The sequence below is a fragment of the Agromyces laixinhei genome, from assembly GCF_006337065.1.
Taxonomy (GTDB): Bacteria; Actinomycetota; Actinomycetes; order Actinomycetales; family Microbacteriaceae; genus Agromyces; species Agromyces laixinhei.
Map to the genome: position 1 here is coordinate 1,132,763 of NZ_CP040872.1, position 227,591 is coordinate 1,360,353.

A 227,591-nucleotide genomic window follows, 5' to 3' on the forward strand; every position below is an offset into this window, starting at 1 on the left:
CGTGCCGTTGCTCGCCCTCGGCGGTTCGCCCGACCCGGCGAAGTTGCAGCTCGCGGGTCTCTACGAGCACCTCGCTGTGATCGCGCAGCTCGCGGGCCAGCCGCAGGTGCGTGCGCACCTCCAGACGGGCGACGCACAGGTAACCGACACGACGACGGATGCCCCGGGCGAGAGCCCGCTCGTCGCGGTCGGGCGTGCGCTGTTCGAGAAGCTCACCGAAGACCCGAAACTGAACGTCATCGAACTGCCCGACGGGCTCGGCGTATGCCTCGTGCACGCGGTCCGCGGCGGCGGCAAGATCTACGTCGCGCCCGACGAGACGGTGCTCTTCGTCGGCTCGGCCGTCGACTTCGATGCCGGCCTGGGCGCCTTCCGCGACGGGGTTCGCACCCCGCCCGAGAAATTCGACATCGACACGAACGGCCAGGGAGCCTGATGGCCGACACCCTCGAGCAGCGGTGCGATCGGCTGCGACAGCCGGTCACCGAACTCGTCGCGACCAGCATGTCGGGCGGCGTACCGCACACAAGACCTCCCCGATCTGCTGAAGGCGATTGCGAGCGTGCGAGGCATCCTCGCCGAAGATCCGTCGGGGTCTGCCCGACGGGCCGTTCCTCGCTTGGCTGCCGACAGCGCTCCGCAACCTCGACAACATGCGAGATGCCGTCGATGCGGGCGATGCGGCGAAGTCGTACGCGATCCTCACCGACAAGAACGACGGGTTCATCCGCCTCACGGTCGGCTGCGCCGGGTACCCCGGATGGGAACCGGCCTGAATCTTCGCTGAGGCCTGTTCGGCGAACACGCGGCGTACGCTCGAACGCATGGAGCCACGCAGAACGGCCTGGATCGTCGCCGCCTTCGCCGCCGCTCTCGATTTCGCCCTCGTGGTCTGCGCGTTCGGCTTCGTGAGCCTGTTGACGGGCATCGAGGTGATCGTCGACGCGGAGGCCGGGCTCTTCGTGGCACCCGCGGCGATCGGCGCATCCGTCATCGCCCTGCTGCTCACGCTTGCCGTCACGCTGCGCCGCCCCGACCGGATTTGGCCGAGCATCATCTTCTCGGCGGTCTGGGCGTGGCTCGCCCTGGTTGTGGTCTCGGTGATCGGGTACGCCTTTGCGAGCTCGGCGAACACGCTGCTCGCCGCGCTCCTCTTCGGCGTGGGCTTCGGCATCGGCTGGTTCGGACTGCTCGTCGCCGCGCTCGCCGCGATGACCGCGGCCTTCGCCGTGCCCGTCGCCCGCGGGCGAGGTTCGGGCATGGAGCGACCACGCTGGCCGTGGGAGCGCGACGACGAGGAGTGAGCCGCATCCCGGCGCGCCGCCCGCCCGCCGTTCGATGACGCGAGCCGCGGCCGGCAGTATCGTGTTGCTGATGCAGGGTTCGATCGAGGCGCGCGTGAGCCACGAGGTCGACCGGTGGCTGGCGTGGCTGCCCCGGTGGCGACCCGGCACGCATCGCGCCCGCGTGCGCCTGTGCACCCGGTGCTTCGGCTCACCCATTCTCGCCGCTGCAGGCCTCGACCTCGACGTGCCGCACCCCGTGCAGCATGCGTTCTCGATGCGCATGAAGGGGGTCATCGACCTCGCCGTCGACGACTACACGGCGCGCAACCTCCCGATGCTGCACCGGGAGATCCGGCTCGCAGAAGAGCGCAAGGCGCGTCGGCCGTATCGCGCCGGCGAGGGCCTCGAACCCGAGTTCCTGGGTCTCGACGTCGATCCGGAGCCGGTACCCGACCAGCCGTTCCTGTTCACCCTGTCGGGTCTCGAAGCGGATGCGGCGGCCGAAGCGGCCGAACCCGCGCCGCGCCCGTTCACCATCGAAGAGAAGGAGGCGCTCCGAGAGGAGGTGCGCCTCGCCGACGAGTTCGCGAAGCAACTCGGGCGGCGCATCTGCGTCGAGCTCGCCCAGCACAGGTACCGCATCGGCAATGCCGTCGAGCGCCTCGTCGAACCGCAGATCGAGGATCTGCTCGCCGATCTGGAACGAGAACTCGACGCCCCGGGCTGGGGCGGGTGACGACCGCGCCGACGCTGTGTGCGAGCCCGCGCCATCCGTCGCTCTCTGTGCCATTTGACCGCGAGGTGACGGCGCATTACCATTGATCGGGTGTGCGCGTCGTCGCGCGCTCGAATCGTGCCTGCAAGTCCGGCGCGAGTCGGGCCGAGACCGTCGCACGCATCGGGCCATTCGCCCCCACGGCATACCCACCATTGAAGTGTTGCAGTTCTGCAGTGCTGGTGGGTCGTGATGTGAATCCATCAAACGCTGTCACCGTGCAGCAACAACAAGGAGAAGTAGTGCCAACCATTCAGCAGTTGGTCCGCAAGGGCCGCTCGCCGAAGGTCACCAAGACCAAGGCTCCCGCCCTCAAGGCGAACCCCCAGCAGCGGGGCGTGTGCACGCGTGTGTACACCACCACCCCGAAGAAGCCGAACTCCGCGCTCCGCAAGGTCGCTCGTGTGAAGCTCTCCAACGGCACCGAAGTCACCGCCTACATCCCCGGTGAGGGCCACAACCTGCAGGAGCACTCGATGGTGCTCATCCGCGGCGGTCGTGTGAAGGACCTCCCCGGTGTGCGCTACAAGATCGTGCGCGGCGCACTCGACACCCAGGCCGTGAAGAGCCGCAAGCAGGGCCGCAGTAAGTACGGCGCGAAGATGGAGAAGAAGTAATGCCTCGCAAGGGACCCGCTCCGAAGCGCCCCGTCGTCGCCGACCCGGTCTACGGTTCGCCCGTCGTCAGCCAGCTCGTCAACAAGATCCTCGTCGACGGCAAGAAAGACCTCGCACAGCGCATCGTGTACGAAGCGCTCTCGAACGTCGCCGAGAAGAACGGCCAGGACGCCGTCGTCACGCTGAAGAAGGCGCTCGACAACGTGCGCCCGACCCTCGAGGTGCGTTCGCGTCGCGTCGGCGGTTCGACCTACCAGGTTCCCGTCGAGGTCAAGCCCCACCGCGCGAACACCCTGGCCCTCCGCTGGCTCACCAGCTACGCCAAGGCTCGTCGCGAGAAGACGATGACCGAGCGTCTCACCAACGAGATCCTCGACGCCTCGAACGGCCTGGGTGCCGCGGTCAAGCGCCGCGAAGACACCCACAAGATGGCCGAGTCGAACCGCGCCTTCGCCCACTACCGCTGGTAGCAGGCAGAGCGGATGCCGCTGCGAGGCGGCATCCGCTCCCACTCCCTTTCGCTTCCTGACTCTCCGGAGGAACCCCCGTGGCACAAGACGTGCTCACCGACCTGAACAAGGTCCGCAACATCGGCATCATGGCGCACATCGATGCCGGCAAGACCACCACGACCGAGCGCATCCTGTTCTACACGGGCGTCAACCACAAGATCGGCGAGACCCACGACGGCGCCTCGACGACCGACTGGATGGAGCAGGAGAAGGAACGCGGCATCACGATCACGTCTGCCGCCGTGACCTGCTACTGGAACAAGAACCAGATCAACATCATCGACACCCCCGGCCACGTGGACTTCACGGTCGAGGTCGAGCGCTCGCTTCGCGTGCTCGATGGTGCGGTCGCCGTCTTCGACGGCAAGGAGGGCGTCGAGCCCCAGTCCGAGACGGTCTGGCGCCAGGCCGACAAGTACAACGTGCCCCGCATCTGCTTCGTCAACAAGATGGACAAGCTCGGCGCCGACTTCTACTTCACGGTCGACACGATCATCAGCCGCCTCGGCGCCAAGCCGCTCGTGCTGCAGCTCCCGATCGGTTCGGAATCGTCGTTCGAAGGCGTCGTCGACCTGGTCGAGATGCGCGCGCTCACGTGGCGCGGCGACTCCAAGGGTGACGTCAAGATGGGCGCCGAGTACGCCATCGAGGAGATCCCCGCCGACCTCGTCGACAAGGCCGCCGAGTACCGCACCGCGCTGCTCGAGGCGGTCGCCGAGACGAGCGACGAGCTCATGGAGAAGTACTTCGGCGGCGAAGAGCTGACCGTCGCCGAGATCAAGGCCGCGATCCGCAAGCTCACCGTCAACTCCGAGATCTACCCCGTGCTCTGCGGCTCCGCGTTCAAGAACCGCGGCGTGCAGCCGATGCTCGACGCCGTCATCGACTACCTCCCCTCGCCGCTCGACGTGCCCGCCATCGAGGCGCACGACGCTCGCGACGAGGAGAAGATCGTCATGCGTCACGCAGACGCGTCGGAGCCGTTCACGGCTCTCGCGTTCAAGGTCGCGGTGCACCCGTTCTTCGGTCGCCTCACGTACGTGCGCGTCTACTCCGGCCGCCTCGACAGCGGCGCCCAGGTCATCAACTCGACCAAGGGCAAGAAGGAGCGCATCGGCAAGATCTTCCAGATGCACGCCAACAAGGAGATCCCGATCGACTCGGTGACCGCCGGCAACATCTACGCGGTCATCGGCCTGAAGGACACCACCACCGGTGACACCCTCTGCGACCCGGGCAACCAGGTCGTGCTCGAGTCGATGACCTTCCCCGAGCCCGTCATCGAGGTCGCCATCGAGCCGAAGACGAAGGCCGACCAGGAGAAGCTCGGCACGGCGATCCAGAAGCTCGCCGAAGAGGACCCGACCTTCCGCACCGAGCAGAACCAGGAGACCGGTCAGACGGTCATCAAGGGAATGGGCGAGCTCCACCTCGACATCCTGGTCGACCGCATGAAGCGCGAGTTCAACGTCGAGGCCAACGTGGGCAAGCCCCAGGTCGCGTACCGCGAGACGATCAAGCGTGCGGTCGAGAAGCACGACTTCACCCACAAGAAGCAGACCGGTGGGTCCGGCCAGTTCGCGAAGATCCAGTTCGCGCTGGAGCCGCTCGAGATCGAAGGCGACAAGATCTACGAGTTCGAGAACAAGGTCACCGGTGGCCGCGTTCCGCGCGAGTACATCCCCTCGGTCGACGCCGGCTTCCAGGACGCCATGCAGTACGGCATCCTCGCGGGCTATCCGATGGTCGGCGTCAAGGCGAGCCTCCTCGACGGCGCCGCCCACGACGTCGACTCCTCGGAGATGGCGTTCAAGATCGCCGGCTCGATGGGCTTCAAGGAAGCCGCTCGCAAGGCGAACCCCGTACTGCTCGAACCGCTGATGTCCGTCGAGGTCCGTACTCCTGAGGAGTACATGGGCGACGTCATCGGCGACTTGAACTCGCGTCGTGGTCAGATCCAGTCGATGGAGGATGCCGCAGGCGTGAAGGTCGTGCGTGCGCACGTCCCGCTCTCGGAGATGTTCGGTTACATCGGCGACCTTCGGTCGAAGACCTCTGGTCGTGCGGTGTACTCGATGGAGTTCCAGAGCTACGCGGAGGTCCCGAAGGCTGTGGCCGACGAGATCGTCCAGAAGAACAAGGGCGAATAGGCCCGACACGCACGAACCTGCCGGTTCGCGTAACATATCAACACAACCCCCGTAGGCCCCCGGTCGCAATCCAGCGCCCGTTGGCTCTACACGAGTCCTGAGGAGGACCCACAGTGGCTAAGGCCAAGTTCGAGCGGACCAAGCCGCACGTCAACATCGGAACGATCGGTCACGTCGACCACGGCAAGACCACGCTCACCGCAGCGATCTCGAAGGTGCTCGCCGACAAGTACCCGTCGGCCACCAACGTGCAGCGCGACTTCGCGTCGATCGACTCCGCGCCCGAAGAGCGTCAGCGCGGCATCACGATCAACATCTCGCACGTCGAGTACGAGACGCCGAAGCGCCACTACGCGCACGTCGACGCCCCGGGTCACGCCGACTACATCAAGAACATGATCACCGGTGCCGCTCAGATGGACGGCGCGATCCTCGTGGTCGCGGCGACCGACGGCCCGATGGCTCAGACGCGTGAGCACGTGCTGCTCGCCAAGCAGGTCGGCGTGCCCTACCTGCTCGTCGCGCTCAACAAGTCCGACATGGTCGACGACGAAGAGATCCTGGAGCTCGTCGAGCTCGAGGTTCGCGAGCTGCTCTCGAGCCAGGGCTTCCCCGGCGACGACGCTCCCGTCGTGCAGGTCTCGGGCCTCAAGGCGCTCGAGGGCGACGAGAAGTGGGTCCAGTCGGTCCTCGACCTCATGGAGGCCGTCGACGCGTCGATCCCCGACCCCGTGCGCGACAAGGACAAGCCGTTCCTCATGCCCGTCGAGGACGTCTTCACGATCACCGGTCGTGGAACCGTCGTCACGGGCCGCGCCGAGCGCGGCACGCTGAAGATCAACTCCGAGGTCGAGATCGTCGGCATCCGTCCGACGCAGAAGACCACGGTCACCGGCATCGAGATGTTCCACAAGCAGCTCGACGAGGCATGGGCCGGCGAGAACTGCGGCCTGCTCCTTCGCGGCACCAAGCGCGAAGACGTCGAGCGCGGTCAGGTCGTCGTCGCTCCCGGTTCGGTCACCCCGCACACGAACTTCGAGGGCACCGCGTACATCCTCTCCAAGGAGGAAGGCGGGCGTCACAACCCGTTCTACGCGAACTACCGCCCGCAGTTCTACTTCCGCACCACCGACGTCACCGGCGTCATCACGCTGCCCGACGGCACCGAGATGGTCATGCCCGGCGACACCACCGACATGACGGTCGAGCTCATCCAGCCGATCGCCATGGAGGAGGGCCTCGGCTTCGCCATCCGTGAGGGTGGACGCACCGTGGGTGCCGGTACGGTCACCAAGATCGTCAAGTAGGTTCTCGCCTACTGATCGCCGACAGGGGTCGGACCTTCGGGTCCGGCCCCTTTCGCATACCCCGCTGCACCTTTTCGCGAATCCTGCAACCCCTTTCAAGTACCCTGCGATCGACCTACGCTGGCACGGATGGCAGCTCCCCCTCCGCCAGTCGCTCGCTCGACGGTTCGCCCCGAGATCCAGGCTCTTCGGGCGCTGGCCGTGGGTGCGGTCGTGCTCCATCACGGTTGGCCCGCGGTGGCACCGGCCGGCTACATGGGCGTCGACGTCTTCTTCGTCGTCTCGGGATTCCTCATCACCGGGCTCCTGCTTCGCAATGCCGAGACGCGGGGGAAGATCTCCCTCGGTACCTTCTACCGCCGCAGAGCGCGTCGCATCCTCCCGGCGGCAGTGGCGGTGCTCGCGGCGGTCTCGGTGCTCACGATCGCGCTCGTACCCCGACGAGAGTGGCGTTCGTGGTTCAGCGAGGTCGTCGCGAGTGCGGTGTACTTCGAGAACTGGCAGCTCGCAATCGACTCGCAGATCCCGCGTCACTCCGACCTCGAGTCCACGCCGGTGCAGCATTTCTGGTCGCTCTCAGTGGAGGAGCAGTTCTATCTCTTCTGGCCACTCCTCATGATCGTCGCCATCTGGGCGGCGGCTCGGAGCGGAGTGGGGTCGCGGAGAGTCCTCCTGATCCTCCTCGGAGCGGTGACCGCCGCATCATTCGTGCATTGCCTCGTGCTGACGGCGCAGAACTCCGACCTCGCGTACTTCTCGACGTTCACCCGCACGTGGGAGTTCGGCGTCGGCGGACTGCTCGCACTCGTCGCTGCGACGCCCCTCCGGGATCGGAACGGCTGGCGAGCCGCGGTGTCGCTCGCCGGTCTCGTGCTCATCGCCGTGCCGATCGTCACCTTCCGTTCGCCGGAGCTCTTCCCCGGGGCGATCGTGCTCGTGCCCGTGGTCGGCACCCTCGCGGTGATCTGGGCCGGCATGCCTCAGGTCGTCTGGTCGCCGACCCGGCTCGCCGCGCTTCGGCCCGTGCAGTGGATGGGCGACGTGTCGTACTCGCTCTACCTCTGGCACTGGCCGATCTTCATGTTCGTGCCCTACCTCACCGGTGTGCCGAGTCCGTGGTGGCTGATGGTGCTGCTGGTCGGGGTCTCGTTCCTCGTCGCCGGACTCTCGAAGCGGTACATCGAAGACCCCTTCCGCACGCCGAGACGGGGTGTGCGTGCCTCGGCCGAGCGCGATGTCGCATGGTCGCGCAGCGTTCGCGACTGAACGGTCTTCCCTTCCGCGCTCCTCAGCGCGACGACGTGGGTCGTCGGTGGAGACGTGTTCTTCGTCGTCTCAGGCGATCATCAACGCACCTCGGTGCCGTCGATCTCAGTGTCGACGTCGATGGCGCCCTCGACGCTGCGGCCGACGGTGCAGGCGCGATCGATGGCCTTGGCCATGATCTCGACGAGCTTCGCACGATCGCCGTCCTCGAGCGCGGAGAGATCGATCAACACCTCCTCCGCGATATGGGTGTACCGGTTCGACTCCTCGTCGGAGCGGCCGTGCGCCCAGACCGTCATCGCGAACTCGTCGCCGAGCCGCCTCGCAGCGACCCGATCGGTGCTGAGTCCCACGCAACCGGCGAGCGCGAGCTTCAACAGTTCGCCTGGCGTGAAGTGTTCACCGTCGACCTCGGCGCCGCCGATCGCCACCGTGGCGCCGCGCTCGTTCAGCCCTGCGTACCGCCGCGGCGCGACCCTCGTGACCGAGACGCTGCCCGGTCCGATGCGCTCGCTCACCGCGTGTGCATGCTCCGTCGTCTGGTCGGTCATGGTGTCTCCCGTCGATCGGTCGTGCTTCGATTCCATCATGCGCGCGGATGCCGCGACATCCGCTTGACTGAGAGGATGCGGTGAGCTCTGCCACCGCGACACGCCCGGGTTGCATGGGGGCACGCGATGTGGCAAACTCGTTGAGTTCAACATTTCGAACGCGCGCATGCGTGCGCGCCGATCGGATCACTGTCAGGCAGTGCATAGCCACCCGGTTCACCCCGTTTCCACGGGGTTCGCACGGGGGTCAGGCTAGGCCGCAGGCAGGAGAACAGACAAGCCGACTCAACACGATCCCATGCCTGTGCCTGCACAGACACAGGCATGCGAGCGTGCGCATCGGCGGGTTCGAAGGTCGAGCGTGTCGAGAGCACCGCCCCGGGGCATCCGGGCGGGTGGTTTCGACAGGCTCGATCACCGGCCTTTGACAGAAGAACAGTGGTGCTTCACACGGAGTAGCACGGTGTGACTATTACACCCAGGCGTCCGATGCCCTCGGAAGGGGTAAGACGCCTTGACAGAGAGAGAGTCAGCAATGGCGGGACAGAAGATCCGCATTCGACTGAAGTCGTATGACCACGAGGTCATCGACACCTCGGCGCGCAAGATCGTCGACACGGTGACCCGCGCGGGCGCCACGGTCGTCGGCCCGGTGCCGCTTCCGACGGAGAAGAACGTGGTGTGCGTCATCCGCTCGCCCCACAAGTACAAGGACAGCCGCGAGCACTTCGAGATGCGCACCCACAAGCGTCTCATCGACATCGTGGACCCGACGCCCAAGGCCGTCGACTCGCTCATGCGACTCGACCTGCCGGCCGACGTCAACATCGAGATCAAGCTCTGAGGTAACAGATGTCTTCCGCTACCAAGAACGTGAAAGGTCTGCTCGGCACCAAGCTCGGCATGACCCAGGTGTGGGACGAGAACAACAAGCTCGTGCCCGTCACCGTCATCGAGATCGCCCCCAACGTGGTCACCCAGGTTCGCACCCCCGAGAAGGACGGCTACCAGGCCGTGCAGATCGCGGCCGGCGCCATCGACCCGCGCAAGGTGAACCAGCCCGCTGCCGGTCACTTCCGTGAGGCAGGGGTGACCCCGCGTCGCCACCTCACCGAGGTGCGCACCGCCGACGCCGCCTCGTACGAGCGCGGCCAGGAGCTCACGGTCGACGCCACCTTCGAGGCCGGCCAGCTCGTCGACGTCGTCGGCACGAGCAAGGGCAAGGGCTTCGCCGGTGTCATGAAGCGCCACAACTTCAAGGGCGTCTCCGCTTCGCACGGTGCCCACCGCAACCACCGCAAGCCCGGCTCGATCGGTGCTTCCTCGACCCCCAGCCGTGTCTTCAAGGGCATGCGCATGGCCGGTCGCATGGGTGGCGAGCGCGTGACCGTGCTCAACCTCCGCGTGCACGCCGTCGACGCCGAGAAGGGCCTGCTGCTCGTCAAGGGCGCGGTTCCCGGTGCTCGCGGCCGTCTCGTTTTCGTCCGCAACGCAGTGAAGGGGGCGTAGTCCATGGCTACCGCCAACACCATTGACGTGCTCGACGCGACCGGCAAGAAGTCCGGTTCGGTCGAGCTGCCCGCCGAACTCTTCGACGTGCAGACCAACGTCCCGCTCATCCACCAGGTCGTCGTGGCCCAGCTCGCCGCGGCGCGTCAGGGCACGCACTCGACCAAGACCCGCGGCGAGGTTTCCGGCGCCGGTCGCAAGCCGTTCAAGCAGAAGGGCACCGGCCGCGCCCGCCAGGGTTCGATCCGCGCTCCTCAGATGACCGGCGGTGGCATCGTCCACGGCCCGCAGCCGCGTGACTACTCGCAGCGCACCCCCAAGAAGATGATCGCCGCGGCCCTCCTCGGCTCGCTCTCCGACCGTGCTCGCGGCGGCCGCGTCCACGCGGTCACCGGCTTCGCGGCCGGCGAGACGCCGAAGACCAAGGACGCCATCGCGCTCCTCGCTGCGATCGCGCCGGCCAAGCGCTTCCTCATCGTGCTCGCGCACGACGAGGAGCTGTCGCAGCGCGCCGTGCGCAACATCCCGACCGTGCACGTGCTGCGCGTCGACCAGCTGAACGCCTACGACGTGCTCGTCTCCGACGACATCGTCTTCAGCACCGCCGCGCTCGAGGCCTTCGTGGCCGCGAAGACGGCCAAGGCTGACAGCGCCGCGAAGGAAGAGGTGTCGGCATGAGCGCCGTCGCGAACAACAAGGACCCGCGCGAGATCATCATCGCGCCTGTCGTCTCGGAGAAGAGCTACGGCCTGATCGACGAGGGCAAGTACACGTTCATCGTGGACCCCCGCTCGAACAAGACCGAGATCAAGCTCGCCATCGAGAAGATCTTCAACGTCCAGGTGGCGTCGATCAACACGCTGAACCGTCAGGGCAAGACCCGTCGCACCCGGTTCGGAACGGGCAAGCGCAAGGACACCAAGCGCGCGATCGTCACCCTCAAGTCCGGCTCGATCGACATCTTCACGGCTGTCGGCTAAGGAGCAGAGGTAGAAGAATGGCTATTCGCAAGTACAAGCCCACGACCCCCGGTCGTCGCGGTTCGTCGGTCGCCGATTTCGCGGAGATCACGCGCTCGACGCCCGAGAAGTCGCTGCTCCGTCCGCTGTCGAAGACCGGTGGTCGCAACAACCAGGGTCGCATCACGACGCGTCACATCGGTGGTGGCCACAAGCGCCAGTACCGCGTGATCGACTTCAAGCGCAACGACAAGGACGGCGTCAACGCCAAGGTCGCTCACATCGAGTACGACCCCAACCGCACCGCGCGAATCGCGCTGCTGCACTTCGTCGACGGCACGAAGCGGTACATCCTGGCCCCGAGCAAGCTCAGCCAGGGCGACATCGTCGAGTCCGGCCCGAACGCCGACATCAAGCCCGGCAACAACCTGCCGCTGCGCAACATCCCCACCGGTACCGTGGTGCACGCGATCGAACTGCGCCCCGGCGGCGGTGCCAAGATGGCACGTTCGGCCGGCGCATCCGTTCGCCTCGTCGCGAAGGACGGCCCCTACGCCCAGCTGCGTCTGCCCTCGGGTGAGATCCGCAACGTCGACGCGCGCTGCCGCGCGACCGTCGGCGAGGTCGGCAACGCCGAGCAGTCGAACATCAACTGGGGCAAGGCCGGCCGCATGCGCTGGAAGGGCGTCCGCCCGACCGTGCGCGGTGTTGCCATGAACCCGGTCGACCACCCGCACGGTGGTGGCGAGGGCAAGACGTCCGGTGGACGTCACCCCGTCAGCCCCTGGGGCCAGAAGGAAGGCCGTACGCGCAAGCGCGACCTTCCCAGCGACAAGCTCATCGTTCGCCGCCGTAACGTCGGCAAGAAGCGCAAGTAGGAGTTGTAGAAGATGCCACGCAGTCTGAAGAAGGGCCCCTTCGTCGACGACCACCTGCTTCGCAAGGTGATCACGGCGAACGAGGCCGGCAGCAAGAACGTCATCAAGACCTGGTCGCGCCGTTCGATGATCATCCCGGCGATGCTGGGGCACACGATCGCGGTGCACGACGGTCGCAAGCACATCCCGGTGTTCGTCACCGAGACCATGGTGGGTCACAAGCTCGGCGAGTTCGCACCCACCCGCACCTTCCGTGGACACGTGAAGGACGACAAGAAGGGCCGTCGCCGCTAAGCGGTGACGTGAAGGAGGAGAAGAAATGGTGGAGTCGATCGCACGCGTGCGACACATCCGCGTCACCCCCATGAAGGCCCGTCGCGTCGTCAACCTGATCCGCGGCAAGCAGGCACAGGAGGCACTCGCCATCCTGAAGTTCGCACCTCAGGGCGCGAGCGAGCCGGTGTACAAGCTCGTTGCCTCGGCCATCGCGAACGCTCGCGTCAAGGCAGATGCAACGAACACCTACCTGGACGAGCAGGACCTCTACATCAGCCGCGCATTCGTCGATGAGGGCACCACCCTCAAGCGTTTCCAGCCGCGTGCTCAGGGTCGTGCCTTCCGCATCAACAAGCGAACGAGCCACATCACCGTCGTGCTCGCCACGCCCGAGGAGGGTACGAAGTAATGGGTCAGAAGGTCAACCCGTACGGCTTCCGTCTCGGCATCACCACCGACCATGTGTCGCGGTGGTTCTCCGACTCGACGAAGCCCGGTCAGCGCTACGCCGACTATCTTGCAGAAGACATCAAGATCCGTCGGCTGCTGCAGACGTCGCTCGACCGTGCCGGTGTCTCGCGCATCGAGATCGAGCGCACCCGCGATCGCGTCCGCGTGGACATCCACACGGCGCGTCCCGGCATCGTGATCGGTCGCCGCGGCGCCGAGGCCGAGCGCATCCGCGCCGACCTCGAGAAGCTCAGCGGCAAGCAGATCCAGCTGAACATCCTCGAGGTGAAGAACCCCGAGGCCGACGCTCAGCTCGTCGCTCAGGGCATCGCCGAGCAGCTCTCCGCTCGCGTGGCATTCCGCCGCGCGATGCGCAAGGGCCTGCAGGGTGCTCAGCGCGCCGGCGCCAAGGGCGTCCGCATCCAGGTCTCCGGCCGCCTCGGCGGCGCCGAGATGAGCCGCTCGGAGTTCTACCGCGAAGGCCGTGTGCCCCTGCACACCCTGCGCGCGAACATCGACTACGGCTTCTACGAGGCGAAGACCACCTTCGGCCGCATCGGCGTGAAGGTCTGGATCTACAAGGGCGACATCACCAACAAGGAGCTCGCCCGCGAGCAGGCCAACCAGAAGTCGTCGCGCCCCGAGCGCAGTGACCGTCCCCGTCGTGCGCCCAAGGCGCAGGAGCCGGTGGCAGCAGGAGTTGAGGCATAACCATGTTGATTCCCCGTCGAGTCAAGTTCCGCAAGCAGCACCACCCCGGCCGTTCGGGCCACGCCACCGGCGGCACCAAGGTCTCCTTCGGTGAGTACGGCATTCAGGCGTTGACCCCCGCGTACGTGACGAACCGTCAGATCGAGTCCGCTCGTATCGCGATGACCCGTCACATCAAGCGCGGCGGCAAGGTGTGGATCAACATCTACCCCGACCGTCCGCTCACGAAGAAGCCGGCCGAGACCCGCATGGGCTCGGGTAAGGGTTCACCCGAGTGGTGGGTCGCGAACGTCAAGCCGGGTCGAGTCCTCTTCGAGGTCTCGGGCGTCGACGAGCAGCTCGCTCGTGAGGCCATGGCCCGTGCCATCCACAAGCTGCCCCTCAAGGCACGCATCATCAAGCGCGAGGAGGGCGACGCATAATGGCCGTCGGCACCAAGGAGCTCAGCCCCGCCGAGCTCGACACCTTTGAAGACGAGCGACTCGTCGATGAGCTGAAGAAGGCCAAGGAAGAGCTGTTCAACCTGCGCTTCCAGTCGGCCACCGGCCAGCTCGAGAGCCACGGCCGCCTGAAGGCGGTCAAGCGCGACATCGCGCGCATCTACACGGTCATCCGCGAGCGCGAGCTCGGCATCCGGGCAACGCCCGCGCCGATCGAGGCTCCGGTCAAGGCCGAGAAGAAGACGAAGAAGGCCAAGGCCGAGGCATCCGCGGATGCCGCAGCCGGGGCCGAAGAGACGAAGGAGGCCTGATCATGGCTGAGACCAAGAAGCCAGCTGCCGGTGTCGGCACCGCGGCCGAGGTCGACACCGCGGCCGAGCTCGTCCGCGGCTACCGCAAGGTTCGTCGCGGTTACGTCGTCAGCGACAAGATGGAGAAGACCATCGTCGTCGAGGTCGAGGACCGCGTGAAGCACCCGCTGTACGGCAAGGTCATTCGCCGTACCTCGAAGGTCAAGGCGCACGACGAGCAGAACACCGCCGGCATCGGCGACCTCGTCGTGATCAGCGAGACCCGTCCCCTCTCCGCCACGAAGCGCTGGCGCCTCGTCGAGATCGTCGAGAAGGCCAAGTAGGCCTCTGGCCCACTTGAAAGAAGGAGATTCAAAGTGCTTCAGCAGGAATCACGAGTCAAGGTCGCCGACAACACCGGCGCCAAGGAGCTGCTCACGATCCGCGTGCTCGGTGGCTCGAAGCGCCGGTACGCCGGCGTCGGTGACACCATCGTCGCGACCGTCAAGGACGCGATCCCCGGCGGTAACGTGAAGAAGGGCGATATCGTCAAGGCCGTCATCGTCCGCACCGTCAAGGAGACCCGTCGCCCCGACGGCTCCTACATCAAGTTCGACGAGAACGCCGCAGTGATCCTGAAGAACGATGGTGACCCGCGCGGCACCCGTATCTTCGGACCGGTCGGTCGCGAGCTTCGCGACAAGAAGTTCATGAAGATCATCTCGCTGGCACCGGAGGTTATCTGAAATGGCCAACATCAAGAAGGGCGACCTCGTGCAGGTGCTCTCGGGCCGCAGCCAGGCCCGCGGCGGAGACCGCGGCAAGCAGGGCAAGGTCCTCGAGGTGCTCGTCGCCGAGAACCGCGTCGTCGTCGAAGGCATCAACTTCGTGACGAAGCACGTTCGCGTCGGCCAGACGCAGCGCGGCTCGAAGACCGGCGGCATCGAGACCATCGAGGCCCCGATCCACGTTTCGAACGTCGCGCTCGTCGACCCCGAGTCGAAGAAGCCGACCCGCGTCGGTTTCCGCACCGAGACCGTGACGAAGGACGGCACCACGAAGACCGTCCGCGTCCGCTACGCCAAGAAGTCAGGTAAGGACCTGTAATGACCGATACGGCTACGCAGGCTGGCAGAATCCAGCCGCGTCTGAAGACCAAGTACCGGGACGAGATCTCGAAGACCCTCACCGAGGAGCACGGCTACACCAACGTGCACCAGGTTCCGGGCCTCGTGAAGATCGTCGTGAACATGGGTGTCGGCGAGGCCGCACGCGATGGCAAGGTCATCGACGGCGCGATCGCCGATCTCGTCAAGATCACCGGCCAGAAGCCGCAGGTCACCAAGGCTCGCAAGTCCATCGCGCAGTTCAAGCTGCGCGAAGGCCAGCCGATCGGTGCCCACGTCACGCTACGCGGCGACCGCATGTGGGAGTTCCTCGACCGCCTGCTCTCGCTCGCACTGCCCCGAATCCGCGACTTCCGCGGTCTCTCGGACCAGCAGTTCGACGGCACCGGCAACTACACCTTCGGTCTCACGGAGCAGTCGATGTTCCACGAGATCGACCAGGACAAGATCGACCGCGTCCGCGGAATGGACATCACCGTGGTGACCACCGCCAAGACCGACGAAGAGGGTCGCTCGCTGCTCAAGCAGCTCGGCTTCCCCTTCAAGGCGGCCGCCAACTGACCCCGGATGCCGCGGCCTGCCCCTGAGCCTGTCGAAGGGGCGCCGGCGGCATCCGACCCGGTCCTCCGCAACCGCGAGAGGCCGACACCACAGGTCATCGCTCGTGTAACGAACGCTGAAACCTGGTGAACGTAAGGAAACATTCGTCATGACGATGACCGACCCGGTCGCTGACATGCTGACCCGTCTGCGGAACGCGAACTCCGCGCACCACGACTCCGTATCGATGCCCAACTCCAAGCTCAAGGCGAACATCGCCGAGATCCTGAAGAAGGAGGGCTACATCGCGGACTTCGAGCTGAGCGATGCTCGCGTGGGCAAGACGCTCACGCTGCAGCTGAAGTTCGGCCCCAACCGCGAGCGTTCGATCGCCGGCATCAAGCGCGTCTCCAAGCCCGGCCTTCGCGTCTACGCACGGTCGACGGAGCTCCCCAAGGTGCTCGGCGGCCTCGGCGTCGCCATCCTGTCCACCTCCAGCGGTCTGCTCACCGACCGCCAGGCCGAGAAGAAGGGCGTAGGCGGAGAAGTCCTCGCCTACGTGTGGTAGTTCCATGTCACGAATCGGACGACTCCCCATCGACATCCCCGCCGGCGTCGACGTCAAGATCGACGGCCAGGCCGTTTCGGTGAAGGGCCCGAAGGGTGAGCTCGCGCTCACCGTCGCCGCCCCGATCGAGGTCAAGCTCGAAGAGAACCAGATTCTCGTCACCCGGCCCGACGACGAGCGCACCTCGCGCTCGCTCCACGGCCTGACGCGCACCCTGATCTCCAACCAGATCATCGGTGTGACCCAGGGCTACTCCAAGGCCCTCGAGATCGTCGGCACCGGATACCGCGTCGCGCAGAAGGGCGGCTCGCTCGAGCTCGCGCTCGGCTTCTCGCACCCCGTCGTCGTCGAGGCGCCTGCAGGCATCACGCTGACCGTCGAGGGCAACAACAAGATCACGGTCGCCGGCATCGACAAGCAGGCCGTCGGCGAGACCGCCGCGAACATCCGCAAGATCAAGAAGCCGGAGCCCTACAAGGGCAAGGGCATCCGCTACGCCGGCGAGGTCGTGCGTCGCAAGGCCGGAAAGGCTGGTAAGTAATCATGGCCGTGAAAAGCAAGTCGGCTGCGCGTGCGCGCCGCCACACCCGCCTTCGTAAGAAGATCGTCGGCACCGAGGCGCGTCCGCGTCTCGTCGTCACCCGCTCGGCACGTCACGTCTTCGTGCAGGTCGTCGACGACGCCAAGGGCCAGACCCTGGCGTCGGCCTCGACGATGGAGGCCGACCTCCGCACGTTCGACGGTGACAAGACCGCCAAGGCGAAGAAGGTCGGCGAACTCGTCGCCGAGCGCGCCAAGCAGGCCGGTGTCGAGGCCGTCGTCTTCGACCGCGGTGGCAGCAAGTACGCCGGTCGCGTCGCAGCGATCGCCGATGGAGCGCGAGAGGCAGGGCTCAACCTGTGAGTGAGAACACTACGAAGGAGACCGAGGTGACTGCAGAGGCACCCGTCGAGACGGCAGCCGCTTCAGAGCCGGCCCGCAACGAGCGCGACAACCGCCGCGGCGGCGGTCGCGACCGCAACCAGGGTGGCCGCGACCGCGGTGGCCGTGACGCCGAGAAGAGTCAGTTCCTCGAGCGCGTCGTGACCATCAACCGCGTGTCGAAGGTCGTCAAGGGCGGCCGTCGCTTCAGCTTCACGGCGCTCGTCGTCGTGGGTGACGGCAACGGACTCGTCGGCGTCGGCTACGGCAAGGCACGCGAGGTTCCGACCGCGATCTCGAAGGGCGTCGAGGAGGCGAAGAAGAACTTCTTCCGCGTCCCCCGCGTCGGCGCCACCATCCCGCACCCCGTCCAGGGTGAGGCCGCGGCCGGCGTCGTCCTGCTGCGCCCCGCATCGGCCGGTACCGGCGTCATCGCCGGAGGTCCCGTGCGTGCGGTGCTCGAGTGCGCCGGCATCCACGACGTGCTGAGCAAGTCGCTCGGCTCGTCGAACACCATCAACATCGTGCACGCCACGGTCGAGGCGCTCCAGCAGCTCGAAGAGCCGCGTGCGGTCGCCGCGCGTCGCGGTCTCGACTACGACGAGGTCGCTCCGGCCCGTCTGCTGCGTGCCGAGGCCCAGGCGGCCGAGGCCGCTGCATCATCGAAGGCAGGTGCCTGATGGCCAAGCAGCTGAAGGTGACCCAGATCAAGTCCAAGGTGAGCGAGAAGCAGTACCAGCGCGACACGCTGCGCAGCCTCGGACTCAAGCGCATCGGCGACTCGGTGGTTCGCGAGGACAACCCGCAGAACCGCGGCTACGTGAACACCGTGGCGCACCTCGTGAAGGTTGAGGAGATTGACTAATGGCTGACGAGAAGAAGGACGTCGCAGCCGAAGCCCCCAAGAAGGCTCCGGCGAAGAAGACGGCCGACAAGCCCGCCGCCGCGAAGGCAGCCCCGAAGGCTGCTGCTGAGAAGAAGGCCCCCGCCAAGGCTGCGGCCGCGAAGGCCGACTCGGCCGAGGCGCCCAAGAAGGCTCCGGCGAAGAAGGCCCCCGCGAAGACCGCTGCCCCCAAGGCGGACGTCGCGGAGAAGCGCGAGCAGGTCCTGAAGGTCCACCACCTCCGTCCCGCTCCGGGCGCCAAGAAGGACAAGACCCGCGTCGGACGCGGTGAGGGTTCCAAGGGCAAGACGGCCGGTCGCGGCACCAAGGGCACGAAAGCCCGCAACACGGTGCGCCCCGGATTCGAGGGTGGCCAGCTTCCGTACCACATGCGTGCGCCGAAGCTGCGCGGCTTCAAGAACCCGTTCCGCGTCGAGTTCCAGGTCGTGAACCTGGACAAGCTCGCCGAGCTGTACCCGAAGGGCGGCGACGTCACGATCGCCGACCTCGTCGAGAAGGGCGCCGTTCGCAAGAACGAGCGCGTCAAGGTTCTCGGCAACGGCGACATCCAGGTGAAGCTCAACGTCGCGGTCGACAAGGTGTCGGGCTCGGCCGAGCAGAAGATCGTCGCCGCCGGCGGCTCGGTAAAGTAAGACCGAATAGCACCGCTTGTTCGAGCCAGTCGGGACCTCGCGTATGATTCACGGGGGTCTCGACTGGCTCGAGCCGCATACGGACTGACTCCACACGGAGCAACAGGAGGACGAGTGTTCAACGCCATCGGGCGGATCTTCCGCACGCCGGATCTTCGCCGCAAGCTCGGGTTCACGCTGGGCATCATCGCCCTGTTCCGCCTGGGCTCGTTCATTCCCGCGCCCTTCGTGGACTTCGGCAATGTGCAGGCGTGTCTCGCCGCGAACCAGGCGGGCGCGGCGGGGCTCTACGACCTCGTCAACCTGTTCTCGGGCGGTGCGCTCCTCCAGCTCTCGATCTTCGCGCTGGGCATCATGCCCTACATCACGGCGTCGATCATCGTGCAGCTGCTTCGCGTCGTGATTCCTCACTTCGAAGCGCTGCACAAAGAGGGTCAGGCCGGCCAGGGCCGCCTCACCCAGTACACGCGGTACCTCACCATCGCGCTCGGCGTGCTCCAGTCGACCACGCTCATCACGGTGGCCCGCTCCGGCGCACTGTTCCCCTCGGGCGACCCGGCGTGCTCGCAGCTCATCACGAACGACGCCTGGTACGCGATCCTCCTCATGGTCATCACCATGACCGCCGGCACCGGCCTCATCATGTGGATGGGTGAGCTCATCACCGAGCGCGGCATCGGCAACGGCATGTCGCTCCTCATCTTCACCTCGATCGCGGCGACCTTCCCCGGCTCGCTCTGGGCGATCGGCATCGCCCGAGGCTGGGACACCTTCGCGATCGTGCTCGCCATCGGACTCGTCGTCGTCGTCGCCGTCGTCTTCGTCGAGCAGTCGCAGCGTCGCGTTCCCGTGCAGTACGCGAAACGCATGGTCGGTCGTCGCACGTACGGCGGCAACAACACCTACATCCCGATCAAGGTCAACATGGCGGGCGTGATCCCGGTCATCTTCGCCTCGTCGCTCCTCTACCTGCCGGCGCTCATCGCGCAGTTCAATACGCCGGCCGCCGGCGAGGAGCCGCAGGCGTGGGTCACCTGGATCACGAACAACCTGACGCAGGGCGGGCAGCCGCTGTACATGATCATGTACTTCCTGCTCATCGTCGGCTTCACCTACTTCTACGTGGCGATCACGTTCAACCCCGACGAGGTGTCGGAGAACATGAAGAAGTACGGCGGCTTCATCCCCGGCATCCGCGCCGGTCGTCCGACGGCCGAGTACCTCGACTACGTGCTCACGCGCATCACGCTTCCCGGCTCGCTCTACCTCGGCCTCGTCGCCCTGATCCCGCTGATCGCGTTCGCGTGGGTGGGCGCTGACCAGAACTTCCCGTTCGGCGGTGCCTCGATCCTCATCATCGTCGGTGTCGGTCTCGAGACGGTCAAGCAGATCGATGCCCAGCTCCAGCAGCGACACTACGAAGGGCTGCTCCGATGAGCCGTGGAGAGACTGAGGGCGGCGCGCCCGCACCGATCGGCTCCGCCCGCTTTCTGATCGTCGGTCCGCAGGGCTCCGGCAAGGGCACGCAGGGCGTGATCGTGGCGGAAGCCTTCGGAGTGCCCCAGGTCGCCACCGGAGACATCTTCCGTGCCAACGTCGCGGGAGCCACCGAGCTCGGCAGGCGAGTGCAGGCGATCATCGAGGCCGGTGATCTCGTTCCCGATGCGCTCACCAGCGAACTCGTGCGCGATCGTCTCGAGCAGTCGGATGCCGCGGCGGGCTTCCTCCTCGACGGGTACCCGCGCAATCGCGGCCAGGTCGACGACCTCGACGCGTTCCTCGCCGCTCGCGGTGAGGCGATCGACGCCGTGCTCGAACTCGAGGTGCCGCGCGACGAGAGCATCGCCCGACTGCAGCAGCGCGCGGCCGAGCAGGGCCGCACCGACGACACCGAAGAGGTCATCGCGAACCGCCTGGCGATCTACGAGCGTGAGACCGCTCCGATCCTCGAGCTGTACCGTGACCGCGATGTCGTGGTGCGCATCGACGGAGTCGGCTCGCTCGACGAGGTGACGCGGCGCATCTTCTCGGCACTCGCCGACCGGGGACTCGCACCGGCGGCCGACAACGCGGCTTCCGCCTGAGCCGTTCGGTGTTCCGCCGATCGATCTACAAGTCGCCCGTCGAGCTCAGCTCGATGGTGACTGCCGGAGAGGTGACTGCCGCGGCGCTGGCCGAGGCCCGGTCGATGATCGTTCCCGGTGCGACCCCGCTCGACCTCGATGCGGCCGCCGAGCGCGTCATCCGCGCCGCCGGCGGCCGACCGAACTTCCAACTCGTGCCCGGGTACCGGCACACGCTGTGCGTCTCGGTCGATGACGACGTCGTGCACGGCATCCCCGGCGAGCGTCCGTTCCGGCCGGGCGACATCGTCTCGGTCGACGGGGGTGCAGAGGTCGACGGCTGGAACGGCGACTCGGCGTTCACCGTCGTGCTGCCCGATCCTGAGCGGCCCGAGGTCGTGGCCTCCAGAACGGAGCTCAGCAGGGTCACCGAGCAGGCGCTCTGGCTCGGCATCGCAACGCTGGCACGTGCTCGCCACCTCAACGAGGTGGGCGCGGCGATGGAGGAGTACCTCGAGAGCGAGGGCGACCCCTCGACAGGCTCAGGTCATCGGTACGGCGTGCTCACCGACTACGTCGGGCACGGCATCGGCCGTTCGATGCACGAGGAGCCGCCGGTGTTCAACTACCGTGTCGATCGGCGCGGGCCGGCGGTGAAGCCCGGTCTCGTCGTCGCGATCGAGCCGATGATCGTCGGTGGTTCGATCGACACGTTCACACGCGACGACGAGTGGACCGTCACGACGTCGGACGGCTCGGATGCCGCACACTGGGAGCACTCGGTGGCGGTGCACGCCGACGGCATCTGGGTGCTGACCGCGCCCGACGGCGGCGCCGCCGGTCTCGCGCCCTTCGGCGTGCGCCCCAGTCCGATCGCCAGGTCGAGCCGGCCCTGAGCCAGACGCCGCGCTACCGCGCCATGAGCCCGGCGAGTTCGGCGAGCAGCCCGGGGTAGTCCGTGGCGCCGGTCACGAGGCGATCGACGTTGGCCGGCTCGGAGAACGCCTCCACGAACTGGTCGAAGACGTCTTGGAACCCGGCCCTCCCGGCTTCGGAGAAGGCGATGAGCGCGACCACGTTGACGCGAGCGCCCGACCAGTCGATCGGCCGATCGTCGATCGCGATCGCGATCGCGGTGCGCGCCGCCGACATCGTCATCGCGTGCGGCACCGCGAGGTGTTCGGTGAATGCGGTCGAGGAGAGCCGTTCGCGTTCGAGGGTGGACTCGACGTAGGCCGCATCGATCACGCCGGCGGCGATCATGCGGTCTCCGAGCAGTCGGATGACCGATTCGGGGTCGTGCCCGTCGAGACCGCGCACGAAGAGCTCGGGGGAGATGTACTCGGAGAGGGCCGCGGCGAGGCGGGCGCGGCGTCGCACGCTCCTGATGCGTCCGAGTTCTGCCCGCAAGCGGTCGAGGTCGGTTTCGGTGGGAAACACCGCGACCCGTACGAAGTGTTCGACGGGCACCGTGGGTTCGAGCACCGAGACGAGGAGTTCGGCCGTCGCGCGCGCCGGATCCTCGATGGTGTCGACGACTCCGACGAGATCGATCTCGTCGGGGAACGCCGTGGTGATGCGCTCGGCCAGCGTCAGATGCACGTCATGGTACGCCGGGGCGATGATCAGCACGCGTACGCGGTCGGCGCGCAACCGATGCCGATCGAGGTAGGCGCCGACGTGCATGGCGATATAGGCGATCTCGTCGTCATCGACGATGATCCCTTCGACGAGGGCGAGCTCGTGGGCGATGTAGACCGACAGATCGTAGATGAGCGGGTACGCCGACTTGATCGAGGTGGTCAGGGGATTCCGCGACGGCCGGCGGTCGGCGGAGCGGGCGACGAGGCTGTCGACGTGCAGGGCGAGTCGCTCGATGAACTCGTCGTCGTCGAGTTCGACGAGGTATTCGTCGGCCGCGCGTCCGACGACGGCACGTACGAGCGCCGACCTCGACGACGGCGGGGACGAGGCATCCGCGGCCCCCAGTGCGCGGGTGGCGGCACGAGTGCCGAGCAACCGCGAGAGGTGGGCGAGTTCGGTCCGGTCGACGGCCGTGCCGTACTGCGAGCGGATGACCCGGTCGAGCAGTTGCCCGAGCGTTCGCTCGCGGTCGGCGGGGTCGCGGGGAACGCCCGCCTCGAGGAGGTGGTCGCCGCCGACCCGGTCGACGGCGATCGCAATGTGCAGCAGCACGTCGTCGAGTGCGTAGGCGTTGAGTGCGTAGCCTGCGGCGGCAAGCTCTGCCGTGAGAGCCTCACGGACTGCCGGCAGCTCGGGGAATGCGTCGCGCAGGCCGCCGCGACGCGCCGCCTCCTCGTGGAACAACGAGGCGAGCAGGCGCCGTGCGGCGGACTCCGGTCCGTGCAGCCGCACCCGCGGGCCGCTCCGCACGAGGGAGAGTCCGCTGCCCGTCAGCCGCGCCCTGACCCGCCCGAGGTCGGCCTCGGTCGTCGACTCGCTCACATGGAAGGATGCCGCGATCTCGTAGACGTCGAGCCCGTCGCCGGCGTCGGCGAGGCCGCGGATGAGCCGCGAGAGGCGCGCAGCCGGAGACGTGTCCGACGGGGGCGCCGACGATGCGGCGGCCCACGCCGCGCGATCGAGACGGTAGCCGAGCGGCCCCGACTCGACGACCGGCCCGCGAGCGTTCGCGGTCGCGGCGTAGTTGCGGATCGTGCGCGACGTCACTCCCAGCTGTGACGCGAGCTCGGTCGCGGTCGCCCAGTCGGCGCGCTCGGCGAGCGTGTCGACGAGTCGCTCCCAAGTCTCGGCCACGAACCCTCCTGTTGCACCACCCGAGCTCCCGGGCGGTGCACACAGTCAACCACCCGCTGAGACGTCCCGGCTCGAGAGGCCGGTTTCCGGGGGTGCGGAAGCGAACGTGATGGTGCCGACCGCCCGCAGCGGGGCACCATCGAGGAAGAGCGGCGCACGCCGCGACCGGGAGCGATGCTCGACATCGCGAACGGGCGATCGACGGAGACCGCGGCTGCGGAGCGAGGAGGCACCCGATGCGCATCGTCGTCGTCTGCGGTGCCGGTGCGTCGAGCACCTTCGTCGCGGCCCGGATCCGCCGAGCGGCCGTGTCGCGCGGGCTGCCCCTCGAGGTGGCCGCGAGCGGGGAGTCGCAACTCGCGACGGCCCTCGTCGACGCCGACGTACTGCTCGTCGGTGCGCATCTGGCCGGCCGGCTCACCGCAGTGCACGAACGCGCGGCCGCTGCATCCGTCGCCGTCGTGCTCCTGCCGGAGGATGCGGCCGTCGGCGCCGACCCGAACGACATGCTCGATCTCGCCCTCGCCTCGGCAGAGGCACGATCATGACCCGCCGTGCGGTGCCGACCGCTCCCACATCCGCGGCGGGCGGCTATGGTGAACGTGGGAACGGATACTCGCGACGGGGGCCGGACACATGCTGGAACGAACAGTTCGAATCGGATCGACGCACGGGCTGCACGCGCGGCCGGCGAAGCTCTTCACACAGGCTGCCGCCGCATCGGGCGCCACGGTCACGCTCAGCAAGTCGGGTGGCGACCCGGTCAATGCGGCGAGCATTCTCGGCGTCATCTCGCAGGGCATCGACCACGGCGACGAGGTCACCCTCGTCGTCGACGGCGGCGACGAGTCGGCCGTGCTCGACTCGCTCATCGAACTGCTCAGCACCGACCACGACGAATAGGGCGGGCATTCCGTCTCCCTTCGAGCCGATTCGAGAGGGCGAATGATGGAGATCACGGGAACCGGCATCGGCCAGGGGGTCGCAGTCGGACCGATCGTGCGCATGGCGGAGCCACTGCCCGAACCGGTCGATCGGCCGAGCGACCTCGACCCGGAGCGCGAGGGGGAGCGCGCGAAGGCGTCGCTGTCCGTCGTCGCGCACGAACTCACCGAACGCGGGGCGAGGGCAGGGGGCGCCGCGAAGGACGTGCTCGAGGCACAGGCCATGATGGCCGAGGATCCGAGCCTCATCGACGAGGTGACGGCCCGGCTCGCCGACGGCAAGACCGCCGAACGCGCGGTCTTCGAGGCATTCGCCTCGTACCGCGAGCTGCTCGCAGGCATGGGCGGGTACATGGCAGAGCGCGCCGCAGATCTCGACGACATCTCGCAGCGGGTCATCGCGCATCTGCTGAAGCTGCCGGCTCCGGGAGTGCCCGATCCGGGTCATCCGTTCGTGCTGGTCGCTCGCGATCTCGCCCCGGCCGACACTGCGACCCTCGACCTCGATCAGGTGCTCGGGCTCGTCACGGTCGACGGCGGGCCGACCTCGCACACGGCGATCCTCGCCCGCGAGAAGTCGATCGTGGCGATCGTCGGTGCAGCGGATGCCTCGGGCCTCGCCGATGGCGACACCGTGATCGTCGACGCGGCCAACGGCCTGGTGGTCTCCGGCCCATCGCCCGACGAGATTGCGGCGGCCGAGGCGCGGATCGCCGAGCGCGCCGCCCTCGAGGCCGCGCCGGTGACTCCCGGAGCGCTCGCCGACGGCACCGCGGTGCCGCTGCTCGCGAACCTCGGGTCCGCCGACGGCGCGGCCGAGGCCCTCCGGCTCGGTGCCGAAGGGGTCGGCCTCTTCCGCACCGAGTTCCTCTTCCTCGGCGCCGACACCGCGCCGAGCGTCACCGAGCAGCAGGCGCAGTACACCCGGCTGCTCACGGCCTTCGCCGGCCGGAAGGTCGTGGTGCGCGTGCTCGACGCGGGCGCCGACAAGCCGCTCGCGTTCCTCAACGACGCGCACGAGGACAACCCGGCGCTCGGGCTCCGCGGCATCCGCGCACTGCGGCACGCCGAGGTGATCCTGCGCGAGCAGCTCACCGCACTCGCCGCGGCCGACGCCGCCACCGACGCCGACCTGTGGGTCATGGCGCCCATGATCGCGACCGTCGAGGAGACCAGGTACTTCACGGGGCTCGCGAAGGAGCTCGGCATCCGGGTCGCGGGCGTCATGGTCGAGACGCCCTCGGCGGCGCTCGTCGCCGACCGGGTGCTGGCCGCGTGCGACTTCGCCTCCATCGGAACGAACGACCTCACGCAGTACACGATGGCGGCTGACCGGTTGCTCGGCACCGTCGCGACCCTGCAAGATCCGTGGCACCCTGCCGTGCTCCGCCTGATCGCAGACGTCGGAGCCGCCGGAGCCGAGATCGGCAAGCCCGTCGGCATCTGCGGCGAGGCCGCCGCGGATCCGCTGCTCGCCGCCGTGCTCGTCGGCCTCGGCGCCACGAGCCTGTCGATGTCACCGTCGGCACTCGCAGACGTCCGCGCCTCCCTCGCGCGGTACAGCCTGAGCGACGCGAAGACGCTCGCCCAGGCCGCCCTGGCTGCTGAGGGAGCGGCCGAAGCCCGAGCGGCGGCGCAGTCCGCCGCATCCGAGATCACCACGGTGCGCGAAGCCGCCCCGTGATCACCAGAGAGGCATCACCATGACAACGACGTCTGCCGGCTCGAAGAAGCCCGGGGGAGCCCGAGTCGCCGTCCAGAGGTTCGGCTCGTTCCTGTCCAACATGATCCTGCCGAACATCGCCGCCTTCATCGCGTGGGGCATCGTCACGATGTTCTTCATCCCGGCGGGCTTCACGCCCAATGAGTCCCTCGCCGAACTCGTCGGGCCGATGATCACCTACCTGCTGCCCCTGCTCATCGCCAACCAGGGCGGGCGCCTCATCTACGACACCCGCGGCGGCGTGGTGGCGACGATCGCGACGATGGGCGTGATCGTGGGCACCGACATCCCGATGTTCCTCGGCGCCATGATCATGGGACCGCTGGCCGCTTGGCTGATGAAGCAGGTCGACCGCATCTGGGAGGGCAAGATCAAGGCCGGCTTCGAGATGCTGGTCAACAACTTCTCGGCCGGCATCCTCGGATTCATCCTCGCGATCGCCGGTTTCTTCGCCTTCGGCCCGGTGGTGCAGGCGCTGAGCAACGCGCTCGAGGCGGCCGTCGACTGGCTCGTCGCCCTCTCGCTGCTGCCGCTGTTGTCGATCCTGGTCGAGCCCGGCAAGGTGCTGTTCCTGAACAACGCCATCAATCACGGCGTGTTCACCCCGATCGGCACCCAGCAGGCCAGCGAGACCGGCAAGTCGATCCTGTTCCTCGTCGAGGCGAACCCGGGCCCCGGTCTCGGCATTCTGCTCGCCTTCACGTTCTTCGGCATCGGCATGGCCCGGGCGACCGCGCCTGCGGCGATCATCATCCAGTTCTTCGGCGGCATCCACGAGATCTACTTCCCGTACGTGCTCATGAAGCCGCTGCTGATCGTCGCCGCGATCGCGGGCGGCATGACGGGCGTCGCCACGAACGTCGTGTTCAACAGCGGCCTGCGAGCCCCGGCGGCACCGGGCAGCATCATCGCGGTGCTCGCCCAGACCGCCTCCGACAGTTTCGTGGGCGTCATCCTGTCGGTGATACTGTCGGCCGCCGTCTCGTTCTTCGTCGCGGCGATCATCCTCCGGGCGAGTCGCAAGCGCGACCTCGCGAAAGAGGGCGCCGGCGACCTCTCGGCCGCGATCGCGCAGACCGAGGCCAACAAGGGCAAGGAGAGCGGCGTGTTGCACGACCTGCAGGCCGGCGGCGTGGCCGGCGGCGCCGGCTTGGTCGGCGAGGGCGAGGAGGCGGCATTCGAGCGGAAGCCGATCCACACGATCATCTTCGCGTGCGACGCCGGCATGGGCTCGAGCGCCATGGGGGCCACGGTGCTGCGCAACAAGATCAAGAAGGCGGGCATCGACAGCGTCGACGTCACCAACAAGGCGATCGCCAACCTCACCGACGACGTCGACCTCGTGGTCACCCACCAGGACCTCACCGATCGGGCCAAGCGACAGTCGCCGAACGCCCTGCACGTCTCGGTCGACAACTTCATGAACTCGCCCAAGTACGACGAGATCGTCTTCCTGCTGCAGTCCGAAGGCGTTCGCTGAAAGGAATGGCCCCATGACCGAACAGATCCTCTCTTCCGAGAACGTGCGGCTCGCGACACGCGCCGCCGGCCGAGACGACGCGATCCGCGCGGCGGGGCGAATCCTCGTCGACGCCGGTGCAGTGCGGCCGGCGTACGTCGACTCGATGCTCGAGCGGGAGGGGTCCGTCTCGACGTACATGGGCAACCTCCTGGCCATCCCGCACGGCACGAACGAGGGCAAGGACGCGATCCTGCGCTCCGCGCTCTCGTTCGTGCGGTATGACGAACCGGTCGACTGGGGCGGGGAGCCGGTGCGGTTCGTGGTCGGCATCGCGGGGCTCGAGAACGAGCACCTCGAGATCCTCTCGAGCATCGCGATGATCTTCTCCGACGAAGATGCGGTGCAGGCGCTCGTCGACGCCGCATCGGCAGAGCAGATCTTCGAGCTGCTGTCAGAGGTCAACGACTCGTGAAGGCCGTGCACTTCGGCGCCGGCAACATCGGCCGGGGCTTCGTGGGGCTGCTGCTCCACGAAGCCGGCTACGAGATCGTCTTCGCCGATGTCGCCGCACCGGTCATCGACGCGCTCGCGGCATCCGGCAGCTACACCGTGCACGAGGTCGGCGAGGGCGGCCGCGACCGGGTCGTCGACGGCTTCCGCGCCGTCAACAGCGCAACGGATGCCGCGGCGCTTCTCGACGAACTGAGCGGAGCCGACGTCGCCACGACGGCCGTCGGCCCCAACGTGCTGCGGTTCATCGCCCCACACCTGGTCATGGCGCTGCGAGAACGGCCGGCGGATGCTTCGCCGCTCGTGATCATGGCCTGCGAGAACGCGATCAACGCCACCGACCGGCTCCGCGACGAGATGGCGGCGCTCTCGAGTCCCGAGGAGTGGCCGTCGCTCGTCGCCCGCGCAGTGTTCGCGAACACGGCGGTCGATCGGATCGTGCCGGGACAGCCCGAAGGCGCGGGGCTCGACGTGACCGTCGAGACGTTCTTCGAATGGGCGATCGAGCGTCCGCCGTTCGGGGCGGAGGCACCCGAGATCCCCGGTGTGCATTTCGTGGCCGACCTCACGCCGTACATCGAGCGCAAGCTGTTCACCGTGAACACCGGGCACGCAGCGACCGCGTACTTCGGATTCCTCGCAGGTCACCGCCGCATCAGCGACGCGCTCGGCGACCCTGACGTGATGAGGGTCGTCGAACACGCGCTCCGCCAGACGTCGGCGCTCATCGTGGCGAAGCACGAGTTCACCGAGGTCGAGCAGGCGCAGTACCGGGAGAAGATCCTGGCGCGGTTCCGGAATCCCGACCTGCCCGACACGGTCGAGCGGGTCGGGCGGCAGCCGCTGCGAAAGCTCGGCCGGCATGAGCGGTTCGTCGGCCCCGCCGCCGAGCTCGCGTCGATGGGGCTTCCTGTCGACGGGCTGCTCGCGGCGATCGGCGCCGCACTGCGCTTCGATGTGCCGGCCGATCCCGAGAGCGTCGAGCTCAGGCAGCTGCTGCGGTCGCGGGATGCTGCGACCTTCGTCGACGACGTGACCGGCATCTCGGAGGGGCATCCGCTCGCGGCCGATCTCGTCGCGCTCGTCGGGGCCGCGAAGGAAGGCGCCTGACGCCACTGTCGCCCGTCGCTCATCGGCGTTCACGTCCGGCTGCGGCGGGTCTCAGCGACCCGGCGCGACGAGCCCCGTCTCGTAGGCGAGCACGACGAGCGCCGCGCGGTCGCGTGCGCTGAGCTTGCCGAGCAGCCGGCTGACGTAGGTGCGGGCGGTCGCCGGGCTCAAGAACAGTGCGGCCGCGATCTCGTCGTTCGTGTTCCCGCGACCGATCAAGGTGAGCACTTCGCGTTCGCGGTCGCTCAGCCCCTCGAGCGGCGTCTGGTCGGGCGGCGATGCGGGACCCGCCGCCACCGCGCGCATCACCTTCGCCGTGATCGTCGGCGACAGCAGTGCGTCGCCCGCGGCGACAGTTCTGATCGCGGCTCGCAGGTCGTCGGGCGAGACATCCTTCAGCAGGTAGCCGGATGCACCGGCGCGGACGGCTTCGTAGACGTGGTCGTCCTCGTCGAAGGTGGTGAGGATGAGCACGCGGATGCCGTCGAGCGCGGCATCCGCAACGATCGCCCGGGTGGCCTCGAGCCCGTCCATCACCGGCATCCGAATGTCCATCAGTACGACGTCGGGGCGCAGCTCCCGTACCCGCGAGAGCCCGCTGCGACCGTCGGCGGCCTCGCCGATGACCAAGATGTCACCGTCGCGCTCGGCGAGTGGGCGAAGGCCGGCGCGCACGAGCTCCTGGTCGTCGACGATCACCACGCGGATGGCATCGGGCCGGCTCATGCCTCGCCTCCCGCCTGCGCCGGGATCTCGACCGTGACGGCGAACCCGCCGGGCGCGGCCCGCGCCGTCACGGTTCCGCCGAGCAGGGCGACCCGCTCCCGCATTCCGCGGATTCCGGCGCCGGTTCCGGATCCGGATGCCGCAGAGCCCTGCCCATCGTCGACGATGCGCAGGGCGAGCAGCCCGTGCTCGGCCCGCGCCGTCACATGGACCGTCGTCGCGTCGGCGTGTCGGAGCACGTTCGTCAACGCCTCCTGAACGGTGCGGTAGGCGGTGGCGTCGACCGCGGGCGAGAGCGCGTCGGATGCGACATCCAGCTCGGTCTCGACGTGCAGTCCCGCTTCGCGCGCTGCGGCGAAGAGCGGATCCAGCGCGGCGAGGCCGAGCACCGGCATCGGGGTCGCGGTGTCGTCGCGCAGTACCTTCACGGTGCGGCGGAGTTCTCGCAGGGCATCCGACATCGCCGCACGCACGCGGTCGAGCGCCGTTCGAGCGGCCTCGTCGTCGCGCCCGGTCGCCTCGGCGGCGACCCCGGCGTGCAGCGAGGCGACCGAGAGGGTGTGGCCGATCGTGTCGTGCAGGTCGCGGGCGATCCGCACACGCTCTGCGTGCATGCGGGCGTCCGCGGCGTGCGCCTCCTCGGCCGCGGTGAGATCGGCGATCTGCGCCGAACGCTCGCGAGCTTCCCGCGTGAGGCGCACCGCGGCACCGAGCGCGATGGCCGCGGCGGCGAGCGCGAGTTCGGTCACGAAGGTGTAGCCGTTGAGCTGGCCCGCAGGCTCGGATCCATCCATGCGGAAGAAGGATGCGACCGCGATCAGTACGGCGGCGGCGCCCACCGCCCAGGCGGTGCGGCGCATCTCGGCGGCGGAGTACAGCGCACCGACGGCGGGGAGGACCATTCCGATCGGCGGGAAACCGGCCGTGTAGTAGGCGAAGATTCCGACGATCGTGACCGCGAGGATGAGCCGGGGAAACCGCCGGCGCAGCAGCAGGACGCCCCCGAACCCCGCGGCGCAGAGATAGCCGCCGAGGGAGGAGCGGCCGACGGGGTCGGCCGCGATCACGACCGAGATCACGAGCGCCACCGCGACGGCGAGCCCGGCGTCCGAAAGTCGCGCGTCGAGGCGCGACCGCTTCGCCGAGGGTGCAGCGGGGGCCGGGCGGTGGGTCACGTATCCAGACTACGAACCCGATGCGGTCGGCGCAGTCGATTCGAGACTCACGCCGGTGTCGCTTCGGGGCGACACCGGGGTCGCCCCGCGATGTTGCCGGCGTCGACCGACGGTGGTTCGAGGTGACGATTCGGCACCGATGTGGGCGGGCCCGGCATCCTGAAGCCTTGGCGGCATGACGAATCCCACTGAATCCACCACCTCTCGCCGGCCGCTCCCCTGGTTGCTGATCCTGGGACTGTCGTCGCTGTCGCTGCTCTGGCCGCTCACCGCCCTGACCGGGATCGCGGGCGAGGGCGCCCCACGCGCGTTCCTCATCCTGGGCATCATCGCGGTCGTGTGGGTCGGCACGGTCGGCCTCGGCAGGGTGCCGCACCCGATCCTCACGCTCACCCTCACCGGCGTCACCTCAGGGTTCATCGCACTGGTGCTGGCCGGAATCGTGCCGGGCGGCGGCGGCCCGTTCGGCGGCACGGGCACGCTGTGGTCGATCATTCCCGCCCTCGCCATCGACGCGGCGTTGGGTGCGATCGCCGGACTCGCGGCCGCCGGAATGCAGCGGCTTGCCGCACTCGTGCGCGCCGGAGGCGACCGGTGATCGGGCGCCGGCGCAAGCCCGCGATCGCCACCGCGACGCTGGTCGTGGCCGCCCTCGCGCTCACCGGGTGCGACTCGATCTCGGTGACGAGCGTGGCCGAGCAGAACTTCGTGAACGAGCTCGCGATCCCGCCGCTCGCGCCGTCGACGGTCGAGAACGGTGTGCGCACGTTCCAGCTCAGCGCGCAGACCGGCGAGACCGAGTTCGCGGGGGTGGACGGCGAGTCCGAGACCTGGGGCTACAACGGCGCGCTGCTCGGCCCGACGCTGCGGGCCGCACGCGGAGAACAGGTCGCGGTCGAGGTCGCGAACCAGCTGCCCGAGGCGACCAGCGTCCACTGGCACGGCATGCACCTGCCGGCGAAGATGGACGGTGGCCCGCACCAGATGATCGCGCCGGGCGGCACCTGGCGACCGACCTGGACGATCGACCAGCCGGCGGCGACGCTCTGGTATCACCCGCACCCGCACGGCGAGACCGAGGAGCACGTCTACCGCGGGCTCGCGGGTCTCTTCCTGCTCGACGACGATGCGAGCCTCGCGGCCGAGCTGCCGAGCGAGTACGGCGTCGACGATCTGCCGCTCATCGTGCAAGACAAGGAGTTCGACCGCGACGGCGAGCTCGTGCTGCGACACGACGGTTCCGAGCCCGGAATGCTCGGCGACACGGTGATGGTCAACGGCACGGTCGGCGCCTACCGGGAGGTGACGACCGAGCGGGTGCGGCTGCGGCTGTTGAACGGCTCGACCGCGCGCACGTACACGTTCGAGATGCCCGACCGGTCGATGACGATGATCGCGAGTGACGGCGGCCTGCTCGATGCTCCCGTGGAGATGGATCAGGTGCGGCTCGCCCCGGGCGAGCGCGCCGAGGTCGTCGTCGGGTTCGAGCCGGGGGAGACCGTGCGGCTGCACTCCGCGAAGACGCAGCTCGGCGGCATCGCGGTGCCGTTCGCGTCGGGCGGCAACGACGAGTTCGACGTGCTGGAGTTCCGTGCCGCTGACACGCTGATGCCGTCGCCCGAGCCGGCATGGCCGCAGTCGTCGGATGCCGCGACCGACGCGTTGCACGAGCACGAGGCATCCGTCACCAGACCCTTCGTGCTGAACACCCGCGAGATCAACGGTGAGCAGATGGACATGTCGCGCATCGACGAGGTGGTGTACGTGGGTGACACGGAGGTGTGGGAGGTGCGCAGCTCCCAACCGATCCCGCACAGCTTCCATATCCACGACGTGCAGTTCCGCGTGCTCTCGATCGACGGGGAGGCGCCGCCGCCCGAGCTCTCGGGCCGCAAAGACACCATCTATCTGGAACCGGATCGCGAGTATCGGCTGCTCGTGCGCTTCGAAGACTACGTCGATCCCGAGGTGCCGTACATGTATCACTGCCACATGCTGCTCCATGAGGATGAAGGGATGATGGGCCAGTTCGTCGTCATCGAGCGCGGCGACGAGGCCGCCGTGCGGGCCCCGGAGCACGCCGGGCACGCTGCCTCGTGAAGGCGACTCCGATTGGCGAAGTCGGCGCCGATCGCCTATAGTTGACCCTTGGTGTTCTGCCTGCCCGTTTCGGCATGCCTGACGACCCGTGACACGTCGCGGATTCAGCGGCCCGGCGAGCGGAACCATCGCACGACCAGCATCCCAAACTCCAAGCGATAGTGAGGCTATGGCCAAGAAAGACGGCGTCATCGAGATCGAAGGCTCGGTCACCGAGGCCCTCCCGAACGCGATGTTCCGGGTGGAACTCACGAACGGGCACAAGGTTCTCGCGCACATCTCGGGAAAGATGCGCCAGCACTACATCCGCATCCTCCCCGGAGACCGCGTGATCGTCGAGCTGAGCCCATACGACCTGACGCGCGGCCGCATCGTCTACCGCTACAAGTAAGGGCTGTTCGGAAAGTAACGGCCCGCGGCATCCCGCGGGTACGAGGACAGCGAAATCAAGGAACAATCGTGAAGGTCAACCCCAGCGTCAAGCCCATCTGCGACCACTGCAAGGTGATTCGCCGCCACGGCCGCGTCATGGTCATCTGCAAGTCGAACCCGCGCCACAAGCAGCGTCAGGGCTAGGCGCCGGGCGCATCGCGCCCTGCATCCCCACAACTGAATACATCGGCAACGCCAGATCCGCCGGCATCATCGGATGCCGCGGGGACACCTCGGGTCGGAGGCCCGGGCACCGGCGTTGTTCCACACCTCCACTTCGAAACAGGAGAAGCCACACATGGCACGTCTGGCAGGAGTCGACATCCCGCGCGAGAAGCGCGTGGAGATCGCACTGACGTACATCTACGGCGTCGGCCGTACGCGAGCACTCACCACGCTCGCCGACACCGGCATCGACGGAAACATTCGCGTGAAGGATCTCAGCGACGAGCAGCTGCTCGCCCTCCGCGACTACATCGAGACCAACTTCAAGGTCGAGGGCGACCTTCGCCGCGAGGTGGCCGCCGACATCCGCCGCAAGGTCGAGATCGGCTCCTACGAGGGCATCCGCCACCGTCGCGGACTCCCGGTCCGAGGCCAGCGCACCAAGACCAACGCACGCACCCGCAAGGGCCCGAAGCGCACCGTCGCCGGCAAGAAGAAGGCTCGCTAGGCCCCGGCCGGCGAACCAGCGCCTCTAGGATTCAGGAGAAATCATGGCAGCACCCAAGGCGGCAACACGCAAGCCGCGCAAGAAGGAAAAGAAGAACATCGCCGTGGGCCAGGCCCACATCAAGTCGACGTTCAACAACACGATCGTCTCGATCACCGACACCAACGGTGCCGTGATCAGCTGGGCCTCCTCCGGTGGCGTCGGCTTCAAGGGCTCGCGCAAGTCGACCCCGTTCGCCGCGCAGCTCGCCGCCGAGGCGGCCGCGCGCCAGGCGCAGGAGCACGGCATGAAGAAGGTCGACGTCTTCGTCAAGGGCCCCGGTTCCGGCCGCGAGACCGCGATCCGCTCGCTCCAGGCCGCAGGCCTCGAGGTCGGCAGCATCAACGACGTGACGCCTCAGGCGCACAACGGATGCCGCCCGCCCAAGCGCCGCCGCGTCTGATTCACTCCCGGCGCTCGAGGAGCGGTTCGTTTCGGCGAACCCTCCTCGATCGCCGGGACATCCGTTCTCTCACACAACTCAAGATCCTCGTACTTGCAGGTGTCATATAGCGGACACCCTGCCGAAAGGAATCAACAGTGCTGATCGCACAGCGCCCGACGCTCACCGAAGAGAACATCTCGGAGTTCCGTTCGCGTTTCGTGATCGAACCCCTCGAGCCGGGCTTCGGTTACACCCTGGGCAACTCACTCCGTCGCACCCTCCTCTCCTCGATCCCCGGCGCAGCCGTGACGAGCATCCGCATCGACGGTGTGCTTCACGAGTTCTCGACCGTTCCGGGCGTGAAGGAGGATGTCACCGAGATCATCCTCAACATCAAGAACCTGGTCGTCTCCAGCGAGCACGACGAGCCGATCACCGCATACCTGCGCAAGCAGGGCTCCGGTGAGGTCACCGCCGCTGACATCTCCGCTCCCGCGGGTGTCGAGGTGCACAACCCCGAGCTCGTCATCGCGACGCTCAACGACTCGGCCAAGTTCGAGCTCGAGCTCACGATCGAGCGCGGCCGCGGTTACGTCTCGGCCAGCCAGAACCGCAACGAGTACTCCGAGGCGGGCCAGATTCCGGTCGACTCGATCTACTCGCCGGTGCTGAAGGTCACCTACCGCGTCGAGGCCACCCGTGCCGGCGAGCGCACCGACTTCGACCGTCTCGTGGTCGACGTCGAGTCGAAGCCGGCCATCACGCCGCGCGACGCGATCGCCTCGGCGGGCCGCACCCTCACCGAGCTGTTCGGCCTGGCCCGCGAGCTGAACACCGCTGCCGAGGGCATCGAGATCGGCCCCGCGCCGGTCGACGCCGTGCTCTCGAGCGAGCTCTCGATCCCGATCGAAGACCTCGACCTGTCGGTGCGCAGCTACAACTGCCTGAAGCGCGAGGGCATCAACACGGTGTCGGAACTCGTCGCCCTGTCGGAGTCGCAGCTCATGAACATCCGCAACTTCGGCCAGAAGTCGGTTGACGAGGTCAGGGACAAGCTCACCGAAATGGGCCTGTCGCTGAAGGACTCCGTCCCCGGATTCGACGGCGCCCACTTCTACACGGGCTTCGACGACGAGAACTAGGCAGACCTCGCGGTCGCCCAACAACCCCCACCTACTGGAGAGAACGAAATGCCGAAGCCCACGAAGGGCCCCCGCCTCGGAGGCGGCCCCGCCCACGAGCGGTTGATGCTCGCGAACCTCGCTGCAGCGCTGTTCACGCACAAGCGGATCACCACCACCGAGACGAAGGCCAAGCGCCTCCGCCCGCTGGCCGAGCGTCTCGTGACGTTCGGCAAGCGCGGCGACCTGCACGCGCGGCGTCGTGTGCTCGCCGTCATCGGCGACAAGACCGTCGTGCACGAGCTGTTCACGGTCATCGCGCCCCAGGTCGCCGACCGTGAGGGCGGCTACACCCGCATCACAAAGATCGGCAACCGCAAGGGCGACAATGCACCCATGGCGGTCATCGAGCTCGTGCTCGAGCCCGTGACGCCGAAGAAGCGCGCAGCCAAGCCCGCCGAGGCACCCGTCGCCGAGGAGGCTCCGGCCGAGGAGCCCGTGGTTGAGGAGACGCCCGACGAGGTCGTGACCGAGGCCGAGGCCGCAGTCGACGAGGCCGCCGGCGCAGCGGAAGAGCCTGCTGAGGCCAAGTAGCCTCTTGCTCGTTCACGAAGGACCCCGGTGCCCCGCGCCGGGGTCCTTCGTCATGCCGGCGGCGTCCGTCTAGGCTGGCACGGTGACCGAGCACGACCCGTCGACGCAGCGAGAAGCCGCTCCCGAAACCCCCGTTGCGCGTGATGCTTCAGGTCCGCGCGAAGCTCGCGACGCCGCGTCGCATGAGGGGATCGTCGTGCGACTTCGCCTCGGCATCGCGTACGACGGTACGAACTTCAACGGCTGGAGCCGCCAGCCGGGGCAGCGCACGGTCCAAGGCGTGCTCGAAGACGGGCTCGCGACCCTCTTCCGGCGCACGGGCTTAGCTCCGAGGCTGACGGTGGCCGGGCGCACCGATGCCGGCGTGCACGCGATCGGGCAGGTCGCGCACCTCGACGTTCCCTTCGACGCGTTGCGCGCGGTGACCCGTCCGCGACGGGGCCATCCGGCCGAGGCCGCGGGCGAGGCCGACGTGCTCGCGCGACGCCTCACCGGCATACTCGGCGCCGGCGCCGATGTCGTCGTCAACGGCATCGATCGGGCGCCCGACGGGTTCGACGCCCGGTTCTCGGCGTTGTGGCGACGGTACGAGTATCGCGTCGCCGATGCATCCGCTCGCCGCGACCCGCTCGAGCGCCACCGCACCGTCGTCATTCCGCGTGCCCTCGACGATCAGGCGATGTCGACAGCGGCCGAGCAACTCGTCGGACTGCACGACTTCGCCGCCTTCTGCAAGCCGCGCGCCGAGGCGACCACGATCCGTACCCTGCAGTCCTTTCGGTGGCGGCGCTCTGACGACGGCACGCTCGTGGCGTCACTGCAGGCCGACGCCTTCTGCCATTCGATGGTGCGCGCGCTGATCGGCGCCGTGGTGGCGGTGGGGGAGGGTCGGCTCGAGGTCGGAACGCCGGCTGAGTTGTTGCGGGCGGCGGAGCGCACGAACGCATTCAACGTCATGCCGGCGAAAGGCCTCGTGCTCATCGAGGTGGGGTATCCAGACGACCACGAGCTCGAGACGCGAGCGACGCAGACGCGCGCGCGCCGTCGACTGCAGGTGCAGCCCGAGCAGGCGTGAGGGGCGTCGTGTGCCGGCCCGTCACCGGTCGAGAACGTACGGCGCCGACTCCGATCCGGCCGGTTCGATCGTCGAGGCGAACGCGCGAAGCTCGCGTGCGAACGCCATGGGTCGAGTCATCGGCAGGTAGTGCCCGCCAACGGGGGCGACGACGAGGCTCGAGTCGGAAGTCGCGCTCAGGAATCGGCGTTCCTCGGCACGGAAATGGTCGAAGCGGCCGTTCACGAATCGAACGGGTCCGGCATACGCCGCGAGGTCGTCGAGCGGGCGCACTGCGCGCAGGGCGGCGACGACGTCGGGAATCACCTCCGACGCGATGCCGGCGTGCGCGATCGCCTCGGCCGTGCGGCGGGGAAGTACGGCGCGCAGGACACGGGCGCTGACCCGTTCACCGCCGTCGGACCAGCTCGAGAGCATGCGATGCGCGGCGAGGAACGGCGCGGTCGTGGCCCGTGTCGCGCATAGGTGGCACCCGCGACGACAAGACCGGCGACCCTCTCGGGTTCGCGTGACGCGGATGCCATCGCCGCGTAGCCTCCGAGCGAGTGACCGACCACGATCGCGCGCCCGCCGACGCGGTCGATCGCCTCGAGCACGACCTCGCCGGCTGCTTCGAACGAGAAGTGCTGCCCGCGGCGGGAGCCGTGACCCGGCAGATCGACCGCCGTGGCGACCGACTCGGGAGGCAGGTGATCGATCACCTCGACCCAGGCGGCACGATTCAATCGGATTCCGTGGACGAAGACGAATGACGGGATGTGGGACACGGGGTTCCTCCGGTTCCGGGTGAGATGGGACGGGTTCCGGGTGAGGTGGGACGGGCCGGGCTCACCGAGCGATCCTCGGTAGAATCGCAACGCAACGTTGCGTTGCGTCCTGTCGAGTCTGTCAGGCATCCGGAATCAATGCAACGCCACGTCGCGTTATATCCTCAGACGATGGAGAGCCCGGCGGCATCAGGTGCGCGAGGCCCGCGACGGGCGCGTGCGATCTTCGACGCGGCGCTCTCCCTGCTCGCCGAGCGCGGCTACCACGGCCTCACGATGGAGGCGGTCGCGAGTCGCGCGCGGGTGAACAAGACCACGCTCTACCGTTGGTGGCCATCGAAAGACGCCCTGCTTGCCGCTGCGCTCACCGAGAGCGATGCGCTGGCGCTCTCGGTGCCCGACACCGGCTCCTTGCGCGGTGACCTGCGCGCGCTCGCAGGCCGGATCGCCGAGTTGCTCACCGATCCCACGACCGCGCCGATCGCCGAGGCGCTCGTGTCCGCCGGTGCCGGCCGCCCCGAGCTCGCGGCCGTGGCGCGTGCCTTCTTCTCCGACCGACTCGTGCGCGAGCGGCCGATCTTCGAGCGAGCGTCTCAGCGGGGCGAATCCCTGGCGGACATCGACCTCCGTACCGTCATGGATCTCGTCGCCGGCGCCATCTGGTTCAGGGTCTTCGTTCGTGGCGAGGCTCCGAGCGATGCCGAACTCGACGAGGTCCTCGACGCCGTGCATCGCGGATTGGACGGACGGGTCCCGACCCGCTAGACTTGCCCGTTGGTGCCGTCCTCTGCGGCTGCATCCGAAGTTGAGCCCTCCATCGGGGCGTTCGCAACGCGTGAGCGGGCGAACACCCACCGGAGCGGGATTCACGAACCCCTCACTCGATCAGAAAGCAGTACTTCAGTGACGCGCACGTTCACTCCCAAGCCGTCCGACATCCAGCACGACTGGGTCGTCATCGACGCAACCGATATCGTTCTCGGTCGCCTCGCGAGCCACTCCGCAGCGCTGCTGCGCGGCAAGCACAAGGCGATCTTCGCGAACCACGTCGACACCGGTGACTTCGTCATCATCGTCAACGCCGACAAGGTGGCCCTGACCGGCCAGAAGCTCGAGCAGAAGAAGGCCTACCGTCACTCGGGCTACCCGGGCGGCCTCAAGGCCGTCGGTTACGCCGAGCTCCTCGAGAAGAACCCCGTCCGCGCCGTCGAGAAGGCGATCCGCGGCATGCTCCCGAAGAACTCGCTCGGTCGGGCCCAGCTCAAGAAGCTGAAGGTCTACACCGGCCCGGAGCACCCGCACGCGGCTCAGCAGCCGAAGCCGTACACCCTCACCCAGGTCGCCCAGTAGTTCCGGCACCCTCGACGTTCTCGAAATAAGGATTCACACCACCATGGCGAAGATCGCAGACCAGATCGAAGCGGCTCCCGAGAGCTACACCACCGAGAGTGCCGCAGAGGCAGCTCCCACCACCCCCCGCCCCGTGCTCAACGTGTCGGGCGCGGCCGTCGGCCGTCGCAAGCAGGCGATCGCCCGCGTGCGTCTCGTTCCCGGCGCCGGCGGCATCACCGTCAACGGCCGCGAGTTCGAGGCGTACTTCCCCAACAAGCTGCACCAGCAGCTCATCACCGACCCGTTCACGGTGCTCGAGCTCACGGGATCGTACGACGTGGTCGCGAAGATCACGGGCGGCGGCCCCTCGGGCCAGGCCGGCGCGCTGCGCCTCGCCATCGCTCGTGCGCTGAACGAGATCGACCGCGAGAACAACCGCGCGACGCTCAAGAAGTCGGGCTTCCTCACGCGTGACGCTCGCGTCATCGAGCGCAAGAAGGCCGGTCTCAAGAAGGCTCGCAAGGCTCCTCAGTTCTCGAAGCGCTGATCTCAGCGCCCGCTTCTCAGTACATGCCTCGGCTTTTCGGAACCGACGGGGTCCGGGGCCTGGCCAACCGTGAACTCACGGCTGACCTGGCCTTGGATCTCGCTCAGGCGGCTGCCGCCGTACTCACCCAGGGGCGGCACGCCGACGAGTTGCGCGCCGCCGGCCGTCGGCCGGTGGCCGTCGTGGCGCGCGATCCGCGCGTCTCCGGTGAGTTCCTCACCGCAGCGGTCTCGGCCGGACTAGCGAGCTCCGGCGTCGACGTGCTCGACGCCGGAGTCATCCCCACCCCGGCAACCGCGTTCCTCATCGACTCGATCCGCGCCGACTTCGGCGTCATGATCTCGGCGTCGCACAACCCGGCGCCCGACAACGGCATCAAGTTCTTCTCCTTCGGCGGCACGAAGCTCCCCGACGAGGTCGAGGATCGCATCGAATCCTTCCTGGGCGGGCGCACGCTCGCGCCGGTCGGCGACGGAGTCGGACGCATCCGCCGCTTCGCCGACGCGGAAGACCGCTACGTCGTGCACCTGCTCGGCACGCTGCCGCATCGGCTCGACGGGCTGAAGGTCGTGCTCGACTGCGCCCATGGTGCCGCGGCCGGCGTCTCGCCGCAGACGTTCAAGGACGCGGGTGCCGACGTCGTCGTCATCGGAGCCGACCCCGACGGCATGAACATCAACGACGGTGTGGGTTCGACCCATCTCGGCATGCTCCAGGCGGCCGTCGTCGAGCACGGCGCCGACCTCGGCATCGCCCACGACGGCGACGCCGACCGCTGTCTGGCCGTCGACGCCGACGGCAACGTCATCGACGGCGATCGCATCATGGCGATCCTCGCCGTGTCGATGAAGGAGCGCGGCACCCTCACCGACGACACACTCGTCGTGACGGTCATGTCGAACCTCGGGCTTCGACGTGCGATGGCCGAGCACGGCATCCGGGTCGTCGAGACCAAGGTCGGCGACCGCTATGTGCTCGAGGCACTCGCCGCCGAGGGACTCGCCCTCGGCGGGGAGCAGTCGGGTCACGTCATCATGAGCGAATTCGCGACGACCGGCGACGGCGTGCTGACCGGACTGCACCTCGCGGCCGAGATGGCCCGCACCGGCAAGACCATCGCCGAGCTCGCGTCGGTCATGACGGTCTACCCGCAGTTGCTCGTGAATGTGCGCGGCGTCGACCACCACGCCCTCGCCGACGACGCGGAGATCGCCGCGGCGGTCGCCGCCGCCGAGGCCGAGCTCGGAGACTCCGGGCGGGTGCTGCTTCGCCCCTCGGGCACCGAACCGATGGTTCGGGTCATGGTCGAGGCCGCGGAGCAGGATGTCGCGGAGCGGCACGCCGAGGCCCTCGCCACCGTCGTGCGCGAGCGTCTCGCCATCGCCTGACGGCACGAGCGGGGTCGCGACTGGGTTCGGCCACGACCCCTGCCGGCCGAGATCAGCCGCACGCCGCCGCGTCGTATGCGGAGACGACCTCGACCTTCACCGGGTCACCCTCGATGACCGCCGTCGCCTCGACCGTCACCGATCCGGCGTCGATGCTCGGCTGTCGCGTGGTGAACGCGTGCACGGCGTTCTTGCCGGGCGCAACCGAGGCGAAGGCCCTCGTGCCGTAGGCCGACTCGATCTCGAGCGCCACCGGCGCGTCCGCGTCGCTGCTCGCCTTCACCATGACCAGAGCCTTGCCGGCGACGCACCGCGTCGACGCGACGACCGTCATATCGAAGGCAGCTCCGCCCAGGATCGTGAACGGTGTCGTCGCCTCGCGGTCGGATGTCGCGCCTCGTGCTCGAAGCGTGCCGGCGGCGGGGTTCGCGTCTGCCGGAATGGCGACGGCCCCGGTGGCCCGGCCCGCTTCATTCGCGCGGAGCTCGACCGCTTCGACACCGGTCTCCTCGTCGAACGCGATGATGACGGGCTCGTACGGCGCGAAGCCGCGAGCGGTGACGGTCACGGACTCGCCGGCGTTCGCCGCCGGAGCTGAGGCGGTCAGCGTCGGAGCGACGTCGACGGGAACGCCGTACACCTCGAGTTCCCACAGCGAATAGGCCCACTGCGTTGCTCGCTCGACGCCTTGCATGCGGACGAAGTTCACCGGCATCGCCGTGTCGGACATGATCCGCTCCGTGGCGCACGTGCTCTCATCGACGGGAATGTCGTGCCAGATGGTGCCGTCCGTCGAGAGCTGCACGATGTACCTCGCAGCGCAGGCGGCCTCCCACTTCAGGACGACCTCGCTCACCATGACGGTGCGCGTCAGCTGCACGGTGATCGACGCGGCGTCGTCGTAGTCGGATGCGAAGCGCGTCGTCGAGTTCCCGTCGACCGCCAATTGCGGCCGGAACGTCGTGCCCGGTTCGACACCGGTCGAGACGACCGACGGACTGCCCAGCGCCCAGTTCTGGCTGGATGCGCCCGCGAGTACCTGGAGCTTCGCGATGAGCGAGTCGAGCACGCCGTCGCCGATGCGCGGCGTCGGCGTGGAGTTCGCACTCCAGGTGTTGCGCTGGTCCGTGATGCGAACCGCTTGTGCGGCCCGCACTGCTTCGACGCTGTCGGCGATGAGCGCCTCCGCTTCGTCGTCATCGCCGAGCTCGTGCGCCCTGATCGCCGCGATGGAGGCCCCAAGCGCCTCGCCCCACAGGCGGCTCGCATCGAGCCATGGGCCGGTCTCCTCGAGGAACAGCGTGTCTGCGACGTGCTCCCGGATGAGCGCCGGCCCATCGGTGAGCTGCTGGGCGTACGCGTCGAGATCGTCGAGCGAGGTACCGTCGAAGTCGGGCGCTGCGGCGTCGACGAGGGCTGCGAGCCGTGGCGCCTGGGGCAACCACATCGTGCTGGAGAACGTCGGCGCCGCGCTGTTGACGTCGGCGAACACCTCGAGGGCTGCCGTCGTCGCCGCGTCACCGCCGGCCATCTGCGCCAGCGTCCAGGATCGGACCTGGCTCGGGTCGTAGTCCTGATCGTTCCAGCTGAATGCCGCGATGCCGGCAATGGCCGGCTTGCTCGCAGATGCCTGGTTCATCGGGTTGGAGACGATGCCGAGGAGTGAGTCGGACAGGCCGTGCTCGCGCTTGTCGTACGCTCCCATCAGCAGGCGACCCGTGGTCTGGCTGAAGTCGTTGACGGGGTAGTTGTCCCAGAGGAAGACCTGTCGGCCCCAGGCCGAGGCGGCCGCGGCGGCATCCGCTCGCGAGATGGAGGGCGGAACGACGGCCGTACCCGTCCACATGATCACCACGTCTGCATCGAGACCGTCGACGAACTTCTGCTTGTACGCGGTGCGACGGGTGTCGCTGTACTCGGTGGGCACCATCTGCAGTGCGCGCACGTCTGGTGTCTGCTCGACCCATTGCGTCTGGACATGGTTCAGCAGATCGACCTGCGCCGCTCCGGCGTTGGCCGAGCCGGCCGGGCCGTAGGCGGCGGCGTCTTCGGTGCAGTTCCACCGCTGGTAGCTGATGTCATCGAGCGGGATCGAGAACGATCGCACGCCGAGTTCGTACAGCGCATCGAATTTCGCGAGAATCGCATCGCGGTCGGACTGCCGCGAGAAGCAGATCGATTCACCCGGTGAGAGCGCGAAGGTGAAGCGCACGTGGTTCGACGCCGCTGCGCTCACCAGCTCGCCGAGCTCGGCGAGCTTGTCGGCGGGATACGGTTCGCGCCAGCGCGAGCGATGGTACTCGTCATCTTTGGGTGCGTAGATGTAGGTGTTCATCTTCACGGTGCCGTAGAACCGCAACTGGTCGAGCCGTTGCTCGTGGGTCCACGGCGCACCGTAGAACCCTTCGATCGATCCGCGAAGCGGCATCGCCGGGGCATCCGCGATGCGTGCTTCCGTCACCGACGTCTCAGCTCCGCTCCCGCTGAAGAGCTGCTGCAGCGTCTGGGCGCCGTAGTACACACCCGCGCCGTCGGCTCCGGCGACCGTGATGGCATCGTTCGTGATCGCGAGCGCATAGCTCTCATCTGCGGTGGGGGCGTCGACGCCGTGGAGTGACGACGAGATGTCCGGTCGCGCGGCGTCGCCGATGCGAATGAGGTCGGAGCCTCCCGCTGCGGCCTCATCGACGACCGTGACCGAGACTCCGCGGGATTCCAGAGCGTCGCTGATGACGCCCAGGGCGGCGTCATCCCCGGGATCGGTCACGCGCACAGTTGAGCCGAGCGGTCGTGTCACCCCCGAGGACTCGTACTCCTGCGGCTGCGGCACGATCGTGGGCGGCGTTGCCTCGGCCGGGGCCGCCCAGCTGGGTGCCGCGGAGGTGACGGCGAGCCCCGCGACCATCGCCGCCGCCACGAGCAGCACCATGGGAACCCTGGTTCTCTCCCGGATGAGCCGAGCTGAATTCATGAAGTCTCTCCCCGCATCGTCATTGATGTCTTGGGTAATTAATAATTGCTCCCTAAAGAAAGGTCAAGAAGGAGAGGTCAAGAAGGAGAGGTCAAGAAGGAAAGGTCAAGAAGGAAAGTCGCGCGTCCGACGCCCGGCCGCGACCTCAGAGCTTGCGCAGGAGGACGCTCGACACGGTGTGATCGGAGCTCTTGCGCAGTACGAGCGAGGCGCGTGAGCGCGTCGGGCGGATGTTCTGCAGCAGGTTCGGTTCGTTGATCGTGTGCCAGATCTCGCGCGCTCGGGCGCGTGCCTCGTCTTCGGTCAGGCTCGCGAAGCGGTGGAAGTAGGAGCGCGGGTTCGCGAACGCCCCGCGCTGGAGCTTCAGGAACCGTTCCTCGTACCACCGGGCGATGTCCCTCGTGCGCGCATCGACGTAGATCGTGAAGTCGAAGAGGTCGCTGACGGCGAGGCGGTGCCCGGGCCCGGGCGGCTGCAGCACGTTGAGCCCCTCGATGATGAGCACGTCGGGTCGGCGCACGGTGATCTGCGCGTCGCCCACGATGTCGTAGGCGAGGTGCGAGTAGAACGGCGCCCGCACCTCGGCGGCACCGGCCTTCACCTCGCTCACGAATCGCAGGAGCGCCCGCCGGTCGTACGACTCGGGGAACCCCTTGCGGGCCATGAGCCCGCGTCGCTCGAGCTCGGCGTTCGGGAACAGGAATCCGTCGGTCGTGACGAGCTCCACCCGCGGCGTGTGCTCCCAACGGGCGAGCAGTTCGCGCAGCAGTCGCGCGATCGTCGACTTGCCGACCGCCACGGAGCCGGCGACGCCGATGACGAACGGCGTCGACTCGAAACGTTCGCGCAGAAACTCGCTCGTGACCTTGTGCAGCGACTTCGTGCCGCCGACGTAGAGATTCAGCAGGCGGCTGAGCGGCAGGTACACCTCGGCGACCTCGCGCGGGTCGAGCGGCTCGCCGAGTCCTCGCAGTTGCACGAGCTCGGTCTCGGTCAGCGGTGAGGGCATCGAGGGCGCGAGTGCGGCCCACTGGGCCCGATCGAGCTCGGTGAACGGGGAGATGTGCGCCCCGTTCGGCGATTGACCCTGCTGTTCGAGCACCGTGCCAGTGTAGTCAGGAGGAGCGGCCGCACCGCGACGCGACAGTAGAATCGACCGCATGTGTGGAATCGTCGGATACGTCGGAGAGCGCAACAGCCTCGACGTCCTTATGGGAGGCCTTCGCCGCCTCGAATATCGTGGGTACGACTCGGCCGGGGTGGCGGTCGTCGACGACGACGGTGCCATGGAGACGGCCAAGCGCGCCGGAAAGCTGAAGGTGCTCGCCGACGAGCTCGAAGCGAACCCGCTGCACCGCGGCGGCACCGGCATCGGCCACACCCGCTGGGCGACGCACGGCGGCCCGACCGACGGCAACGCGCATCCCCACCTCGGCGACGAGGGGCGACTCGCACTCATCCACAACGGCATCATCGAGAACTTCTCCGAGTTGAAGGACGAACTGCTCGCCGAGGGCTTCGTCTTCGAGAGCGAGACCGACACCGAGGTCGCCGCCGTGCTGCTCGGCAGGGAGTACGGGGCGACCGGCGACCTCCGCGAGGCCTTCCGCACCACCGTGTCGCGCCTCGAGGGCGCGTTCACCCTGCTCGCCGTGCACCGCGCCGAGCCGGGCGTCGTGGTGGGCGCGCGGCGCAATTCCCCGCTCGTCATCGGCCTCGGCGAGGGCGAGAACTTCCTGGGTTCGGATGTCGCGGCATTCGTCGAGTACACGAAGCGCGCCGTGGCGATCGGCCAGGACCAGATCGTGACGATCACCGCGGGCGACGTCGTCGTCACCGACTTCGAGGGGCGGCCGGTCGAGGTCGAGCCGTTCGAGGTCGCGTGGGATGCCTCGGCGGCCGAGAAGGGCGGCTGGTCCTCCTTCATGCGCAAAGAGGTGGCAGAGCAGCCCGAGGCGGTCGCGAAGACGCTGCTCGGCCGCGTCGTCGACGACCAGGTGGTGATTCCCGAACTCGAGTCGTTCGGCGATGAGGAGCTCCGGGGCATCCGTCGCATCACGATCGTCGCGTGCGGTACCGCCGCATACGCGGGCACAGTCGCGAAGTACGCGATCGAGCAGTGGGCCCGTGTGCCGGTCGAGGTCGAACTCAGCCACGAGTTCCGCTACCGCGAGCCGGTGCTGGGCGACGACACGCTCGTCGTCTCGATCAGCCAGTCGGGCGAGACCATGGACACGCTCATGGCGGTGAAGTACGCGAGCGAGCACGGCGCGCGCACGATCTCGGTCTGCAATACGCAGGGGGCCACGATCCCGCGCGAGTCCGACGCGGTCGTGTACACGCACGCCGGGCCCGAGGTCGCCGTGGCGTCGACCAAGGCCTTCGTGGCGCAGATCGCGGCGCTCTACCTGCTCGGCCTGCACCTCGCGCGCGTGCGCGGCACGCTGTCCGCCGATGAGATCGCGGTTCAGCTCCACGAACTGCAGTCCGTGCCTGAGAAGCTCGAGGTCGTCCTCGCCGAATCCGAGAAGGTCGCGCAGCTCGCGCACTGGATGGCCGACACACGGTCGGTGCTCTTCCTCGGCCGTCACGTCGGCTTCCCGATCGCGCTCGAGGGCGCACTGAAGCTCAAGGAGCTCGCGTACATCCACGCAGAGGGCTTCGCCGCCGGCGAGCTCAAGCACGGGCCGATCGCCCTCATCGAGCCCGGCCAGCCCGTCTTCGTCGTCGTGCCGAGCCCGCGCGGCTCCGCCGCCCTGCACCCGAAGGTCGTCTCGAACATCCAGGAGATCCGGGCTCGCGGCGCGCGCGTCATCGCCATCGCCGAAGCCGGCGACGCCGCCGTGCTGCCGTTCGCCGACGAGGTGCTGCGCATTCCGCTCGCGGCGCCGCTGTTCGAGCCCCTCCTCGCGGTCGTGCCGCTGCAGATCTTCGCGATGGAGCTCTCGCAGGCCAAGGGCCTCGACGTCGACCAGCCGCGCAACCTCGCGAAGTCGGTCACGGTCGAGTGAGCGAGCAGGTGCGGGAGACGGCGCCGTGATCGTCGGAATCGGCATCGATGTCGTCGATATCGCTCGGTTCGAACGGTCTCTGACCCGTGCTCCTGCGCTCCGTGAGCGTTTGTTCGCCGAGAGCGAACGGGATCGCCCGGCGCGGTCGCTCGCGGCCAGATTCGCGGCGAAGGAAGCGCTCATCAAGGCGCTCGGCGGCGATCCCGTCATCCGCTGGCACGACATGCGCGTGGTGCAGGACGAACACGGCAACCCCGATTTCGCGCTTTCCGGCGCGATCGCCGAACTCACGGCCGGCCTCGGCGTCGACCGCGTGCATCTCACGATGAGTCATGACGCCGGCATCGCGAGCGCCTTCGTCGTGCTCGAGGGCGCGGCCGACCGTGCGACGACCACGGGGAACGCGACGTGAGCGCGCCACCTGCCGCCGATGCAGCGGATGCCGCGCCGTTCCGTGAAGCGGTCGTCGATCTGGGCGCCGTCCGCGACAACGTCCGCACTCTCGCCAGGGCGGTGTCGCCCGCGCACGTCATGGTCGTCGTGAAGGCGAACGGCTACGGGCACGGCGCCGTACCTGTCGCGCGGTCGGCACTCGCGGGCGGCGCCGACTGGCTCGGGGTCGCCGACCTCCACGAGGGCCTCCAGCTCCGGGCGGCGCGCATCGATGCGCCGATCCTCGCGTGGCTGCACGACCCGGGCGCCGACTTCGCGCCTGCGATCGCCGGTCACCTCGATCTCGGCGCTTCGTCGCTCGGCCAGCTCTCGGCGATCGCGGCGGCCGCGGCATCCGTCGGCACCGTCGCGGCCGTGCACCTGAAGCTCGACACCGGACTCAGCCGCAGCGGTATCCCGCCAGAACACTGGCCCGAAACGGTGGCTCGCGCGGCCGAGCTCGAGGCCGACGGTCGAATTCGCGTGCGCGGGATCTTCAGCCACCTGGCCAACACCTCGCCCGATGAAGATGCCGTGCAGCTCGCGGCGTTCGAGCGCGGCCTCGAATCGGCTGCAGCGGCCGGACTCCGCCCCGAACTGCGCCACCTCGCCTCGACGGCCGGTGCACTGAGACTGCCGGCCTCGCGCTTCGACCTCGTGCGCATCGGCATCGGCGCGTACGGCATCCCGCCCTTCGGTGACGGCACGACCGCTGCCGAACTCGGCCTGCGACCGGCGATGACCCTTCGCGGCAGGGTCGCGGCCGTGCGCCGCATTCCGGCGGGCGCCGGCGTCTCCTACGGCCACATCTGGCGCGCGGCCCGGCCGACGACCGTCGCACTCGTGCCGCTCGGCTACGCCGACGGAGTGCCGCGCCAGGCGTCGGGCCGCGCCGAGGTCTGGCTCGCCGACGCTCGCCGACCCGTCATCGGTCGCATCGCGATGGACCAGTTCGTCGTCGACGTCGGCGACGACCGCGTCGAGACCGGCGACGAGGTCGTGCTGTTCGGCGACCCCGAGACCGGCGCGCCGTCGGCCGACGACTGGGGCGACGCCGCCGACACCATCGGGTACGACATCGTCACCCGCATCGGACCGCGCGTGCCGAAGCGCTACGTCGGCGGCGAGTGATGCGGTTCGAGGCCGCCGATACCGAAGCCATGGAGGCGTTCGGCCGCGAACTCGGCAGTGTGCTCGGCGCGGGCGACGTCGTCGTGCTCACCGGGCCGCTCGGCGCGGGCAAGACCACCCTCACGCGCGGCATCGGCGCGGGCCTCGGTGTGCGCGGGCCGGTGCAGAGCCCGACGTTCGTGCTCGCCCGCACCCACCCGAGCCTCGTGGGCGGCGCCCCGCTCGTGCATGTCGACGCCTACCGGCTCGGCAGCGCGGCACTGCTCGACGATCTCGATCTCGACTTCGGCCGTTCCGTCGTCGTCGTCGAGTGGGGCGCGGGCCTCGTCGAAGACGTCACCGACTCGTGGCTCGAGGTCGTCATCGAGCGGCCGACCGGTGCGAGCGCCGTCGTCGAGCGACCAGCGGATGCCTCGGCCGGCGGGCTCATCGGCACCGACGCGCTGCTCGACGCCGACGAACCGCGCATCGTGACGGCGACGGGCCACGGCCCCCGGTGGGCCGCGACCGAGTACGCCGTGCGCGCGTAGGCTTGAGGGCATGCTTCTCGCGATCGACACCTCGACGGGCACGAGTGTCGCCGTCGTCGACCGAGACGGTGGCATCCTGGCCGAGACCGGCACCGATGACACCATGCGGCACGCCGAGGTGATCGGCGGCTTCATCGCCGGTGCGCTCGCCGCAGCCGGCGTCGATCGCCGGGGGCTCTCGGGCGTCACGGCGGGCATGGGCCCCGGGCCGTACACCGGGCTGCGCGTCGGCATCGCCGCGGCACACGCCTTCGCGCTCGGCATCGACCGCCCCTTCGTGCCGGTCGTCAGCCACGACGCGATCGCCTGGACTCGATACACCGCGGGCGACGCCGGCCCGCTGCAGGTCGTCACCGACGCTCGCCGACGCGAGTTCGCCGTTTCGGAGTACGACGGCCTCGACGACGACGGACTGCCCGTTCGGGCGGCCGGCCCGGGGCTCGTGCCGCGAGACGACGTGCCCGCGGCACGGGGCATCCGCTTCGACGCATCGATCGTCTCAGCGGGCGCGATCGGCATGCTCGCCGAACTCGCCTTCGCAGCCGGGCGTCTGCCGCTCGCGGCCGACGCGCCGCTCTACCTGCGCGCGCCCGACGTGACCCCCTCCGCCGGAAGGAAGGTGTTGCGGTGAGCGTCTTCATGCGCCGTGCGAAGGTCACCGACCTCGATCGCATCATGGAGCTCGAGCGCGCGACGTTCGAGGCCGACGCCTGGCCCGAAGACGCCATGCGCCGTGAGATCGAGAGCCCGCACGGCTACTACCTCGTCGCGATCGACGACGAAGCCGATGAGAGCGCTCGCCTGCTGGGCTACGCCGGCCTCCTCGCACCCTCCGGAGGCGGGCAGGCCGACGTCCAGACCATCGCGGTCGCCCCGGCGATCCGCGGCATCGGGCTCGGTCGCGGCCTCATGCACGCGCTCATCACCGAGTCCCGCCGCCGTCACGTCGCCGAGATCTTCCTCGAGGTGCGCGCCGACAACCCCGTGGCCCGTGCTCTCTACGATTCGCTCGGCTTCGAGGAGATCGGCGTGCGACATCGCTACTACCGCGGCGGCATCGACGCCGTTCACATGCGACTCACCGTGCCGCCCGCAGTCGCCCGGCCCGCGGGTGTCGGCGATGTTGAGGGCGCCAGCGGCGCTGAGGGCGCCCGATGAACCGCGACGCCCCCCTCGTCCTCGGCATCGAGACCTCGTGCGACGAGACCGGCGTCGGCATCGTGCGCGGCACGACCCTGCTCGCCAACACGATCGCCTCCTCGATGGAGGAGCACGCGCGCTACGGCGGCGTCGTGCCAGAGGTCGCGGCGCGCGCCCACCTCGAGGCGCTCGGCCCGACGATCCGTTCGGCCCTCGCCGAGGCATCCGTCTCGCTCGCCGATCTCGACGCGGTGGCCGTGACGAGCGGACCTGGCCTCGCGGGCGCGCTCATGGTCGGGGTCGGCGCCGCGAAGGCGCTTTCACTCTCGCTCGACGTGCCGCTCTACGCGGTGAACCATCTCGTCGGCCACGTCGGCGCAGACCTGCTCGACACTGCGGCACCGCTCGAGACGCCCACCGTCGCACTGCTCGTGTCGGGCGGCCACACCTCGTTGCTGCTCGTGCGCGACCTCGTCTCCGACGTCGAACTGCTCGGCGAGACGGTCGACGATGCCGCAGGCGAAGCGTTCGACAAGGTCGCGCGCCTGCTCGGTCTGCCCTACCCGGGCGGGCCCGAGATCGATCGGGCCGCGATCGGCGGAGACCCGGCCGCCATCCGGTTCCCGCGCGGACTCACCCAGCCGAAGGATCAGGCGGCCCATCGCCACGATTTCAGCTTCTCGGGGCTGAAGACCGCGGTCGCCCGCTGGGTCGAGCAGCGCGAGGCCGCCGGCGAGCCAGTGCCGCTCGCCGACGTCGCCGCGAGCTTCCGCGAGGCCGTCGTCGACGTGCTCGTCTCGAAGGCGATCGCAGCCTGCACCGAGCTCGGCGTTCCGAGACTCCTCCTGGGCGGCGGAGTCGTGGCCAACGCTCGCCTCCGCGAGGTGGCGATCGAACGAGCGGATGCCGCGGGCATCGCCTTGCGAATTCCCCCGCTGTCGCTCTGCACCGACAACGGTGCGATGATCGCGGCCCTGGGCGCCCAGCTCGTGATGGCGGGGCACCCCGCGTCGACGCTCGACTTCGGTGCCGACTCGACGCTGCCGGCGACCGAGATCCAGGTCACCTGAGGCAAGAACCTCGTGCATCGGAGCCTCTGCACGATAGTGTGGGGGCGAAACAACCGGGGGCGGCGATCATCGATCGCGTCCGGCGCGCACGTCACCGTGGCGATGCGCGAATTCACAGCATCGAGGAGAATCCACCGTGACCGACCCGAACCTTCCTGAGCAGCCCGCCGGCGCAGTCCCGCCCGTGCCTCCGGCCGCACCCGCGGCGCCTGCGTCCGGTGCGCAGCAGCAGGCTCCCTCAGCGCCCGCCTACGGTGCAGCGCCGCCGGCTCCGGCGTACGGTGCGCCCGCTGCGAAGCCGTCGCAGGTGCTCAGCATCCTGTCGCTCGTCGGCGGCATCGTCGGCCTCGTCGCGTCGTTCTTCTACTTCGGTCTGCTCTTCTCGATCGCCGCAGTCGTCCTCGGCTTCATCGCGAAGAAGAAGGAGCCCGCGTCGAAGGGCATGTGGCTGACCGGTATCATCCTCGGCTTCGTCGGCCTCGTGATCGGCATCATCTTCATCATCCTCGCGATCGTCGCCTTCGCCGTCCTCGCGAGCGTCGGCACGACCTACGGAAGCTACTGAGCCCAGATCTCCGATCTGGACGTTCTGATGCAGAAGGTGGAACACCATGAGTGATCCGAAGAACCCCGACCTCCCCGACGTGCCCGACGAGCCGCAGGTGCCGAACGTTCCCGAGCCGCAGGTGCCGGGTGTTCCCGAGCCCGAGGTTCCGGCAGCACCAGACGCGCCCACGGCACCGGAGCCTCCGGCACCGCCTGCAGCACCGCCGGCACCTCCGGCACCGCCTGCGGCACCTTCGGCCCCGAGTTATGGCGCGCCGACGCCGCCGGCTCCACCGGCCTACGGGGCTCCGGCCGCTGGAGCGCCGGCGCAGCCCGCGTACGGCACTCCGGAACAGCCCGCATACGGTGCGGCGTACGCTTCCGCCACGCCCGCGAAGCCGACGCCGGTGCTGAGCCTGATCTCGCTCATCGCGGGAATCGTCGGTCTCGTCGGCTTCTTCGTCGTGTTCATCCCGTTCGTCGGCGGCATCATGCAGCTCTTCATCCCGGCTGCCGCCGTCGTGCTCGGCTTCCTCGGCAAGAAGAAGGAACCGGCCGCCAAGGGCATGTGGCTGACCGGCATCATCCTCGGATTCGTCGGCATCGGCATCGCTCTGCTGTCGCTCGTGTTGTGGGGCGTGCTCTTCGCGGGCTACGACACGTACTACTACTGAGGAGCCACCTGATGACCGCGCGTGAGGGGGTTTCGCCCGACGGCGAGACCCCCGACCGTTCGGTCGGCCCGGCCGGCGCACCCATGCCTCCGGTCCGCCCCGAGGAGCCGACCCTCAGCGCGGATCCTGCCGTTCGCGAGTTCGATGTGCCGTTCGACACCGGCCAGCTCCAATCGATCTCGACGGGGCAACTCCTCATCGTGCACCGCCCCGGATTCGATCCGGTCGAGGAGGCCGAAGAGCAGACGCAGCGCAGGGTGTACAGCTGGGTCGCCGCGGTCGTCGGCACCATGGGCGCCGTGGCGTCGCTCTTCGTCGGCTGGATGCTGCCCCTCTCGATCGCTGCGATCGTCTTCGGCGTGCTCGGCCTCCGCCGCGAGGAGCATGGCCGCCCGCTCGCCTTCGTCGGCATCGGCACGGGCCTTGCCGGACTCGTGTTCTCGGCCGTCTGGATCGGGTACTACGCGATCGTATTCGGCGCCCTTCCGAGCTGACGGACGCCGTCGCACCGACCGCCGCGGATGCCACGGGGCCCGAGGCGGTTCAGAGCCGCTCGACGAGCAGCGTGACGTGACGCCCCGCTTCACGCGTCAGCACGATGGTGGCCGACGACGTGCCCTTCAGCTTCAGCCGGGTGCGAAGCTGCGCCGGGTCGACGTCCACTCCGCGCTTCTTGATCTCGAGCGTGCCGATCCCTCGGGCGGCAAGGGCCTGGCGCAACTGGCGCTCGTCGGCCGGCAACCGTTCGATCACGCGGAAACCGCGAGCGAACGGCGAATCGAATGCCGTGTCGGCGGTGAGGTACGCAATGCCGGCGTTCAGCATCCACGCACCGTTCGCGCGGGCGAGGTCGCCGATCAGGCGTGCGCGGATCACGGCGCCGTCGGGCTCGTAGAGGTACTCGCCGAGCGGGCCGACGGGGGCGTCTTCGCTGTCGGCTTCGGCCGTGAGTTCCTGCGCAGTGTCGCCGCGGATCACGAGGGCCGCACGGCGGATTCCCGGTCGGGCGACAGCCCCGAACCACACCCCGAGCTCGACGAGATCGCCGTCGACCGAGATCCACTGCGCCTCGGTGTTCGCCGGGATCACGTCGCGGTCGGTGCCCGGGCCGAGCTTCACGCCGACCGGCATGCGGTCGCCGAGGCCGAAGGCGAACTCGAGCGAGGGGGAGTAGGCCGAGGCATCCCTGATTCTCGTTGTCGTACCCGCCTCGGTGGTTCGACGCGCCGGATCGAGCCAGGCGCCGTCGATGCCGCCGAGTGCGACGCTCTCGGCCGATTCATGCAGCACCTGTACCCGCGGGAACGGCGTGAGGTTGTATGCGGCGACGGCTGCGGTGACCTCGTCGGCGTCGGCGGCGGTGACTTCGAGGTCGATCGCCGCCATCGCGAGCGTGTCGCCGCCGATGCCGCAGCCGAGGTCGGCGACGTGGTGCACCCCGGCGCGTGAGAACCGCCCGGCATGGATGGCCGCGACCTTCAGTCGGGTGGCCTGTTCGAGTCCGGCCTCGGTGAAGAGCATGCGGGAGGCGAACGGGCCGAACTTGGCCTCGGCCTTCGCGCGGAGTCTGGCCTGGCTGAGCACGGCGGCGACGAGCGCCGGCGCGTGACCCTGCTTGCGGAGGTCGGAGACCGTCTTGACGATGTCGGCCTTCGAGTCCCAATCGGGGAGCGCGTCGAGCAGCGTGAGACCCTCTGGGGAGAGCAGTTCGACGAGTTCGGCGCGATCCACCCGGCCACGCTAGCATCGTGCGGTCACCGCTGTTCCGCCCATGGCTGAACGGGCTGGCACTCACGTTGCACGAGTGCCAAATCGGCCCTAGACTCGACCTAGCACTCTCGCTCTGAGGCTGCTAACAAGTCTTCGTCAAGACAGTTCATTCACTGAGAGTAAAGGGGTCAACCGTGTCGGTTTCCATCAAGCCGCTCGAGGATCGCATCGTCATCAAGCAGGTCGACGCCGAGCAGACCACGGCATCGGGTCTGGTCATCCCCGACACCGCCAAGGAGAAGCCCCAGGAGGGCGAGGTCGTGGCGGTCGGCCCCGGCCGCATCGATGACAACGGCAACCGCGTTCCGCTCGACGTCGCCGTCGGCGACAAGGTGATCTACTCCAAGTACGGCGGCACCGAGGTCAAGTTCGGCGGCGACGACCTGCTCGTCCTGTCGGCCCGCGACGTGCTCGCAGTCGTCGTCCGCTGAGTCGACACGATTCATCCGAGGCCGGGTCGCCCCACACGGGGCGTCCCGGCCTCGTCGTATTCCGGCGACGGATGCCGCAGCCGCTCTGCTCACCCGCTTCGATGTCGGCCGGATCTCGACGGTGAACGGCTGACTCGGCACCGTGCGGCGCCGGTGCCCGGGCGTAGTCTGTGCTGGTGTCATCGCGCTCAGAGACCTCCGCCGGCCCCGCGACGAGCGCCGCAGCGGGGGTGAGTCGATCCGGCCTCGTCTACGCGATCGCCGCCTACGCGCTCTGGGGCTTCCTTCCCGTCTACTTCATCGCGCTCGCACCGGCGAGCCCGTTCGAGGTCGTGCCGTGGCGGGTCCTCTTCTCCCTCGTCTTCTGCGCGCTGATCATCGCGGTCACGCGTGCGTGGAGGCCGCTCGCCCTCCTCTTCCGCGATCGCCGCATCCTGCTGACGATGGGTCTCGCCGGCGTTCTCATCTACGTCAACTGGCAGACGTACGTGTATGCGGCGCTCTCGAACCAGGTCGTCGAAGCGGCGCTCGGCTACTTCATCAACCCGATCGTCACGGTGTTCCTCGGTGTCTTCGTGATGCGAGAGCGGCTCAATCCGACGCAGTGGACGGCGGTCGGCATCTCGATCATCGCCGTCATCGTGCTGGCGATCGGTTACGGCCAATTGCCGTGGATCGCCCTCGTGCTGGCATTCTCGTTCGGCTTCTACGGGCTCATCAAGAAGCGCGTCGGGCCGAAGGTCGACGCGGTCTCCGGCCTGACCCTCGAGACGGTCTGGCTCGCGCCGCTCGCGATCGTGCAACTCGTCTTCGTCGGCATGACGACCGGACTCACGATCGGCACCGTCAGTGTGTGGCACACCGTGCTGCTGATCGGGCTCGGCGCGGTCACCGCGGTACCCCTGCTGCTCTTCGCCGCAGCCTCGCGCCGGCTGCCGCTCATCTACATGGGCTTCATCCAGTACTTCGCGCCGTTCATCCAGTTCCTCGTCGGCGTCTTCGTGCTGCAAGAGCCGATGCCGCCGGAACGGTGGATCGGATTCGGACTCGTCTGGGTGGCGCTCATCGTGCTGACGTTCGATCTGCTGCGGGGCGTTCGTGCGTCACGTCGCATCGTCGTCGAGCCCGCCTGAGCGGTCGGCCACGGGGCCGGAGGCTGGTCGGTCGGGCACGGCCCGAGGCATGCGCCGGCGCGCGATCCCCGCGTGAGAGCGCGTCTTCGCGCGGCTTCCGTGCGCGCGAACCCGATCAGGTGACGGCGTGGTAACGATTGGGCCGGTGTTACCGGGTTGTGACCGCAGCGGCTTGTTTCGCCATGGGCTGCAGAATACTGTCAGACAACGGCGTCATCACGGCGCTGCATTGTGTACCAATTTCCTTCAGTCCCAAGGAGCAACATGAGCGTATTCGCGAAGGCCACGGCCTCTCGCTCGGCTCGCGCAGCTTGGACGGGTGTCGCCCTTGCGGGCGCCAGCGCCCTCCTCCTCACTGCGTGCAGTTCGGGCACTCCCGCCCCGGCCGATACGGAAGAGCCGGCTGCAGACACCGACTGCGCGCAGCCGATCGCTGAGGGCGAGCGCAACCTCACCCTCAACCTCGGAACGATCCTTCCGCAGAGTGGTTCGCTCGCGTTCCTCGGCCCGCCCGAAGAAGCCGGCGTGCAGCTCGGTGCCGACGACGTCAATGCGGTCGACTCGGGCCTGACGGCCGACGTCACGTTCCGAGACTCGGGCGACACCACGACCGACATCGCGACCGTCTCCGTCACCGACCTCCTCTCGCAGGATGTGTCGGCGATCATCGGTGCCGCTTCGTCCGGTGTGTCGAAGACGGTCATCGACCAGATCGTGTCTGCCGGCGTCATCCAGTTCTCGCCTGCGAACACCTCAGCCGACTTCACCGACTACGACGACAACGGCCTGTACTGGCGTACGTCGCCGTCCGACGTGCTGCAGGGTGAAGTGCTCGGCAACCGCATCGCCGCCGACGGCAACTCGACGCTGGGCCTGATCGTCCTCAACGACGCATACGGCACCGGTCTCGCGGACTACACCAAGACCGCGTTCGAGGCGGCCGGTGGCGAAGTCGTCGCCGAGGCCCTCTTCAACGAGGGTGACTCGAGCTTCGACTCGCAGATCGCCGATGTGACCGCCGCCAACCCCGATGCGATCGCGCTGATCACCTTCGACCAGGCGAAGATCATCGTTCCGGCGCTCGTCGGCAGCGGCTACCCCGGTGAGAACCTGTACTTCGTCGACGGAAACCTCTCCGACTACAGTGCAGACTTCGCACCCGGTCTCATCACCGGCGCGCAGGGCACCCTCCCGGGTATCGACACCGAGAAGCTCGGTGACTTCACCGACAAGCTGCTCGCCGTCGACCCCGCCCTCACCGATTACAGCTACGCGGCGGAGTCCTACGACGCCGTGGTGCTGCTCTCGCTCGCGGCCTACGCGGCCAACAGCACTGAGGGCGCCGACATCGCCGCCTACCTCCAGCAGGTCTCGGGTGGTTGCGGTGAAGGTGAGAAGGTCACCACCTACGAAGATGGCATCGCACTGCTCGCCGAGGGCCAGCAGATCGATTACGACGGCCCCTCCGGTCCGATCACGTTCGACGAGAACGGCGACCCGACCGAGGCGACCATCGGCATCTACGAGTACGGAGACGACAACACCTACTCGCGCACCGGCGATGGCTGATCCGAGTTCGTGAACTGAGAAGGGCCCCGGCTTCGGCCGGGGCCCTTTTCGGTCTCTCCGGGGGCGTTCCGGCACTGCTTCGCGCCGTGGCGGGCCCGATCATTGCGCTCGCTGCAGCACCCGCGGAGAGCGCGTGGACGACGGCGGAGCCCGGCGGGCGGGCGGCCGAGCGCAGGCAACGAGAAATGGGGCGGATGCCGCAGCATCCGCCCCATTCATCGTGCGTGGAGTTTACTCGTCCTCGTCCTGGCCGAGCGTGCCGAGGTAGAGTCCGATCACCTTCGGGTCGTTCAGGAGCTCACGGCCGGTGCCCGTGTAGGCGTCGCGGCCCTGGTCGAGCACGTAGCCGCGATCGCAGATCTGCAGGCAGCGGCGCGCGTTCTGCTCGACCATGATGGTCGTGACGCCCGCCCTGTTGATCTCCTTGACGCGCAGGAACGCCTCATCTTGGCGAACCGGCGAGAGGCCGGCCGACGGCTCGTCGAGCAGCATGACGTGCGGGCCCATCATCAGCGCGCGCGACATGGCCACCATCTGGCGCTCACCTCCGGAGAGCGACCCGGCGCGCTGGCCGAGACGATCGGCGAGTTCGGGGAAGATCTCTCGCACGAACTCGAGCCGCTCCTTCACGCCCTTCGGCTTCAGGTACATGCCCATCTCGAGGTTCTCCTGGATCGTGAGCGACGGGAACACGTTGTTCGTCTGCGGCACGAACCCGACGCCCTTCGCCACGAGCTTGTTCGCCTTCAGGTTGGTGATCTCTTCACCGTTCAGGCGGATCTGACCCTCGCGCACCTTCACCAGCCCGAAGATCGCCTTCAGGAGTGTCGACTTGCCGGCGCCATTGGGGCCGATGATGCCGATGAGCTCACCGGGCGCCGCCGTCAGCGAGGTGCCGTGCAGGATATTGATGCCCGGCAGGTATCCGGCGACGACGTCGCGCACCTCGACCACGAGGTTCGTGGCCGGGGGCTCGACGACGGCGGGAGCCGCGTTACTGTTCGTCATCGATGAGCTCCTTCAGTGCTTCGACGGTCTCCGTGTCGGTCGAGCCGAGGTCGGAGTCATGGTGTGCCCCGAGATAGGCGTCGATCACGGCGGGATTCTCCATGACCTCGTGCGGGCCGCCCTCGGCGACCACCTTGCCCTCGGCCATCACGATCACCCAGTCGGCGATGTGGCGCACCATGTGCATGTCGTGCTCGACGAAGAGCACGGTCATGCCCTGCTCTTTGAGAGCGAGCACGTGGTCGAGCAGCGACTGGGTGAGGGCCGGGTTGACCCCGGCCATCGGCTCATCGAGCATGACGAGGGTCGGATCGCTCATCAGCGCCCTCGCCATCTCGAGGAGCTTGCGCTGCCCGCCCGACAGACTGGCCGCGTAGTCGTCCTTCTTGGCGTCGAGCTTGAACCGCCCGAGGAGTTCCAGGGCCTTCGCCTCGATCTCGTCGTCTTGCTTGCGCCAGAGCGACGGGATGAGTGAGCGGAAGAGGTTCTCCCCGATCTGATCCTTCGCACCGAGCTTCATGTTGTCCATCACCGTCAGGAGGCCGAGCGACTTGGTGAGCTGGAACGTGCGGATGAGGCCCATGCGCGCCACGCGGTAGGCGGGCACGTGCGCCAGCGAGCGACCTTCGAACGACCAGGTGCCGGTGTCGGGCTTGTCGAAGCCGGTCAGCAGGTTGAAGAAGGTGGTCTTGCCGGCACCGTTGGGACCGATGAGCGCGGTGATCGCGCCGCGCGGGATCTCGACGTGGTCGACGTCGACAGCGGTGAGGCCGCCGAAGGTGCGAGTGACACCGTCGGCGATCAGGATCGGATCGTGCTTCTTGACGCCGGGCGCCGCGTCTCCGACGTGGAGCCCGGTGGTTTTCGTGGGCCTCGAGGAGGCGGTTTCACTTGACAAAAGCGAGCTCCTTCTTGTTTCCGAGGATACCCTGTGGCATGAACACCACTATCAGCATGATGGCCACTCCGACGAGGATGAACCGGAGCTGACCGGCCTGCACCTGCGTCATGAACGGGAACCAGCCGGCCGCGACGGCACGGGAGACGAATCCCGAGAAGAACGACAACAGCACCCAGAAGACGATCGAACCGACGATCGGCCCGAGGATGGTCGCCGCCCCTCCGAGGAGCAGGACCGCGTAGATGATGAACGTCAGCGTCGGCTGGAAATACGACGGGACGACCGCGCGCGGCATGACGAAGATCATGCCCGCGAGCGTTCCGAAGAGCCCGCCGAGGATGAGGCTCTGCATCTTGTACGAGTAGACGTTCTTTCCGAGCGCACGCACGGCGTCTTCGTCTTCGCGGATGCCCTTGATCACGCGGCCCCACGGGCTGCGCATGATGAGCCAGGTGAAGACCGCGCAGATCGCGACGACGATCCACCCGAGCACGAGGAAGAACCACACTCGGTTGTCGAACACCCACGGACCGAACCCGTACCGCCCCTCAGGGAACGGATTGAACGCGAGCAGGTCGCCCTGGTACTGCGACAGGCCGTTCGCCGATCCTGTCACGGCGTTGAAGGTGTTGGTCGTGAAGATCAGCCGCAGCACTTCCGCCGCCGCGATGGTCACGATGGCGAGATAGTCTGCTCGCAATCGCAGCGTCGGGATACCGAGGATGAGTGCGAAGATGGCGGATGCCACGAGCCCCGTGAGCACGCAGGCCCACCACGGCCAGCCGAGCTTGAGCGCAGGGATGGCGTACCCGTAGGCGCCGAGCAGCATGAAGCCGGCCTGTCCGAAGTTCAGCAGGCCCGTGAAGCCGAAGTGGATCGCCAGACCCAGCGCGGCGAGCGCGTACGCGGCGGTGGTCGGGCTGATCAGCTCGACGGCCGCATTTCCGAAGATTGCTCCCCAATCCATGATCAGGCCCTCCTATCCGATTCTCTCTCGACGGCCCAGGATTCCCTGTGGCCGGAACAGCAGCACGACGATCATGATGACCAGTGCGCCGACGTACTTCATGTCGCTCGGCAGCCACAGCGTCGACAGTTCGACGAAGAGCCCCACGATGATCGCGCCGATGAGCGCGCCGAACGCGGTGCCGAGACCGCCGAGGACGACCGCGGCGAAGATGAGCAGCAGGATCTGGAACCCCATGTCCCAGCTGACGCCCGGCCGGAAGTAGGCCCAGAGGATGCCGGAGAGGCCGGCGAGCGCCGAGCCGAGCACCCACACGATGCGGATGACGTAGTTCACGTCGATGCCGCTCGCGGAGGCGAGGCTCGGGTTGTCGGAGACCGCCCGCGTCGCCTTGCCGATGCGGGTTCGCTGCAGGAAGAACGCGACCGCCAGCAGCACGATGATGCTGGTGCCCATGCTCGCGACATCGATCCAGCTGAGCGAGACCGGTCCGAGTGAGAACCTCGCGACTCCCGTCGCACCCTTGAGCTGGAACGTCTGCCCGCCGTAGAAGAACTGGAACAGGTACCGCAGCGCGAGCGAGAGTCCGATGCTGACGATCATCAGCGGGATCAGGCCGATGCCCTTCTTGCGAAGCGGCTTCCAGAGCCCGGCATCGAGCACCAGGCCGAGCAGGGCGCTGAGTGCCACCGCGATGATGATGGCGAGCCACATCGGCACACCCAACGTGGTGCCGAAGGTGAAGGTCATCAACGCACCGAACGTGATGAGCTCGGCGTGCGCGAAGTTCGACAGGCCGGTCGTGCCGAAGATCAGTGAGAGGCCGATGGCTGCGAGCGCGAGCAGCAGACCGAAGTTCAGGCCGTTCACGGCTCGCTCCAGGAACTGGTTCCAGAAGCTGACGGTCACCCGTTCGCCCTCGCCGAGGAAGAAGTTCACCGACGCGTTGCGCGTCTGCCCGAACGAGCCTTCGCGTTCCGCGCCGCCTTCTTCGGCGACGATGACGCCCTCGGGAAGGGTGTCCTCGTCGAGGATCACGGTGTAGGTGCCCTTCTCGGGCACGCCCACCTGCCAGCGGCCGTCGACATCGGTCTCGGTGTCGGCTTCGAAGCCGTTGCCCTCGACGGAGATCTTGACGCCCTCGACGGGTTCACCGTCGAACTGCACGTTCCCGTTGAAGTGGTATTCGAACTCTTCAGCGGGCTCCTCGGTCGCTGCGGGCTCCTCGGTTGCTGCGGGCTCCTCGGTTGCTGCGGCGGCACTCACATCCTCCGCCATCGCAGGGGACGCTGCGATGCCGGACAGGGTGAGTGCGGTCAACAGGAATCCGAGGAGTATGAGCCACCTCCCGGGCGACCGATGAGCGAGCGTTCGTGTGGGTTTCACTGCACCTCCAAGGGCACCCGTCGGGCTGGTGGCCTTCCGGGTTCGGTCCTTATCCGTCGACGACGTCGTCGACGGTACTTGCCGATTATGTCTCATACGTTTCGCACAAGAGGCAAACGGCGTTCGATTGTTATCCGGGAATGCCCGCGATGCAAACTCGCTTAACATTGATATCGCGGGCCCGACCATCGGCACGCTGATTCTCGAGCAGAACTCGACATGAGGAGCGACATGGACCAGGCCGACCCGTTCGGACTCACAGGACTCACCTACGACGACGTCCTCCTGCTGCCTGGCCATACCGATGTGATCCCGAGCGAAGCCGAGACGGCGTCGCGCCTCACGCGCCGCATCACGGTCGCCACACCGCTGCTCTCGGCAGCCATGGACACCGTCACCGAGGCCCGGATGGCGATCGCCATGGCCCGTCAGGGCGGCTTCGGCATCCTGCATCGCAACCTCTCCATCGCCGACCAGGCCGACATGGTCGACCGCGTCAAGCGCAGCGAGTCGGGCATGGTCTCCAATCCGGTCACCACGACGCCCGAGGCATCCGTCGCCGACGTCGACGCGCTCTGCGCGACCTACCGGGTCAGCGGCCTGCCGGTCGTCGATGCCGACGGCAAGCTCGTCGGCATCATCTCGAATCGCGACATGCGCTTCGTCTCCGACTTCGAGAAGCCCCGTCACGAAGGTGAGCGAGGTCATGACGAAGACGCCGCTCATCACGGGCCGCGTGGGCATGAACCCCGACGAGGCGCTCGCGATCTTCGCCAAGCACAAGGTCGAGAAGCTGCCGCTCATCGACGACGACGGCCACCTCACCGGCCTCATCACCGTCAAGGACTTCGACAAGTCGGAGCAGTACCCGAACGCCACGAAAGACACCGAGGGCCGCCTCCGCGTCGGTGCGGCGATGGGATTCTTCGGCGACGCGTGGGAGCGTGCAGAAGCGCTTCGCGATGCGGGCGTCGACGTGCTCGTGGTCGACACGGCGAACGGCGAGTCGGCCGGCGTGCTCGACATCATCCGCCGGCTGAAGGCCGACCCGACGTTCGCCCACATCGACGTGATCGGCGGCAACGTCGCGACGCGCGAGGGCGCCCAGGCGCTCGTCGACGCGGGTGCCGACGCCGTGAAGGTGGGCGTCGGCCCCGGTTCGATCTGCACCACGCGCGTCGTCGCGGGCGTCGGCGTACCTCAGATCACGGCCGTGTACGAGGCATCCAAGGCCACGAAGCCGGCCGGCGTGCCGCTCATCGCCGACGGCGGCCTGCAGTACTCGGGCGACATCGCGAAGGCGCTCGTCGCCGGCGCCGACAGCGTCATGCTCGGCTCCCTCCTCGCCGGCACCGCAGAGAGCCCCGGAGAGCTCGTCTTCCAGAACGGCAAGCAGTTCAAGGCCTATCGCGGCATGGGCTCGCTCGGCGCACTGCAGACGCGAGGCCAGAAGACCTCGTACTCGAAAGACCGCTACTTCCAGGCGGATGTCCCGTCGGACGACAAGCTGATCCCCGAGGGCATCGAGGGCCAGGTGCCCTACCGCGGCCCGCTGTCGGCCGTCGCCTACCAGCTCATCGGGGGCCTCCGCCAGTCGATGTTCTACGTGGGAGCACGCACGATCGCCGAACTGAAGAGCAAGGGCAGGTTCGTGCGCATCACGCCGGCGGGGCTCAAGGAGTCCCACCCGCACGACGTGCAGATCGTCGTCGAGGCGCCGAACTACACGCGGTGACGGTCAGCGCCGTGCATCCGCCAGCCGCGTGATCGCTTCGGCGAGCACCTCCGGCGTGCAGCCGAAGTTCAGTCGGGCATGGCCGCCGCCGACGCTCGCACCGAACTGCGGGCCGATACCGAGGGCGACCTTCGCGTGTTCGAGCGCGTACGCGGCGGGGTCGTGACCCCAGCCGAGCGCCGACAGATCGAGCCACGCGAGGTAGGTGGCATCGGGGATCCGATAGCGAACGCCGGGCAGCTCATCGGCGAGGAGCTCGGCGAGCAGACGGCGGTTGTCGTCGAGGCTCGCGAGCACGCCGTCGAGCCATGGGCCGCCGTGCCGGAAGGCCGCGATGGTCGCGATCACCCCGAACTGGCTCATGCGCCACTCGACCTCGTACGGCAATGCGGTGCGAACCCGATCGCCGCGCTCGCTCGCGGTCACGATGAGCGCCGTCTTCAGCCCCGCGATGTTGAACGCCTTCGTGGCCGCCGTGACGGCGATGCCGTGCTCGCGTGCCGCGTCGGAGACCGTGAGGAAGGGCGTGTAGTCGACGCCCGGCTGCACGAGCGGTCCGTGCACCTCGTCGGAGATGACCGTCACGTCGTGTCGGGCCGCGATCTCGGCGAGGGCGGCCAGCTGCGAGGCATCCGGTACCAGGCCGATCGGATTGTGCGGGTTGCAGAGCACCATGGCCCTGGCGCCTGCGGCGAACGCCGCGTCGATGCCGGCGAGGTCGAGTGACCAGCCGTCGTCGATGCCGCCGAGCATCGGCACTTCGACGACCGTGCCGGATGCCTCGGTCACGAGATCGAAGAAGGGCGGGTAGATCGGCGGGGTGATGACGACGCCGTCGCCCGGAGCGGTGACCCGCCGCAGCAGCTCGACGATGCCCATGCTCACATCGCCGGTGCATCGCACACGGGCGGGGTCGACGTTCCAGCCGAGACGGGTCTCGGCGAAGCCCCGGAACGCTTCGGCCACCTGGAGGCTTCCGGCCGAGTAGCCCGTGTCGGAGCGGTCGACGGCCGCGTGCAGCGCCGCCTTGATCGGCTCGGCGAGCGGGTAGTCCATCTCGGCGACGGGCAGCGGCAGCACGTCGGCGGGGTAGAGGCGCCACTTCGCACTCGTTCGCGTGCGGAGGACGTCGAGAGGTTCTGCTGCGGTGCGTTGCATGCCTCCAGCTTGCCGCAGAACGGCGGCGGGTGGCAGGTGCAATCGGGGCCCGCTAGTCTGGAAGGCTGCCCGTCGGGCGGCGTCGGGGTGCACCCACCCGGCCGCGAACCGATCGGACGACGCATGGGATTCATCGACGTCAACGGCGTCTCGTTCTCGCTGCCCGACGGCCGGCCCCTGCTCGCCGACCTCGCCTTCCGCGTGACGGATGGCGCGACCACCGCGCTCATCGGCGCGAACGGCGCGGGCAAGTCGACGCTGCTGCGCATCATCCGCGGTGAGCTGCGGCCCGACGAGGGCAGCGTGCAGGTCGACGGCGGCCTCGGCGTGATGGATCAGTTCGTCGGCACCGGCGTCACGGCCCCCGGCACGGATGCAACGGTGCACGGTCTGCTCGTCTCGGTCGCGCCGACCAGGGTGCGTGCTGCGGCCGTCGAGCTCGAGGCATCCGAGAACGCACTCATCGAACGCGACGACACGGCCGCGCAGATGCGGTACGCCACCGCGCTCGCCGAATACGCGGAGGCCGGCGGCTACGACCAGGAGGTGGTGTGGGATCACTGCACGGTCGCGGCGCTCGGAATCCCGTTCGAGCGGGCGAAGTGGCGTGAGCTCGCGACGCTCTCGGGCGGCGAGCAGAAGCGGCTCGCGCTCGAGGCGCTCCTGCGCGGGCCCGAGCAGGTGCTGCTGCTCGACGAGCCCGACAACTCGCTCGACGTGCCCGGCAAGCGCTGGCTCGAATCTCAGCTGCGGACCACGCCGAAGACGGTGCTGCTCGTCTCGCACGACCGCGAGCTGCTCGCCCGTGCCGCCGACCGCATCGTGACCCTCGAGCTCGGCGCTGCCGGCAACACCGCGTGGGTGCACGGCGGCAGCTTCGAGGGGTACCACCGGGCTCGCGATGAGCGCTTCGAGCGCCTCGACGAGCTGCGCCGCCGGTGGGACGAGCAGCACGCTGCGCTGAAGACCCTCGTCGCCACGCTGAAGGTGAAGGCGACGTACAACGACGGGATGGCCTCCCGGTACCAGGCCGCGGTCACGCGTCTGCGCAGGTTCGAGGAGGCCGGGCCGCCCGAGGAGCGCCCGCCGGCGCAGGCCGTCTCGATGCGACTCCGCGGCTCGCGAACCGGCAAGCGCGCCGTCGTCGGCGAACGGCTCGAGCTCACGGGGCTCATGAAACCGTTCGACCTCGAGGTCTGGTACGGCGACCGCGTCGCGGTGCTCGGCTCGAACGGTTCGGGCAAGTCGCACTTCCTTCGGCTCCTCGCCGGCGGCGGCACCGAGCCCGATCGCACGCTCGGCCACGTCACGACGGTGGGAGAGGGGCTCGACCGGGTGCCGCACACCGGGCGTGCCGTGCTCGGTGCGCGAGTCGTGCCCGGCTGGTTCGCGCAGAATCACGAGCACCCCGAGTTCCGCGGTCGAACCCTCCTCGACATCCTGCATCGCGGCGACGCGAATCGCGACGGCATGGCGCGGGAGGCCGCGAGTTCGGCCCTCGACCGGTACGGGCTCGCGGCATCCGCGCTGCAGAGCTTCGACTCGCTCTCAGGCGGCCAGCAGGCGCGACTGCAGATCCTGCTGCTCGAGCTCTCGGGCGCGACACTGCTGCTGCTCGACGAACCGACCGACAACCTCGACCTGGTCTCGGCCGAAGCGCTCGAAGAGGGGCTGTCGCGCTTCGACGGCACGGTGCTCGCGGTCACGCACGACCGGTGGTTCGCGCGCGGCTTCGACCGGTTCATCGTCTTCGGCGGCGACGGCGAGGTCTACGAATCGGATGCCCCGGTGTGGGCTGACGGTCAGCACGGCGCAGCGGAGCTGCGACGGGCTTCCGTCAGAAAGGCGGCAGCCGTAGCGCTCGCGACGCGAAGCGTTGCGGAGCGTGCCACGGAAGACCGTGGAACGCGACACGGGTAGGGTTGAGTGGTGACCCAGGAGATCGAGATCGGCCGCTCCAAGCGGGGCCAGCGCGTCTATGCATTCGATGACATCGCGATCGTGCCGAGCCGGCGCACCCGCGATCCCGAAGATGTCTCGGTCGGTTGGTCCATCGACGCGTACCAGTTCGACATCCCCTTCCTCGCCGCCCCCATGGACTCCGTCGTCTCGCCGCAGACGGCCATCATGATGGGCCAGCTCGGCGGCCTCGGAGTGCTCGACCTCGAGGGACTCTGGACCCGGTACGAAGACCCCGAGCCCGTGCTCGCCGAGATCCGCAACCTCACGCCGGAGCGCGCGACCAGGCGCATGCAGCAGCTCTACTCCGAGCCGATCAAGCCCGAGCTCGTCACCGCGCGCCTCGCCGAGATCCGCGCCGCTGGGGTCACGGTCGCGGGTGCGCTCTCTCCGCAGCGCACACAGGAGCTCTACGAGACCGTCGTCGCCGCGGGCGTCGACCTCTTCGTGATCCGCGGCACCACGGTGTCGGCCGAGCACGTCTCGAAGAACCAGGAGCCGCTGAACCTCAAGAAGTTCATCTACGAGCTCGACGTGCCGGTCATCGTCGGCGGGGCCGCGACCTACACCGCGGCCCTGCACCTCATGCGCACGGGCGCCGCGGGCGTGCTCGTCGGCTTCGGCGGCGGGGCGGCATCGACGACGCGCGCCACGCTCGGCATCCACGCACCGATGGCCACGGCGGTGGCGGATGTCGCAGGTGCACGTCGTGACTACCTCGACGAGTCGGGCGGGCGCTACGTGCACGTCATCGCCGACGGCGGCGTCGGCAAGTCGGGCGACATCGTGAAGGCGATCGCGTGCGGCGCCGACGCGATCATGCTCGGCACGGCGCTGGCACGGGCGACGGATGCCCCGGGCGGCGGGTACCACTGGGGCGCCGAGGCGCACCATCCGAAGCTCCCGCGCGGCCAGCGAGTGCACGTCGGGCAGGTCGCCCCGCTCGAGGAGGTGCTCTACGGCCCGGCGCCGTCGGCCGACGGCGTGACGAACCTCGTCGGCGGCCTGAGGCGTTCGATGGCGACCACGGGGTACTCCGACCTCAAGGAGTTCCAGCGCGTCGACGTGATCGTCGCGCCGTACCAGTCGTCCTGACGCGCGTTCCGTAGCGCCATGGCGGGCGCTCGGGTAGCGTGGAAACGGATCGCGCAGCCTTGCCGTGAGGCCGCGGGGATGGGGAGCACGATGGCGACTCAGCAGTCGGCGAGACTCAAGCCGGTGACGCGTTCGACCAAGCTCGGGCCCGAGGAGCGAGCGGCCGCGATCACGCGGCTGAAGGAGAAGGAGCTCGACATCCTCGTGGTGGGCGGCGGCATCGTCGGCACCGGAGCCGCGCTCGACGCCGTGACCCGCGGATTGTCGACGGGCCTGCTCGAAGCCCGTGACTGGGCATCGGGCACCTCGAGTCGTTCATCGAAGCTCGTGCACGGCGGCATCCGCTATCTCGAACAGCTCGACTTCAGGCTCGTGCGCGAGGCGCTCATCGAACGCGGCTTGCTGTTGCAGCGCATCGCGCCGCACCTCGTCAAGCCCGTGCGGTTCCTGTATCCGCTGAAGACCCGTGTCATCGAGCGGTTCTACGTCGGCGCGGGCATGCTGCTCTACGACATCTTCAGCTACACGGGCGGGCGCCCGCCCGGGGTGCCGCATCACCGGCACCTCTCGAAACGGCAGGTGATGCGCGCCATCCCGTCGCTCTCGAAGGATGCGCTCGTCGGCGGCCTCACCTACTACGACGCGCAGGTCGACGACGCACGATACGTCGCCTCGCTCGCCCGCACCGCGTCGTTCTACGGCGCCCACGTCGCGAGCCGCGTCAAGGTCGAGGGCTTCATCAAGGTCGGTGAGCGCGTCGTCGGTGTGAAGGCGCACGACCTCGAGACCGACGAGCACTTCGAGGTGCGCGCCAAGCAGGTCGTGAACGCCACCGGCGTGTGGACGGATGACACGCAGCGCATGGTCGGCGAACGCGGCACGTTCAAGGTGCGCGCGTCCAAGGGGATCCACCTCGTCGTGCCGCGCGACCGCATCCAGTCGGCGATGGGCATGATCTTCCGCACCGAGAAGAGCGTGCTGTTCGTGATCCCGTGGGGCCGGCACTGGCTCATCGGCACGACCGATACCGACTGGAACCTCGACAAGGCGCACCCGGCGGCGACCGCAGCCGATATCGACTACCTCCTCGAGCACGTCAACTCCGTGCTCGGCATCCCGCTCACCAGGGAGGACGTCGAGGGCGTGTACGCGGGCCTGCGGCCACTGCTCGCCGGCGAGAGCGACCAGACTTCCAAGCTCTCGCGCGAGCACCTCGTCGCCCACACCGTTCCGGGGCTCGTCGTCATCGCGGGCGGCAAGTGGACCACCTACCGGGTCATGGCGAAGGATGCCATCGACGCCGCAGCAGACGCGCTCGACGGCAAGGTGCCGAAGTCGACCACGCAGGACATCCCGCTGCTCGGCGCCGAGGGCTACCAGGCGGCCTGGAACAAGCGCGGCAAGATCGCGCGTGCGTTCGACGTGCACAAGGTGCGCATCGAACACCTGCTGAACCGCTACGGCACGATGACCGACGAACTGCTCGACCTGATCCGTGACGACCCCTCGCTCGGCGAAGCGCTGCCGGGCGCCGACGACTACCTCGGTGCAGAGGTCGTCTACGCGGCGACGCACGAGGGCGCACTGCATCTCGACGACGTGCTCGCCCGACGCACTCGCATCTCGATCGAGGCGTGGGACCGGGGCGTCTCCGCCGCACCGGTCGCGGCGAGGCTCATGGGCAGGGCACTCGGATGGAACGAGGCTCGGCAGACACTCGAGGTCGAGCGTTACCTGCAGCGCGTCGAGGCCGAGCGCGCCTCGCAGGAGCAGCCAGATGACGAATCGGCCGACCGAGTGCGCCTCGAGGCTCCCGACATCGTGCAGGTGGACTGAGCACTCGGCCGGGCACCGGTGACCGCCCGGCGCGCAGATAGACTTGATCGCGTACGACCCCCAGAGATCGAGGAGCCTGCGCGATGGTCGAAGTCCGCCGAGTCGCCCTTCCCGGGGTCGGCGTGCTGCACTCGATCACAACGGCCGATGGAGCGGAAGTGTCGGTCGTGGCGCATCGCACCGGTTCGAGCGACCTCGTCTGCCGACGCGCCGGGGCGCCAGACGACAGCGGCACGGTCTCCCTGCGACTCGAGGAGGACGAGGCGCACACGGTTGCCGAACTCCTCGGCGGCACGCGCATCGTCGAGTCGATCGCAGAGCTCGAGGCTCTCCCCGGGGTTCCGATCGGCTGGGTCACCCTCGATGAAGACGATGCCATCGCCGGACGCCCGATCGGTGAGCTGCCTGCGGCATCCGGGGTCGCCGTCGTCGCCGTGGTGCGCGATGACCATGCGCATCCGTCGCCGGCGGACGACTTCGTGATGCGCTTCGGCGACACTCTCGTCGCGGTGGGCCCTGCAGAGGGCATCGAAGGGGTCTTCCGTGCCGTTCACACGGGCGCAGACGGAGACGCCGAGGCCTGATGCTGAAGATGATGCTGCGCCCGCGATGGGTGCTCGCACTGCTGCTTGCGCTGGGCATCGCCGCGGCCTTCGCGCTGCTCGGCCAATGGCAGCTCGAGCGCGCCGTCGAGTCCTCGGCCGTCGTCGAACGGCCGACCGAGAAGGTGCGCCCCTTCGCCGGCATCGCAGATCCCGACCGACCGACCGAGCAGGCCGTGACCGCCCAACTCGTCGAGGTGACGGGCACCGTGGTGCCCGGTGACACGGTCATCGTCGAAGGGCGATTGAACGACGCCGCCGCCGGGTACTGGCCCGTCGTGCACCTCGAAGTGACGGATGGCGCGCCGGGCGGGCTGCCCGTCGCGCTCGGCTGGGCGGCCGATGAACGCGCCGCCCACGAGGCCGCCGACGCATTCGAGCGGTCGATCGACCCGGCAGAACCGATCACGTTCGAGGGCCGGTTCCTGCCGAGCGAGGCGCCGATCGCCCCAGACCATGAGGGCGACCCGTTCTCGATGCAGACGGTCGCCGTGGCGCAGCTCATCAACGTCTGGGCCGACTACGACGACCGGCCCGTCTACTTCGGCTACGTCACCGCGGCCGAGGCGCCGGCCGGGCTCGACGCGATCGCCTCGCCGCCGCCCGAACAGGAGCAGCAGCTCGACTGGCTGAACGTCTTCTACGCGATCGAGTGGGCCGTCTTCGCCGGGTTCGCGATCTATCTCTGGTATCGCCTCGTGCGCGACGCCGTCGAACGCGAGCGCGAGGAGCAGCAGGCCGAGGCCGAGGCATCCGCTGACGCCGCGTAGACTGGCGTCATGCCCCTCGAGCCGAAATCCGCCGATCTGCCGCGCATTCGCGGGGCGCTGAAGTTCTACCAGGTCGCTTCGGTGATCACCGGTGTCATGCTCCTGCTGCTGTGCGCCGAGATGATCCTGAAGTACGCATTCCACCTCGAGCTCTACGCCTTCGGCGACCAAGGCGTGCTCGCCGTCACCCCGGTGATCGAGACGGCCGCCGGTCTCGAGTCGACCGGAACCGGCGTGAACCTCTCGACCGGCATCCTCATCGCCCACGGCTGGTTCTACGTCGTCTACCTCTTCAGCGACTTCCGGCTCTGGAGCCTCATGCGCTGGCCGTTCAGCCGCTTCATCATCATCGCGCTCGGCGGCATCGTGCCGTTGCTCTCGTTCTTCCTCGAGGCGCGCATCGGCCGCGAGGTGCGCGGCTACCTCGACCGCCGTGAGGCTGAGGCATCCGCGACTGCCGCATCCGCGACTGCCGCATCCGAGACCACCGACAACTCCGACACCGTGGAGGCCCAGCAGTGACCGATCAGCCCACCGAGCAGCGCCCGGTGCTCGTCGTCGACTTCGGCGCACAGTACGCGCAGCTCATCGCGCGGCGCGTGCGCGAGGCATCCGTCTACTCGGAGATCGTGCCGCACACGATCACCGCGGCCGAGGTCGCGGCGAAGAACCCGATCGGCATCGTGCTCTCGGGTGGGCCGTCGTCGGTCTACGAAGCCGGTGCGCCGGCGCTCGACGAGGGCATCCTGCGGCTCGGCGTTCCGACGCTCGGCATCTGCTACGGCTTCCAGGTCATGGCGCAGCAGCTCGGCGGCGAGGTCGCACATACCGGCCACCGCGAGTACGGGTCGACGGCCGTGACTGCGCGAACCGACGACGACAACGCGCTGCTCTCGGGCCAGCCGTCGGCCCAGACCGTGTGGATGAGTCACGGCGATTCCGTCGCGGTCGCCCCAGCGGGCTTCGAGGTCCTCGCCTCCACCGCCACGACTCCGGTCGCGGCGTTCGCGAACGACGAGCAGGGCTTCTACGGTGTGCAGTGGCATCCAGAGGTCAAGCACTCCGAGTACGGGCAGGATGTCATCGAGAACTTCCTGCACCGCGCGGCGGGCATCCCCGCCGACTGGAACTCGGGCAACGTCATCGCCGAACAGGTCGCTCGCATCCGCGAGCAGGTCGGCACCGGCCGGGTCATCGCGGGCCTCTCCGGCGGGGTCGACTCCGCTGTGGCAGCCGCCATCGTGCACGAGGCCGTCGGCGACCAGCTGATCTGCGTCTTCGTCGACCACGGGCTCCTCCGCAAAGACGAGCGCCGCCAGGTCGAGGTCGACTACGTCGCCGCCACTGGCATCCGCCTCGTCACCGTCGACGCGGTCGACACCTTCATCGACGCGCTCGCCGGGGTCAGCGACCCCGAGACCAAGCGGAAGATCATCGGCCGTGAGTTCATCCGCGCGTTCGAGGCTGCCGAGCGCGACCTCGTCGCCGAGGCGGAGTCCGACGGGCAGCCGATCCGGTTCCTCGTGCAGGGCACGCTCTACCCCGATGTCGTCGAGTCGGGCGGCGGCACCGGTGCCGCGAACATCAAGAGCCACCACAATGTCGGCGGGCTTCCCGAAGACCTGCAGTTCGAACTCGTCGAGCCGCTGCGCACCCTCTTCAAAGACGAGGTGCGCGCCATCGGTCGCGAGCTCGGGCTGCCTGAGGCGATCGTCGGCCGCCAGCCGTTTCCGGGGCCGGGCCTTGGAATCCGCATCGTGGGCGAGGTCACCCGTGATCGTCTCGATCTGCTCCGCGAGGCCGATGCCATCGCGCGCGCGGAACTGACCGCGGCCGGTCTCGACCAGGAGATCTGGCAGTGCCCCGTCGTGCTGCTCGCCGACGTGCGCTCGGTCGGCGTGCAGGGCGACGGCCGCACCTACGGTCATCCGATCGTGCTGCGCCCCGTCTCGTCGGAGGACGCGATGACCGCGGACTGGACCCGACTGCCCTACGACGTGCTCGCGAAGATCTCGAATCGCATCACCAATGAGGTGTCCGAGGTCAACCGCGTCGTGCTCGACGTCACGTCGAAGCCGCCGGGCACCATCGAGTGGGAGTGAGCACTCCGCGCTGAAATGCGCATCCTCACGCGGGCGGCGGCGGGGGCACGTTCCCAGCACTCTGCTGTTGATGCGCCACGCGCATCAACAGCAGAGTGCTGTGGCAGTGGGGGTGTTCCGTGCGGGACCGGCGCGTCCGGCGAGCCGCGGAGGTCTGGCCGGCAGCACCCGAAACGAAGAACGGCCGCCCGAGGGCGGCCGTTCTTGTTGCGCGGTGTCGAGGTCAGTCGCTCGACTGCGCGATCGCGAGCATGCGCAGAATCTCGAGGTAGAGCCAGATGACCGTGACCATGATGCCGAAGACACCCGACCACTCGAACTTCTTCGGTGCGCGGTTGCGCACGCCACGCTGGATGAAGTCGAAGTCGAGCACGAGCGAGTACGCCGCCATGATGACGACGAGCACGCCGAGGAGCAGGCCGATCGGGATGCCGAAGATCTCTGCCGAGCGCAGGCCGAACGCGTTGTCGGTCACGCCGAAGAGCATGAGGCCGAGGTTCACGAGCGAGAAGACGCCGTAGCCGACCATGGCGATGAGGAAGATCTTCGTCGCCTTCTTCGATGCGCGGATCTTGCCCGAGGCGAAGAGCGCGAGGGTGACGCCGACGACGACGAGGGTCGCGATGACGGCCTGCGTCACGATGCCTGGGAACTGCACCTCGTAGAAGGCCGAGATGCCGCCCACGAAGACGCCCTGCACGGCCGAGTAGGCGAGCACGAGGGCGGGCGAGGGCGACTTCTTGAAGATGTTGACGAGCGCGAGCACGAAGCCGACGATGCCGGCGCCGATCCAGAGGAACGGCATCGACTCGGCGGTGACCCAGCCGAGGGCAGCGCCGACGACGAGGAGACCGAATGCGACGGCCGACTTCTGGATGGTCGTCTCGATCGCCATGGTCTCGCCCGCGGGCGGGGTGGACGGCTGGTCGTACATCTCTTGCAGCTGCTGTGCGGAGACGTCTTGCGCGGCGGCCACGCCCCCTTGCGCGGAGAACGCGGAGTTCCGCGAGAAGGCGGGGTTGTCGAGAGCCATGGGTTTCCTCTGCTTTCGGCTGTGTGCGGGCTTCCAACCTACCCGAGTTATCCATGACAACGCCGTGAATTCCCACGGAATTCCCGCGCAGGCATACGCAGTGCTGGTTACGCTGGGCGGATGCAGCACGACGATGCGCCTCGCCCGCTCGTGATCGGGCACCGCGGCGCACCCGGGTACCGCCCCGAGCACACGCGATCGGCCTATGAACTGGCGTTCGCCCTCGGTGCCGATGCCGTTGAACCCGATATCGTCGCCACGCGCGACGGCGTGCTCGTGCTCCGCCACGAGAACGAGATCTCGGGCACCACCGATGTCGCGGACCGACCCGAGTTCGCCGGTCGGCGCACGACCCGCGAGATCGACGGCACCGCGCTCACCGGCTGGTTCACCGAGGACTTCACCTGGGCCGAGCTCGCGACGCTGCGTGCCCGCGAGCGCCTCGGGGCGCTGCGCCGGTCGAGCGCGAGCTTCGACGGCCGGTTCCCCCTCATCAGGCTCCGCGAACTCTTCGAGATCATCGACATCGCGGCCGACCAGCAGCGCCGGATGCTGCGCATGGTGGCCGAGTTCAAGCACGCCGCGCACTTCGACGCCCTCGGGTTGCCGCTCGACGAGTTGTTCCGGGCCGAGCTCGAGGCGGCCGGGTGGGGGCGCGGCGACGAGCGGCTCATCATGGAGGCGTTCGAGCCGACACTGCTCGAGCGACTCGGGGCTCGGGGCATCCGGGGCAAGCGGGTGCTGCTCATCGAGGGATCGGGTGCTCCGTGGGACCTCGTGCTCGAACAGGGCAAGGCCGCGCCGCGCTACGACTCCTTCGTGACCGAGGCCGGGCTGCTCGGGCTCGCCGGCCGCTTCGACGGAGTGAGCGTCGGCACGGCGCGGCTCGTCGGCGAGACGAGACGACAGCGAGCGGATGCCGCGGGCGCGCCCCTCAGCGGCGCCGAACTCGTCGATGCCGCGCACGCGGCCGACCTCGAGATCTACACCTGGACCCTGCGGCCCGAGAACCGGTTCCTCTCCGGGCGATTCCGGCGCGGCACCGTGCGGGCCGCGTTCGGCGACTGGGCGGGCGAGTTCGCCGAGATCATCGGCATGGGGGTCGACGGAGTGTTCGTCGATCACCCCGACCTCGGCGTCGACGTGCGCACGATGCTCTCCGAGGCTCGCTGAGCGTGCCGGAGCAGGACGGCGCCGACACCCGGTGCAGGACGCCACGTGATGCGACGCTGCCGGCGATCGCCGCGGCGCGGTTCGTTCGGGCACGGTGGGTCGACCGCATCGGCGGGGCGGCGAGCCTCGAGCGACGGCAGCGCCGCGGTCTCGAACGGCTGTTGCGCGAGCGGATGCCGCGTGCCGCCCACTACCGCGGCGGACTCGACCGGCTCGGAGACGCACCCGTCGTCGACAAGGCGACCGTGCTCGCCGACTTCTCCGGCTTCAACGTGCGGGGCATCCCGCTCGACACCGCGCTCGCCGAAGCGCGGGCGGCCGAAGCGAGCCGCGATTTCCGCGGCGAGCTGCCGGGCGGTGTGACGGTCGGCCTCTCGAGCGGCACCTCGGGGCGCCCGGGGGTCTTCCTCGTCGACCCCGCAGAGCGGATGCGCTGGGCGGGCACCGTGCTCGGCCGACTGCTCGACCGGCGGAGTCTCGTCCAGCTGGTGCAGCCGTGGCTGCCGCCGCTGCGCATCGCCTTCGCGCTGCGCGCGAACTCCAACCTCTACGAGTCGGTCGCGAGCCGTCGCCTGTCATTCGCCTTCGTCGATCTCGTCGCGCCGTTCGAACAGATCCGGCAGGGGGTGGCCGGTGCCCGACCCGATGTGCTCGTCGCCCCGTCGAGCCTGCTCGTCGAACTTGCGCGCGCCGGGCTTCGCGGCGAGCTCGGCATCGAGCCGCGGCTCGTCGTCGCCGTCGCCGAGGTGCTCGACGACGCCGACTCCGAACTCGTCGAATCGGCGTGGGGTGTACGGCCCCGGCGGGTCTACCAGGCGACCGAGGGGCTGCTGGCCCTCGACTGCGACCGTGGGCGGTTGCACCTGAACGAGCAGAGCATCGTCGTCGAATCGGAGTGGATCGACGGATCCGAGGTCGTGGGCGGGCGTTTCGTGCCCATCGTCACCGATTTCGATCGCAGCACGCAGCTCATCGTGCGGTACCGACTCGACGATGTGCTGCGGATGCCCGCCCGCGGGCAGCGGTGCGGCTGCGGAAATCCCGCCCGAGTGATCGACGCCGTCGAAGGGCGTGCCGACGAGGTCATCGAGGCATTCGCCCCCGACGGACGGGTCGTGCGCGTCTTTCCCGATGCGGTGCGACGCGCGATGACGACCGCCTCGACGGCGGAATGGGGCATCCGATGGGCGCCCGATGCGATCGAGGTCGCCATCGATCCGCTCGACCCCGAACACGCGCGCGCGGTTCGCGGCGTGCTCGCCCGACTCTTCGAGACGGTCGGGGCGGTGCTGCCCGAACTCGACGTCGTGGCGCTCGCGCCGCGGCAGCTCGGCGCGAAGCAGGTGCGCATCGCCCGCGCACATGCCGCGACACAGGAGGAGACCGCCGATGTCGTCTGAGCCCGTACGGATCCTCGTCACCGGAGCGACCGGGTTCGTCGGCGGTGCACTGCTGCGCGCGCTTCGCTGCCGGCCCGGTGCGGAGGCCCGTGGCATCGGACGACGACGGGTGCCCGATGGAGATATCGCGAGCATCGACCTCTGCCGACCCGTGACCGCGACGTTCGCGACCGAGTTCCGCCCCGACGTCATCGTGCACGCGGCGGCGCGCGCGAGCCAATGGGGCAGCCGCGCGCAGTTCGAAGCCCAGAACGTGGACGCGACCGCGAACGTACTCGACCTCGCGCGGCGCACGGGCCTGCCCCGAATCGTGTACGTCTCGTCGAGCTCCGTCTTCTACCGGCCGGCTGATCAGTACGACATCACCGAGGAGACGCCGATCGGGCCCGACTACCTGAACGACTACGCGCGCACGAAGCACGCAGGCGAGTTGCTGGTGCGCGAGTACCCGGGCGAGTGGGTGATCGCGCGGCCGCGCGCAGTGTTCGGGCCCGGCGACACGACCCTGCTGCCGCGGATCATCGCGGCAGCGGCGGCCGGGCGCCTGCCGTTCATCGGCGACGCGGCGGCACCCGCAGTCGGCGATCTCATCTACATCGACACGCTCGTCGACCAGCTCATCGCAGCAGCGCTGCGGCCGGGGCTCTCCGGCACCTGCGTGAACCTCACGAACGGCGAGCCGGTACCGCTCATGCCGACGATCGGGCGGATCCTCGCCGAGCTCGACCTTCCGGCTCCCACCCGGTACATCGGGCGCGGCACGGCGCTCGGACTCGCCGCCGCCGCCGAGACCGTGTGGCGCCTCGGCCGTCTTCGCGGCGAACCGCCCCTGACTCGGTACGCGGTCTGGCTGCTCGCCTCCTCGAAGACCTTCGACGTCTCGAACGCCGAGCGGTTGTTCGGGGCGCCGAGCGTTTCGATGGACGACGCGCTCGCCCGCACGATCGCCGCCGTGCGGAGCGATGCGAGGGCCACCCGATGAGACGCGCCGACCGCTTCGCCGTCGCCGCCGCCGTCGGGTACTCGGCTCTCATGCTCACGAAGGCCGCTGCCGCGGCGCTGGCCGTCGAGCGGCGCCGTGCGCGTCTGCGATCGGCCACGGGCGCCGCGGTGGCCCCGTCGGCCGTCACGATCGTGCAGCCGATCCTCTCGGGCGATCCGCAACTCGTCGACACCCTCGCGAACACCCTCGCGGTCGCGGGTGATTCGCCCGTGCTGTGGCTCGTCGACGCAGCGGACCCCGAGGGGCGTCGCACTGCGGAGGAGGCGGGCTCGCGGCATCCACTCGCCGCCGTGCGCATCGTCGACTGCCCGCCGTGCCCGCCTCGAGTCGGCCCGAAGACCTTCAAACTGCACCTCGCCGAATCGCTGATCGAGACCGACGCGTTCGCGGTCGTCGACGACGACACGCGGGTGACGGCCGAGGGCCTCGCGGCGCTCCGCGACGGGCTGCGAATCGCCGAGGTGAGCACCGGGCTCCCCAGCTATGTTCCGGGCGCCGGCATCTGGTCGCGCCTGCTCGCGCAGTTCGTCAACGACCAGGCCACGCTCTCGTACCTGCCCGCATCGGCGATCGGCGGACCGCGCACCATCAACGGCATGACCTGGGCGATGCGACTCGACACGCTCGAGCGGATCGGCGGCTTCTCGCCGTTGCTGCCACTGCTCGCCGACGATCTCGCGGTGGCGACCCGAGTGCGCGAGACGGGCGGCTCGATCGATCAGAGCGAGGTCGTGCAGTTCGTCTCGACGACCGTCGACGGCGGGCGCCGGTACGGCGATCTCATGCATCGCTGGATGGTCTTCGCGACGCTCCTGCTCCGTGCCGAGCGCCCGGTGCGGCGTGCGGGCATCGCGGCCGGGTATGCGGTGCCGGCGGTGCTGCTCGGCGCGCTCGTGGCAGCGAGTGCCGTGCGACCGACGACGGCGCGTGTCACGGCGCTCGCCGGCACCCTGGCACTGCGTTCCGCGATCATCGCAGCCGTGCAGCGCATCGTCGCCGGGCGGTTCCGGCACGACCCGGTGCTGTCGCTCGCCGGCGAACTCGTGCTGCCGGTGCAGTTCGGCCGGGCGCTCGCCGACCGTCGCATCGTGTGGCGGGGCCGGCGATATCTCGTGCATGCCAACGATCGCTTCGAAGAGGCACCGCGATGACGCTCGGAGTCTGCTTTCTGACCGGCCGCAGCGACCGCGCGAACTCGGCGCTCTCGCCCGCTCAGCAGGCCTTTCTCGATGGCCTCCCGCTCGCCCCGGAGGAGCGTGTCGGGGTGAATTTCCCCTACTTGCCGGCGAGCGGACCGTGGCGCCGTACTCCGCTGCCGGTCGCGAGCGCACGAAACGTTCGCGACTACTTCGCGTCGCGGCGACCCGCGTTCGCCCTCATGTACTCCGCCGCCGTTCGCGCGGTGCTCACGGCGACCGATCGCACCCTCGTGCTCGCCGGGAGCTGCGGGCTCGAGCTCCTCGCGAACCTCGAGCTCGACGACGACGCACTCGCCCGGGTGCACGTCGTGGCCTACGGGCCGGTGGCGAGGTCGCTGCCGCGCGCCGCGACGGTCGAGACCGTGACCGGGCGCTCCGACGCGCTGGCCCGGCGCTCGACCGGTGCCCCCGACCACGAGATCGACGGGCATCATCTCGACTACCTCTCGTCGCCGGAGCTGCGCGCCGTCGTCGTCGCCGCGATCGCGCGGCTGCGCGCAGAACAGGACGTGCGCCGATGACGGGTCACGTCGAACTCGTGTCACCGCCCTTCGCGGGCCACCTGCACCCGATGCTCGGCATCGGCGCCGAACTGGTGCGGCGAGGGGTGCCGGTGCGTGTCGTCAGCACCGGATCGGCGCGTGCCGAGATCGAGGCGGCCGGCCTGCCGGCGGTGGCGCTCGAAAGCGCCGACGATCGGGTGATCGCCGCGATCGTCGACCCGCCCGAGCGCATCGGGGCGAACCCGGTGCGACTGCACCGGCAGTTCCGCGGCACGCTCGGAGTGCTCGCCACGATCAGCGAGGAACTCGATCGGCGATACCTGGAGGAGCTGCCCGCGATCGTCGTCGCCGATTTCACCCTGCCGGTCGCCGGCATGGCCGCGAGGCGCCACGGCGCCCGGTGGTTCACCGCGATACCCTCACCCGCCGCGATCGGCTCGGTCGACGGCACCCCGGCGTACTTTGGCGGTTGGTCGCCGCCTCGCGGGCTCTCAGGCCGGGCGAGGGATGCCGCCGGCCGAGGGGCGGCTCGCGCGTTCAAGCGCGGGGTCTTCGCCATGAACGCGGCACGGCTGCGGGCGCTCGGGTTCTCGGGGGCGTTCCGGCACGATGGCACCGAGCAGGTCTACTCGCCCGACACCGTGCTCGGTCTCGGGCTCGCGGAACTCGAGCTGCAGCGCACCTGGCCGCCCGCGATGCGGTTCGTCGGACCGGTGCGCTACACGCCGCCGGGCCGTCCGGGAGCGTGGGGTGCGCCGGCATCCTCAGATCGCGAACCGCACGCCTCGTCGCCGGATGCCGCGGCGCCGCGCCGACCTCGCGTGCTCGTCTCCTGCGGCACGCACCTGGCGGGCACGAAAGCCGAACTGCTCGAGACCGCCGAGCTGGTGGCCGAACTCCTGCCCGGGGTGCACCTCGAGATGACGCTCGGCGGAACGCGGGCGAACGGCGGCGGCGACCTGACGCGAGTCCGGCTCCTCGAGTATGCCGACTACGGCGAACTCGGCGGCTACGATGCGGTCGTCCACCATGGCGGCGCAGGCATCGTGCACGCCGCGCTCGCCGCGGGCCTGCCCGCCGTCGTGGTTCCCATCGACTACGATCAGCCCGACCTCGCCGCGCGTCTCGTGCACCATGGGCTCGCCGAACGGCTCTCGCCCGCCGAGTTACGGGGGGCTTCCGGAGCAGCCAGGCTCGCCGCGGCGATCGAACGGGCGCTCGCCCCGGCCGAGGCGCGGCGGCGCGCCCTCGAGCGATTCCGGCTGGCGAGCGGCGAGCACGACGGTGCGGCGGGGGCCGCTGATCTGATCGAGGAGGCATGGGTGTCGGGAGCGGGAGTCGGCGACGAATCGGGCGGGGTACGCAGATGACGCTCGTGACCGAGCGGCCGCAGCGAACGGATGCCGCGCGCTGGACGACCTCGGCCCGCATCGCGGGTCTCGGGGTCTACCTGCCTGAGCACTGGCGCTCGACGAGCGAGACCGAAGCGCGCATCGCCGCTGCGAACCCCGGACTCGGGCTGCCGACCGGCATCATCGCCCGTCTCACCGGCGTGCGCGGCGTGCACGTGCGGCCTGAGGGGTGGCAGACCTCCGACCTCGCGGTGGCCGCTGCGCGGAAGGCACTCGCCGATGCCCCCGGACCGATCGACCTGCTCGTCTTCGCCTCGGCGAGCCAAGACCTCATCGAGCCGGCGACCGCGCACATCGTGGCGGCGAAGCTCGGGCTGTCGGCAGCGGTCATGGACGTGAAGAACGCGTGCAACAGCCTGCTCGTCGGCATGCAGGTCGCCGAGGCGCTCATCGCGACCGGGCAGGCGCGGCGAGCCCTCGTCGTGAGCGGCGAGCAGCCCTCGCACGCGGTGCGCTGGAAGCTCGCCGGCAACGCGCAGTTCCTGCGCTCCTTCCCCGGCTACACCATGAGCGACGGCGGGGCCGCAGTGGTGCTCGAATCGAGCGAACGATCGGGCGCCGGCATCATCGGCTCCCGGTTCAGTGCGCACTCGCAGTACTGGGACGTCGGCACGCTGCCGACCGGCGGTTCGATCAACCCGCACGCGGTCGGGGGCAGCTACTTCGACATGGACGGGCGCGCCCTCGAGCGAGCCTTCCGTCGTGTCGGGCTCGGCATCTTCCATGAGACGCTCGCCGGTGCAGGCCTGCGAACCGGGGATCTCGCGTTCGTCGCCGTGCATCAGGTCGCGCTGCCGATGCATCGCCGTATCGTCGACCTGCTCGGCGTCGATCCCGCGATCACCGAGGAGACGATCTCGGCGCACGGCAACCTCGCGAGCGTCTCCCTGCCCGTGCAGCTCGAACGCGCACTCGGACGGGGACGGATCCGATCCGGTGACCTCGTCGCGCTCGTCGGTCTCGCGGGCGGCATCAGCCTGGGCGTGACGGTGATGAGGTGGTGACGCGCGCAGCTGCGCCGGATCGCACCGCGATGCGATGGGAGGAGCGCGTGATGCGCGCGGCGCATCCGCTCGCCTACCCGATGCTCGCGAGCATCACGCGTCCGGTGCTCCGGGTGCCCGGCCTCGGCACGGTCGTGACGGATGCCGCGTTGCTGCGCGCCGTGCTCATGGACACCGCCTCGTTCGCGAAGACCGGCCCGGGGTCGCCGAGCGAGCTCTGGACGCCCGTGCTCGGACCGCGGGTGCTGCTGAACATGGAGGGGGCCGACCACCTCGAACTGCGGCGGCGGCTCGCGCCGCTCTTCACGCCGGCCGCGGTGAGCGCGATCGTCGATCGCACGCTCGGCGAGCCGTACGCGTCGCTGCGGGAACGACTCGAAGCGGGAGAGCGGGTCGAACTGGTCGCCGAGGCGCGCCGGTGTGCCAGCTCCGTGATTTCGGCCCTCGTCGGCCTGCCGGCCTCGGTCGTCGACGACCGGCTCTTCCGCCGGATCGCCACGGTGACGGGTGCCGTGCGGCTCTCTCGGCCGCGGATGACGCCGGCGCAGGTGCGCCATGCGCGTGGTGTCATGGCCGAGCTGACCGGCCATGCCGCGGCGGCATGGCGGCGAGGCGACCCCGAGACCGTGCCGGGTCGCATGCGCGAGCTCGGCCTCGACGAGCAGGAGTCGCTCGGCGCCGTCGGCGCCTTCGTGCTGACGGGCACCGAGACGCTCGTCGCCTACCTGCCCCGGATCATCTGCCTGCTGGCGGACACCGGATGGCTCCGCCGTCTCTCCGGCGATCGCGGTCATGTCGATGCGGCCATCGCGGAGGGCCTCCGCGTGACGACCCCGTCGCCCGTCATGCTGCGGAGCGTGGCGCGTGAGGCCCGCGTCGGCGACGTGGTCGTACGTCCCGGCGAACGGATCGTGCTCGCGACCTTCCTCGCCGATCGGATCGCGCCCGGGTTCGATCCGATCGGAAACCCGGCCGCGAGTCTCCGTCAGCTCTGGTTCGGTGCCGGTGCCCATTTCTGCCTCGGCGCCCCGCTCGCGATGGCGCAGATCCGCGGCATGCTCACGGCGGTGCTCGATGCCGAGGCTGTGCGCCCGCTCGCGGTGCATTCGCGCCGCGCGGCACGCGGAGTGCTGATTCCGGGCTATCGGAGCGTCGTGCTCGGCGGGGTGTCGGAGGCCGCGACGGCCTGACGCCTCACCACGCCGCGACGAGCTCGATGCCCTCCGCCTCGATCGCCGATCGGAACCGGTCGTCGCGGAGCACGGCGAGCTCCCATGTGCGAACGACCCCGTCGGTGCCGACGACCGCGTGCTCGGGCGCGGGGTGCATGAAGATCTCGCTCGTGCCATCGGGAAGCGCCCCGAGGATGCGGAGGTAGTCGTCGAGAAGCGCGTCGTAGCCGCCGAGTTGCGCGGCGGACCGGCGGTTCGTCGCGATCGCGGCGGGGATGCGCACGCCGAGCGCGTCGGCCGCTTCCACGCCGCCCGCGTGCACCGAGGCAGCGTCGGCCTGGGGAGGGCCGCCGAGGTAGAGCGTCGGATCGCGTGGGAGCCGGAATCCCAAGCCGTGGCGCGCCGAGAGTCCGAGGGCCTCGCCGATGAACGATCGCCCCGTGAGGCCGTACAGCGTGCCGGCGTGCGAATCGAGGGCGAGCGGTCGGATGCCCCAGCCCTGCAGGCGCCGGAGCTGCGCATCGAGCTCGTCGGCGACCTCGGCGGCATCCGCCCCGGCGCCCACGTCGTCGGGGTCGAACGGCAGCACGCCGTCGCCCGAGACGAGCGAGGGTGCCGCGAGGATCGGGTGCCAGCCGGCGAGCCCGCGCTCGCTCGAGAGCGTCGCGTGCAGGCGCGCCGCGATGCCCGCGTCGGCGACGGCCCTCGCCGCGGCCTCTGCCCCGGGCGCGACGACGATGACCGTCGCCGCCGTGATCGCTCCCTCGGCGGCCAGAGCCGCGATCTCGGCGGCGCTGCCGGTCTCACGGCCGAGGTCGTCGGCCGTCAGCACGAGTCGTCGGGTCATTGCGCGGTCTCGTCGTCGGACGCGGTGCCGCGCACCGTGGCGAGCGTCATCTCGCCGTCGGCCTCCGCTTCGGAGAGGCTGTCGGGAACCCGGATGAAGCGAGCGAGCACGGCCCCGATCACGCAGAGGATGAACGGATAGACGCAGAGGTAGACGCGCCATGCGACATCCGCTCGGCTGCCGGGGTCGTCGCCGGAGTTGTAGCCGAAGACGATGCCGAGTGAGGCGAGGGCAAGGCCCGTGATGATGCCGTTCAGGCGCCCGAAGAAGCCGAAGGCCGAGAGGAAGAGCCCCTCGCGGTGCTGACCGTGACGGCGGGCGTCGTCGTCGAGCACGCGGGCCACGATGAGATCGTTCGTGGCGAGCATGCCCGAGTAACCGGCTCCGACGAGGAGTCCGGCCAGGAGGGCGGTCACGAGGTCGACCGCGAAGAAGAGCGGAATGAAGCTGAGTGCGAGGATGACGAACGCGAGTCGCCAGGTGAACGCCGCGCCCTTGCGCCGGATCACGCGCGTCCAGACGACGAGCCCGGCCGCCGAACAGAGGATGACGGTGGCCTGGAGATAGAGCGCGTTCGCGACGGGCAGGCCGAGGGAGTAGCGCACGTAGAGCTGGAGGCCCGCGAGCACGAGGGCCATGGCGCTCGCGTAACAGGCGCCCGCGACGCCGATCGACCAGAACCTCGGGTTGCGGATGATCGTGAGGAGCGTCGCGAAGAAGCGCGGCCGCGCGCCGGCGGCGTAGCGCGGGTTCTCCTTCGCGCTGAACGCCATGAACAGGATGACGGCCGTGGCGATCGCGCCGTAGATGACCGCGGTCGTGGTGAACCCGACCGTCGTGTCTTCGGTGCCGAAGACGGAGGTCGTCAGCAGCGGCGTCACGGCGAGCGAGATCACGAGGGCGACGAGCTGGAAACCCTGTCGCAGCGAGTTCGCGACCGCGCGCTTGCGCTCGCGCGGGAAGAGCTCGGGCAGGAGCGCCCCGTAGTTGGCGTTCAACATCGAGTCGAATGCCTCGCAGAGGATCGCGAAGATCGCGAACCACAGCACGAGGCCGAGTCCCTCGAGGGAGTCGGGCGCGGAGAAGAAGGCGATCATGCTCGCGGCGAGGAGGGGAGCGCCGATGACGAGCCACGGGCGGCGGCGACCCCAGCGGGTGCGGGTGCGGTCGGAGAGGAAGCCGAGCACCGGATTGTCGACGGCGTCGATCACCGAATAGACGATCATGACGCCCGCGTACACGCGCACGTCGAGTCCGAGGATGTCGACGTAGTACAGGATCATCGAACCCTTGATCATGTTGATCGGGATCGAGGTGCCGAACATGCCGATGGCGTAGCGCCAGGGGGCCGTGGCTGGGGGAGGCGTCGTCTCGGCGCGTTCGGTCATCGTCGTCCTTCGCTGGGGGCACGCAAATGTTACGACATTCTGAGGATGTCCGTCGATGGGGGCACCGGAGCCCGCCGGGGCGATGTCGGCGGCCGCGCCTAGACTTGAACGGACATGACGCTGATCCTCGACCCCGACGACCCGGCCGGCTGGCGCGAGGCGCCGACCGCGACCTCCGACGGCCATTCCGGCTCCCGACTGACCGACGGGCTCAATCCCGAGCAGCGCGAGGCGGTCGAGTACCGCGGGCCCGCGCTCCTCATCGTCGCGGGCGCCGGCTCCGGCAAGACCCGTGTGCTGACCCACCGCATCGCGAGCCTCATCGAGAGCCGTGAGGCGTGGCCGAGTCAGATCCTCGCGATCACCTTCACGAACAAGGCGGCCTCCGAGATGCGAGAGCGCGTCCAGGCGCTCCTCGGCGAGAGCGCCTCGGGCATGTGGATCTCGACGTTCCACTCCGCGTGCGTGCGCATCCTCCGCCGCGAAGCCGAGTCGATCGGTCTGTCGTCGACGTTCACGATCTACGACTCGGCCGACCAGCGGACGATCCTCAAGCGCATCATCAAAGAACTCGACGCCGACACGCTGGGCTTCACGCCGGCAAGCGCACAGGCCAAGATCTCGAAGCTCAAGAACGAACTCGCCGACGTCGAGACCCACGCGCGAAATGCCAACACGAACGACCCGCAAGAGGTCATGTTCCTCGAGATCTTCCGTCAGTACACGCAGCGGCTGCGTGCGGCGAGCGCCCTCGACTTCGATGACCTCATCGCCGAGACGGTCTACCTCTTCCGAGCCTTCCCGAAGGTCGCAGCGCTCTACCAGCGGCGATTCCGGCATCTTCTCGTCGACGAGTACCAAGACACGAACCACGCCCAATACTCGCTCATCCACGAGCTCACGAGAGCAGTGCCGCGCGAGGTGGTCTCCGAGCTCGACGAGCACGGCATCCTGGTGCGCGGGCTGACGGATGCCTCGGGGTCGATCCCGGGGGCGAGCCTCACGGTCGTCGGCGACTCCGACCAGTCGATCTACGCGTTCCGCGGCGCAGACATCCGCAACATCTCGGAGTTCGAGCGCGACTTCCCGGGTGCCAAGGTCGTGCTCCTCGAGCAGAACTACCGCTCGACGCAGAACATCCTCTCTGCGGCGAACGCCGTCATCTCGAACAACTTCGACCGTAAAGAGAAGAAACTCTGGACAGCCGACGGCGATGGCGAGCAGATCACGGGCTACACGGGGTATACGGCGCACGACGAGGCGCAGTTCGTGGCCGATGAGATCGAGTCGTTGCACCGCACGGGCATCGCCTATCGAGACATCGCGGTCTTCTACCGCACCAATGCGCAGACGCGCGCGCTGGAGGAGATCTTCGTGCGCTCCGCACTGCCGTACCGCGTCGTCGGCGGTACGAAGTTCTACGAACGCGCCGAGATCAAAGACGCGATGGCCTACCTCATCGCCGTGGCGAACCCCGTCGACGAGCTCGCCCTCCGACGCATCCTGAACACGCCGAAGCGCGGCATCGGGCCGGCGACCGAGACGGCGCTCGCGTCGTTCGCCGAGCAGAACGAGCTCACCTTCCGGCAGGCGATGCGAGCCGCCGACGGGCTCGGCCTCGGGCCGAAGGTGACCGGGGCCATCGCGGCGCTCGCGAGCGTGCTCGATGAGGCCGCGGCGATGCTCGTGCCCTCGGCCGAGGGCATCGAGGCCGGCACGAACGTCGGGGCCGCCAAGGTGTCCGACGTGCTCGTCTTCCTCGTGGAGCGATCGGGCCTGCTCGATGCGCTGCGCAACAGCCGCGACCCGCAAGACGAGACCCGAGCTGAGAACGTCGAGGAGCTCGTCGCGCAGACCCGCGACTTCGATCGCGAGAACCCCGGTGCGACACTCGTCGACTTCCTCACCCAGGTCTCGCTCGTGGCCGCAGCAGACGAGCTCGACGACGCATCCGGCACCGTCTCGCTCATGACGCTGCACACGGCCAAGGGTCTCGAGTACCACGCCGTCTTCGTCACCGGCATCGAAGAGGGGTTGCTGCCGCACCAGATGTCGGCCTCCGAGCCGGGCGGCCCGGCAGAGGAGCGACGCCTCTTCTACGTCGGCATCACCCGGGCCCGCAAGCGCCTCTACCTCTCGCTCGCGATGAGCCGGGCCCAGTTCGGCGAGGTCGCCGTGGCGATGCCGTCGCGCTATCTGCAGGAGATTCCAGAGGGGCTCATCGACTGGCGCCAGTCGCCTGGCATGGCGACCTCGCGCGGCGGCACGCAGCCGCGCGCGCTGAACGCCCGTCGCGGTGCGCCCGGCGGGGCGTGGGGCACGCGCGATCGCGACCTCGAGCGGTTCAGCGTGACGAGGGCCGACAAGCCGAAGACCGAGTGGGCCAATCGGGTCACCGGCACCGTGCGCGACAACGGCGACCTCACCCTTGCGGCCGGTGACCGTATCCGCCACACCGACTTCGGCGAGGGCAAGGTCAGCCAGGTCACGGGTGAGGGCACGAAGCGCATCGCCCACGTCGACTTCGACACCGCGGGCCGGAAGAAACTCCTCATCAAGATCGCGCCGATCGAGAAGTTGTGACCTGGCCGACGCGAGCGCGGCGCACCGTGTACGAGAACCAGTGGATCACCGTCACCGAAGACGCGGTCGCGAGGCCCGACGGCAGCGACGGCATCTACGGTGTCGTCGAGCTCCGCAACGATGCCGTGTTCGTCGTCGCGATGACCGATGACGATGAAGTGCTCCTCGTCACGATCGACCGGCATACCGTCGGCACCTCGATCGAGGTGCCGGCGGGCGGCACCGACGGCGAGGACCCGCTCGTCGCGGCCCGACGGGAGCTCCTCGAGGAGACCGGCCACGAAGCGGCGGAGTGGCGCGAGATCGGGCGCATGAATGCCCTGAACGGCATCTGCCGCGCCGCTGAGATCGTGTATCTCGCGACCGGCGTGCGGCGCGTGGCATCCGTCGCCGAATCGCAGGCCGAGGAGGGCATCAGCGGCGTTCGAGCCGTGCCCTTCGCCGAGGTCATCCGCATGGTGGCAGCAGGTGAGATCACCGACGGCGAGACGGTCGCCGCGCTCCTCTACGCGGCCTCGGCGCTCGGCCGGATCAGCTGACGCTCACGGTGGGGCTCTGGCATTCGCGCGGATCATTGTGTAGTATTCATGCTACATTTCGTAGTCTTGTCCATTCGATGGTGAGGGGCGTTCCATGGGTGCCGAACCGGTCGTCGACGTACGCGGCCTTCGCATGGAGTACGCGGGTCGAACCGTGCTCGATGACATCGATCTGCGCATCGACCGCGGTGAGGTGGTCGCGCTGCTCGGCCCGAACGGCGCAGGCAAGACCACCACCATCGAGATCCTCGAGGGATTCCGTCAACGCGTGGGCGGCGAGGTCTCGGTACTGGGCGACGATCCCGAACGAGCCGGCGACGCATGGCGGGCGAAGGTCGGCGTCGTTCTGCAGTCGTGGCGCGATCACGGGCGCTGGCGTGTCGGTCAGTTGCTCCAGCAGTTCGGTGCGCTGTATGAGCCGTACTCGCGACCAGGCCGCGCGGGACCCTACCGCGCCGGAGAGCTGCTCGACCTCGTCGGGCTCGCCGGCCATCGCGACGTCCAGGTGCGGTCCCTCTCAGGCGGGCAGCGCCGCCGCCTCGACGTGGCGATCGGGCTCGTCGGCAGGCCCGAGCTGCTGTTCCTCGACGAGCCGACCACGGGCTTCGACCCGGTCGCCCGGCACGAGTTCCACGAACTCGTCCACCGGCTGAGCGACTTCGACGACACGACTGTGCTGCTCACGACCCACGACCTCGCCGAGGCCGAGAAGATCGCCGGTCGCATCCTCATCCTCGACAGCGGCCGCATCGTGGCCGACGGCAGCGCCGTGGCGCTCGCGGGCGAGGTCGCCGGCGCGAGTGAGATCACCTGGCGGGAGGACGGTGTGCGCCACGTGCACAGCGCCGCCGATCCCGTGCCGTTCGTGCGCGAACTGCTCGACCGCCCGGCTGTCGAGATCACCGAGTTGCAGGTGCGCGCTCAGACGCTCGAAGAGACCTACCTCGCGATGGTGGCGCGCCGCGAAGCAGTGACGGTCGGCGGCGCCGTCGAGGAGTTGGGAACGGTATGAATGCCAACGTCACTGCTGCCCGCGCGGGAATCCGGCGCGGCATCACGGAACACCGGATCTCGCTGAGCACCCCGAGCGAGACCGCATTCATGGTCATCGGTCTCGTCGCGGTGGGCATCGTCCTCTGGCTCAACCGCGACAACGAGATCGTGCCGGGTTTCGGCACCGCGTTGTTCATCGTGCCGAGCATCATCACCATCCAGTTGCTGTTCATCACCTGCTACGGCCTTGCGACGGTCGTCGTCACCGAGCGCGAAGACGGAACGCTCATCCGCGCCCGATCGCTCCCCAACGGACTGCGCGTGTACTCGACGGGAATCCTCACGCGCACGATGTGCGAGCTCGTCGAGACGATCGTGCTGACGATCGTCATCGCCGCCGTGATCCTCGGCGGATCGCTCGGGGTCGACGGCACGGGCTTCGTCGTGATCGCCGGCATGCTGATCCTCGGCACCGTCGCGCTCACGACCTTCGGTTTCGTGATCGGCACCGTCTTCCGCAATCCGCGCTCGGTCGGCGGCTGGGGATTTCTCATGGTCGGGGTCCTCGCGTACGTCTCGGGCCTCATTCAGCCGCTCGCCTCGATGCCGGGGTGGGTGCAGGTGATCGGGCAGGGGTCGCCCCTCTACTGGATCGGGCACGCCTTCCGCGCCGCGTTCCTCCCCGAGTCGGCCGGCGCGTTCGAGCTCGGAGGCGGCTGGCAACTCGGCATCGCCTTCGCGGTCGTGGGTGCCTGGGCCGTCGCGGGACTCCTGCTCGCACCGGTGCTGCTGCGGCGGGTCGCCCGCCGTGAGACGGGGTCGGCGATCGAGGCGCGGCGGCAGGCCGCGTTGCAGCGCGTATGACCGTCGAGAGCGAGTCGCCGGGCGCTCGCGCGGGCCGCCGAAGCGGCGCCGACGGCGTGCACAACCGCGTTGCGATGCTCCGCACCGAACGCCGGGTCTCGCGGCGCGAGCTCGCCGATGCGATCGGAGTGCACTACCAGACCGTCGGCTACCTCGAGCGCGGTGAGTTCAACCCGAGCCTGCACCTCGCATTGCGGATCGCGCGGTTCTTCGAGGTTCCGGTCGAGTTCGTCTTCTCGCTCGACGAGTTCGCGCGCATCGGCCCGAATGACGGGTGAGCGGCGGGTTCGGTGCCGATCGCAAGGGGAGTAGCATGGACGGCGGCCCGTGCGGTTGTCTCGACTTCGAGAGATCCATGGTCGGGCCGACACCCACCAGCCCCTGTGCGCTCTCGCGCGTGCGGATCGATTGGAAGTAGAGCGTGGATCTTTACGAGTACCAGGCCAGAGACCTGTTCGAGAGGTACGGGGTCCCCGTGCTTCCGGGCATCGTCGCCGACACCGCCGACGAGGTTCGCGCGGCCGCTGAGAAGCTCGGCGGCGTCGTGGTCGTCAAGGCCCAGGTGAAGACGGGCGGCCGCGGCAAGGCCGGCGGCGTCAAGGTCGCGAAGACCCCAGATGAGGCGTACGAGGCCGCGAAGGCGATCCTCGGTCTCGACATCAAGGGCCACATCGTCAAGCGGGTCATGGTCGCCGGCGGCGCACGCATCGCCCAGGAGTTCTACTTCTCGGTGCTGCTCGACCGTGCCAACCGGTCATACCTCTCGCTCACGAGCGTCGAGGGCGGCATGGAGATCGAGGTGCTCGCGGTCGAGAAGCCCGAGGCGCTCGCGCGCATCGAGGTCGACCCGATCGCGGGTGTCGACGTCGCGAAGGCCCGCGAGATCGCGGTCGCCGCGAACTTCCCGACCGAACTCGTCGACAAGGTCGCCGACGTCTTCGTGAAGCTCTACGAGGTCTACAAGGGCGAAGACGCGACGCTGGTCGAGGTCAACCCGCTGATCCTCGACGAAGACGGCAACGTCGTCGCGCTCGACGGCAAGGTCTCGCTCGACGAGAACGCCGAGTTCCGTCACCCGAACCATGCGCTGCTCGAAGACCGGGCCGCCGCAGACCCGCTCGAGGCCGCGGCGAAGGAGCTCGACCTCAACTACGTCAAGCTCGACGGCGAGGTCGGCATCATCGGCAACGGCGCGGGCCTCGTCATGTCGACGCTCGACGTGGTCGCCTACGCCGGTGAGAACCACGGCGGCGTCAAGCCCGCCAACTTCCTCGACATCGGCGGCGGCGCCTCGGCCGAGGTCATGGCCAACGGCCTCGGCATCATCCTCGGCGACCCGCAGGTCAAGAGCGTGTTCGTGAACGTCTTCGGCGGCATCACGGCGTGCGACCAGGTCGCCAAGGGCATCGTGGGAGCGCTCGCCGAGCTCGGCTCGACCGCGAACAAGCCGCTCGTCGTGCGGCTCGACGGCAACAACGTCGTCGAGGGCCGTCGCATCCTCGAGGAGGCAGCGCACCCGCTGGTGACCCTCGCCGAGAACATGGACCAGGGTGCCGCCAAGGCGGCCGAGCTGGCGAACGCCGCGTAAGCAGAAGGATTCAGACATGACGATCTTCCTCAACAAGGACTCCAAGGTCATCGTCCAGGGCATCACCGGCGGCGAGGGCTCGAAGCACACGTCGCGCATGCTCGCGGCGGGCACCCAGGTGGTCGGCGGCGTGAACGCGCGCAAGGCCGGCACGACGGTGCTGCACAACGATGCAGCGGGCAACCCGGTCGAGCTGCCGGTGTTCGCATCGGTCGCCGAGGCGATGGCCGAGACGGGGGCGGATGTCTCCATCGCCTTCGTTCCGCCGGCCTTCACGAAGGACGCGGTGGTCGAGGCGATCGACGCCGCGATCCCGCTCCTCGTCATCATCACCGAGGGCGTGCCCGTGCAGGACTCGGCCGAGTTCTGGGCCTACGCCACGCAGAAGGGCAACGCCACCCGCATCATCGGGCCGAACTGCCCCGGCATCATCAGCCCCGGCGAGGCGCTCGTCGGCATCACTCCGGCGAACATCACCGGCAAGGGACCGATCGGCCTCGTGTCGAAGTCGGGCACGCTCACGTACCAGATGATGTACGAACTGCGCGATCTCGGCTTCTCGACCGCGATCGGCATCGGCGGCGACCCGGTCATCGGCACGACGCACATCGACGCGCTCGCCGCGTTCGAGGCCGACCCCGAGACCAAGGCCATCGTGATGATCGGCGAGATCGGCGGCGATGCCGAGGAGCGCGCGGCCGACTTCATCAAGGCCAACGTCACGAAGCCGGTCGTCGGCTATGTGGCGGGCTTCACTGCTCCCGAGGGCAAGACGATGGGCCACGCCGGCGCCATCGTCTCGGGCTCGGCGGGCACCGCTCAGGCCAAGAAGGAGGCTCTCGAGGCCGCCGGGGTGAAGGTCGGCAAGACGCCGTCCGAGACGGCGCAGCTGCTGCGCGACGTGTACGCGGCGCTCTAGGAGTACTCCCGTGAACGGCCCCGCAGGCACGCCTGCGGGGCCGTTCCGCGTCGGCGGCACTCGTGCCAGAGTTGAGGCATGAGTGAGCAGCCGACGTCGAGGGAGGGCAGGAGCCAAGCCCACCGCATCGTTCGCGCGACCTTCGTGACCGAGGAGTCCGTCTACGGCGTGCTGCTCGTCTCGGGCATGATCGTCGCGTCCGGCGGTCACGGTGAGAGCGCCTGGCGGGTGTTCTGGAGCGTCGCGGTCACCGTCGTGGTCTTCTGGGCCGCGCACGTGTACGCGGGAACGGTCGCCCACCACGGCCTCGACGACGACCGGATCGTCGGTCTCGGGGAGTCCTTCCGGATCGCGCGGCGCCGGTCACGCGGTCTGCTGTTCTCAGCCGCCATCCCGCTGCTCATCCTCCTGCTCGGTGCGACCCGCGCGATCCCCGACACCTTCGCGCTCTGGGCTGCCCTCTGGGCGGGAGTCGTCGTGCTCGCGGTGCTCGGATTCGTCGCGTTCCACCGCCGCGGCGCATGGTGGCCGGTCCAGATCCTCGGGTCGATCGTCACTGCCGCGTTCGGCATCGCGCTCATCGTGCTGAAGGCCGTCGTGCACTGAAGCCCCGGCGGCAGGTGCGACGAGCGAGCTTCAGTCGCGTCATCCGCGGTGGCGCCAGCGGCTGAACCCGACGCTGATGAGGACAATGGTCGCGCCGGCGAGCAGGAGGGGAGCATCGAATGCGAGTGCCGCCGATGCGCCGGCCAGCGCAGCGAGCAGCATTCCATCCAGGGCCCAGGCCATTCGAACGACCGGGTCGAGATCGCCCACGGGTGTCGGGATCGGGGTGAGCAGGGCCGGTGGGAGCGGGCCCTTCAGGGCGTTGCCGACCCGGCTGGCGAGGGCGAGCGGCCCGAGTGCGAGCGCGCCGACGACGGCGGGTCCGATACCGGTGCCGGTCGAGCACACGATGACCACTGCGAGCAGCACGAGAAGTGTCACGATGAGCGGGAACAGCGTGTGATTGGCAAGCAGACGCTCGTCACTGATCCCGTACAGGGGGAAGTCCGACGCGATGCTCGCCGCATGCCGAACGCCGTCGGTGAGCGGGCCGACGCCCGCGAAGACGGTCAGCCCGGCGGCCGCTCCGAGCGGCCAGCCCGGCGTGCCCGGCGCGAACGCCAACGTGATGAGAACCCCGGCCGCGACGATCGCGACGACACCGGCGACGAACCGGCCCGGTGTGCGGACGGCCGAGATCGCATCGCTGATCAGGAAGGTCGCAGGCAGCCACCTGATCGATCGGACGGTGCGGATGCGTCGTCCGAGGTGCGGTCGTGTCTGATAGATCGTGGCCGCTGCACTGAAGTCCATGATGGTCGCATGGGCCGTCGACGAGTCCCAGCGCGCGGCCTGTGCGACCAGCCCCGCACTGTCGAGCCGGTTCATCAGCGCCGGCGCCGCGGTGACGAGGGCAGCGGTCAGGGCAATCATCGGGATGAGCAGGAGCGGCGAGCCGCCGGGGTAGGCGAGCCCGACCCAACCCCACGGGGTGAATGGGTGTGCGGCGGGGGCGGCGGTGGCCGCTCCGAGCGAGAGGATGCCGAGCGCGATCGGCAGCGCTGCGCGTGGGAGGGCCTGGCCTGCAAGCCAGGCCACGGTCGTGATGACTCCGACGAGCGTGCCGACCATTGCGAAGCTCGCGGCACTCAGGGGGTCTGCCAGTTCGTGGCTGACCAGACTGCCGGCAAGCAACCCAGCGATGATCGTGGTCAGCGCGGTCACGAGGGAACCGGCGATCAGCAGAGGGCGGAGGAAGGTGTCAGACCGGGGAAGGTCGCTGGTGGCGAGGGCGTGGGTCAAGAATGACGGCCGCAACGCCGGTCCGCGGTTCCGACCCAGGAGCAGCGCGCCGGCCCACAGCCCTGCCACGACGAGCACCGTCACGGCCGGTGCCGTCGACGACGCGAGCACGGCGACACTTTCGGCGCTGGTGGCGCTGAGCCACACGGCCCGTGCGAGCGGCGCCACGGCAACGACGGCGATCATGAAGACCATGTAGGCCAGGAACGCGCGATCACGTCTCGAGCGAGCGTTGCGCGCACGCCAGATCCTCATCGCGCCGGCCGATCGACTGCTCATGCTGCGGCGTCCAGCCGGAGGGTGCGATCGGCAAGCGCATCCGCGAGGACCGGGCTGTGCGTGGCGACCACGAGGGTCGCCCCGCCATCGCGCCGAGCGCGCAACGCGTCGATCACCGACCCGATGTGCTCCGGGTCCAGCCGTTGCTCTGGCTCATCGAGGATCAGCACCTCGAACGGCCGAGCCAGCACGAGCGCGAGACCGAACAGCTGCGTCTGCCCGGAGGACAGCTCGTGCGGGAATCTCGTGCCCAGAGCGCCCAGCCCCAACTCCGCCAGAACGCCCTGCGCAAGCTCCGTACTCGCGTGCGGGTCGTCGAGCCACGTCGTCGCCACAAGCAGGACGTGATCGGACACTGTGAGGTCGGGCGACATCGGTGGCAACCCGACCATCGCGGCAACCCGTCGACGGAAACGGCGGTCACGCGCGGCCACTGGAGCGCCGCCGATCCGCACGCTCCCGCTCGACGCCTGACGCGCACCGGCCAGCACGCGCAACAGCGTCGATTTGCCGGTCCCGTTCCTGCCGCGCACGATCAGAGCCTCGCCGCGCCGGGCCGTCACCGAGACCGGCGCCAACAGGGTCGCATCACCCGCGATGACACCAACCTCGTCGACCTCGATCACAACGGCCATCCTTCCATGCCGCTGGAATCTCGCCAGAACCGCTAATGTCATGGACAGGGGTGTCTCATGTCGGATGCAGACGGCAACGCACTCGAGGCGCGGATCGCGGCGCTGGAGTCCGAGAACGCGGCCCTGCGCGCCGGGCTCGCGCGGGATGGTTCGTCAGACGGCACGGATGCCGCGGCATCCGCAGCGCCGAAGGTCAGACGCCGCTGGGGCCGGAGCCTCACCGCCGTCGTGCTCATCGTCGTCGGCCTGCTGCTCGCGCCCATCGCCGTGATCACCGCGTGGGCCCGGCTCGAACTGGCCGACACGAACCGGTTCGTGGCGACGTTCGCGCCGATCATCGAGGACCCCGAGGTGCAGGCCTTCATCGGCGACGAAGTGACCGCCGCCATCGAAGAGCAGGTCGACATCCCGGGGCTCACGGCCGACGTGTTCGACGGCATCCGCTCGCTCGACCTGCCGCCGCGGGCCAGCGACGCGCTCGGCATGCTCGAGGGGCCCGCGACCCAGGGCATCCAATCGCTCATCGGCGACGTCGTCGACCGCCTGATCGAGTCTCCGGCCTTCGCCGACATCTGGGCCAACACGCTGCGCATCACGCACACGCAGTTCGTGGCCGCGATGCAGGGCGACCCCGATGCCGCGCTCGCCGTCGACGGCGACGGCACGATCTCGGTCCAGCTCGGTCCCATCGTCGAATCGGTGAAGCAACGACTCGTCGACCAGGGGGTCGGATTCGCGCAGGCCATTCCCGCGGTCGACCGCAGCGTCGTCATCGCGCAGGATGACGCGTTCGCGCTCATCCGCACGCTGTACGCGCTCGCCGTGGGCGTGGGCACCTGGTTGCCGTGGATCATGCTGGCGTTCCTCGTCATCGGGGTCGTCGTCGCACGCAACCGCGTGCGAGCACTCGTGTGGGCGGCGGGCGGTTTCGCGCTCATGATGGCGCTGCTCGCGAGCGGCATCGGCATCGGTCGCTGGTACTTCGTCGGGGCGGTGAGCCCGTCGGTCATGCCGGCCGACGCGGCGGACTCGATCTACTCGGGGCTCGTCGAACTCATGAAGTCGACGGTCGTCGCGCTCCTCGTGCTCGGCGTGCTCGTCGCCGTCGTGGCGTGGTTCTCAGGACCATGGCGGCCGGCTCGCGCCCTGCGCGGCTTCGCCGACTCGGGATTCGGCGCGGTGCGGCGCGCTGCGTCCGCGCACGGCATCACGACCGGTCGCTTCGGCATCGGGCTCGACCGTTGGCGGGTCGCGGTCTACATCGCGATCGCCGTCGTCGCGGCGCTCGTCGTGCTGTTCTCGCGCCCGGTCACCACGGGCCTCGTCATCGCGACCCTGCTGCTCGCCCTCCTTGCGCTGCTCATCGTCGAACTGCTGCGGCGGCCGCAGGCCGAGGTCGCTGCCGCCCCCGACGACGAGCTCGACACCGACGACGAGCTCGACACCGACGAGCTCGACACCGACGACAAGCTCGACACCGACGAGCCGGCACTCGTCGCTGCCGAGTCCTCGAGTCGGGCCGACACCCCGCCCCCTGCCGACTGAGCGACACCTGCCGGGATAGGCTCTCGGTGGAATGAGACGCACGACGATCGCCCTGCTCGCCGGCCTCGAGGCATCCGTCGCCGCCCTCATCGGCCTCGGCATCGCACTCGTGCCGCTCATGTTGCTGTGGGCGGTGCACTTCGGTCTCGCGATCGACGTCACGATCTTTCTCAGGGCCTCGGCAGATGTGTGGCTGCTCGGCCACGGCGTCGATCTCGTGCTGCAGCTCGACCCGCTGACGGCTGCCCGTACCGGCCTGCCGGGGGCCGGCGATCCGTTCCCGATCACGATCGCGTTGCTCGGCTTCGCACTCATCACCGTGGTGTTCGGCCGCCGCATCGGGCGACGCTCGGCCGCCGAGGGGCAGTCGTTCACGGGCGGCATCTCGGCCGTCGTCGTGTACGCGCTCGTCGGATTCGTGCTGGCGTCGGTTGCGGGCGTCGACGGCGCGCGGCCCGTGATCTGGCAAGCGGCACTGCTGCCGGCATTCGCGATGGCCGTCGGCGTCGTGATCGGTGCGGTTCCCGAGACCCTCCGCAACGATCAGGCGACGGATGCCGCGGACGGCTTCGTGCGCCGCCGCGTCGCCGAACTGCCCACGGCACTGGTCGACGCCGCGCGCGCGATCGTGCGTGCGGGGGCGGGGGCCGCGTTCGGGGTGCTCGCGGTCGCCGCTGTGCTCGTCGCCGTGCTCGTCGCCGTCGACTACGCGACGATCGCGGGCCTCTACCAGTCCCTCGGCAGCGGCATCGACGGCGGTATCGCGCTCACCGTCGCCGAGCTCTCGCTCATGCCGAACCTCGTCATCTGGGGGGCGGCCTGGCTGCTCGGACCGGGATTCGCGATCGGCACCGGCACGACGGTTGCGCCTGCCGGCACGCTGGTCGGCCCGATGCCCGGCATCCCGCTGCTCGGCGCGCTGCCGAACGAGGCGCAGCCGTACGGCGCCCTGTGGCTCATCGTGCCGGTGCTGTTCGGCTTCGTCGGGGCCCGGCTCGTCGTCGCCTCGGGGGCACCGCGGTCGTCGTCGCGCGGCGTGTGGTGGTTCCCGCTCGTGATCGGCGTCGGATCAGGAGCGGTCGCCGGGCTCGTGCTCGGGCTGCTCGCGTGGTGGTCGGGCGGCGCGGCGGGGCCGGGCCGCCTGGCGGAGGTCGGTCCCGATCCGTGGCCCGTGGCCGGTGTCGCCGCCCTCACGGTCGGGATCGGCGCGATCGTCGGAGCGTACTCGGCACCTCGGCGCCGCCGTCTCGACGATGCGTTCTTCGAGGGAATCGGGGCGGATCCAGTGAGCGAATCCCGCTGACGTTCGGGGCTGCCGCGGCGGGCGGGCAAGTGCTAGCCTGCGCGTGACGGCGTGTGGCACGTGATCGAGGAGGATCGATGTCAGCTCCGAACGAGACCGCGAGACCAGTCGCCCACGGCAAGGGGCTCGCCACCGGAACGCTCGGGCTGTGGGGCTCGACCGTCATCGGGCTCGCTTCGACGGCGCCCGTGTACTCGCTCGCGGCCACCCTCGGGTTCGTCGTGCTCGCGGTGGGCGCGCAGGCGCCGATCGCGTTCATCATCGCGTTCGTGCCGATGCTGCTCATCGCCTTCGCGTATCGCGAGCTGAACCGAGCCGTGCCTGATTGCGGCACCACCTTCACGTGGGCGACGAAGGCGTTCGGACCATGGGTGGGATGGCTCGGCGGTTGGGGCGTCGCCGTCGCCGGCACCGTCGTGCTCGCGAACCTCGCGCAGATCGGCGGCATCTACTTCTGGCTTCTGGTCGCCCCGGATCTCGCCGAGAGCGTGCCGCTCGTCACTGCGACGGGCGTCGTGTTCATCGCGCTCATGAGCTGGATCAGTTGGCGGGGGCTCGAGATCGGCGAGCGGATCCAGAATGTCCTTCTCGGAGTGCAGTATCTCGCACTCGTGCTCTTCGTGGTGTTCGCGACGGTGGCGGTGATCACCGGCACCGCGCCCGAGGGTGCCACCGCACCGAGCGGCGAATGGTTCAACCCATTCGCGTTCGAATCGTTCGGGGGCCTCGTCGAGGCGGTGCTGCTCGCGCTGTTCATCTACTGGGGCTGGGACACGTGCCTCGCGCTGAACGAGGAGACCCGCGACCCGAAGCGCATCCCGGGCCGTGCCGCAGTGCTCACGACCCTCATCCTGCTCGTGACCTACGTCGGCGTCGCGGTCGCCGCGATGTCATACTCCGGGCTCGGCGAGGCGGGGCTCGGACTCGGCAACGAGGGCAATGCCGACGACGTGTTCTTCGCGCTGAAGGACGCGCTCTTCGGCCCGTGGGCCTGGCTCCTCGTCGCCGCCGTGATGATCTCTGCGGTCTCGTCGACACAGACCACCATCCTGCCGACCGCGCGCGGCACTCTCGCGATGGCGGTCTACCAGGCACTGCCGAAACGGTTCGCCACGGTGCATCCGCGGTACCGGACGCCCTCGTTCTCGACCCTGCTCATGGGGTTCGTCGCGATCGTGTTCTACGTCGGAATGACGTTCATCAGTGACAACATCCTGCAGGACACGATCCTCTCGCTCGGTCTCGCCATCGCGTTCTACTACGCCATCACCGGCTTCGCGTGCGTGTGGTACTTTCGCCGGACGCTCTTCACCTCGTGGCGCAACTTCTGGAACCGACTCGTGTTCCCGTTGGCCGGCGCGCTCCTGCTGACGGGGGCGTTCGTCTTCTCGGCGATCGACATGCTCGACCCCGACTACGGATACACGGTGCTCTTCGGCATCGGCGGGGTCTTCGTCGTCGGGGTCGGTTCGCTTGCGCTCGGTGCGGTGCTCATGGTCGTCTGGTCGTTCTTCGCGCAATCGCGGCCGTTCTTCCGTGGTGAATCGTTGAATCGCGAGACAGACGTGCTCGTGCCCGAAGACGAGCAGACGCTGATCCGCTCGGTCGACGGCGGCGTCGGGTGAGAGGGGTTCCGGGCGAGCGGATGCCGCGGACGAGCGGTTGCCCGGCCGGCCGGGCGCCGCGAGGCTGTGCGCGGCACAGCCGGTAGGCTCGGAGGGTGCTGCAGCTCGTCGTCCTCATCTCGGGCACCGGATCCAACCTTCGTGCCCTGCTCGACGCCTCCGCCGATGCGGAGTTCCCGGCGCGGGTCGTCGCGATCGGCGCCGACCGCAACGCCGACGGGCTCGTGCTCGGCGAGGAGTACGGCGTGCCGACCTTCTCGGTGCCGTTCACGGCGTACCCCGACCGCGACAGCTGGGGCGACGCACTCATCGAGGAGGTGCGGCGGTGGGGGCCCGACCTCGTCGTGCTCTCAGGCCTGATGCGGCTCGTGCCGCCGGCGGTCGTCGACGCGTTCTCGCCGAACCTCATCAACACCCACCCCGCCTACCTGCCCGAGTTCCCCGGCCCGCACGGGGTACGCGACGCGCTCGCCGCCGGCGTGGCCCAGACCGGCGCGAGCCTCATCATCGTCGACAACTCGGTCGACGGGGGCCCGATCATCGCGCAGGAGCGCATCCCGGTGCTGCCTGGCGACACCGAGTCGAGCCTTCACGAACGCATCAAGCCCGTCGAGCGACGATTGCTCATCGAGACCGTGCTCGACATCGCCAATTCGCACCTCGACCTGAAGGAACTCGCACGATCATGAGCGGACCCACCCACGACCCGAGCCTGTACCGCGAACGCGACCTCGTGCCAGCGCGCCGCGCCCTCATCGCCGTGAGCGACAAGCGCGGCCTGGTCGAACTCGCCACCGCGCTCGTCGGCGCCGGAGTCGAGATCGTCTCGACGGGCGGAACGGGCACGACGATCGCAGACGCCGGCCTTCCGGTCACGCAGGTGGCCGAGGTCACGGGCTACCCCGAGCACCTCGACGGGCGCGTGCGCACGCTGCACCCCGCCGTGCACTCCGGCCTCCTCGCCGACCTTCGTCTCGCGACCCACGAGACCGAGCTCGCCGGCCTCGGCATCGAGCCCTACGAGCTCGTCGTCGTGAACCTCTACCCCTTCGCCGAGACCGTCGCCGCCGGCGCGGCGCCCGATGCCGTCATCGAGCAGATCGACATCGGCGGGCCCGCCATGGTGCGCGCCGCGGCCAAGAACCACGCGAACGTCGCCGTGGTCGTCTCACCCGGGCGCTACGACGACATCGTCGCCGCCGTCTCCGCGGGCGGCACCACCCTCGCCCAGCGTGCCGAACTCGCGCGCGAGGCATTCCGCCACACCGCGTCGTACGACGTCGCGGTCGCCAGCTGGCTCGGCAGCGTCGTCGCCCCCGACCAGCCTGCTGAAGCGTCGCCGTTCCCCGCCTGGGTCGGCGGCACCTGGACGAAGGACGCAGATCTCCGCTACGGCGAGAACTCGCACCAGCAGGCCGCGCTGTACGCTGCGCAGGGCGGACTGCCCGGCATCGCGCAGGCGGTGCAGCTGCACGGCAAAGAGATGTCGTACAACAACTTCGTCGACGCGGATGCCGCGGTGCGAGCCGCGTTCGACTTCGACGAGCCCGCGGTGGCGATCATCAAGCACGCGAACCCGTGCGGCATCGCCGTCGCATCCGCTTCGTCGACGCTTCGGCAGCCACAGGGCGCCGCGAGCCCGGGCAACGGCGCGGCCATCGCCGACGCCCATCGTCGGGCGCACGAGTGCGACCCGGTGTCGGCCTACGGCGGGGTGATCGCCGCGAACCGCATCGTCTCCCGCGAGATGGCCGAGACCGTCTCGGGCATCTTCACCGAGGTGCTCATCGCCCCCGCCTTCGACGGCAGCGCGCTCGAACTCCTCTCGCAGAAGAAGAACATCCGGCTCCTGACCCTGCCCGAGGGCTTCACCCCCTCCGCGGTCGAACTGCGCCAGGTATCGGGCGGCATGCTGCTGCAACAGGCCGACCGGCACTTCGCGCCCGCCTCCGAGTGGACCCTCGCCGCGGGCGATCCCGCCGACGATGCGACGCTCGCCGACCTCGAGTTCGCCTGGAAGGCCTGCCGCGCGGTCAAGTCCAACGCGATCCTGCTCGCGTCGGGCGGTGCCTCGGTCGGGGTCGGCATGGGTCAGGTCAACCGGGTGGATTCGTGCAGGCTCGCGGTCGAGCGCGCGGGGGAGCGGGCAGCGGGGTCGGTTGCGGCGTCCGACGCGTTCTTCCCCTTCGCCGACGGCCTGCAGATCCTCCTCGACGCGGGGGTGCGCGCGGTCGTGCAGCCGGGCGGCTCGGTGCGCGACGAGGAGGTCGTCGCGGCCGCCCGCGAGGCCGGCGTCACGATGTACTTCACCGGCGAACGCCACTTCTTCCACTGAGGTTCTCAGGGTCCCGGCGGCGGTATCCTTGACAGGTACCCGCGCTCATGAGGCGCGAGGCCAGGTTCCGCCCACGAAGCGGATGATTCAAGGAGAACGATCGATGACGATCACCCATGCACCGGCGACCACCGTCACAGCCAGCGCCGAACTGCCGACGGAGGCACCCGACCACGAACGGGTGCTCATCACCCGCGGCCCCCGCTCCGGTCTCACGATCATCGTGGCCGTGCATTCGACCCGCCTCGGCCAGGCCCTCGGCGGCGCCCGGCTCTGGCACTACGGCCACTGGACCGATGCCCTCGCCGACGCGCTCCGCCTCTCGCAGGCGATGACGCTGAAGAATGCCGCGGCCGGGCTCGCCCGCGGCGGCGGCAAGTCGGTCGTCGCGATTCCGGCGGGTGCGACGATCGACGCCGCGACCGCGCACGACGCCATGCTCGACCTCGGCGACGCCGTCGAGTCGCTTGACGGGGCGTACATGACCGCCGAAGACGTCGGCACGAGCGCCGAGCTCATGGCCGTCGTGCACGAGCGCACCGAGCACGTCTGCGGCCTCCCGGCAGAGCAGGGCGGCGTCGGCGAGCCGGCGGATGCCACGGCCGCCGGCGTGCACGCCGCGATCCTCGCGACCCTCGGCGAGGTCGTCGGTTCGAGCGATCCCGCCGGCCGGCACTTCGTCATCGCCGGACTCGGGCAGGTCGGCGGACGACTGGCCAAGAGCCTCGCCGCGGCGGGCGCGCGGCTCACCGTCACGGATGTCGCGGAGTCCAAGCGCGCTCTCGCCGACGCCCTCGGCGCGGCGTGGGTGCACCCGGCCGAGGCGCACCTCGTCGAAGCCGACGTGTTCGTACCGTGCGGACTCGGCGGCGTGCTCACGCCCGGGGTCGTGCGCGAACTGCGGGTGGCCGCCGTCGTCGGTGCCGCCAACAACCAGCTCGCCTCCCGAGACGTCGCAACGCTGCTGCAGGAGCGCGGCATCGTCTGGGCGCCCGACTTCGTCGTCAATGCCGGCGGTGTGATCTACCTCGACGTCGCCTCGGTCCCCGGTGCCGACCAGGCAGCCCTCGACGCCCGCATCGAGGGGATCGGCGACACCGTGGCATCCGTGCTGCGCAGCGCTCGCGCCGACGGCACGACGACGCTGATGGCGGCCGAGCGGCTCGCCCGCGCGCGGCTCGACGCGGCAGGTTGACGTTTCGCGCGCGGAGTACCGCGGCGCGCCAGTAGGCTCGGGTCTCATGACGACCCCCGCCATGCCCCCGACCGCCCCGGCCCGATTCAGGCCGGCGATCACTCCGGGGCGCCGGGTGGCGGCCGTGCTCGCCTCCGCGGCCGCCGTCGCGTTCGCCGCGATGCTCGTGTCGCTGCTCGCGTTCTTCATCGGCAGCGGGCAGTCGCCGCAGGTGCTCGGCCAGGTGTTCGGGCACTTCGCGCTTGCCGCGTTCGTGGTGTGGATGCTCCTGTCGGTCGCGAACGCGGTGGGGGCGACGCGGGCCTGGTTCTTGACGCTCATCACGGGTTTCGCCTCGGGATGCCTCGCTGCGCTGCTTGCGACGAGCGTCACGGCCAGTGCCGCGGGCAACACCTTCTCTGGAGCGATCGTGCTCTTCGTGATCGGTTCGCTCGTCAGCCTCAACCTGATCTTCATCCTCGCGGTGATCGTCGGTGAGATGCTGCTCGCCCCCGTGGTCTTCCGGCGGATTCTCGACTATGCGCCCGCGGCGACCGACCGGCGCATGGCGCTCGTGCGCATCCCCGCCTCGAATCTCGATGAGGCCGTGCTGACCCATCGCGACCGGAAGCCCACCGACCAGGCTCTCGCAGACAAGCAGTGGGACAACTACTGTGCAGCCCTCGTCGCCGAGGGCTGGGAGACCATCGAGGTCGATGCGGCGCCCGATCTCGCCGACTCGGTCTTCGTCGAGGACATGGTCGTGCTGTTCGGCGATCTCGCCGTGCTCGCGAGCCCCGGCGCCGAGTCCCGCCGCCCCGAGATCGAGGCGATCGAGCGCGCGGTGCGCGCCGTGCCGGGCCTGACGGTCACGCGCATCCAGCTGCCGGGCACGCTCGACGGCGGCGACGTGCTGAAGGTCGGATCGACGGTCTACGTCGGGGCATCGAGCCGCACGAACTCCGAGGGCATCCGGCAGCTCCGCACCCTGCTCACGCCGCACCGGTACACCGTGGTCGCGGTGCCCATCTCGAAGGCGTTGCACCTGAAGAGCGCAGCCACGGCGTTGCCCGACGGCACGATCATCGGCGACCCGGCCCTGCTCGACGGCACGACGTTGTTCCCGCGCTTCCTACCCGTACCCGAGCCCGAGGGCGTCGCCGTCGTCGAGTTGTCGCGTGAGTCGCTGCTCATGTCGTCGTCGGCGCCGCAGACGGCTGCGATGGTCGCGGGCCTCGGCTACCGGGTCGTGACCGTCGACATCGGCGAGTTCGAGAAGCTCGAGGGCTGCGTCACGTGCCTGTCGGTGCGGGTGCGCTGAGCGAGACCGCCCGGCCGTCGTGCAGTTCGAGCACTCGATCGGCGCGGCCGACCAGTGCCGGGTCGTGCGTCGTGATGACGGCGGCGACGCCCCGAGCGTGCACGAGCTCGCCGATGAGGTCCATGACGGTCGCGGCGGTGCCGCTGTCGAGCTGACCGGTGGGCTCGTCGGCGAGCAGCAGCTGTGGTCGCACCGCGAGTGCTCGGGCGATGCCGACGCGCTGCTGCTGGCCGCCTGAGAGCTCGTAGGGGCGCTGGGCCGCGTGATCCGCGAGACCGACGAGGTCGAGCGACTCGGCGACCCGGGCGTTGCGTTCGGCGGGGTCCATGCGTTGAAGGCGGAGCGGCACCTCGACGTTCTCGGCCGCCGAGAGCACCGGGATCAGGCCGAACGACTGGAAGATGTAGCCCAGTCGGTCGCGACGCACGGCGGCGAGCTCGTCTTCGCCGAGCGTCGAGAGTTCGTCGTCACCGAGGTGAACCCGCCCCGACGTCGGCCGGTCGAGGCCGCCGAGCAGATTCAGCAGCGTCGTCTTGCCCGCGCCCGACGGCCCGGTCACGACGAGCAGCTCTCCGGGCCGCACTTCGAGCGAGACCTCGGTCACGGCGCGCACCGGGCCGGCCTTCGACTCGAAGACCCGGCTGATCGATTCGGCGCGAAGCGTCGTCATCGCTCCTCCTTCGGTTCGTGGCCGGCGGGGTTGCCTGAGGCACCCGCACGGCCCTCGGCCGCGCGCTCTTCGGCACGGCGGGCGCGCCGGGTCGGCGGTGTCGGCGGTGCGGGCGGTTCGGGCGCCGGCGCGGGCGAGTGCGAAGCCGGTGCCTCCGATGCCGGTGACCGTTCCGCAACGCGCGGCACCGCGGCATCCGCTCGCCCGTCGTCGCCGGGCCACACGCCGACGTGATCGGCTTCGAGTGCCAGGCGCACGCGGTCTCGCAGCTCGAGGTTCTGCATGAAGTCGTGGGGAAGCTGCAGCCGGCCGACCCGGTCGAGCACCGCGAACTCCTCGGCGACATGCTGCTCCTCGCCGTGCTCGTCGACACGCGTCGAGCGCAGTACTTCGGTCGAGGTGCGCCCGTCGCGGATCTGCACGGTGCGCCGCACATGATCGGAGACGGTCGGGTCGTGGGTGACGATGAGCGTGGTGACCCCGAGCTCCTCGTTGACGCCGCGCATCGCTTCGAGCACCGCGGCCGACGTCGACTCGTCGAGCTCGCCGGTCGGCTCGTCGGCGAGCAGCACCTGCGGGGCGTTCGCGAGCGCGACGGCGACCGCGACACGCTGTTGCTGCCCGCCCGAGAGTTCGCCGGGCCGGCGGTCGCGCATCTCGCCGACGTCGAGCAGTTCGAGCAGCTCGTCGACCCGGTTCGCGCGGGCGGCTCCGCGGAGCGTACCCGCGACGTTCATCGCGAGGGCGATGTTCTCGGCGGCGGTGAGGTAGGGCAGGAGGTTGCGCGAGGTCTGCTGCCAGACGAAGCCCACCGTGTGCCGTTGGTAGGTCACCCGTTCGCGACCGCCCATCGAGAGCAGGTCGTGCCCCGCGACGTTCGCGACACCGGCCGTGGCGGTGTCGAGACCCGAGAGGATCGTCAGGAGCGTCGACTTGCCCGAACCGGAGGCGCCGACGACGGCGACCATCTCGCCCGGGTCGACCCGGAGGTTCAGCCCCTGGAGCGCTTGCACCTCGACACCGTCGGCGCTGAAGATCCGTACGAGGTCGGTGCACAAGATGTGCGGCTGCGTCGATGCCGACGCCGGAGTCTCGATCGGGGTCACGGAGTCATCCTTCCTCTTCCTTGCGCATCGCGCGAGCCGCGTTGACGCTGCCGTCGATGCGCGATGCCGCAGCCGCCGCGACGACGGTCACGAGCACGCTGGCCGCGAGCACCGCGGTGATGAGCCACGGGTCGAGCGTCACGGCGGGTTGGGCATCGCCGTCGGTGAAGGCCCGCAGGTCGATTCCGGTGAGCACGACGAACGGCAGCGCGATGCCGAGCACCGCTCCCGCCGCGAGCGCGATGAGCGCGACCGGGCCGATCTCCAACACGACGAGCGCGCGTTCACCGCGACGGCCGAGGCCGAGCGTCGAGAGCAGCGGCAGCAGCCGGTCGCGGGCGGGGCGGCCGACGACGAGGGTCAGCACGATCGCGAGCGCCGTGAGCAGGCTCGCCAGGACGATCGCGACCACGAGCGAGATCACGAGCCCCTGCGTCGTCGGCCGTTCGCGCAACTCGGCGAACACCTCACCGGGCGTGACGACGACGGCGTCGTCGCCGGCGATCTCGGCGAGGGCGGTGGTGATCGCGTCGGCGTCGGCGCCGGGCTCGAAGCGCACGAGCACCGAGCGGGGCACGAGCGTGTCGGTGAAGGGTTTCGCGTTCGCGACGTCCATGAGCACCCAGTTCGATCGTGGCGAGAACGCGGTCCGGCCGTCGACGACCCCGAGCGAGTCGAAGTCCTCCCCGTCGAGTTCGGCCGATTCGGCGTCGGCGACGAAGTCCGCAACCCGCTTCGAGAGCAGCACCGGAACGGCGTCGTCTTCGTCGCTCGCGGCGAGCGCGTCGGGCAGGGGGGTGGGTGCGTCGCGTCCCTGCTGCACGGTCCGCATCTCGGCCGAGTCGACGACGATGAGGGCCGAGGTGCGCGAGCGTCCGTCAGCGGTGACCCTCGTGGGCTTCGTCGAATACACGGGGGCGATCGCCTCGACGCCGGTGACGGCCGCGAACTCGTCGAGCTGATCGAGCGTGAAGGGGATGCCGCTCACGGAGGCGTCGGCGCCGACCTGCGCGTCCGCGGCGCGTTCGACGCCCGACTGCACGGTGCCGAGCAGCACCGAGGAGAACACGGCGACCGAGACGCCCACGACGACGGCCAGCACGGGCACGAGCCCTGCCGAGGGGTCGCGCAGTGCCCGGGCAGACCCGAGGAACGGCACGAGGTCGGCCCTGCGCGCGGTTCGGCGCACGAGTGCCGCGAGCGGAATCGGGTAGCACCGCAGCACGACGATGCACGCGAACAGCGAGAGGAGGAGCGGCACGGCCGCGAGCAACGGGTCGACTCCGGTCGTCGCGGTGGAGGTGGTGAGGCCGCGGCGGAAGAGGAGCACGACCGCGGTGACGGCGATCACCGCGACGAGCAGTTCGGCGATCCAGCGGACGCGACCGGGGCTTCGCCGGCCGAGATCGCTGCGGGCACGGCGGAGCGGGCTGAGGCCGGGTTCGGCCGCCACGAGCAGGGCCGCCGGGGTGAGGGCGAAGAGCCCCGCGATCGCCCATCCGCCCGCCCCGGCGTCGGCGGGAACGGCGAGGATGCCGATCAGACCGCCGATGACCGCGGCGGGCAGGCCGACGGCGAGGCCTTCGAGCGCGAGGATGCCGCGGAGCTGACGCGGCGACGCGCCGCGGGCGGCCGCCAGCTCGAGCCCGGTGCGCCGTCGTTCGAACACCACACGGGATCCGAGCACGAGCACGGCGACCATCACGCCGATCGGCCCCGAGGCGATTGCGGCGAGCACGGCGTCGCTCGAGCCTGCGGCGAGGGCGGCGTCGCCCAGCGCCTCGGTGAGACCACTCGTGAACGCGACGTCGCCGACGGTCGCGAACCAGAACTCGAAGGAACCCGAACCGAGCACGAACTCCTGGCTCGTGAACTCGCCGAGCTGCGCGATGAGTTCGGCCGAGTCGGCGGCGCGGATGCGCTCGGGTTCGACCGGGAACCACACTTCCATCGCGCTCGGCAGTTCGGAGTCCTGCAGGGCGGCCCACGAGACGGGGTCGGCGAAGCCGAGTCCCGTGACCTCGGTCTCCCCGCTCGGCGCGAACGCGACCGATGCTTCGAGCGCCACGGGCGACAGGTGCGTCCAGAAGCCGTCGTCGGGGTCGATCGCGGCGAAGGTGCCGACCAGTCGCACGTCGTGCGGAGTGGTGCCGATCGGGATCGATCGGTCTTCGCCCTCCTCCCAGCTCATCTCTTCGGCAACGGCGTCGGCGAGCACGATCTCGAGCGGGGTGCTGCCGGGCACCGTGCCGGTGAGGGTCGCCGGCCACTTGCCGCCGGTGAGTTCGATATGGTCGCGGATCCTCGGGTCGAACGCCGTGAGCAGCTGGTACGACGTCGAGCCGGGCGCGGCGCCGGCCACGCCGGCCTTGGCCGGTCCGGCCACGAGAGACGCGAGCGGTTCCCCGGTCACGCTCTGCAACAGTGCCGGCATCCTGGCGCGGGCATCGAGCAGGAGCGCCTCCTGTGCGCCCCAGATCGCGTCGACCTCGGGCGTCAGGGTCGTTCCGCCGCCCGACGCACCGAGATCGGGCAGGTTGCGACTGGATGCGACGAGGTCGATCTCGCGGGAGGGGAACTGTTCGAGCGACTCCTCGAGCGCCGCGGTGTGCATCGCCGAGACGGCGCGCGGCACGCCGGTGGCGAGCAGTGCACCGGCGAACACGAGAACCGCGAGCATGATCGATGCTGCCGGCCCGGCGAAGAACTGGCGGCGCAGGAGACCCGGCACGGTGAGCCGCGAGTGGTGGGCGGTGATCATCCCTCCTCCTGCCTGAGACCGGGGCGCGAGGCGATGCGCCGCACGGATGCCGTGGCGCCCGCCGCGATCGCCGAGGCGAGCAGGAGGAACACGGCGACGCCGAGGAGCCACGGCACGACGTCCATGCCGAACTCGACGGGGATCACCGCCGGCGCGCCGGCGACGGCGGCCCTGGCCAGTTCTCGTGCGGTGAGGAGCGCCGTGGCGAATCCGACGAGCACGCCGATCGCGACCGCGACGGCGAGGGTCACCGCCAGCTCGGCGAGCCGGGCGCGCGATTGCGTGCGGGCGGGCACACCGAGCGTCCGAAGCACGACGACCTCGCCCAGACGACTGCGGCCGAGCGCCGCGACGAGCGCCACGACCGCGATCAGGGCGAAGAGCAGCGCACCGGCGGCTCCCGTCCAGAGTGCGGCGATCGCCGGGCTGATGAATGGGGCAGAGGAAGCCGCCGACCTCGCGTCGGCGATGACCGCCGAGCCCTGCTCGCGGTCGAATTCGGTGGCAAGGCGGTCGGGGTCCGAGGTCGCGATCCAGCGCTCGCCGAACGCGGGCACCCCGGCCCCGTCTTCGAACGCGTAGCGTTGGAACGCTGCGAGGTCGGCGAGCAAGCCGCCGGCGCCGGCCGTCGGCACGACGGGCATCACGCCGGCGACGACGGCATCGATCTCGGCGTTGCCGGTGAGCACCCGGAACGCGAACTGGTCGCCGACCTCGGCCGAGATGCGCTTCGCGATGTCGGTGCCGAGCACCACGGGCAGCGGGTCGTTGCCGCCGCTCGTGAGGGCGGCGCGCGCGGTCGGTGCCTTCGAGGTGAGTTCGAGCTCTCGTTCGATCTCGAATCCCGGGGCGGCCGCACTTCCGTCGAGGGAGATCGCGCCGAATGACACGAGCACGTCGGCGCCCCCGGCGCCGGAGAGCTCGGCGCCGAGGCCGATGAAGCGCAGGCCGTCGGCTTCGGGGATCGCGAGGCTCACGGTGCCGCCCCCAGCGGCCACGTCGACGGCGGCCGGTGGAACCGGGGTTGCGGCACCGTCGTCAGTGAGGAACCACGCGGTCACGGTGACTCTGCCGGCCGTGCCGCCTGGTGCGTCGAGGCCGACGGCCACCTCGAGCGTCGCGGTGCCCGGCGGAACCTGAACGCCGGTGGCCGCGGAGGACTCGCCGAGCGCTGCGGCGGCGGGCGCGATGCCGATGCCCGGCGCGATGCGGTCCGCAGATGCGACGGGCAGCGCCACGAGGGTCGCAGGGTCGCTGCCGACTCGCACGTCGCCGCGGAAGACCGGCCCTTCCGCCGTGACGGCGTCGATTCCGGTCAGGCCGGCACCGAGCGCGAGCGGATCGGGAGCCTGCACGACGTCCCGCCCGGCGTAGGAGAGGCGCACCTCGCCGCCGGTGGCGAGCGCCGAGGTCGTGCGGTCGATGCCCTGCCAGGCGCCGGCGAAGACCGCGGTCAGGGTGAGTCCGCCGACGGCGAGCATCGTGACGAGGGCTGCCGACGCGTACAGCGCGGCGCGCCGAGCGAGCTGGCGCATCGGCAGCGACGGCACCAGCGCCGGGCGGGCGGCGGCAAGCCGTTCGAGCAGGGCGTTGAACGGGCGGGAGAGGCCGAGTGCCATGAGCGCGAAGGCGAGGAGCACGAGCATCGGTGCGAGCACCGCGACCGGGTCGACCTCGACGGTGCCTGCCGCGCTCGTCACGAGCGGTGAGCCGTACAGCCGGAACTGCCAGAGCGCGACGGCGGCGAGCGCGAAGAGCAGCACGCCGCCGCCCGTCGCGAGCCCGCGCGCCACACGGCCCACTTCGTCGCCCGATCCGCGCACGATCGGACGACGCGCGTCGAGCCACGCGCGACCGACGACGACGAGCAGGGTGCCCCCGAGCACGACGGATGCCACGAGCGTCGCGGTGCCCCAGTCGCGGTCCTCGCCGGGCCGGCTCGCCGTGAGGAACGCCTCGGCACCGACCGCACCGATGATCGCGGCCGGTATCCCGAGCGCGAGCACTTCGACCGCGGTGTCTCGCGCGAGTCGGACGGGCGAGGCGCCGCGGGCGCGCAGCAGCACCGTCTCGCCGCGTCGGGCTGCGCCGAGCAGCGTCGCGAGCCGGGTGAGTGCGGCGACGCCCGCGAAGGCGAGGAGCAGGAGCGGCAGGGGGGCGATGGCCCGCACCGCGCCGAGTCCGGCGAGGAGCCGGGAGAGCGTCGCGTCGAGGCCGCCGAGGGCGCTCAGGCCATCGGTGCCGATCTCCGGCATCGCGCGGAGTGCCGGCTCGACATCGGGCAGTTCCGCACGGAGCATGCGTGCCGACTCGGGCGTGACGGCGGCCGGATCGACCACCGCGGTCCAGCGGACCACGATCGCCGCCGGGAGGTCGAGGGTGGCCTCCTCCGCCACGAGGAAGGGACCCGCGCCCTCGGCGACGGCGCCGGAGGCGATGACGGACTCGCCGAACCAGGCGGGGTCGGCGGGGTCGAGGGGCAGCCACGTTCCGACGATGAGCAGGCGTCGGGCAGGGTCGCCGGCGAGCTCGACGACCTCGCCGGGCGCCAGGTCGAGGGATTCGGCAGCGGCCGAATGGAGGGTCGCAGGCACGGCGTTCTCGGCGTCGGCCGTTGCGACCGCAGCGGGGTCATCGGGCCAGCTTCCCTCGACGAGCTCGGAGCGCGCCGCGGCTTCGGGGTCGGCCAGGAGCACGGCGCCGAAGGGCGTCTCGCCGCTGACGGCATCGACCGGCGCGGTCTCGACGCTGCGACTCCAGGCGGCGCCGTACGGGGCGACCATGCGATCGAGCACGGATGCCGCGTCATCCGCTTGGGCTTCGGGGTTCTGCGCCACGCGGATCTGCCACCGCGCGGCGCCTGTCGTGCCCTGCGCCGCGGCGAGGCCCTCGCGCAGCCCGCTGACCGAGGACCCGGCGAGCGAGTCGACGACCGCCGTCGAGAGGCCGGAGAGCAGGAGGACGACCGCGGCGATCGAGGCGAGCACACCGGCGCGGGCGTTCGCACGGGCGAACGCTGTCCGTGCCGCTCCCACGGGCGCTCCTCATCGATCGGGTCGCGGGCGCGGGGGCGTAGGGGCCGGCCGGGCGGTGTGCCGGGGTCGGCTGCCGCACTCGCCGCGTCGCGAAGAACCCGCACAGCCTATCGCCGCTGGTGGTCTTGTGCGCCACCCGGTCCCGCCCATATGCTGTAGGGCTGGCCGGGGAGAATTCCGACCGCCTCGAGGGTTCGAGACGATTCGCAGGAGGAAACCATGCAGACAGACACCGACGCCCGCACGAATGCGGTCTCCGGCGCTGCCCGCCCGGCGTCTCCCCTCGTCGGGTTCGCCGGGTAGACCGCCCGCTTCACGCGCAGGCTCGGCCTGCTCCGCGGTCACGCGCTCTCGCGATCCGCGGCACTCCCACTCTCTTCACCGTTCTCGCCGTTCCGGCCCGCTCGGGCGTCCGGCGATCCCTTCCGATTGGAACCGGCTGTGTCCGTTGCCCAGAAAACACCGAATGCGCCAGGCGACCCCGAGCCGTTGACCCGGCCGCCCCGGCTCGGCACGTTCCGCGCGCTCTGGCGCCTGCGAGAATACGCGGGACCCGCGATGCCCGCGTTCGCCGGCAGCATGGCCGCCGCGATCCTTGCGCATCTCATCGCCCTGACGATCCCGCAGGTGCTGCAGCAGATCGTCGACGGGCCGCTCGCCCGCGGCGAAGCCGACGCGGTTCTCCCGCTCGCCCTGCTCGTCTTCGTGCTCGGCGCGGTGGAGGCGATCCTGTTCGCGATCCGTCGCTGGCTCGTCGTGGGCCCCGGCACCAGGGTCGAGGCGCGCATGCGCAACGCACTGTATGCCAGGCTGCAGGATCTGCCGGTCAGTTTCCATGACCGCTGGCCGAGCGGCCAGCTGCTCTCGCGAGCAGTCAGCGACCTCGGACTCATCCGTCGCTGGCTGTCGTTCGGCCTCGTGCTGACCGGTGCGAACATCGTGATCATCGTGGTCGGCATCGGCATCATGATGTCGATGAACTGGTTCCTCGGACTCATCTTCCTCGTCTGCTCGTTGCCGCTGTGGTGGGCGGGCTGGCGCTTCGAGAGCCGGTACTCCGAGAAGTCCCGACTCAGTCAGGACCAGGCCGGCGACCTCGCGACCGCGGTCGAGGAGTCGGTGCACGGCATCCGCGTGCTGAAGGCCTTCGGCCGGGGCAAGCACGCCCTCTCGATGTTCCGTGCGCAGGCGGAGTCGCTGCGCAGCACCGAGATCGAGAAGGCACGCCTCGACGCGGCCATCTGGGTCTGGATCATGGTCGTGCCCGCGATCGCCCTGGCGCTCTGCCTCATGGTCGGCGTCTGGCTGGCCTCGCAAGGGCAGCTCTCGGTGGGCGAGCTGGTCGCGTTCTTCGCGACCGCGACCGTGCTCGCGTGGCCGATCGAGTCGATCGGCTTCCTGCTCGCGTTCGCGCTCGATGCCCGCACCGCGACCGACCGGTACTTCGACATCCTCGACAGCGAGAACACGATCGTCGACCCGGCCGAGCCCCGCACGCTCGAACGACCGCGCGGCGAGCTCGCGTTCGCCGGCGTGCACTTCCGCTACCAGGACTCGCCGGCGCGGTTCGGTGATCTGATCGACGGAGTCGACCTCGTGCTCGAACCGGGCGAGACGATGGCGCTCGTGGGTCTCACCGGGAGCGGCAAGACCACGATGACGGCCCTCACCACGCGTCTCTACGACGTCACCGGCGGCTCGGTCACGCTCGACGGCGTCGATGTGCGTGCGTTCAGCCGCGACGAGCTGCGCGCCCACATCGCGATGGCGTTCGAAGACGCAACGCTCTTCAGCGCCTCGGTGAGGGACAACGTGCTGCTCGGGCGGCCCGAGCTCGCGGGCGAGGAGCCCGCGGTGCGCGCTGAGGCCGATCGCGTGCTCGAGGAGGCGCTCCGCATCGCACAGGCGGGGTTCACCTACGACCTGCCCGACGGGCTCGACACGAAGGTCGGCGAAGAGGGCATGAGCCTCTCGGGCGGACAACGGCAGCGGCTCGCGCTTGCGCGCGCCGTCGCGGCCGAGCCCGCCGTGCTCGTACTCGACGATCCGCTCTCGGCGCTCGACGTCGCGACCGAGGCGAGGGTGGAGGCCGAGCTCCGTTCGGTGCTCGCTTCGACCACCGCGCTCATCGTGGCGCATCGCCCGTCGACGGTCATGCTCGCCGATCGCGTCGCGCTGCTCGAGCACGGGCGGGTCACGGCGGTCGGCACGCACTCCGAGCTCCTGCGAGAGAGCGAGCACTACCGCTACGTCATCACGAGCCTCGAAGACGAGGAGCGCAGGAGCACCGGCGTCGATGCCGTCGACGCCGAGACCACGATCCGAGAGGAGGCGGCATCATGAGCGTCACCGGCGTGCAGGGCGAAGAACGACAGGACTACTCGAAGGCGGAGTCCGCGCAGATCCGCGCCCGCTCGCGGCGGCTCCTCGGATCGCTGCTCTCACCGCTGAAGGCGAAGCTCTGGGTGACCGCACTCGCGATCATCGTCTCGTCGGCCGCGCAGGTCGCGGGCCCGGCCATCATCGCGTTCGGCATCGATCAGGGCATCCCCGCCCTCACCGAGCAGAACTGGTTCCCGGTCGCGTTGTCGGGCGCCGCATACCTCGTGACCGGGATCGTCGGCGCGTTCCTCATCTCGGTGTACATCCGGATGTCGGCCCGCATCAGCCAAGCCGTGCTCATCGACCTGCGCACCAGGGTGTTCCTGCACACGCAGAAACTCTCGCTCGAGTTCCACGAGTCGTACACCTCCGGCCGCATCATCTCGCGGCAGACGAGCGACCTCGACGCGATCCGCGAACTCATGGACGAGGGGCTGACCCTCCTCGTGCGCGGGCTCATGTACATGGTGTTCACGGCGGTCATGCTCGTGATCGTCGACGCGCCGTCGGGGCTCGTGCTGCTCGGGGCGCTCGTGCCCCTCGGCATCCTCACCCGCTGGTTCCAGCTGCGCTCGCAGTCGCTGTTCCGGCGCTCGCGCGTGGCATCGGCCAAACTCATCGTGCAGTTCGTCGAGACCATGACGGGCATCCGCGCGGTGCAGGCGTTCCGCAAGCAGCGGCGCAACGAGGCCGAGTTCGGCGCGCTGGTCGAGGACTACCGCGACGTGAACGCGAAGGTGCTCGGCCTCTTCGCGGTGTACAACCCGGGTCTCGCCCTCATCGGCAATACCGCGGTGGCGGTCACGGTCGTGCTCGGCGGGTTCCGCGTCGTCGACGGCTCGCTCGGTGTCGGCGTACTGCTGGCCACGGTGCTCTACACGAAGCGGTTCTTCGACCCGATGGAGGACATGGCGATGTTCTACAACGGGTACCAGTCCGCCTCGTCGGCCCTCGAGAAGATCTCGGGCGTGCTCGAAGAGGAACCGAGCGTGCCCGACCCGGTGCAGCCGACCGACCTGTGGAACGCGGATGGTCACGTTCGCTTCGACGGCGTCGAGTTCGCGTATACCCGGGACCGGGTCGTTCTGCCGCGCTTCGACCTCGATGTGCCGGCCGGCCAGACGATCGCCCTCGTCGGGTCGACGGGAGCCGGAAAGTCGACCCTCGCCAAACTCATCGCGCGCTTCTACGACCCGAGCGACGGTGCGGTCACGCTCGACGGCGTCTCCCTCGCCGAACTGCACCCGAAGGACCTGCGGCGCGCGATCGTCATGGTCACCCAGGAGGCGTACCTCTTCTCGGGTTCGGTGGCCGACAACATCGCACTCGGCAAGCCGGGCGCCTCGTTCGACGAGATCGTGCGGGCGGCCATGGCCGTCGGTGCGCACGAGTTCATCGAAAGCCTGCCGAACGGTTACGACACCGACGTGAACAAGCGCGGCGGCCGGGTCAGTGCCGGTCAGCGGCAGCTCATCTCGTTCGCGCGCGCGTTCCTCGCGAACCCGGCGGTGCTGATCCTCGACGAGGCGACCTCCTCGCTCGACATCCCGAGCGAGCGGCTCGTGCAGGAGGGCCTCACGAAACTCCTCGCCGATCGCACCGCGGTGATCATCGCGCACCGGCTCTCGACGGTCGCGATCGCCGACCGCGTGCTCGTGATGGAACACGGGCGCATCGTCGAAGACGGCTCGCCCGCCGAGCTCATCGCCGGAACCGGTCACTTCGCAGCGCTGCACGCGGCGTGGCGGGAATCACTGGTCTGAGGCCGGCAGAGCGAGCGGATGTCTCGCGACGACGCTTCGGCGCGAGACATCCGAACCGCTCAGTCTGACGCACCGGCGTGCCCGCGGCGTCAGGGTGTCCCCTGAAATGGGCGTGCGGCTCCGGGTGAATGCGCGATACGCTCGCGACAAGCGGTCACCCCGCAGTGGTGAGGCCTGCCCTCGGATTGGAGGAGCCATGGAGACGCCCGAACGTCCCCTGCGCGTGGCCATCGCCGACGATGCGCTGCTGCTGCGCGAGGGCATTGCCAAGGTGCTCGTCGACGGGGGCCTCGAGGTCGTCGCCTCCGTCGAGACGGGCGCCGAACTGCTCGAGGTCGCCGGCCGCGGCGGGATCGACGCGGCCGTGCTCGACATCCGCATGCCGCCGAGTTTTCGCGACGAGGGCATCCTCGCGCTCGAGGAGATGCGCGCGCAAGGCTCGACGATCGGGGTGCTGCTGCTGTCGATGTACGCGACACCCGAGTACGCGCTGCGCGTCATGGGCGCGGGCAGCGGCACGGGCTACCTGCTGAAGGAGCGCGTCTCCGAGCCGCAGACCCTCGTGCGCGCCGTCGAGACGGTCGCCTCCGGTGGTTCGGTCGTCGACCCCGAGGTCGTCGAGCAGCTCGTGAAGCGCACCCGGGCCGATGACCCGCTCTCGCGCCTCACCGAGCGTGAGCGATCGGTGCTCGAGCTGATGGCGCAGGGGTACTCCAACGGCGGCATCGCGCAGGCGCTCTTCCTCGGGCTGAAGACCGTCGAGACGCACGTGCGATCGATCCTGCAGAAGCTCGACCTCGAGGAGTCGCCCGAGCACCACCGTCGGGTGCTCGCGGTGCTGACGCTCCTCGGCGCGAGGTGATGGCGCCCGGCCGCAGAGGCCGGATCATCAAGCGCTCGATCGTCATCGCGCTCGTCGTCGCTGCGAGCCTCATGATGGAGATCTCGGGGTTTCTCGCGACCCCCGAATCGCTCAGGCGCGAGGTGTCGTGGACGACGCTGCACGCGATCGTGCCGCTCGTGTTCGCGGCGTGTGCGGGCGTGGCGTGGGCGATCGGCCCATCGCGGTTGCCCGCCCGCCTCATGGTGGTGTTCCCGCTCGTCTGGATTCCGCTCTCGTTCCTTCGAGCCATCGAGCACGTGTCGTGGCTCTGGCCCTTCGTCTACGGCGTGCACCTGTGGTGGGCGGTGCTCACCGGCATCCTCGTGCTCGTCTATCCGCGCGGCCGGCTCATCGACGCCGTCGACCGCTGGATCGCGGGTATCGCGCTCGTCACCTCGGTCGGTTACCTCCTCGGGGTGCTGCTGCTCGGCCAGCCCTCGCCCGAGGTCTGCGACTGCACTCCCAACCCGTATCTCGTGGCCGACGCGCCGGGCGTGTTCGCCGTGCTCGACGTCGGCTACCGTCTCATCGGCGTCGTGCTCGCGATCGTCATCGCCGTGCGGCTGCTCGTGCGATGGGTCCGCGGCAGCGTGCCGGCGCGCACGGTGGCCTTCCTCATGCCGGTCGCGCTCATCGCCTGGGTGGTCACGCTCGCGACGCAGGCTGCGGCCTACGCCTCGGGAAGCGCCGACCTCGTGGTCGACACCGTCTCGCTCGTGGCGATCGCCTCCATCCCGGTGAGCTTCGTCGCCGGCATCGCCCACGCCCGCAACATGCGCGCCCGGGTCGCCGACCTCATGCGCATCACGCGCGAGGGTGCCGACCGAGGCCTCTGGGCCGAATCGCTGGCCCGAACCCTGCGCGACGCGTCCGTGCGCGTCTACTGGTGGGACGAGGAACGGGCCGGGTACGCGGATGCCTCGGGGGAGCCGCTCGACGACGGCCCGGGCAGCCGGCGCGCCGACCACGGCCTGCTGCCCGTCTCCTCGCCGACCGGGGTGCCCATCGCCGTGATCCGCCACGACCGGGTGCTCACCGACAACATGCGCCTGCTCGACGGCGTCTCGAGCGCACTGCGCCTCTCGGTCGACAACGGTCGGCTGCGCTCCGAGATCGAGCGCACGCTCGAACAGGTGCGCGAGTCGCGGAGCCGCATCGTCGAGGCCGGCGACGAGGCACGGCGCCGCATCGAGCGCGACCTGCACGACGGGGCGCAGCAGCAGCTCGTCTCGCTCGGCATGCGCCTGCGGCTTGCGGCGAACCAGGCCCGCGACCGCGGTGTCGAACCGGTCGGCGTCGAACTCGACGCCACGATCGCGATGCTGAATCAGGCGCTCAGAGAGCTGCGGGAGCTCGCGCACGGCATCCACCCGTCGCTGCTGTCGTCGGGCGGGCTCGCGCTCGCGGTGCCCGAACTCGCCGGCCGGTGCCCCGTGCCGATCGAGATCGACGTGCAGCCAGAGGGACGCCTGCCGGAGGTGGTCGAGTCGACGGCGTACTTCGCGGTCTCCGAGGCGCTCGCGAACATCGCCAAGCACGCCGGGGCGACGCGGGGGTGGGTGCGTGCCGCCCTCGTCGGCGACGAGCTCGAGCTCGTCGTGCGCGACAACGGGGTCGGCGGAGCATCGCACGGCGGCAGCGGCATGCTGGGCATCGCTGACCGAGTCGACGCCGTGGGGGGTCGGTTCCACCTCGACAGTCCGCCGGGTGCGGGCACGACGATCACCATTCGGATCCCGCTCGGCCGCGGCGGACTCGTGCCGTAGAAGCGGGCGGCGATCACGCCGCGTTCGAGGCGTCGTCTCTCTCAACGCCGCCAGCACTGCCGCCGGCGTGTGCGGATCCGGCAGGGTGATCGCGAACTGCGTGTCGCGCGTGGTGGTCACGACCAGACCCGGCCCCTTCTTCAGGATCAACGCGGAACGTCCGGAGGTGACGCGGAAACCCCAGCCGCCCCACTCCATCGGTTACAGCACGCTGACGGCCTCGACAGCGGCGATCTGTTCGAGGCCGATGCGCTTGACGGGAATGCGCATCACGGCCGACACGACGCTCAGGCCTCGCGCATCGACGGAGACTCGCAGTCGGATGAACGCTGCGACGACCAGTGTCGTCGCAGCGATCGCGACGACGCCGATCACCGAGTCGCCCGCATTCCCGGCGATGATCGAGGTTGCGCAGATCACGACGCCGATGATGATCAGCGCCGCGGTCACCCAGATGAAGACGGTGCTGGTGACCGTGCACGACCACGCCCTCACCCCGCTCGGCTCCAACGGCACCTGATCGCCCCGAAACCGGTCGACGCCTGCGTGGATCGGCTTCGGGGCGATCAGGAACGGGATGACCCCATACCCCGCGGCGGCCACCAGCAGGACGATCCATTCCCCGAGTACCGCGTCGAACGGGTCTCCGGCCGCCGGCGTCAGGCCGGCGGAGAGGAGCCAGGTCGCCATCCCGATTCCGGCGAAGACGCCGGCGAAGAAGAACCCGCCCCGGCGAAGCGACGCGCTCATCCCCGGCCGCGACGCGATCACGATCCCGGCGGTCGCCGCCAGCCCCGTCATGACCAGCGAGATCGTCAACGACCCGGCGACCGGCATCACCCCGTCGGCCCGGCCGACCCCTGACCAGTGCGAAGCGAGTTCGGCCGGCAGCCGTTCTCGCAGCAGCAGCCAGGAACCGAGCACGACGAGGAACGGAACGACAAGGGTCAGCCCCGCGACGAGCGTCCTCGCGAACCCCGAGTCAGTCGTATTCGTCATGCGGTGCCCGCCGTCACTCTCCGCCGCACGGCTTTCGGCGGCGACGGCCTCAGCCCGCGAACGCCGAGTCAGGCCGACCATCGGCATGCGGCCAGGTCGATCCGGTACCCGTCGTCATCCTTCGAAGGCCGCAGCGGCGTGCCTTCGGCTTCGTAGTGCCGGCGCGCGCGGTCGGCCTTCCCTGCCGGCGGGCGCCCGCCGGCGCGTACGACCCGCCACCAGGGCACCTCGTGGCCGGAGCGGGCCATCACCTGTCCCACGGCACGCGCGCCGCGAGAACCGAGCAGGGCCGCGACATCGCCGTACGTCGCGACCTGCCCCGAGGGGATGTCGGCCACGACCACGAGCACCGCCTCGACGAAGCCCGTCGAGTCCGGCGTCGCACCGGCGGGCTCAGGAGCCGGCACGGCTCAGAGCTCGAGCGCGCCGACGATGTCGCCGTATGCGGTCTCGCCGATGTCGGTGAAGCCGATGCGGTGGAAGAACGCCTCGGGCCCCTCTTCGCCCGGCTCCCACAGCACGGTGATGCGGTCGAAGCCGCGGTGCTTGGCCTCTTCGGCGAGCGCCGTCGCGAGGAAGCGGCCGACGCCCTTGCCCTGCACCTCGGCGTCGACGTTGATGCGCCAGATACAGGCCCGGAACTCCTCGTGCTCGTTCTCGGGGTCGAAGTTGCCGTGGATGAAGCCGACGACGCGCTCGTCGAGAAGGGCGACCCGCTGCCAGGCAGTGGCCGGGTCGACGACCGAGGACTCCGCCGAATAGGTCACGGGAGCGATGAACTGCTCCTGGCCGGGCTTCAGCGACAGCGTGTTCGCCGCCACGATGTTCGACGCCGACAGATCTTCCAGTCTCAGCTCAGCCATACGCCAAGGCTAACCCGTGCGGCGCCGCGGCCGGTAGCCGGATGCGGTTTGCGCGGGCAACGGTGAATGCCGTGCGACCGACTGCGCTCGTGGTGCGGCGGGATCGCAGGGTGCCGGCACTGCTGCCGTTCAAGGGTCCGGTTGGGCTGGCGTCGATCTTCTTGACAGACCGACCGGTCGGTTTGCTACGCTCGGGTCATGAACCGAGTGATCCGAGTTCCCAAGGCCCTCCGCGACGTGTTCGGCGGGACGCAGACTCCGGCCGAGATCGTCTTCGTGTTGGTCGCCGCCGTCGGCTTCGGTGCCGCGATCTGCGTCACTGGCGCCGACGTGTTGGCGACGGTTCCCGTGTGGCGGGCTGTGCTGGCGGTCCTGCTGATCGTCGACGTCGCGGCTGGCTGCGTAGCGAACTTCACGTTCGGCACCGACACCCACTATGCGGCGCGGCCGGCCGGCCGGTGGGTGTTCATCCTCATTCACTGGCATCTCGTGGCGGTGGGGGCGCTGCTGGGGTTGGCGTTGGTGCCCCTGCTCCTCGTGACGGGATACGTCCTGCTTGCAGCGTCTGCGGTGAATCTGCTCCATGGCCGTCGGTTGCAAGTCACCGCGGGCGGGTTCCTGGTCGCCGCCGGCATCCTGGGCATCGTTCTGTGGATGCCGCTCTACTCGCCACCGTTCATTGTGGCGACGGCCGCCCTGTTCGTGATGAAGGTCGTGTTCGCGTTCGCGGTCACGCACCATTCCGAGGTGGGGCATTCCGCGGCCGAGACCCTGGCCGGCGCATCGAGGGGGCGGTGAACGTGGAGCCCTACCGACGATCTCGGCCCGCCTCGGCAGGTATTGCCCTGGACACCGAGAACGAACAGAACGTCGCGTTGTACGAGCACAAGGGATTCGCGATCAGGAGCCGGGAACTCGTTGACGGCATGCCCGTGTACTGTATGACCCGGCCCGAAGGGAAGGGGCGAGGGTGACCGCCTCAACCCGGCACTCCGCGCGCGAGCGCATCTTGGAGCAGGCCTTCCTGCTCTTCCTCACGCGCGGATTCGAGGCCACGAGCATGGCGGACATCGTCCACGCCACGGGCGCATCGAAGGGCGCCGTCTACCACCACTTCGCGAGCAAGGAGGAACTGTTCAAGGCCGCCCTCGACCGATACTTCGTCGACCTCGTGGGAACCGATAGGCCGGTCGGGCGGGACGCACAGGGGTTTGAGGACGCCGTCCGGGCAACTGCGGCCAGCATGGTCGACAGCTTGGCCGAAATCTCATCGCTCGGGGCCGATCTGACCGCGTACTACCGCTTCCTGTTCTCCGCCATCGACCGACACCAGCCGGAAGTTCAGGCCGTACTCGCGGGGCGCCTGACCGCGCTCACCCAGGCTGCGGAACGCAACGCGAACCATGGCGCAGTACACACCAGCCTCGACCCCGCCACCCTCGCCGAAATGGCGATCACCACCATCGAGGGTGCGGCGCTCCTCGCGGCGCTCGAAGGACCAGACCGTCTCGACGACCTCATCAACAGGGCGGTCGACCAATTCCTCGCGCTCGTACGTGCGAGCGAGCGTTGACGGATCCTCCTTGCGGGCATGATCGGTGACCGCAGCCGCCGTGTCGTCGAACCTCGTGCTCGGGACGCGAAGACAGGCGGTGCGTAGTTGTAGGAGTGGCGTCGGGTGTCGTCTACGTCGGCAAGGGGCTCCGCCGCGGCATCCGTTTGTCTCGATGTCGAGATATTCGCGTGACGCGGTAAGCTGGCAGACGGCGTGTCCGACCGCCCCGAAAGCTTCCATTCCCCACCAGAAATCAAGGAGACATCCACTTTGTCGAAGATCAAGGTTGCAGGCACCGTCGTCGAGCTCGACGGCGACGAGATGACGCGCATCATCTGGCAGGCCATCAAAGACACGCTCATCCACCCGTACCTCGACGTGGACCTCGAGTACTACGACCTCTCGATCCAGAAGCGCGATGAGACCGACGACCAGATCACGGTCGACGCGGCGCACGCCATCCAGAAGCACGGCGTGGGCGTCAAGTGCGCGACGATCACGCCCGATGAGGCGCGTGTCGAGGAGTTCGGCCTGAAGAAGATGTGGCGTTCGCCGAACGGCACGATCCGCAACATCCTCGGCGGCGTCATCTTCCGCGAGCCGATCATCATCTCGAACATCCCGCGGCTCGTGCCGGGCTGGAACAAGCCGATCATCATCGGCCGTCACGCGTTCGGCGACCAGTACCGCGCCACCGACTTCCTCTTCAAGGGCGAGGGCACCCTCACCGTCGAGTTCACTCCGAACGACGGCGGCGAGCCGCAGAAGTTCGAGGTCTACCAGTCTCCGGGCGACGGAATCGCGCAGGTGCAGTACAACCTCGACGCCTCGATCCGCGACTTCGCCCGCGCCTCGCTGAACTACGGCCTCTCGCGCAACTTCCCCGTGTACCTCTCGACGAAGAACACGATCCTGAAGGCGTACGACGGCCGCTTCAAAGACCTCTTCCAGGAGATCTTCGACACCGAGTTCAAGGCGCAGTTCGACGCTGCCGGCCTCACCTACGAGCACCGCCTCATCGACGACATGGTCGCCTCGGCCATGAAGTGGGAGGGCGGCTACGTCTGGGCCTGCAAGAACTACGACGGCGACGTGCAGTCCGACACCGTGGCACAGGGCTTCGGATCGCTCGGCCTGATGACCTCGGTGCTCGCGACGCCCGACGGCAAGGTCGTCGAGGCCGAGGCGGCGCACGGCACGGTGACCCGTCACTACCGTCAGCACCAGGCCGGCAAGCCGACCTCGACGAACCCGATCGCGTCGATCTTCGCGTGGACGCGCGGCCTCGCGCACCGCGGCAAGCTCGACGGCAACCAGGAGCTCATCGACTTCGCCGCGACCCTCGAAGACGTCGTCATCACGACGGTCGAGTCGGGCGCCATGACGAAAGACCTGGCGCTGCTCGTCGGTCCCGAGCAGGGCTACCAGACGACCGAGGAGTTCCTCGCGACGCTGGCCGACAACCTGAAGACCCGCATCGCCGGGTAGCCGACCCTCCACCTCGTCACCCACTCTTCTCAGGAACACCCCCTCGATTCAGGGCGTTTCTCAGGAAGTTTCGACTCGATCCGGCCGGCCCGACCGAAAGACTCCTGAAAAGAGTGGGAGACGGGAGGATGGGGGCATGGCACGCAGCTTGAAGCTCGCCCGCAGATACTGGGTCGTCACCCTCACGCTCGGCGTCGGTCTCGCCGGCATCGTGCTCGCGCTCGCCGGCGCCGGCGCGGCCGTGCCGTGGGTCTTCAGCGTCTACGCGCTCGCCGTGGCGGCGTGGGAGGCGGTCGGCATGGTGCGCGACATCCTGCGCGGGCACTGGGGCCTCGACGTGCTCGCGGTGACCGCGATCGTCGCGACGGTGCTCGTCGGCGAGTACGTCGCGGCCCTGCTCGTCGTGCTCATGCTCACGGGCGGGGCCGCGCTCGAGGACTACGCCAACCGCCGGGCCAAGCGCGAGCTCGACGCGCTCCTGACCCGTGCGCCGCAGCACGCGCACCGCATGGAGGGCGAGTCGATCGTCGAGGTGCTCGCGGGCGATGTGCGCGTCGGCGATGTGCTGCTCGTGCGCCCGAGCGAGATCGTTCCCGTCGACGCGGCGCTGCGCTCGCAGGAGGCGGCCTTCGACGAGTCCTCGATCACGGGGGAGTCCGTGCCCGTCGAGAAGCATGCGGGCGATCTCGTGCTGAGCGGCTCGATCAACGGCCAGTCCGCCGTCGAGGTCGTCGCCGCGGCATCCGCCGCCGACAGCCAGTACCAGCAGATCGTCGCACTCGTGGAAGCGGCCGCCGACTCGAAGGCGCCCGTCGTACGCCTTGCCGACCGCTACGCCGTGCCGTTCACGGCGTTCTCTCTTGCGCTCGCCGCGGTGGCCTGGTGGCTCTCGGGCGACCCGGTGCGCTTCGCCGAAGTGCTCGTGCTCGCCACCCCCTGCCCGCTGCTCATCGCTGCGCCGGTGGCCTTCATCGGCGGGATGAGCCGGGCAGCGAGGAACGGCGTGATCGTGAAGGGCGGGGGAGTGCTCGAGCAACTCGCCGCCGCGAAGACCGCCGTGTTCGACAAGACCGGCACGCTCACGTACGGTTCGCCCACGCTCGTCGCGATCCGGCCGGAGCCCGGCTTCGGCGAAGACGAGGTGCTCGGTGCTGTCGCCTCGGCGGAGCAGTACTCCTCGCACGTGCTCGCCACCTCGATGATCGAGGCGGCGAAGCATCGCGGCCTGCCGCTCGTCGAAGCCGAGTGGGCGCGCGAGGCCGCCACGAAACGGCGTGACGGCGAAGCTCGGCGGACTCGAGGTCGTCGTCGGCAAGTTCGCGTTCGTGCAGGGGCACGCGCCCGAGGCCCGGCGCACCGAGATCGCGCCCGGAGAGCTCGCCGTCTACGTCGCCGTCGACGGCCGATTCGCGGGAGCCCTGCTCGCGAGCGACAAGTTGCGCGACAACGCGGGCGCCACGCTCGCGCGCCTCGGCGAACTCGGCGTGCACCGCACGATGATGCTCACGGGTGACGCGAAGGCGACCGCAGACCACATCGCCGCCGAGCTCGGCATCTCTCGCGTGCGTGCCGACTGCCTGCCCGCCGACAAGGTCGCCGAGGTCGCAGCGATCACCGAGCGCCCCGTGATCATGGTCGGCGACGGGGTGAACGACGCGCCCGTGCTCGCAGCGGCCGATGTCGGCATCGCGATGGGGGCCAAGGGCGCCACCGCGGCGAGCGAGTCGGCGTCGGCCGTGATCCTCGTCGACGACATCTCGCGCACCGCGAAGGCGGTCGAGATCGGCCGCGACACGGTGCGCATCGCGCTGCAGAGCATCTGGATCGGCATCGTCGTGAGCGTCGGACTGATGGTCGTGGCCGCGTTCGGCGTGATCCCGGCGACGGTCGGCGCGCTCCTGCAGGAGGTGGTCGACCTCGTGACGATCCTCGCAGCGCTTCGCGCGATCGGCGGGCGTCTCGATGCGAAGGCGGATGCGCCGGGCCCCGCCGTGCACGCTCACGCGGGTGCGCCGGCGAGGTAGGGGAGTTCCGCGCAGATCGCATCCGCTCTCCGGTCACAACTCGATAACACCGCGAGGAATCCGTTGCGAACTCTTGCGAAGGGTTTGTTCGTAAGGTTTACTAACAAACGTGACTGCAATGGATGCGCAGCGAGGCCCGGTCACATCGGAGCCGACGCCCCCCACCTCCCGGGTGGCGACGGCGCTCCACGCCGCATCCACCCCTGGCGCCGTCATCTTCGGCCGCCCGCGCGCCCTCCGCGCGTCCGGCAAGGTGCTGCCCGAGCACGCCCGCACCCACAACCGCGCGCTCGTGCTGCAGACGCTCTACACGGTCGGCGCCCAGAGCCGAGCGGATGTCGCGCGAGAGACCGGCCTCACCAGGGTCACGATCTCCGACGTCGTGGCAGGGCTCATCGTCGACGGGCTCGTGATCGAGCTCGGGCAGCGTGAAGACGCCCGGCCGGGCAAGCCGGCGACCCTCATCGACGTCGATCGCGCAGCATTTCACATCATCGGCCTCGACCTCTCGGAGCACGAGGTGTTCCGCGGCGCCGTGGTCGGCCTCGAGGGCCAGATCATCGACCGCGACGAGGTCGCTCGCGACGGCGCCACGGGCGAGGTCGCCGTGCAACTGGTCGAGTTGCTCGTCGAGCGACTGCTCGCCCGCACCTCCACCCCGGTGCTCGGCATCGGCATCGGCTCGCCCGGTGTCGTCGACCCCCGAGGGGTCGTGCGATCGGCCCCCAACCTCGGCTGGAGCGACGTGCCCCTGCAGCGCCGCATCGCCGCGCGCTTCGACCTGCCCGTGCACGTCGCGAACGACGCGAATGTCGCCGTTCTCGCCGAGCACAGCGCCTCCCGCCACGACGACCTCCTGCTCGTCAAGGTCGGCCACGGTGTCGGTGCCGGCCTCATCATCGACGGGCGACCCGTCGTCGGCGGCGCGTTCGCAGCGGGCGAGATCGGCCACGTCGTCGTCGGCACCGACGGCGGCCCGCGCTGCGCCTGCGGCAGAGACGGATGCCTCGAGGCCTGGCTCGCCGTGCCGCGGCTGACCGGCGAGCTCGCCGGGCTCGACGGCGACGCCGCGGCATCCGCTCGTGATGACATCCTCCGCGAGGCGGGCCGACGACTCGGCATCGTGCTCGCCCCCGTGGTCGGCGCACTGAACCTCTCCGAGGTCGTGCTGAGCGGCCCGGCCCAATTGCTCGACGGTGCCCTGCACGAGGCCGCCGTCGACACGCTCCGGACTCGGATGATGGCGGAGTTCAACCGTGATCTGAGGCTTCGGATGACCGAGCACGGGCAGGACATCGTCTTGCGCGGCGCGGCCGTCATGGTCCTCTCCGGACAACTCGGAGTCTCGTGAGGGACTCTCCGCACCACGGGTGACAGCGAACCCCCGCTGCCGCCCCCACCCCATGAAAGGAAAACGACAAATGAGGAAACTCGGCATTGTTGCGCTCGGCGCTGCTGCTGCCCTGACCCTCGCCGGTTGTAGCGCCGGTGGTGGAAGTGAGTCTGCCGATGGCGGCGAGATCACGGTCTGGGTCGTCGGCACCGACACCCCCGACACCGCGCGCGACTACCTCAAGGAGACCTTCGAGGCGGACAACGACGGTTGGACCCTCACGGTCGTGGAGAAGACCTGGGCCGACGTGAGCGACACCTACGCAGCTGCGCTCCAGTCGAACGACTCTCCCGACGTCGTCGAGGTCGGCAACACCCAGACCGCGAGCTTCGCGGACCAGGGCCTGTTCCTGCCGCTCACCGACTTCGCCGCCGACGACTATCTGCCCGGCCTCGTCGAGTCCGCCACGTACGACGGCGAGCTCTATGCCGCGCCCTACTACGCCGGCGGCCGCATCGTGTTCTACAGCGAGCAGATCCTCGGCGCCACTCCGGTTCCGACCACGCTCGACGAGTACGTCGCAACGGGCAAGGCGCTGAAGACCGACACCCGTTCGGGTATCTGGGCGCCGGGCCGCGACTGGTACAACGCACTTCCCTACGTCTGGGCGCACGGCGGCTTCATCGCCGAGCAGGACGGCGACGAGTGGAAGGCCGGCTTCTCCAGTGAAGGCGGCATCGCGGGCCTGACCCAGCTGCAGGACGTCTACGTGAACGCGTCCAACGCGGCCAAGGACGGCGACGAGACCGACCCGCAGGTCGCGTTCTGCGCCGGTGAAGACGTCTTCCTCTCCGCTCCTGCGTGGGTGCAGTGGTCGATCACGGCTCCGGCCGACGCCGAGGCGCCGGGTTGCGCCGACACCTTCGGTTCCGACCTGCGTGCGTTCCCGCTGCCCGGTCTCGAGGCCGGCGAGACGGCACCGATCTTCGCCGGCGGCTCGAACATCGCCGTCGCGACGAAGAGCGCCAACCCCGAGCAGGCTCGCGCCGCGCTCGACATCATGGCGGGCGAGGACTACCAGACCCTCCTCGCCGAGGGCGGGCTGACGCCGGGCTTCACGGCTGCCGCTGCATCGTTGCCCGACACCGAGATCGCCAAGGCCCAGGCCGACGCGCTCGCCAACTCGAAGGTCACCCCGACCACCCCGAAGTGGGCCGAGGTCGAGGCTGCGCAGATCATCCAGGAGGCGCTCGTGAAGATCGCCCAGGGCGGGGATGTCGCGGCGATCGCCGCCGACCTCGACACGCAGATCGAGGAGATCCTCAACAGCTAGCCTGTCGAGCCCCTGCACGGGGGCGGAGTCCCGCACAGCTCCGCCCCCGGCCCTCCGCTTCTCGGGGCGGCTTCGGCCCGTCGCCGGCGCCATCCCCGAGACGTACCATCAGTCACACCGCGACTCTCCCGCGACACACCCGAGGAGCAGCCATGAGCGCAACCCTCACCGAGCCCGACGCAGCGCCGCGCTCGCCGAAGGCCAGGCCGCCCCACCGGCCGACGGGCGTCGGCCCCCGCAAGAAGAAGCCGCTGCCCTGGGCGCCATGGCTGCTGCTCGCCCCGAGCCTCCTGCTGCTCGGCGTCATGGTGCTGTACCCGACGATCGTGATGTTCATCCAGTCCTTCACGAACCTCGAGATCAAGAACAAGATGCTCGGCACCTCGCCGGACTTCGTCGGGTTCGAGAACTACATCGAGGTCTTCACCGAGTCCGACTTCCCGGCGGTGCTCGCACGCAGCCTCGGGCTGATGGTCGTGCTCACCGTGATCATCGTCGCGCTCGGCATGCTCATCGGCCTGCTCATGACGAAGCTCTCAAGGGGCTGGAGGCTCGCCGTCTCGATCGCCCTGCTGCTGGCGTGGGCGATGCCGCCGCTCTCGGCGACGGTGGTCTTCGGCTGGATCTTCGACACCGACTACGGGCTCGTCAACTGGGCGCTCAACACCATCACCGGCACCCAGGACTTCCGAGGCCATTCGTGGCTCATCGACCCGTGGTCGTTCATGATGGTGCTCGTCATCATCGTGGTCTGGCAGAGCGTTCCGTTCGCGGCAGTCACGTTCTACGCGGGTCTCGGCCAGGTGCCCGACGAAGTGCTCGAGGCGTCAGGCCTCGACGGCGCGAGCGCCTGGCAGCGATTCCGGTTCATCGTGTTGCCGTACATGCGGAACGTCATCACCGCGGTGCTCGTGCTCGAGACGATCTGGAACCTTCGCATCTTCACCCAGGTGTACGCACTGCAACAGCAGGGCGGCCTCGCGAGCGAGACGAACATCCTGCCCACCTACCTGTTCCGGCAGGGACTCGGCGAGTTCGGCGTGACCGCCGCCATCGGCGTGTTCATGGTGATCCTGCTCATGGCGATCTCCTATTTCAACGTCCGCAACTCTCTGAAGGAGGAGGAGGAGGAGCTGTGAACACGCAGACCACCCGCGCTCGCAGGTTCGGGCTCAATCTCTTCGCCGTGATCGTCATCGTCTGCTCGGTCTTCCCGGTCTACTGGATGGTGAACATGTCGTTCACCCCGCCGAATCAGATCATCAGCCGCAATCCGAGCTTCCTGCCGCTCGACTTCACGTGGAAGAACTACGTCACCGCCTGGACCCGCGAGGCGGCGCCCGGCCAGACGGACTTCCCCCATGCGCTCGCGTCGAGCCTCGGGGTCGCGCTCGCGGTCGTCGTGGCCTGTGCGCTCATCGCCTTCCTCGCATCGGTCGCCATCGCCCGCTTCGCCTTCCGAGGCCGCGTCGTCTTCATCGTGAGCGTGCTCGTCGTGCAGATGGTGCCCGGCGAGGCGATGATGTTCACGATCTACAACATGATCGACGACTGGCGACTCATGAACACCCTCATCGGCCTGTTCATCGTGCACCTCGCCGCCGTCGTGCCGTTCACGATCTGGATGCTGCGGGGCTTCGTCAAGGGAGTCCCCGTCGAACTCGAAGAGGCGGCGATGATCGACGGGTGCTCGAAGGGCCGGGCGTTCTGGAAGGTCACGTTCCCACTGCTCGCCCCGGGCCTCGTCGCCACTGGCATCTTCGCCTTCATCCAGAGCTGGAACGAGTTCCTGATGGCGCTCCTGCTCCTCAAGGGATACAACCTGACGCTGCCGCCGTGGCTGAACTCGTTCCAGTCGGCGACCGAGGCGACCAACTGGGGTGCCGTGATGGCCGGGTCCACGCTCATCGCCCTCCCCGTCGTCGTCTTCTTCCTGTTCGTGCAGCGACGCATGGTCGGCGGTCTCGTCGCGGGAGCGGTCAAGGGATGACCGGGGCCGACCGAACCGGCGTGGGCAGCGGCCTTCGCCGGGACATCCTCACAACCCTGCTGCCGGGCTTCGATGGGCCGGTCGCCCCCCGATGGGTGCTCGACTCGCTCCGCGACGGCCTCGGCGGCGTCTGCCTCTTCGGCTCGAACATCGAGACGCCCGAGCAGCTGCGCACCCTGAACGCCGCGCTCCGCCGGGCGAACCCGCTCGCCGTGATCGCGATCGACGAGGAGGGCGGCGACGTCACACGGCTCTTCTACGACCGCGGTGCGCCGTTCCCCGGCAACGCCGTGCTCGGACGCATCGACGACCTGGAGTTGACCGCGCGCGTCGCTCGGGCCGTCGGTGCGGCGCTCGCCGCAACCGGATGCACCGTGACCTTCGCGCCAGACGTCGACGTGAACGCGAACCCCGACAATCCGGTGATCGGGGTGCGCAGCTTCGGTGCCGATCCCGAGCTCGTGGCGCGGCACGCCGCCGCATGGACGACGGCACTGCAGGAGACCGGCATCGCGGCCGGCGCCAAGCACTTCCCGGGCCACGGCGACACCGCGACCGACTCGCATCTCGCCCTGCCCGTCGTCGATGTGCCGCTCGCGACCCTGCGCGAGCGCGAGCTCGTGCCGTTCCGTGCCGCGATCGCCGCAGGCAGCCGCACGATCATGACCTCCCACATCCTGATTCCGGAGCTCGATTCCCGGAACCCGGCCACCCTCTCCCCGCAGATCCTCTGCAGCCTGCTTCGCGGGGAGCTGGGGTTCGACGGCGTCATCGTCACCGACGCCCTCGACATGAAGGGGGCGAGCGGCGTGCACGGCGTACCCGAAGCTGCTGTGCGCGCCCTCGCCGCCGGATGCGACCTGCTCTGCATCGGCACCGACAACTCGGCCGCGCAGATGGTGGAGATCGTCGAGGCCGTCGAGTTCGCGATCGAGGCCGGCAGGCTCCCCGCTGAGCGTGTGCGCGAGGCGGCGGCCCGGGTGCGGGCGCTCGCCGCCGACGCGGCACCGATACCGATCGGCCCGGCGCTTCGGGCATCGATCGAGCCGCAGCACGACGCCGAGGAGATCAGCAGGGTGATCGGCGCGTTCGAGGTCGCGGATGCCGCCCGCGAACGTCTCTCCCGGTCGTCACGGGTCGGCACCGTCGTGCGCATCGACACCGTCGCGAACATCGCGATCGGCGTGGCCCCGTGGGGGCCGTTCGCCGCAGAGGCCGTCTCGGCGGCGCCGTCCTGGCTCGGCGCCGCGGATTCGATCGTCGTCTCGGAGGAGCGGGAGCTCGCCGACCCCGCGGGGCTCGAGGGCGCCGTGCTCGTCGTGGGCAAGGACCTGCACCGGCATCCGTTCGCCCGAACGGCGATCGACGCCCTGCGCGCCGTGCGCGACGACGTCGTGACGATCGACATGGGCTGGCCGTCGCACGATCGGGCCTACGCCGACGTCTCGACGTTCGGTGCGTCGCGCCTGCTCGGCGAAGCGGTCATCGCATTCGTCGACGACGCGCTCAGGCCGGCCCTGGCCACGCCGTGACGCTCGCCGGGTCGGTTGCCTTCGGCATTGCACGTATCCTGAATCGGGAGGGGGCCGAGTCGGGTCTTCTTCGCAACGATCGATCTCGCTGCTCGGGCGTGATCGTCACACCCGGATTCGCTGCGGACGCCGTCGGCACCGCCCTCGTAGGAGAACATCAATGGCTGAAATCGTCGTCGTAGAGAATGAAGACGCCGCGGGCGCGCTCGTGGCCGACACGATCGTCTCGCTCATCCGTTCGAAGCCCGATGCCGTGCTCGGCCTCGCGACCGGTTCGACGCCGCTCGCGAGCTATCGCGCGCTCGCGCGCCGCATCGCCGACGACTCGATCGACGTGCGCGGCGTGCGCGGTTTCGCGCTCGACGAGTACGTGGGGCTTCCGGCCGGCCACCCCGAGAGCTACCGCGCGGTCATCACGCGCGAGGTCGTCGAGCCGCTCGGTCTCACGCCCGAGCTCGTGCGGGTGCCGAACGGCGACCCCGCGTCGATCGAGCACGCGGGCGTCGACTACGAGACGGCGATCACCGCGGCGGGCGGCGTCGACCTGCAGATCCTCGGCATCGGGCGCACGGGTCACATCGGCTTCAACGAGCCGGGCTCCTCTCTCGCCTCGCACACGCGGGTCAAGACCCTCACCGCAGCGACGCGCCTCGACAACGCACGGTTCTTCGAGACGCCCGACGACGTGCCCATGCACTGCATCACCCAGGGCATCGGCACGATCCTGCGTGCCCGCCACCTCGTGCTGCTCGCGTTCGGTCGGGCGAAGGCGCACGCGGTCGCGGCTGCCGTCGAGGGACCGGTGTCGGCGAGTCAGCCGGGGTCGGCGATCCAGCTGCACCCGCACACCACGGTGATCGTCGACGAGGCCGCTGCCGCCGAGCTCGAGAACCTCGACTACTACCGCTACGCATGGTCGAACAAGCCCGCCTGGCAGGGCATCTGAGCCAGCCGCCGTCTCTGGGGCGAGCGGATGCCGCGGCATCCGCTCGCCCCATCGATGTCAGTGGGGGAGGATCTCCCTGACGCTCGCGAGGTAGGCCTCGTCGTCGAACTCGGCGAAGATCTGCCGCTGGATCATGAACCCCTGCCCGAGCGCGAGCATGATCGGAACGAGGCGGGCGATCGCCGCGTCGGTGTCACCGTCGGTGCACTCGGGGTGGGCTTCGAACCAGGGGCGCACCGATGCACCGAAGGCGTCGAGCACGAACCCGAGCGGTGCCCCGATGCTGTCGAGGATCGTGGGGTCGGCGGCCGCGTCGGCCCAGAGCTGCACGAGCAGGCGGGTGTCGAACGAGTCGCGCATGCCGCGCAGCACCGTCGCGACGACTTCGCCGGGCGTGAGCACGTGGCCGCCGGCCTGTTGGGCGTCGACCTCGAGACGCCTGCTCTGCAGCGTGCGAACGGCAACGGCGGCGAACAGCTCGCGTTTGCCGGCGAAGTGCCCGTAGATCGCACCGGCGGAGAGGCCGCTCTCGGCGATGACGTCGGCCATCGAGGTGCCGGAGAGCCCTTTCGCAGAGAACGCGCGCAGCGCTGCGTCGATGATCTCGTCGCGCCGGGCCTCACGATACTCGGCGGTGACCTTCGGCATGCTCGTTCTTCCCGTCGATGAGCGGATCTTCGTTTCTTGACAAGCCTAGACGGCGCGATCAGAATTATACAGAACGAACATTCATTTTCTTTTGAGGAGACCAGACCATGGCTGATCATCCGGATGCCGCCGGCCGACACACCCCCGTCGGTCGCGTCGTCGGCGTCGCGCTCGCGCTCGCCGCGCTCGTCGCGGTCATCGTGCTCGCGTTCTCGTGGCCGTCGGTGACGGCAGATGCGAAGAACCTGCCGATCGCGATCGCCGGCCCCGCCGAGGCGGTGGAGGCGGTCGAAGCGACGGTCGACGAACAGTCGCCCGGCGCCGTCTCGTTCGAGACGGTCGACGATCGCGGCGCCGCCGTCGCCGCCATCGAATCTCGTGAGGCGTACGGTGCCATCGTGCTCGGAGCCGAGCCCGAGGTGCTCTCCTCCTCGGCATCGAGCCTCGCGGTCGCCCAGCTGCTCACCGGCATCGCGAGCGGGCTCGAAGAGGGAGTGAACGCCCAGGCCGCCGCCGCTGCCGCGGCCGCCGGCGCCCCCGCGGCACCGCCGCACATCGACGTCGCCGTCACCGACGTTGTGCCGCTCGCCGACACCGATCCGCGCGGCACCGGACTCGCCGCTGCGCTCTTCCCGCTCGTGCTCGGCGGCATGGTCGGCGGCATCGCGATCTCGATCGCGGTCATCGGCGCGATGCGCCGGGTCTTCGCCGTGCTGCTCTACTCGGCGGCGGGCGGGTTGGTGCTCGCAGGCATCCTGCAGGGCTGGTTCGGGGCGCTGCAGGGCGACTACCTGCTGAACGCCGCAGCCATCGGGCTCGCGCTCGCGGCCATCGCCGCGCCCATCACCGGGTTCGTGGCGCTCATCGGTCGGGCCGGAATCGCGGTCGGCCCCGTCGTCATGCTGCTGTTCGCGAACCCGATCTCAGGTGCCGCGGTGCCGAAGGAGTTCTATCCGGTGCCGTGGGGTGACATCGGGCAGTGGTTCCCGCCGGGCGCCGCCGCGACACTGGTTCGCGAACTCTCGTACTTCCCGTCGGCCGACATGTCGTTCCCGTGGCTCGTACTCGCGACGTGGGCCGTCGGCGGTCTGCTGCTCTCGGTTCTCGGCCACTTCCGCACCGCGGGCGGCGCGGAGCCGGACGCGGAGGCGGCCCGCAGCGCCGAGTCGCAGCCGGTGGCGGCCTGACGCGAGGGTGCGGCGGATGTCGCGGCGCGGATCAGCCCGCGAGTTCCTTCCGACCGTTGAGGATGCCGCTGACCGCCGCCACGACGGCGAACACGACCGCCACGACAGGCTGGCCGAGGGTCCACCACCCGATCGCCGCGGCCGAGAACACGGCGATCTCGACGATCGCCTTGCCGAAGGTGTCCATGCGGAAGACGGCCTTCGGCGAGACGAACAATGCCCACGCGACGATCGCGAGGAGCGGGGCTCCGATGCCGACGAGCACGCCCGGCCACGGCAATGGGAACGCCAGGAAGCCCCAGATTCCGAGGGAGACGAACGCGAAGAGTTCGAGGAAGAATCGGAGGATGTCGTTCGGTCCGATCTTCGGCTGCCGGTCGTGCTGTCGGGGGTCGCTCACAACCGTCAAGCCTACCCGCGACCTCAGCGGAAGATGATCGTGCGCACCCCGTCGACGAGCACCCGGCGCTCGGCGAACCACTTCACCGCCTGGCTGAGGGTGCGGCTCTCTTCGTCTTGACCGATCGCCACGAGTTCGGACGGGGTGCGTGAATGATCGACGCGCACGACGTTCTGCTCGATGATCGGGCCCTCGTCGAGATCGCTCGTCACGAAGTGGGCGGTCGCGCCGATGAGCTTGACCCCCCGGGCATGCGCCTGCCGATACGGGTTCGCGCCCTTGAATCCGGGCAGGAACGAGTGGTGGATGTTGATGCAGCGGCCCTCGAGGGCGTCGCAGAGTCCGGGGGAGAGGATCTGCATGTATCGCGCCAGCACGACGAGTTCGATGTCGTGCTCATCGACCGCGGCGAGCACGCGGCGTTCGAATTCGGCCTTCGATGCGGCATCCGTCACCGCAAGCGATTCGAAGGGCACGCCGTGGAAGTCGACCAGGTCGCGCAACGTGCCGTGATTCGAGAGCACGAGCGGGATCTCGACGGGCAGTTGGCCGGCACGCTGCCGGAACAGCAGGTCGTTGACGCAGTGCCCGGCGGTCGACGCGAGCAGGAGTGTGCGAAGCGGCCGGCCGACCTCGTCGAGTTGCCACTCCATGCGCCAGCGCTCGGTCACGGGAGCGAGCGCCGCCTCGACCTCTTCGCGACCCGCCGAGGACTCGACCTGGAGTCGCATGAAGAAGTTCCCGGTGTCGAGGCTCGCGAACTGCTGGCTCTCGGTGATGTTGCCGCGAGCCGCGACGATCGCGCCGCTGATGGCGTGCACGATGCCCGGCCCGTCGGTGCAGCTGAGCGTGACGACCCAGTGGTAGAGGTGTTCGGGGCTGGCGCCGGGGACGTGCTCGGTCATCCCGTCAGACTAGCGGGCGCTCGATCGCTCTCGCCCCACCACGTGGTCGCGGCCACGCTCGGGCCTGTTCGCCCGTCGGCGGTGATGTACCGCACAGTCACCGCGCGGAGCAGCCAGCTCAGCGGATCATTCGTCTCCCGTGCGTGGCCCTTTGCATCGAGGAGGAAGCTCCGGTAGGGCACGCCGTCGATCTCCATGAGCACCGTGGCGCCGGGGACTCCATGAAAATCCGCCCGGAGGATGCCGACTTCAGCACTCGGTGCGAGCATGGCGATCTCGATCGGCGCGCTCGGGTCGGAGCGGTTGCCGGCCACATCGGTCTGCGTGACGGTGAGGAGGTGGGTGCCGGCGCTCAGGCCTGCGACGACGAGGGACCAGTTGCCGGCGTCGTCGGCAACTGCCGCGGGCAGCGTCTCGTCGGATGCGGATGCGGATGCCCGCTCCGCAGCAGGCTCCGCCGCTTCGCCCGACTGCACCGTCACGAAGATGCTCGCACCGGGCTCTGCCGTGCCCGTGAGGAGGGGATCGACCAGCCCGTTCGCGCCGTCGGCCGTGTTCACGACAGGCGGGAGCGCCACCGTGTCGACCGGTTCGGGCTCCGGTTCGGGTTCCGGCTCGGGCGCGGGGGGCGGGCCCGGGTCCGGCACCGGTGCCGGCGCGGGAGTCGTCGGGCTCGTCTCGACGGCCGGCTCTTCCGGCCCCGCTGAGTCGTCGGGTTCCTCGGGCGCGGCCTCGGTCACGGGTGCCGGTTCGGCCGCCGGCGGAGCCGGCACCGGCGCGATCGCCGCCGGCTCGTCGCCGGTCGAACCCGTCGGCCCCGATTCGCTCGGCGCGGAGGATGCCGCGGGCCGCGCCACGGGTTCCTCCGGTGCCACGATGCCCGGCACGATGATCACGGCGGCGACGGCCGCCGCCGCGACGAGCGCACCCGCGCCGACGCCGATGACGACTCCGCTGCCGCCGAGCGCCGCCAGTCCGGTGGCCGAGGTCGCGCCGCCGCCCGCCGTCGATCCCGTGCCGGCTGCGGCTCCGGCGGTGGATCCGGCACTCGCTCCGGATGCCCCGGCCCCCGTCGTCGCCGAACCCGAGACCTGGCCGATGAGCACGGAGGGCAGCCCTGCCGCGCCCATCGCGACCTCGGCCACCGGCGCGCCTTGCGAGAGCCAGGCCGAGTAGGCCGTCGCTCCGCCGATGCCTGCGGTGAGCGGCAGCAGCACGAGTGCGAGCCTGGATCCCACCTCACGAGCCTCGGCGGCGACGATCGTGCACCGGGCGCAGTCGTCGAGGTGCGCCTCGAGGCGACTCGTCTCACGCGCGCGGAGCTTGCCCCGGGTGTACGTGCCGAGGCGATCGATGCTCCACTGGCACTCGGGCGAGTTGGCAGGGTTGCGAAGGTGCACGCGGATCCACGACTGGCGCAGGCCCTCGCGGGCACGGTAGGCGAGCGCCGCCGTGCTGTTGGCGCTCATGCCGAGCAGCGGTGCGATCTGCTGCGGTGTCATGTTCTCGACCTCTGAGTACCAGAGCACCTCCTGCCACCTGGTCGGCAGTGCGCGGAACGCCTGCGCCGTTGCGCTCCGGTCGAGGGCGTCGAGGGTGGCGGACTCGCTCGTCGCGGGATCTTCGAACGACTCGAGGGTCTCGAGCGTGGTCTCGTGTCGGGCGCGACCCCAACCGGCAGCCGTGTTGCGGATCGTCGTGAACAGGTAGGGGCGGAAGGCGCCGGTCGGTCCGCCGCCCGCCAGGATCGTGCTGTAGATCTTCGTGAACGATTCGGCGACGAGATCGTCGGGGTCGAGCGAGCTGTACGACCGCGCGACGGTGCGCGCCGAGGCCGAGTGCCGTTGCCACAGCTCGCCGTACGCCGAGCGGTCGCCCGTGCGAGTGCGTTCGATGAGCGCGGCGTCGGCCGGGTGTTCGGTGCGCAGCGGCGGCACGACGGGCTCCTTCGGGTAGAGGGTGGAGGCGCGGATCGAGTGACGGCTCCATCTGAGGTTGCGCCGAGACGGGAATCATGACGCGGTCATTCGGGTGAGCCTATTCCACCAGAGATCCCTGACAAACGGGTGCGGAAGAATTTCTCCGATTCCGCGTCATAGATCTGGTGGATCGCCGTCTCTCAGGTGGAAGGCATTCAACCGCCTTCCACTCTCCGCCGTCTCGGGCGACCCGAACACCAGGGACGGGTGCCGGCATTGCCGGCGGATGAACGGTGAGCTTCGGGGGGAAACGAAGCCCACCGTTCGAACGGGCGAGGGTCTCGGAGGCGAAGGGGAACACGCCTCCGGGCCCCGTCTCGGTCGGCCGCACGCCGGCCGTCGATCAGGCCAGACGGACTCCGCCGCCCCAGACCGCCTCCACCGCGAGTTCAGCGCTGAGGAGCACCGCGTCGGCGGCGAACCCGGCGTCGAGCCGGCCGAGATCGCCGCCGCGGCCGATCGCCGCAGCCGGGGTCACGGTGAGGGCGCCCACCGCCTCGTCGAAGGGGATGCCGCACTCGAAGACGGCCCGGCGGAGCGCGTCGTCTTGTGTGAGCGTCGAACCGGCGATCGATCCCCCGTCGCGGAGGCGCGCGACTCCGTCGGTGACGATCACCTCGAGCGAACCCAGTACGTAGACGCCGTCGGCCGATCCGGTCGCCGCCATCGCATCGGTGATGAGCGCGACCCTGCCGTGAGCGCCGGCGAAGGCGAGTTTCACGACGTCGGGATGCACGTGCACGCCGTCGTTGATCACCTCGAGGGTGACGTGATCTGCGTGCATCGCCGCGGTGACCGGCCCAGGGGCGCGGTGGTGGATGCCGCGCATGCCGTTGAACGCATGCGTCAGGATCGAGGCGCCGGCGTCGAATGCGGCGAGGGCGGTCTCGAAATCGGCGCTCGTGTGACCGACCGCCACCCGGACGTCGGCGGCGACGAACCTGGCGATCGCCGCGAGCGCCCCGTCGTGTTCGGGGGCGATCGTGATCTGCCGGAGCGTTCCGGCCGCGGCCTCGAGCAGCACATCGACGGATGCCTCGTCGGCCTCGCGCAGCAGCCCGGGGTCGTGCGCCCCGCGGAAGTCCCGATCGAGGAACGGACCCTCGAGGTGGGCGCCGAGCACTCGCGGATCGCGCTCGGCGAAGCGGGCGATCGTGGCGAGGTCGCGAGCGAGCCGGTCGACCGGCGAGGTCACGAGCGAGAGCACGGTGCGCGTCGTGCCGTGCGCGTTGTGCACCGCGAGCACGGTCTCGATCGCCTCGTCGCCCTCGTCGGCGGCGGCGCCACCGGCACCGTGGCAGTGCAGATCGATGAATCCGGGGGTGAGGAACCGCCCCGCGGCATCCGTCACCGCTGCGGATTCGGACGCGAGCCCGTCGCGCCAGCCGTCGCCGATGCCGCGCGCGGACACCCGGTCGCCGTCGAAACGCACCCACGCGTCGGTGACCGTGTCGGCGCCGCTCACGATGCGTGCGGAATGGATGACGACTGGCGCGGTGCTCACCTAAGCAACGATAACGTCGTAGCCGGCGTCGGAGAGCCGTTCGCGCTGCTCGCGCGTGATGCCGGCGTCGGTGATGATCGTCGAGAAGAGGCGGCGGGGGCCGATCGCCGCGAATGCGCGCTTGTCGATCTTCGAGGAGTCGGCGACGAGCACCGACTGCGTCGCCCGTGCGGCCATGAGCGCGTTGACCGCGGCCTCGCGTTCGTCGTGCGAGGTCGGCCCGACGACGGGGTCGATGCCGTTCACCCCGATGAAGGCGAGGTCGAGGGTGATGCTGCCGAGCACCGCATCGGTGTAGGCGCCGACGAGTTCGTAGGAGCGTGCGTGGACGACGCCGCCGGTGACGACGGTCTTGATCTGCGGCCGAATGGCGAGCTGCATCGCGATGTTGATCGCGTTCGTGACGACGGTGAGGCTCGGGTCGGGCGACGGGTCCATGATGTCGGCGCGAGACATGAGTGCGTCGGCGATCGCGGTCGAGGTGGTGCCGCCGCAGAGGCCGATGACGGCACCGCGCGGCACGAGCGAGCTCGCGGCGTGGGCGATGGCGGCCTTCGCGTCGGGGTTCTGCTGGTTCTTGTAGCGGATCGGCAGGTCGTAGGCGACCGAGTGCGCCACGGCGCCGCCGCGCGTGCGGGTGAGCAACTGCTGGTGGGCGAGCGCGTCGAGATCGCGGCGGGCCGTCGCGGGCGACACCTCGAGGCGGTCGACGATCTGGTCGACGTCGACCTGCCCGCCGTCGGCGAGGAGGTCGAGAACGGCACTGAGGCGCTCCGCACGATTCATCCGTTGGTGTCCTTTCCTGCGAAGAGGCGGAGGAGACGCGACGCCTCTGCTTCGATGGCGTCGCGTCCGGCGGCGAGGTACTTGCGCGAGTCTACGACGGCCGGATGCTCGTCGAGGTATCTCCGGATCGCGCCGGTGAACTGCGCGTTCAGATGGGTCGAGACATTGATCTTGGTGAGCCCGGCGCGGATGCCGGCGACGATCGTCTCGTCGGGAACTCCGGATGACCCGTGCAGCACGAGAGGAACCGGCACCGCGGCCCGCAGGCGGGCGATGAGCTCGAGGTCGATCGATGCGACCCGCTCGGTCATGGCGTGCGACGAGCCGACGGCGACGGCGAGCGCCTCGACACCGGTCTCGGCGACGAACTGCGCCGCCTCGGCGGGGTCGGTGCGCACTCCGGGGGCATGTGCGCCGTCCTTGCCGCCGATCTCGCCGAGCTCGGCCTCGACGAGCACGCCCGTCAGCGCTGCACGACCGACGACGCGGCGGGTCGTGGCGACGTTGTCGGCGAAGTCGAGCTTGGCGCCGTCGTACATCACCGAGCCGAAACCGCGGTCGATCGCGAGGAGGGCGAGTTCGGGGTCTTCGGCATGATCGAGGTGCACGGCGACGGCGGCGCTCGAAGCGTCGGCGACGGCGAGCGTCGCGCGCGCGATCGGCTCGAATCCGCCGTGGTAGCGGATCGCGTTCTCGGACAGCTGCAGGATCACGGGAAGCCCGGTCGACTCGGCCGCCCGCACGAGCGCCTCGGCGGTCTCGAGGTGCAGCACATTGAACGCGCCGACGCCGCGCCCGGCGGCGACGGCGTCGGTGAGGATGGTTCGGGTTGAGGTGAGGGTCATGCGCTCGCTTCCGGGTCGGTTCCGACGGAGCCGTCGGTGCTGGTCGTGGTCACGACGACCTCGAGTTCGAGGGCGGAGTGTTCGGGGGCGAGATCGCCGGCGAACGGCATGAGCACCGCGGAGGCCGACCAGGCGGTCGCGCGGCGGGCGAGGCGGGCGCGGGCGTCGGCCGCCTCCCGGGTGTCTGCCCCGAGGGTCGGCGTCTCGGCGAATGCAGCCGCGATCGCGGCGACCGCGGCGTCGCCCGCACCGGTCGCATTGCCGTGCAACGTGCGGGGCAGTCGGGCACGGATGCCGCCGGGCGCATCCGCCGAGACGACGAGGAGGCCCTCGGAGCCGAGCGAGGCGACGACGAGGCGAGCGCCGAGCCCGAGCAGGGCCCGTGCGCCTGCGACGGGGTCGTCGAGACCGGTCTCTGCGCGGAGCTCTTCTGCGTTGGGCTTCAGTGCGGTCGCGCCGGCGCGGGCGGCGGCGGCGAGTCCGGGCCCGCTCGTGTCGACGATCACGGGCACGCCGCCGTCGACGAGGGTGCGCACGAGCGCGCCGAGCTCGTCGGGGCCGAAACCCGGTGGCAGGCTGCCGCAGATCGCGACGGCGTCTGCGGTGCGGCCGAGTTCGAGGGCGTTCGCCGCAAGTGCTGCGGCCTCGTCGGGTTCGAGGGCGATGCCGCGTTCGTTCAGCACCGTCGCGTCGCCGCTCGTCTCGTCGACGATGGCGATGCTGCGCCTGGTCGCGCCCCCGACCGGCACGAGGCGATGGGGGATGCCGCTCGCGACGAGTTCTGCGGCGAACTCGGCGCCGACCGCGCCACCGGTGGTGGTGACGGCCACCACTTCGCGTCGCCCGGAATGGAGCACGCGGGCGACGTTCAGCCCCTTGCCCCCGGCGCGAGCGGCGCCGGGGTCGATCCGGTGGGTCTCACCCGGCTGCAACCGGTCGACGTGCCAGGTGAGGTCGAGCGCCGGGTTGGGTGTCACGGTCACGATCACAGCGCACCGCCGATCGGTTGCGCGGTCGTTCGTGCGGCCGCGAGGTCGCGGGCCGACAGTGCCGTGCCGAGGAGCCCCGCGTCGTCGCCGAGCTCTGCATGAATGAGCGCCGGGCGACGGTGGAAGCTGAGCAGCGTGTCGAGTCGCGCCCCGAGCGGTTCGAAGAGGGCCGGGCCCGCCTGCGAGAGCCCGCCGCCGATCACGACCGCCTCGGGTGCGAGAGTTGCGACGAGCCGGGCGATCGCCTCGGCGAGCGCTTCGACGGCGTCGTCCCACAACCGGCGCGCGATCGCGTCGCCCGATGCCGCGGCTTCGAGCACCTGTCGCGCCCCGCCGACGGGAGTGCCGGTGGCGGCGGCGTAGCGGCGGGCGATCGCGCCCGCCGACGCGATCGTCTCGAGGCACCCGATGGCGCCGCAGGGGCAGCGGTCGCCGAGCGGGTCGGCGAGCGAGTGCCCGACCTCGCCTGCGAAGCCGCCTCCCGCGTACGGATGTCCGTTGAGCACGAGCGCGCTCGCGATGCCGGTGCCGATGGCGAGCACGACGACGTCGCCGAAGCCTCGGGCGGCGCCGAGGCGGTGCTCTGCGTCGCCGGCCGCACGCACGTCGTGACCGAACGCGACCGGCAGGCCGAGGGCGGCCTCGGCGAGTGAGCGGATCGGGGCGTCGCGCCAGCCGAGGTTCGATGCGAACATGCCGACGCCGTCGACCTCGTCGACGAGGCCAGGCACGCTGATGCCTGCGGCGACGGGGGTGACGCCGGGCGACGCTTCGAGGTGCTCGCGCGCCAGGACGGCGAGCGAGGTGACGATCGTTCCGGCGGGGTCGGCGGCGTCGAGCGGCGTCGGCGTGCGGCGCAGACCCAGCACCCGCCCCGACGCATCGACGAGCGCCGACTTCGTGTCGGTACCGCCGACGTCGAAGGCGAGCACCGCGTCACCCGAGCCGAGCCGGGTCGCGTCGGTGGCGGGGTGCCCGGTCATCACGCGTCGAGAATGATGGAGCGGGTGAGGTTGCGCGGCGCGTCAGGGTCGAGGCCCTTCGCACGGGCGCGGGCGAGTGAGACACGCTGGGCGCGCACGAGCTCGGCCATGGGGTCGAGCGTGCCGGCCTCGAAGTGCGCACCGGTGGCGGCGATGTCGCCGGCGAGGCCCTCGGGGGCCTCGCCGAACTGCCAGGTGACCCGGCCGGGCGCGGCGATCGAGATCGGGCCGTGGCGGTACTCCATGGAGGGGTACGACTCGGTCCAGGACTGCGATGCCTCGCGCATCTTCAGCGCGGCCTCGTGGGCGAGCCCGACCGACCAGCCGCGGCCGAGGAAGGTGTACTGCTCGGCGCCCGTCAGCTCGGGCGACAGCTCTTCGGCGATCGCGCGCTCGGCATCGGCGATCGCGCCGCTCAGGTCTTCGCCGAGCGACGCGCGGAAGAGCGCGAGCGCGGTCGTGGCGAACCGTGTCTGCACGACCGACTTCTCGTCGGCGAAGGGCAACAGCACGGCGTCGTCGACGAGGTCGACGAGCGGCGAGGTGGTGTCGCCGACGACGCCGACGGTGGGAACACTGCCGCTGAGGCGCTCGACGAGCTGCAGCACCTCGGTGGTCGTGCCCGACCGGGTGAGGGCGACGACGGCGTCGTACCCGCGATCGACGAAGGCCTCGGATGCCGCGAACGCGTCGGTCTCGCCGTGCCCGCCCGATTCGCGGAGCCACGCGTACGACTGCGCGATGAACCATGAGGTGCCGCAGCCGACCACGGCGATGCGCGCACCGCGGGCCGGGAGCAGCGCCTGCTCGGCGCGAAGGCCCTCGGCCGCGGCCCAGGTCTCGGGCTGCGAAGCGAGCTCGATGGACATGTGCTCCGCGGTCGCGGGTACGGAGGTCAGATGGTCGGTCACGTGTACTCCAGTCGGGGTGTGCTCCGGCTACCGTGGCCACGCCACAGCAGTTGACATCCCATGATCGCAGATGACTGTAACTCGTGTCCAACAATCATTTGAACGATTGGTTTGAGCGACAGGGTCGTGCATGCGGGGTCGCGCGGCAGGCTGGACCGAATCTATAACAAATGGGTTGCGCGCCTTGACGGACTTGCAGAATCCGTCATATTCTTCGTCCGAAGAGTGAACGGACATGATTGTTTGCTCGACCAAACGTTCAGGAAAGTGCACGCAGGCATCATCGCAATCGTGCGCTCTTCGAACACACGCATCGTCGCGCGAGGCTTCACCCGGGCGGAGATGCACCATCCACCACAGTGAGGAAGCATCCATGAAGAAGTCTCTGCGCCTCGGCGCGGCCGTCGCGCTCGCCGCCACGGCATCGCTCACGCTCGCATCCTGCGGGTTCGGCGGCGGCGGTTCGGGTGAGGAAGCCAGCGGCAAGACCACGCTGGACCTGCTCGTGCCGAGCTACTCCGACAACACCCAGGGCCTCTGGGAGGATGTCATCGACGGCTTCGAAGCCGAGAACACCGACATCGACGTCAATCTCGAGGTGCAGTCGTGGGACAACCTCGAATCCGTCATCACGACCAAGATCCAGGGCGGTGAGGCGCCCGACATCTACAACGGCGGTCCCTTCGCCGGCTTCGTCGCCGATGAGCTGCTCTACCCAGCTGAAGAGGTCGTCTCGCCCGAGACGTTCAGCGACTTCCAGGATGCGTTCATCGCGAACGCCGAGGTCGACGGCACGGCGTACGCGCTGCCGCTGATCGCGTCGGCTCGTGCCCTGTTCGTCAACAACACCCTGCTCGAGCAGGCCGGTGTCACGGCGCCGCCCACGACGTGGGATGAGCTGCTCGACGCGGCCACGAAGGTCTCGGCCCTCGGCGGCGGCGTCGCCGGCTACGGCATGCCCCTCGGCTCCGAAGAGGCGCAGGCCGAAGCGGCCGTGTGGCTCTGGGGCGGCGGCGGCACGTTCGGTGACGCCGAGGCGATCACCATCGACGACCCGGCGAACCTGCCCGGCGCCGACCAGATAAAGAAGATGATCGACGCCGGCGCGACGCAGGCCGACCCGGGTTCGACCGACCGCTCCCCGCTGATGGACATCTTCGTCCAGGGCAAGATCGGCATGCAGGTCGGCCTCCCGCCGACCGTCGGCCAGATCGAGGAGGGCAACCCCGAACTCGACTACTCGATCGTCCCGATCCCCACGCAGGACGGCTCGCCGTTCACGCTCGGCGTCATGGACCAGCTGATGGCCTTCGAGAACGACGGCGACAAGCAGGACGCGATCACGAAGTTCTTCGACTACTACTACACGGCCGACGTCTACGTGCCGTGGGTGCAGGCCGAGGGCTTCCTCCCGGTCACGAAGACGGGTGCCGAGCAGCTCGCCGGTGAGGAGGCGCTCGCGCCGTTCCTCGAGGTGCTGCCCGACGCGCAGTTCTACCCGAGCTCGAACCCCAAGTGGTCGGCGACGGATGGCGCGTTCAAGTCGCTGTTCGGACAGATCCAGACGAAGCCCGCCCAGGACGTCCTGACCGAGATCCAGGCGCAGGTCGACGCGGGCTGATCCCGCCTCACCCAGCAGTCCGTTCGCAACACCCGGAGGGATCGGTGACCACCGAACCATGAGCACCACATCCGATGCGTCACCGATCCAGGCGGGGGCGGCCGAAGGCCGCCCCCGCCGCGGGCGCGAATCTGAGACCAAGGGCCGCGACGGCGGTCGGCGGCCCGGCGGGCGCGACCTGCTCGCCTCGTTGCCCTGGATCGGGCCCGCCCTGATCCTCATCTTCGGCGTCGTGCTGTTCCCGGCCGTCGTCATGTTCTACAACTCGACCCGCGACATCTCGATCTCTGGGCTCGACAAGGGCTCGGCCGGCTTCGACAACTACATCGAGGTCTTCTCCTTCCCCTACTTCTGGCCGATCTTCGGCCGCACGATCGTATGGGTCGTCGTGGTCGTGGCCGTGACGGTGCTGATCTCGCTCGGACTCGCGCAGATCCTCAACAAGGCGTTCCCGGGCCGGCGCATCGTCCGCCTCGCGGTGATCATCCCCTGGGCGGCATCCGTCGTGATGACGACGATGGTCGTCTACTACGGCCTCGAGCCCTACTTCGGCATCATCAACCAGTTCCTCGTCGATATCGGCCTCATCAACACCCCCGAAGGGTACGGGTGGACCAGGAACCCCGACACCGCGTTCGCATGGTCCATCGTGATCGCGATCTTCGTGTCGCTGCCGTTCACGACGTACACGATCCTCGCCGGACTCCAGACCGTACCGGGCGAAGTGCTCGAGGCCGCCAAGATGGACGGCGCCGGACCGGTGCGCACGTACTGGAGCGTCGTGTTCCCGCAGCTCCGCGGCGCCCTCTCGGTGGCGGTGCTCATCAACATCATCAACGTCTTCAACTCGCTGCCGATCCTGAAGGTGATGACCGGATCGATACCCGGCTACGACGCCGACACGATCATGACGATGATCTTCAAGTACATCCAGAACCAGCACAAGGTCGACGTCGCCAGCGCGCTGTCGGTCGTCGCCTTCATCATCGTCATCGTGATCGTCGCGATCTACGTGCGCGTGGTCAAGCCCATGAAGGAGGTCTGATCGTGGCCGTCACCGCACCCGCGTTCGAGACGATCGCCCCGCCCGAGGCATCCGCCCGCAAGCGCCGCTACACCGAAGACCAGATCCCCGTCGGCAAGGTGGTGCTCCGCATGCTCGCGGGCCTCATCGTGCTGCTGGTCTTCACCCTGCCGTACGTCATCATGTTCTTCGGCTCGGTCAAGACCAAGGCGCAGATCCGCTCGGTCGATCCCACGTACTTCCCCACGGAATGGCACTGGGAGAACTACATCAACATGTGGTCGACCCCCGAGACGCCGCTGCCGCAGAACATGATCTCGACGATCGTGATCTCGGTCTTCGCGACCCTGCTCGTGCTGCTCGTCGCGATGCCGGCCGCCTACTACACGGCACGGTTCAAGTTCCCCGGCCGACTGGCGTTCCTCTTCCTCGTGATCGTCACGCAGATGCTGCAGCCCGCGGTACTGACCTCTGGTCTGTTCCGCCAGTTCCTCGCGTTCAACATGATCGACACGTGGGCCGCGATGATCTTCATCAACGCGGCGTTCAACCTCGCGTTCGCCGTGTGGATCATGCACTCCTTCTTCGCCGGCATCCCGAAGGAAGTCGACGAGGCGGCGCAGATCGACGGCGCCGGCCGCTTCACCGTGCTGTTCAAGATCAACCTGCCACTCGTCTGGCCCGGCATCGTGACCGCGATCGTGTTCACGTTCGTCGCCTGCTGGAACGAGTTCGCCGCGTCACTCGTGATCCTCTCGACCGCCGGCAACCAGCCCCTCTCGGTCGCCCTCACGAAGTTCGTGGGTCAGTACGAGACGAGTTGGCAGTACGTCTTCGGCGTCTCGATCGTCGCGATCGTGCCGGTGGTCATCCTCTTCATGATCATCGAGAAGCGACTCGTCGGCGGCCTCACCGCGGGCAGCGTCAAGTAGCCACCGAACCGAGCGGATGCCGCGGGTGACGACTACCCCGCGGCATCCAGCTCTGCCGTGCAGTACCGCGTGCCCGCCGCATCCCAGTGCGCGTGCAGCCCGGCGACCCGCGCTGCGAAGTCTGCGTAGTCGCGGGTGCCGTCGCCGGGCGCCGCGGACCAGCCGATCTCGGCGACCGCCGCGAGTCGCGGAAAGACCATGAACTCGACATCGTCGATCGTCAGGACGGTCTCGGTCCACAAGGGAGCTTCGACGCCGAGGATGGCGTCCTCGCCGACGCCGGGCACGATGCCGGCCGGCTCCCACGAGTAGGCGGCCTCGAGCGAGGTCGGGCCATCGGCCCAGTCGAGCCCGAGAGCGTAGCCGTGCGGCGTGGCAGGAGCACCTGGGTACTGGATGTCGAGATACGCCGTGTCCGCAGGTGACATGATCACACGGCCGCCCAGTTCGACGACCGATGCGGTGAGCACGCCGGCGTTCTCCTGCGGCACGAGGTAACTCCAGTACTGGGCGACGGTGCCGGTCGGCAGTGCGCCGGATGCGCCGATCTCGTGCCAGCCGATCACCGTCTTGCCGGTCGACGCCGCAGCAGCCGTGATGCGCCGCACGAGGTCGAGATAGTCGGCCTCGGGCGTCGCCCAGGACTCATCGCCGCCGATGTGGAGCCAGGGGCCGGGAGTGATCTCGGCGACCTCGCGCATGACGTCGGCGAGGAAGCGATCGGTCGCCTCGGCGCGTTCGGGTGCGGCGCTCAGCGACGAGAAACCGACTTCGACCCCCTCGTACGGTGTGCGGGCGATGCCGTCGTGGTTCAGCTCGGGGTAGGCGCTGAGAGCGGCGCACGTGTGACCGGGCAGGTCGATCTCCGGCACGACCGTGATGAATCGCTCGGCCGCGTACTCGACGATTCGAACGAAGTCGGCCTTCGTGTAGAAGCCGCCGGGTGCGCCGCCGACGGCGGTCGATGCCCCGATGCCGGTGAGTTCGGGCCACGAGTCGATCTGGATGCGCCAGCCCTGGTCGTCGGTGAGGTGCAGGTGGAAGTGGTTGACCTTGAGCATCGCGACGGCGTCGATGAGCCGCAGCACCTCGTCGACGGAGAAGAAGTGCCGCACGACATCGAGCATGACGCCGCGATAGGCGAATCGCGGTGCATCGCGCACGGTGACCGCCGGCACCGTCCACGCAGCGGACGGAGCGTCGACGCGAGACGCCGGCGCGGGCAGGAGTTGGCGGAGCGACCGCGTGCCACGGTACAGCCCGGCCGGTGTGCTCGCGGTGACGACGGCCCCCTGATCGGAGACGTCGAGGGTGTATGCCTCCTCGCTCGCCTCGTCGAGGGGGCGGAGGAGGAGGGAGATGCCGGCGGAACGGTCGACCGGAGAGACGGGTGCGGTCTCGAACACGGGAACCTCGCGGCCCGTTGCCGCGAGCAGTTCAGCGGCCAGGAGAGCTCCGATGCGCTTCGCAGTTCCCGGTGCGACAATGTGGGCGCCTTCGGAGAAGCGGAACGGCGCTGCGGCCGGGCGGAGTTCGATCCGGGCGGGGGCGGGAACGATACCGGTCATGGTTTCATCCGTTCTCTCGAGGCGGCGGTGGCGCGCGCTCACAGCCCACGCGAACCTCGCAGGGCGATGATGCTGGACCGCGAAGTGTTCGCGCTGTACATTCCAAGCAAAAAGTTTGGGATCGATACTTGAGTTTACGCACGATAGGGGTAATGTGAACGCAAACATTCATTCCACCAGTGTTGATGAGATGCGCAGGCGCGCATCGAGCCGACGACTGGGCCCGCCCGTGCACCAACGGGCGGCGATTCTCTCAAAGAGGAGCGACACATGACATCCAGGACTCGCTTCGCACGCGCCGCCGCTGCCGCGACGGTCACGGCGATCTCGGTCTTCGCGCTCGCGGCGTGCAGCGCCGACAGCGGTTCGGACAGCGCCGACGGCCCCGTCGAGATCACCTACCTGCACCGTCTGCCCGACGGCGAGGGGATGACCCCGGTCAGCGAGATCGTCGATCGCTGGAACGCGGACAACCCCGACATCCAGGTCACCGCGACGAAGTTCGACGGTGCGGCGACGGACATGATCCTGAAGCTCGAGACCGACGTCAACGCGGGCAACGCCGCGTGCCTCGCGCAGGTCGGCTACTCCGAGGTGCCCCAGATGTACGTCAAGGGCCTGCTCGAAGACGTCGCCGACGAGGCTGCGGCGCACGAGGACGACTTCTCGGCCGGCGCATACGCGATGATGACCGTCGGCGACGCCGTCGTCGGCTTCCCGCAGGACACCGGCCCTCTCGTGTACTTCTACAACGCGACGGAGTTCGAGAACCTCGGCCTCACGGTGCCGACGACGCTCGAGGAGCTCACCGCAGACTCCGCTGCCGCAGCAGCGGCCGGCAAGTACGTCACCGCGTTCACGCCCGACGAGGCGCTCTCCTGGCTCTCCGCGCAGGCGGCTGCCGCCGGCGACACATGGTTCGGCACGAGCGGTGACAGCTGGACGGTCGACACCGAAGGCGCCGGCAGCCAGGCAGTCGCCGCCTTCTGGCAGAACCTGGTCGACAACAACCAGACCCTCATCACCGAGCGCTGGGGTGAGGCCTTCACCCGGGCGCTCAACGACGGCAGCCTGATCGGCCACGTCGGCGCAGCCTGGGAGGCCGGCTTCCTGCTCGACTCCCTCGACGGCACCCCGGCCGAGGGCCAGTGGCGCGTCGCCCAGCTGCCCGACTTCGGCGCAGGCGAGATGACCGGCCCCGACGGCGGCTCCGGCGTCGCCGTCATGAAGGGCTGCGAGCACCCGGCCGAGGCGATGGAGTTCAACGCCTGGTTCAACACGCAGGTCGATGACCTCGCATCGCAGGGCCTCGTCGTCGCCGCCAACGGCACGCCGACCACGAGCGAGAAGATGCTCCGTCAGTTCGGCGGTCAGGACGTGCTCGCCGAGCTCGCGAAGGCGTCTGCCAACCTGAACCCCGACTTCGTCTACGCACCGGGCTTCGCCTCGCTGACCAAGATGAACGAGACCGCTTCGGGTGTCGCCGACGGCAGCGCCACGGTCGCCGATGTCTTCACCACCGCGCAGACGACCGCGGTCGCCACGCTCGAAGACCTCGGGCTCCCCGTCTCCGAGTGAGACGATCCGACGTTTGATCGCCACGGCGGCGGATCCCATGACGATGTCGTGTGATCCGCCGCCGGTTCGAGGTTGAAAGGAGAGACCGACAACAATGACCGTTTCCACCCAGGCCCGCGCCGGATCCACTCAGGCCCCCGCCGGGAACATGAAAGAGGGGAGGACGAAGCGCGGCAGTGGCGCCCGCCACCAGGCACGCACGGGCTGGATGTTCATGGCGCCGTTCTCTCTGCTGTTCATCGTCGTCTTCCTCGTTCCGATCCTCGTCTCCATCAGGTCGTCGATGTTCGCCCAGGTGCCGTCGGGCGACGGCCTCTACGGCGGCGGCGAACTCGTCGACACCTTCGTCGGTTTCGACAACTTCGCGCTCGCGATCGGCAGTGCCACGTTCTGGGAGGGCATGGGACGCGTGATGGTGTACGCGCTCTTCCAGATCCCGGTGATGATCATCGCCGCACTCGGGCTCGCTCTCCTGCTCGACACCCTCATCGTGCGCCGACCCGGCTTCTTCCGTCTCGCGTTCTTCCTGCCGTTCGCGATCCCCGGCGTGATCGCCGCGATGATCTGGCTCTACCTCTACACCCCCGAGGTCTCGCCCTTCATGCAGTACCTGCCAGAGGGCACGGACTTCATGGCGCCCGGCACGATCCTCGCTTCCATGGCCAACATGACCACGTGGACCTACACGGGATACAACATGCTCATCTTCCTCGCGGCCCTGCAGACGATCCCGAGAGACCTGTATGAGGCCGCCCGACTCGACGGCGCGACGGGGTGGCAGATCGCGACGCGCATCAAGGTTCCGCTCCTGCGCGGCGCGGCGCTGCTCGCGGTGCTGTTGTCGATCATCGGCACCATCCAGCTGTTCAACGAGCCGGTCATCATGGAGAGTGCGAACCCCTGGATGGGCAAGGCCTACACGCCGATGATGCTCACGTACAACTCGATGATGGGCGCGGTCTCGCCGTCGGGCACCGGCATCGCCTCGGCGTACTCGTTGCTCATGGCGGTCGTCGCCGGAGTGCTGGCCATCGTCTACACGTTGCTGCAGCGGCGGAAGGGAGCCTCGGCATGACCACCGAAGCAATCATCGAATCCGCCAAGCCCCGCGTGCGCAAGGCCGCAGCAGACCGCCCGCCGAAGTCCGAACTGCCGAGCCCCCTGGCCCGCGTGCTCGGCATCGCCGTGCTCGCCGTGGCGACGATCTACTTCGTCGCCCCGGTGCTGTGGGTCATGATCGCGTCGACGAAGAGCAACAGCGACCTCACCTCGACGTTCGGGTTCTGGTTCGCCGAGTGGAACCTGCAGGCGAACTACGAGAGCCTCATGGTCTGGACGCAGGGCCTGTTCTGGCAATGGGTCGGCAACTCGATCTTCTACTCCGTCACCGCCGGCGTGATCGGCACGCTCTTCGCCGTGATGGCGGGGTACGCGATCGCCAAGTTCGTCTTCCCCGGCAAGAAGATCGCGGTCGGGGTCATCATGGGCGGCCTGCTCCTGCCCGTCGCGCTGCTGACGGTGCCGCTCTACCTCGAGTTCCATGCGCTCGGTCTCGTCGACACCCCGTGGGCGATCATCATCCCGTCGGCGGTCTCGCCGTTCGGGGTGTTCCTCGGCATCGTCTACGCGCAGGACGCCGTGCCGACAGAACTCCTCGAAGCGGCACGCATCGACGGTGCCGGCGAGATCCGCATCTTCTTCACGATCGTGCTGCGCCTGCTGGCTCCCGCGATGGTGACGATCTTCCTGTTCATCTTCGTCGCCACCTGGAACAACTTCCTGCTGCCGCTGTTGATGGTCTCGTCGCCGGAACTCAAGCCCGTCACGCTCGGCCTCTTCGGCATGATGAGCTACTTCGCACCGGCCAAGGGTGCGGTGATGCTGGGCGCACTGCTCGGCGTCATCCCGCTGATCATCCTCTTCTTCAGCCTGCAGCGGTTCTGGCGCTCCGGCCTTGCCTCCGGTGCGGTCAAGGGCTGATCTCAGTCCACCTCTGGAGCACGAGAGCGGGCCCGCGGCGCGGGCCCGCTCTCGTGTCGTGGGGTCAGGATCCGATGAACTCCTCGATCTCGCCCAGTTCGGGCTCGTCGCGCACCTCGACCGCGCTGCCGAGGTGTTCGAGATCGAGCACGCGCACCGTGTTGCGCCCCGCGCGCCAGAGCGGTGCAGGGGCGTACAGGGTCGTCTGCGGGCCGATGTTCCAGTACCGTCCGATGAGGAACCCGTTGACCCAGACGAACCCCTTGACTCCGCCGGGGAAGGCGAGCCACGCGTCGGCGGGGCCGGCGACGTCGAGCTCGGCCACGGCATAGCCGTCGGTGCCGGTCGCGCCGATCGGTTGCGGGGCATCCATCGGGATGACGCGGTGGGTCCAGCCGTGCACGTAGCGACGTCCGAGCAGCACACCCTCGAGGATGCCCTTGTGCTCACCGATCTTCGGGCCGTAGTTGATGCGGCCGAGGTTCTCGACGATGAGCGTGATGACGACGGGCCGGTCGGAGACGGGCAGTGCGGTGCTCGTCTCACCATCGCGGTCGAGGGTCGCGACCCGGGTGCCGTCGACGAAGACGGTGGCGCGGTCGTGCAGTCCCTTGAGTGCGAGCACGTTCTCACCCGCTTCGACGATGGCGGTCGTCTCGTAGGCGATGAGCCCCTCAGCCACGCCGAGCTCCTCGAACGTCGCCGGGTGGGGGTGCGGGCCGCTCGCGGCGAGGGCGCGGACCGCCGCGATGAGCGACGCCTCGGCCGTGAGCGTCGCGGTCTGCGGATCCTGGAAGCGCGGCCCGGCGGGCAGCTCGGGCAGCGGACCGTCATGGAACGGCGCGAAGGACGCACGCAGCGCCTCGAACTTCGCGCCGACGCGGCCGTCTTCGGCAATGGGGGCGTCCGAGTCGTAGCTCGTGGCGGTCGGCTGGAGCACCCCGTCCCAGTTGGCGCCGTTCCACAGGCCGAAGTTCGTGCCGCCGTGCGCCATGTACAGGCTGACCGAGCCGCCGGCGGCGAGGAGTTCGTCGACGGTGCCGATCATGCTCCGGGCGCTGCGCACGTGGTGCCGCTCGCCCCAATGGTCGAACCAGCCGCCCCACAGCTCGCTGCAGACGAGCGGAGTGCTCGGGGGAAGGAGGTCGAGGGCCGTCGGCACGCCGGTGCCGAACGTGAAGCTCGGCATGGCGCCTTCGACCGTGCCGTGGGCCTGCATGCCCGCGGTGATGCCGTCGGCAGTCGTGAGGAGCTCGACGATGCCGTGCTGTCGCAGGAGGTCGCGCTGGTGGTGCAGGTGCTCTCGGTCCGAACCGAACGACCCGTACTCGTTCTCGATCTGTACGGCGACGATCGGGCCGCCGTGCACGGCCTGCAGCGGTGCGAGGCGGGGGAGGAGCTCGGCGTACCAGCTCTCGACCGCGGCGCGGTATGTCGGGTCACTGCTCCGGACGCGCCTGGTGCGGCCCGTCAACCAGCTCGGAAGCCCGCCGTTCGACCACTCGGCGCAGATATACGGACTCGGCCGCACGTACACGTCGAGACCGATGTCACCCGCGAGGCGGATGAACCGTTCGACGTCGCGCCACCCGTCGAATCGCGGCGCGCCTTCGATCTCCTCATGGAAGTTCCACGCGACGTAGGTGTCGACCGTGTTCGCGCCCATCGCCGCAAGGCGACGGAGCCGATCCTCCCACTGATCGGGGTGCACGCGGAAGTAGTGCACGGCGCCGGCGAGCATCCGATGCGCGCGACCGTTGCGAAGCAACACGCTGTCGCGATATGTGAGCGCTGCTACTGAATCAACGCTGGCTCGAGTGTCGGTCGCGACCATTGCGCGGCCTCCCTTGAATCGCGGGCGATACCGCCCGACCTAGAAAGAATGTTTGCGTTCACATTATCGCGCAATCACGGTGTTGTCAGCCCTGCCTCCATGTCAACGGGGTGAACGCTCACTAGCATGGGTCCCATGCCACGTCGTACAGCGGAGGAACGCGCGCCGAGCCAGGTCGATGTCGCGCGTGTCGCCGGCGTGTCGACGCAGACGGTCTCCCGTGTGATGTCGGGTCATCCGAACGTGCGCCCCGAGACGGCGCATCGGGTGATGTCGGCGGTCGACGCCGTCGGCTACCGCTTGCACGCGGCGGCGGCGTCGCTCGCCTCGGGCCGCACCCGGACGATCGGGGTGATCCTCGTCTCCACGGCGCGGTACTCGACGAGCGCGATCCTGCTCGGCGTCGAATCGATCGCCGCCGAAGAGGGCTACGCGGTGACGACCGCGAGCGTGGCGCAGCATTCGGCGCCCGCCTCGTTCCTCGAGGCGTTCGATCGACTGGAACGTCAGGGGGCCGAGGGAATCGTGATTCTCGCGCCGGTCGGATTCCTCGAAGAAGCGCTCGGCTCGCGCACCGAGCGCACACCCACGGTGGGGCACCGACAGGCCGACGGCGTCGGCGCCGACGCGCTCGTCGACCAGCGCGCGATCGCCCGCGCGGCCACCGAATACCTGCTCGACCTCGGGCACCGCACCGTCTGGCACGTCTCGGGCGACGAGTTCTGGCAGGAGTCGAACGCGCGCCGCGAGGAGTGGGAGGCGGTGCTCCGCGAGCGCGGTGTGACGCCGCCCCCGGTGATACCCGCCGATTGGTCGCCCGAGTCGGGGTATCGCGCCGGGCGTACGATCGCGGCGATCCCCGACGTCACCGCGGTGTTCGTGTCGAGCGACGAGATGGCCTTCGGCGTGATCCGCGCGCTGCACGAGGCGGGTCGCACGGTGCCCGACGATGTCTCGGTCGTGAGCGTCGACGATATCGCGCTCGCCGCCTACGCGGCGCCCGCCCTCACGACGGTGCGTCAGCCCTTCGAAGAGGTCGGACGCGCCACTGCGACGCGCGTGATCGAGATGATCGAGAAACGGGAGGTCGTCGCCGCCGAGCCGTTGCGCCCCGAACTCATCGTCAGGGCCTCGACGGCACCGCCGCCCGAGGCGTAGTCGCCGCGGCATCCCCGTGGTCGTCGTGTGACGCCGCGACCGTCGTGAGACGCGGCTCGTCGCAGACATTGCTAAGCTTCGAGGGTCGCGACTGGCGTTGAGATGGACACCATCGGGGAGCGACTGGCACGGACCGACCGAACGCCTGGGCCGGTACGCATCTCGCGGCCTGTCGCGCGCGAGGCAGCACCCCCACGAAGGTCCGTATGTCACGAAGGAGCCAGTCTTGGCCGAGTCCGCCATTTCCCAATCAGTGCTGAACGCCCCCCTCGCCGAGGTCGATCCTGAGATCGCCGAAGTGCTCGAGCTCGAGCTCGGTCGCCAGCGCGAGTACCTCGAGATGATCGCGAGCGAGAACTTCGTTCCCGTCTCGGTCCTGCAGTCGCAGGGCTCCGTGCTCACGAACAAGTACGCCGAGGGATACCCCGGCCGTCGCTACTACGGCGGCTGCGAGTACGTCGACGTCGCCGAGTCGCTCGCAATCGAGCGGGCGAAGTCGCTCTTCGGTGCCGAGTACGCCAACGTGCAGCCGCACTCGGGCGCCACCGCGAACGCCGCCGTGCTCGCCGCGATCGCCACCCCCGGCGACACCATCCTCGGCCTCGAGCTCGCGCACGGCGGGCATCTGACGCACGGCATGAAACTCAACTTCTCGGGCAAGCTCTACAACGCCGTCTCGTACGGGGTCGACCCCGAGACCTTCCTCGTCGACATGAACGTCGTGCGCGACAAGGCACTCGAGCACAAGCCGCAGGTCATCATCGCGGGCTGGTCGGCATACCCCCGCCACCTCGACTTCGCGGCATTCCGCGCGATCGCCGATGAGGTCGGTGCCAAGCTCTGGGTCGACATGGCGCACTTCGCGGGCCTCGTGGCCGCCGGCCTGCACCCGAACCCGGTGCCGTTCGCCGACGTCGTCTCCTCGACGGTGCACAAGACCATCGGCGGCCCGCGCTCGGGCTTCATCGTCGCACGCGACATGGAACTCGCGAAGAAGCTGAACTCCAACGTGTTCCCGGGCCAGCAGGGCGGCCCGCTCATGCACGTCATCGCGGCGAAGGCCACGGCGTTCAAGATCGCGGCATCCGAGGAGTTCAAGAACCGCCAGGAGCGCACCGTCCGCGGCGCGCAGATCCTCGCCGAGCGACTCACCGCCGACGACTCGCGCGCCGCCGGCGTCGACGTGCTCACGGGCGGCACCGACGTGCACCTCGTGCTGGCCGACCTCCGCAACTCGAAGATCGACGGCCAGCAGGCCGAAGACCTGCTGCACGAGGCGCTCATCACCGTGAACCGCAACGCGGTGCCCTTCGACCCGCGCCCGCCGATGGTCACCTCCGGCCTGCGCATCGGCACGCCCGCGCTCGCCACCCGCGGCTTCGGCGACGCCGAGTTCACCGAGGTCGCCGACCTCATCGCGCTGGCGCTCCAGGGCGAAGCGGATGTCGCGGCGCTCCGCTCCCGCGTCGAGGCCCTCACCGCGGCGTTCCCGCTGTACCCGGGCCTCGCACAGTAGGGGCGCCCATGACCGCGATCACGCTCGACGGCGTCGCCACCGCGACGGCCGTCAAGTCCGAACTCGCCTCGCGCATCCAGCTGCTCAAGGCCCACGGCGTCGTGCCGGGGCTCGGCACGCTGCTCGTGGGCGACGACCCGGGATCTCGTTCGTACGTCGCGGGCAAGCACCGCGACTGCGCCGAGGTCGGCATCGAGTCCATCCGCATCGACCTGCCCGCCTCGGCCACCACGGCCGACGTGCGCGCCGCGATCCGCGATCTCAACGCGGCGTCCGAGGTGACCGGCTACATCGTGCAGCTGCCGCTGCCGGCCGGCCACGACGAGAACGCGATGCTCGAGCTCATCGACCCCGACAAGGACGCCGACGGGCTGCATCCGACCAACCTCGGCCGGCTCGTGCTCGGCATCGAGGGCGAGTTGCAGTCGCCGCTGCCGTGCACGCCTGCCGGCATCGTCGAGATGCTGCGTCGTTACGACGTGCCGATCCGCGGGCGCCACGTCACCGTGATCGGCCGCGGACTCACCGTCGGCCGCCCGCTCGGGCTGCTGTTCACCCGCAAGGGCCTCGACGCCACGGTCACGCTCACGCACTCGCGCACCGAAGACCTCGCCGCGGAGGTGCGCCGCGCCGACATCGTCGTGGCCGCCGTCGGTGTGCCGCACCTCGTGCAGGCCGAGTGGATCAAGCCCGGCGCCGCCGTGCTCGACGTCGGCATCACGCGCGTGCAAGACGAGGACACGGGCAAGGGCAAGCTCACGGGTGACGTCGACCCGGCGGTCGCCGGTGTCGCCGGACACCTGTCGCCGAACCCCGGCGGCGTGGGTCCGATGACCCGCGCGATGCTGCTCGCGAACGTCGTCAAGGCCGCCGAGCAGCGCCTGCACCCGTAGTCGACCTGCCGGTCGCCCGGTGTTCACCATGTGTGCACCGGGCGGTCGCGTTGTGGCCGTAGCTTCGCGGCATGGCACGTGTGACCCCCGCCGAAGCATCCGGCGCCTCCGCCGCCCCGAAGAACGGGGTCGCAGAGCGAACGGATGTCGCGACCGCGCTGGCGACGGCGATCATCCCAGCTCGCGGCGGGTCGAAGGGCTTGCCGGGCAAGAACGTGGCACGAGTGGGCGGCGTGCCGCTCGTCGCGCGCGCCGTGCGTGCGGCGCTCGCGGCCGAGCGCATCGGACGCGTCGTCGTCACGACCGATGACGAGGCGATCGCGGGCGCCGCACGCGCTGCGGGCGCCGAAACGGTCGCGCGGCCCGCCGAGCTGGCCGGATGCACGGCGACGAGCGAGTCCGCGGTGCTGCACGCCCTCGAGGCGCTCGGCGCGACCGCGCCCGCGCCCGAGGATGCTGCCGATGCTGCCGATGCCGCCGTCACCGACGCGATCACCGTGTTCATCCAGGCCACCTCGCCCTTCATCGACCCGGCCGACCTCGACGCGGCGATCGAGACCGTCGCCCGCGACGAGCGCGACGTCGTGTTCTCGGCGACGCCGAGCCACGTCTTCCTCTGGCGCGACGCCGGCGGCGACACCGTGGGCGTCAACCACGACGCGGCACATCGCCCGCGACGACAGGATCGGGAGCCCGAGTACGCCGAGACTGGGGCGTTCTACGTGATGCGCACCGGCGGGTTCGTCCGGCACGGCCATCGATTCTTCGGACGCGTGGGAATCCAGCGCGTCAACGCCGATCATGCGATCGAGATCGACGATGCGGCCGACCTGGCGCGGGCGAATGCGCTGGCCCGGGCGATCGATCTCGCGCCGCTGCATCCGCTGCCGCTCATCGACGTCGACGCCGTGGTCACGGACTTCGACGGAGTGCACACCGATGACACCGTGATGGTCGACGAGCTCGGGCGGGAAACGGTGCGGGTCGGCCGCAGCGACGGCTACGGGATCGCTCGCCTCAGGGCCGCAGGCGTGCCAGTGCTCATCCTCTCCGCAGAGGAGAACCCCGTCGTGGCGCGTCGCGCCGAGAAGCTCGGCGTCGAGTGTGCGCAGGGCATCGCCGAGAAGGGGTCGGTGCTCCGCGAGTGGGCGGCGCTCCGCGGCATCCGCCTCGATCGCATCGCCTACCTCGGCAACGACCACGGAGATCTGCCCGCGCTCTCCGGCGTCGGCTGGCCGATCGCCGTCGCCGACGCGGCCCCCGCCGTGCTCGATGTCGTCAGGCACGTGCTCGTGCACCGCGGCGGAAGCGGCGCCGTGCGGGAGCTCGCCGACCTCGTACTCGCGGCTCGGGCGAGCGATTCCGCGACGAAGCAGGCAGCGCTTCTCACCGATCCGACCTTCGACACCTCAGGAGTGCACGCATGACCGCAATTCGAATCGGCCGATCGACGGTCGGCGCCGAGTACCCCGTCTACGTCATCGGCGAGATCGGCCTGAACCACAACGGCGACGTCGAGATCGCGAAGCGACTGATCGACGTGGCCGTCGAGGCGGGCGCGCAAGCCGTGAAGTTCCAGAAGCGCACTCCCGAGATCGCGACCCCCGAGCACATGCGGGATGTGCCGCGCGAGACTCCGTGGGGCACGATGAGCTACCTCGACTACCGGCGGCGCGTGGAGTTCGGCGAGCCCGAGTACCTCGAGATCGCGTCGTATGCGATGCGCTCCGGCATCGACTGGTTCGCCTCCCCGTGGGACGTGCCGTCGGTCGAGTTCCTCGAGGGGCTCGACGTCGTGGCGCACAAGGTCGCGTCGGCGTCGGTGACCGACCTCGCACTGCTCGAGGCGATCGCGCAGACGGGCAAGCCGGTGATCCTCTCGACCGGCATGTCGACGCTCGACGAGATCGACCGCGCCGTCGGGACGCTCGGCACCGACCGGCTCGTCATGTTGCACGCGACCTCCAGCTACCCGATGCCGCCCGAAGAGGCCAACCTGCGCACGATCGAGACGTTGCGCGGGCGATACTCGGGCGTTCCGATCGGGTACTCGGGGCACGAGCGGGGCCTGCAGATCTCGCTCGCCGCGGTCGCCCTCGGCGCCGTCGCGGTCGAACGTCACATCACGCTCGACCGCGCCATGTGGGGCTCCGACCAGGCGGCATCGCTCGAGCCGACCGGGTTCGAGCACCTCGTGCGCGACATCCGCGTGATCGCCGACGCGATGGGCGACGGCGTCAAGCGAGTCTTCCCGGGCGAAGAGGCGCCGCGCGCCAAGCTCCGGCGCGTGCCGGCCCTGTGAGCGCCGGCCGGCGCCTGCTCGTCATCGCCGACTCGGATTCGTACGTCAAGTGGGGCGCGGGGTTCGCGTCGCGGCTGCCCGAGGGCTGGCGGACCGACCTTGCCGTGCTGCAGACGCCGGTGCTGCCGAGCGCCAGGCAATTGCGTGCCGCGCTTGCGGGCTCGACGTTCGCACCTGACACCGTCGCGACGCTTCGCCTCGAAGAGCTCGAGGAACGCCTCGTCGCCGTTCGCCCCGATGTCGTGCTGCTCGCGTTGCGCGGGCCGCTGGTGCGGGTTGTCGCGCCGCTCCTCGGCAGCGGCGCCGATCGCGCCGTGCTCGTGAGCGGCTTCCCCGGCCTGACGATCCCCGCCGCGCCGAAGGCGATCGTGTATCGCGAGCAGGTCGATCTCATCGTGTTGCACAGCCGCCGCGAGGTGCGCGAGTTCCGTGCGAACGCCGCGAGCCTCGGCGTCTCGGTGGAGTTCGGTCTCGCGACCCTCCCGTTCCTCTCCGACGAAGCGCTGACGGATGTCGCAGCCGACGATTCCCGGAGCGACCTCGTCTTCGCGGCGCAGGCGAAAGTTCCGGCCGACCGCGAGGATCGGGTGCGGTTGCTCGGCTGGCTCGCCGACGCCGCTCGGCGGCGCCCCTCACGACGTGTCGTGGTGAAGGTTCGGGCTCGCCGGGGTGAGGCGCAGACGCACGCCGAGGCGTTCGACTACGCCGAACTGCTCGCCGATCCCGAGGTGCGACGTGAACTCGGCGGCACGCTGCCGCCGAATCTCGTCGTGGAGGACGGCCCGATGTCGGCGCACCTCGCGAGCGCCGTGGGCCTCGTGACCGTGAGCTCGACGGCGGTGCTCGAGGCTGTCGCGGCCGGGCTGCCCGCGTTGCTCGTCGACGAGTTCGGGGTCGAGCCGAAGCTCATCAACACCGTGTTCGAGGGCAGTGGGCTGTTCGGAGGGGCCGATGCGCTCGCAGGCTGGGTGCTCCGGCATCCGAACGCCGGGTGGCTCGTCGACAACTACTTCCACGGCGGCGAACACGACGACTGGGAGGCGCAGCTCTCGGCGCTCCTCGATCGGCGTGCCGCCGGGGCGCTCGCGCCGCGTGAGCGCGCGCACAATCTCACCGGCGGAGCGCTGCGCCGTGCATTCGAACGCAAGCGCATGCTCGGCGAGCACGATCGTACGTTCACGGGCGCCGCCGCGATGGCCGTGGCGATCCCGGCTCGATGGGTCGTTCGTCGGGTACGGCGGATGCGGCGACTGCTCGCGCCGGTCAGCGGTGCGGCCACGGCCGACGCCTGACCGGGCTCCGACTCTCCCGCGTCAGTCGACGGGCGCGGAGTGCTCCTCGACGTGGAGCAGGTACGCCGCGGCATTGCGCTGGATGCCGGCTCGCTCGATGTCGCTGAGCTCGCGGCGAACCTTGGCCGGAATCCCGGCGACGAGCGAGCCCGGCGGCACGACCGTGCCCTCGAGCACCACGGCGCCGGCGGCGACGAGCGACCCCGCCCCGACCACCGCTCCGTTCAACACGGTCGCGTTCATGCCGACGAGGCTGTGGTCTTCGATCGTGCAGCCGTGCAGTACCGCGCCGTGCCCGACCGACACCCCGCGGCCGACGTTCAACGGGTAGCCTGCGTCGACATGGCAGACGACGGTGTCCTGCAGGTTCGCTCCCTCGCCGATGCGGATCGGCTCGGCTTCGGCACGGAGCACGGCGTTGTACCAGACGCTCGATCCGGCGGCGAGCTGCACGTCGCCGACGATCACCGCTCCCGCGGCCACGAAGGCCGTCTCGTCGAGAACGGGCGGCGCGATGCCGGCGATGGTCAGGACACGGGCGGAGGGGTCTGCTGGCATGCCGCCAGCCTACGCGCGCACGAGCCGGGTGATGAGTCGGTAGGCCGCGCCGATGGCGAGCACGGCGACGCCCACGACGACCGAGACGGGCGGAAGGGATGCGACGAGCACGAGGCATCCGATCGCCCCCAGCGCGGAGAGCGCTCGGGGGAAGCGCCGCTCCGACCGCGGCTGGGTGATCGCCGCGAGGTTCGCAACGAGGTAGTAGAGCAGCACCCCGAACGAGGAGAAGCCGATCGCCTCGCGCAGGTCGACCGTCGCGACGAGCACGACGACGACGAGGGCGACGGCGATCTCGGCGACGTCTGGCACCCGGAACCGCGGATGCACCCGGGCCAGTATGCGGGGGAATTCGTCGTCGCGTGCCATCGCCAGGGTCGTGCGGCCGACGCCCGCGATGAGGGCGAGCAGCGCCCCCAGCGCCGCCACGGCAGCACCGAGGCGCACGACGGGCGAGGCCCACTGCCATCCGGCGGCTTCGACGACGTCGACGAGCGGGGCGACGGATGCCGCGAGCCCGTCCGGCCCGAGGGAGCCGAGCGACGCCGCGCCGACGGCGGCATACACGAGCACCGCGACGGCGAACGCGATGCCGATCGCCCGGGGGATCGTGCGCGACGGGTCTCTCACCTCCTCTCCGAGCGTTGCGATGCGTGCATAGCCGGCGAAGGCGAAGAACAACAGCCCGGCCGACTGCAGAATGCCGAGCCACTCGTGATCGAGCGGCCCGTGGCCGGTCGCTGCGCCGGCCGATGCGCCGCCGACCGGTGCTGCCACACCGGCCGCAACCACGATCGCGAGGACTCCGAGCACGCCGATGACGATCGCCGTCGCCACCCGCGCGGTGCGGGTGACCCCGCGCAGGTCGACCGCGGCGACGGCGAGCACGGCGACGACGGCGATCGGCCGCTGCCACGCCGGCGGTGCCAGGTAGGCGGCGACGGTCATCGCCATGGCCGCGCAGCTCGCGGTCTTGCCGATGACGAAGCTCCAGCCGGCGAGGAACCCCGGCCACTCCCCGAGTCGTTCTCTGCCGTACCGGTAGGCGCCGCCCGACTGCGGGTAGCGCGCGGCGAGTTGCGCCGTCGAGCCTGCATTGGCGAACGCCACGAACGCCGCGATCGCGAGTCCGATCATGAGCCCGGTTCCCGCAGCCTGCGCTGCCGGGGCGAACACCGCGAAGACGCCGGCGCCGACCATCGCGGCGAGGCCGATCGCAACCGCTTGACGAAGGCCGAGGCTGCGGGCGAGGTCTGGTTGCTCCACGCTCGCACACTAGAGCATGCAGGTGGCTAGGATCTTCTGCATGTCCACCTCGCATTCCGCCGTCGATCGCGTGGCCGAGGCGCTCGCCGGGCACGGGCTGACGCCCGAGATCGTCTGGTTCGACGCCGCCGTCACGACCGCCCCGCTCGCCGCGGAGGCCCTCGGCGTCGAGGTCGGGCAGATCGCGAATTCGCTCGTCTTCACGATCGACGACGAGCCGATCCTCGTGCTCACCTCCGGGTCGCATCGGGTGGACACGGAGTGGCTCGGCGCTGAACTCGGCGGCGTCATCCGTCGTGCATCGAAGGAGACCGTGAAAGCGGCGACCGGTCAGGTGATCGGGGGCGTCGCGCCGCTCGGCCACCCCGAGCAGGTGCGCACGATCGTCGATGTGCAGCTCGCCGACTACCCGGCGGTGTGGGCTGCAGCGGGCCACGCGAAGACAGTGTTCCCGACGTCGTTCGACGAACTCGTGCGCATCACAGGCGGCACCCCGAGCGCGGTTGAACCGGGCTCGGCCGTCGCGTAGCGAGGGCGGATCGGCGGGCCGTCAACCGCCGATCCCGGCGGCCGTCACGTCGCCTGCGCAGCCGCTGAGTCACTCCGCGCCCTTCAACCTCCCCGCGACTCTGCTGTTGATGCGTGTGGCGCATCAACGCGTGAGTGTGTGGTGGATGAGGACGGTGATGCGTGGGGTGCATCAACGCGTGAGTATGTGGGGGATGTGGACGGTGATGCGTGTGGTGCATCAACGCGTGAGTATGTGGGGGATGTGGACGGTGATGCGTGTGGTGCATCAACGCGTGAGTATGTGGGGGATGTGGACGGTGATGCGTGTGGTGCATCAACGCGTGAGTGTTGGGGGATGAGAAGGGTGATGCGTGTGGCGCATCAACGCGTGAGCGTGTGGGGGATGTGGACGGTGATGCGTGTGGCGCATCAACGCGTGAGTGTTGGGGCATGAGGACGGTGATGCGCACGTTGCTGATGCGCACGTCGCTGATGTGCGTGACGCATCACTGCGCGACCGGGCGAGGCCGGTCGAGTTCTGCAGACATTCGGGACGGCAACGGCGGGCGACCGATCGGGCGGGATGTCGTCGGTTCCTGCGATGCTCGCCCGTGAAGGCAGTCAATGGACAGTGAAGCAGCGGGCGATCGCCCGACCGACGCGGGCCCCGGAGCACGCCGCGAGGCCGGCCCAGGAGCACTCCGCGAGGCGGGCCGCTGGCAACCCGCACCGGGCGGGGCCGCGGGTATCGATGTTCCCGGCCTGGTGATGCGTGTTCGTCGCGCCGGCGACTTGAGCCAGCGTGAACTCGCCGCCGCGGTCGGCCGCGCTCAATCGCAGATTGCTCGTGTCGAAGGTGGGCGGTCGATCGTGAGTCTCGAGTTGCTGGAGCGCATCCTCGACCTCGCAGGCATGCGTCTCGCAGTGATCGACGGCGATGGCGTCGAGGTTCGGCCGATCGGGTCCGACTCGATTCGTGATGGTGCCGGCCGACGGATGCCCGCGCATCTGGATGTCAGGACTTTGGCCGATCGCCCGCGTTCGGCGTGGCTCACCGCGCATCGGGAGGCCGTCAGGCGAACCGCGTGGTACCACCAGCGTGCCGAGCGCGATCGACGGCGAGCACGGTCGGAGCACCGCGTGGACGACCAGCCGACGCAACGCGAGCGCGAACTCGATGCGCGAGCGCAGCTCGGCAGGCGGGCATCGGGCTCGGTTCGGGGTGCAGCGACGCTGGCCGAGATGACGTGCGAATGCCCCGACCGGTGCTGGGAAAGCCGCGGCTGCGTCGACATCTGCGAATGCCGCTGCGGAGGCTGACACAGCCGCCGTGCCGGCACCGACCGGCACCGACCGGCACCGACCGGCGTTCAGCTGTCGCGTCGCGCGCCGGCGTCGGCCTGCACGGTGAAGATCATCGGCTCCCGGAAGCCGCGCTCGGCGAACGCCGCGAGCACCTCCCGCGTCACGACGGGCACGAGCGCGTCGACCATGAGGGCGATCGCCGCGCCGCCGAAGCCTCCGCCCGTCATGCGGGCGCCGATCGCTCCTGAGGCCTGCGCGGTCTCGACGGCGAGGTCGAGTTCGGGCACGGAGATCTCGAAGTCGTCGCGCATCGAAACGTGCGAGGCATCGAGGAACGGCCCGATCGCGCCGGGTCCGTGCTCGCGGAGGGTGCGTACGGTGTCGAGCACGCGCTGGTTCTCGGTGACCACGTGCCGCACCCGGCGGAACGTCTCGTCGTCGAGCAGTTCAGCCGCACGATCGAGGTCGACGTCCCGCACATCGCGGAGCGATTCGGCTCCGAGTGCTGCCGCCCCTGCTTCGCACGAGGCCCGGCGGGCGGCGTATCCGCCGGAGGCGTGCGCGTGCTCGACTCGTGTGTCGATCACGAGCACCGAGAGCCCGTCGGCCCGGAAGCCCAGTGGGATCACATCGGCGTCGAGGCTTCGGCAGTCGAGGAAGACCCCCGCATCGATCGCACCCAGGAGTGAGGCGGACTGGTCCATGATGCCGGTCGGGGCGCCCACTGCACGGTTCTCGGCCAGGCGACCGACCTTCGCGAGCGTCGGTCGATCGAGACCGAGCCCCCAGTGCTCGTCGAGTGCGAGCGCGACGGCGCATTCGATCGCGGCCGACGACGACAGGCCGGCACCGATCGGCACGTCGGAGGCGACGTAGAGATCGACACCGCGAGCGTGGGCGAGGTCGGCACCGAACTCGCCGAGCGCCCACGCGACGCCGAGGGGATAGGCGGCCCATCCGCTGACGGCGTCGGGACCGAGCTCGTCGAGATGGATCGTGACGGCGTCGGGCGAGAACGCGGAGGCGACGCGGATGACTCGGTCGTCCCGGTCGCCGAGCGCGACGGCGGTGCGCCGGTCGATGGCGAACGGAAAGACGAATCCGTCGTTGTAGTCGGTGTGCTCGCCGATGAGGTTGACTCGCCCCGGCGCCGACCAGACGCCGGCGGGGGGCCGTCCGTACCATTCGGTGAAGCCGTGGGCCGCTGCCGTCGAGGTCTCCGTGCCGGTGGTCTCGCTCATACCTCGGCCTTTCCGATCGCGACGCGGAGCGCCTCTGCCTGGGACTCGGGAGTGACGTCGCCGATCCATGCTCCCATCGCCGCCTCGGATCCGGCGAGGAACTTCAGCTTGTCGGCGGCCCGGCGCGGGCTGGTCAACTGCAGCATGAGCCGCACGTCGCTCCGTCGCTCGTGCACGGGCGCCTGGTGCCACGCGGCGATGTAGGGCGTCGGGGTGTCATAGAGCAGGTCGACGCCGCGCAGGAGTCGCAGGTAGAGCGAGGCGAGTTCGTCGCGCTCGGCGAGCGTCGTCTCGGCGAGATCGGGCACGTGGCGGTGGGGGAGCAGGTGCACCTCGATCGGCCAGCGCGCGGCGAACGGCACGAACGCCGTCCAGTGCCGGCCGGAGAGCACCACGCGCGGCCCGCCGCGTTCGCGCTCGAGCAGGTCGGCGAAGAGCGTCGGCCCGTAGGCGTCGATCGAGGCGAGCAGCCGCTCGGTGCGGGGCGTCACATAGGGGTACGAGTAGATCTGACCGTGCGGGTGGCCGAGGGTGACGCCGATCGCCTCGCCGCGGTTCTCGAACGGGAAGACCTGCTGCACGCCGGGCAGGGTGGAGAGCGCGGCGGTGCGCTGTGCCCACGCCTCGATCACCGTGCGGGCGCGGGAGACGGTCTGCGTGCCGAACGAGCCCTCGTGCTCCGGGCTGAAGCAGACGACCTCGCACCGGCCGATCGAAGGAAGGGTGCGTTCGAGTCCGATCCCTCGAAGCTCCGTGAGGGCGGCTGCGGCGGAGGCATCCGCGGTGCCGAGCGCCGGGCCGAACGACGGCGAGCGGTTCTCGAACACGGCCACATCGTAGGTGCTCGGAATCTCAGAGGGGTTGCCGGGCCGCTGCGGGGCGAGAGGGTCGAGATCGGCGGGCGGCAGGAAGACGCGGTTCTGCCGCGCTGCGGCGATCGAGACCCACTCGCCGGTGAGCGGATCCTGCCGCATCCGCGCATTCGCAGGACGCGGGTCGAGCACGCGCTCGTCGATCGCACGCTCGGCCGGCAGCGCCGAGTCGGCGTCGTCGAAGTAGATGAGTTCGCGGCCATCGGCCAGCAGGGTCGACGTCACGGCGATGCGCGGGTCGACAGGGGCAGCGAATGCCGCGACGGCGGCGTCGTTCGAGTCGGTCACGCGCACACCTTACGCGCCTTTCGTTTCGCAAACAAATCGGTTTCGTATTGCAAAGCTCGCGGCAAGCGCGGAAGATGTCCGGTATGACCATCGATGCCGCTGCCGCAAGTGTGCCGCTCGACGCCCCGAGCCGACGTGAACTCGCGCTCGCCCTCGTCGCCGAACGCGGCTTCGTGCGGGTCGCCGAGCTCTCGCGGGCATTCGGCGTCACGACCGTCACCGCGCGCGCCGACCTCGACGCGCTCGAACGACATGGCAGCATCCGGCGGGTCCACGGCGGCGCCGTGCCGGTCTCCTCATCCCTCGCTGCCGAGCGCCCCGAGCGCGAACCGAGCTTCGAAGAGGCGCTCGAGGCATCCGTCGAACCGAAACGACGGATCGGCGAGCAGGCGGCGGCGCTCGTGCGGAGCGGGCAGAGCATCATCCTCGACGTCGGCACGACGACCCTGCAGGTCGCGCGTGCCCTGCGCGCCCGCACCGAGCTCGAAGACGTGGTCGTCTTCACGAACGGCCTCTCGATCGCCCTCGAGCTGGAGTCCGAGATCCCGCGCTTCACCGTCGTCGTGACGGGCGGCACGCTCCGTCCGAAGCAGCACTCGCTGGTGCATCCGCTCGCCGGCTCGATGCTCGACGAGGTGCACGTCGACCTCGCCCTCATCGGCTGCAACGGAGTCGACCCCGCGCACGGCGTCACCAACGCCAACCTGCCGGAGGCCTCGGTCAAGGCCCTCATGATGCGGGCCGCCGCGCGCTCGATCGTCGTCGCCGACGCGTCGAAGCTCGGCGAGGTGCATCTCGGCAGGATCGCTCCGATCGACGCGTTCGACGGACTCGTCACGGATGCCGCGGCGCCGGCGCCGATCGTCGCCGAGCTCCTCGACGCAGGGCTCGCGGTGCACTTCGCACGAGACTCTAGAGTGGATCCATGACCCTTCCCACGGGAGAACAGTTCGAGCTCGAGACGACGACGTCGAGTGGTGACCTCCACGCCACGATCACTGCCGTTGCAGCAGGCATCCGCACCCTCAGCATCAACGGCATCGACCTCGTGCCGCCGTACAGCGAAGATCAGACGCCGCCCATGGGGGCCGGCATCGTGCTCGTGCCGTGGCCGAACCGCATCCGCGACGGGCGCTGGAGCCACGACGGCGTCGACCACCAGCTCGCGATCTCGGAGCCCGACAGGAACAACGCGATCCACGGCCTCCTCCGCTACGCGGAGTACAAGCCGATCGCCCGCGAACGGAACTCGGTGACGCTCTCGGCGACGGTCTACCCGCAGCTCGGCTTCCCGTATCTCCTCGGCACGGCCGTGCACTACGAGCTCGACGCCGACGGGCTGCGAGTCACCCATTACGTCGAGAACCTGGGGGCCGACCCGGCCCCCGTCGCGGTCGGCACCCACCCGTACCTCAAGATCGGCGGTGTGCCGACGGCCGACCTCGTGCTGCGCCTCGACGCCGCGAGCCACATCGAGGTCGATGACCGTCTGCTGCCGACGGGCGAGGTGCCGGTCGACGGCACCGAGTGGGACTTCCGCGAGGGCCGGCGCGTCGGCGACGTCTCACTCGACGACGCCTTCGGCGAGATCGCGAGCGAAGACGGCCAGGTGCTGCACACGCTCACCGCCCCCGACGGGCGCAGCGTCTCGATCTGGGCAGACACCGCGTTCGAGTACGTGCAGGTCTACACCACCGATCGGTTCCCGGGCGAACCGGGCGGCGTAGCGGTCGCGGTCGAACCGATGACCGCGCCGGCCGAGGCGTTCAATTCCGGCCGCGGCCTGCGCTGGCTCGACCCGGGCGAGGAATGGCAGTTGTCATGGGGCATCCGGTTCGAGGGATTCTCGGCGGAGTAGCCGAGCCGGCCCGGCGGGACAACAACACCGGGGGCTAACCGACGACGCACGACCCGGAGTCGACTGCCGTTTCAAGCCCCGGCGCGGCACTCGCGAGCGGCGAGAGCGTCGAGGTCGGGATGGCGAAACCGACGTTGTCGACCGTCTCCGACTTCGCGAAGACGACCGCGGCGACCTCGCCGTCGCCTGTGAGCACCGGGCCGCCGGAGTTGCCGTGGTCGACGTCGGCGGCGAGGGTCACGACGTCTCGCGTCGACGTGCGGCCGGACGACTGGAGCGTCAGCGGCCCGCTCGACATGACATTCGCGGGGCGCAGCTCGAACGGCCCGCCGAACGGATATCCGGCCACGGCGACCTCCAGGCCCGGTGTCGCCTCGGCGAGGGCGAGCGGCGGCGTCGCGAGGCCCTCGACCGCGATGAGTGCGAGGTCGTTCGCTTCGTCGTACGACACCACGCGCCCGGGCACGGCCGGCCTGCCCGGCGCCTCGACGATCGGTTCGGTGACGCCGGCGACGACGTGGGCGTTCGTCACGATGCGGTCGGGAGCGACCACGAAACCGCTGCCCGAAAGGGTCGAGCCGCACTGGAAGGCGCTGCCGGTGACACGCACGACGGATGCCGCGGCGGCCGCGAGTTCGGGATCGTCGACCGCGAAGTCGGGCAGCGCTGGACTCTCGGTCGGCCCGTCGAGCACGCCGACGAGCCACGGCAGGCCCTCGCCGAGTGCTGCGGTGCGGATCTCGGCGAGCAACGTCCGGGCCGGCGCCGGGGTGACCGCGTCGAGGCCCTGCAGCACCCGCGACCCGGCGACGGCGGGGGAGAGCACGGGCACGCCCATCGCCGAGACGCCCGAAGCGACGAGTGCGACGACGAACGCCGTGACGAGCAGGTTGCCGACGGCTCCGAGGATGCGATCGAGCACCCCGAGCTTGACGGCGCGGACTCCGCTCCGGAGTGCCCGCCCGATCACCGCGCCGAGCCAGGCGCCGATGCAGAGCAGTGCGATCGCTCCCGCGATCGCCACGGGTGCCCGCCACTCGGGCCACGGCACGATGCCGGCGAGCCACGGCATCACGAAGAACGCGGCGATGCCGGCGGCGACCAGGCCGACGAGGCCCGCTGCCGTGCGCAGGAGTCCGGCGCGCCAGCCGTTCGCGATCGCGCCGATGAAGACGAGCACGAGGGCGATGTCGAGCAGGATGCTCCAGAGCACGGGGCTCCCTTCGGGGCCGAGGAGACTCCAGCCTGCGGCATCCGTCTTCGAGACTGCTGAAGGCGCGCAGATCGTGAGGGCACGGAAGCGGCCCCGCCGGGTCGACGGGGCCGCTCGTCTGCGCTCGGTGTCACATGGTGGGCATCAGCACCGAGTCGATGAGGTAGACGGTCGCGTTGGCGGTGTGCACGCCGCCGCAGATGACTGCGGCATCGTTGACCATGAGCTCGTCACCCGAGCCGGTCACCTCGACCGTGCCGCCTTCGACGGTGGTCTGCGTGCCGACGACCTCGTCGGGCGAGAGCTGACCGGGCACCACGTGGTAGGTCAGGATCTTCGACAGGGTCGCCGAGTCGGTCTTCAGCGACTCGATGGTCGCGGCGTCGATCTTGGCGAATGCGTCATCGACGGGGGCGAAGACGGTGAACTCGTCGCCGTTCAGCGTGTCGACGAGGTCGACATCGGGGTTCAGCTGGCCTGAGACCGCCGACACCAACGTCGTCAGGAGCGGGTTGTTCGAGGCTGCGACGGCGACCGGGTCGGTGGACATGCCGACGACGGAACCGGGTCCGTCGGGCACGGCTTCGGCGTAGGCGGCGCAGCCGCTGCCGACCAGATCGGCTGCGGGGTCTGACTCCATCGCCTCCTCCGTCGGCTGGCTCTCCTCGGACATCGCGGGTTCGTCGTTCTCGGCGGCGGTGCCGCCCATGCTGCAGCCTGCGAGGCCGAGCACGGCGACGGCCGTGATCGAGAGCGCGGCGAGGGCGGTGCGGGTGCTGCGGTTCGTGGAACGCATCAGTCGACTCCTTCGTGAATGGCGACCACGGAAGCGGGTCGTTGCGAGGGGTTCGGCACCCGTCATCGATCGGATTGGTCGCCGTCCCGACCAATCGGATCCGGCCTCCGCTGCGAACCACCGTCGACCCGAGAAAGCAGGCTCCAGTGATCACCCTCGCGCTCATCGGTCTCCTGGGAGGCCTCATCACCGGCATCTCACCGTGCATCCTGCCCGTGCTGCCCGTGATCTTCCTCTCGGGCGGCGCGCAGAGCGCGAGAGGCACAGCGGATGCCCCGGCGGCCGGTCGCTGGCGGCCGTACCTCGTCATCGCGGGGCTCGTGGTGAGCTTCAGCGTCTTCACCCTCGCCGGCTCGCTCCTGCTCGCCCTGCTCGGGCTGCCGCAGGACGTGCTGCGATGGGCCGGCATCGTCGTGCTCGTGCTCATCGGAATCGGTCTCATCGTTCCCCGCTTCGAGGAACTGCTCGAGAAGCCGTTCTCGTGGATCCCGCGAAAGAACGTCGGCACCGAGCAGGGCGGGTTTCCGCTCGGACTCGCCCTCGGCGCCGTCTACGTGCCGTGCGCCGGCCCGGTGCTCGCGGCGATCACCGTCGCCGGGTCGACGGGGCGCATCGGAGCCGAAACGGTCGTCCTGACGCTCTCCTTCGCGGTCGGCGCAGCACTCCCGCTGCTCGTCTTCGCCCTCGCCGGCCGCCGTGTCGCCGAACGCGTGAAGACCTTCCGCACGCACCAGCAGGGCATCCGCATCACGGGCGGCGTCGTCATGATCGCGCTCGCCGTGGGTCTCGTCTTCAACCTGCCGCAGCTGCTGCAGCGGCTCGTGCCCGACTACACGAGCGCATTCCAGCAGGAGCTCGCGGACTCGGAGGAGATCACGAGGGCGCTCGACCTCGGCGGGCTGGTCAACGAGGAGAACGAAGATCTCGACCAGTGCACGGACGGCGCGTCCGAGCTGGAGTCATGCGGCACAGCACCCTCCATCACCGGGATCCAGCAGTGGTTCAACACCGAGGGCGGCGCACCGGTCGACCTCGCCGACCTCCGCGGCAAGGTCGTGCTCATCGACTTCTGGGCGTACTCGTGCATCAACTGCCAGCGATCCGTGCCGCACGTCGTCGCCTGGGACGAGGCCTACCGCGACGCCGGTCTCGCGGTCGTGGGCATCCACTCGCCCGAGTACGCCTTCGAGAAGGAGCCGCGCAATGTCGAGGCGGGCATGAACGCATTCGGCATCGACTACCCCGTCGGCCTCGACAACTCGCTCGCGACGTGGACGAACTACCGCAATCGCTATTGGCCGGCGCACTACCTGATCGATGCCGAGGGCGTCGTGCGCCATATCTCGTTCGGCGAGGGCAACTACGCCGCGACCGAGGGGCTCATCCGCGAGTTGCTGCAGGACGCCGACCCCGGCGTCGCCCTGCCGCCCGCCACCGAGCAGGCCGACGAGACCCCGGAGGCCGGTTCGACGACTCCCGAGACGTTCCTCGGCACGACGAAGCAGGTGAACTTCGGCGGCGATGAACCGTACCGCCGGTCGACGACGGACTTCGTCGTTCCGAAGCAGCTCGCGGCCGACTCGTTCGCGCTCGACGGCGCATGGAAGCTCGACACGCAGTCGATCACGCCCACGGGCGAGCGTGCCCTGGTGCAGCTCGACTACACGGCGAGCGAGGTACGCCTGGTGCTCGGTGGCGAGGGAACGATCACGGTCGACGACGGCAGCGAGCGCCGCGAGATCGCGGTCAGCGGCGTGCCGAGGTCGTACGAGCTCGTGAAGACGGATGCCGCGGCATCCGGAATCATCACCGTCACCGTCTCCGCGGGCGTGAACGCCTACTCCTTCACCTTCGGATGAGCCATGTCACCGTATCCGAACGCGAAACCGACCCGGCTCGCACGGTGCCGGGCATCCGATCTGCCATGCTGGAAGATGTGGCCGACCGCGAGCGTGACCTCACCGCGCCGGGGTCCGGACCGACCGCCGAAGAACTGCTCTCGCGCGTCGGCGCGGGCGACCGGGAGGCCTTCGGCGAGCTCTACGACCAGACCGCGGCCCGGGTCTTCGGTCTCGTGCGCCGACTCGTCGTCGATCCCGCGCAGGCCGAGGAGGTGACGCAGGACGTGTACCTCGAGATCTGGCAGACGGCCCCGCGCTACGACGCCTCGCGCGGCAGTGCCATCGCCTGGCTGTTCACGCTCGCCCACCGCCGCTCCGTCGATCGCATCCGAGCGTCCCAGGCTGCGCGCGACCGCGACCTGCGCATCGGGGTGCGCGACCTCGACGTGCCCGTCGACACGGTCGCCGAGGCCGCCGAGATCCGGGTCGAGCACGAACGGGTGATCGGCGCGCTCGGCGGACTCAGCGAACTGCAACGGGAGTGTGTTTCGCTCGCCTACTACGGCGGGCTCACGCAGAGCGAGATCGCCGACCGCCTCGAGGTGCCGCTCGGCACCGTCAAGACCCGGTTGCGAGACGGGATGATCAGATTGCGAACCGCATTGGGGGTGACGACGTGAGCGAGACGAACGAGCCGCGCGACGAGCACGACGAGTCTCGGGCCGGACTCCCGGCAGACGGCTCTTCCGAGGCTGCTCGTGACGATGTCGCCGCCTACTCGCTCGGCGCCCTCGACGCCGACGAACGGGCCGCCGTCGAGCGTGCATTGGGGGCAGATGCCGAGCTGCGCGACGAGGCGGACGGCTTCGCCGAGACGGCGGCGCAGCTCGCGGGGGCGGCCGCGCCCGTCGAGCCTCCGCCGGCGCTGCGGGCCCGGCTCCTGGCGCAGCTCGACGAACTGCCGCAACAGCTTCCGCAGGCGCAGCAGCAGGCACCGGCGCCGCAGGCGGCGCAGGAGCAGCAGCCGGCGCAGCCGCCACGGAAGCCCGGCCCGACCGAACGCACCGCGCGGCGTCGCTGGTTCCAGCGTCCGGGAGCGATCATCGCCGCAGCGGCGGCCTCTGTCGTGCTCATCGCGGGTGCGATCATCGGCGTCGGGTGGGCAGGCCCGAACGGCTGGGGCGCGCAGCGCGAGATGACCGCCATCGCCGAGGCATCTGATGTGCAGTCTGAGACCCACGAGATCGAGGGCGGCGGCGCCGTCACCCTCTACTGGTCGGCCGAACAGGGCCGCTCGGGCGTCGTCGTCGAGGGGCTTCCCGATGTCGGAGACGAGTCGACGTACGAGCTCTGGTACATCGACGATTCCGGCGCTCAGTCGGCCGGCACCTTCGATGTGCAGGGCGAGGAGAGCTGGCGGGTGCTCGACGGAGAGTTCGCCCCCGGTGTCGCGGTCGGCGTCACGGTCGAGCCCGCGGGCGGTTCGCCGCAACCCACGACCGATCCGATCGTCGTCATCGCCACGTAGTCGACCAGCGACAACGGATGCCGCTGCGCCGCCCCGCCTCGGCTAGGGTCTGAGTGCCCGCGGCAGCGGGACCAGCACACGATGAGGAGTTCGGATGCGCGTCGGCATGTTCCTGAATTACGCGGGCGGATTCCGGGAGGTCGCGGGCGAAGTCGTCGAACTCGAGCGTGCGGGCGTCGATCTCATCGCGGTACCCGAGGCGTACTCGTTCGACGCCGTGAGCCAGCTCGGATTCCTCGCGGCCCGAACCTCGACCATCACGCTCGCCTCCGGCATCCTCCAGCTCTACACACGTACTCCCACGCTCACGGCGATGACCGCCGCCGGTCTCGACTACGTCTCGGACGGCCGGTTCGAGCTCGGCATCGGGGCATCCGGGCCCCAGGTCATCGAGGGCTTCCACGGCGTGCCCTACGACGCACCGGTGGGCCGCACTCGCGAGCTCGTCGACATCTGTCGCATGGTGTGGCGCCGCGAGCCGGTCGTGCACGAGGGCCGGCGTTACCAGATCCCGCTGCCTGCGGGCGAGGGCACCGGACTCGGCAAGCCGCTGAAGCTCATCAACCATCCGGTGCGCGAGCGCATCCCGATCACGATCGCGTCGCTCGGCCCCAAGTCGGTCGAGCAGACCGCGGAGATCGCCGACGGCTGGCTGCCGATGTTCTTCCACCCCGAGCGGGCCGCCGGCGTCTGGGCCGACGCGCTCGCAGCGGGCACCGCCAAGCGCGCGCCCGAGCTCGCGCCCCTCGATATCTTCGCAAGCCCCGCGCTCGCGATCACCGACCACCCCGAGCAGGTGCTGCCGCTCGTGAAGCCGCAGCTCGCGCTCTACGTCGGCGGCATGGGTGCGCGGGGCAAGAACTTCTACAACGAGCTCATCTCGAACTTCGGGTTCGAGGCCGAGGCCGCGCGCATTCAAGACCTCTATCTCGAGGGTCGCAAAGACGAGGCGATCGCCGCGGTGCCCGACGAGCTCGTCAGCGCGATCTCGCTCATCGGCCCGGCCGGTCACGTGGCCGAGCGGGTCGCCGCCTTCGCCGAGGCCGGTGTGACGACCCTCGCCGTGACCCCGCTCGCCCGCTCGTCCGCCGAGCGGGTCGCGCTGATGGCCGGACTTCGGTCGATCGTCGGCTGAGGTGCCGCTGCGACTCCCGCCGGGGACATTGTCGAGCACGTCGAATCTGCCTCTGGCGCGCCGGCCGGTGCGGGTCTAGCGTGAGATCGTGCCCTCGATGTCGCGGGCGCAAGGGACACCGGGGAGGAGCCGCCGTGGCGGGAACGTTCGAGCTTCTGCGAGGCGTACCGATCGTCGACCAGGCCGAATAGCTCGAACGCCCGCCGAGGCGGTGCCCGACAGGGTCAGTGACCCGGGTGATCGATGGCCGACTCGCGCGAGCGCCATGCCGTGTAGGCCCAGACGGCGAGTGCGAGCATCGGTCCCCAGTACCAGAGCGGGAGTACGAGCGCCATGATCAGCGTGTCCATCAGCGCAGTCGGGTCACCGGCGACCGTCACGAGCATCGAGCCGGCCGAGATGCAGAGCACGCCTGCCGCAGTGAAGCCGGGCACCGCAGCCGCGAGCACGGGCACCGGGCGTCCGCCGATGCGCGGAATCCAAGCGGGGACGACGCGCCCCCACGGCAGGATCAGTCCGAGTGTGAGGATGATCGCGGCGACCGCACCGGATCCGAGCATGAGGCCGGTGGCGCGCACGTCGGCGGGAAGATCCGAGGCGCTCGGCGCGAACAGCGGCCACGGGGTCAGCCAGCTCGCCCGCGCGATCGCGTAGGGCACCGGTCCGAGCGCCGCGAGGATCGTGAGGGCCCGGCGATGCCGCACGAGCCAGCCCTCGAAGCGGTGTCCGGCCGGCCCCTCGCGGAGGGCGATGATCGCCAGCGCGACCCAACTCGCCGTCACCGTCACCGACACGCTGGCCACCAGCAGGTTCGGGAGGTCGGCGATCAGGGTACTGGTGAGCTTCTCGGCGAACCCCGCAACGCCGTCGAGGGTCAGGCCTGCGAGCCAGACGAATGCCGCGGCGAGCGCGATGACCCCCGCGAGCAAGGCGATGCCGAGCCGAGGAGCCCGCACGAGCATGACTGCGACGGTGACGACTCCGGCGACGACCGACGCCACGCCGAAGAGATAGCCGGTGTACGCGATGGCGGTGGTGCTCCCGAGCGAGAAGCCGAGCGCGAGGGCGATCGCCGCGGCACCGCCGCCCGTCAGACGCGGGTGCGCGGCCATCGACCCTCTCGGGAGCACTGCCAGCGTGAGCAGCACCCCGGCACCTCCGGCGGCGATGGCGATCACGGCGACCGGAGTCGCCCCGAGCAGCGCACTGGCAACGCTGCGCATGTCGTCAGCAGCGAACGGGTTCAGCGCCGGTGCGAACAGCCAGACCAGCCCGAGACCGGCGACCCCGGCCGAGCTGACGAGGGCGAGCAGGGCGAGTGCCCGCACCCGACGGGTGGCGGGGGGCGCCGGGGCAGGCTTCGTCGCAGCAGATGCGGTGCGTGTCGTGATGGTGTCGGTGTCGGTCATGGTGGAGGCCTCCTCGAATGGATGCGGCGGAATGCGCCGTCGGCTCGTGGTCACAGGCAGATCGTGGCAGCGCTCGCGAACCGCCGCCTCACCCGAGCGGGTGAGACGACGGCTGACGGCCGCCGGTAGCGTTGGTCGCGATATGGATGCCGCGTCAGACCCTTCAGCTCCGGAGTCGCTGCTTGCTCGCGCCCCCGACCGGGTCGCCCCGACGCTTGCGGACTGGGCATGGGCCGCGGCCGGGGCAGCGGCGCTGCTGCCCCTCACGATCGTCGAGCTCGTGCGCGCCGTGCTCACCTCGCAGACCATCCCGTGGGCGGTCGTCGTCGGCGCGCTCTACTTCGCGCTGCACCTCACGGTCGCCGTGCGTCGCCGGTCGCCGCGCGGCGCGCTCATCGCGGCATCCGCCGTCATGCTGGCGCTCACCGCCGCGAGCCTGCCGGACGCCCCGACAGTTGTCGTGCTGCTGCCCAGTAGCCTCGTCTACCTCGTGTTCGTCTTCACCGCCGCCGCGAGCGACGACCGATGGGCCGACGGACTCGCTCTCGTCGTCGGCATCGTCGGCGCCGGCCTGATGACCGTGGTGGCGATCGCGCACGGCTCGTCGACGGCGGCTCCCGTGCAGCCAGAACCGGCCGCGTTGATCGCCCTCGCGGGATTTCTCGTCGCGTCGATCGGTGCCGCATGGGCGCTCGGGCGGTATCGGCGGGAGTCGCGCCGCAAGCGTGCCGCGCAGGAACTCGGGCGAGCGCAGGCCGCCGAACTCTCGGTGCAGCACGAGCGCGAGGCGATCGCCGACGAGCGGCGCCGCATCGGGCGAGAGCTGCACGACGTCATCTCGCACTCCCTCGCCGTGATGGTCGCCCAGGCGGAGGCCTCGCGCGTGCTCCAGAGCCGTGCCGACGGCGCCGCCGACCCGCGGGCCCGCATCGCGATCGAACAGGTCGTCGCCACAGGTCGCGCGGCGATGAACGACATGCGCGGGCTGCTCACGGTGCTCGCCGAGCCCGACCCCGAGCCCGAGCCCGGCGACGGCATCGTCGGTGCAGCGCTTCGTGCGCCGAGCCCCGGGCTCGCCGATCTCGCCGATCTCGCCCTGCGCGCATCCGGCCCCGAGCGAATCGTCGACGTCGACTCGACGGGGGAGCCGAGGGTCATCAGCCCCGGCACCGGGCTGACGGCGTATCGGGTCGCGCAGGAGTCGCTCACCAACACGCTGAAGCACACCCGCGCTCCGACACGCAGCCGGGTGCAGCTCGACTGGACCGACGACGCACTCGTGCTCACGGTCTCAGATGACGGTACCGCCGTGACGGACGGCCGCCGGCCCGGCGCAGGGCGAGGCATCCGAGGCATGCGCGACCGTGTGGAGCAGGCCGGTGGCCGTCTGGAGAGCGGCCCACGCGGCGATATCGACGGCTGGATGACTCGTGCGACCCTCCCGTTCGATTCGCACCCCACCGACCGGGAGCCACGAGATGACTGACCGTTCACCGTCGACCGGCGATGCCGTCGTCGCAGCCGACCGCATCCGTGTCGCCATCGCCGACGATCAGGAACTCATCCGGTCGGCGGTCGCCGTCATGATCGAGGCGCAGGCGGATCTCGAGCTCGTCGCCGAGGCATCCGACGGGGCCGCGCTTCTCTCGGCGGCCCGGGCCCATCGCCTCGATGTCGTGCTGATGGACATCCGGATGCCGCGGCTCGACGGTATCGAGGCCACTCGCCGGCTCGTGCTCGAGCACCCGCGCACTCGGGTGCTCGTGCTGACCACGTACGACCTCGACGAGTACGTGTTCGCTGCGGTGCGAGCCGGCGCCAGCGGGTTCCTCACGAAAGACGCCTCGAGTGAGGAGTTGGCCGCCGCCATCCGTGCTGTGCATCGGGGTGACGCCGTGCTCGCACCGCGCGCCACCGCGAGCCTCGTCGAATTCGTCGCCCGGGCACCGCAGCGGCACGACGCGGAATCGCTGCTCGCGCCCCTCACCGCTCGCGAGCGCGACGTGCTGCAGGAGCTGCTGACCGGCGCCGCCAACGATGTGATCGCCGAGCGGCTCTACATGACCGTCAACACCGCGAAGACCCACATCGCCTCGATCCTCGCGAAGCTCGGGCTGCCAGACCGCGTGCACGTGGTGATCTGGGCGTACGAGCACGGGCTCGCGCGGTGATCGCCGCAGACGGCTCGAGTGCGGTTCGCACACGGAGTGGACGCAATGGAGCGCTGCGGGAACAGACGACCTCGGGTAGAGAGGCTGGTTTCCGCGTGGGATCAAGGCATCTGCGACGATCCCGGCCTCGCCGAGGAGCCGGACGACCCGCTGATCAGCGCGTCGGCGGAACCAAAGAAACGACCTCGAACACGGCTCACGGACGAGGAAGTGGACGCTATGCGAACAGCCCGTGCGCAGGGCGTCAGCGTGAGCGTGCTGGCCAAGCAATTCGGGGTTCATCGCGGGACGGTATGGGCGAGAATAGGGCATCACACCGGAATCGGCCAGATGCGCGTCCCACGAGCCCAGTAATCTTCATAGTTGACCGCGAGGGCAGACATCGGAACGGAGACCGCTGATCCAGGATCATCGGCTCCGAGGATGACTCCAGCTGTCGGCAGGACTACCCCTGATCGCATCGCAGGAAACACCAAGTGCCGATCATGAAGCTTACGTCGGTCGTGCCGATTCATGAAGCGGACCTCGACGTCGCGAAGCCCTGTCATCACCGATGAGATCGCGCCAGCGAAGTTAGAGCGGTCACGGTCATCGCTGACGAGAAGGCGGAGCCGTGTGGCCGAAAGGCCTCGCAAAACGATGAGGAAGTCGCGGACCCTCGACGGCTCGCTGAACAGATAGCGATCAATCCAAATGGCGTGCTCGACTCCAGCCAGAAAGTCGGCAAACCTTTGAACCGACTCGCCGGGCGTACCCGGCCAGCCAGGATTCTTGAGTCGAACTTCCTCCAACAGCTTCGACTCTTCGATCAGTTCTGAAGGCTTGAACTCACCGCTCGTATTCGTAGAGCCTAAGCACAAGAGCGCTTCGCTGCTGATGGCATCACAATCCTGCGGCGCACGGGCGCCCAGGAGAACTTCCACGGTCGCGGCTGGCAACGCTTCGATGATTCGACGTCGGTCGTTGTTCAGGTGCTCGACCGCATTGACTCGACCTTGGCGTGCACTCGCACCATGGAAACGACGTGCCAGCCAGGTTGATTCACCGACCATCTCTTTGAGAGTCCCAAGATCGGTATCCAGCACTTCCGCATCCTCATCACTGAGCACGGGAAGCACCACGGTTTGTGCTCGGCTGATCAGAGGGCTCCCGGAGAAGCTGAGGTCAAGCATGTCACCCGAGCGTGCGACCAACAGGGCACCTGTATCCCGCGCGGCTTCGGAGTCGACGAGAAGTCGATAGAGCATGGAGTGGAGCGTCCCGCCTTGTGAACGCCGTATGGCGTGACCGTAATCGTCGAAGACGAGTTGGGCGCATCCAGCCGCATCAATTGCGGCCGCGACGTCCGCGTCGATTTGTTCGCGTAGCTCCCTCTGACTGTTCTCGGTTACACCGCGACCATCCACCATCACGGCGGACTCTCCGAGTGCCTCGGCTACCGACTCGCAGACTGCGCTGAGGCCCCACCGTGGGAGCGATCGGACTAGAACGATCTCACCTGTGAGTACTCGCTCGGCAATCTGGTTGATCCAGGCTCGCTCGCTGGGAAGCCAGCTAAACACCAGAACTCACTGCCCGCTCGACCGCACGGATGCGTGGTTCTGTCGTGTCAGGAAAAACAAGCCCGTACGGTCCGGCATGGCTCAGCCGACGAGGGTCCTCATCGAAGAGCATCCTTCCCAATTCTCGCTCCTCCGAGTCGGCCGACCACAAGTCGCGCAGGAGATTTGCCTCCTCAGGAAACCACTCAGCGAACGAGTCCAGGATCTCACTCGCTTGGCGGAATGGAGAACCCTCACCATCTTTGCGCGCGCCCACCTCTAGAGACTCCAACGACATGTGCCAGGGAATCTCGTCCCTGTGTCGCTGCTGCACTGCGAGCGAGCAAGCTTTTCGCGTCAATAGCGCGTGTCCGCCGTATTCCGCGAAGAGAAAGTCGATAACCTCATGCTCGCGGACACGGACCCCCATGCGCCGACCAAGGTCTCGAACCATTTCCGCCATCTCATCTCGGGACAACGGTGCGAGATACATCAGGCGAACGAGCTTGTACAGGAGGTTGTCCGTTCCAGCTCTAAGCAATGGACGTTCAAAGAGAGCAGGGTCAACCCCAGCGCAAATGAGCACCAGCCCCGACTGGGGTTCGGCGCTTTGGATCATTCCACGCAACTGGGTGAGCGCAATCATCATGTCGTTTGCATCTGCTCCGAGATGTGACCGAGCAGGGTGCAACTGATCGATCTCATCGATGAAGATCTCCAAGCGTCCGCTTGCGTGGCGGGACAATGCCTCAAGATCGCGCAACCAATGCAAACGCATCAGATCGATCCCGATCTTAAGCTCACCGTTGCGGTTCAATGCTCGCAGACGCGGCATCTCACCCTCGTTCGCATCGAGACCGCGGACTGACCCCCAGGCGCCCTCGAGTAGGCGTACTCGGAAGTCATCGGCGCTAGCAAGGCCGCTGATGTCGACCCATACCACTGCACGCCCCGCATCGCGACGCCGCCCGGCTACGAAGTTCAAGAGCGAAGTCTTACCTGTCTTTCGCAAACCGAATACACCAACCGACTGACCTCGCTCGATCGCCGAGACAATCTGTTGAAACTCCGCGGTCCTGCCGAAGAACCCGCCAGGGTCATGCACTGGTGTGGTCATGTCGTAGTGATCAACTGAAGTGAGCACCGCTGCCATCCGATGTCGGATATCAGGTGCGTCACTCCCCAAGTCGCCGAGATGCAGATCAATCGCCGCGAACTCGCCGCGCCGCCGCCTCAGCAAGCGTTCCACATCGGCATCCAGGCTGGCAATCATAAAGAGGCCGTGATCAACCCGCGCATTCGTTGAAATCCTGCGCTGAACAAGCTCCAGTAGCCGAGGTTCCACCTCGGGGTACTCGGCATAGACCAGTTGTATCTCCAAGTGAGCGTCAAACATCTCGGCGACGTTCGGCTGTAACGTAATGTTGATCCACCAGCGCCGAGAGTCCGATTGGTCCTGCTCGCATCGCCAGATGCCACAGCCTGAGCGCTCCAAGTAGGCCAAGAGTTCGGCACCGTGATCGGTTACCCTGCGGAAGCGGTCCTTGTAGCGCTCCAACTCTTGCTGACGCGCGGTGTGCGGGGTCGAGTCACCCCGACCGTATCGGACTCCGTTTGACACGTTCACTCCGTTCCATTCTGCGTAAGGTTCGGTGCCGACAGCTGCTGGGCAACCTGCGCAGCAAAGGCGGGATCGGCGTGGATGCGGGCGATGACATCGTCGGCGACCTTGTTCACGTCGATCGGGCCGTCGTACTCGATCTGCACACGGTCGCTCGGGTAGCTGAAGTCGATTCGGGGCGAGTAGGCGCTCTCGCCGTTGTCGCCGTAGGCAGTGAGGACGTGATCGAAGACGAGCTGCACTTTGGTGTGGAAGATGTCGACGGTGTACGGCACTTCCGGCAGGCTCTGATCAAGGACGCGACGGATCGTGCTGTTGACGTCGTTGGTGGTGGCGACTTTGCGCCGCCAGTCCTGCACGAGCTTTTCGTGCAGGTGTTCCAGCAGTTGCTTCGCGCTCGCCTTGACGGTCTCTCGCTCCTCGGCGGTCAGGACAGGGTCGGGTTGGGTGAGCAGGTCGAAGATCGCGAGCTCTTCCTCGGTCATGCCCTCTCGAACGGCCCGTTCTTCCTCGGCGGTCAGGGTCTGGGACAACTCGATGAGACGGCGCAGGTACTCGTCGATATTCACGCTGCCCGCGTTGTAGTCCTCGATGAGCTGTTCAATACGTTCGACCAGCTCGTAACGAGTCGGGTTCCGCAGAGCGGCGCCGATAGCCTGCTGGCGGAGCAACTGCGCGAGCCGATCGGTCTCGGCGCGTCGCCGGCCTGCGAACTTGGCGGCGAGGCCGTCGAAGTCGATGAGCGAAAGGTCGATCAGCGGGTCGGGGTTGGTGCCTTCGGCTGCGGCCCGGATGACGTATTCCTCCGCGCCCACCGAACGGTCCAGCAGGGCATCAACCGCATCCGCCACCGCCGAGATATCGACCTCCGGTTGTCGTGTGACTTCGGCAATGCGCTCGTGGAGCACGCGGATCGCGGCGACGGTGCGCTGCTGGGCTGCGGCCTTCGGGTTCGGCAAGAGCGCTTTGAAGAGCTTGCGCACTTGCCGCGCTTTGCCGGTGAAACCGTTGCGGGTCTCCTCATCGACAAGCAAAGCCTCGACCGCGGCGTCGCGCTCGGCGATGTGGGCGAAGCCTTCCGCGTCGCGCATCGCCAGGAGGTCGACACCGGCATTCGTGCAGAACGAGGTCAGCTCGGCCACCGCAGCATCCAGCTCGCCCGCGAGAGCGTCGATGATCTCGATCGGCGACTCACCAGCGCTCGCTGCGCCGTAGACGGCGAGTGCCTTCTCCAGGTTCCGGAAGACGCCGACGTAGTCGACGATCAGCCCGTTGTCTTTCTCGGGGAAGACGCGGTTGGCGCGGGCGATGGTCTGCATCAGGGTGTGGTTCTTCATCGGCCGGTCGAGGTAGACCGTCGACACGCTCGGCGCGTCGAAGCCGGTCATCCACATGGCGCAGACGAAGACGAGCCGCAGTGGGTCGTCGGGGTCTTTGAACTTCTCGGCGAGGTCTTCGCGGTTCATCCGCTCGCGATGGGGACGGATGTCGAGGCCCTGGTCGTCGAGCGTCTTCAGCTCGTTCTGGCTCTGCGACACCACCACCGCCATATCGGTGGTCTCCATCAACTCGATGCGCGAAGCAAGCCAAGGGCGCTCCAGCTCCGGCAACGCATCGTGTTCAGCACGTAGCTCAGCGAGATGCTCCGCCCACGCCTCCTGCACCAGGTCATACATGCGCACGGCGGCGGCCTTGTCGAGCCCGACGTACATAGCCTTGCCCGAGAACCCTCGCCCGACGAAGTGTCGTACCAGGTCGGATGCGATGGTCTTCAGTCGCTCCGGGCGGGTCAGCAGCGTGTACTGCGTGCCGAACTCGCGCGCCAGCGCGCCCTCGGCATCCTCGTCGAGTTCGGCGGCTTCGAGGAGTGAGTCGAGCTCGTCGGAGAAGTTCTCGTTGACCAGTTGCAGCTCGGGGATGCGGTTCTCGTAATAGAGCGGCACGGTCGCGCCGTCCTCGATGGCGTCCCGGAAGTTGTAGATACTGACGTACTCGCCGAACTGCTCCCGGGTCGCCTGCTCCTCACCCGCGATCAGCGGCGTGCCGGTGAAGCCCATCATCGATGCATTGGGCAGCGCCCGACGCATGTTCAATGCGAGTGTGTCGTACTGACTGCGATGCGCCTCGTCGGTGATGACGATGATGTCTGAGCGCTCCGAGAGCACCGGCATCTCCCGCTCGCCCGCGGCCTTGGACGGCTGGAACTTCTGGATCAGCGTGAACACATAGCGGTGATCGGCGGCGAGCAACTCGCGAAGATGAGCGATGGATGCCGCGTGAACCCGCGCCTCGGGCGGAACCACACCGGCGTCGGCGAACTCACCGTGAAGCTGGGTATCGAGCTCGGTGCGGTCGGTGACCATCACGAACGTCCACTTGCCTGCGATCTGGCGTAGCACCTTCTGCGTGAACCACAGCATCGACAGCGACTTGCCCGAACCCTGGGTGTGCCAGAACACACCGAGTCGCTTGTCCTGCTCGGCACGAGCCCGGCGCAGGTTCTCGATGGCCGCGTTCACACCGAGGTACTGGTGCGAGCGGGCGACGTTCTTGATGAGACCGCCCGGGCGCTCCAGGTACGCGACGAAGTTCTCGAACAGGTCGAGCAGGATCGCCGGGTCGCAGGTGCCCCGAAGTGCGGTCTCGAGCGCGATCGCGCCACGGGTGCCCGCGGCGTCGATGACCTTCCAGTCGCCGAAGAACTCCCACGGCGCGTAGGTCGCCCCGACCTTCGCCTCACTGCCGTTCGAGAGCAGCACGAAGCAGTTCGGGATGAACAGTTGCGGGATGGTGTCGCGGTAGTCAGTCAGGTTGTCGTCGTACGCCGACTTCAGGGCGACGCCCGGCTCCTTGAACTCCATCAGCACCAACGGCACACCGTTGACGAACAGGGCGACGTCAAGGCGACGGGAGTGCAGGTGGCCCTTGACCCACATCTGCTGCACCGCCAACAGATCGTTGTCGGTGGGGTTCTTCAGGTCGAGGTAGCGCAGCGTCTCAATGCGCTTTTCACCGAGATCGTCGATCCACTCGGCCCGGTAGCCGTCACGCAGCAGGTCGTAGACCTCACGGTTCGCACGCACGCGGTCCATGACAGAGCGATCCTTGGTGAGCACCTCAATGGCCTCGTTGATCGACGTGTCGGGGACGTCGGCGTCGTTGAGTTTTCGCATCGCGAAGCGGAGGCGATGTGTCAGCACCACGTCATGCTGGGAGTCGCGACCGAGCGTGCCTTGGGCTCCGAGTGTCTCCTGAAAGGCGTCTACCTGCGTCCAACCGAGCTGGCCCAGCAACTCCATGCTGGGCTTCTCGACGTACGCGAACTCCGGACCCGACGGCGTCATGACCCAACTCCCTCCTGCACCAGGGCATCCAGGTCGAGCGCCGACACATCGATCTGTCCCGTGACGAGCTTGGGCAGCAGCAGATCGCGCAACGACACAAGGCTGTCGCTTTGCCTCGCGAGAGCAGAGGCTTCAGTACCCAGTGGATCGACGGTGCCCTGGTAGTTGTCGAGCAGGTCATTCGGCGGGATCAGGAAGGGCCTTGCGTAGGCGCCTTCGCGGCTCAGGCCGGGAACAGCTGCGTGAGTATTGGTGAACTCAGTGCGACGCAACTGCTCGACGACGAATCGGAGAGGGAGTCTGGTCGCGACGTAGTACGCCGTGTCGATGGGCCAGCAGGGGCCATCGATCCAGTGGACGCTTCCAACGTTCCCCTTACGCCCCACGACGATAGCTGGGCCGCCAACAATCGACTCGTCGTGCCAACCGACGAGGCCGGCGGAACTAACCACGGCGACCTCGCCGCCGCGTCGAGCATCTGCCTTCAGAGCCTTGCCGTACTTGAGTTCGAGCGCATCACCAACCGTTCCCGCGATCCACCCCTCGGGGATGGGGCCGAGGGCGGAGTCGACGAGGGGGACGTCTTCGTGGCCGGGGTAGCGGAACTGCACGAACCACTCGCGGTAGATGGCCCGCGCCATCTCCTCCAGCACCGCCACCCGTCGCCGATTGTTCTCGATCAGGTCATCGACCGTGTCGAGCACCTCGGCGATGACTTGCTGCGTAGGGATATCGGGAACCGCGACACGCACGTCCTGTATCCGCTCCGGAGCCGTGTGTCTCACCTTTGATCCGGTTGCTGTCGCCTGAAGCTGTCGGCGCACCACGGGCGCGTTCATCAGGTGATAGACGTATCTGAGGTCGAGCACCTCGGGATCGGTAATCTCAACCAGTCCGATCCGCTGATTGTGAAGGAAGGTCTCGTCCGACGGGATCGTCGCCGTGCTTCCGAGGAGACCCTGTGCCTGCTCGGTCATCGCAGTAACGACATCCCCGCGCTTGAGGAGAAACTGCTCTGGGTAAGCACCGTCGTAGAACTTCTCGGTCCCGTTCTTCGGCTTGAAGCCACCGCCGTCGTGGAAGTTGCCCGGAGTCAGGACGATCTGCTCTCCGCTGTCACGGAAGTGCTCACCCTTGAACGCCCAGCCGTGCTTGACGCGCAGCCCCCGACCAAGTTCCAGTTCACGCCACTCACTCATACGCCGAGAATCCCTTGGACGGCGGCATCCACCTTGGCGCGCAGCACTCCCGCCTCGTCGCTAAGCCGAGTGAACTCTTCGTAGAGCTCTCCGAGCTTGACTGCGAAGTCCTCATCGTCTTCGTCAACGACTGCCGAGCCGGTGTAACGGCCGGGGTTGAGGCTCCAGCCCTGCGCCTCGATCTCACCGCGAGTGGCGACCTTGCACAGGCCCGCAACATCCACGTACCACCCCTCGGGGAAGTTCTCGGCCAGCAGCGACTCACTGCCTGCCCCGGTCTCGACGTCCTCGCCCCGGTAGAGGCGGACGATGTTGGCGAGGAACTCGATCTGCTCGGGCGTGAAGTCGCGGTGGGCGCGGTCGATCTGGTTGTAGATGTGCCGGGCGTCGATGAACAGCACCGTGTCTTCGCGCGGGGTGCCGAGCTTGGCCTTGTCGAGGAACCACAGGGTCACGGGCAGTGTGACGGTGTAGAAGAAGTTGGAGCCGATGGCGATCATCACGTCGACCGCGCCCGACTCGATGAGCTGCTTGCGCAGCTCCTTCTCGGAGTGCCCGGCGTCGCCCGCGCTGTTCGCCATGACGAACCCGGCGCGACCCCTCGGTGCGAGGGCCGCGTAGAACTGCTGAATCCACAGGTAGTTGCCGTTGTCCGCCTTCGGCAGTCCGAAAGGGAACCGCTTGTCGCCGGCGAGCTGATCCTTCTTGATCTTGTCGACGTTGAACGGCGGGTTGGCCATCACGTAGTCGAACACGCCGACCGCGCGATGGGGGTCTTCGTAGTAGCTGTTGGCCTGGCGGATGTCACCGGAGAGCCCGTGGAGGGCGAGATTCATCTTCGCCAGCGGCACCGTGTCTTCGGTCTTCTCGGTTCCGAAGACCGAGAGCTTGCGGGTCGCCGACTCGTGATGGCGTTCGACGAACTTCGCGCACTGCACGAACATGCCACCCGAGCCACACGCCGGGTCGAACACGCGGCCTTGGAAGGGTTCCAGAGTCTCGACGATCAGCCGGACGATCGAGTAGGGGGTGAAGTACTCGCCTCCACCCTTGCCTTCCTGAGCGGCGAAGTTGGAGAGGAAGTCTTCGTAGATGAACCCGAACGCATCGCCTTCGAGCTGCGTCGGCAGCGGCGCGAAGAGGCGGAGCAGTTCGATCAGTGTCGGGCGTTCGAGCTTCTGGTAGCCGCGGGGCAGGATGTCTTTCAGCTCGGGGTTGGTTGCCTCGATGGCCTTGATCGCGTCATCCACTGCCTTGCCGATGTCGTCGCCCTCGGGCAGCCCCACGAGATACGAGAGCCGCGATTCGTCGGGAACGTACAGCACCGATTTCGCCTTGTAGTCGGCGACCGTGGCGGGGTTGCGCACAGAGGCCCGCGACTCGACCTCAGCCCTGATCCCTTCGAAGCGGTTCTCGGCGTACGCGAGGAAGACCAGACCGAGCACCGGGTCGCGGTACTGCACCGGCGTCAGCTTCGAGTTCGCGCGCAACTCGTCGGCCGCTGCCCACAGCGTGGCGCGCACCTTGGCGAGGTCAGTCGTTCTCAACTCTGGTTCCGTTCTTTCTGCGCCTGGCGCATCGCGCGGCGAATCATGCTGTGGGACTGCGGGTTCTTCAGCAGCTCTTGATAGGTCGAGCCGTCCCCGTCAGCGCGAAGCCAGTTCAGGCACGCCTGCGTCTCGATCCGGAGATCATCGCCGCTCGTTTCGTCGCACCACTCCTCGATCAGGTCCGCCTCTTCGTAGAAGGCGGCGGTCTGTTCGTGGAACGTGTGGGTGGGCACGACGACTCGGGAGCTGTAGTGCACCCAACGCTGAAGTAGGAGGTTCACTCCGAACGGTGACAACGAGGCGATCCGCACGGTCAGCAGGTCAGGTGCCACTGTGTAGAGGTTGTCGAAGTTCGCCGCCTGATGCTGGCTCTGGCTCGCAACCTCGGGGCGGAGGTCGGGCAGTGGCATCAGGTTGAAGTTGCCGTTGATCCAACCCGGCTCGTCGATCTCCTTGCGGTTCGTTACCTCGGCAACGAGTACTTGCCAGGCGAGGTCGACGCCGTTCGTGCGCATCGAACACGGGTGCTGGAGGACCACGACGGAGCGCGCCTTCGTTTTGCCGGTCGATCCGGGGAGTTGGACGCTGGTGAACACGTCGCCGGTGAAGATAGGTCGAGTTGCCGAGACCTCGTCGCCGCGCGCACGGTAGAGGGCGTCCCAGTCGGGGACACCCTCTACGTACGGGGATTCGAGGTCGCGGATCAAGATCATCCCTTCATGCGGATCGAGCGGTTGCCGTCGCCCGCTTCGAAGACCTCGAAGTCGGATCGGTACCGTTCGCGCCAGTCGGGGTCGAACTCCGACAGGAGCGCTTCGGGGTCAACATGGCCGCTCGCGAACTCGAACACGAGGTCCGCACGATTGGCGGCGTAGAGCACGATCGGCGTGACAGGGGCAGACGAGGAGAGCGGCATCTCGAACCAGGAGGCGATCTCGTCGACCATGTAGTGGCTCGTGATCAAGTCGCAGGCCGCAAGGAGGCTTGCGATCCGAATGCGGCTGTCGCCCGATGCCTTCTCTCCCTTTCGCCACTTCTGCACTGCGGGCACGCTCACGCCGACCATCCGTGCGATGTCGCGCCAGGCGAACCCGAGATCAGCAAGCTCCGTGAGCATCGATGTCACGCTGGCCCGTCCGCGTTCAGCTGCTGCCGTGCGCCACTCGTCCTCGTGGGTGCGCTTGTGGAGGTCATCTACGTCGTCGTGGAGCGCACGGGCCACGCTCCGGATTCCGCCAACTTCCGTTGTCAATCGGGGAGGCGTAAGTCTCGTCTCGGTCAGGTTTCGAGTGAACGTAGAGTCACCCGCGGTAGCGCGCGATCCCAGCGCCGACTCAACAGCGGCGTTCCGCACCAAGGTGTCAGCCATTTCGCAACACTTCCTCTCGTAGTCGATCCGTGATCACACTCTCAAAGACCCCACGCACTGGTTCATGCAGTGCGTCTGCCTGACGCAGGATGAGCTCTGCGTCGAATTCGGGCACCTCGTCGGCTGCTTGCCAAAAGCTGTCAATGTCCAGCTTGAACAGTGGCCCTGGCGGTGGGAGCGGACGGCGCAGGTCGGGAGTTGATTGCACGGCGTAGTCGCTCTGCGCGCCATACCTCAGCACCAGCGCATGATCACTGCCGCTGGAGAAGACGAAGACGCCTTCGTTCACGACCGGCGCAAGCCCCAATTCCGCACCGATGTGCGCGGGACCGAGTAGCGAAGCATCCACCCACTGATCCCAGTCTGGCGCGCTGCCACCGTTCTCAGCGGGAACCCTGATCTCGTCGATGTACCGGAGCCCGATCCGTTCGACTCCGGCTGGGGCTGCAACGGCCAGGCGGGTCTGGAGCGCGACGTCGAGCAACTCATGCATTCTGTCATAGCTGCCGTAGTCGGTGGTCTCGATCACGAGGCTGTCTGGGCGGATGGACAGTGCCGTTCGTTTGTCGCGGCTCGTCCACCTCGGGAAGCCGCTGACGACCTGCTGCTGTGTGGGCGGACCATCCGGCCCCGTCTGCACGATGACGGAGACCTCGTTCATCTCACTCGGCAGTGGTAACAGCTGCTTGATCCGCGCGGACACCTCCGCGACCTGCTTGCGGTCAAGTGGTTCGCACGGCGGGTGCCGCACCTCGATCGCCATCAGGACGATAGGTGCGCTCGGGTAAATCTCTCGCTCCCTCACACCACCATCCTACTAAGGATGAAACCGTAACGACAACCAAAGGTGTACTTCGGCTACGTCTTGACTCTACTCCGTCGGCGGCGATGCAGGATCAGGCCTGGCCATCAGCTGCATGTTGCGCCTGTGCTTGTTCGTCGGCGTCGCCTCGGGCGTAGGAGGGCGGCGCTCATCGGCGGCTGCACGCTTCACGAGCGCCTCGTAGAGGACTTCGACGTTGTTGTAGAGGTCCCAGAACCGTGACTGGGCCGGGCTGAACGCTTCGTAGTTCTGGTCGGCGACGTTGTCGATGAGCACCCACATGGCCTGGACGAGAGCGTCGTTGTCGTAGAGCACGGCGTCGATGCAGTCGCTTATCGGGTGGGGCACCTCGATGCGGCGTTCCCGAACCTCGGTGACGAGCTTCTCTACGACCTGCACCTTCACGGCACCGTCGCGGTGGGCGCGCCTGTCTTCGTAGGCAGCCTTGCGGCAGGCAGGCGAGCAGTACAGGCGCGGCCTGCCCGTGGGCTTCACTTCCTTGAGCTTGGTGCCACACCGTGCGCAGGTGGCTGGCAGCTCGATTCGGCGCTCGACGCGAACGGTCCGGTCGCGACGGCGCTGCTCCGCTTGCTTCCGTTCACGGAGGCGTGCGGCCTGGTTGGCGTTGATCTCGCTGAGCAGAACGATGACACGCTTGTGCTCCGCCCGTGCTGTCGGGTCAGGCTCGTCCCGATCGACCGCGGCGAGCTTCTTGAGCACGCGCTTGTTCAGGGTCGGGAGTGCCACCGTGGCTTCGAGCAGCTCGGCTTCGGTGCCGGATTTGAGGGCGGCGACCCAGCGCGCGTAGCGGCCATTGAAGTCGGTCGCCGTGGGGTCATAGCGTTTGGTGACCATGTTCTACGGTACGTCGGTTTCATCACCGACGTAAGTGTCGAATCCCCGATCTGCAAGACGCGGTTGACCTCAAAGTGGAGTCGGGCGGACGGGCGAAAGTGTGCATCGTGCGCAGGCCCGAGCACCTGTCTGGCATGCGAGGTGACGAGAAGAATCTGAGGCTGCGAGGGACTCTGCGTGAGGAGCCTGACCTGGCGAAGTTGATCGAGTGGGTGCTCGGCATCGCCGAGGTCCGGCACCGCGCCTGGGTGAACGGCGATCCCGACCCCTACGGGCTCCCACCGCCCGAGAGCCTGGCGTCTGCGCGCCGCTGAGCTCTTCGGTTTGTCAGGGGTGCGCGAGAGGATCGACACCAGAAGTACCCCGGCAAGGAGGCTGACCATGAGCACCGCAACACTCGACACCAAGACTTCCGAGCTGCCCGCCGACGCCCCCGTGCTGCTGGGTCTCGTACCTGCGGGTGTCTACGCGGGAGCAGGCCGAGCGTGGCGGCACCGAGGAAGGGTTCTCCATCCCTGCCCAGCGCGAAGCGAACGCTCGGAAGTCCGATGAGCTGGGCGCGCGGATCGTCCGGGAGTTCATCGACGCCGGCGAGTCGGCACGCTCGGCGGATCGCGACGGGCTGCAGGACATGCTCGCGTTCATCGCCGCCAGTCGCGTCAGCTTCTGCATCGTGCACAAGCTCGACCGGCTCGCCCGCAACCGCGCCGACGACGTGAAGATTCACGAAGCGCTCATCAGCGCCGGGGTCACGCTCGTCTCGGCGACCGAGTCCATCGACCAGACGCCTTCGGGGATGCTCGTCCACGGCATCATGTCGAGCATCGCGGAGTTCTACAGCCGCAACCTCGCCACCGAGGTCACCAAGGGGCTGACACAGAAGGTCGCCCAGGGCGGCACCCCCGGGCGCGCTCCCATCGGCTACCTCAACGTGCGCCGCACCGACGAGCAGGGTCGCGAGGTACGCACCGTCAAGGTCGATCCCGAACGCGCGCCGCTCATCGCCTGGGCGTTCGAGCGATATGCGACCGGCGGGACCTCGGTGACCGCGCTGCTGCGCGACCTCACCGCACGCGGACTGGTCACGGTGTCGACGCCGAAGCGTCCGGCGAAGCCGCTGGGGAAGAATGCGCTCTACCGTGTGCTGACGAACCCGTACTACGCCGGAGTCATCCGCTACCGGAGTGCACTCCATCCTGGCGCGCACGAGCCCATCGTGGAGCCCGCGCTCTTCGATCAGGTGCAGTCGCTGTTGAAGGCGCGTAACGCTCACGCAACCCGGCACGTTCAGCACGCGCACCATCTGAAAGGGCTTCTGCACTGCGGCACCTGTGGGTCGAGGATGCTGGACTTCGCGACCAACCCGCGCGGCACGACCTACGCCTACTTCGTCTGCTCAGGCAGGGCGACCAAAGACCACCTGCACCCGACGACGGGCGGTGCCCGTGCAGGTCGCGGAACGTCTGGTCGCGGGCTCCTACGCCAACATCACGATCAGCGAAGCCGAGTACCGCCACCTCGCTGCCGAGGTTGACGCAGCTTTCGACAAGCGATCTGCTGGCCGCGATCAGGAGTTCGCTGACCTCACGGCGAACCGGGTGCGCCTGGAAGCTGAGAGCGACAAACTGTTGGCGGCGCACTTCGCCGATGCCATCGACTTGCCCACGCTCAAGCGGCACCAAGACCGCATCCGCGCGGGGCTCGCGGACATCGAGCAGCGCCTGCGTGAGCACGACGAACTGCACGTCGGTGGTCGGAGGTACCTCCACGACAGCCTGCGGCTGCCTACCGACGCTCACCGCGCCTACGCCCACTCCGGCGACGGAAGCCGGAGGCTGGCAAACCAGGCGTTCTACACACGGTTGGAGATCACCGAGGACGAGCAGCTGCGCCCGCGCCTCGCCGAACCGTTCGCGACCATCGTTCGCGAGGCAGCCGGAGGCAAGGAAGGCAAACACCCGACATCTTCCGATGTCGCGTGTTCCCGTAAGACACTTTGAGTGGGCCCCGTCGGGCTCGAACCGACGACCCGCGGATTAAAAGTCCGCTGCTCTGCCAACTGAGCTAGAGGCCCGCCGAACCAGAATAGCCTGCCCGAACGTGAGCTCAGTGCGACGACGTCGAAAGACCGTTGCTGCGTCTGCACGTCGAGCGCCCGCCCGGCTCGGGCGAGTAGTGTGTGCGGCAATGGCTTCCGACTTCCATCGCCCCACCAAGTTCCCTTCCGGCAAGTTCGAGGGGTTCCTCGGCGCTGAAGATCCTGCTCAGGTCAGCCGCGTCGCGCACGACACCGCCGCGGCGTTGCTGGCGAGAGTGCGTGCCGACCCCGATCCCGAGGTCGTCGCCCGCCTGGTGACGTACACCGACGAACACGGCATCGACGCGATCGCCGAGCTCTGGTCGCAGGCCTCGCCGAGGAGCCTGCCCGGCGCGCTGTGGCGCGTCTACCTGCTTCGCACGCTGATCCGGCAGGATCCACGCGGGTTGAGCCTCGCGTTCCAGCGCGGCACGGAGGTCTCCCACACGATCGACCAGGTCGTCGCCGGCGCCCCCATCCCAGCCGGCCCCGATGAGGTTCGCGAACTCGCTGACGGCATCCTGCACGGCCTGTTCACCGGCGACCTCGCCGTTGCGCTCGACCGCGCCTCTGCATTCGCGCGGGTCACTGCGGCGGGCATGGCGAGCCTCGCCGACGACGCCGACGCCGCAGACACCGCGAACCCCGCCCGATCCGGCGAGCTCACGAAGCGCGCCCTCCGGCTCACGCAACTCGCCGAGGAGCTCACCTCATGCGCACGACTCTGGCGTGCCGACTCGCTCGACTGATTCCCTCGGTCCGCGGGGAATGAAGTGGCACCCGACCTCGTTTACACTTGACGTGGCCGGCCGCAGTAACCCCGGGCTCCAATATTCGCCGCTCCGAGCGGCCTCGCGCCGAGAGGCGTTCTGCGGCCGGCCTCCATCGTCTCCCGAGCGTCGATCCGCGTAGCATCGGAGCATGCCCGAGACCGTGACCCTGCTCATCGAACCCGTGCCCGCCGTCGAGGTCGCCCCCGACCTCGCCGCCACGATGCGCGAGGTCGATGCCGTCGCTCCGGCGTTGCGTGTGGGAGAGCTGTCGACGCAGCGCGGTGACGGCGTGTTCGAGACGCTCGCCGTCATCGACGGGCACGCGCAGGAGACCGGCCCGCACCTCGAGCGCCTGCGCAACTCGGCGCTCATCTGCGACCTGCCCGAACCGAATCTCGCGCAGTGGCGCGCAGCGATCGACCGAGCGGTCGCAGCACTGCCCGGCAACGGCGAGTGGGCGCTGAAGCTCGTGCTGAGCCGCGGCGTCGAGCACGGGCCGGCGCCGACGGCCTGGTTGCATGCCGCGCGCGCCAACGACTTCACCGCGGTGCGCGAGCACGGTGTCGCCGCGGTGACCCTCGATCGCGGCTTCGCGCACGACGCCGCCGAACGGGCTCCGTGGCTCCTGCTCGGCGCCAAGACCCTGAGCTATGCCACGAACATGGCCGCGCTCCGCGAAGCGCGCCGGCGCGGTGCCGACGACGCGATCTTCGTCTCGTCAGACGGATACGTCATGGAGGGGCCGACGTCGAGCGTGATCCTTCGGCACGGTGAGGTGTACTCGACGCCGGCGCCGTCGGGCGCGATCCTGCACGGCACGACGCAGCAGAGCCTCTTCGAGCACCTCGCCGCGACCGGGCGGGCCACGGCGTACCGCGACATCCCGATCGCCGAACTCGGCACAGCCGATGCGATCTGGCTCGTGTCGAGCGTGCGGCTCGCCGTCGGGGTCACGCGGCTCGACGGGGCATCCGTCGCCTACGACGCAGCCGAGACGCGAGCGTTCGACGACTACCTGCGCTCGCCGCGCGACTGACGCGGGGCCGAATCAGCCGAATCGGCCCGAGACGTAGTCTTCGGTCGCCTGCACCGACGGGTTCGAGAAGATCGTCGTGGTGTCGGCGTACTCGATGAGGTTGCCGGGCTTGCCGGTGCCGGCGATGTTGAAGAACGCGGTCCGGTCGCTGACCCGCGAGGCCTGTTGCATGTTGTGCGTCACGATCACGATCGTGTACTGCTGCTTCAGATCCTCGATGAGGTCCTCGATGGCGAGCGTCGAGATGGGGTCGAGCGCCGAGCAGGGCTCGTCCATCAGGATGACCTCGGGGGAGACGGCGATCGCGCGCGCGATGCAGAGACGCTGCTGCTGACCGCCCGAGAGCCCGGAACCGGGGCGGTCGAGCCGGTCCTTGACCTCGTTCCAGAGGTTCGCGCCGCTGAGCGACTTCTCGACGAGGTCGTCGGCGTCGGACTTCGAGATCCGCTTGTTGTTCAGCTTCACACCCGCGAGCACGTTCTCTTTGATCGACATCGTCGGGAACGGGTTCGGTCGCTGGAAGACCATGCCCACCTGGCGTCGCACGAGCACCGGGTCGACATCGGGGTCGTAGAGATTGTTGCCGTCGATCAGCACCTCGCCCTCGACTCGGGCGCCCGGGATGACCTCGTGCATGCGGTTCAGCGTGCGGAGGAACGTGGACTTTCCGCAGCCCGACGGGCCGATGAAGGCGGTGACGCTGCGGGGCTCGATCGCGAGGTTCACACCCTCGACGGCGAGGAACTTCGAGTAGTAGACGTTGAGGTCGCGGACCTCGATGCGCTTGGACACGGGCTTCCTTTGCTTGCGGGGGTCAGCGGCCGAACTTCGGCGCGAAGAATCGGGCGACGAGCCTCGCGACGAGGTTCAGCGCCATGACGATGAGGATCAGGGTGAGCGCGGCGGCCCACGCGCGATCGATGAACGCCTCCGGGGGGATGCCCTGGTTCATGTACTGCGTGTAGACGTACACGGGCAGCGACTGCATTCGGCCGTCGAAGAGGTTGTAATTCACGCTCGCCGTGAACCCCGCCGCGATCAGCAGCGGGGCGGTCTCGCCGATGACGCGGGCGACCGAGAGCATGATGCCGGTCGTGATGCCCGCGATCGAGGTGGGCAGCACGACCTTGACGATCGTCAGCCACTTCGGCACTCCGAGGGCGAACGCGGCTTCGCGCAGTTCGTTCGGCACGAGTCGCAGCATCTCTTCGCTCGAGCGCACCACCACGGGGATCATGAGCAGCGAGAGGGCGACGGCGCCCGCGATGCCGGTGCGCGTGCCTGGGCCGAAGAAGATCGCGAAGAGCGAGTAGGCGAAGAGTCCCGCCACGATCGAGGGGATGCCGGTCATGACGTCGACGAGGAAGGTGATGCCGCGGGCGAGCTTGCCGCGCCCGTACTCGACGAGGTAGATCGAGGTCATGAGCCCGATCGGGATCGAGATGACCGCCGCAGCGCCGGTGATGAACAGCGTGCCGATGATCGCGTGCAGCGCCCCGCCGCCCTCGCCGGTGACGTTGCGCATCGACATCGAGAAGAAGTCGGCATCGAGGCGGGCGACGCCGAGGCTCACGACGGTGACGGCGAGCGAGACGAGCGGAATCATGGCGAGCAGGAACGCACCGGTCACGAGTGCGGTGACCAGTCGGTCCATCGCACGGCGCCGGCCCTCGACCAGGCTCGAGAACAACCAGATCGAGGGAACGTAGAGCAGCGCACCGACGACGAGGGCGCCGCCCCAGTTGAAGCCGGAGCCGGAGCCGATCGCGACGACGCCGAACACCGCTGCGGCGACCGCGACGGCGGCGACGAGGATCGTCCACGGCGCTGAGTTCGGGAGGCGGCCCGTGGTGAGCGAGTTGGCGATCGGTGTGGCGGCCTCGGGCGGCCGCTTGGTCTGGATGGTCATCAGTTCGCTCCCGAGAATTCCTTGCGACGGCTGACGATCCAGCGCGCGAAGGCGTTGACCGCGAAGGTCACGATGAAGAGGATGAGGCCGGTGGCGATCAGCACGTTGACGTTGAGGCCGTATGCCTCGGGAAAGCTGAGCGCGATGTTCGCTGCGGTCGTGTTCGGGTTCACCGAGGTGATCAGGTGGAAGGTGATGACGGGCGACGCCGAAAGCACCATCGCGACGGCCATCGTCTCGCCGAGTGCTCGCCCGAGGCCGAGTACCGAGGCGGAGATGATGCCGGGGCGGCCGAACGGCAGCACCGCGGTTCGGATCATCTCCCAGCGGGTGGCGCCGAGCGCGAGTGCCGCCTCTTCGTGCAGCACCGGAGTCTGCAGGAACACCTCACGGCAGATGGCCGTCATGATCGGCAGCACCATCACGGCCAGCACGAGCGCCGCGGTGAGGATCGTGCGGCCGGTGGCCGACGGGGTGCCGGCGAAGAGCGGGATCCAGCCGAGGTTCTCATTCAGCCAGGCGTAGGCGGTCACGAGCGCCGGCGCGAAGACCCCGATGCCCCAGAGGCCGAAGACGACCGACGGCACTGCTGCGAGCAGGTCGACGATGTAGCCGAGCACCGAGGCGAGCCGGCGCGGGGCGTAGTGGGAGATGAACAGGGCGATGCCGATCGAGATCGGCAACGCGACGATGAGCGCGAGGGTCGCGGCCCAGATGGTGCCGAACAGGAGCGGACCGACGTAGTCCCAGAAGTTCGTGGTGAGGATCGAGGCATCCTCATTGGATGCCGCGATCGCGGGCAGGCTCTGCACGATCAGGAAGATCGCCACCGCCGCGAGCGTCACGAGGATCATGGATCCCGCGAACACCGCCGAGCGGGAGAAGACGAGGTCGCCGACGCGGAGCTTCGCCTTGATCGGGGCCGTTACGGACATCTGGTGGGTCCTCGGGGGTTGATGGGTCGGGTTCTGGAGATGCGATCGTGCCCGGCCCCGTCGCGAACGAACAGGGCCGGGCACGAACCGGCTACTTGATCGAGTCGATCGCAGCCGTGATCTTCTCGCGGAGCGTGTCCGAGATCGGGGCCGAACCGGCCTCGGCCGCAGCGACATCCTGGCCCTCGGGGCTTGCGATGTACGACAGGTACCCCTTGACGAGCTCGACGTTCGCCGGGTCCTCGTACTGGCCGCACGCGATGAGGTAGCTCACGAGCACGATCGGGTAGACGCCGGCCTCTGCCGAGGTGCGGTCGATCTCGATGGCGAGGTCGCCCTCGGCGCGGCCCTCGGCGAACGGCGATGCGTCGACGATCGCGGCAGCTGCCTCGGGGGAGTACGCCACGAACTCGTCGCCGACCTTGACCGCGACGGTGCCGAGGTCACCGGCGCGCGAGGCGTCGGCGTAGCCGATGGTGCCGTCACCGTTGCCCACGGCGTCGACGAGACCCGAAGTGCCCTGTGCGGCTTCGCCGCCCTCGAACGGCCAGACGCCGTCGGCTTCCCAGGTCCACACGTCGGCGGCCGCTGCACCGAGGTACTCGGTGAAGTTCTCGGTGGTGCCCGAGTCGTCCGAGCGGTGCACGGGCGTGATCGCGAGGTCGGGCAGGGTCACGTCGGGGTTCGTCGCGGCGATCGCCGGGTCGTTCCAGTTCGTGATCGTGCCGGCGAAGATGCCCGCGATGGTCGCCGCGTCGAGGTCGAGCGAGTCGACGCCCTCGAGGTTGAAGATCACGGCGATCGGCGAGATGTAGAGCGGCAGCTCGACGATGCTCGAGTCGGCGGCGCACTTCTTGAAGCCGCCCTCGGCGAGCTCCTCGTCCTTGAACGCGCGGTCGGAGCCGGCGAAGTCGCTGGCGCCCTCGAGGAACGTCTCGCGACCCGCACCGGAGCCCGAGGGGTCGTAATCGACGGTGACGTCGGGGTTCGTGGTCTGGAAGCCGGCGATCCACGACCGCTGGGCTGCATCCTGCGAGGACGCGCCAGCGCCGACGAGGTTGCCCGAGAGCGTCGAGGCCGACTCCTCGGGGGCGGCTCCGGCTTCGTTCGAGGCACAGGAGCTGAGCGCGAGCGCCGCGGTGACGGCGACGACGACGGGCACGCCGAAACGCTTGAAGTTCACGTGATTCCCTTCCGGGGTTCGATTGCAGGGTGTGGGTCGGTGCCGACCCGCCTGCGACGCTAGTGAGCGTGCCTTACGAGCATCCGTTACGACGGTGAACAGCAGGTGAACGACCGCTGTCGCACTGGCTTCCGCGGGTGAGGCCGGCGCCCGGGCCGCCCGCTCGACCTGCGAGGGCTGCCACTGACCGGAGGCGCGCTCAGGCGCGCGGCGCGTGCGTTTCGATCGCGATGATGCCCGAGCCCGGACTCGTCGCCGAGAGGTGCACGACGCTGAACGCACCGGTCTCGAGCCCCGCAGCATCCGTCACGTAGGAGCCGAGCGGTGTGCCCGTGGCGAGGGCGACCTCGCGCATGATCTCGGGGAGCACCGGACCGTGCCCGCAGAGGATCGCGCTCTTGCCCGCGCGCACGCGTTTGCCGACGACCCGCCGCACCTCGGCTTCGCCGGCCTCCCACGCGTCCTGGCTGAGACCGGCGTCGCGCCTGATCTCGATGCCGGTGGCTGCGGCGAGGGGGGTGACCGTGGTCACGCAGCGTACCGCCGGACTCGAGACGATGCGCTTCGGCGCCCAAGCGCCGAGCGTTGCGACGAGGCCGGCAGCCTGTTCGACGCCGCGTTCCGTGAGCGGGCGAGTGGCGTCGTCGCCCGGCCAGCTCGATCGGCCGACCGCCTTTCCGTGCCGCACGATGGCGAGCGCGAAGGTCGAGGTGACGCCCTGGTCGAGGAGCTTCGCGAAGGCGTCGAGGATCTCCACGTCGGGCTCGTAGCTGAGATAGCCCCGTGCACGCTTGATGGTGACCCATTCGAGCGCAGCTACCTCGGCGTTCGGCTTGAACGTCGAGCGCTGCACGGCTCGATCGCTCACTTCGGCCGCCCAGTAGTGCACGATCTTCTCGCGGCCGCTCGGCAGCGGGTACCGGGAGACGCCGAGCGGCACGCCGAGCGCGACCGCGAGTCCGGTCTCCTCCTCGATCTCGCGCACGGCGGTCTGCGGCAGCGACTCGCCGGGGTCGACCTTGCCCTTCGGGATCGTGACGTCGCCGTAGACGGTGCGGTGGATGACCAGCACGTGCACCTTGCCGTCGATGAGGCGCCAGCAGACGGCCCCGGCGGCGTAGATCGCCGTCGTCACCGCCTGGGTCCCGATCGTGGACGCTGCCCCGAACGGGTGCGCTGGCCGATCTGCTGCATGAGCCGGTTCTGCATGTCGTCGAGCGGGTGGCCCGCTTCGTCGGTCGCATGCCGGACCCATTCGCCCGAACCGTCGAGCCACCACGAACTCGTCGTCTCGGCCATCGCGAGGTCGAACAGCGAGGCGATCTCGGCGAGGTGCGCCGGGTCGTTCAGCCGCACGAGCGCCTCGACGCGTCGGTCGAGGTTGCGGTGCATCATGTCGGCCGAGCCGATGTAGACCTGCGGGTCGCCGTCGTTCACGAACGAGAAGATGCGGGAGTGCTCGAGGTAGCGCCCGAGGATCGAGCGCACGGTGATGTTCTCGCTCAGCCCGGGGATGCCGGGGCGAAGGCTGCAGATTCCGCGCACCCATACTTCGACCGGAACGCCGGCGTTCGACGCGCGGTAGAGGGCGTCGATGATCGCCTCGTCGACGATCGAGTTCACCTTGATGCGGATGCCGCAGGGCCGTCCGGCCTCGGCATTGGCGATCTCGCCGGCGATGAGCTTGAGCAGGCCCTTGCGCAGATGCAGCGGGGCAACGAGCAGGCGCTTGAACTTCTTCTCGATCGCATAGCCCGAGAGCTCGTTGAAGAGCCGCGTCAGGTCTTTGCCCACCTGGTCGTCGGCCGTGAGCAGTCCGAGGTCTTCGTAGATGCGGCTCGTCTTGGGGTTGTAGTTGCCGGTGCCGATGTGGCTGTAGTGGCGGAGGCCGCCCTTCTCCTGCCGGATCACGAGGGCGAGCTTGCAGTGGGTCTTCAGCCCGACGAGACCGTAGACGACGTGCACGCCGGCCTTCTCGAGCTTGCGCGCCCACGAGATGTTCGCCTGTTCGTCGAAGCGCGCCTTGATCTCGACGAGGGCGAGCACCTGCTTGCCCGACTCCGCCGCGTCGATGAGCGCCTCGACGATGGGGCTGTCGCCAGAGGTGCGGTAGAGGGTCTGCTTGATGGCGAGCACGTCGGGGTCGGCTGCGGCCTGCTCGAGGAACGCCTGCACGCTCGTCGCGAACGACTCGTACGGGTGGTGCAGCAAGACGTCTTGGCGCGAGATCGCGGTGAACAGGTCGGCGCGCAGGTTCGAGTCGCTCGGCTGCAACTGCTGCGCGGTGGTCGGCACGTGCGTCGGGTAGTGCAGCTCGGGCCTGTCGAGGCGGGAGAGATCGAACAGTCCGCCGAGGTCGAGCGGTGCGGGGAGGCGGAACACCTCCTGCTCGGTGACGTCGAGCTCGCGCACGAGCAGGCCGAGCGTCACGTCGTCCATGTCGTCGGTGATCTCGAGGCGGATGGGCGGGCCGAACCGGCGTCGGAGCAGCTCCTTCTCGAGCGCCTTGATCAGGTTCTCGGTCTCGTCCTCTTCGATCTCGACGTCTTCGTTGCGAGTGACGCGGAACACGTGGTGCTCGACGATCTCCATGCCGGGGAAGAGGTCGCCGAGGTGGTTGGCGATGAGGTCTTCGAGCGTGACGTACCTGGCGTCTTCGATCGACTCGCCCGGATCGACGCGGACGAAGCGCGGCAGCATCTGCGGCACTTTGACGCGCGCGAACTCCTGCCGGCCGGTGCGGCTGTTGCGCACGCGCACCGAGAGGTTGAGCGAGAGTCCGGAGATGTAAGGGAACGGGTGCGCCGGGTCGACCGCGAGCGGCATCAGCACGGGGAAGATCTGCTTCGAGAAGTAGCTTCGCAGGTGCTCGTGCTCGACGTCGCCGAGCCCCGACCAGGCGACGATGCGGATGCCGGACTCCGCGAGCACCGGCTCGACGAGCTGCTGGTAGGCGGCCGCGTGGCGTTCCTGCAGTTCGTGCGCCTTGGCGGAGATGTCGCTCAGCACGTCGTGCGGCGACCGGCCGACGTTGGTGGGCACCGCGAGTCCGGTGTCGATGCGCCGCTTCAGCCCGGCCACCCTCACCATGAAGAACTCGTCGAGGTTCGAGGCGAAGATCGCGAGGAAGTTCGCCCGCTCGAGCACGGGAATCCTCGGGTCTTCGGCGAGTTCGAGCACGCGCTGGTTGAACGCGAGCCAGCTGATCTCGCGGTCGAGGTAGCGTTCGGGCTCGAGTTCGGGCGCGCCCTCGAGGTCGAACGGCTCGAAGTCGTCGTCGAAGTCGCTCGACGTGCGGTCGTCGAGGATGCTGTCGGCGGTCATCCCCTCATCATGCCATTCGGGGGCGACCGGCTGATGAAGAGTTGGTCAACGCGAGGGGACGGGTGCTTCTTCGTCGTCTTCGTGCACGTTGAAGCGATAGCCGACGTTGCGCACCGTGCCGATGAGGCTGTCGAGGTCGCCGAGCTTGGCCCGCAACCGCCGCACGTGCACGTCGACCGTGCGGGTGCCGCCGAAGTAGTCATAGCCCCAGACCTCGCTGAGCAGTTGCTCGCGAGTGAACACGCGCGACGGATGCGCAGCGAGGAATCGGAGCAGCTCGAACTCCTTGTACGTGAGGTCGAGGGTGCGCCCGTGCACCTTCGCCGAGTAGTTCGCCTCGTCGATCACGACGCCGGAGGTCTGGATGCGCTCACTCGGCTGCGACGATTGCGATCGGCCGATGGCGAGCCGGATGCGCGCGTCGAGCTCCGCGGGACCCGCGTGCTCGAGCACGACGTCGTCGACGCCCCAGTCGGGCGTGACGGCGGCGAGCCCGCCCTCGGTCATGATCAGCACGAGCGGCACGGAGAGCCCTGTGGTGCGGAGGATCTGGGCGAGCGCCTTGGCGCCGGAGAGATTCGTGCGGGCGTCGAGGAGGACGAGGTCGGACTCCGGCGCTCTGACCAGCTGCTCAGGCGAAGCGGGGATGATCCGCGTTCGGTGAGTCAGGAGCGACAGCGCCGGAAGGACTTCGTCGTCGGCTGCCGGTGACAGGATCAGCAGCTGCGCCATGCTCACCCTCCAGTAGTAAGGTGCGGTCAATACTACGGGACGCCTGAGTGCGCTCCGCGACGCGGAACGGGGAGACGATTTGGACGAGACCGACACGAGCAGCGGATGGCTCGGCATCGCGCTCGTCTGGGCGATCGCACTCATCGGGGCAGTCGTGGTCGTGACGATGGCCTACGCCGGAAACGGCAGCTGGTTCGGTGACACCTCGCCCGGGGGCGTGTACGGTGCGCTCGGCGTCGTGCTCGCGGCATCCGTCGTCGGGGCCCTCATCGTGCAGCTCGCGACCCGTCGACCGGAGGGTTTCGTCGGCCGCGTGAGCTGGAGCATCACGGGCGCGATCGTGATCGCCCTGATCGCGGCCCTCTCGGTGGCGCCCCTCGCGGTCGCCGGAGCGGGATAGACTCGGAGCATGTCTGAGCTGCTCGCCCTCGAACTCCTCTTCATCGGTCTGCTCGGTCTTGCGAGCCTCGCGATCGCGTGGATCAGCGGGGTGGTCGTCTACAAGCTCTTCAAGGGTCAGCGCTAGGCGCTGGTGGAGACGTGGCGATGATCGATCTGCCCGTCGGTCTCCCGGCAGAACTCGTGCCGCTCTCCTGGCTCCTCGGCGTCTGGGAGGGGTCGGGCGTCATCGACTACAAGGTGGGCGAGGAGTCGGTCACGCACGAGTTCGGCCAGCGTGTCAGCTTCAGCCACGACGGGCTGCCGCACCTGAACTACACCTCGTACACGTGGCTGTTCCCCGCCGAGGAGGGCGGCGATCCGACGCCGCTCGTCACCGAGACCGGCTATTGGCGACTCGCTCGCGAACTCGGCGACGGCGACCACGGCCCCGGCATGATGCCGCCGGTCGGTGAATCGCGATACGGCGACGCCGAATCGGTCGAGACGCTGCGCAACGCCGAGGGTGGTTTCGACCTCGAGGTCTCGCTCGTGCACCCGGGTGGCGTCAGCGAGCTCTATCTCGGGCAGGTCGCGGGGCCGAGGATCGATCTCGCCACCGATGCCGTCATGCGCGGGAGCGGCGCGAAGGAGTACGCCGCGGCGACCCGGCTCTACGGACTCGTCGACGGACACCTGCTCTGGGCATGGGACATCGCGGCGCTCGGCCAAGACCTGCGCACCCACGCCTCGGCTCGACTGGCGAAGGTCGAGTGATGACCGCGTCGCCGTTCCTCGGGCTTTCCGGCGCGGTCGCGGCCGAAGGGGTCGACACGGGCGTCGCCGGCCACTACGGCAACCCGATCGTCGAACAGCGCCGCCTCGAGCGCGGCGACGCGGTCGTCGATCTCTCCGGCCGCGGGGTCGTGACCGTGACCGGCCCAGACCGATTGACGTGGCTGCACTCCATGGCCAGCCAGTCGCTGGCTCGCCTGCAGCCGGGCGATTGCGTCGAGGCGCTGCTGCTCGACGCCTCGGGCCGGGTCGAGCACGCGGTGCACGTGATCGACGACGGCGAGACGAGCTGGCTCATCGTCGAGGGTGACGAAGCCGGTCCGCTCGCCGCCTTCCTCGACCGTATGCGGTTCATGCTCCGTGTCGAGGTCGCCGACGCGAGCGACGAGGTCGCGGTGCTCGGCGCGATGTCGACGTCGGCACTGGATGCCGCGGCGCCGGCGCTCGCTCCGACGGGGGTGGCCCTCGACTGGGTCGACCCCTGGGCGCAGCCCCGCCCCGGCGGTCACCAGTACGCCCGAGACTCCGGCCACCCGGCATCCGACTGGCACTGGATCGAACGCATCGTGCCGCGCACCGCGCTCGCCGAGGCGGCCGCGGCTGTTCGCGCGGGCACGGTCGAGGCGGCGGGATCGATGGCCGCCGAGGCGCTGCGGGTCGCCGCCTGGCGCCCGCGGTTCGCGACCGAGGTCGACGAGCGCACCATCCCGCACGAGGTCGACTGGCTGCGCAGCGCCGTCGACCTCGGCAAGGGGTGCTACAAGGGCCAGGAGACGGTCGCGAAGGTGCTGAACCTCGGCCGCCCGCCGCGCCGGCTCGTGCTCCTCCACCTCGACGGCAGTGACACCGTGCTGCCGGCGCCTGGCGACGAGGTCGTCGGCGAGAAGGTGCGCCCCGAGCCCGCCGATGGCGCCCTGCCCGAGCGCAAGGTCGTGGGCCGCGTCACGACGGCGGCCATGCACCACGAACTCGGACCGGTCGCGCTTGCGGTCGTGAAACGCGCCGTGCCCGCCGACCTTCCGCTCATCGTGCTGAGCCACGGTATCGAGGTCGCAGCCGCGCAGGTCGAGATCGTGCCCGCTGATGCCGGGGCCGCCGTCGAGGTGCCGCGGCTGCCGCGTCTCGGCGTGCACAAGGGCTGACCGGCCGAGCTGACAGAACGGGCGAGCACGGCTGGATTCGCCGTGCTCGCCCGTTCGGTCGTTTCGGGTCGGTGCTTCCTATTCGAAGAGGGAGAGGGTGAGGCGGGCGGTGTAGTCGCCGGCGGCGACGGTTGCGGGGGTGCGGAGGAAGAGGCTCGCGTTCGCGGTCCACTGTCCTTCGGCGGCGATGTCGCCGGAGTCGAAGGCCATGGCCAGCAGCTCCTGGTCGACGAGGCCGACGTTGTTGCCGGGGAGGGTCTCGTCGTCGAGGACGGTGACGACTTCGCCGCCTTCGGCGACCTGGCCGGATTCGCCGCCGTCGATGAGGTTCGGGGCCCAGCCGAGGTGCCCGGCGCCGATGGTGGGTTGTCCGGCGTCGCCGGTGAAGTCGGTCGAGGAGCCCACGACCGACCAGAAGGCGTCGTCGGGGATCTCGTCGGCGGTGCGGGTGTCGGTGACGGTGACGGTGGGCAGTGTGCCGGTGAACTGGCGCACGGTCGCCGTCGAGCCCTCTTCGGTGAGGGTGGTGGTGGTGGCGGCGACGCTCAATGCGAGGACGCCGGGTTCGTTGATCTCGGCGATCGAGACGTTGACGTCGACGCCGGCATCGTCGGGCTCGGCTGCCATCGCGATGCCGGCGACGCCGGCCAGCAGCATCGATCCGACCGTGACCGCGGCGCACCGGGCGACGAATCCAGACTTGCTCATTTCAGTTCTCCTTGCATGCTCCGGCCGTGTCGGGCCGGAATCGGGTGTGAAACTTCGGGGGAGAGGAGGCCGGTGGCCCGTCGAGACGACGGGCCACCGGCCCGACCTCACTCGCAGCTCGCTGCGTCGTATCCGGCGTCGACCGTCACCGTCACCGGTGCGCCGTCGATGGTCGCGGTCGCCGTGACGGCGACCGTCCCCTCGGGAACGCCCACCTGACGCGTCGTGAAGGCGTGCACGGCGTTCTTGCCGGGCGCGACCTCCGCGAAGGTCTTCGTGCCGTAGGCCGACTCGAACGACAGTGCCATCGGCACGTCTTCGTTGTTCGTCGCCCGTACCGCCACGAGCACCTTGCCGGCCACGCACCGCGTGTTCACGGTCACCGGCACGTCCAATGTGGGCGCGGGGGCATCCGCCTCGAGGTGGAAGTAGTCGAACTCCACGACGACGGGCTGCTCCTGCTGGGGGCCGATCGCCATCAGGCCGAGGCCGCGCAGCGGCTGGTCGAAGGTGATCGCGGTGTCGCCGATCGGGGTCCAGTTGATCCCGCCGTCGCTCACCTCGGCCGTGTACTCGTCACCGGTCTTCGTGACCCGGATGTACCAGTACCCGCTCTCGGTCGAGTCGGCGATGTTCACGTTGCGGCTGCCGTAGCCCGTGCCATCCGCCTCGGCTGCCAGCTCCGCCCGCAGGTCGAGCGCGCCGCCCGGGGCATTGGTGGCGACCACGTCGGCCTTGACGTAGTTGTCGTCGTCGGCCCACATCATCAGACCGGCCAGCTGGTAGCGGTGCAGCAACGGCGCCTTGAACTTCGTCGTCGCCACCCAGTCGCCCTCGGGCGCCTCGGTGAGGATGAAGTTCCGCGGCGACAACGGGTTGTCGCCGTTGATGTCACCCGGCTGGGTCGTGACCTTCAGATGCCCGTCGGCGACTGCGGCGTGGTTCGAGTCGTACCGCACGCTCTGGCTCCAGCGGCAACCGTCGAGCACGTCGCCGTCGAACTCGTCGCTGGGTGCGACGGCCTCTCCGGGAGCGGGCTCGGGGCTGAAGTGGAACGAGTCCACCTGGGCGGTGACCGGAGTCGTGCCGAGGTCACCCGCTGCCATCACGCCGATCTTGGCGTTCTGCTTGAGCGGCATCTGCCCCGTGAGCGCCGTCCACGACTCGCCGTCAGCGGAGTACGCGCCCGTCAGGGTCGTCCCGTCGCTGGCCAGCTTGAGGTGGATCGTCGACGGGAAGTCGGCCGGCACCTGCGGAGCGGCAGGCGTGGTTCGCGAACCGGCCGTCTCGCTCTGGAACTCCACGATCCGCTGCCCGCCCTGAGTCCGCACGAAGGCGAGCTTGTTGTACTCGTCGTCGCTCTGGTGCACGACGAGTCCGGCCCACTGCCAGTGGGAGGTGTGCTCGAGCGTGATCTTCGTGGTCGCCTCCCATGCGCCGGCGGGCAACGGCTTGCCTGCGAAGCTCACCGGACCCGTGGCGGCCTCGTTGATGTCCCCGGTGGTGACGGGGAGGTTCAGCACCCCGTCGCCCTGGGTGATCGGCGTTGCGCTGTCTTCACGGATCGACCAGAACGGCGAGAGTGCCGGGGCATCGAACTCATCGGAGAGCGGAGCGGCCGTGCACATCAGCGGCTCGAGCGGCTCGGTCGGCTCGGGACCCTGGGGGTCGGTGTCGATCGCGAAGTCCGCGAAGTCGACCGTGCCCGGGCCCGATGCGTGCGAGACGGTGAACATGCCCACATCCTGCGTGGCGGCCGCGCCGGTCAGGTTGACCGTGCCGCCGACCTGCGTCCACGTGGTGCCGTCCTTCGAGAAGTACGCCGTGTAGTCGGCGCCGGCACGCTTCATCTTGACCCAGACCGGATAGCTCGTCGTTCCGGCCTGCACCGAGTTGTTGAGCTGTCCGTTGCCGTCGGGGTCGGAGAGGAACTCCACACCGCCGGCGGGGCGGATGCCGACCATGGCGTAGCCGGGTGAGGTGCCCGGCTGCGTCATGTCGTTGCGCACGATGATGCCGGCCTTGGCGGCGCCGTTGGTGTTCTGCTGCGCATCGACCTTGACCACCGCCTCCCAGTCCTCGTCGCCGCCGGCGGGCGCGTACAGCGTCGAGTACTCGTCGGTACCCTGCCACGTGTCGTCGCCGGCGCCGGTGATGCGGAACTGACCGTCGCCGATCCGCTCGAAGGTGCCCTCGGCGTTCGTGAACGGGATGAGGTCGCCGAAGAGCTCGCCGACCTGTGCCTGCACGATTCGAGACGTCGTGGACTTGCCCGCGGTGTTCGTCGCGACGGCGGTGAGCTGGTAGAGCCCCTCCGCTGGTGCAGCCCAGTTCGCGGCGTACGGAGCGGCGTCGTCGACGCCGATGGAGGCTCCGTCGACGAAGAACTCGACCTGCTCCACATCGCCGGCCGCTTCGGCCTCGACCGCGACATCCTGTCCGGGCTCGAGCTCGACGTCCTGCTCGGGTGCGGTGATCGCAACCGTCGGCGACGCCACCGGGGACGAGCCCTGGCCGATCGCCTCGAGGAAGTTGAGCTTGATCTCTCCGCCGCGGAAGACGACGTAGAGGTCCATCGTCTCTGCGGGGAATGCGCTCACATCGACGAGCACGTCGGTGAACCGCATCGATCCGGTCGCGGGCACTTCGGCGGTCGCCAGGAGTGCACCGTCGACCGCGCCGTTGCGCAGCTCGATGCTCGCTCCCGCCGATACCGCCGAGACGCGGAGGGCGAGATCGTCGATGCGGTGGAAGTTCACCGGATCGAAGTGCGCCCATGCACCGTCGCCGCCGACGATCACGCGATCGCTCTCGACGCCTTCGACGTCGCGGCTCGGAGCCGTCGTCATCTCGCTCGCGCTGTCGAAGAACTCCGCCTGCTTCCGCTTCGGGAAGACGAGCGTCGTCTCCGACCCGGTGAGCGGGTTGGCACCGGCTTCGCCGCCGCCGTCCGTGTACCGGGCGTCGATCGCGAAGAAGATGTCCTCGTCGGGAGCGTGCCCGCCGAGCGACGTCTCGGTGGACCCAGTGAATCCGCTCAGCGGAGTCGTGGGGTGCGCGTGGTCATCGTGGCCGAGGGCCGGCTGGATGATGACGTCGTCACCGTTGACCGTCCCGTCCTCGGGGTCCGTGACCGAGACGTCCCACGAGATCTCGTCACCGAAATCGAAGAACGAGCCGTTCGGCGGCAGGGAGAACGAGACCGACGGGCGGGTGTTGCCCACGGTGATCGGGACGGTCGTCGTCGCGGTCTTTCCGTCGGGATCGGTGACGGTCAGTCGAGCGTCGAACACGCCGTCGGTCTCGTAGGTGTTGGTTGCCGTCGCGGTCGTCGCATCGACGGTTCCGTCGTCTTCGAAGTCCCACGCGAACGTGAGCTCCGCGCCTTCGGGGTCGGAGGACGATGAGCCGTCGAACGCCACGGTGAGCGGCGCGGGGCCGGACTCCTGATCGGTCGTGATCTTGGCGATCGGCGAACGCGAACCCGAGATGTAGTCGATGCGGTGCAGCCCCGAGTTGGGGTTGTCACGGCCGAAGCCGCCGCCCCAGTCGAGCACGTAGAGCGACCCGTCGGGGCCGAACCTGGAGTCGATCGGAGCGAGGAACTGCTCCTGCGGCAGGAAGGCGTTGACCTTCTCGACGGCGTCGCCGCTGACGGTCGTGTCGTCGGCGAGCTGGATCGAGTACATCTTGTTGCGCGCCCACTCGTAGAAGAAGGGCTTGCCGTCGTACGAGGCCGGGAACTTCGTGTCGGACTCGAGCTCGGCGTCGTAGTCGTACACCGGGCCGCCCATGGGCGCGAGACCGCCGCCCTGGGGGATGATCCCGGGAACGGACGAGCGCTGGTAGCCGTACCACATGTCTGCGGCACGAGCCTCGGGCAGCTCGGTGAGCCCGGTGTTCCGGGGCGAGTCGTTGATCGGCGCGCTGCAGTCGAAGAAGTCGCCGACCGTCACCGGGCTCGTCGTGTAGTCGACGTTCCGGAACGGCTCGTTGTCGCCCATGCAGAGAGGCCAGCCGTAGTTGCCGGGGCTGGTGATGTAGTTCCACTCCGCGATGCCCGCCGGGCCGCGTGTCGCGGGTGCGTCATTGCCGTTGTCGGGCGAGTAGTCGGCGAGGCTGATCGCGCCCGTCACCTGGTCGACCGAGAAGCGGAAGGGGTTGCGGAACCCCATGGCGTAGATCTCGGGCAGGGTCTTGTCCGCGGTGTCGTCGGCCTCGGGGAAGAGGTTGCCATCGGGGATGGTGTACCCGGGTCCGTCGGCGTTCGGCGTGATGCGGAGCAGCTTGCCGCGCAGGTCGTTCGTGTTCGCCGAGGTCGCGCGAGCGTCGTGGAAGGTGCCCGGGCGAGCCGAGATCGGCGCGTAACCGCCCGACGGCTCGGAGTGCGGGTTCACGTCGTCGCCGACGCCGAGGTACAGGTTGCCCTGTGCGTCGAAGTCGAGGCCGCCACCGGTGTGACCGGGCTCGTCGGGAAGCCGACGTGCGGGCACTTCGATGATGAGCTCTTCCGAGGCGGGGTCGATCGTGCCGTTCTCCATCGTGAATCGCGAGACGCGGCTCAGGAAGCTCGACGGGTCGGAGTTGTCGGCCGCATTCGGCGAGCGGTAGACGTAGAGTTGCCCGTTCTCGGTGAAGTCGTTGTCGAGGGCGATGCCGAGCAGTCCGTCTTCGCCGCCGGAGTAGACGTCGAGCTGGAGGGCGGTCGTGACCGCGTTCGTCGCGGGGTCCCAGACGCGAACCTCTCCGCGGACGAGCTCGGTGTAGAAGACACGGCCGTCTTCGGCGATGTCCATCGCGAAGGGCGCCGAGGTGTTCTGGTCGAGCGAGACCTTCTCGAAGCTGTCCCAGACGGTACCGCCGCAGTCACCCTCTTCGAGGCCCGCCGCGTACTTCACGCCGCCGACGATGTGCGCCATGAACTCCGGTTCTTCGTAGTGCGAGCCGAAGTGGCCCATGGCCGTGGTCCAGGTGCGACCGCCGTCGTAGGGCTTGCACCAGGAGATGGGGTGGTCGTAGCCCATGGCGTTGCCGCCGGCGTCGTAGGTCGACTCATCCATCGACGCGAGCACGTGTGCCGTGCCGCGGACGTTGTTCGAGAAGTTGTACCACTCGTCTGCGCGGTCCCACCGGCTCGCTTCGAAGTGCTCGGTCGACGGGTGCGTGTGGTCTTCGATCCGCACCGTACCCGGCTGGCCGGGGTCCGATCCCGTTGCGGCGTGCCCGGGCATGAGTGAGCCCACCAGTTCGTCCCACCATGCATAGTTGCCGCGCATGTCGGTGGCGTTGTGGATGGCCACGATGCCGCCGCCGGCCTGCTGGTAGCGCTCGAGGGCCGCCTTCTGCTCGGCGTTCCACGGGTCACCCGACGTCTGGAACATGATGAGCGCGTCGTACCCGGCGAGGTCGGTGTCGTTGAAGACCGTCGAGTCCTCGGTGTGCGTCGCCTCGATGCCCTCGGCCGCGAGCGCGGCGGTGATGAGCGGGGTGCCCTCGTCGATCGCGTCCGTGTGCCGGTACTGCGTCGTCTTCGTGAAGATGAGGACATGGGCGCCGTCGTGCGCCTGAGCCGGGGCGGCGACACCGACCACGACTCCTACGGTGAGCACAGCCGCGAGCATCACGGCGATGAGCCGTTTCGCGGCCGGATGAACATGGGTGAGCATGAAGACCTCCATCGGTTCCGGTATGCCGGACCTGTGCTCGATGGGTCGAGCGACAGTGCACGTCCGGTCAAGAACCTAGAGGGACTTTTGGCGTCCGTCAACCAAAAGTTGTCATTCCCGCACGATGTTTCTGTCTGATCAACATAAGAATCACGCGCGAACCAGTGCAGAATTGCTCCACCATGACGGAACCCGCCGATGCGAGCGACGGATGCCGCGCCGGTAGGCTGTTCGCATGCCTCACACCCTCGTGCTGCTTCGCCACGGCAACAGCGAATGGAATCAGAAGAACCTGTTCACCGGTTGGGTCGACGTGCGGCTCAGCGAACTCGGCACCGCCGAGGCGGTGCGCGCCGGCGAATTGCTCGCCGAGTCGGGCCTGCTGCCGGATGTGCAGCACACCTCGGTGCTCACGCGCGCGATCCAGACGGCGAACATCGCGCTCGACGTCGCCGACCGGGCGTGGATCGACGTACGTCGCTCGTGGCGACTCAACGAGCGTCACTACGGCGCGCTGCAGGGCCTCGACAAGGCGGAGACCCTCGAGAAGTACGGTCCCGAGCAGTTCCAACTCTGGCGCCGTTCATTCGATGTGCCGCCGCCCGTGCTGGCCGACGATGCCGAGTACAGCCAGGTCGGCGACCCGCGTTACGCGAACCTCGACGACTCCGAGCTGCCCCGGACCGAGTGCCTGAAAGACGTCATCGCGCGCATGCTGCCGTACTGGAAGTCCGACATCGTGCCCGACCTCGCAACCGGCAAGACGGTGCTCGTGACCGCCCACGGCAACTCGCTGCGCGCCCTCGTGAAGCACCTCGACGGCATCAGCGACGACGACATCGCCGGGCTCAACATCCCGACCGGCATCCCGCTGGTCTACCGCCTCGGCGACGACTTCATGCCGCTCGGCCCGGGGGAGTACCTCGACCCCGAAGCCGCTGCTGCGGGGGCCGCCGCGGTCGCGGCGCAGGGCAAGAAGTAGTCGGCGGCGATCGACGCCGGGCCTCGCCCGAGCGCCTGAGCGTCAGATCGCCGACTTCTCCGGGTCCCAGTCGCCGGTGGCGAGGTACTGCACCTTCTTCGCGATCGAGACCGCGTGGTCGGCGAAGCGCTCGTGGTACCGGCTCGCAAGCGTCGCATCGACCGTGTCGACGGCCTCGCCCTTCCAGGTCTCACCGAGCACCTTGTCGAAGACCTGCAGGTGCAGCGCATCGATCTTGTCGTCTTCGTTGCGGATCTCCTCCGCGAGCTCCACATCTTCGGAGCGGAGGAGTTCGACGAGCTTGCGGGCGATCTCGACATCGAGCCGACCCATCTCGGCGAACGTCGGACGCAACGACTTCAGGACGACCTTGTCGGGGTAGCGGTATCTCGCGAGCTGCGAGATGTGGGTCGACATGTCGCCCATGCGCTCGAGGGAGGAGCTGATGCGCAGGGCGCTCACGACGATGCGGAGGTCACGCGCGACGGGCTGCTGGCGGGCGAGGATCGTGATCGCGAGCTCGTCGAGGGCGACGGTCTGCTGGTCGATGCGGTCGTCGTCGGCGATCACCTCCTCGGCGAGGCTCACATCGGACTTGTTGAACGCATGCGTCGCCTTCTCGATCGAATCTGCCACGAGTTCGGCGAGCTCGACGAGCCCGTCCTGCACCTCGCGCAGCTCTTGCTGGAACACCTCACGCATGTATTCGGATCCTTGTCTGCTCTGGCCCGTGCCGGGCGCCGGGCGTGCCCGGTACGTATTCGGGCGATTCGACCCTCGGGGCATTCTTCCCGCGCAAGATGAACAACAGGTGCCGGGACGCTGAACACTCACTAACGTACCGTTGTTCAGCGGGACAACGGCGGATCGGGCTTCGAACGGCTGGATAGTCTGGGTGTCATGGACTCCACCTGGTCGGTGCTCACGGCGCTGGCCCTCGGCATATTCCTCGGTGCCGCGTTCTCGGTCATGCTGCACGTTGCCGAGCGCCGCGGATCGAGTGCGGCGAAGGTCGTCGCTCCGACGATTCCCGACGGCGTCGACCAGGTGCTCGAGGTCTTGGATTCCGCCGGCGTCGTGATCGATCCGTCGAACAACGTGTTGCGAGCCTCGCCGGGCGCGCTCTCGATGGGCCTCGTGCGGCAGCAGGCGCTCACGCATCCCGAACTGCTCGAGCTCGTGGCATCCGTTCGTCGCGACGGCGAAGCGCGTGTCGAAGAGGTGACCGTCGCGCGAGGGCCGTTCGGCGACGCGACAATGCGGCTGGAGGTGCGTGTCGCTCGGCTCGGCACCCGCTTCGTGCTGCTCCTCGCGGAGGACCGCACCGAGGCGCACCGGCTCGACGAGGTGCGCCGCGACTTCGTCGCCAATATCAGTCATGAGCTCAAGACGCCGATCGCCTCGGTGAGCCTGCTCGCCGAGGCGCTCGACCAGGCCGCCGACGAGCCCGAGCAGGTGCGTCGCTTCGCCGGGCGCCTCTCGGTCGAGGCCGCGAGGCTCGCGCACATCACGAGCGAGGTCATCGAGCTCTCGCGGCTTCAGGCGCGCGATGCGCTGCGGCCCGACCGGCTCGTTCGCGTCGACAAGGTCATCGCCGCTGCCGTCGACCAGAACCGGGTCGTGGCGGGCGCCAAGCAGATCGAGGTCGCCGTGCGCACCTCGACCAAGGCAGAGGTATACGGCGACCGGGCCCTGCTCGTCGTCGCGGTGCACAATCTCATCGCCAACGCCGTCGCTTCCTCGAACCCCGGCGCCAGGGTCGGCGTCGGTGCCAAGCTCGACGGCGATGTCGTCGAGATCGCGGTCACCGACCAGGGCATCGGCATCGAGGCCGACGACCTCGAGCGCATCTTCGAGCGGTTCTATCGGGTCGACCAGGCGCGATCGCGCAACACCGGAGGAACGGGGCTCGGCCTCAGCATCGTCAAGCACACCGTGCAGAAACACGGTGGCGACGTGCGGGTGTGGTCGCAGCCGGGCCGCGGCTCGACGTTCATGATCCGACTTCCACTCGCCGAAGCGGCCATCGAGCCCGACCCAGAGACGACCCCAGACCCATCGGCTGCGGACTCCGCAGCCACCGACCGAGGAGTCCGCACGTGACCCGAATCCTGCTCGTCGAAGACGAGATCGCACTGAGCGACCCGCTGAGCTTCCTGCTCGAACGCGAGGGGTACGAGGTGGAGGTCGCCGCAGACGGCCCGTCGGCCGTCGCGGCGTTCGACCGGGCCGGCGCCGACCTGGTGCTCCTCGACCTCATGCTGCCGGGGCTGCCCGGCACCGAGGTGTGCCGCGAGATTCGCGGCCGCTCGACCGTGCCGATCATCATGCTCACGGCGAAGGACTCCGAGATCGACATCGTGGTCGGCCTCGAACTCGGCGCCGACGACTACGTCACGAAGCCCTACTCGACGCGTGAGCTGCTGGCGCGCATCCGCGCGGTACTCCGCCGGCGAATCGAGCTCGAGGACTTCGACGAGGCCGTCATCGAGGGCGGTCGGGTGCGCATGGATGTCGACCGGCACACGGTGGAGATCGAGGGAGAGCCCGTGCCCATGCCGCTGAAGGAATTCGAGTTGCTCGAACTCCTCATGCGCAACCCCGGCCGCGTGCTCACGCGCGGCCAGCTCATCGACCGGGTCTGGGGCTCCGACTACTTCGGCGACACGAAGACCCTCGACGTGCACATCAAGCGCATCCGTTCGAAGATCGAGCAGCGGCCCTCGGATCCGGTGCAGCTCGTCACCGTGCGCGGCCTCGGGTATCGCTTCGAGGCCTGAGCCTGAGCCGAGCCCGAGTGCGGCGCGTCAGGGAACCAGGTTCTCGTACTCGGGCAGGCGCCCGTCGAGCACCGGGATCGCCTTCTCGACGCCTTCGGCACCGGAGTACTCGAAGAACATCGGCAGGAAGGCGCCGGGCAGGGTGTCGATGTCTTCGAGCACCACGGGTTCGACCTCGTCGGTGCCCTCGACTTCGTCGACGCCGAGCACGACTTCGGAGCCGGCCTCGACCTTGATCGACTGCGAGTCGCCGCCGCCGAACTGCACATCGAGCGAGACGTCGTCGGTTCCGTTGTTGACGACCGTCATGACGAGCGTGCCGTCGACACCGTCGTCGGAGACGACGAGGACGTTGCGGATGTCGAGCTCGCCGACATCGACGGAGACCCCGTCGCTGGCGTCGTACTTCTCGGTCGTCGCCTGGTAGGTGAGCATCGAGCAGCCGCTCGCGCCGAGCGCGATGCCGATGGCCAGAGCAGCGGATGCCGCGAGACGCGCCTTCACAGAACCTCCAAGTGCGTGGTGCGCGCGAGCGGAGACCCGGGCGCGAAGGGATCGGAACCGAGCATATCGTACGGGAGGCACCCGGTTCGAGAGGGGGCGGAACCTTAGCACGATCCGGAATGTGATATCCTGATAGTTGCCGAAAGGACATTTATTCATGCTTTTTGAGGTTGGCGAAACCGTCGTTTACCCCCACCACGGTGCAGCAACGATCACCGAGGTCAAGAAACGCATCATCAAAGGTGAAGAGAAGCTCTACCTCAAGCTGAACGTCACGCAGGGCGACCTCGTCATCGAGGTGCCCGCTGAGAACGTCGACCTGGTCGGTGTGCGCGACGTCATCGGCAAAGAGGGCCTCGACAAGGTCTTCGAGGTGCTCCGCGCCCCCTTCACCGAGGAACCGACCAACTGGTCGCGTCGCTACAAGGCGAACCTCGAGAAGCTCGCGTCGGGTGACGTGATCAAGGTCTCCGAGGTCGTTCGCGACCTCTGGCGCCGCGATCAGGACCGCGGGCTCTCCGCCGGCGAGAAGCGCATGCTCGCCAAGGCACGCCAGATTCTCATCTCCGAGCTCGCGCTCGCCGAGAAGACCGACGAAGAGGCGGCCTCGACCGTGCTCGACGAGGTGCTCGCCTCCTAGCGAGAGGGTCTCCACGAACGGCGGGTGCACATGCGCACCCGCCGTTCGTCGTTGTCGCTGCTGCACCGATCCCTGCCCGGCGGTACGCTCGAATCGTGAGTTCCGCGATCGCCGTCATCGTCGTCGCCGCGGGCGGCGGCACCCGTCTCGGTCATGCCGAGCCCAAGGCCTTCGTGCCGCTCGGTTCGGGTACGGTGCTGTCGGCTGCCGTCGATTCCGTGCTCGGCATGCGCGAGACGCCGCACCTCGTGCTCGTGGTGCCAAGCGACCGCGTCGAGTCGACCCGATCGCGATTCGCGCGCGTCGCGACGACCGCCTCGACGGTGATCGACGTCGTCGCCGGCGGGCGGACGCGACAGGAGTCGGTCGCGAACGGACTCGCCCGCCTCCCGGCCTCGGTCGGCACCGTGCTCGTGCACGATGCCGCCCGTGCCCTCGCCCCGGCATTGCTGTTCGACGAGGTTGCCGCGGCCGTGCGCGCTCGGCGACGCGGCATCGTTCCGGCGCTCGATATCGTCGACACGGTCAAGCGGGTCTCGGGCGACGGGCGCGTGCTCGAGACCGTCGACCGGTCGACGCTTCGGGCCGTGCAGACGCCGCAGGGGTTTCCGCGGGCGTCGCTCGATCACGCCTACGCCACGTCGCGCGGCGACTACACCGATGACGCGGCGCTCGTGGCATCCGATGGCCTCGTCGTCGACGTGGTTCCGGGTGATGTCCGTGCGTTCAAGATCACCGTGCCCGCCGACCTGCACCGGGCGGAGCAACTCGTCGCCGAGGGCGCCGAGGCGGCTGCTGCGGCGGTGTCGCCGGCCTCGACGGCGGGAATCGACCCGACGAATCGGTCAGCACCGCGCGCCGGCACCGGCACCGACGTGCACGCCTTCGCCTCCGACGCATCGACGCCGCTCTGGCTCGCCGGCCTCGAATGGCCCGGCGAGCGCGGACTCTCGGGGCACTCCGACGGCGACGCTGCAGCGCATGCCGTCTGCGACGCGTTGCTCGCGGCGGCAGGCCTCGGCGACGTCGGGCAGGTCTTCGGCACCGCCGACCCCCGGTTCGCAGGGGCTCACGGCGAGGTGTTCCTCGCCGAGACCCGGCGTCTCGTGGAAGCCGCCGGCTGGCGGGTCGGCAACGTGACCGTGCAGATCATCGGCAACCGGCCGAAGCTGGCGCCGCGTCGTGCCGAAGCCGAGCGCCTGCTCTCCGGCGTTCTCGGCGCGCCGGTCAGCGTCGCGGCGACCACGAGCGACGGGCTCGGGTTCACCGGTCGTGGCGAGGGCATCGCCGCGGTCGCGACGGCGCTGCTCCTCCCGCTCGATTGAGGCCGCATCCGGGGGCGACGAGCCGCCGGTAGGCTGGGCAGGTGACCGTGCGACTCTACGACTCGAAGGCTGCGGCCCTGCGCGATTTCGCGCCCCTGCACGATGGGCGCGTCGGCATGTACGTGTGCGGTCCGACGGTGCAGTCGAGTCCGCACATCGGGCACCTTCGCAGCGCGCTGGTCTACGACATCATGCGCCGCTGGTTCGCCTATCGCGGCAATGAGGTGACCTTCGTGCGCAATGTCACCGACATCGACGACAAGATCTTGAACGCCGCGAGCGAGCGAGCGGGTGACGATGCGAGCGGTGAGGAATGGTGGGCGCTCGCCTACCGGATCGAACTCGAGTTCACGGCAGCGTATGCCTCGCTCGGCATCCTGGCTCCCACCTACGAGCCGCGTGCCACCGCGAGCGTTTCGCAGATGCTGCACCTGATCGAGCGACTCATCGATCGCGGCCACGCCTATGCGGCTCCGGATGCCTCGGGTGATGTGTACTTCGACACCGCCGGCTGGCCGGCATACGGCGAACTCACGCGCCAGGCCCGCGACAACATGGAGGCCGCGGCCGACGCAGACCCGCGCGGCAAGCGCGACCCGCGCGACTTCGCCCTCTGGAAGGGGCGCAAGTCGTCCGAACCCGAGTCGGCGAGCTGGCCGTCGCCGTGGGGCGACGGCCGGCCGGGCTGGCACATCGAGTGCTCGGCAATGGCGACTCGCTACCTCGGCGCCGAGTTCGACATCCACGGCGGGGGCCTCGACCTGCGTTTCCCGCACCACGAGAACGAACTCGCCCAGTCGACCGCGGCCGGCGACGGATACGCCCGGTACTGGGTGCACAACGGCCTCGTGAACGTCGGCGGGCAGAAGATGTCGAAGTCGCTCGGCAACTCCGTGTACGCCGCGGAGTTGTTCGAGCTCGCTTCGCCCCTCGCGGTGCGCTACCTGCTCGGGGCGGCCCACTATCGCTCGACGCTCGACTACGCGCCGAGCTCGCTCGCCGAGGCCGAGGCGGCAGTCGATCGCATCCGCGGGTTCCTCTCACGTGTCGAGCGTCGTCTCGCCGGCACTCGATACGCCGGCGTCGGTGCTCCGGTGATCCCCGATGCGTTCGCGTCGGCCATGGACGACGACCTGGGCGTCCCGCAGGCACTCGCCGTGCTGCACGACACCGTGCGTGCCGGCAACCAAGCGCTCGATTCCGAAGAACTCCGCGACGCCGCCGCGGCGCACGGCGAGGTCGCCGCGATGGTCCAGGTACTCGGCATCGACCCGCGCGACCCGCGGTGGGCGGCGTCCGACGCCGGCCCGGCGGCATCCGCTCTCGACGCGCTCGTCGCGCGCCTCATCGAAGACCGACAGGCTGCGCGCGAGTCGAAGGACTACGCTGCCGCAGACCGCATCCGCGCCGAACTCTCGGCCGCGGGCATCACCATCGAAGACAGTTCGACCGGAACACATTGGAGCCTGGGACTATGAAGGGCAGCAGCGGCAAGTCGCGCGCGGGAGCCGTGCGGAAGGCGAAGAACAAGCAGGTCGGCTCTGGCGGCCAGGGTCGTCAGGCCCTCGAGGGCAAGGGCCCGACGCCGAAGGCCGAAGACCGCGCCTGGCACCCCGCCGGCAAGCGGAAGGCGGCGCAGGAGCGCTACAGCGCGAGCGGTGGCAAGCGCGTCGCCGGCCAGGGTTCCGGGCAGCGTGCCGGGGCGCCGCGCGGTGCGTCAGGCGCGGCGCGGCGCGCGAAGTCGGGCGACGAGTCCGAGATCGTCACCGGTCGCAACTCGGTCGTCGAGGCGCTGCGCGCCCGGATCCCCGCGACGACGCTCTACGTCGCGGCGCGGGTCGAGATGGACGACCGGGTTCGCGAGGCGATGAAGGTCGCGGCCAACCGAGGCATCCCGATGCTCGAGGTCATGCGGCCCGAGCTCGACCGGCTCGCCGGCGAGGGCGGCGTGCACCAGGGGCTCGCGCTCAAGGTGCCGCCCTACGAGTACTCGCACCCCGTCGAACTGCTCGATGAAGTGCTCGCGCGCGACGAGACCCCGCTCTTCGTGGCGCTCGACGGCATCACCGACCCCCGCAACCTGGGTGCCATCCTGCGCTCGACCGGCGCGTTCGGCGGGCAGGGCGTCATCGTGCCGCAGCGTCGCTCTGTGGGGGTGAACGCGGCCGCGTGGAAGACCTCGGCCGGTGCGGCCGCACGTGTCCCCGTGGCGATGGCCCCGAACCTCACGCAGACCCTCAAGGCATTGAAGGAGCGCGGGGTCTTCGTGCTCGGCCTCGACGGCGGCGGCGACGTCTCACTTCCAGGCCTCAGCTGGGCCGACCGGCCGATCGTGATCGTCGTCGGCAGCGAAGGAAAGGGCCTCTCGCGACTCGTCGCCGAGACGTGCGACGCGATCGTCTCGATCCCGATCTCGGCGTCGACCGAATCGCTGAACGCGGGCATCGCGGCATCCGTCACGCTCTACGAGATCTCGAAGCTCCGCGCCGCCGACTGACAGCCCACACTCTTTTCAGGAACCTGTTCTCGAAAACGTGTCTATTTCAGGAAGAACTGCCCCGAAACGGCCCGACACCCGAGAAACTTCCTGAGAAGAGTGGATGACCGGTCAGACGTTCGCGCGCCAGTCGCCGTCGTCGTCGGGGTCGAGTGCGGCGAACGCCGCGGTGTCGGTCGACGGGATGGTCTCGATCGGCGAGGTGAAGGCGCCGGTCGGCGGGTCGATCACGGTCGCTTCGTCGCGTCGATGCCGCAGCACCGCATTGATGTACGAGCTCACTGCCTCGGCGAGGGGAATGTCGCGTCCGACCTGCTGTGCGAGGTACCAGCGGTGCTCGAGCAATTGGTGGAACACTTCGGCCGGCTCGAGCTTGCCTCGCAGTTCGAGGGGGATCGCCCGAACCACGGGCTCGAACACCCGCATGAGCCACTCGTGCGCGACCATCTCCTCGTCGAGCGCTGACTTGTCGTAGGCGGCACGGTAGGAGTCGAGGTCGTTCAGCAGACGCCGCGCCTGGTTCTCGCCGGCGTCGAGGCCGGTCAGACGCAGCAGGCGTCGCTGGTGATGGCCGGCATCGACGACCTTCGGCTGGATGCGCACCGTCGTTCCCGACTCATCAGTGCGGATCGCGAGCTCTTCGATGTCGAAGCCGAGTTCGTTCAGGCGGTTCACGCGCTCGTTGATGCGCCAGCGCTCGGCGCTCGAGAACGACTCTGAACCCGTGAGTTCGGTCCAGAGGCTGCGATATGCCTCGACGATGCCGTTCGAGATGTTGACGGGGTCGAGCTCGTCGGCGACCCTGCCGCCCGCCTCGAGGTCGAGGAGCTCGCCGGCGATGTTCACGCGGGCGATCTCGAGGTCGTTCTCGCGTTGGCCGTTCGAGAGGCCGCCCTCGTAGAGCTTGCCGGTCTCGGCGTCGACGAGATACGCGGCGAACGCGCCCGCATCGCGCCGGAAGAGCGTGTTCGACAGCGACACGTCGCCCCAGAAGAAGCCCACGATGTGCAGACGCACGAGCAGCACCGCGAGGGCATCGACGAGACGCGTCGCCGTGTCGGGGCGCAGCGTCTGGGAGAACAGCGCCCGGTAGGGGAGCGAGAACCGGAGGTGACGCGTGACGAGCACGGGCTTCAGCGGTTCGGCCTCCGCATCGGTGCGGTTCGTGATGACGGCGACCGGCTCGACGCAGGGGATGTCGAGCCGCTGCAGCGTGCGCAGCATCTCGTACTCGCCCTTGGCCATCTCGGTCGTCGTCTCCTTGATCGCCACGACATGGGTGCCGAGGTGCGCGAACCGCACGAGGTGGCGCGAGATGCCCTTCGGCAGGGCGGCGATCGTGTCGCTCGGCCATGACTCGAGCGGGAGATCCCATGGAAGGTCGAGCAGCGCCGGATCGGCCATAGCCGAAGTGATGGAGAGTGAGCCGCTCATTGGTGCCTCAGCGTGATCGGGTCATCGAACGCGGTCGGATGCCGCGGGAGACGGCGATGCCGGCCGGGCGGCGGCCCGGCCGGCATCGCAGGGTCGTCGAGTGTCAGCTGGCCACGGCCTTGTTACCGAGACGCTCGCCGGACTCGGCATCGAAGACGTGCACGTGGTTGGGCGTGGCCGTGAGGAACACGCGCTCACCGGCGTTCGGGTGCATGCGACCGTCGACACGGGCGACGATGTCGGTGCGCTTGCCCTCGACCGTGGAGTGGCCGTAGAGGTAGCCGTCGGCGCCGAGCTCCTCGACGAGGTCGACCTCGACCGCGAGACCCTCGCCCTCGTGGGGGGACACGACGATGTCTTCGGGGCGAACACCGATCGTGGCGACCTTGCCGCTCGACTCTGCGAGCGTCTCGCGGTCGACCGGAACGGTGGCCGTGCCGAACAGGATGCCGTCGTCGACGAGGTCGGCGTGGAAGAGGTTCATGGCCGGCGAGCCGATGAAGCCGGCGACGAACACGTTGTTCGGCTTCTCGTAGAGGTCGCGCGGGCTGCCGACCTGCTGCAGCAGTCCGTCTTTCAGCACGGCGATGCGGTCGCCCATGGTGAGCGCCTCGGTCTGGTCGTGCGTGACGTACACGGTCGTGACGCCGAGACGGCGCTGCAGCGAAGCGATCTGGGTGCGCGTCTGCACGCGGAGCTTCGCGTCGAGGTTCGACAGCGGCTCGTCCATGAGGAAGACCTGGGGCTGGCGCACGATCGCGCGGCCCATGGCGACGCGCTGACGCTGGCCGCCCGAGAGCGCCTTCGGCTTGCGGGCCAGGTAGGGCTCGAGGTCGAGCAGCTTGGCCGCTTCGAGCACGCGTGCGGCGCGCTCTTCTTTGCCGATGCCGGCGATCTTGAGCGCGAAGCCCATGTTCTCGGCGACGGTCATGTGCGGGTAGAGCGCGTAGTTCTGGAAGACCATTGCGATGTCGCGGTCTTTCGGCGGAACGTCGGTGACATTGCGATCGCCGATGAAGATGTTGCCGTCGTTGACCTCTTCGAGGCCGGCGAGCATGCGGAGCGAGGTGGACTTGCCGCAACCGGAGGGGCCGACGAGCACGAGGAACTCGCCATCGGCGACCTCGAGGTCGAGCTGGTCGACGGCGGGGCGGGTGCCGCCGGGGTAGAGGCGGGTTGCCTTGTCGAACGTGACTGACGCCATGATTCGTTGTTCTCCTTCACCGGCAGGTACGTGCCGGACGATCCGTAGTGATGGACTGCGTCGACGCTGACGCCCACCCAGTATCGCATGCGCGCCCGCGCACGCCGACCACGCCGACCACGGGCGATGGCGGCGCACAGCGCGGATCCGGCCGGTTCGCGGCATCCGTTTGGGTGTTTCACAGCCACTCTCCCTACTATCGTGGGTGCGTCTGCATGCATACATGCGCGCCCACACAGCGACTACGCGCACCCCCACAGCGACCGGAGTGACCATCGATGAGCAATGGCGGATCGAATCAGCCACGCCCCACCCGTAATGAGCAGCGCGAAGCCGCGCGCGAGAAGGCGAGGGTGCTCCGCGAGGGGCAGAAGAAGCGCGAGCGACGCAACAAGGTGCTGCTCCAGGGCGGCGTCATCGTGGCAGTGGTCGCGATCGCAGCACTCATCGGCGGCCTGATCTTCAACAACATCAAGCCCGACGGACCGGGCCCGGCCAACATGGCGAGCGACGGCATCGTGCTCACCGGGGTCGACGGGGTCGTCACCCCGACGGAGACCCCCGCGCTCGCCGCGGGCGCGACGCCCACGCCGACGGTGCCCGACGACAGCGGCACCGTGGCGAACATCGTCACCTACGTCGACTACCTGTGCCCCTATTGCGGCGACTTCGAGACGACGAACGCCGACTCGATCCGCACGATGGTCGAGTCCGGGGCAGCCACGCTCGAGGTGCACCCGATCGCCCTGTTGACCAACAAGTCCGCCGGCACCCAGTACTCGTTGCGCGCCGCCAACGCTGCAGCCTGCGTCGCCGACACCTCTCCCGAGTCGTTCTTCGACTTCAACGCGCTGCTGTTCGAGAACCAGCCCGAAGAGACCTCGGTCGGTCTCAGCAACGGTGAGCTCAAGTCGCTCGCCGAGCAGGCAGGCGTGAGTTCGCTGTCGTCGATAGAGCAGTGCATCGACGACACCCGGTTCAAGGCGTGGGTCGAGGATGCCACGACGCGCGCGCTGACCGAGCCGGTGCCGAACTCCGACCTCGCGTCGATCACCGGCACCCCGACGGTGCTCGTGAACGGCAAGCAGTACGGAGGCTCGCTCACCGACCCGGCCGAGTTCCAGTCGTTCGTGCTGCAGGCCACAGGCGAGACGTTCTCCGAGTCGAACTCGACGCCGTCGCCGTCGCCGTCGCCGTCGCCGGCACCGTAGCCGCGACGACTCCGCGAAGGCCCGGCCGTGTGCCGGGCCTTCGCGCGTCCGACCGTCGACCCGCCGTGCGATGACCTCCGCCCGGCGGTCGGTAGGATGTCTTCGAGGCATCCCCTCGCCGGCTTGGCGCAATTGGTAGCGCACCGCTCTTGTAAAGCGGGGGTTGCAGGTTCGAGTCCTGTAGCCGGCACTTGAACGAGAACACCCAGCAGGGGCACGCCCCGGCGGAGGGCGGCCCCACCGCCATCGAGCATCCGCACCGGCACGCGCACGTCGAGCGATCGGGCATCCCGCTGTGGGTCGCCCTCGCGCTCGCCCTGCTGTTCGGTGCGAGCACGGCACTGCAGTCCCGCATCAACGGGCAACTCTCGGTGGCGCTCGACGACCCGTACACGGCCGCGGCGATCTCCTTCGGCAGCGGGCTCGTGATCCTGCTCATCGTGCTGAGCGTGTGGCGGCCCGGCCGTGCGGGGCTCGTTCGCGTGGCGGGCGCCCTCCGCCGGCGCGAGCTCGCCTGGTGGATGGTGTTCGGCGGACTCGCGGGGGCCTGGTTCGTGACCACGCAGGGGCTCTCGGTGGGAGTCATCGGGGTGGCGTTGTTCACGATCGCGATCGTGGCCGGCCAGACCGTCGGCGGCATCGTGTTCGACCTCGTCGGGCTGGGTCCGGGCGGCCGTCGCCCGCCGAGCCTGACCCGGGTGTTCGGCGCGCTGCTCGCGCTCGCTGCGATCGCATGGGCGGTATCGGCGCAGGTCGCCGGCGATGCGCCGGTGCTGCTCATGGTGCTGCCGTTCATCGCCGGCATCGGCTCGGCGTGGCAGCAGGCGGTGAACGGTCGCGTGAAGGCGGTGGCGGAGAGCGCCCTCACCGCAGCGCTCATCAACTTCGTGGTCGGCACGACGGCGCTCCTGGTCGTGATGCTCGTGCACGCGGCATCCGCCGGCTGGCCCGCGGCGATGCCCACCGAGCCGTGGCTCTACCTCGGCGGGGCGCTCGGCTGCATCTTCATCGCCGGGCAGGCGATGATCGTGCGCCGGCTCGGCGTGCTGATCCTCGCACTGTGCGGTGTCGCCGGCCAACTCGTGGCAGCACTCGCCCTCGACCTGCTCCTGCCGACGGCGGATCGACCCGTCGGGCTCGCGACCGTCGGCGGCACCGCGCTCGCCCTCGTCGCCGTCGGGGTCGCCTCGATCAGGTGGGGGCGTCGCAAGCACGCGGTGACGCCTGCCGGGCAGTTGCCCGCGGACGCCCTGGTGAGCGACCTCGAGACGCCCGGCGTCACTCGAGCGAGCTGAACGCCGACTCGGCGTCGATCTCCGGGCTGCGGCCCGGCCGAATGCCGTCGGGCACGCCGCCGACATACAGCCATCCGAGCAGTCGCTCGCCGTTCGCGAGATGGTGGGCCTCTGCGACCAGCGGATGCCTCGTGTGCGGCCCGGTGCGCCACATGACGCCCCACCCGGCGTCATCGAGGAGCAGGCTCAACTGGTGGGCCACTCCCGCAGCGGCGATCTCCTGCTCCCATGCGGCGACCTTGTGGTGCGGCGCGGTGACCGCGACCATCGCGAGCAGCA

Annotated in this window: 214 protein-coding genes, 2 tRNA genes, 3 pseudogenes and 1 riboswitch (2 of these 220 running past the window's edge); of the genes and pseudogenes, 149 read left to right on the forward strand and 70 right to left on the reverse strand. The window is 69.0% G+C overall.

The annotated features are described in order from the left end of the window. The 9 genes from FHG54_RS05355 to FHG54_RS05390 all read left to right on the forward strand — a co-directional run. Positions 1-436, forward strand: the 3' portion of a protein-coding gene (locus FHG54_RS05355; RefSeq protein ID WP_139416357.1) for a T6SS immunity protein Tdi1 domain-containing protein. The gene continues 434 nt to the left of window position 1, outside the view; 436 of the gene's 870 nt are visible here — the last part of the coding sequence; the start codon falls outside the window, past its left edge; its stop codon occupies positions 434-436. Between the two features lie 217 nt (positions 437-653). Further along, on the forward strand, positions 654-776 hold the full coding sequence (locus tag FHG54_RS16935) for a hypothetical protein (RefSeq protein ID WP_267898513.1): 123 nt from the start codon (positions 654-656) through the stop codon (positions 774-776). Positions 777-824: 48 nt separating this feature from the next. Beyond that, positions 825-1,304: a DUF6121 family protein gene (locus FHG54_RS05360; protein WP_139416358.1), complete on the forward strand. Its 480-nt coding sequence runs from the start codon at positions 825-827 to the stop codon at positions 1,302-1,304. Positions 1,305-1,374: 70 nt separating this feature from the next. Further along, positions 1,375-2,022 (forward strand): spermidine/putrescine ABC transporter substrate-binding protein, encoded by a 648-nt coding sequence (locus tag FHG54_RS05365; protein ID WP_139416359.1) that lies wholly within the window; start codon positions 1,375-1,377, stop codon positions 2,020-2,022. 281 nt (positions 2,023-2,303) lie between these two features. Continuing rightward, positions 2,304-2,678, forward strand: coding sequence for a 30S ribosomal protein S12 (gene rpsL / locus FHG54_RS05370; RefSeq protein WP_022883289.1), 375 nt, complete (start codon positions 2,304-2,306; stop codon positions 2,676-2,678). Beyond that, positions 2,678-3,148 (forward strand): 30S ribosomal protein S7, encoded by a 471-nt coding sequence (gene rpsG / locus FHG54_RS05375; protein ID WP_139416360.1) that lies wholly within the window; start codon positions 2,678-2,680, stop codon positions 3,146-3,148. The genes rpsL and rpsG overlap by 1 nt, the downstream gene beginning before the upstream one ends. A gap of 77 nt (positions 3,149-3,225) precedes the next feature. After that, the gene (gene fusA / locus FHG54_RS05380) at positions 3,226-5,340 is read left to right on the forward strand and encodes an elongation factor G (protein WP_139416361.1); all 2,115 of its coding nucleotides are present in this window, start codon (positions 3,226-3,228) and stop codon (positions 5,338-5,340) included. A gap of 113 nt (positions 5,341-5,453) precedes the next feature. Continuing rightward, positions 5,454-6,647, forward strand: coding sequence for an elongation factor Tu (gene tuf / locus FHG54_RS05385; RefSeq protein WP_139416362.1), 1,194 nt, complete (start codon positions 5,454-5,456; stop codon positions 6,645-6,647). Positions 6,648-6,776: 129 nt separating this feature from the next. Next, positions 6,777-7,913: an acyltransferase family protein gene (locus FHG54_RS05390; protein ID WP_139416363.1), complete on the forward strand. Its 1,137-nt coding sequence runs from the start codon at positions 6,777-6,779 to the stop codon at positions 7,911-7,913. A gap of 80 nt (positions 7,914-7,993) precedes the next feature. Here the strand turns inward: FHG54_RS05390 and FHG54_RS05395 are convergent, their stop codons facing one another. Then, a complete protein-coding gene (locus FHG54_RS05395; protein WP_139416364.1) occupies positions 7,994-8,464 on the reverse strand; it encodes an OsmC family protein in 471 nt (156 codons plus the stop codon). A 535-nt stretch (positions 8,465-8,999) separates the two neighbouring features. Here FHG54_RS05395 and rpsJ point away from each other — a divergent pair. From rpsJ to map, 23 genes are all read left to right on the forward strand, one after another. Then, positions 9,000-9,308, forward strand: a complete 309-nt coding sequence (gene rpsJ / locus FHG54_RS05400) for a 30S ribosomal protein S10 (protein ID WP_017201594.1) — start codon at positions 9,000-9,002, stop codon at positions 9,306-9,308. 8 nt (positions 9,309-9,316) lie between these two features. Continuing rightward, positions 9,317-9,973: a 50S ribosomal protein L3 gene (rplC, locus tag FHG54_RS05405; protein ID WP_139416365.1), complete on the forward strand. Its 657-nt coding sequence runs from the start codon at positions 9,317-9,319 to the stop codon at positions 9,971-9,973. Positions 9,974-9,976: 3 nt separating this feature from the next. After that, positions 9,977-10,651 carry a 50S ribosomal protein L4 gene (gene rplD, locus FHG54_RS05410; RefSeq protein ID WP_139416366.1) on the forward strand — a complete coding sequence of 225 codons (675 nt, stop codon included), beginning with the start codon at positions 9,977-9,979 and terminating at the stop codon, positions 10,649-10,651. Further along, a complete protein-coding gene (gene rplW, locus FHG54_RS05415) occupies positions 10,648-10,953 on the forward strand; it encodes a 50S ribosomal protein L23 (protein WP_139416367.1) in 306 nt (101 codons plus the stop codon). Before rplD ends, rplW begins: the two co-directional genes overlap by 4 nt. 17 nt (positions 10,954-10,970) lie before the next feature. Beyond that, the gene (gene rplB, locus FHG54_RS05420; RefSeq protein ID WP_139416368.1) at positions 10,971-11,810 is read left to right on the forward strand and encodes a 50S ribosomal protein L2; all 840 of its coding nucleotides are present in this window, start codon (positions 10,971-10,973) and stop codon (positions 11,808-11,810) included. A 12-nt stretch (positions 11,811-11,822) separates the two neighbouring features. After that, complete coding sequence (rpsS, locus tag FHG54_RS05425) at positions 11,823-12,104, forward strand: 30S ribosomal protein S19 (protein WP_056010880.1); 282 nt, start codon at positions 11,823-11,825, stop codon at positions 12,102-12,104. Positions 12,105-12,129: 25 nt separating this feature from the next. Next, on the forward strand, positions 12,130-12,495 hold the full coding sequence (gene rplV, locus FHG54_RS05430) for a 50S ribosomal protein L22 (protein ID WP_108596003.1): 366 nt from the start codon (positions 12,130-12,132) through the stop codon (positions 12,493-12,495). After that, entirely contained in the window at positions 12,495-13,247 is a 753-nt protein-coding gene (rpsC, locus tag FHG54_RS05435) for a 30S ribosomal protein S3 (RefSeq protein WP_056010873.1), read from the forward strand. The genes rplV and rpsC overlap by 1 nt, the downstream gene beginning before the upstream one ends. Before the next feature lie 2 nt (positions 13,248-13,249). Then, the gene (rplP, locus tag FHG54_RS05440) at positions 13,250-13,669 is read left to right on the forward strand and encodes a 50S ribosomal protein L16 (protein ID WP_139416369.1); all 420 of its coding nucleotides are present in this window, start codon (positions 13,250-13,252) and stop codon (positions 13,667-13,669) included. After that, on the forward strand, positions 13,669-13,998 hold the full coding sequence (rpmC, locus tag FHG54_RS05445) for a 50S ribosomal protein L29 (RefSeq protein ID WP_139416370.1): 330 nt from the start codon (positions 13,669-13,671) through the stop codon (positions 13,996-13,998). The genes rplP and rpmC overlap by 1 nt, the downstream gene beginning before the upstream one ends. A 2-nt stretch (positions 13,999-14,000) precedes the next feature. Then, positions 14,001-14,321: a 30S ribosomal protein S17 gene (gene rpsQ / locus FHG54_RS05450; protein WP_139416371.1), complete on the forward strand. Its 321-nt coding sequence runs from the start codon at positions 14,001-14,003 to the stop codon at positions 14,319-14,321. A gap of 33 nt (positions 14,322-14,354) precedes the next feature. After that, on the forward strand, positions 14,355-14,723 hold the full coding sequence (rplN, locus tag FHG54_RS05455) for a 50S ribosomal protein L14 (protein WP_139416372.1): 369 nt from the start codon (positions 14,355-14,357) through the stop codon (positions 14,721-14,723). Position 14,724: 1 nt separating this feature from the next. Beyond that, positions 14,725-15,084 (forward strand): 50S ribosomal protein L24, encoded by a 360-nt coding sequence (rplX, locus tag FHG54_RS05460; RefSeq protein WP_139416373.1) that lies wholly within the window; start codon positions 14,725-14,727, stop codon positions 15,082-15,084. Further along, entirely contained in the window at positions 15,084-15,665 is a 582-nt protein-coding gene (gene rplE, locus FHG54_RS05465; RefSeq protein WP_139416374.1) for a 50S ribosomal protein L5, read from the forward strand. The genes rplX and rplE overlap by 1 nt, the downstream gene beginning before the upstream one ends. A gap of 148 nt (positions 15,666-15,813) precedes the next feature. Beyond that, positions 15,814-16,212: a 30S ribosomal protein S8 gene (gene rpsH / locus FHG54_RS05470; protein WP_139416375.1), complete on the forward strand. Its 399-nt coding sequence runs from the start codon at positions 15,814-15,816 to the stop codon at positions 16,210-16,212. Positions 16,213-16,216: 4 nt separating this feature from the next. Further along, positions 16,217-16,753 carry a 50S ribosomal protein L6 gene (gene rplF, locus FHG54_RS05475; protein ID WP_139416376.1) on the forward strand — a complete coding sequence of 179 codons (537 nt, stop codon included), beginning with the start codon at positions 16,217-16,219 and terminating at the stop codon, positions 16,751-16,753. A gap of 2 nt (positions 16,754-16,755) precedes the next feature. After that, positions 16,756-17,115 (forward strand): 50S ribosomal protein L18, encoded by a 360-nt coding sequence (gene rplR / locus FHG54_RS05480; protein ID WP_139416377.1) that lies wholly within the window; start codon positions 16,756-16,758, stop codon positions 17,113-17,115. Positions 17,116-17,141: 26 nt separating this feature from the next. After that, positions 17,142-17,813 (forward strand): 30S ribosomal protein S5, encoded by a 672-nt coding sequence (gene rpsE, locus FHG54_RS05485; RefSeq protein ID WP_415858803.1) that lies wholly within the window; start codon positions 17,142-17,144, stop codon positions 17,811-17,813. Beyond that, complete coding sequence (gene rpmD, locus FHG54_RS05490) at positions 17,813-17,998, forward strand: 50S ribosomal protein L30 (RefSeq protein ID WP_108595993.1); 186 nt, start codon at positions 17,813-17,815, stop codon at positions 17,996-17,998. Before rpsE ends, rpmD begins: the two co-directional genes overlap by 1 nt. Then, complete coding sequence (gene rplO / locus FHG54_RS05495) at positions 17,998-18,669, forward strand: 50S ribosomal protein L15 (RefSeq protein ID WP_139416379.1); 672 nt, start codon at positions 17,998-18,000, stop codon at positions 18,667-18,669. The genes rpmD and rplO overlap by 1 nt, the downstream gene beginning before the upstream one ends. A gap of 114 nt (positions 18,670-18,783) precedes the next feature. Continuing rightward, positions 18,784-20,106: a preprotein translocase subunit SecY gene (gene secY, locus FHG54_RS05500; protein ID WP_139416380.1), complete on the forward strand. Its 1,323-nt coding sequence runs from the start codon at positions 18,784-18,786 to the stop codon at positions 20,104-20,106. Beyond that, entirely contained in the window at positions 20,103-20,753 is a 651-nt protein-coding gene (locus FHG54_RS05505) for an adenylate kinase (RefSeq protein WP_139416381.1), read from the forward strand. The genes secY and FHG54_RS05505 overlap by 4 nt, the downstream gene beginning before the upstream one ends. A gap of 53 nt (positions 20,754-20,806) precedes the next feature. Then, on the forward strand, positions 20,807-21,628 hold the full coding sequence (gene map / locus FHG54_RS05510) for a type I methionyl aminopeptidase (protein ID WP_232331420.1): 822 nt from the start codon (positions 20,807-20,809) through the stop codon (positions 21,626-21,628). 13 nt (positions 21,629-21,641) lie between these two features. On the opposite strand, the gene FHG54_RS05515 is transcribed toward map, so the two are convergent. Beyond that, positions 21,642-23,510 carry a BglG family transcription antiterminator gene (locus FHG54_RS05515; protein ID WP_139416383.1) on the reverse strand — a complete coding sequence of 623 codons (1,869 nt, stop codon included), beginning with the start codon at positions 23,508-23,510 and terminating at the stop codon, positions 21,642-21,644. Between the two features lie 236 nt (positions 23,511-23,746). Between FHG54_RS05515 and FHG54_RS16495 the strand changes: the two genes are divergently transcribed. From FHG54_RS16495 to FHG54_RS05545, 6 genes are all read left to right on the forward strand, one after another. After that, on the forward strand, positions 23,747-24,058 hold the full coding sequence (locus FHG54_RS16495; RefSeq protein ID WP_210415475.1) for a PTS sugar transporter subunit IIB: 312 nt from the start codon (positions 23,747-23,749) through the stop codon (positions 24,056-24,058). An 88-nt stretch (positions 24,059-24,146) separates the two neighbouring features. Then, the gene (locus FHG54_RS05525; protein WP_139416384.1) at positions 24,147-24,413 is read left to right on the forward strand and encodes an HPr family phosphocarrier protein; all 267 of its coding nucleotides are present in this window, start codon (positions 24,147-24,149) and stop codon (positions 24,411-24,413) included. A gap of 42 nt (positions 24,414-24,455) precedes the next feature. Next, positions 24,456-26,138, forward strand: a complete 1,683-nt coding sequence (gene ptsP, locus FHG54_RS05530) for a phosphoenolpyruvate--protein phosphotransferase (RefSeq protein WP_139416385.1) — start codon at positions 24,456-24,458, stop codon at positions 26,136-26,138. Positions 26,139-26,157: 19 nt separating this feature from the next. Beyond that, positions 26,158-27,657, forward strand: coding sequence for a PTS mannitol transporter subunit IIBC (locus FHG54_RS05535; RefSeq protein ID WP_139416386.1), 1,500 nt, complete (start codon positions 26,158-26,160; stop codon positions 27,655-27,657). Positions 27,658-27,670: 13 nt separating this feature from the next. Continuing rightward, positions 27,671-28,111, forward strand: a complete 441-nt coding sequence (locus tag FHG54_RS05540) for a PTS mannitol transporter subunit IIA (protein WP_139416387.1) — start codon at positions 27,671-27,673, stop codon at positions 28,109-28,111. Continuing rightward, a complete protein-coding gene (locus FHG54_RS05545) occupies positions 28,108-29,259 on the forward strand; it encodes a mannitol-1-phosphate 5-dehydrogenase (RefSeq protein WP_139416388.1) in 1,152 nt (383 codons plus the stop codon). The genes FHG54_RS05540 and FHG54_RS05545 overlap by 4 nt, the downstream gene beginning before the upstream one ends. A 51-nt stretch (positions 29,260-29,310) precedes the next feature. Here FHG54_RS05545 and FHG54_RS05550 read toward each other — a convergent pair whose 3' ends face one another. Both FHG54_RS05550 and FHG54_RS05555 read right to left on the reverse strand, forming a co-directional pair. Beyond that, positions 29,311-29,985: a response regulator gene (locus FHG54_RS05550; RefSeq protein WP_139416389.1), complete on the reverse strand. Its 675-nt coding sequence runs from the start codon at positions 29,983-29,985 to the stop codon at positions 29,311-29,313. Continuing rightward, positions 29,982-31,160, reverse strand: a complete 1,179-nt coding sequence (locus FHG54_RS05555; RefSeq protein ID WP_139416390.1) for a sensor histidine kinase — start codon at positions 31,158-31,160, stop codon at positions 29,982-29,984. Before FHG54_RS05555 ends, FHG54_RS05550 begins: the two co-directional genes overlap by 4 nt. 175 nt (positions 31,161-31,335) lie before the next feature. On the opposite strand from FHG54_RS05555, the gene FHG54_RS05560 reads away from it, so the two are divergent. The 9 genes from FHG54_RS05560 (at position 31,336) to truA (ending at position 37,579) form a co-directional block, all read left to right on the forward strand. Continuing rightward, positions 31,336-31,758 carry a hypothetical protein gene (locus tag FHG54_RS05560; RefSeq protein WP_139416391.1) on the forward strand — a complete coding sequence of 141 codons (423 nt, stop codon included), beginning with the start codon at positions 31,336-31,338 and terminating at the stop codon, positions 31,756-31,758. After that, a complete protein-coding gene (locus FHG54_RS05565; RefSeq protein ID WP_139416392.1) occupies positions 31,755-33,260 on the forward strand; it encodes a multicopper oxidase family protein in 1,506 nt (501 codons plus the stop codon). Before FHG54_RS05560 ends, FHG54_RS05565 begins: the two co-directional genes overlap by 4 nt. 169 nt (positions 33,261-33,429) lie before the next feature. Beyond that, positions 33,430-33,651: a translation initiation factor IF-1 gene (gene infA, locus FHG54_RS05570; protein WP_022893854.1), complete on the forward strand. Its 222-nt coding sequence runs from the start codon at positions 33,430-33,432 to the stop codon at positions 33,649-33,651. Positions 33,652-33,719: 68 nt separating this feature from the next. Beyond that, complete coding sequence (gene rpmJ, locus FHG54_RS05575; RefSeq protein WP_005050492.1) at positions 33,720-33,836, forward strand: 50S ribosomal protein L36; 117 nt, start codon at positions 33,720-33,722, stop codon at positions 33,834-33,836. A gap of 154 nt (positions 33,837-33,990) precedes the next feature. After that, positions 33,991-34,365 carry a 30S ribosomal protein S13 gene (rpsM, locus tag FHG54_RS05580; RefSeq protein ID WP_139416393.1) on the forward strand — a complete coding sequence of 125 codons (375 nt, stop codon included), beginning with the start codon at positions 33,991-33,993 and terminating at the stop codon, positions 34,363-34,365. Positions 34,366-34,408: 43 nt separating this feature from the next. Then, complete coding sequence (gene rpsK / locus FHG54_RS05585) at positions 34,409-34,807, forward strand: 30S ribosomal protein S11 (protein ID WP_139416394.1); 399 nt, start codon at positions 34,409-34,411, stop codon at positions 34,805-34,807. A gap of 137 nt (positions 34,808-34,944) precedes the next feature. Then, positions 34,945-35,931 carry a DNA-directed RNA polymerase subunit alpha gene (locus FHG54_RS05590; protein WP_139416395.1) on the forward strand — a complete coding sequence of 329 codons (987 nt, stop codon included), beginning with the start codon at positions 34,945-34,947 and terminating at the stop codon, positions 35,929-35,931. Between the two features lie 48 nt (positions 35,932-35,979). After that, positions 35,980-36,504 (forward strand): 50S ribosomal protein L17, encoded by a 525-nt coding sequence (rplQ, locus tag FHG54_RS05595; protein WP_139416396.1) that lies wholly within the window; start codon positions 35,980-35,982, stop codon positions 36,502-36,504. A 196-nt stretch (positions 36,505-36,700) separates the two neighbouring features. Continuing rightward, the gene (truA, locus tag FHG54_RS05600) at positions 36,701-37,579 is read left to right on the forward strand and encodes a tRNA pseudouridine(38-40) synthase TruA (protein ID WP_139418312.1); all 879 of its coding nucleotides are present in this window, start codon (positions 36,701-36,703) and stop codon (positions 37,577-37,579) included. Between the two features lie 21 nt (positions 37,580-37,600). Here truA and FHG54_RS16500 read toward each other — a convergent pair whose 3' ends face one another. After that, positions 37,601-37,996 carry an alpha/beta fold hydrolase gene (locus FHG54_RS16500; protein WP_210415519.1) on the reverse strand — a complete coding sequence of 132 codons (396 nt, stop codon included), beginning with the start codon at positions 37,994-37,996 and terminating at the stop codon, positions 37,601-37,603. After that, complete coding sequence (locus tag FHG54_RS17120; RefSeq protein ID WP_420837423.1) at positions 37,882-38,475, reverse strand: alpha/beta fold hydrolase; 594 nt, start codon at positions 38,473-38,475, stop codon at positions 37,882-37,884. The genes FHG54_RS16500 and FHG54_RS17120 overlap by 115 nt, the downstream gene beginning before the upstream one ends. 42 nt (positions 38,476-38,517) lie before the next feature. On the opposite strand from FHG54_RS17120, the gene FHG54_RS05610 reads away from it, so the two are divergent. The 4 genes from FHG54_RS05610 to glmM all read left to right on the forward strand — a co-directional run bounded on the left by FHG54_RS05610 (position 38,518) and on the right by glmM (position 41,613). Beyond that, positions 38,518-39,111: a TetR/AcrR family transcriptional regulator gene (locus FHG54_RS05610; protein WP_139416397.1), complete on the forward strand. Its 594-nt coding sequence runs from the start codon at positions 38,518-38,520 to the stop codon at positions 39,109-39,111. Positions 39,112-39,249: 138 nt separating this feature from the next. Further along, a complete protein-coding gene (gene rplM, locus FHG54_RS05615) occupies positions 39,250-39,696 on the forward strand; it encodes a 50S ribosomal protein L13 (RefSeq protein ID WP_139416398.1) in 447 nt (148 codons plus the stop codon). Positions 39,697-39,739: 43 nt separating this feature from the next. Further along, on the forward strand, positions 39,740-40,225 hold the full coding sequence (rpsI, locus tag FHG54_RS05620; protein ID WP_139416399.1) for a 30S ribosomal protein S9: 486 nt from the start codon (positions 39,740-39,742) through the stop codon (positions 40,223-40,225). A gap of 23 nt (positions 40,226-40,248) precedes the next feature. Then, the gene (gene glmM, locus FHG54_RS05625; RefSeq protein WP_139416400.1) at positions 40,249-41,613 is read left to right on the forward strand and encodes a phosphoglucosamine mutase; all 1,365 of its coding nucleotides are present in this window, start codon (positions 40,249-40,251) and stop codon (positions 41,611-41,613) included. Between the two features lie 52 nt (positions 41,614-41,665). Here glmM and FHG54_RS05630 read toward each other — a convergent pair whose 3' ends face one another. Together FHG54_RS05630 and coaA are read right to left on the reverse strand one after the other, a co-directional pair. Next, positions 41,666-44,542: a glycoside hydrolase family 84 protein gene (locus FHG54_RS05630; RefSeq protein WP_210415477.1), complete on the reverse strand. Its 2,877-nt coding sequence runs from the start codon at positions 44,540-44,542 to the stop codon at positions 41,666-41,668. A gap of 187 nt (positions 44,543-44,729) precedes the next feature. Further along, entirely contained in the window at positions 44,730-45,686 is a 957-nt protein-coding gene (coaA, locus tag FHG54_RS05635; protein WP_232331403.1) for a type I pantothenate kinase, read from the reverse strand. A gap of 58 nt (positions 45,687-45,744) precedes the next feature. Here coaA and glmS point away from each other — a divergent pair, with 58 nt between their 5' ends. The 10 genes from glmS (at position 45,745) to FHG54_RS05685 (ending at position 53,612) form a co-directional block, all read left to right on the forward strand. After that, a complete protein-coding gene (gene glmS / locus FHG54_RS05640) occupies positions 45,745-47,595 on the forward strand; it encodes a glutamine--fructose-6-phosphate transaminase (isomerizing) (RefSeq protein ID WP_139416403.1) in 1,851 nt (616 codons plus the stop codon). A gap of 25 nt (positions 47,596-47,620) precedes the next feature. After that, entirely contained in the window at positions 47,621-48,007 is a 387-nt protein-coding gene (locus FHG54_RS05645; protein WP_139416404.1) for a holo-ACP synthase, read from the forward strand. Further along, positions 48,004-49,158, forward strand: coding sequence for an alanine racemase (gene alr, locus FHG54_RS05650; protein ID WP_139416405.1), 1,155 nt, complete (start codon positions 48,004-48,006; stop codon positions 49,156-49,158). The genes FHG54_RS05645 and alr overlap by 4 nt, the downstream gene beginning before the upstream one ends. Then, positions 49,158-49,688 carry a tRNA (adenosine(37)-N6)-threonylcarbamoyltransferase complex ATPase subunit type 1 TsaE gene (gene tsaE, locus FHG54_RS05655; RefSeq protein WP_139416406.1) on the forward strand — a complete coding sequence of 177 codons (531 nt, stop codon included), beginning with the start codon at positions 49,158-49,160 and terminating at the stop codon, positions 49,686-49,688. Before alr ends, tsaE begins: the two co-directional genes overlap by 1 nt. Positions 49,689-49,698: 10 nt before the next feature. Then, entirely contained in the window at positions 49,699-50,319 is a 621-nt protein-coding gene (tsaB, locus tag FHG54_RS05660; RefSeq protein ID WP_139416407.1) for a tRNA (adenosine(37)-N6)-threonylcarbamoyltransferase complex dimerization subunit type 1 TsaB, read from the forward strand. After that, positions 50,316-50,846, forward strand: a complete 531-nt coding sequence (rimI, locus tag FHG54_RS05665) for a ribosomal protein S18-alanine N-acetyltransferase (protein ID WP_168197118.1) — start codon at positions 50,316-50,318, stop codon at positions 50,844-50,846. Before tsaB ends, rimI begins: the two co-directional genes overlap by 4 nt. Further along, on the forward strand, positions 50,843-51,898 hold the full coding sequence (gene tsaD, locus FHG54_RS05670; RefSeq protein ID WP_139416408.1) for a tRNA (adenosine(37)-N6)-threonylcarbamoyltransferase complex transferase subunit TsaD: 1,056 nt from the start codon (positions 50,843-50,845) through the stop codon (positions 51,896-51,898). Before rimI ends, tsaD begins: the two co-directional genes overlap by 4 nt. 136 nt (positions 51,899-52,034) lie before the next feature. Then, positions 52,035-52,463, forward strand: a complete 429-nt coding sequence (locus tag FHG54_RS05675; RefSeq protein WP_139416409.1) for a DUF4190 domain-containing protein — start codon at positions 52,035-52,037, stop codon at positions 52,461-52,463. Positions 52,464-52,509: 46 nt separating this feature from the next. Further along, the gene (locus tag FHG54_RS05680) at positions 52,510-53,118 is read left to right on the forward strand and encodes a DUF4190 domain-containing protein (protein WP_233437883.1); all 609 of its coding nucleotides are present in this window, start codon (positions 52,510-52,512) and stop codon (positions 53,116-53,118) included. An 11-nt stretch (positions 53,119-53,129) separates the two neighbouring features. Further along, positions 53,130-53,612 carry a DUF4190 domain-containing protein gene (locus tag FHG54_RS05685; RefSeq protein ID WP_139416410.1) on the forward strand — a complete coding sequence of 161 codons (483 nt, stop codon included), beginning with the start codon at positions 53,130-53,132 and terminating at the stop codon, positions 53,610-53,612. A 49-nt stretch (positions 53,613-53,661) separates the two neighbouring features. On the opposite strand, the gene FHG54_RS05690 is transcribed toward FHG54_RS05685, so the two are convergent. Next, positions 53,662-54,849, reverse strand: coding sequence for a class I SAM-dependent methyltransferase (locus FHG54_RS05690; protein WP_139416411.1), 1,188 nt, complete (start codon positions 54,847-54,849; stop codon positions 53,662-53,664). Positions 54,850-55,022: 173 nt separating this feature from the next. On the opposite strand from FHG54_RS05690, the gene groES reads away from it, so the two are divergent. From groES to FHG54_RS05705, 3 genes are all read left to right on the forward strand, one after another. Then, positions 55,023-55,319 (forward strand): co-chaperone GroES, encoded by a 297-nt coding sequence (gene groES / locus FHG54_RS05695; protein ID WP_139416412.1) that lies wholly within the window; start codon positions 55,023-55,025, stop codon positions 55,317-55,319. 176 nt (positions 55,320-55,495) lie between these two features. Then, on the forward strand, positions 55,496-56,452 hold the full coding sequence (rarD, locus tag FHG54_RS05700; protein WP_168197119.1) for an EamA family transporter RarD: 957 nt from the start codon (positions 55,496-55,498) through the stop codon (positions 56,450-56,452). Positions 56,453-56,716: 264 nt separating this feature from the next. Further along, the gene (locus FHG54_RS05705; RefSeq protein ID WP_139416413.1) at positions 56,717-58,021 is read left to right on the forward strand and encodes an ABC transporter substrate-binding protein; all 1,305 of its coding nucleotides are present in this window, start codon (positions 56,717-56,719) and stop codon (positions 58,019-58,021) included. A gap of 231 nt (positions 58,022-58,252) precedes the next feature. On the opposite strand, the gene FHG54_RS05710 is transcribed toward FHG54_RS05705, so the two are convergent. The 4 genes from FHG54_RS05710 to FHG54_RS05725 are packed head-to-tail and all read right to left on the reverse strand — an operon-like array spanning position 58,253 to position 62,175. Further along, a complete protein-coding gene (locus FHG54_RS05710) occupies positions 58,253-59,029 on the reverse strand; it encodes an ABC transporter ATP-binding protein (RefSeq protein WP_139416414.1) in 777 nt (258 codons plus the stop codon). Next, the gene (locus tag FHG54_RS05715; RefSeq protein ID WP_139416415.1) at positions 59,016-59,927 is read right to left on the reverse strand and encodes an ABC transporter ATP-binding protein; all 912 of its coding nucleotides are present in this window, start codon (positions 59,925-59,927) and stop codon (positions 59,016-59,018) included. The genes FHG54_RS05710 and FHG54_RS05715 overlap by 14 nt, the downstream gene beginning before the upstream one ends. After that, the gene (locus FHG54_RS05720; RefSeq protein WP_139416416.1) at positions 59,917-60,897 is read right to left on the reverse strand and encodes a branched-chain amino acid ABC transporter permease; all 981 of its coding nucleotides are present in this window, start codon (positions 60,895-60,897) and stop codon (positions 59,917-59,919) included. The genes FHG54_RS05715 and FHG54_RS05720 overlap by 11 nt, the downstream gene beginning before the upstream one ends. A 12-nt stretch (positions 60,898-60,909) precedes the next feature. Then, positions 60,910-62,175, reverse strand: coding sequence for a branched-chain amino acid ABC transporter permease (locus tag FHG54_RS05725; protein ID WP_233437939.1), 1,266 nt, complete (start codon positions 62,173-62,175; stop codon positions 60,910-60,912). A gap of 339 nt (positions 62,176-62,514) precedes the next feature. On the opposite strand from FHG54_RS05725, the pseudogene guaB reads away from it, so the two are divergent. Further along, a pseudogene (gene guaB / locus FHG54_RS05730) lies at positions 62,515-64,018 on the forward strand (IMP dehydrogenase). 3 nt (positions 64,019-64,021) lie between these two features. On the opposite strand, the gene FHG54_RS05735 reads toward guaB, so the two are convergent. Beyond that, positions 64,022-65,176, reverse strand: coding sequence for a MalY/PatB family protein (locus FHG54_RS05735; protein WP_139416417.1), 1,155 nt, complete (start codon positions 65,174-65,176; stop codon positions 64,022-64,024). Positions 65,177-65,299: 123 nt separating this feature from the next. On the opposite strand from FHG54_RS05735, the gene FHG54_RS05740 reads away from it, so the two are divergent. From FHG54_RS05740 to guaA, 7 genes are all read left to right on the forward strand, one after another. Further along, positions 65,300-67,096, forward strand: coding sequence for an ABC-F family ATP-binding cassette domain-containing protein (locus tag FHG54_RS05740; RefSeq protein ID WP_139416418.1), 1,797 nt, complete (start codon positions 65,300-65,302; stop codon positions 67,094-67,096). Between the two features lie 9 nt (positions 67,097-67,105). Beyond that, the gene (locus tag FHG54_RS05745) at positions 67,106-68,230 is read left to right on the forward strand and encodes a GuaB3 family IMP dehydrogenase-related protein (protein ID WP_139416419.1); all 1,125 of its coding nucleotides are present in this window, start codon (positions 67,106-67,108) and stop codon (positions 68,228-68,230) included. Positions 68,231-68,320: 90 nt separating this feature from the next. Then, complete coding sequence (locus FHG54_RS05750) at positions 68,321-70,066, forward strand: glycerol-3-phosphate dehydrogenase/oxidase (RefSeq protein WP_198165803.1); 1,746 nt, start codon at positions 68,321-68,323, stop codon at positions 70,064-70,066. A gap of 83 nt (positions 70,067-70,149) precedes the next feature. Beyond that, positions 70,150-70,650, forward strand: a complete 501-nt coding sequence (locus FHG54_RS05755; RefSeq protein ID WP_139416421.1) for a cation:proton antiporter regulatory subunit — start codon at positions 70,150-70,152, stop codon at positions 70,648-70,650. Positions 70,651-70,661: 11 nt separating this feature from the next. Further along, positions 70,662-71,438: an SURF1 family cytochrome oxidase biogenesis protein gene (locus FHG54_RS05760; protein WP_168197120.1), complete on the forward strand. Its 777-nt coding sequence runs from the start codon at positions 70,662-70,664 to the stop codon at positions 71,436-71,438. A 9-nt stretch (positions 71,439-71,447) separates the two neighbouring features. After that, a complete protein-coding gene (locus FHG54_RS05765; protein ID WP_139416423.1) occupies positions 71,448-71,960 on the forward strand; it encodes a DUF3817 domain-containing protein in 513 nt (170 codons plus the stop codon). Then, a complete protein-coding gene (gene guaA, locus FHG54_RS05770) occupies positions 71,957-73,540 on the forward strand; it encodes a glutamine-hydrolyzing GMP synthase (protein ID WP_139416424.1) in 1,584 nt (527 codons plus the stop codon). Before FHG54_RS05765 ends, guaA begins: the two co-directional genes overlap by 4 nt. 223 nt (positions 73,541-73,763) lie before the next feature. Here guaA and FHG54_RS05775 read toward each other — a convergent pair whose 3' ends face one another. After that, the gene (locus tag FHG54_RS05775) at positions 73,764-74,573 is read right to left on the reverse strand and encodes a Bax inhibitor-1/YccA family protein (protein ID WP_139416425.1); all 810 of its coding nucleotides are present in this window, start codon (positions 74,571-74,573) and stop codon (positions 73,764-73,766) included. A 120-nt stretch (positions 74,574-74,693) separates the two neighbouring features. On the opposite strand from FHG54_RS05775, the gene FHG54_RS05780 reads away from it, so the two are divergent. Genes FHG54_RS05780 through FHG54_RS05810 form a run of 8 tightly spaced genes read left to right on the forward strand, consistent with a single transcriptional unit; the run spans position 74,694 to position 83,457 of the window. Continuing rightward, a complete protein-coding gene (locus FHG54_RS05780) occupies positions 74,694-75,746 on the forward strand; it encodes a glycerophosphodiester phosphodiesterase family protein (protein WP_139416426.1) in 1,053 nt (350 codons plus the stop codon). A 2-nt stretch (positions 75,747-75,748) separates the two neighbouring features. Continuing rightward, positions 75,749-77,146: a F390 synthetase-related protein gene (locus FHG54_RS05785; protein WP_168197121.1), complete on the forward strand. Its 1,398-nt coding sequence runs from the start codon at positions 75,749-75,751 to the stop codon at positions 77,144-77,146. Next, entirely contained in the window at positions 77,136-78,128 is a 993-nt protein-coding gene (locus tag FHG54_RS05790) for an NAD-dependent epimerase/dehydratase family protein (protein ID WP_168197122.1), read from the forward strand. The genes FHG54_RS05785 and FHG54_RS05790 overlap by 11 nt, the downstream gene beginning before the upstream one ends. After that, positions 78,125-79,300, forward strand: coding sequence for a glycosyltransferase (locus tag FHG54_RS05795; RefSeq protein WP_139416429.1), 1,176 nt, complete (start codon positions 78,125-78,127; stop codon positions 79,298-79,300). Before FHG54_RS05790 ends, FHG54_RS05795 begins: the two co-directional genes overlap by 4 nt. Further along, positions 79,297-79,869 (forward strand): hypothetical protein, encoded by a 573-nt coding sequence (locus FHG54_RS16325; RefSeq protein ID WP_168197123.1) that lies wholly within the window; start codon positions 79,297-79,299, stop codon positions 79,867-79,869. The genes FHG54_RS05795 and FHG54_RS16325 overlap by 4 nt, the downstream gene beginning before the upstream one ends. Then, positions 79,866-81,221 carry a glycosyltransferase gene (locus FHG54_RS16330; protein ID WP_168197124.1) on the forward strand — a complete coding sequence of 452 codons (1,356 nt, stop codon included), beginning with the start codon at positions 79,866-79,868 and terminating at the stop codon, positions 81,219-81,221. The genes FHG54_RS16325 and FHG54_RS16330 overlap by 4 nt, the downstream gene beginning before the upstream one ends. Further along, positions 81,218-82,267 carry a 3-oxoacyl-ACP synthase III family protein gene (locus tag FHG54_RS05805; protein ID WP_139416431.1) on the forward strand — a complete coding sequence of 350 codons (1,050 nt, stop codon included), beginning with the start codon at positions 81,218-81,220 and terminating at the stop codon, positions 82,265-82,267. Before FHG54_RS16330 ends, FHG54_RS05805 begins: the two co-directional genes overlap by 4 nt. Continuing rightward, on the forward strand, positions 82,261-83,457 hold the full coding sequence (locus tag FHG54_RS05810; RefSeq protein ID WP_233437884.1) for a cytochrome P450: 1,197 nt from the start codon (positions 82,261-82,263) through the stop codon (positions 83,455-83,457). The genes FHG54_RS05805 and FHG54_RS05810 overlap by 7 nt, the downstream gene beginning before the upstream one ends. Positions 83,458-83,461: 4 nt before the next feature. On the opposite strand, the gene FHG54_RS05815 is transcribed toward FHG54_RS05810, so the two are convergent. Continuing rightward, positions 83,462-84,286 (reverse strand): ChbG/HpnK family deacetylase, encoded by an 825-nt coding sequence (locus FHG54_RS05815; RefSeq protein ID WP_139416432.1) that lies wholly within the window; start codon positions 84,284-84,286, stop codon positions 83,462-83,464. Then, a complete protein-coding gene (locus FHG54_RS05820; protein WP_139416433.1) occupies positions 84,283-85,674 on the reverse strand; it encodes an MFS transporter in 1,392 nt (463 codons plus the stop codon). Before FHG54_RS05820 ends, FHG54_RS05815 begins: the two co-directional genes overlap by 4 nt. Positions 85,675-85,788: 114 nt before the next feature. Here FHG54_RS05820 and FHG54_RS05825 point away from each other — a divergent pair, with 114 nt between their 5' ends. From FHG54_RS05825 to FHG54_RS05860, 8 genes are all read left to right on the forward strand, one after another. Further along, positions 85,789-88,257: an ATP-dependent helicase gene (locus FHG54_RS05825; protein ID WP_139416434.1), complete on the forward strand. Its 2,469-nt coding sequence runs from the start codon at positions 85,789-85,791 to the stop codon at positions 88,255-88,257. Further along, positions 88,254-88,796, forward strand: a complete 543-nt coding sequence (locus FHG54_RS05830) for an NUDIX domain-containing protein (protein WP_139416435.1) — start codon at positions 88,254-88,256, stop codon at positions 88,794-88,796. The genes FHG54_RS05825 and FHG54_RS05830 overlap by 4 nt, the downstream gene beginning before the upstream one ends. Positions 88,797-88,890: 94 nt before the next feature. Continuing rightward, positions 88,891-89,808, forward strand: a complete 918-nt coding sequence (locus tag FHG54_RS05835; RefSeq protein WP_139416436.1) for an ABC transporter ATP-binding protein — start codon at positions 88,891-88,893, stop codon at positions 89,806-89,808. Beyond that, positions 89,805-90,653 (forward strand): ABC transporter permease, encoded by an 849-nt coding sequence (locus FHG54_RS05840; RefSeq protein WP_139416437.1) that lies wholly within the window; start codon positions 89,805-89,807, stop codon positions 90,651-90,653. The genes FHG54_RS05835 and FHG54_RS05840 overlap by 4 nt, the downstream gene beginning before the upstream one ends. Continuing rightward, positions 90,650-90,931 (forward strand): helix-turn-helix transcriptional regulator, encoded by a 282-nt coding sequence (locus FHG54_RS05845; protein ID WP_139416438.1) that lies wholly within the window; start codon positions 90,650-90,652, stop codon positions 90,929-90,931. Before FHG54_RS05840 ends, FHG54_RS05845 begins: the two co-directional genes overlap by 4 nt. 143 nt (positions 90,932-91,074) lie before the next feature. After that, entirely contained in the window at positions 91,075-92,241 is a 1,167-nt protein-coding gene (gene sucC / locus FHG54_RS05850; protein ID WP_139416439.1) for an ADP-forming succinate--CoA ligase subunit beta, read from the forward strand. A gap of 16 nt (positions 92,242-92,257) precedes the next feature. Beyond that, positions 92,258-93,160, forward strand: a complete 903-nt coding sequence (sucD, locus tag FHG54_RS05855) for a succinate--CoA ligase subunit alpha (protein WP_139416440.1) — start codon at positions 92,258-92,260, stop codon at positions 93,158-93,160. 78 nt (positions 93,161-93,238) lie between these two features. Beyond that, positions 93,239-93,766, forward strand: coding sequence for a hypothetical protein (locus FHG54_RS05860; RefSeq protein ID WP_139416441.1), 528 nt, complete (start codon positions 93,239-93,241; stop codon positions 93,764-93,766). A gap of 39 nt (positions 93,767-93,805) precedes the next feature. On the opposite strand, the gene FHG54_RS05865 is transcribed toward FHG54_RS05860, so the two are convergent. From FHG54_RS05865 to FHG54_RS17185, 3 genes and pseudogenes are all read right to left on the reverse strand, one after another. Next, positions 93,806-95,287 carry a hypothetical protein gene (locus tag FHG54_RS05865; protein WP_139416442.1) on the reverse strand — a complete coding sequence of 494 codons (1,482 nt, stop codon included), beginning with the start codon at positions 95,285-95,287 and terminating at the stop codon, positions 93,806-93,808. Then, positions 95,284-95,517: an ATP-binding cassette domain-containing protein gene (locus FHG54_RS17180; RefSeq protein WP_476726194.1), complete on the reverse strand. Its 234-nt coding sequence runs from the start codon at positions 95,515-95,517 to the stop codon at positions 95,284-95,286. The genes FHG54_RS05865 and FHG54_RS17180 overlap by 4 nt, the downstream gene beginning before the upstream one ends. Next, a pseudogene (locus FHG54_RS17185) lies at positions 95,497-95,865 on the reverse strand (ABC transporter ATP-binding protein); the annotation flags it as partial. The gene FHG54_RS17180 and the pseudogene FHG54_RS17185, both read right to left, overlap by 21 nt. Positions 95,866-95,979: 114 nt before the next feature. Between FHG54_RS17185 and FHG54_RS05875 the strand changes: the two are divergent. From FHG54_RS05875 to ddaH, 7 genes are all read left to right on the forward strand, one after another. After that, positions 95,980-97,467 carry a hypothetical protein gene (locus tag FHG54_RS05875; RefSeq protein ID WP_139416444.1) on the forward strand — a complete coding sequence of 496 codons (1,488 nt, stop codon included), beginning with the start codon at positions 95,980-95,982 and terminating at the stop codon, positions 97,465-97,467. A 31-nt stretch (positions 97,468-97,498) separates the two neighbouring features. Continuing rightward, positions 97,499-98,770, forward strand: coding sequence for a cell division protein PerM (locus tag FHG54_RS05880; protein WP_139416445.1), 1,272 nt, complete (start codon positions 97,499-97,501; stop codon positions 98,768-98,770). Between the two features lie 77 nt (positions 98,771-98,847). Then, a complete protein-coding gene (locus FHG54_RS05885) occupies positions 98,848-100,395 on the forward strand; it encodes an APC family permease (protein WP_139416446.1) in 1,548 nt (515 codons plus the stop codon). Positions 100,396-100,490: 95 nt separating this feature from the next. Then, entirely contained in the window at positions 100,491-101,084 is a 594-nt protein-coding gene (gene purN, locus FHG54_RS05890; RefSeq protein WP_139416447.1) for a phosphoribosylglycinamide formyltransferase, read from the forward strand. After that, positions 101,081-102,730: a bifunctional phosphoribosylaminoimidazolecarboxamide formyltransferase/IMP cyclohydrolase gene (gene purH / locus FHG54_RS05895; RefSeq protein WP_139416448.1), complete on the forward strand. Its 1,650-nt coding sequence runs from the start codon at positions 101,081-101,083 to the stop codon at positions 102,728-102,730. Before purN ends, purH begins: the two co-directional genes overlap by 4 nt. Positions 102,731-102,833: 103 nt before the next feature. Continuing rightward, positions 102,834-103,925, forward strand: a complete 1,092-nt coding sequence (locus tag FHG54_RS05900) for a Glu/Leu/Phe/Val dehydrogenase family protein (protein ID WP_139416449.1) — start codon at positions 102,834-102,836, stop codon at positions 103,923-103,925. 46 nt (positions 103,926-103,971) lie between these two features. After that, positions 103,972-105,225 (forward strand): dimethylargininase, encoded by a 1,254-nt coding sequence (gene ddaH / locus FHG54_RS17000; RefSeq protein WP_276528345.1) that lies wholly within the window; start codon positions 103,972-103,974, stop codon positions 105,223-105,225. Here the strand turns inward: ddaH and FHG54_RS05910 are convergent. Genes FHG54_RS05910 through FHG54_RS05925 form a run of 4 tightly spaced genes read right to left on the reverse strand, consistent with a single transcriptional unit; the run spans position 105,197 to position 112,797 of the window. Next, complete coding sequence (locus tag FHG54_RS05910; protein WP_139416450.1) at positions 105,197-105,895, reverse strand: ABC transporter ATP-binding protein; 699 nt, start codon at positions 105,893-105,895, stop codon at positions 105,197-105,199. The two genes, ddaH and FHG54_RS05910, sit on opposite strands and share 29 nt — an antisense overlap. Beyond that, positions 105,892-106,956 carry an ABC transporter ATP-binding protein gene (locus FHG54_RS05915; protein WP_232331417.1) on the reverse strand — a complete coding sequence of 355 codons (1,065 nt, stop codon included), beginning with the start codon at positions 106,954-106,956 and terminating at the stop codon, positions 105,892-105,894. The genes FHG54_RS05910 and FHG54_RS05915 overlap by 4 nt, the downstream gene beginning before the upstream one ends. Before the next feature lie 49 nt (positions 106,957-107,005). Next, on the reverse strand, positions 107,006-109,762 hold the full coding sequence (locus FHG54_RS05920; RefSeq protein WP_139416451.1) for an ABC transporter permease: 2,757 nt from the start codon (positions 109,760-109,762) through the stop codon (positions 107,006-107,008). Beyond that, positions 109,759-112,797 carry a hypothetical protein gene (locus FHG54_RS05925; protein ID WP_139416452.1) on the reverse strand — a complete coding sequence of 1,013 codons (3,039 nt, stop codon included), beginning with the start codon at positions 112,795-112,797 and terminating at the stop codon, positions 109,759-109,761. Before FHG54_RS05925 ends, FHG54_RS05920 begins: the two co-directional genes overlap by 4 nt. Before the next feature lie 558 nt (positions 112,798-113,355). Between FHG54_RS05925 and FHG54_RS05930 the strand changes: the two genes are divergently transcribed. The 4 genes from FHG54_RS05930 (at position 113,356) to FHG54_RS05945 (ending at position 119,591) form a co-directional block, all read left to right on the forward strand. Continuing rightward, positions 113,356-115,140, forward strand: coding sequence for an ABC transporter ATP-binding protein (locus tag FHG54_RS05930; RefSeq protein ID WP_139418319.1), 1,785 nt, complete (start codon positions 113,356-113,358; stop codon positions 115,138-115,140). Then, positions 115,137-116,942: an ABC transporter ATP-binding protein gene (locus FHG54_RS05935; RefSeq protein WP_139416453.1), complete on the forward strand. Its 1,806-nt coding sequence runs from the start codon at positions 115,137-115,139 to the stop codon at positions 116,940-116,942. Before FHG54_RS05930 ends, FHG54_RS05935 begins: the two co-directional genes overlap by 4 nt. A 196-nt stretch (positions 116,943-117,138) precedes the next feature. Next, the gene (locus tag FHG54_RS05940; protein ID WP_139416454.1) at positions 117,139-117,804 is read left to right on the forward strand and encodes a response regulator transcription factor; all 666 of its coding nucleotides are present in this window, start codon (positions 117,139-117,141) and stop codon (positions 117,802-117,804) included. Then, complete coding sequence (locus FHG54_RS05945) at positions 117,804-119,591, forward strand: sensor histidine kinase (RefSeq protein WP_139416455.1); 1,788 nt, start codon at positions 117,804-117,806, stop codon at positions 119,589-119,591. The genes FHG54_RS05940 and FHG54_RS05945 overlap by 1 nt, the downstream gene beginning before the upstream one ends. Positions 119,592-119,792: 201 nt before the next feature. On the opposite strand, the gene FHG54_RS05950 is transcribed toward FHG54_RS05945, so the two are convergent. The 3 genes from FHG54_RS05950 to FHG54_RS05960 form a co-directional block, all read right to left on the reverse strand. Beyond that, entirely contained in the window at positions 119,793-120,590 is a 798-nt protein-coding gene (locus FHG54_RS05950; protein WP_139416456.1) for a hypothetical protein, read from the reverse strand. A gap of 68 nt (positions 120,591-120,658) precedes the next feature. Next, complete coding sequence (locus FHG54_RS05955; RefSeq protein ID WP_139416457.1) at positions 120,659-120,997, reverse strand: MGMT family protein; 339 nt, start codon at positions 120,995-120,997, stop codon at positions 120,659-120,661. Between the two features lie 3 nt (positions 120,998-121,000). Continuing rightward, a complete protein-coding gene (locus tag FHG54_RS05960; RefSeq protein ID WP_139416458.1) occupies positions 121,001-121,453 on the reverse strand; it encodes a GNAT family N-acetyltransferase in 453 nt (150 codons plus the stop codon). Positions 121,454-121,651: 198 nt separating this feature from the next. Here FHG54_RS05960 and FHG54_RS05965 point away from each other — a divergent pair, with 198 nt between their 5' ends. The 10 genes and pseudogenes from FHG54_RS05965 to FHG54_RS06010 all read left to right on the forward strand — a co-directional run bounded on the left by FHG54_RS05965 (position 121,652) and on the right by FHG54_RS06010 (position 133,654). Next, a complete protein-coding gene (locus tag FHG54_RS05965) occupies positions 121,652-122,251 on the forward strand; it encodes a hypothetical protein (RefSeq protein WP_139416459.1) in 600 nt (199 codons plus the stop codon). A 211-nt stretch (positions 122,252-122,462) separates the two neighbouring features. Next, entirely contained in the window at positions 122,463-123,026 is a 564-nt protein-coding gene (locus FHG54_RS05970; protein ID WP_168197125.1) for a TetR/AcrR family transcriptional regulator, read from the forward strand. 252 nt (positions 123,027-123,278) lie between these two features. Then, positions 123,279-124,496: an NADP-dependent isocitrate dehydrogenase gene (locus tag FHG54_RS05975; RefSeq protein ID WP_139416461.1), complete on the forward strand. Its 1,218-nt coding sequence runs from the start codon at positions 123,279-123,281 to the stop codon at positions 124,494-124,496. 136 nt (positions 124,497-124,632) lie between these two features. Then, positions 124,633-126,520 (forward strand): annotated as a pseudogene (locus FHG54_RS16940) (heavy metal translocating P-type ATPase). A 118-nt stretch (positions 126,521-126,638) separates the two neighbouring features. After that, entirely contained in the window at positions 126,639-127,871 is a 1,233-nt protein-coding gene (locus FHG54_RS05985) for an ROK family transcriptional regulator (RefSeq protein WP_139416462.1), read from the forward strand. Between the two features lie 70 nt (positions 127,872-127,941). Further along, a complete protein-coding gene (locus tag FHG54_RS05990) occupies positions 127,942-129,186 on the forward strand; it encodes an extracellular solute-binding protein (protein WP_139416463.1) in 1,245 nt (414 codons plus the stop codon). A gap of 152 nt (positions 129,187-129,338) precedes the next feature. Further along, positions 129,339-130,325, forward strand: coding sequence for a carbohydrate ABC transporter permease (locus tag FHG54_RS05995; RefSeq protein WP_139416464.1), 987 nt, complete (start codon positions 129,339-129,341; stop codon positions 130,323-130,325). After that, positions 130,322-131,176 carry a carbohydrate ABC transporter permease gene (locus FHG54_RS06000; protein WP_232331397.1) on the forward strand — a complete coding sequence of 285 codons (855 nt, stop codon included), beginning with the start codon at positions 130,322-130,324 and terminating at the stop codon, positions 131,174-131,176. Before FHG54_RS05995 ends, FHG54_RS06000 begins: the two co-directional genes overlap by 4 nt. Continuing rightward, on the forward strand, positions 131,173-132,708 hold the full coding sequence (locus tag FHG54_RS06005; RefSeq protein WP_139416465.1) for a glycoside hydrolase family 3 N-terminal domain-containing protein: 1,536 nt from the start codon (positions 131,173-131,175) through the stop codon (positions 132,706-132,708). The genes FHG54_RS06000 and FHG54_RS06005 overlap by 4 nt, the downstream gene beginning before the upstream one ends. A gap of 160 nt (positions 132,709-132,868) precedes the next feature. Further along, positions 132,869-133,654 carry a glucosamine-6-phosphate deaminase gene (locus FHG54_RS06010; protein WP_139416466.1) on the forward strand — a complete coding sequence of 262 codons (786 nt, stop codon included), beginning with the start codon at positions 132,869-132,871 and terminating at the stop codon, positions 133,652-133,654. Positions 133,655-133,711: 57 nt separating this feature from the next. On the opposite strand, the gene FHG54_RS06015 is transcribed toward FHG54_RS06010, so the two are convergent. Then, positions 133,712-134,302, reverse strand: a complete 591-nt coding sequence (locus FHG54_RS06015; protein ID WP_139416467.1) for a TetR/AcrR family transcriptional regulator — start codon at positions 134,300-134,302, stop codon at positions 133,712-133,714. Between the two features lie 107 nt (positions 134,303-134,409). Between FHG54_RS06015 and FHG54_RS06020 the strand changes: the two genes are divergently transcribed. After that, positions 134,410-135,489 carry a hypothetical protein gene (locus tag FHG54_RS06020; protein ID WP_139416468.1) on the forward strand — a complete coding sequence of 360 codons (1,080 nt, stop codon included), beginning with the start codon at positions 134,410-134,412 and terminating at the stop codon, positions 135,487-135,489. Between the two features lie 31 nt (positions 135,490-135,520). Here the strand turns inward: FHG54_RS06020 and FHG54_RS06025 are convergent, their stop codons facing one another. The 9 genes from FHG54_RS06025 to FHG54_RS06065 all read right to left on the reverse strand — a co-directional run bounded on the left by FHG54_RS06025 (position 135,521) and on the right by FHG54_RS06065 (position 144,749). After that, on the reverse strand, positions 135,521-135,889 hold the full coding sequence (locus FHG54_RS06025) for a YrdB family protein (protein ID WP_139416469.1): 369 nt from the start codon (positions 135,887-135,889) through the stop codon (positions 135,521-135,523). A gap of 23 nt (positions 135,890-135,912) precedes the next feature. Further along, positions 135,913-136,794, reverse strand: a complete 882-nt coding sequence (gene purU, locus FHG54_RS06030) for a formyltetrahydrofolate deformylase (RefSeq protein WP_139416470.1) — start codon at positions 136,792-136,794, stop codon at positions 135,913-135,915. After that, positions 136,791-138,731 (reverse strand): sigma-70 family RNA polymerase sigma factor, encoded by a 1,941-nt coding sequence (locus FHG54_RS06035; protein ID WP_139416471.1) that lies wholly within the window; start codon positions 138,729-138,731, stop codon positions 136,791-136,793. The genes purU and FHG54_RS06035 overlap by 4 nt, the downstream gene beginning before the upstream one ends. Before the next feature lie 385 nt (positions 138,732-139,116). After that, the gene (gene nagA / locus FHG54_RS06040) at positions 139,117-140,277 is read right to left on the reverse strand and encodes an N-acetylglucosamine-6-phosphate deacetylase (RefSeq protein ID WP_139416472.1); all 1,161 of its coding nucleotides are present in this window, start codon (positions 140,275-140,277) and stop codon (positions 139,117-139,119) included. Beyond that, entirely contained in the window at positions 140,278-141,063 is a 786-nt protein-coding gene (locus FHG54_RS06045; protein WP_139416473.1) for a DeoR/GlpR family DNA-binding transcription regulator, read from the reverse strand. Continuing rightward, positions 141,060-141,908, reverse strand: a complete 849-nt coding sequence (locus FHG54_RS06050) for a class II fructose-bisphosphate aldolase (protein WP_139416474.1) — start codon at positions 141,906-141,908, stop codon at positions 141,060-141,062. Before FHG54_RS06050 ends, FHG54_RS06045 begins: the two co-directional genes overlap by 4 nt. Continuing rightward, positions 141,905-142,891: a 1-phosphofructokinase family hexose kinase gene (locus FHG54_RS06055; RefSeq protein ID WP_233437885.1), complete on the reverse strand. Its 987-nt coding sequence runs from the start codon at positions 142,889-142,891 to the stop codon at positions 141,905-141,907. The genes FHG54_RS06050 and FHG54_RS06055 overlap by 4 nt, the downstream gene beginning before the upstream one ends. 2 nt (positions 142,892-142,893) lie before the next feature. Beyond that, positions 142,894-143,880, reverse strand: a complete 987-nt coding sequence (locus FHG54_RS06060) for an ROK family protein (protein ID WP_139416476.1) — start codon at positions 143,878-143,880, stop codon at positions 142,894-142,896. Continuing rightward, the gene (locus FHG54_RS06065; RefSeq protein ID WP_139418321.1) at positions 143,880-144,749 is read right to left on the reverse strand and encodes an SIS domain-containing protein; all 870 of its coding nucleotides are present in this window, start codon (positions 144,747-144,749) and stop codon (positions 143,880-143,882) included. The genes FHG54_RS06060 and FHG54_RS06065 overlap by 1 nt, the downstream gene beginning before the upstream one ends. Positions 144,750-145,164: 415 nt before the next feature. On the opposite strand from FHG54_RS06065, the gene FHG54_RS06070 reads away from it, so the two are divergent. The 3 genes from FHG54_RS06070 to FHG54_RS06080 are packed head-to-tail and all read left to right on the forward strand — an operon-like array spanning position 145,165 to position 148,368. Then, positions 145,165-146,412, forward strand: a complete 1,248-nt coding sequence (locus FHG54_RS06070) for an extracellular solute-binding protein (RefSeq protein ID WP_139416477.1) — start codon at positions 145,165-145,167, stop codon at positions 146,410-146,412. 58 nt (positions 146,413-146,470) lie between these two features. Next, positions 146,471-147,457 carry a carbohydrate ABC transporter permease gene (locus FHG54_RS06075; protein WP_139416478.1) on the forward strand — a complete coding sequence of 329 codons (987 nt, stop codon included), beginning with the start codon at positions 146,471-146,473 and terminating at the stop codon, positions 147,455-147,457. Positions 147,458-147,459: 2 nt separating this feature from the next. After that, positions 147,460-148,368: a carbohydrate ABC transporter permease gene (locus FHG54_RS06080; RefSeq protein WP_232331394.1), complete on the forward strand. Its 909-nt coding sequence runs from the start codon at positions 147,460-147,462 to the stop codon at positions 148,366-148,368. Between the two features lie 32 nt (positions 148,369-148,400). Here FHG54_RS06080 and FHG54_RS06085 read toward each other — a convergent pair whose 3' ends face one another. Continuing rightward, complete coding sequence (locus FHG54_RS06085; protein WP_168197126.1) at positions 148,401-149,936, reverse strand: family 20 glycosylhydrolase; 1,536 nt, start codon at positions 149,934-149,936, stop codon at positions 148,401-148,403. 270 nt (positions 149,937-150,206) lie between these two features. Here FHG54_RS06085 and FHG54_RS06090 point away from each other — a divergent pair, with 270 nt between their 5' ends. The 3 genes from FHG54_RS06090 (at position 150,207) to FHG54_RS06100 (ending at position 153,494) form a co-directional block, all read left to right on the forward strand. Then, a complete protein-coding gene (locus tag FHG54_RS06090) occupies positions 150,207-151,514 on the forward strand; it encodes an ABC transporter substrate-binding protein (RefSeq protein ID WP_139416480.1) in 1,308 nt (435 codons plus the stop codon). A gap of 94 nt (positions 151,515-151,608) precedes the next feature. Beyond that, positions 151,609-152,589 (forward strand): carbohydrate ABC transporter permease, encoded by a 981-nt coding sequence (locus FHG54_RS06095; RefSeq protein WP_139416481.1) that lies wholly within the window; start codon positions 151,609-151,611, stop codon positions 152,587-152,589. Then, the gene (locus FHG54_RS06100; RefSeq protein ID WP_139416482.1) at positions 152,586-153,494 is read left to right on the forward strand and encodes a carbohydrate ABC transporter permease; all 909 of its coding nucleotides are present in this window, start codon (positions 152,586-152,588) and stop codon (positions 153,492-153,494) included. The genes FHG54_RS06095 and FHG54_RS06100 overlap by 4 nt, the downstream gene beginning before the upstream one ends. Before the next feature lie 64 nt (positions 153,495-153,558). On the opposite strand, the gene FHG54_RS06105 is transcribed toward FHG54_RS06100, so the two are convergent. Then, complete coding sequence (locus FHG54_RS06105; RefSeq protein WP_233437886.1) at positions 153,559-155,265, reverse strand: glycoside hydrolase family 35 protein; 1,707 nt, start codon at positions 155,263-155,265, stop codon at positions 153,559-153,561. A gap of 198 nt (positions 155,266-155,463) precedes the next feature. Here FHG54_RS06105 and FHG54_RS06110 point away from each other — a divergent pair, with 198 nt between their 5' ends. From FHG54_RS06110 to FHG54_RS06135, 6 genes are all read left to right on the forward strand, one after another. Further along, positions 155,464-156,486 (forward strand): LacI family DNA-binding transcriptional regulator, encoded by a 1,023-nt coding sequence (locus FHG54_RS06110; protein WP_198165795.1) that lies wholly within the window; start codon positions 155,464-155,466, stop codon positions 156,484-156,486. Positions 156,487-156,563: 77 nt separating this feature from the next. Beyond that, a riboswitch (ZMP/ZTP riboswitch) is annotated at positions 156,564-156,644 on the forward strand. Positions 156,645-156,712: 68 nt separating this feature from the next. Beyond that, positions 156,713-158,002: a serine hydroxymethyltransferase gene (glyA, locus tag FHG54_RS06115; RefSeq protein ID WP_269747784.1), complete on the forward strand. Its 1,290-nt coding sequence runs from the start codon at positions 156,713-156,715 to the stop codon at positions 158,000-158,002. Between the two features lie 8 nt (positions 158,003-158,010). After that, positions 158,011-158,895, forward strand: a complete 885-nt coding sequence (locus FHG54_RS06120) for a bifunctional methylenetetrahydrofolate dehydrogenase/methenyltetrahydrofolate cyclohydrolase (protein ID WP_139416485.1) — start codon at positions 158,011-158,013, stop codon at positions 158,893-158,895. A gap of 71 nt (positions 158,896-158,966) precedes the next feature. Further along, positions 158,967-160,322 (forward strand): acylneuraminate cytidylyltransferase, encoded by a 1,356-nt coding sequence (locus FHG54_RS06125; protein WP_139416486.1) that lies wholly within the window; start codon positions 158,967-158,969, stop codon positions 160,320-160,322. After that, positions 160,319-161,197, forward strand: coding sequence for an N-acetylneuraminate synthase family protein (locus FHG54_RS06130; protein WP_139416487.1), 879 nt, complete (start codon positions 160,319-160,321; stop codon positions 161,195-161,197). Before FHG54_RS06125 ends, FHG54_RS06130 begins: the two co-directional genes overlap by 4 nt. Continuing rightward, entirely contained in the window at positions 161,194-162,489 is a 1,296-nt protein-coding gene (locus tag FHG54_RS06135; RefSeq protein WP_139416488.1) for a DUF6716 putative glycosyltransferase, read from the forward strand. Before FHG54_RS06130 ends, FHG54_RS06135 begins: the two co-directional genes overlap by 4 nt. Before the next feature lie 21 nt (positions 162,490-162,510). Here FHG54_RS06135 and FHG54_RS06140 read toward each other — a convergent pair whose 3' ends face one another. Together FHG54_RS06140 and FHG54_RS06145 are read right to left on the reverse strand one after the other, a co-directional pair. After that, positions 162,511-163,047: a gamma carbonic anhydrase family protein gene (locus tag FHG54_RS06140; RefSeq protein WP_139416489.1), complete on the reverse strand. Its 537-nt coding sequence runs from the start codon at positions 163,045-163,047 to the stop codon at positions 162,511-162,513. Between the two features lie 9 nt (positions 163,048-163,056). Next, on the reverse strand, positions 163,057-164,313 hold the full coding sequence (locus FHG54_RS06145; protein ID WP_139416490.1) for an APC family permease: 1,257 nt from the start codon (positions 164,311-164,313) through the stop codon (positions 163,057-163,059). A 40-nt stretch (positions 164,314-164,353) separates the two neighbouring features. On the opposite strand from FHG54_RS06145, the gene FHG54_RS06150 reads away from it, so the two are divergent. After that, the gene (locus FHG54_RS06150; protein ID WP_139416491.1) at positions 164,354-164,842 is read left to right on the forward strand and encodes a YbaK/EbsC family protein; all 489 of its coding nucleotides are present in this window, start codon (positions 164,354-164,356) and stop codon (positions 164,840-164,842) included. A gap of 749 nt (positions 164,843-165,591) precedes the next feature. Next, a complete protein-coding gene (locus tag FHG54_RS17125; protein ID WP_269748013.1) occupies positions 165,592-166,143 on the forward strand; it encodes a helix-turn-helix domain-containing protein in 552 nt (183 codons plus the stop codon). A gap of 50 nt (positions 166,144-166,193) precedes the next feature. Here FHG54_RS17125 and galK read toward each other — a convergent pair whose 3' ends face one another. Further along, complete coding sequence (gene galK, locus FHG54_RS06160; RefSeq protein ID WP_139416493.1) at positions 166,194-167,369, reverse strand: galactokinase; 1,176 nt, start codon at positions 167,367-167,369, stop codon at positions 166,194-166,196. Next, on the reverse strand, positions 167,366-168,472 hold the full coding sequence (gene galT / locus FHG54_RS06165; RefSeq protein ID WP_139418324.1) for a galactose-1-phosphate uridylyltransferase: 1,107 nt from the start codon (positions 168,470-168,472) through the stop codon (positions 167,366-167,368). Before galT ends, galK begins: the two co-directional genes overlap by 4 nt. Positions 168,473-168,612: 140 nt before the next feature. Here galT and FHG54_RS06170 point away from each other — a divergent pair, with 140 nt between their 5' ends. Together FHG54_RS06170 and FHG54_RS06175 are read left to right on the forward strand one after the other, a co-directional pair. Beyond that, the gene (locus FHG54_RS06170) at positions 168,613-169,458 is read left to right on the forward strand and encodes a DeoR/GlpR family DNA-binding transcription regulator (protein ID WP_139416494.1); all 846 of its coding nucleotides are present in this window, start codon (positions 168,613-168,615) and stop codon (positions 169,456-169,458) included. Beyond that, a complete protein-coding gene (locus FHG54_RS06175; protein WP_139416495.1) occupies positions 169,455-170,387 on the forward strand; it encodes an aldose 1-epimerase family protein in 933 nt (310 codons plus the stop codon). Before FHG54_RS06170 ends, FHG54_RS06175 begins: the two co-directional genes overlap by 4 nt. A gap of 34 nt (positions 170,388-170,421) precedes the next feature. Here the strand turns inward: FHG54_RS06175 and FHG54_RS06180 are convergent, their stop codons facing one another. Further along, positions 170,422-171,600 carry a MarP family serine protease gene (locus FHG54_RS06180; RefSeq protein WP_168197127.1) on the reverse strand — a complete coding sequence of 393 codons (1,179 nt, stop codon included), beginning with the start codon at positions 171,598-171,600 and terminating at the stop codon, positions 170,422-170,424. Positions 171,601-171,730: 130 nt separating this feature from the next. Continuing rightward, positions 171,731-172,396 (reverse strand): fasciclin domain-containing protein, encoded by a 666-nt coding sequence (locus FHG54_RS06185; protein ID WP_139416497.1) that lies wholly within the window; start codon positions 172,394-172,396, stop codon positions 171,731-171,733. Positions 172,397-172,542: 146 nt separating this feature from the next. On the opposite strand from FHG54_RS06185, the gene FHG54_RS06190 reads away from it, so the two are divergent. The 4 genes from FHG54_RS06190 to FHG54_RS06205 all read left to right on the forward strand — a co-directional run bounded on the left by FHG54_RS06190 (position 172,543) and on the right by FHG54_RS06205 (position 176,900). Continuing rightward, on the forward strand, positions 172,543-174,255 hold the full coding sequence (locus tag FHG54_RS06190) for a cytochrome c biogenesis protein DipZ (RefSeq protein ID WP_338025695.1): 1,713 nt from the start codon (positions 172,543-172,545) through the stop codon (positions 174,253-174,255). Positions 174,256-174,320: 65 nt separating this feature from the next. Further along, positions 174,321-174,917 carry an ECF RNA polymerase sigma factor SigK gene (sigK, locus tag FHG54_RS06195; RefSeq protein WP_139416498.1) on the forward strand — a complete coding sequence of 199 codons (597 nt, stop codon included), beginning with the start codon at positions 174,321-174,323 and terminating at the stop codon, positions 174,915-174,917. Beyond that, positions 174,914-175,765 carry an anti-sigma factor gene (locus FHG54_RS06200; RefSeq protein WP_233437888.1) on the forward strand — a complete coding sequence of 284 codons (852 nt, stop codon included), beginning with the start codon at positions 174,914-174,916 and terminating at the stop codon, positions 175,763-175,765. Before sigK ends, FHG54_RS06200 begins: the two co-directional genes overlap by 4 nt. Before the next feature lie 94 nt (positions 175,766-175,859). Then, positions 175,860-176,900 carry an LLM class F420-dependent oxidoreductase gene (locus FHG54_RS06205; protein ID WP_139416499.1) on the forward strand — a complete coding sequence of 347 codons (1,041 nt, stop codon included), beginning with the start codon at positions 175,860-175,862 and terminating at the stop codon, positions 176,898-176,900. Between the two features lie 224 nt (positions 176,901-177,124). Here the strand turns inward: FHG54_RS06205 and FHG54_RS06210 are convergent, their stop codons facing one another. Further along, complete coding sequence (locus FHG54_RS06210) at positions 177,125-178,309, reverse strand: hypothetical protein (protein ID WP_168197128.1); 1,185 nt, start codon at positions 178,307-178,309, stop codon at positions 177,125-177,127. A 142-nt stretch (positions 178,310-178,451) separates the two neighbouring features. Between FHG54_RS06210 and FHG54_RS06215 the strand changes: the two genes are divergently transcribed. Together FHG54_RS06215 and FHG54_RS06220 are read left to right on the forward strand one after the other, a co-directional pair. Continuing rightward, positions 178,452-179,795 carry a sensor histidine kinase gene (locus tag FHG54_RS06215; RefSeq protein WP_168197129.1) on the forward strand — a complete coding sequence of 448 codons (1,344 nt, stop codon included), beginning with the start codon at positions 178,452-178,454 and terminating at the stop codon, positions 179,793-179,795. Beyond that, positions 179,788-180,480, forward strand: coding sequence for a response regulator transcription factor (locus FHG54_RS06220; RefSeq protein WP_139416502.1), 693 nt, complete (start codon positions 179,788-179,790; stop codon positions 180,478-180,480). Before FHG54_RS06215 ends, FHG54_RS06220 begins: the two co-directional genes overlap by 8 nt. 311 nt (positions 180,481-180,791) lie before the next feature. On the opposite strand, the gene FHG54_RS06225 is transcribed toward FHG54_RS06220, so the two are convergent. From FHG54_RS06225 to FHG54_RS06265, 9 genes are all read right to left on the reverse strand, one after another. Beyond that, a complete protein-coding gene (locus FHG54_RS06225; protein ID WP_139416503.1) occupies positions 180,792-181,889 on the reverse strand; it encodes a hypothetical protein in 1,098 nt (365 codons plus the stop codon). A gap of 145 nt (positions 181,890-182,034) precedes the next feature. After that, a complete protein-coding gene (locus tag FHG54_RS06230) occupies positions 182,035-183,642 on the reverse strand; it encodes an AAA family ATPase (protein WP_139416504.1) in 1,608 nt (535 codons plus the stop codon). A gap of 2 nt (positions 183,643-183,644) precedes the next feature. Further along, positions 183,645-186,941 (reverse strand): type I restriction endonuclease subunit R, encoded by a 3,297-nt coding sequence (locus FHG54_RS06235; RefSeq protein WP_210415478.1) that lies wholly within the window; start codon positions 186,939-186,941, stop codon positions 183,645-183,647. A gap of 41 nt (positions 186,942-186,982) precedes the next feature. Next, positions 186,983-188,185, reverse strand: coding sequence for a restriction endonuclease subunit S (locus FHG54_RS06240; RefSeq protein WP_139416506.1), 1,203 nt, complete (start codon positions 188,183-188,185; stop codon positions 186,983-186,985). After that, complete coding sequence (locus FHG54_RS06245; protein WP_139416507.1) at positions 188,182-189,732, reverse strand: type I restriction-modification system subunit M; 1,551 nt, start codon at positions 189,730-189,732, stop codon at positions 188,182-188,184. The genes FHG54_RS06240 and FHG54_RS06245 overlap by 4 nt, the downstream gene beginning before the upstream one ends. Next, a complete protein-coding gene (locus FHG54_RS06250; RefSeq protein WP_139416508.1) occupies positions 189,729-190,448 on the reverse strand; it encodes a hypothetical protein in 720 nt (239 codons plus the stop codon). Before FHG54_RS06250 ends, FHG54_RS06245 begins: the two co-directional genes overlap by 4 nt. Beyond that, positions 190,445-190,852 (reverse strand): helix-turn-helix domain-containing protein, encoded by a 408-nt coding sequence (locus FHG54_RS06255; protein ID WP_210415479.1) that lies wholly within the window; start codon positions 190,850-190,852, stop codon positions 190,445-190,447. The genes FHG54_RS06250 and FHG54_RS06255 overlap by 4 nt, the downstream gene beginning before the upstream one ends. A 244-nt stretch (positions 190,853-191,096) precedes the next feature. Beyond that, positions 191,097-191,867, reverse strand: a complete 771-nt coding sequence (locus FHG54_RS06260) for a TIGR04255 family protein (RefSeq protein ID WP_168197130.1) — start codon at positions 191,865-191,867, stop codon at positions 191,097-191,099. Positions 191,868-191,975: 108 nt separating this feature from the next. Next, the gene (locus tag FHG54_RS06265) at positions 191,976-192,782 is read right to left on the reverse strand and encodes a hypothetical protein (RefSeq protein WP_139416510.1); all 807 of its coding nucleotides are present in this window, start codon (positions 192,780-192,782) and stop codon (positions 191,976-191,978) included. Positions 192,783-193,242: 460 nt separating this feature from the next. Between FHG54_RS06265 and FHG54_RS16730 the strand changes: the two genes are divergently transcribed. Next, on the forward strand, positions 193,243-194,316 hold the full coding sequence (locus FHG54_RS16730) for a recombinase family protein (RefSeq protein WP_233437889.1): 1,074 nt from the start codon (positions 193,243-193,245) through the stop codon (positions 194,314-194,316). Continuing rightward, positions 194,228-194,782: a hypothetical protein gene (locus FHG54_RS16735; RefSeq protein ID WP_233437890.1), complete on the forward strand. Its 555-nt coding sequence runs from the start codon at positions 194,228-194,230 to the stop codon at positions 194,780-194,782. Before FHG54_RS16730 ends, FHG54_RS16735 begins: the two co-directional genes overlap by 89 nt. 1 nt (position 194,783) lies before the next feature. On the opposite strand, the gene FHG54_RS06275 is transcribed toward FHG54_RS16735, so the two are convergent. Further along, positions 194,784-194,856, reverse strand: a tRNA-Lys gene (locus tag FHG54_RS06275). A gap of 113 nt (positions 194,857-194,969) precedes the next feature. Between FHG54_RS06275 and FHG54_RS06280 the strand changes: the two genes are divergently transcribed. Together FHG54_RS06280 and FHG54_RS06285 are read left to right on the forward strand one after the other, a co-directional pair. Further along, entirely contained in the window at positions 194,970-195,608 is a 639-nt protein-coding gene (locus FHG54_RS06280) for a DNA-directed RNA polymerase subunit beta (protein WP_139416511.1), read from the forward strand. A gap of 172 nt (positions 195,609-195,780) precedes the next feature. Further along, positions 195,781-196,668, forward strand: coding sequence for an aminodeoxychorismate lyase (locus FHG54_RS06285; RefSeq protein WP_139416512.1), 888 nt, complete (start codon positions 195,781-195,783; stop codon positions 196,666-196,668). A gap of 12 nt (positions 196,669-196,680) precedes the next feature. On the opposite strand, the gene pstB is transcribed toward FHG54_RS06285, so the two are convergent. The 7 genes from pstB to FHG54_RS06320 all read right to left on the reverse strand — a co-directional run bounded on the left by pstB (position 196,681) and on the right by FHG54_RS06320 (position 204,751). After that, a complete protein-coding gene (gene pstB / locus FHG54_RS06290; RefSeq protein WP_139416513.1) occupies positions 196,681-197,460 on the reverse strand; it encodes a phosphate ABC transporter ATP-binding protein PstB in 780 nt (259 codons plus the stop codon). Positions 197,461-197,482: 22 nt separating this feature from the next. Further along, positions 197,483-198,577 (reverse strand): phosphate ABC transporter permease PstA, encoded by a 1,095-nt coding sequence (gene pstA, locus FHG54_RS06295; protein WP_139416514.1) that lies wholly within the window; start codon positions 198,575-198,577, stop codon positions 197,483-197,485. After that, positions 198,577-199,512, reverse strand: a complete 936-nt coding sequence (pstC, locus tag FHG54_RS06300) for a phosphate ABC transporter permease subunit PstC (protein WP_139416515.1) — start codon at positions 199,510-199,512, stop codon at positions 198,577-198,579. The genes pstA and pstC overlap by 1 nt, the downstream gene beginning before the upstream one ends. 91 nt (positions 199,513-199,603) lie before the next feature. After that, positions 199,604-200,695: a phosphate ABC transporter substrate-binding protein PstS gene (locus tag FHG54_RS06305; protein ID WP_232331390.1), complete on the reverse strand. Its 1,092-nt coding sequence runs from the start codon at positions 200,693-200,695 to the stop codon at positions 199,604-199,606. Between the two features lie 199 nt (positions 200,696-200,894). Next, complete coding sequence (locus tag FHG54_RS06310; protein ID WP_168197033.1) at positions 200,895-201,830, reverse strand: NUDIX hydrolase; 936 nt, start codon at positions 201,828-201,830, stop codon at positions 200,895-200,897. Next, on the reverse strand, positions 201,827-204,019 hold the full coding sequence (locus FHG54_RS06315) for an RNA degradosome polyphosphate kinase (protein ID WP_139416518.1): 2,193 nt from the start codon (positions 204,017-204,019) through the stop codon (positions 201,827-201,829). The genes FHG54_RS06310 and FHG54_RS06315 overlap by 4 nt, the downstream gene beginning before the upstream one ends. Positions 204,020-204,064: 45 nt before the next feature. After that, positions 204,065-204,751 carry a response regulator transcription factor gene (locus FHG54_RS06320; RefSeq protein WP_139416519.1) on the reverse strand — a complete coding sequence of 229 codons (687 nt, stop codon included), beginning with the start codon at positions 204,749-204,751 and terminating at the stop codon, positions 204,065-204,067. A 79-nt stretch (positions 204,752-204,830) separates the two neighbouring features. Between FHG54_RS06320 and FHG54_RS06325 the strand changes: the two genes are divergently transcribed. From FHG54_RS06325 to ygfZ, 3 genes are all read left to right on the forward strand, one after another. Then, complete coding sequence (locus tag FHG54_RS06325; RefSeq protein ID WP_139416520.1) at positions 204,831-205,151, forward strand: hypothetical protein; 321 nt, start codon at positions 204,831-204,833, stop codon at positions 205,149-205,151. 146 nt (positions 205,152-205,297) lie between these two features. Further along, complete coding sequence (locus FHG54_RS06330) at positions 205,298-205,906, forward strand: nitrobindin family protein (protein ID WP_139416521.1); 609 nt, start codon at positions 205,298-205,300, stop codon at positions 205,904-205,906. Next, on the forward strand, positions 205,906-207,066 hold the full coding sequence (ygfZ, locus tag FHG54_RS06335) for a CAF17-like 4Fe-4S cluster assembly/insertion protein YgfZ (protein WP_139416522.1): 1,161 nt from the start codon (positions 205,906-205,908) through the stop codon (positions 207,064-207,066). The genes FHG54_RS06330 and ygfZ overlap by 1 nt, the downstream gene beginning before the upstream one ends. A gap of 78 nt (positions 207,067-207,144) precedes the next feature. Here the strand turns inward: ygfZ and FHG54_RS06340 are convergent, their stop codons facing one another. Both FHG54_RS06340 and FHG54_RS06345 read right to left on the reverse strand, forming a co-directional pair. After that, complete coding sequence (locus FHG54_RS06340) at positions 207,145-207,774, reverse strand: hypothetical protein (RefSeq protein WP_139416523.1); 630 nt, start codon at positions 207,772-207,774, stop codon at positions 207,145-207,147. 107 nt (positions 207,775-207,881) lie between these two features. Then, entirely contained in the window at positions 207,882-213,440 is a 5,559-nt protein-coding gene (locus FHG54_RS06345) for a ThuA domain-containing protein (protein WP_168197131.1), read from the reverse strand. A gap of 235 nt (positions 213,441-213,675) precedes the next feature. Between FHG54_RS06345 and FHG54_RS06350 the strand changes: the two genes are divergently transcribed. Beyond that, the gene (locus FHG54_RS06350) at positions 213,676-214,422 is read left to right on the forward strand and encodes a phosphoglyceromutase (RefSeq protein WP_139416525.1); all 747 of its coding nucleotides are present in this window, start codon (positions 213,676-213,678) and stop codon (positions 214,420-214,422) included. 42 nt (positions 214,423-214,464) lie between these two features. Here FHG54_RS06350 and phoU read toward each other — a convergent pair whose 3' ends face one another. Next, positions 214,465-215,124, reverse strand: coding sequence for a phosphate signaling complex protein PhoU (gene phoU / locus FHG54_RS06355; RefSeq protein ID WP_139416526.1), 660 nt, complete (start codon positions 215,122-215,124; stop codon positions 214,465-214,467). Between the two features lie 198 nt (positions 215,125-215,322). On the opposite strand from phoU, the gene FHG54_RS06360 reads away from it, so the two are divergent. Both FHG54_RS06360 and FHG54_RS06365 read left to right on the forward strand, forming a co-directional pair. Beyond that, positions 215,323-216,525, forward strand: a complete 1,203-nt coding sequence (locus FHG54_RS06360) for a sensor histidine kinase (protein ID WP_139416527.1) — start codon at positions 215,323-215,325, stop codon at positions 216,523-216,525. Continuing rightward, a complete protein-coding gene (locus FHG54_RS06365; RefSeq protein ID WP_139416528.1) occupies positions 216,522-217,202 on the forward strand; it encodes a response regulator transcription factor in 681 nt (226 codons plus the stop codon). The genes FHG54_RS06360 and FHG54_RS06365 overlap by 4 nt, the downstream gene beginning before the upstream one ends. A gap of 27 nt (positions 217,203-217,229) precedes the next feature. On the opposite strand, the gene FHG54_RS06370 is transcribed toward FHG54_RS06365, so the two are convergent. Further along, positions 217,230-217,706 (reverse strand): hypothetical protein, encoded by a 477-nt coding sequence (locus tag FHG54_RS06370; protein WP_139416529.1) that lies wholly within the window; start codon positions 217,704-217,706, stop codon positions 217,230-217,232. A gap of 157 nt (positions 217,707-217,863) precedes the next feature. Between FHG54_RS06370 and FHG54_RS06375 the strand changes: the two genes are divergently transcribed. The 4 genes from FHG54_RS06375 to rlmB all read left to right on the forward strand — a co-directional run bounded on the left by FHG54_RS06375 (position 217,864) and on the right by rlmB (position 222,168). After that, positions 217,864-218,346 (forward strand): CarD family transcriptional regulator, encoded by a 483-nt coding sequence (locus FHG54_RS06375; protein WP_022889889.1) that lies wholly within the window; start codon positions 217,864-217,866, stop codon positions 218,344-218,346. Positions 218,347-218,438: 92 nt separating this feature from the next. Continuing rightward, complete coding sequence (gene ispD, locus FHG54_RS06380; RefSeq protein ID WP_139416530.1) at positions 218,439-219,671, forward strand: 2-C-methyl-D-erythritol 4-phosphate cytidylyltransferase; 1,233 nt, start codon at positions 218,439-218,441, stop codon at positions 219,669-219,671. A 41-nt stretch (positions 219,672-219,712) separates the two neighbouring features. Beyond that, complete coding sequence (gene cysS, locus FHG54_RS06385) at positions 219,713-221,149, forward strand: cysteine--tRNA ligase (protein WP_139416531.1); 1,437 nt, start codon at positions 219,713-219,715, stop codon at positions 221,147-221,149. Continuing rightward, a complete protein-coding gene (gene rlmB, locus FHG54_RS06390; RefSeq protein WP_139416532.1) occupies positions 221,146-222,168 on the forward strand; it encodes a 23S rRNA (guanosine(2251)-2'-O)-methyltransferase RlmB in 1,023 nt (340 codons plus the stop codon). Before cysS ends, rlmB begins: the two co-directional genes overlap by 4 nt. Positions 222,169-222,279: 111 nt before the next feature. Here the strand turns inward: rlmB and FHG54_RS06395 are convergent, their stop codons facing one another. Both FHG54_RS06395 and FHG54_RS06400 read right to left on the reverse strand, forming a co-directional pair. Continuing rightward, positions 222,280-223,602 (reverse strand): DUF4032 domain-containing protein, encoded by a 1,323-nt coding sequence (locus FHG54_RS06395; protein ID WP_139416533.1) that lies wholly within the window; start codon positions 223,600-223,602, stop codon positions 222,280-222,282. A 103-nt stretch (positions 223,603-223,705) separates the two neighbouring features. Beyond that, positions 223,706-224,806: an ABC transporter ATP-binding protein gene (locus tag FHG54_RS06400; RefSeq protein WP_139416534.1), complete on the reverse strand. Its 1,101-nt coding sequence runs from the start codon at positions 224,804-224,806 to the stop codon at positions 223,706-223,708. 278 nt (positions 224,807-225,084) lie between these two features. Between FHG54_RS06400 and FHG54_RS06405 the strand changes: the two genes are divergently transcribed. The 3 genes from FHG54_RS06405 (at position 225,085) to FHG54_RS06415 (ending at position 227,312) form a co-directional block, all read left to right on the forward strand. Beyond that, positions 225,085-226,017, forward strand: coding sequence for a DsbA family protein (locus tag FHG54_RS06405; protein WP_139416535.1), 933 nt, complete (start codon positions 225,085-225,087; stop codon positions 226,015-226,017). Positions 226,018-226,134: 117 nt separating this feature from the next. Continuing rightward, positions 226,135-226,207: transfer RNA gene (locus FHG54_RS06410), tRNA-Thr, on the forward strand. 1 nt (position 226,208) lies between these two features. Continuing rightward, complete coding sequence (locus tag FHG54_RS06415) at positions 226,209-227,312, forward strand: DMT family transporter (protein ID WP_232333714.1); 1,104 nt, start codon at positions 226,209-226,211, stop codon at positions 227,310-227,312. On the opposite strand, the gene FHG54_RS06420 is transcribed toward FHG54_RS06415, so the two are convergent. Then, positions 227,296-227,591 carry the 3' portion of a nitroreductase family protein gene (locus tag FHG54_RS06420; protein WP_139416536.1) on the reverse strand. The gene runs 235 nt beyond the window's last position, so 296 of the gene's 531 nt are visible here — the last part of the coding sequence; its start codon lies beyond the right edge, outside the window — the gene reads right to left on this strand; its stop codon occupies positions 227,296-227,298. The two genes, FHG54_RS06415 and FHG54_RS06420, sit on opposite strands and share 17 nt — an antisense overlap.

Excerpts from the sequence above, each read along its gene's own strand:
- rpsH (WP_139416375.1), top strand. The coding sequence starts at position 15,814 with ATGACGATGACCGACCCGGTCGCTGACATGCTGACCCGTCTGCGGAAC.
- rplX (WP_139416373.1), top strand. The coding sequence starts at position 14,725 with ATGGCCAACATCAAGAAGGGCGACCTCGTGCAGGTGCTCTCGGGCCGC.
- rpsS (WP_056010880.1), top strand. The coding sequence starts at position 11,823 with ATGCCACGCAGTCTGAAGAAGGGCCCCTTCGTCGACGACCACCTGCTT.
- map (WP_232331420.1), top strand. The coding sequence starts at position 20,807 with ATGGTGACTGCCGGAGAGGTGACTGCCGCGGCGCTGGCCGAGGCCCGG.
- FHG54_RS05505 (WP_139416381.1), top strand. The coding sequence starts at position 20,103 with ATGAGCCGTGGAGAGACTGAGGGCGGCGCGCCCGCACCGATCGGCTCC.
- FHG54_RS05610 (WP_139416397.1), top strand. The coding sequence starts at position 38,518 with ATGGAGAGCCCGGCGGCATCAGGTGCGCGAGGCCCGCGACGGGCGCGT.
- FHG54_RS05920 (WP_139416451.1), bottom strand. The coding sequence starts at position 109,762 with ATGATCACCGCCCACCACTCGCGGCTCACCGTGCCGGGTCTCCTGCGC.
- tsaD (WP_139416408.1), top strand. The coding sequence starts at position 50,843 with ATGAACCGCGACGCCCCCCTCGTCCTCGGCATCGAGACCTCGTGCGAC.
- FHG54_RS05395 (WP_139416364.1), bottom strand. The coding sequence starts at position 8,464 with ATGACCGACCAGACGACGGAGCATGCACACGCGGTGAGCGAGCGCATC.
- FHG54_RS06065 (WP_139418321.1), bottom strand. The coding sequence starts at position 144,749 with ATGTCCATCGAGCTCGCTTCGCAGCCCGAGACCTGGGCCGCGGCCGAG.
- FHG54_RS06375 (WP_022889889.1), top strand. The coding sequence starts at position 217,864 with ATGCTTTTTGAGGTTGGCGAAACCGTCGTTTACCCCCACCACGGTGCA.
- FHG54_RS05390 (WP_139416363.1), top strand. The coding sequence starts at position 6,777 with ATGGCAGCTCCCCCTCCGCCAGTCGCTCGCTCGACGGTTCGCCCCGAG.
- FHG54_RS06280 (WP_139416511.1), top strand. The coding sequence starts at position 194,970 with ATGGCTTCCGACTTCCATCGCCCCACCAAGTTCCCTTCCGGCAAGTTC.
- FHG54_RS05865 (WP_139416442.1), bottom strand. The coding sequence starts at position 95,287 with ATGAGCAGTCGATCGGCCGGCGCGATGAGGATCTGGCGTGCGCGCAAC.
- FHG54_RS05875 (WP_139416444.1), top strand. The coding sequence starts at position 95,980 with ATGTCGGATGCAGACGGCAACGCACTCGAGGCGCGGATCGCGGCGCTG.
- rplO (WP_139416379.1), top strand. The coding sequence starts at position 17,998 with ATGGCTGACGAGAAGAAGGACGTCGCAGCCGAAGCCCCCAAGAAGGCT.
- FHG54_RS16935 (WP_267898513.1), top strand. The coding sequence starts at position 654 with ATGCGAGATGCCGTCGATGCGGGCGATGCGGCGAAGTCGTACGCGATC.
- FHG54_RS06330 (WP_139416521.1), top strand. The coding sequence starts at position 205,298 with ATGATCGATCTGCCCGTCGGTCTCCCGGCAGAACTCGTGCCGCTCTCC.
- FHG54_RS06015 (WP_139416467.1), bottom strand. The coding sequence starts at position 134,302 with ATGCCGAAGGTCACCGCCGAGTATCGTGAGGCCCGGCGCGACGAGATC.
- rpsG (WP_139416360.1), top strand. The coding sequence starts at position 2,678 with ATGCCTCGCAAGGGACCCGCTCCGAAGCGCCCCGTCGTCGCCGACCCG.
- rplV (WP_108596003.1), top strand. The coding sequence starts at position 12,130 with ATGGTGGAGTCGATCGCACGCGTGCGACACATCCGCGTCACCCCCATG.
- FHG54_RS06285 (WP_139416512.1), top strand. The coding sequence starts at position 195,781 with ATGCCCGAGACCGTGACCCTGCTCATCGAACCCGTGCCCGCCGTCGAG.
- FHG54_RS05725 (WP_233437939.1), bottom strand. The coding sequence starts at position 62,175 with ATGGCGGAGGATGTGAGTGCCGCCGCAGCAACCGAGGAGCCCGCAGCA.
- FHG54_RS06315 (WP_139416518.1), bottom strand. The coding sequence starts at position 204,019 with ATGACCGCCGACAGCATCCTCGACGACCGCACGTCGAGCGACTTCGAC.
- FHG54_RS05815 (WP_139416432.1), bottom strand. The coding sequence starts at position 84,286 with ATGACCCGACGACTCGTGCTGACGGCCGACGACCTCGGCCGTGAGACC.
- FHG54_RS05740 (WP_139416418.1), top strand. The coding sequence starts at position 65,300 with ATGGGATTCATCGACGTCAACGGCGTCTCGTTCTCGCTGCCCGACGGC.
- sucD (WP_139416440.1), top strand. The coding sequence starts at position 92,258 with ATGACGATCTTCCTCAACAAGGACTCCAAGGTCATCGTCCAGGGCATC.
- FHG54_RS06090 (WP_139416480.1), top strand. The coding sequence starts at position 150,207 with ATGACATCCAGGACTCGCTTCGCACGCGCCGCCGCTGCCGCGACGGTC.
- FHG54_RS06225 (WP_139416503.1), bottom strand. The coding sequence starts at position 181,889 with ATGGTGGATGGTCGCGGTGTAACCGAGAACAGTCAGAGGGAGCTACGC.
- FHG54_RS05360 (WP_139416358.1), top strand. The coding sequence starts at position 825 with ATGGAGCCACGCAGAACGGCCTGGATCGTCGCCGCCTTCGCCGCCGCT.
- rpmC (WP_139416370.1), top strand. The coding sequence starts at position 13,669 with ATGGCCGTCGGCACCAAGGAGCTCAGCCCCGCCGAGCTCGACACCTTT.
- rplD (WP_139416366.1), top strand. The coding sequence starts at position 9,977 with ATGGCTACCGCCAACACCATTGACGTGCTCGACGCGACCGGCAAGAAG.
- FHG54_RS17125 (WP_269748013.1), top strand. The coding sequence starts at position 165,592 with ATGCGTGTTCGTCGCGCCGGCGACTTGAGCCAGCGTGAACTCGCCGCC.
- FHG54_RS05910 (WP_139416450.1), bottom strand. The coding sequence starts at position 105,895 with ATGACGACGCTTCGCGCCGAATCGATCAGCCGGGTCTTCGAGTCGAAG.
- FHG54_RS05960 (WP_139416458.1), bottom strand. The coding sequence starts at position 121,453 with ATGGCTGAGCTGAGACTGGAAGATCTGTCGGCGTCGAACATCGTGGCG.
- rpsJ (WP_017201594.1), top strand. The coding sequence starts at position 9,000 with ATGGCGGGACAGAAGATCCGCATTCGACTGAAGTCGTATGACCACGAG.
- FHG54_RS06205 (WP_139416499.1), top strand. The coding sequence starts at position 175,860 with ATGCGCGTCGGCATGTTCCTGAATTACGCGGGCGGATTCCGGGAGGTC.
- FHG54_RS06215 (WP_168197129.1), top strand. The coding sequence starts at position 178,452 with ATGGATGCCGCGTCAGACCCTTCAGCTCCGGAGTCGCTGCTTGCTCGC.
- FHG54_RS06095 (WP_139416481.1), top strand. The coding sequence starts at position 151,609 with ATGACCGTTTCCACCCAGGCCCGCGCCGGATCCACTCAGGCCCCCGCC.
- FHG54_RS05790 (WP_168197122.1), top strand. The coding sequence starts at position 77,136 with ATGTCGTCTGAGCCCGTACGGATCCTCGTCACCGGAGCGACCGGGTTC.
- tsaB (WP_139416407.1), top strand. The coding sequence starts at position 49,699 with ATGCTTCTCGCGATCGACACCTCGACGGGCACGAGTGTCGCCGTCGTC.
- FHG54_RS05805 (WP_139416431.1), top strand. The coding sequence starts at position 81,218 with ATGACGCTCGTGACCGAGCGGCCGCAGCGAACGGATGCCGCGCGCTGG.
- rlmB (WP_139416532.1), top strand. The coding sequence starts at position 221,146 with ATGAAGGGCAGCAGCGGCAAGTCGCGCGCGGGAGCCGTGCGGAAGGCG.
- FHG54_RS06110 (WP_198165795.1), top strand. The coding sequence starts at position 155,464 with ATGCCACGTCGTACAGCGGAGGAACGCGCGCCGAGCCAGGTCGATGTC.
- rpmD (WP_108595993.1), top strand. The coding sequence starts at position 17,813 with ATGGCCAAGCAGCTGAAGGTGACCCAGATCAAGTCCAAGGTGAGCGAG.
- FHG54_RS05825 (WP_139416434.1), top strand. The coding sequence starts at position 85,789 with ATGACGCTGATCCTCGACCCCGACGACCCGGCCGGCTGGCGCGAGGCG.
- FHG54_RS05840 (WP_139416437.1), top strand. The coding sequence starts at position 89,805 with ATGAATGCCAACGTCACTGCTGCCCGCGCGGGAATCCGGCGCGGCATC.
- rplP (WP_139416369.1), top strand. The coding sequence starts at position 13,250 with ATGTTGATTCCCCGTCGAGTCAAGTTCCGCAAGCAGCACCACCCCGGC.
- rpsI (WP_139416399.1), top strand. The coding sequence starts at position 39,740 with ATGGCGAAGATCGCAGACCAGATCGAAGCGGCTCCCGAGAGCTACACC.
- FHG54_RS05755 (WP_139416421.1), top strand. The coding sequence starts at position 70,150 with ATGGTCGAAGTCCGCCGAGTCGCCCTTCCCGGGGTCGGCGTGCTGCAC.
- FHG54_RS05935 (WP_139416453.1), top strand. The coding sequence starts at position 115,137 with ATGAGCGTCACCGGCGTGCAGGGCGAAGAACGACAGGACTACTCGAAG.
- FHG54_RS06020 (WP_139416468.1), top strand. The coding sequence starts at position 134,410 with ATGGCTGATCATCCGGATGCCGCCGGCCGACACACCCCCGTCGGTCGC.
- FHG54_RS05900 (WP_139416449.1), top strand. The coding sequence starts at position 102,834 with ATGACGATCACCCATGCACCGGCGACCACCGTCACAGCCAGCGCCGAA.
- rplR (WP_139416377.1), top strand. The coding sequence starts at position 16,756 with ATGGCCGTGAAAAGCAAGTCGGCTGCGCGTGCGCGCCGCCACACCCGC.
- FHG54_RS16330 (WP_168197124.1), top strand. The coding sequence starts at position 79,866 with ATGACGGGTCACGTCGAACTCGTGTCACCGCCCTTCGCGGGCCACCTG.
- FHG54_RS06320 (WP_139416519.1), bottom strand. The coding sequence starts at position 204,751 with ATGGCGCAGCTGCTGATCCTGTCACCGGCAGCCGACGACGAAGTCCTT.
- phoU (WP_139416526.1), bottom strand. The coding sequence starts at position 215,124 with ATGCGTGAGGTGTTCCAGCAAGAGCTGCGCGAGGTGCAGGACGGGCTC.
- FHG54_RS06405 (WP_139416535.1), top strand. The coding sequence starts at position 225,085 with ATGAGCAATGGCGGATCGAATCAGCCACGCCCCACCCGTAATGAGCAG.
- FHG54_RS06340 (WP_139416523.1), bottom strand. The coding sequence starts at position 207,774 with ATGAGCAAGTCTGGATTCGTCGCCCGGTGCGCCGCGGTCACGGTCGGA.
- FHG54_RS06075 (WP_139416478.1), top strand. The coding sequence starts at position 146,471 with ATGAGCACCACATCCGATGCGTCACCGATCCAGGCGGGGGCGGCCGAA.
- FHG54_RS06085 (WP_168197126.1), bottom strand. The coding sequence starts at position 149,936 with ATGACCGGTATCGTTCCCGCCCCCGCCCGGATCGAACTCCGCCCGGCC.
- FHG54_RS06010 (WP_139416466.1), top strand. The coding sequence starts at position 132,869 with ATGGCTGAAATCGTCGTCGTAGAGAATGAAGACGCCGCGGGCGCGCTC.
- FHG54_RS05680 (WP_233437883.1), top strand. The coding sequence starts at position 52,510 with ATGAGTGATCCGAAGAACCCCGACCTCCCCGACGTGCCCGACGAGCCG.
- FHG54_RS16500 (WP_210415519.1), bottom strand. The coding sequence starts at position 37,996 with ATGCTCTCGAGCTGGTCCGACGGCGGTGAACGGGTCAGCGCCCGTGTC.
- FHG54_RS05995 (WP_139416464.1), top strand. The coding sequence starts at position 129,339 with ATGAGCGCAACCCTCACCGAGCCCGACGCAGCGCCGCGCTCGCCGAAG.
- FHG54_RS05710 (WP_139416414.1), bottom strand. The coding sequence starts at position 59,029 with ATGACGAACAGTAACGCGGCTCCCGCCGTCGTCGAGCCCCCGGCCACG.
- FHG54_RS05940 (WP_139416454.1), top strand. The coding sequence starts at position 117,139 with ATGGAGACGCCCGAACGTCCCCTGCGCGTGGCCATCGCCGACGATGCG.
- sigK (WP_139416498.1), top strand. The coding sequence starts at position 174,321 with ATGCTGGAAGATGTGGCCGACCGCGAGCGTGACCTCACCGCGCCGGGG.
- rpsK (WP_139416394.1), top strand. The coding sequence starts at position 34,409 with ATGGCAGCACCCAAGGCGGCAACACGCAAGCCGCGCAAGAAGGAAAAG.
- FHG54_RS05885 (WP_139416446.1), top strand. The coding sequence starts at position 98,848 with ATGTCAGCTCCGAACGAGACCGCGAGACCAGTCGCCCACGGCAAGGGG.
- FHG54_RS05835 (WP_139416436.1), top strand. The coding sequence starts at position 88,891 with ATGGGTGCCGAACCGGTCGTCGACGTACGCGGCCTTCGCATGGAGTAC.
- FHG54_RS06250 (WP_139416508.1), bottom strand. The coding sequence starts at position 190,448 with ATGATCTTGATCCGCGACCTCGAATCCCCGTACGTAGAGGGTGTCCCC.
- rplF (WP_139416376.1), top strand. The coding sequence starts at position 16,217 with ATGTCACGAATCGGACGACTCCCCATCGACATCCCCGCCGGCGTCGAC.
- FHG54_RS06235 (WP_210415478.1), bottom strand. The coding sequence starts at position 186,941 with ATGGAGTTGCTGGGCCAGCTCGGTTGGACGCAGGTAGACGCCTTTCAG.
- FHG54_RS05930 (WP_139418319.1), top strand. The coding sequence starts at position 113,356 with ATGCCCGCGTTCGCCGGCAGCATGGCCGCCGCGATCCTTGCGCATCTC.
- FHG54_RS06045 (WP_139416473.1), bottom strand. The coding sequence starts at position 141,063 with ATGAATCGTGCGGAGCGCCTCAGTGCCGTTCTCGACCTCCTCGCCGAC.
- ptsP (WP_139416385.1), top strand. The coding sequence starts at position 24,456 with ATGATGGAGATCACGGGAACCGGCATCGGCCAGGGGGTCGCAGTCGGA.
- FHG54_RS05845 (WP_139416438.1), top strand. The coding sequence starts at position 90,650 with ATGACCGTCGAGAGCGAGTCGCCGGGCGCTCGCGCGGGCCGCCGAAGC.
- infA (WP_022893854.1), top strand. The coding sequence starts at position 33,430 with ATGGCCAAGAAAGACGGCGTCATCGAGATCGAAGGCTCGGTCACCGAG.
- FHG54_RS06345 (WP_168197131.1), bottom strand. The coding sequence starts at position 213,440 with ATGCTCACCCATGTTCATCCGGCCGCGAAACGGCTCATCGCCGTGATG.
- FHG54_RS05860 (WP_139416441.1), top strand. The coding sequence starts at position 93,239 with ATGAGTGAGCAGCCGACGTCGAGGGAGGGCAGGAGCCAAGCCCACCGC.
- FHG54_RS06050 (WP_139416474.1), bottom strand. The coding sequence starts at position 141,908 with ATGACCCTCACCTCAACCCGAACCATCCTCACCGACGCCGTCGCCGCC.
- ygfZ (WP_139416522.1), top strand. The coding sequence starts at position 205,906 with ATGACCGCGTCGCCGTTCCTCGGGCTTTCCGGCGCGGTCGCGGCCGAA.
- rplQ (WP_139416396.1), top strand. The coding sequence starts at position 35,980 with ATGCCGAAGCCCACGAAGGGCCCCCGCCTCGGAGGCGGCCCCGCCCAC.
- FHG54_RS06255 (WP_210415479.1), bottom strand. The coding sequence starts at position 190,852 with ATGCTCACGGAGCTTGCTGATCTCGGGTTCGCCTGGCGCGACATCGCA.
- rpsM (WP_139416393.1), top strand. The coding sequence starts at position 33,991 with ATGGCACGTCTGGCAGGAGTCGACATCCCGCGCGAGAAGCGCGTGGAG.
- rplC (WP_139416365.1), top strand. The coding sequence starts at position 9,317 with ATGTCTTCCGCTACCAAGAACGTGAAAGGTCTGCTCGGCACCAAGCTC.
- FHG54_RS05950 (WP_139416456.1), bottom strand. The coding sequence starts at position 120,590 with ATGACGAATACGACTGACTCGGGGTTCGCGAGGACGCTCGTCGCGGGG.
- FHG54_RS05750 (WP_198165803.1), top strand. The coding sequence starts at position 68,321 with ATGGCGACTCAGCAGTCGGCGAGACTCAAGCCGGTGACGCGTTCGACC.
- FHG54_RS05720 (WP_139416416.1), bottom strand. The coding sequence starts at position 60,897 with ATGGATTGGGGAGCAATCTTCGGAAATGCGGCCGTCGAGCTGATCAGC.
- FHG54_RS06060 (WP_139416476.1), bottom strand. The coding sequence starts at position 143,880 with ATGACCGGGCACCCCGCCACCGACGCGACCCGGCTCGGCTCGGGTGAC.
- FHG54_RS06210 (WP_168197128.1), bottom strand. The coding sequence starts at position 178,309 with ATGACCGACACCGACACCATCACGACACGCACCGCATCTGCTGCGACG.
- FHG54_RS06125 (WP_139416486.1), top strand. The coding sequence starts at position 158,967 with ATGGCACGTGTGACCCCCGCCGAAGCATCCGGCGCCTCCGCCGCCCCG.
- FHG54_RS06240 (WP_139416506.1), bottom strand. The coding sequence starts at position 188,185 with ATGAGTGAGTGGCGTGAACTGGAACTTGGTCGGGGGCTGCGCGTCAAG.
- FHG54_RS06005 (WP_139416465.1), top strand. The coding sequence starts at position 131,173 with ATGACCGGGGCCGACCGAACCGGCGTGGGCAGCGGCCTTCGCCGGGAC.
- FHG54_RS05795 (WP_139416429.1), top strand. The coding sequence starts at position 78,125 with ATGAGACGCGCCGACCGCTTCGCCGTCGCCGCCGCCGTCGGGTACTCG.
- FHG54_RS05985 (WP_139416462.1), top strand. The coding sequence starts at position 126,639 with ATGGATGCGCAGCGAGGCCCGGTCACATCGGAGCCGACGCCCCCCACC.
- pstC (WP_139416515.1), bottom strand. The coding sequence starts at position 199,512 with ATGTCCGTAACGGCCCCGATCAAGGCGAAGCTCCGCGTCGGCGACCTC.
- FHG54_RS05880 (WP_139416445.1), top strand. The coding sequence starts at position 97,499 with ATGAGACGCACGACGATCGCCCTGCTCGCCGGCCTCGAGGCATCCGTC.
- FHG54_RS05990 (WP_139416463.1), top strand. The coding sequence starts at position 127,942 with ATGAGGAAACTCGGCATTGTTGCGCTCGGCGCTGCTGCTGCCCTGACC.
- FHG54_RS05630 (WP_210415477.1), bottom strand. The coding sequence starts at position 44,542 with ATGGTGCTGCTCGTGGCGGCGGCGATGGTCGCGGGGCTCGCCGTCACC.
- FHG54_RS06260 (WP_168197130.1), bottom strand. The coding sequence starts at position 191,867 with ATGGCGATCGAGGTGCGGCACCCGCCGTGCGAACCACTTGACCGCAAG.
- pstA (WP_139416514.1), bottom strand. The coding sequence starts at position 198,577 with ATGACCATCCAGACCAAGCGGCCGCCCGAGGCCGCCACACCGATCGCC.
- FHG54_RS05765 (WP_139416423.1), top strand. The coding sequence starts at position 71,448 with ATGCCCCTCGAGCCGAAATCCGCCGATCTGCCGCGCATTCGCGGGGCG.
- FHG54_RS05560 (WP_139416391.1), top strand. The coding sequence starts at position 31,336 with ATGACGAATCCCACTGAATCCACCACCTCTCGCCGGCCGCTCCCCTGG.
- purU (WP_139416470.1), bottom strand. The coding sequence starts at position 136,794 with ATGACCGAGCACGTCCCCGGCGCCAGCCCCGAACACCTCTACCACTGG.
- FHG54_RS05775 (WP_139416425.1), bottom strand. The coding sequence starts at position 74,573 with ATGGCTCTCGACAACCCCGCCTTCTCGCGGAACTCCGCGTTCTCCGCG.
- rplE (WP_139416374.1), top strand. The coding sequence starts at position 15,084 with ATGACCGATACGGCTACGCAGGCTGGCAGAATCCAGCCGCGTCTGAAG.
- FHG54_RS05535 (WP_139416386.1), top strand. The coding sequence starts at position 26,158 with ATGACAACGACGTCTGCCGGCTCGAAGAAGCCCGGGGGAGCCCGAGTC.
- glmS (WP_139416403.1), top strand. The coding sequence starts at position 45,745 with ATGTGTGGAATCGTCGGATACGTCGGAGAGCGCAACAGCCTCGACGTC.
- FHG54_RS16325 (WP_168197123.1), top strand. The coding sequence starts at position 79,297 with ATGACGCTCGGAGTCTGCTTTCTGACCGGCCGCAGCGACCGCGCGAAC.
- FHG54_RS06400 (WP_139416534.1), bottom strand. The coding sequence starts at position 224,806 with ATGGCGTCAGTCACGTTCGACAAGGCAACCCGCCTCTACCCCGGCGGC.
- FHG54_RS05760 (WP_168197120.1), top strand. The coding sequence starts at position 70,662 with ATGCTGCGCCCGCGATGGGTGCTCGCACTGCTGCTTGCGCTGGGCATC.
- rplB (WP_139416368.1), top strand. The coding sequence starts at position 10,971 with ATGGCTATTCGCAAGTACAAGCCCACGACCCCCGGTCGTCGCGGTTCG.
- FHG54_RS06170 (WP_139416494.1), top strand. The coding sequence starts at position 168,613 with ATGACCATCGATGCCGCTGCCGCAAGTGTGCCGCTCGACGCCCCGAGC.
- FHG54_RS06130 (WP_139416487.1), top strand. The coding sequence starts at position 160,319 with ATGACCGCAATTCGAATCGGCCGATCGACGGTCGGCGCCGAGTACCCC.
- FHG54_RS06395 (WP_139416533.1), bottom strand. The coding sequence starts at position 223,602 with ATGAGCGGCTCACTCTCCATCACTTCGGCTATGGCCGATCCGGCGCTG.
- FHG54_RS05965 (WP_139416459.1), top strand. The coding sequence starts at position 121,652 with ATGAACCGAGTGATCCGAGTTCCCAAGGCCCTCCGCGACGTGTTCGGC.
- galK (WP_139416493.1), bottom strand. The coding sequence starts at position 167,369 with ATGAGCGAGACCACCGGCACGGAGACCTCGACGGCAGCGGCCCACGGC.
- rpsC (WP_056010873.1), top strand. The coding sequence starts at position 12,495 with ATGGGTCAGAAGGTCAACCCGTACGGCTTCCGTCTCGGCATCACCACC.
- FHG54_RS05705 (WP_139416413.1), top strand. The coding sequence starts at position 56,717 with ATGAGCGTATTCGCGAAGGCCACGGCCTCTCGCTCGGCTCGCGCAGCT.
- FHG54_RS05820 (WP_139416433.1), bottom strand. The coding sequence starts at position 85,674 with ATGACCGAACGCGCCGAGACGACGCCTCCCCCAGCCACGGCCCCCTGG.
- FHG54_RS05780 (WP_139416426.1), top strand. The coding sequence starts at position 74,694 with ATGCAGCACGACGATGCGCCTCGCCCGCTCGTGATCGGGCACCGCGGC.
- FHG54_RS05945 (WP_139416455.1), top strand. The coding sequence starts at position 117,804 with ATGGCGCCCGGCCGCAGAGGCCGGATCATCAAGCGCTCGATCGTCATC.
- FHG54_RS05540 (WP_139416387.1), top strand. The coding sequence starts at position 27,671 with ATGACCGAACAGATCCTCTCTTCCGAGAACGTGCGGCTCGCGACACGC.
- FHG54_RS06120 (WP_139416485.1), top strand. The coding sequence starts at position 158,011 with ATGACCGCGATCACGCTCGACGGCGTCGCCACCGCGACGGCCGTCAAG.
- FHG54_RS06175 (WP_139416495.1), top strand. The coding sequence starts at position 169,455 with ATGACCCTTCCCACGGGAGAACAGTTCGAGCTCGAGACGACGACGTCG.
- FHG54_RS06150 (WP_139416491.1), top strand. The coding sequence starts at position 164,354 with ATGTCCACCTCGCATTCCGCCGTCGATCGCGTGGCCGAGGCGCTCGCC.
- glmM (WP_139416400.1), top strand. The coding sequence starts at position 40,249 with ATGCCTCGGCTTTTCGGAACCGACGGGGTCCGGGGCCTGGCCAACCGT.
- FHG54_RS06360 (WP_139416527.1), top strand. The coding sequence starts at position 215,323 with ATGGACTCCACCTGGTCGGTGCTCACGGCGCTGGCCCTCGGCATATTC.
- FHG54_RS16495 (WP_210415475.1), top strand. The coding sequence starts at position 23,747 with ATGCGCATCGTCGTCGTCTGCGGTGCCGGTGCGTCGAGCACCTTCGTC.
- FHG54_RS05365 (WP_139416359.1), top strand. The coding sequence starts at position 1,375 with ATGCAGGGTTCGATCGAGGCGCGCGTGAGCCACGAGGTCGACCGGTGG.
- FHG54_RS06350 (WP_139416525.1), top strand. The coding sequence starts at position 213,676 with ATGCCTCACACCCTCGTGCTGCTTCGCCACGGCAACAGCGAATGGAAT.
- FHG54_RS05685 (WP_139416410.1), top strand. The coding sequence starts at position 53,130 with ATGACCGCGCGTGAGGGGGTTTCGCCCGACGGCGAGACCCCCGACCGT.
- ddaH (WP_276528345.1), top strand. The coding sequence starts at position 103,972 with ATGACGACCCCCGCCATGCCCCCGACCGCCCCGGCCCGATTCAGGCCG.
- FHG54_RS06140 (WP_139416489.1), bottom strand. The coding sequence starts at position 163,047 with ATGCCAGCAGACCCCTCCGCCCGTGTCCTGACCATCGCCGGCATCGCG.
- FHG54_RS06220 (WP_139416502.1), top strand. The coding sequence starts at position 179,788 with ATGACTGACCGTTCACCGTCGACCGGCGATGCCGTCGTCGCAGCCGAC.
- FHG54_RS06265 (WP_139416510.1), bottom strand. The coding sequence starts at position 192,782 with ATGGTCACCAAACGCTATGACCCCACGGCGACCGACTTCAATGGCCGC.
- FHG54_RS05550 (WP_139416389.1), bottom strand. The coding sequence starts at position 29,985 with ATGAGCCGGCCCGATGCCATCCGCGTGGTGATCGTCGACGACCAGGAG.
- tsaE (WP_139416406.1), top strand. The coding sequence starts at position 49,158 with ATGCGGTTCGAGGCCGCCGATACCGAAGCCATGGAGGCGTTCGGCCGC.
- rpsQ (WP_139416371.1), top strand. The coding sequence starts at position 14,001 with ATGGCTGAGACCAAGAAGCCAGCTGCCGGTGTCGGCACCGCGGCCGAG.
- FHG54_RS17120 (WP_420837423.1), bottom strand. The coding sequence starts at position 38,475 with ATGCCTGACAGACTCGACAGGACGCAACGCAACGTTGCGTTGCGATTC.
- FHG54_RS05735 (WP_139416417.1), bottom strand. The coding sequence starts at position 65,176 with ATGCAACGCACCGCAGCAGAACCTCTCGACGTCCTCCGCACGCGAACG.
- purH (WP_139416448.1), top strand. The coding sequence starts at position 101,081 with ATGAGCGGACCCACCCACGACCCGAGCCTGTACCGCGAACGCGACCTC.
- FHG54_RS06070 (WP_139416477.1), top strand. The coding sequence starts at position 145,165 with ATGAAGAAGTCTCTGCGCCTCGGCGCGGCCGTCGCGCTCGCCGCCACG.
- FHG54_RS06100 (WP_139416482.1), top strand. The coding sequence starts at position 152,586 with ATGACCACCGAAGCAATCATCGAATCCGCCAAGCCCCGCGTGCGCAAG.
- FHG54_RS05525 (WP_139416384.1), top strand. The coding sequence starts at position 24,147 with ATGCTGGAACGAACAGTTCGAATCGGATCGACGCACGGGCTGCACGCG.
- rplW (WP_139416367.1), top strand. The coding sequence starts at position 10,648 with ATGAGCGCCGTCGCGAACAACAAGGACCCGCGCGAGATCATCATCGCG.
- FHG54_RS06185 (WP_139416497.1), bottom strand. The coding sequence starts at position 172,396 with ATGCGTTCCACGAACCGCAGCACCCGCACCGCCCTCGCCGCGCTCTCG.